This window comes from Bradyrhizobium sp. BRP19 (assembly GCF_020194195.1).
In the GTDB taxonomy this organism is placed as follows: domain Bacteria; phylum Pseudomonadota; class Alphaproteobacteria; order Rhizobiales; family Xanthobacteraceae; genus Bradyrhizobium; species Bradyrhizobium yuanmingense.
Genome location: NZ_JADYVZ010000001.1, coordinates 454,252 through 682,255, shown reverse-complemented (window position 1 = coordinate 682,255; position 228,004 = coordinate 454,252). Strand labels below are relative to the sequence as shown.

The 228,004-nt window shown below is 62.6% G+C and carries 207 protein-coding genes, 2 tRNA genes and 3 pseudogenes (2 of these 212 running past the window's edge); 124 read left to right on the top strand and 88 right to left on the bottom strand.

All coding sequences use genetic code 11. The features are described from left to right. Positions 1-357, top strand: partial view of an SRPBCC family protein gene (locus I6F36_RS03235; protein ID WP_036013486.1) — the 3' portion only. 135 nt of this gene lie to the left of the window's left edge; the window shows 357 of its 492 coding nt (coding positions 136-492); its start codon lies beyond the left edge, outside the window; the stop codon is at positions 355-357. A 107-nt stretch (positions 358-464) separates the two neighbouring features. On the opposite strand, the gene I6F36_RS03230 is transcribed toward I6F36_RS03235, so the two are convergent. The 3 genes from I6F36_RS03230 to I6F36_RS03220 all read right to left on the bottom strand — a co-directional run bounded on the left by I6F36_RS03230 (position 465) and on the right by I6F36_RS03220 (position 2,938). Beyond that, on the bottom strand, positions 465-1,352 hold the full coding sequence (locus I6F36_RS03230) for a manganese catalase family protein (RefSeq protein ID WP_225147647.1): 888 nt from the start codon (positions 1,350-1,352) through the stop codon (positions 465-467). A gap of 141 nt (positions 1,353-1,493) precedes the next feature. After that, positions 1,494-2,342: an MBL fold metallo-hydrolase gene (locus tag I6F36_RS03225; protein ID WP_225132788.1), complete on the bottom strand. Its 849-nt coding sequence runs from the start codon at positions 2,340-2,342 to the stop codon at positions 1,494-1,496. Between the two features lie 29 nt (positions 2,343-2,371). After that, the gene (locus tag I6F36_RS03220; protein ID WP_225124950.1) at positions 2,372-2,938 is read right to left on the bottom strand and encodes an NADH-quinone oxidoreductase subunit B family protein; all 567 of its coding nucleotides are present in this window, start codon (positions 2,936-2,938) and stop codon (positions 2,372-2,374) included. Between the two features lie 260 nt (positions 2,939-3,198). Here I6F36_RS03220 and I6F36_RS03215 point away from each other — a divergent pair, with 260 nt between their 5' ends. After that, on the top strand, positions 3,199-3,696 hold the full coding sequence (locus tag I6F36_RS03215) for a ferritin-like domain-containing protein (protein ID WP_225171020.1): 498 nt from the start codon (positions 3,199-3,201) through the stop codon (positions 3,694-3,696). A gap of 129 nt (positions 3,697-3,825) precedes the next feature. Then, complete coding sequence (locus tag I6F36_RS03210) at positions 3,826-4,092, top strand: hypothetical protein (protein ID WP_081493004.1); 267 nt, start codon at positions 3,826-3,828, stop codon at positions 4,090-4,092. A 17-nt stretch (positions 4,093-4,109) separates the two neighbouring features. On the opposite strand, the gene I6F36_RS03205 is transcribed toward I6F36_RS03210, so the two are convergent. Genes I6F36_RS03205 through I6F36_RS03190 form a run of 4 tightly spaced genes read right to left on the bottom strand, consistent with a single transcriptional unit; the run spans position 4,110 to position 8,470 of the window. Beyond that, positions 4,110-5,324, bottom strand: coding sequence for an ABC transporter substrate-binding protein (locus I6F36_RS03205; RefSeq protein ID WP_225132562.1), 1,215 nt, complete (start codon positions 5,322-5,324; stop codon positions 4,110-4,112). Between the two features lie 21 nt (positions 5,325-5,345). Next, positions 5,346-6,332, bottom strand: a complete 987-nt coding sequence (locus I6F36_RS03200) for a tripartite tricarboxylate transporter substrate binding protein (protein WP_036013495.1) — start codon at positions 6,330-6,332, stop codon at positions 5,346-5,348. A 52-nt stretch (positions 6,333-6,384) separates the two neighbouring features. Then, entirely contained in the window at positions 6,385-7,581 is a 1,197-nt protein-coding gene (locus I6F36_RS03195) for a CaiB/BaiF CoA-transferase family protein (RefSeq protein ID WP_225132561.1), read from the bottom strand. A 1-nt stretch (position 7,582) separates the two neighbouring features. After that, positions 7,583-8,470, bottom strand: coding sequence for an IclR family transcriptional regulator (locus I6F36_RS03190; RefSeq protein WP_057029685.1), 888 nt, complete (start codon positions 8,468-8,470; stop codon positions 7,583-7,585). 216 nt (positions 8,471-8,686) lie between these two features. On the opposite strand from I6F36_RS03190, the gene I6F36_RS03185 reads away from it, so the two are divergent. Next, a complete protein-coding gene (locus I6F36_RS03185; protein WP_036013504.1) occupies positions 8,687-9,529 on the top strand; it encodes a hypothetical protein in 843 nt (280 codons plus the stop codon). A gap of 64 nt (positions 9,530-9,593) precedes the next feature. Here the strand turns inward: I6F36_RS03185 and I6F36_RS03180 are convergent, their stop codons facing one another. The 4 genes from I6F36_RS03180 to I6F36_RS03165 all read right to left on the bottom strand — a co-directional run bounded on the left by I6F36_RS03180 (position 9,594) and on the right by I6F36_RS03165 (position 14,110). Next, positions 9,594-10,805 (bottom strand): ABC transporter substrate-binding protein, encoded by a 1,212-nt coding sequence (locus I6F36_RS03180; protein WP_225132560.1) that lies wholly within the window; start codon positions 10,803-10,805, stop codon positions 9,594-9,596. A gap of 42 nt (positions 10,806-10,847) precedes the next feature. Further along, entirely contained in the window at positions 10,848-11,699 is an 852-nt protein-coding gene (locus tag I6F36_RS03175) for a fumarylacetoacetate hydrolase family protein (protein WP_225132559.1), read from the bottom strand. A 23-nt stretch (positions 11,700-11,722) separates the two neighbouring features. Continuing rightward, positions 11,723-13,246 carry a bifunctional 3-(3-hydroxy-phenyl)propionate/3-hydroxycinnamic acid hydroxylase gene (locus tag I6F36_RS03170; RefSeq protein ID WP_225171019.1) on the bottom strand — a complete coding sequence of 508 codons (1,524 nt, stop codon included), beginning with the start codon at positions 13,244-13,246 and terminating at the stop codon, positions 11,723-11,725. Positions 13,247-13,318: 72 nt separating this feature from the next. Beyond that, entirely contained in the window at positions 13,319-14,110 is a 792-nt protein-coding gene (locus I6F36_RS03165; protein ID WP_225132557.1) for a DNA-binding transcriptional regulator, read from the bottom strand. A gap of 148 nt (positions 14,111-14,258) precedes the next feature. Between I6F36_RS03165 and I6F36_RS03160 the strand changes: the two genes are divergently transcribed. Next, positions 14,259-15,242, top strand: coding sequence for a VOC family protein (locus tag I6F36_RS03160; RefSeq protein WP_225132556.1), 984 nt, complete (start codon positions 14,259-14,261; stop codon positions 15,240-15,242). A gap of 15 nt (positions 15,243-15,257) precedes the next feature. Here the strand turns inward: I6F36_RS03160 and I6F36_RS03155 are convergent, their stop codons facing one another. Both I6F36_RS03155 and I6F36_RS03150 read right to left on the bottom strand, forming a co-directional pair. After that, positions 15,258-15,920, bottom strand: coding sequence for a response regulator transcription factor (locus tag I6F36_RS03155; protein ID WP_225171018.1), 663 nt, complete (start codon positions 15,918-15,920; stop codon positions 15,258-15,260). Beyond that, complete coding sequence (locus I6F36_RS03150) at positions 15,917-17,299, bottom strand: sensor histidine kinase (RefSeq protein ID WP_225132554.1); 1,383 nt, start codon at positions 17,297-17,299, stop codon at positions 15,917-15,919. Before I6F36_RS03150 ends, I6F36_RS03155 begins: the two co-directional genes overlap by 4 nt. Before the next feature lie 186 nt (positions 17,300-17,485). Between I6F36_RS03150 and I6F36_RS03145 the strand changes: the two genes are divergently transcribed. After that, a complete protein-coding gene (locus I6F36_RS03145; protein WP_225132553.1) occupies positions 17,486-18,370 on the top strand; it encodes a DUF3280 domain-containing protein in 885 nt (294 codons plus the stop codon). Here the strand turns inward: I6F36_RS03145 and I6F36_RS03140 are convergent. From I6F36_RS03140 to I6F36_RS03130, 3 genes are read right to left on the bottom strand one after another with little or no spacing between them, the layout of a single operon-like run. Beyond that, complete coding sequence (locus I6F36_RS03140) at positions 18,360-19,391, bottom strand: L-idonate 5-dehydrogenase (protein WP_036044783.1); 1,032 nt, start codon at positions 19,389-19,391, stop codon at positions 18,360-18,362. The genes I6F36_RS03145 and I6F36_RS03140 overlap by 11 nt on opposite strands. Positions 19,392-19,417: 26 nt before the next feature. Next, positions 19,418-20,185 carry a glucose 1-dehydrogenase gene (locus I6F36_RS03135; RefSeq protein ID WP_225132552.1) on the bottom strand — a complete coding sequence of 256 codons (768 nt, stop codon included), beginning with the start codon at positions 20,183-20,185 and terminating at the stop codon, positions 19,418-19,420. 12 nt (positions 20,186-20,197) lie between these two features. Then, positions 20,198-21,397 carry a mandelate racemase/muconate lactonizing enzyme family protein gene (locus I6F36_RS03130; protein ID WP_225132551.1) on the bottom strand — a complete coding sequence of 400 codons (1,200 nt, stop codon included), beginning with the start codon at positions 21,395-21,397 and terminating at the stop codon, positions 20,198-20,200. A 178-nt stretch (positions 21,398-21,575) separates the two neighbouring features. Here I6F36_RS03130 and I6F36_RS03125 point away from each other — a divergent pair, with 178 nt between their 5' ends. After that, the gene (locus I6F36_RS03125) at positions 21,576-22,340 is read left to right on the top strand and encodes a GntR family transcriptional regulator (protein WP_225171017.1); all 765 of its coding nucleotides are present in this window, start codon (positions 21,576-21,578) and stop codon (positions 22,338-22,340) included. 121 nt (positions 22,341-22,461) lie between these two features. Then, complete coding sequence (locus I6F36_RS03120; protein WP_225171016.1) at positions 22,462-23,826, top strand: MFS transporter; 1,365 nt, start codon at positions 22,462-22,464, stop codon at positions 23,824-23,826. Positions 23,827-23,835: 9 nt separating this feature from the next. On the opposite strand, the gene I6F36_RS03115 is transcribed toward I6F36_RS03120, so the two are convergent. Together I6F36_RS03115 and I6F36_RS03110 are read right to left on the bottom strand one after the other, a co-directional pair. Next, on the bottom strand, positions 23,836-25,086 hold the full coding sequence (locus tag I6F36_RS03115; protein ID WP_225132550.1) for an arsenic transporter: 1,251 nt from the start codon (positions 25,084-25,086) through the stop codon (positions 23,836-23,838). Positions 25,087-25,211: 125 nt separating this feature from the next. Continuing rightward, positions 25,212-27,689, bottom strand: coding sequence for a PAS domain S-box protein (locus I6F36_RS03110; RefSeq protein WP_225132549.1), 2,478 nt, complete (start codon positions 27,687-27,689; stop codon positions 25,212-25,214). A gap of 217 nt (positions 27,690-27,906) precedes the next feature. Between I6F36_RS03110 and I6F36_RS03105 the strand changes: the two genes are divergently transcribed. From I6F36_RS03105 to I6F36_RS03090, 4 genes are all read left to right on the top strand, one after another. After that, positions 27,907-28,977, top strand: coding sequence for a putative zinc-binding metallopeptidase (locus I6F36_RS03105; protein ID WP_225171015.1), 1,071 nt, complete (start codon positions 27,907-27,909; stop codon positions 28,975-28,977). 179 nt (positions 28,978-29,156) lie between these two features. Then, positions 29,157-31,172, top strand: coding sequence for an acetyl/propionyl/methylcrotonyl-CoA carboxylase subunit alpha (locus I6F36_RS03100; protein WP_225171014.1), 2,016 nt, complete (start codon positions 29,157-29,159; stop codon positions 31,170-31,172). A 163-nt stretch (positions 31,173-31,335) separates the two neighbouring features. Continuing rightward, a complete protein-coding gene (locus tag I6F36_RS03095) occupies positions 31,336-32,202 on the top strand; it encodes an oxaloacetate decarboxylase (RefSeq protein ID WP_225124987.1) in 867 nt (288 codons plus the stop codon). Beyond that, positions 32,199-32,498 (top strand): acylphosphatase, encoded by a 300-nt coding sequence (locus tag I6F36_RS03090; RefSeq protein ID WP_225124988.1) that lies wholly within the window; start codon positions 32,199-32,201, stop codon positions 32,496-32,498. Before I6F36_RS03095 ends, I6F36_RS03090 begins: the two co-directional genes overlap by 4 nt. Before the next feature lie 129 nt (positions 32,499-32,627). Here the strand turns inward: I6F36_RS03090 and I6F36_RS03085 are convergent, their stop codons facing one another. Further along, positions 32,628-34,145, bottom strand: a complete 1,518-nt coding sequence (locus I6F36_RS03085) for a PAS domain-containing sensor histidine kinase (protein WP_225171013.1) — start codon at positions 34,143-34,145, stop codon at positions 32,628-32,630. Positions 34,146-34,281: 136 nt separating this feature from the next. Here I6F36_RS03085 and I6F36_RS03080 point away from each other — a divergent pair, with 136 nt between their 5' ends. Genes I6F36_RS03080 through I6F36_RS03070 form a run of 3 tightly spaced genes read left to right on the top strand, consistent with a single transcriptional unit; the run spans position 34,282 to position 36,951 of the window. Beyond that, positions 34,282-34,839, top strand: a complete 558-nt coding sequence (locus I6F36_RS03080; RefSeq protein ID WP_157280451.1) for a GbsR/MarR family transcriptional regulator — start codon at positions 34,282-34,284, stop codon at positions 34,837-34,839. Positions 34,840-34,855: 16 nt separating this feature from the next. Continuing rightward, positions 34,856-35,518: a DUF4166 domain-containing protein gene (locus I6F36_RS03075; protein ID WP_225124991.1), complete on the top strand. Its 663-nt coding sequence runs from the start codon at positions 34,856-34,858 to the stop codon at positions 35,516-35,518. Continuing rightward, positions 35,515-36,951 carry a TIGR01777 family oxidoreductase gene (locus I6F36_RS03070; protein ID WP_225132545.1) on the top strand — a complete coding sequence of 479 codons (1,437 nt, stop codon included), beginning with the start codon at positions 35,515-35,517 and terminating at the stop codon, positions 36,949-36,951. Before I6F36_RS03075 ends, I6F36_RS03070 begins: the two co-directional genes overlap by 4 nt. A 4-nt stretch (positions 36,952-36,955) precedes the next feature. On the opposite strand, the gene I6F36_RS03065 is transcribed toward I6F36_RS03070, so the two are convergent. Beyond that, entirely contained in the window at positions 36,956-37,810 is an 855-nt protein-coding gene (locus I6F36_RS03065; protein ID WP_225132544.1) for a LysR substrate-binding domain-containing protein, read from the bottom strand. A gap of 111 nt (positions 37,811-37,921) precedes the next feature. On the opposite strand from I6F36_RS03065, the gene I6F36_RS03060 reads away from it, so the two are divergent. Beyond that, positions 37,922-38,344 carry a 4-oxalocrotonate tautomerase family protein gene (locus tag I6F36_RS03060; protein ID WP_036013556.1) on the top strand — a complete coding sequence of 141 codons (423 nt, stop codon included), beginning with the start codon at positions 37,922-37,924 and terminating at the stop codon, positions 38,342-38,344. 45 nt (positions 38,345-38,389) lie between these two features. Here the strand turns inward: I6F36_RS03060 and I6F36_RS03055 are convergent, their stop codons facing one another. Further along, positions 38,390-39,103 (bottom strand): DNA helicase, encoded by a 714-nt coding sequence (locus I6F36_RS03055; protein ID WP_225132543.1) that lies wholly within the window; start codon positions 39,101-39,103, stop codon positions 38,390-38,392. Positions 39,104-39,301: 198 nt separating this feature from the next. Next, on the bottom strand, positions 39,302-40,039 hold the full coding sequence (lipB, locus tag I6F36_RS03050; RefSeq protein WP_225171012.1) for a lipoyl(octanoyl) transferase LipB: 738 nt from the start codon (positions 40,037-40,039) through the stop codon (positions 39,302-39,304). A gap of 82 nt (positions 40,040-40,121) precedes the next feature. Between lipB and I6F36_RS03045 the strand changes: the two genes are divergently transcribed. Both I6F36_RS03045 and I6F36_RS03040 read left to right on the top strand, forming a co-directional pair. Then, positions 40,122-40,364 (top strand): FliM/FliN family flagellar motor switch protein, encoded by a 243-nt coding sequence (locus I6F36_RS03045; RefSeq protein WP_018647371.1) that lies wholly within the window; start codon positions 40,122-40,124, stop codon positions 40,362-40,364. A gap of 178 nt (positions 40,365-40,542) precedes the next feature. After that, positions 40,543-40,627, top strand: a tRNA-Leu gene (locus I6F36_RS03040). Positions 40,628-41,613: 986 nt separating this feature from the next. Here I6F36_RS03040 and I6F36_RS03035 read toward each other — a convergent pair. Continuing rightward, positions 41,614-41,829, bottom strand: a complete 216-nt coding sequence (locus I6F36_RS03035) for a hypothetical protein (protein WP_074448160.1) — start codon at positions 41,827-41,829, stop codon at positions 41,614-41,616. A gap of 696 nt (positions 41,830-42,525) precedes the next feature. On the opposite strand from I6F36_RS03035, the gene I6F36_RS03030 reads away from it, so the two are divergent. The 3 genes from I6F36_RS03030 to I6F36_RS03020 all read left to right on the top strand — a co-directional run bounded on the left by I6F36_RS03030 (position 42,526) and on the right by I6F36_RS03020 (position 45,161). Next, positions 42,526-42,771, top strand: a complete 246-nt coding sequence (locus tag I6F36_RS03030) for a hypothetical protein (protein ID WP_036013565.1) — start codon at positions 42,526-42,528, stop codon at positions 42,769-42,771. A gap of 283 nt (positions 42,772-43,054) precedes the next feature. Beyond that, positions 43,055-44,095 (top strand): PqqD family peptide modification chaperone, encoded by a 1,041-nt coding sequence (locus I6F36_RS03025; protein ID WP_225139921.1) that lies wholly within the window; start codon positions 43,055-43,057, stop codon positions 44,093-44,095. Between the two features lie 37 nt (positions 44,096-44,132). Further along, entirely contained in the window at positions 44,133-45,161 is a 1,029-nt protein-coding gene (locus I6F36_RS03020; protein ID WP_225132540.1) for a nucleotidyltransferase family protein, read from the top strand. A 146-nt stretch (positions 45,162-45,307) separates the two neighbouring features. On the opposite strand, the gene I6F36_RS03015 is transcribed toward I6F36_RS03020, so the two are convergent. Beyond that, positions 45,308-45,694, bottom strand: a complete 387-nt coding sequence (locus I6F36_RS03015) for an H-NS family nucleoid-associated regulatory protein (protein ID WP_081493007.1) — start codon at positions 45,692-45,694, stop codon at positions 45,308-45,310. Between the two features lie 716 nt (positions 45,695-46,410). On the opposite strand from I6F36_RS03015, the gene I6F36_RS03010 reads away from it, so the two are divergent. Beyond that, a complete protein-coding gene (locus I6F36_RS03010; protein ID WP_036013596.1) occupies positions 46,411-46,779 on the top strand; it encodes an H-NS family nucleoid-associated regulatory protein in 369 nt (122 codons plus the stop codon). 62 nt (positions 46,780-46,841) lie between these two features. On the opposite strand, the gene I6F36_RS03005 is transcribed toward I6F36_RS03010, so the two are convergent. The 3 genes from I6F36_RS03005 to I6F36_RS02995 form a co-directional block, all read right to left on the bottom strand. After that, positions 46,842-48,311 (bottom strand): exopolysaccharide biosynthesis polyprenyl glycosylphosphotransferase, encoded by a 1,470-nt coding sequence (locus tag I6F36_RS03005; RefSeq protein ID WP_036029161.1) that lies wholly within the window; start codon positions 48,309-48,311, stop codon positions 46,842-46,844. A gap of 148 nt (positions 48,312-48,459) precedes the next feature. Further along, positions 48,460-50,472, bottom strand: coding sequence for a hypothetical protein (locus I6F36_RS03000; protein ID WP_225132539.1), 2,013 nt, complete (start codon positions 50,470-50,472; stop codon positions 48,460-48,462). Positions 50,473-50,550: 78 nt separating this feature from the next. Further along, on the bottom strand, positions 50,551-52,887 hold the full coding sequence (locus I6F36_RS02995) for an AAA family ATPase (protein WP_225132787.1): 2,337 nt from the start codon (positions 52,885-52,887) through the stop codon (positions 50,551-50,553). 339 nt (positions 52,888-53,226) lie between these two features. Here I6F36_RS02995 and rfbC point away from each other — a divergent pair, with 339 nt between their 5' ends. The 19 genes and pseudogenes from rfbC to I6F36_RS02900 all read left to right on the top strand — a co-directional run bounded on the left by rfbC (position 53,227) and on the right by I6F36_RS02900 (position 76,153). After that, entirely contained in the window at positions 53,227-53,784 is a 558-nt protein-coding gene (gene rfbC / locus I6F36_RS02990) for a dTDP-4-dehydrorhamnose 3,5-epimerase (RefSeq protein WP_225132538.1), read from the top strand. Between the two features lie 14 nt (positions 53,785-53,798). Beyond that, the gene (gene rfbB / locus I6F36_RS02985; RefSeq protein WP_225132537.1) at positions 53,799-54,857 is read left to right on the top strand and encodes a dTDP-glucose 4,6-dehydratase; all 1,059 of its coding nucleotides are present in this window, start codon (positions 53,799-53,801) and stop codon (positions 54,855-54,857) included. Between the two features lie 7 nt (positions 54,858-54,864). Continuing rightward, a complete protein-coding gene (gene rfbD, locus I6F36_RS02980) occupies positions 54,865-55,854 on the top strand; it encodes a dTDP-4-dehydrorhamnose reductase (protein ID WP_225132536.1) in 990 nt (329 codons plus the stop codon). After that, entirely contained in the window at positions 55,763-56,650 is an 888-nt protein-coding gene (gene rfbA / locus I6F36_RS02975) for a glucose-1-phosphate thymidylyltransferase RfbA (RefSeq protein WP_225132535.1), read from the top strand. Before rfbD ends, rfbA begins: the two co-directional genes overlap by 92 nt. Positions 56,651-56,754: 104 nt before the next feature. Beyond that, positions 56,755-59,050 (top strand): annotated as a pseudogene (locus I6F36_RS39825) (DUF4082 domain-containing protein). 10 nt (positions 59,051-59,060) lie between these two features. After that, positions 59,061-59,381: a hypothetical protein gene (locus I6F36_RS02965; protein WP_225132534.1), complete on the top strand. Its 321-nt coding sequence runs from the start codon at positions 59,061-59,063 to the stop codon at positions 59,379-59,381. Beyond that, positions 59,359-61,578, top strand: a complete 2,220-nt coding sequence (locus I6F36_RS02960; RefSeq protein ID WP_225132533.1) for a peptidase domain-containing ABC transporter — start codon at positions 59,359-59,361, stop codon at positions 61,576-61,578. Before I6F36_RS02965 ends, I6F36_RS02960 begins: the two co-directional genes overlap by 23 nt. Beyond that, on the top strand, positions 61,575-63,002 hold the full coding sequence (locus I6F36_RS02955) for an HlyD family type I secretion periplasmic adaptor subunit (protein ID WP_225132532.1): 1,428 nt from the start codon (positions 61,575-61,577) through the stop codon (positions 63,000-63,002). The genes I6F36_RS02960 and I6F36_RS02955 overlap by 4 nt, the downstream gene beginning before the upstream one ends. Before the next feature lie 845 nt (positions 63,003-63,847). Then, the gene (locus tag I6F36_RS02950; RefSeq protein ID WP_225132531.1) at positions 63,848-64,360 is read left to right on the top strand and encodes a glycosyltransferase; all 513 of its coding nucleotides are present in this window, start codon (positions 63,848-63,850) and stop codon (positions 64,358-64,360) included. Between the two features lie 282 nt (positions 64,361-64,642). After that, positions 64,643-65,707 carry a Gfo/Idh/MocA family protein gene (locus I6F36_RS02945; protein ID WP_225171011.1) on the top strand — a complete coding sequence of 355 codons (1,065 nt, stop codon included), beginning with the start codon at positions 64,643-64,645 and terminating at the stop codon, positions 65,705-65,707. Between the two features lie 48 nt (positions 65,708-65,755). Beyond that, a complete protein-coding gene (locus tag I6F36_RS02940; protein ID WP_225132529.1) occupies positions 65,756-67,228 on the top strand; it encodes an oligosaccharide flippase family protein in 1,473 nt (490 codons plus the stop codon). 14 nt (positions 67,229-67,242) lie between these two features. Continuing rightward, the gene (locus tag I6F36_RS02935) at positions 67,243-67,770 is read left to right on the top strand and encodes an acyltransferase (protein ID WP_225144585.1); all 528 of its coding nucleotides are present in this window, start codon (positions 67,243-67,245) and stop codon (positions 67,768-67,770) included. A gap of 91 nt (positions 67,771-67,861) precedes the next feature. After that, complete coding sequence (locus tag I6F36_RS02930) at positions 67,862-69,037, top strand: DegT/DnrJ/EryC1/StrS aminotransferase family protein (RefSeq protein ID WP_225132527.1); 1,176 nt, start codon at positions 67,862-67,864, stop codon at positions 69,035-69,037. A 5-nt stretch (positions 69,038-69,042) separates the two neighbouring features. Next, positions 69,043-70,035, top strand: coding sequence for an NAD-dependent epimerase/dehydratase family protein (locus I6F36_RS02925; protein ID WP_225132786.1), 993 nt, complete (start codon positions 69,043-69,045; stop codon positions 70,033-70,035). 301 nt (positions 70,036-70,336) lie between these two features. Further along, positions 70,337-71,194 (top strand): glycosyltransferase, encoded by an 858-nt coding sequence (locus I6F36_RS02920; RefSeq protein ID WP_225132526.1) that lies wholly within the window; start codon positions 70,337-70,339, stop codon positions 71,192-71,194. A gap of 168 nt (positions 71,195-71,362) precedes the next feature. Next, positions 71,363-71,878 carry a UDP-N-acetylglucosamine--LPS N-acetylglucosamine transferase gene (locus tag I6F36_RS02915; RefSeq protein ID WP_225132525.1) on the top strand — a complete coding sequence of 172 codons (516 nt, stop codon included), beginning with the start codon at positions 71,363-71,365 and terminating at the stop codon, positions 71,876-71,878. 509 nt (positions 71,879-72,387) lie between these two features. After that, entirely contained in the window at positions 72,388-73,536 is a 1,149-nt protein-coding gene (locus I6F36_RS02910; protein ID WP_225132524.1) for a DegT/DnrJ/EryC1/StrS family aminotransferase, read from the top strand. A gap of 115 nt (positions 73,537-73,651) precedes the next feature. Next, complete coding sequence (locus I6F36_RS02905; protein ID WP_225132523.1) at positions 73,652-74,809, top strand: glycosyltransferase family A protein; 1,158 nt, start codon at positions 73,652-73,654, stop codon at positions 74,807-74,809. Next, complete coding sequence (locus I6F36_RS02900) at positions 74,810-76,153, top strand: glycosyltransferase (protein ID WP_225171010.1); 1,344 nt, start codon at positions 74,810-74,812, stop codon at positions 76,151-76,153. Positions 76,154-76,301: 148 nt separating this feature from the next. On the opposite strand, the gene I6F36_RS39645 is transcribed toward I6F36_RS02900, so the two are convergent. Further along, positions 76,302-77,156 carry a class I SAM-dependent methyltransferase gene (locus I6F36_RS39645; RefSeq protein ID WP_225144653.1) on the bottom strand — a complete coding sequence of 285 codons (855 nt, stop codon included), beginning with the start codon at positions 77,154-77,156 and terminating at the stop codon, positions 76,302-76,304. An 840-nt stretch (positions 77,157-77,996) separates the two neighbouring features. On the opposite strand from I6F36_RS39645, the gene I6F36_RS02890 reads away from it, so the two are divergent. The 5 genes from I6F36_RS02890 (at position 77,997) to I6F36_RS02870 (ending at position 83,481) form a co-directional block, all read left to right on the top strand. Beyond that, complete coding sequence (locus I6F36_RS02890; protein ID WP_225132521.1) at positions 77,997-79,010, top strand: glycosyltransferase family A protein; 1,014 nt, start codon at positions 77,997-77,999, stop codon at positions 79,008-79,010. A gap of 225 nt (positions 79,011-79,235) precedes the next feature. Further along, entirely contained in the window at positions 79,236-80,513 is a 1,278-nt protein-coding gene (locus tag I6F36_RS02885; protein ID WP_225132520.1) for an O-antigen ligase, read from the top strand. A 47-nt stretch (positions 80,514-80,560) separates the two neighbouring features. Further along, complete coding sequence (locus tag I6F36_RS02880; RefSeq protein ID WP_225132519.1) at positions 80,561-81,544, top strand: glycosyltransferase; 984 nt, start codon at positions 80,561-80,563, stop codon at positions 81,542-81,544. A 24-nt stretch (positions 81,545-81,568) separates the two neighbouring features. Continuing rightward, positions 81,569-82,759, top strand: coding sequence for a glycosyltransferase family 4 protein (locus I6F36_RS02875; RefSeq protein ID WP_338129059.1), 1,191 nt, complete (start codon positions 81,569-81,571; stop codon positions 82,757-82,759). Next, the gene (locus I6F36_RS02870; RefSeq protein ID WP_225132517.1) at positions 82,756-83,481 is read left to right on the top strand and encodes a polysaccharide deacetylase family protein; all 726 of its coding nucleotides are present in this window, start codon (positions 82,756-82,758) and stop codon (positions 83,479-83,481) included. Before I6F36_RS02875 ends, I6F36_RS02870 begins: the two co-directional genes overlap by 4 nt. 4 nt (positions 83,482-83,485) lie before the next feature. Here the strand turns inward: I6F36_RS02870 and I6F36_RS02865 are convergent, their stop codons facing one another. Next, complete coding sequence (locus I6F36_RS02865; protein ID WP_057029397.1) at positions 83,486-84,169, bottom strand: bifunctional 2-polyprenyl-6-hydroxyphenol methylase/3-demethylubiquinol 3-O-methyltransferase UbiG; 684 nt, start codon at positions 84,167-84,169, stop codon at positions 83,486-83,488. 757 nt (positions 84,170-84,926) lie between these two features. Between I6F36_RS02865 and I6F36_RS39980 the strand changes: the two genes are divergently transcribed. The 5 genes from I6F36_RS39980 (at position 84,927) to I6F36_RS02840 (ending at position 94,127) form a co-directional block, all read left to right on the top strand. Beyond that, on the top strand, positions 84,927-86,591 hold the full coding sequence (locus I6F36_RS39980; protein WP_225132516.1) for a GMC family oxidoreductase: 1,665 nt from the start codon (positions 84,927-84,929) through the stop codon (positions 86,589-86,591). Further along, entirely contained in the window at positions 86,588-87,604 is a 1,017-nt protein-coding gene (locus I6F36_RS02855; RefSeq protein WP_225171009.1) for an aldo/keto reductase, read from the top strand. Before I6F36_RS39980 ends, I6F36_RS02855 begins: the two co-directional genes overlap by 4 nt. 773 nt (positions 87,605-88,377) lie before the next feature. Then, positions 88,378-90,789, top strand: a complete 2,412-nt coding sequence (locus I6F36_RS02850; protein ID WP_225171008.1) for an Ig-like domain-containing protein — start codon at positions 88,378-88,380, stop codon at positions 90,787-90,789. Between the two features lie 93 nt (positions 90,790-90,882). Beyond that, the gene (locus tag I6F36_RS02845) at positions 90,883-92,817 is read left to right on the top strand and encodes a type I secretion system permease/ATPase (protein ID WP_225132513.1); all 1,935 of its coding nucleotides are present in this window, start codon (positions 90,883-90,885) and stop codon (positions 92,815-92,817) included. Next, positions 92,814-94,127 carry an HlyD family type I secretion periplasmic adaptor subunit gene (locus I6F36_RS02840; protein ID WP_225132512.1) on the top strand — a complete coding sequence of 438 codons (1,314 nt, stop codon included), beginning with the start codon at positions 92,814-92,816 and terminating at the stop codon, positions 94,125-94,127. Before I6F36_RS02845 ends, I6F36_RS02840 begins: the two co-directional genes overlap by 4 nt. Positions 94,128-94,439: 312 nt before the next feature. Here I6F36_RS02840 and I6F36_RS02835 read toward each other — a convergent pair whose 3' ends face one another. Continuing rightward, entirely contained in the window at positions 94,440-94,832 is a 393-nt protein-coding gene (locus I6F36_RS02835) for a hypothetical protein (RefSeq protein WP_225132511.1), read from the bottom strand. A 351-nt stretch (positions 94,833-95,183) separates the two neighbouring features. On the opposite strand from I6F36_RS02835, the gene I6F36_RS02830 reads away from it, so the two are divergent. The 5 genes from I6F36_RS02830 to I6F36_RS02810 all read left to right on the top strand — a co-directional run bounded on the left by I6F36_RS02830 (position 95,184) and on the right by I6F36_RS02810 (position 99,832). Further along, positions 95,184-95,786, top strand: coding sequence for a transglutaminase-like cysteine peptidase (locus tag I6F36_RS02830; RefSeq protein WP_225132510.1), 603 nt, complete (start codon positions 95,184-95,186; stop codon positions 95,784-95,786). 95 nt (positions 95,787-95,881) lie between these two features. After that, the gene (locus I6F36_RS02825) at positions 95,882-96,679 is read left to right on the top strand and encodes a hypothetical protein (protein ID WP_128265386.1); all 798 of its coding nucleotides are present in this window, start codon (positions 95,882-95,884) and stop codon (positions 96,677-96,679) included. Positions 96,680-97,016: 337 nt separating this feature from the next. After that, positions 97,017-98,090: a glycosyltransferase family 2 protein gene (locus tag I6F36_RS02820; RefSeq protein ID WP_225132509.1), complete on the top strand. Its 1,074-nt coding sequence runs from the start codon at positions 97,017-97,019 to the stop codon at positions 98,088-98,090. Positions 98,091-98,096: 6 nt separating this feature from the next. Further along, positions 98,097-99,011: a polysaccharide deacetylase family protein gene (locus I6F36_RS02815; protein WP_225132508.1), complete on the top strand. Its 915-nt coding sequence runs from the start codon at positions 98,097-98,099 to the stop codon at positions 99,009-99,011. 161 nt (positions 99,012-99,172) lie between these two features. After that, positions 99,173-99,832 carry a formyl transferase gene (locus tag I6F36_RS02810; protein WP_225171007.1) on the top strand — a complete coding sequence of 220 codons (660 nt, stop codon included), beginning with the start codon at positions 99,173-99,175 and terminating at the stop codon, positions 99,830-99,832. Between the two features lie 100 nt (positions 99,833-99,932). Here the strand turns inward: I6F36_RS02810 and I6F36_RS02805 are convergent, their stop codons facing one another. The 4 genes from I6F36_RS02805 to I6F36_RS02790 form a co-directional block, all read right to left on the bottom strand. Continuing rightward, positions 99,933-103,628 (bottom strand): DUF4082 domain-containing protein, encoded by a 3,696-nt coding sequence (locus I6F36_RS02805; RefSeq protein ID WP_225171006.1) that lies wholly within the window; start codon positions 103,626-103,628, stop codon positions 99,933-99,935. 280 nt (positions 103,629-103,908) lie between these two features. Then, entirely contained in the window at positions 103,909-104,151 is a 243-nt protein-coding gene (locus I6F36_RS02800; protein ID WP_036025692.1) for an acyl carrier protein, read from the bottom strand. Further along, positions 104,138-104,497, bottom strand: a complete 360-nt coding sequence (locus I6F36_RS02795) for a hypothetical protein (RefSeq protein WP_225132505.1) — start codon at positions 104,495-104,497, stop codon at positions 104,138-104,140. The genes I6F36_RS02800 and I6F36_RS02795 overlap by 14 nt, the downstream gene beginning before the upstream one ends. Positions 104,498-104,548: 51 nt before the next feature. Beyond that, a complete protein-coding gene (locus I6F36_RS02790) occupies positions 104,549-105,112 on the bottom strand; it encodes a DapH/DapD/GlmU-related protein (RefSeq protein ID WP_225132504.1) in 564 nt (187 codons plus the stop codon). Positions 105,113-105,534: 422 nt separating this feature from the next. Here I6F36_RS02790 and I6F36_RS02785 point away from each other — a divergent pair, with 422 nt between their 5' ends. Continuing rightward, positions 105,535-105,756, top strand: coding sequence for a hypothetical protein (locus I6F36_RS02785; protein ID WP_081493985.1), 222 nt, complete (start codon positions 105,535-105,537; stop codon positions 105,754-105,756). Between the two features lie 55 nt (positions 105,757-105,811). On the opposite strand, the gene I6F36_RS02780 is transcribed toward I6F36_RS02785, so the two are convergent. Further along, positions 105,812-106,153, bottom strand: coding sequence for an H-NS family nucleoid-associated regulatory protein (locus I6F36_RS02780; protein WP_036025684.1), 342 nt, complete (start codon positions 106,151-106,153; stop codon positions 105,812-105,814). Positions 106,154-107,070: 917 nt separating this feature from the next. Here I6F36_RS02780 and I6F36_RS02775 point away from each other — a divergent pair. The 3 genes and pseudogenes from I6F36_RS02775 (at position 107,071) to I6F36_RS02760 (ending at position 109,281) form a co-directional block, all read left to right on the top strand. Then, the gene (locus I6F36_RS02775) at positions 107,071-107,760 is read left to right on the top strand and encodes a response regulator transcription factor (RefSeq protein WP_051057152.1); all 690 of its coding nucleotides are present in this window, start codon (positions 107,071-107,073) and stop codon (positions 107,758-107,760) included. 492 nt (positions 107,761-108,252) lie between these two features. Next, positions 108,253-108,657: pseudogene (locus I6F36_RS02765) on the top strand (hypothetical protein); the annotation flags it as partial. 351 nt (positions 108,658-109,008) lie between these two features. After that, positions 109,009-109,281: a hypothetical protein gene (locus tag I6F36_RS02760; RefSeq protein WP_225171005.1), complete on the top strand. Its 273-nt coding sequence runs from the start codon at positions 109,009-109,011 to the stop codon at positions 109,279-109,281. A gap of 153 nt (positions 109,282-109,434) precedes the next feature. On the opposite strand, the gene I6F36_RS02755 is transcribed toward I6F36_RS02760, so the two are convergent. Next, positions 109,435-110,226: a Crp/Fnr family transcriptional regulator gene (locus I6F36_RS02755; RefSeq protein ID WP_036025682.1), complete on the bottom strand. Its 792-nt coding sequence runs from the start codon at positions 110,224-110,226 to the stop codon at positions 109,435-109,437. Positions 110,227-110,878: 652 nt separating this feature from the next. Here I6F36_RS02755 and I6F36_RS02750 point away from each other — a divergent pair. Continuing rightward, on the top strand, positions 110,879-114,955 hold the full coding sequence (locus I6F36_RS02750) for a response regulator transcription factor (protein WP_225171004.1): 4,077 nt from the start codon (positions 110,879-110,881) through the stop codon (positions 114,953-114,955). 236 nt (positions 114,956-115,191) lie between these two features. After that, entirely contained in the window at positions 115,192-115,800 is a 609-nt protein-coding gene (locus I6F36_RS02745) for a cysteine hydrolase family protein (protein ID WP_036013669.1), read from the top strand. 48 nt (positions 115,801-115,848) lie between these two features. On the opposite strand, the gene I6F36_RS02740 is transcribed toward I6F36_RS02745, so the two are convergent. From I6F36_RS02740 to I6F36_RS02715, 6 genes are all read right to left on the bottom strand, one after another. Further along, positions 115,849-116,631 (bottom strand): Crp/Fnr family transcriptional regulator, encoded by a 783-nt coding sequence (locus I6F36_RS02740; RefSeq protein WP_225135773.1) that lies wholly within the window; start codon positions 116,629-116,631, stop codon positions 115,849-115,851. 128 nt (positions 116,632-116,759) lie between these two features. Beyond that, positions 116,760-117,914, bottom strand: a complete 1,155-nt coding sequence (locus tag I6F36_RS02735) for a DUF305 domain-containing protein (RefSeq protein ID WP_225171003.1) — start codon at positions 117,912-117,914, stop codon at positions 116,760-116,762. Beyond that, a complete protein-coding gene (locus I6F36_RS02730; RefSeq protein WP_036045790.1) occupies positions 117,911-118,090 on the bottom strand; it encodes a hypothetical protein in 180 nt (59 codons plus the stop codon). Before I6F36_RS02730 ends, I6F36_RS02735 begins: the two co-directional genes overlap by 4 nt. Positions 118,091-118,252: 162 nt before the next feature. Beyond that, a complete protein-coding gene (locus I6F36_RS02725) occupies positions 118,253-119,857 on the bottom strand; it encodes an alpha-amylase family glycosyl hydrolase (protein ID WP_225171002.1) in 1,605 nt (534 codons plus the stop codon). After that, complete coding sequence (locus I6F36_RS02720) at positions 119,838-120,407, bottom strand: hypothetical protein (RefSeq protein ID WP_036013700.1); 570 nt, start codon at positions 120,405-120,407, stop codon at positions 119,838-119,840. Before I6F36_RS02720 ends, I6F36_RS02725 begins: the two co-directional genes overlap by 20 nt. An 11-nt stretch (positions 120,408-120,418) precedes the next feature. After that, positions 120,419-121,594, bottom strand: a complete 1,176-nt coding sequence (locus I6F36_RS02715) for a zinc-dependent alcohol dehydrogenase (protein WP_225125034.1) — start codon at positions 121,592-121,594, stop codon at positions 120,419-120,421. 166 nt (positions 121,595-121,760) lie between these two features. Between I6F36_RS02715 and I6F36_RS02710 the strand changes: the two genes are divergently transcribed. Both I6F36_RS02710 and I6F36_RS02705 read left to right on the top strand, forming a co-directional pair. Next, on the top strand, positions 121,761-122,543 hold the full coding sequence (locus tag I6F36_RS02710; RefSeq protein WP_225171001.1) for an SDR family oxidoreductase: 783 nt from the start codon (positions 121,761-121,763) through the stop codon (positions 122,541-122,543). Positions 122,544-122,560: 17 nt separating this feature from the next. Then, a complete protein-coding gene (locus I6F36_RS02705) occupies positions 122,561-122,779 on the top strand; it encodes a hypothetical protein (RefSeq protein WP_225171000.1) in 219 nt (72 codons plus the stop codon). 134 nt (positions 122,780-122,913) lie between these two features. Here I6F36_RS02705 and I6F36_RS02700 read toward each other — a convergent pair whose 3' ends face one another. Continuing rightward, complete coding sequence (locus I6F36_RS02700; protein WP_225170999.1) at positions 122,914-123,309, bottom strand: response regulator; 396 nt, start codon at positions 123,307-123,309, stop codon at positions 122,914-122,916. Between the two features lie 87 nt (positions 123,310-123,396). Between I6F36_RS02700 and I6F36_RS02695 the strand changes: the two genes are divergently transcribed. From I6F36_RS02695 to I6F36_RS02680, 4 genes are all read left to right on the top strand, one after another. Further along, on the top strand, positions 123,397-124,404 hold the full coding sequence (locus tag I6F36_RS02695) for a chemotaxis protein CheB (protein ID WP_225170998.1): 1,008 nt from the start codon (positions 123,397-123,399) through the stop codon (positions 124,402-124,404). Between the two features lie 10 nt (positions 124,405-124,414). Then, positions 124,415-124,681 carry a hypothetical protein gene (locus tag I6F36_RS02690; protein ID WP_225130082.1) on the top strand — a complete coding sequence of 89 codons (267 nt, stop codon included), beginning with the start codon at positions 124,415-124,417 and terminating at the stop codon, positions 124,679-124,681. A 351-nt stretch (positions 124,682-125,032) separates the two neighbouring features. After that, a complete protein-coding gene (locus tag I6F36_RS02685) occupies positions 125,033-128,203 on the top strand; it encodes a CheR family methyltransferase (protein ID WP_225170997.1) in 3,171 nt (1,056 codons plus the stop codon). Next, positions 128,203-128,961 (top strand): Crp/Fnr family transcriptional regulator, encoded by a 759-nt coding sequence (locus tag I6F36_RS02680; protein ID WP_225170996.1) that lies wholly within the window; start codon positions 128,203-128,205, stop codon positions 128,959-128,961. Before I6F36_RS02685 ends, I6F36_RS02680 begins: the two co-directional genes overlap by 1 nt. Positions 128,962-129,032: 71 nt before the next feature. Here the strand turns inward: I6F36_RS02680 and I6F36_RS02675 are convergent, their stop codons facing one another. After that, positions 129,033-129,227, bottom strand: a complete 195-nt coding sequence (locus I6F36_RS02675) for a hypothetical protein (protein WP_225170995.1) — start codon at positions 129,225-129,227, stop codon at positions 129,033-129,035. Positions 129,228-129,520: 293 nt separating this feature from the next. Between I6F36_RS02675 and I6F36_RS02670 the strand changes: the two genes are divergently transcribed. Both I6F36_RS02670 and I6F36_RS02665 read left to right on the top strand, forming a co-directional pair. Beyond that, positions 129,521-129,703 carry a hypothetical protein gene (locus I6F36_RS02670; RefSeq protein ID WP_225170994.1) on the top strand — a complete coding sequence of 61 codons (183 nt, stop codon included), beginning with the start codon at positions 129,521-129,523 and terminating at the stop codon, positions 129,701-129,703. 133 nt (positions 129,704-129,836) lie between these two features. Further along, positions 129,837-130,037 (top strand): hypothetical protein, encoded by a 201-nt coding sequence (locus I6F36_RS02665; RefSeq protein WP_036025636.1) that lies wholly within the window; start codon positions 129,837-129,839, stop codon positions 130,035-130,037. Positions 130,038-130,056: 19 nt separating this feature from the next. On the opposite strand, the gene I6F36_RS02660 is transcribed toward I6F36_RS02665, so the two are convergent. Next, positions 130,057-130,341: a hypothetical protein gene (locus I6F36_RS02660; protein WP_225130075.1), complete on the bottom strand. Its 285-nt coding sequence runs from the start codon at positions 130,339-130,341 to the stop codon at positions 130,057-130,059. 286 nt (positions 130,342-130,627) lie between these two features. On the opposite strand from I6F36_RS02660, the gene I6F36_RS02655 reads away from it, so the two are divergent. The 6 genes from I6F36_RS02655 (at position 130,628) to I6F36_RS02630 (ending at position 133,705) form a co-directional block, all read left to right on the top strand. Next, the gene (locus tag I6F36_RS02655; RefSeq protein ID WP_225144604.1) at positions 130,628-130,837 is read left to right on the top strand and encodes a hypothetical protein; all 210 of its coding nucleotides are present in this window, start codon (positions 130,628-130,630) and stop codon (positions 130,835-130,837) included. Beyond that, complete coding sequence (locus tag I6F36_RS02650) at positions 130,837-131,037, top strand: hypothetical protein (RefSeq protein WP_036013732.1); 201 nt, start codon at positions 130,837-130,839, stop codon at positions 131,035-131,037. Before I6F36_RS02655 ends, I6F36_RS02650 begins: the two co-directional genes overlap by 1 nt. Positions 131,038-131,102: 65 nt before the next feature. Next, positions 131,103-132,179: a flavodoxin family protein gene (locus tag I6F36_RS02645; protein ID WP_225170993.1), complete on the top strand. Its 1,077-nt coding sequence runs from the start codon at positions 131,103-131,105 to the stop codon at positions 132,177-132,179. Then, on the top strand, positions 132,176-133,078 hold the full coding sequence (locus I6F36_RS02640; protein WP_225170992.1) for an NAD(P)/FAD-dependent oxidoreductase: 903 nt from the start codon (positions 132,176-132,178) through the stop codon (positions 133,076-133,078). Before I6F36_RS02645 ends, I6F36_RS02640 begins: the two co-directional genes overlap by 4 nt. A gap of 98 nt (positions 133,079-133,176) precedes the next feature. Then, positions 133,177-133,506 carry a four-helix bundle copper-binding protein gene (locus tag I6F36_RS02635; RefSeq protein WP_036013740.1) on the top strand — a complete coding sequence of 110 codons (330 nt, stop codon included), beginning with the start codon at positions 133,177-133,179 and terminating at the stop codon, positions 133,504-133,506. A gap of 10 nt (positions 133,507-133,516) precedes the next feature. Then, positions 133,517-133,705, top strand: coding sequence for a hypothetical protein (locus tag I6F36_RS02630; protein ID WP_225170991.1), 189 nt, complete (start codon positions 133,517-133,519; stop codon positions 133,703-133,705). Between the two features lie 22 nt (positions 133,706-133,727). On the opposite strand, the gene I6F36_RS02625 is transcribed toward I6F36_RS02630, so the two are convergent. Continuing rightward, the gene (locus I6F36_RS02625) at positions 133,728-133,985 is read right to left on the bottom strand and encodes a hypothetical protein (RefSeq protein ID WP_036013744.1); all 258 of its coding nucleotides are present in this window, start codon (positions 133,983-133,985) and stop codon (positions 133,728-133,730) included. Positions 133,986-134,267: 282 nt separating this feature from the next. On the opposite strand from I6F36_RS02625, the gene I6F36_RS02620 reads away from it, so the two are divergent. Continuing rightward, complete coding sequence (locus I6F36_RS02620) at positions 134,268-134,642, top strand: hypothetical protein (RefSeq protein WP_036013747.1); 375 nt, start codon at positions 134,268-134,270, stop codon at positions 134,640-134,642. A 104-nt stretch (positions 134,643-134,746) separates the two neighbouring features. On the opposite strand, the gene I6F36_RS02615 is transcribed toward I6F36_RS02620, so the two are convergent. Both I6F36_RS02615 and I6F36_RS02610 read right to left on the bottom strand, forming a co-directional pair. Further along, positions 134,747-136,087, bottom strand: a complete 1,341-nt coding sequence (locus I6F36_RS02615) for a polysaccharide deacetylase family protein (protein WP_225170990.1) — start codon at positions 136,085-136,087, stop codon at positions 134,747-134,749. Positions 136,088-136,242: 155 nt separating this feature from the next. After that, positions 136,243-137,070 (bottom strand): polysaccharide deacetylase family protein, encoded by an 828-nt coding sequence (locus I6F36_RS02610; protein WP_225170989.1) that lies wholly within the window; start codon positions 137,068-137,070, stop codon positions 136,243-136,245. A gap of 83 nt (positions 137,071-137,153) precedes the next feature. Here I6F36_RS02610 and mgtE point away from each other — a divergent pair, with 83 nt between their 5' ends. From mgtE to I6F36_RS02590, 4 genes are all read left to right on the top strand, one after another. Next, positions 137,154-138,575, top strand: coding sequence for a magnesium transporter (gene mgtE / locus I6F36_RS02605; protein ID WP_036025625.1), 1,422 nt, complete (start codon positions 137,154-137,156; stop codon positions 138,573-138,575). Positions 138,576-138,751: 176 nt separating this feature from the next. After that, complete coding sequence (locus tag I6F36_RS02600; protein WP_225170988.1) at positions 138,752-139,069, top strand: DNA-binding transcriptional regulator; 318 nt, start codon at positions 138,752-138,754, stop codon at positions 139,067-139,069. A 161-nt stretch (positions 139,070-139,230) separates the two neighbouring features. Beyond that, positions 139,231-140,049: an aldo/keto reductase gene (locus I6F36_RS02595; RefSeq protein WP_225170987.1), complete on the top strand. Its 819-nt coding sequence runs from the start codon at positions 139,231-139,233 to the stop codon at positions 140,047-140,049. A gap of 49 nt (positions 140,050-140,098) precedes the next feature. Further along, a complete protein-coding gene (locus I6F36_RS02590) occupies positions 140,099-140,917 on the top strand; it encodes a hypothetical protein (RefSeq protein WP_225170986.1) in 819 nt (272 codons plus the stop codon). 944 nt (positions 140,918-141,861) lie between these two features. Here I6F36_RS02590 and I6F36_RS02585 read toward each other — a convergent pair. Further along, positions 141,862-142,255 (bottom strand): annotated as a pseudogene (locus tag I6F36_RS02585) (DUF599 domain-containing protein); the annotation flags it as partial. Positions 142,256-142,329: 74 nt separating this feature from the next. On the opposite strand from I6F36_RS02585, the gene I6F36_RS02580 reads away from it, so the two are divergent. The 4 genes from I6F36_RS02580 to I6F36_RS02565 all read left to right on the top strand — a co-directional run bounded on the left by I6F36_RS02580 (position 142,330) and on the right by I6F36_RS02565 (position 145,112). After that, positions 142,330-142,992: a glutathione S-transferase family protein gene (locus I6F36_RS02580; RefSeq protein WP_225170985.1), complete on the top strand. Its 663-nt coding sequence runs from the start codon at positions 142,330-142,332 to the stop codon at positions 142,990-142,992. Positions 142,993-143,267: 275 nt separating this feature from the next. Further along, positions 143,268-143,471, top strand: coding sequence for a hypothetical protein (locus I6F36_RS02575; RefSeq protein WP_085969273.1), 204 nt, complete (start codon positions 143,268-143,270; stop codon positions 143,469-143,471). A gap of 156 nt (positions 143,472-143,627) precedes the next feature. Beyond that, positions 143,628-144,629, top strand: a complete 1,002-nt coding sequence (locus I6F36_RS02570; protein ID WP_225170984.1) for a hypothetical protein — start codon at positions 143,628-143,630, stop codon at positions 144,627-144,629. A 42-nt stretch (positions 144,630-144,671) separates the two neighbouring features. Beyond that, a complete protein-coding gene (locus I6F36_RS02565) occupies positions 144,672-145,112 on the top strand; it encodes a DUF1489 family protein (RefSeq protein WP_036015220.1) in 441 nt (146 codons plus the stop codon). Here I6F36_RS02565 and panC read toward each other — a convergent pair. Further along, a complete protein-coding gene (gene panC, locus I6F36_RS02560; RefSeq protein WP_225113832.1) occupies positions 145,109-145,960 on the bottom strand; it encodes a pantoate--beta-alanine ligase in 852 nt (283 codons plus the stop codon). The two genes, I6F36_RS02565 and panC, sit on opposite strands and share 4 nt — an antisense overlap. A 282-nt stretch (positions 145,961-146,242) precedes the next feature. Between panC and I6F36_RS02555 the strand changes: the two genes are divergently transcribed. The 4 genes from I6F36_RS02555 (at position 146,243) to I6F36_RS02540 (ending at position 150,060) form a co-directional block, all read left to right on the top strand. After that, positions 146,243-147,166, top strand: coding sequence for a division plane positioning ATPase MipZ (locus I6F36_RS02555; RefSeq protein ID WP_036015216.1), 924 nt, complete (start codon positions 146,243-146,245; stop codon positions 147,164-147,166). Between the two features lie 343 nt (positions 147,167-147,509). Beyond that, entirely contained in the window at positions 147,510-148,370 is an 861-nt protein-coding gene (locus I6F36_RS02550) for an alpha/beta fold hydrolase (RefSeq protein WP_225170983.1), read from the top strand. A gap of 144 nt (positions 148,371-148,514) precedes the next feature. Continuing rightward, entirely contained in the window at positions 148,515-149,264 is a 750-nt protein-coding gene (locus I6F36_RS02545; protein WP_225170982.1) for a VWA domain-containing protein, read from the top strand. A 70-nt stretch (positions 149,265-149,334) separates the two neighbouring features. Continuing rightward, complete coding sequence (locus I6F36_RS02540) at positions 149,335-150,060, top strand: DnaJ domain-containing protein (protein WP_109143484.1); 726 nt, start codon at positions 149,335-149,337, stop codon at positions 150,058-150,060. A gap of 230 nt (positions 150,061-150,290) precedes the next feature. Here I6F36_RS02540 and I6F36_RS02535 read toward each other — a convergent pair whose 3' ends face one another. Then, positions 150,291-152,141 carry a D-alanyl-D-alanine carboxypeptidase gene (locus I6F36_RS02535; protein WP_225170981.1) on the bottom strand — a complete coding sequence of 617 codons (1,851 nt, stop codon included), beginning with the start codon at positions 152,139-152,141 and terminating at the stop codon, positions 150,291-150,293. Between the two features lie 387 nt (positions 152,142-152,528). Between I6F36_RS02535 and I6F36_RS02530 the strand changes: the two genes are divergently transcribed. After that, complete coding sequence (locus tag I6F36_RS02530) at positions 152,529-152,867, top strand: phasin family protein (protein ID WP_225170980.1); 339 nt, start codon at positions 152,529-152,531, stop codon at positions 152,865-152,867. Between the two features lie 74 nt (positions 152,868-152,941). Here the strand turns inward: I6F36_RS02530 and I6F36_RS02525 are convergent, their stop codons facing one another. Continuing rightward, a complete protein-coding gene (locus I6F36_RS02525; protein ID WP_109145770.1) occupies positions 152,942-154,597 on the bottom strand; it encodes a TadE/TadG family type IV pilus assembly protein in 1,656 nt (551 codons plus the stop codon). 478 nt (positions 154,598-155,075) lie between these two features. On the opposite strand from I6F36_RS02525, the gene clpS reads away from it, so the two are divergent. Together clpS and clpA are read left to right on the top strand one after the other, a co-directional pair. Further along, positions 155,076-155,408, top strand: coding sequence for an ATP-dependent Clp protease adapter ClpS (gene clpS / locus I6F36_RS02520; protein ID WP_036015195.1), 333 nt, complete (start codon positions 155,076-155,078; stop codon positions 155,406-155,408). A gap of 286 nt (positions 155,409-155,694) precedes the next feature. Next, entirely contained in the window at positions 155,695-158,103 is a 2,409-nt protein-coding gene (gene clpA, locus I6F36_RS02515; protein WP_036015184.1) for an ATP-dependent Clp protease ATP-binding subunit ClpA, read from the top strand. Positions 158,104-158,180: 77 nt separating this feature from the next. Here clpA and I6F36_RS02510 read toward each other — a convergent pair whose 3' ends face one another. The 4 genes from I6F36_RS02510 to I6F36_RS02495 all read right to left on the bottom strand — a co-directional run bounded on the left by I6F36_RS02510 (position 158,181) and on the right by I6F36_RS02495 (position 162,439). Further along, complete coding sequence (locus I6F36_RS02510) at positions 158,181-158,630, bottom strand: PEGA domain-containing protein (protein WP_036025610.1); 450 nt, start codon at positions 158,628-158,630, stop codon at positions 158,181-158,183. A 123-nt stretch (positions 158,631-158,753) separates the two neighbouring features. After that, entirely contained in the window at positions 158,754-160,175 is a 1,422-nt protein-coding gene (locus I6F36_RS02505; protein ID WP_051057186.1) for an MFS transporter, read from the bottom strand. A gap of 132 nt (positions 160,176-160,307) precedes the next feature. Further along, positions 160,308-161,333 (bottom strand): aldo/keto reductase, encoded by a 1,026-nt coding sequence (locus tag I6F36_RS02500; protein ID WP_036015181.1) that lies wholly within the window; start codon positions 161,331-161,333, stop codon positions 160,308-160,310. Positions 161,334-161,482: 149 nt separating this feature from the next. Next, positions 161,483-162,439, bottom strand: coding sequence for a helix-turn-helix domain-containing protein (locus I6F36_RS02495; RefSeq protein ID WP_036015180.1), 957 nt, complete (start codon positions 162,437-162,439; stop codon positions 161,483-161,485). Between the two features lie 194 nt (positions 162,440-162,633). Here I6F36_RS02495 and I6F36_RS02490 point away from each other — a divergent pair, with 194 nt between their 5' ends. Beyond that, entirely contained in the window at positions 162,634-163,650 is a 1,017-nt protein-coding gene (locus tag I6F36_RS02490; protein WP_036015191.1) for a carbon-nitrogen hydrolase family protein, read from the top strand. A 28-nt stretch (positions 163,651-163,678) separates the two neighbouring features. Further along, positions 163,679-164,719, top strand: coding sequence for a phenylacetaldoxime dehydratase family protein (locus tag I6F36_RS02485; protein ID WP_036015179.1), 1,041 nt, complete (start codon positions 163,679-163,681; stop codon positions 164,717-164,719). Here the strand turns inward: I6F36_RS02485 and I6F36_RS02480 are convergent. Beyond that, positions 164,716-165,354 carry an HAD family hydrolase gene (locus tag I6F36_RS02480; protein ID WP_036015178.1) on the bottom strand — a complete coding sequence of 213 codons (639 nt, stop codon included), beginning with the start codon at positions 165,352-165,354 and terminating at the stop codon, positions 164,716-164,718. The genes I6F36_RS02485 and I6F36_RS02480 overlap by 4 nt on opposite strands. An 88-nt stretch (positions 165,355-165,442) precedes the next feature. Between I6F36_RS02480 and I6F36_RS02475 the strand changes: the two genes are divergently transcribed. The 4 genes from I6F36_RS02475 to tsaA all read left to right on the top strand — a co-directional run bounded on the left by I6F36_RS02475 (position 165,443) and on the right by tsaA (position 168,165). Further along, entirely contained in the window at positions 165,443-166,396 is a 954-nt protein-coding gene (locus tag I6F36_RS02475) for a lytic transglycosylase domain-containing protein (RefSeq protein WP_225170979.1), read from the top strand. A gap of 157 nt (positions 166,397-166,553) precedes the next feature. Continuing rightward, a complete protein-coding gene (locus I6F36_RS02470) occupies positions 166,554-167,294 on the top strand; it encodes an AzlC family ABC transporter permease (protein WP_036039333.1) in 741 nt (246 codons plus the stop codon). Next, positions 167,291-167,641 (top strand): AzlD domain-containing protein, encoded by a 351-nt coding sequence (locus tag I6F36_RS02465; protein WP_036015173.1) that lies wholly within the window; start codon positions 167,291-167,293, stop codon positions 167,639-167,641. The genes I6F36_RS02470 and I6F36_RS02465 overlap by 4 nt, the downstream gene beginning before the upstream one ends. A gap of 32 nt (positions 167,642-167,673) precedes the next feature. After that, on the top strand, positions 167,674-168,165 hold the full coding sequence (gene tsaA, locus I6F36_RS02460; RefSeq protein ID WP_057029795.1) for a tRNA (N6-threonylcarbamoyladenosine(37)-N6)-methyltransferase TrmO: 492 nt from the start codon (positions 167,674-167,676) through the stop codon (positions 168,163-168,165). Between the two features lie 121 nt (positions 168,166-168,286). Here tsaA and I6F36_RS02455 read toward each other — a convergent pair whose 3' ends face one another. The 4 genes from I6F36_RS02455 to I6F36_RS02440 form a co-directional block, all read right to left on the bottom strand. Then, a complete protein-coding gene (locus I6F36_RS02455; RefSeq protein WP_225125068.1) occupies positions 168,287-168,712 on the bottom strand; it encodes an HIT family protein in 426 nt (141 codons plus the stop codon). Between the two features lie 53 nt (positions 168,713-168,765). After that, the gene (locus I6F36_RS02450) at positions 168,766-170,007 is read right to left on the bottom strand and encodes a GNAT family N-acetyltransferase (RefSeq protein ID WP_225125069.1); all 1,242 of its coding nucleotides are present in this window, start codon (positions 170,005-170,007) and stop codon (positions 168,766-168,768) included. Between the two features lie 198 nt (positions 170,008-170,205). Beyond that, complete coding sequence (locus I6F36_RS02445) at positions 170,206-170,952, bottom strand: glycerophosphodiester phosphodiesterase (protein ID WP_225125070.1); 747 nt, start codon at positions 170,950-170,952, stop codon at positions 170,206-170,208. A gap of 6 nt (positions 170,953-170,958) precedes the next feature. Next, positions 170,959-171,426, bottom strand: coding sequence for a RidA family protein (locus tag I6F36_RS02440; protein WP_036015166.1), 468 nt, complete (start codon positions 171,424-171,426; stop codon positions 170,959-170,961). A gap of 231 nt (positions 171,427-171,657) precedes the next feature. Between I6F36_RS02440 and I6F36_RS02435 the strand changes: the two genes are divergently transcribed. Continuing rightward, the gene (locus I6F36_RS02435; RefSeq protein ID WP_225125072.1) at positions 171,658-172,503 is read left to right on the top strand and encodes a cell envelope integrity EipB family protein; all 846 of its coding nucleotides are present in this window, start codon (positions 171,658-171,660) and stop codon (positions 172,501-172,503) included. A gap of 224 nt (positions 172,504-172,727) precedes the next feature. Further along, entirely contained in the window at positions 172,728-173,129 is a 402-nt protein-coding gene (locus tag I6F36_RS02430; RefSeq protein WP_018646938.1) for a RidA family protein, read from the top strand. A 101-nt stretch (positions 173,130-173,230) separates the two neighbouring features. Here the strand turns inward: I6F36_RS02430 and I6F36_RS02425 are convergent, their stop codons facing one another. The 3 genes from I6F36_RS02425 to I6F36_RS02415 are packed head-to-tail and all read right to left on the bottom strand — an operon-like array spanning position 173,231 to position 175,235. After that, positions 173,231-173,638, bottom strand: a complete 408-nt coding sequence (locus I6F36_RS02425; protein WP_036015159.1) for an ACT domain-containing protein — start codon at positions 173,636-173,638, stop codon at positions 173,231-173,233. Next, positions 173,638-174,927, bottom strand: a complete 1,290-nt coding sequence (locus I6F36_RS02420; RefSeq protein ID WP_225125073.1) for a DNA polymerase IV — start codon at positions 174,925-174,927, stop codon at positions 173,638-173,640. Before I6F36_RS02420 ends, I6F36_RS02425 begins: the two co-directional genes overlap by 1 nt. Beyond that, on the bottom strand, positions 174,924-175,235 hold the full coding sequence (locus I6F36_RS02415; protein ID WP_036015155.1) for a DUF3572 domain-containing protein: 312 nt from the start codon (positions 175,233-175,235) through the stop codon (positions 174,924-174,926). Before I6F36_RS02415 ends, I6F36_RS02420 begins: the two co-directional genes overlap by 4 nt. Positions 175,236-175,477: 242 nt before the next feature. Here I6F36_RS02415 and I6F36_RS02410 point away from each other — a divergent pair, with 242 nt between their 5' ends. Continuing rightward, a complete protein-coding gene (locus I6F36_RS02410; protein ID WP_008566616.1) occupies positions 175,478-175,843 on the top strand; it encodes a response regulator in 366 nt (121 codons plus the stop codon). A gap of 14 nt (positions 175,844-175,857) precedes the next feature. Beyond that, positions 175,858-177,231: a PleD family two-component system response regulator gene (locus I6F36_RS02405; RefSeq protein WP_036015153.1), complete on the top strand. Its 1,374-nt coding sequence runs from the start codon at positions 175,858-175,860 to the stop codon at positions 177,229-177,231. A 346-nt stretch (positions 177,232-177,577) separates the two neighbouring features. Here I6F36_RS02405 and I6F36_RS02400 read toward each other — a convergent pair whose 3' ends face one another. Beyond that, on the bottom strand, positions 177,578-178,186 hold the full coding sequence (locus I6F36_RS02400; protein WP_346656644.1) for a TetR/AcrR family transcriptional regulator: 609 nt from the start codon (positions 178,184-178,186) through the stop codon (positions 177,578-177,580). Positions 178,187-178,316: 130 nt separating this feature from the next. Between I6F36_RS02400 and I6F36_RS02395 the strand changes: the two genes are divergently transcribed. Further along, the gene (locus I6F36_RS02395; RefSeq protein ID WP_036025577.1) at positions 178,317-179,555 is read left to right on the top strand and encodes an MFS transporter; all 1,239 of its coding nucleotides are present in this window, start codon (positions 178,317-178,319) and stop codon (positions 179,553-179,555) included. Between the two features lie 435 nt (positions 179,556-179,990). After that, complete coding sequence (locus I6F36_RS02390) at positions 179,991-183,374, top strand: adenylate/guanylate cyclase domain-containing protein (RefSeq protein ID WP_225125075.1); 3,384 nt, start codon at positions 179,991-179,993, stop codon at positions 183,372-183,374. 245 nt (positions 183,375-183,619) lie between these two features. On the opposite strand, the gene I6F36_RS02385 is transcribed toward I6F36_RS02390, so the two are convergent. Beyond that, complete coding sequence (locus I6F36_RS02385; RefSeq protein ID WP_225125076.1) at positions 183,620-184,528, bottom strand: LysR substrate-binding domain-containing protein; 909 nt, start codon at positions 184,526-184,528, stop codon at positions 183,620-183,622. 107 nt (positions 184,529-184,635) lie between these two features. Between I6F36_RS02385 and I6F36_RS02380 the strand changes: the two genes are divergently transcribed. Both I6F36_RS02380 and I6F36_RS02375 read left to right on the top strand, forming a co-directional pair. Then, on the top strand, positions 184,636-186,009 hold the full coding sequence (locus I6F36_RS02380) for an FAD-binding oxidoreductase (protein WP_225125077.1): 1,374 nt from the start codon (positions 184,636-184,638) through the stop codon (positions 186,007-186,009). A gap of 105 nt (positions 186,010-186,114) precedes the next feature. After that, positions 186,115-187,014, top strand: a complete 900-nt coding sequence (locus tag I6F36_RS02375) for a GNAT family N-acetyltransferase (RefSeq protein WP_036015145.1) — start codon at positions 186,115-186,117, stop codon at positions 187,012-187,014. Positions 187,015-187,110: 96 nt separating this feature from the next. Here I6F36_RS02375 and I6F36_RS02370 read toward each other — a convergent pair whose 3' ends face one another. The 8 genes from I6F36_RS02370 to topA form a co-directional block, all read right to left on the bottom strand. Then, positions 187,111-187,365: a DUF3551 domain-containing protein gene (locus tag I6F36_RS02370; protein WP_225157015.1), complete on the bottom strand. Its 255-nt coding sequence runs from the start codon at positions 187,363-187,365 to the stop codon at positions 187,111-187,113. Positions 187,366-187,370: 5 nt separating this feature from the next. Next, positions 187,371-187,601, bottom strand: coding sequence for a DUF3551 domain-containing protein (locus I6F36_RS02365; protein WP_074448008.1), 231 nt, complete (start codon positions 187,599-187,601; stop codon positions 187,371-187,373). A 278-nt stretch (positions 187,602-187,879) separates the two neighbouring features. Next, complete coding sequence (rpmG, locus tag I6F36_RS02360; RefSeq protein WP_007603295.1) at positions 187,880-188,047, bottom strand: 50S ribosomal protein L33; 168 nt, start codon at positions 188,045-188,047, stop codon at positions 187,880-187,882. Between the two features lie 125 nt (positions 188,048-188,172). After that, entirely contained in the window at positions 188,173-189,498 is a 1,326-nt protein-coding gene (locus I6F36_RS02355; RefSeq protein ID WP_225125079.1) for an LLM class flavin-dependent oxidoreductase, read from the bottom strand. A gap of 247 nt (positions 189,499-189,745) precedes the next feature. Beyond that, positions 189,746-190,498: an NUDIX domain-containing protein gene (locus I6F36_RS02350; RefSeq protein WP_036015119.1), complete on the bottom strand. Its 753-nt coding sequence runs from the start codon at positions 190,496-190,498 to the stop codon at positions 189,746-189,748. Between the two features lie 29 nt (positions 190,499-190,527). After that, positions 190,528-190,968 (bottom strand): DUF983 domain-containing protein, encoded by a 441-nt coding sequence (locus I6F36_RS02345; protein ID WP_036015117.1) that lies wholly within the window; start codon positions 190,966-190,968, stop codon positions 190,528-190,530. After that, positions 190,962-193,310 carry a ribonuclease R gene (gene rnr, locus I6F36_RS02340; protein WP_225170977.1) on the bottom strand — a complete coding sequence of 783 codons (2,349 nt, stop codon included), beginning with the start codon at positions 193,308-193,310 and terminating at the stop codon, positions 190,962-190,964. The genes I6F36_RS02345 and rnr overlap by 7 nt, the downstream gene beginning before the upstream one ends. 20 nt (positions 193,311-193,330) lie before the next feature. Further along, a complete protein-coding gene (gene topA, locus I6F36_RS02335; protein WP_225125082.1) occupies positions 193,331-196,099 on the bottom strand; it encodes a type I DNA topoisomerase in 2,769 nt (922 codons plus the stop codon). Positions 196,100-196,327: 228 nt separating this feature from the next. Here topA and I6F36_RS02330 point away from each other — a divergent pair, with 228 nt between their 5' ends. Continuing rightward, positions 196,328-196,567: a hypothetical protein gene (locus I6F36_RS02330; RefSeq protein ID WP_225170976.1), complete on the top strand. Its 240-nt coding sequence runs from the start codon at positions 196,328-196,330 to the stop codon at positions 196,565-196,567. Positions 196,568-196,725: 158 nt separating this feature from the next. Here the strand turns inward: I6F36_RS02330 and I6F36_RS02325 are convergent, their stop codons facing one another. After that, a complete protein-coding gene (locus I6F36_RS02325; protein WP_225170975.1) occupies positions 196,726-197,193 on the bottom strand; it encodes a helix-turn-helix domain-containing protein in 468 nt (155 codons plus the stop codon). A 122-nt stretch (positions 197,194-197,315) separates the two neighbouring features. Between I6F36_RS02325 and I6F36_RS02320 the strand changes: the two genes are divergently transcribed. After that, the gene (locus I6F36_RS02320; RefSeq protein WP_192893186.1) at positions 197,316-198,089 is read left to right on the top strand and encodes an SDR family oxidoreductase; all 774 of its coding nucleotides are present in this window, start codon (positions 197,316-197,318) and stop codon (positions 198,087-198,089) included. A 61-nt stretch (positions 198,090-198,150) separates the two neighbouring features. Here I6F36_RS02320 and I6F36_RS02315 read toward each other — a convergent pair whose 3' ends face one another. Then, the gene (locus I6F36_RS02315; protein ID WP_225170974.1) at positions 198,151-198,759 is read right to left on the bottom strand and encodes an FMN-dependent NADH-azoreductase; all 609 of its coding nucleotides are present in this window, start codon (positions 198,757-198,759) and stop codon (positions 198,151-198,153) included. An 83-nt stretch (positions 198,760-198,842) separates the two neighbouring features. On the opposite strand from I6F36_RS02315, the gene I6F36_RS02310 reads away from it, so the two are divergent. Further along, positions 198,843-199,283: a helix-turn-helix domain-containing protein gene (locus tag I6F36_RS02310; protein ID WP_225170973.1), complete on the top strand. Its 441-nt coding sequence runs from the start codon at positions 198,843-198,845 to the stop codon at positions 199,281-199,283. A gap of 142 nt (positions 199,284-199,425) precedes the next feature. On the opposite strand, the gene dprA is transcribed toward I6F36_RS02310, so the two are convergent. Beyond that, the gene (dprA, locus tag I6F36_RS02305; protein WP_225170972.1) at positions 199,426-200,568 is read right to left on the bottom strand and encodes a DNA-processing protein DprA; all 1,143 of its coding nucleotides are present in this window, start codon (positions 200,566-200,568) and stop codon (positions 199,426-199,428) included. A gap of 91 nt (positions 200,569-200,659) precedes the next feature. Here dprA and I6F36_RS02300 point away from each other — a divergent pair, with 91 nt between their 5' ends. Then, positions 200,660-201,904 (top strand): amidase, encoded by a 1,245-nt coding sequence (locus I6F36_RS02300; protein ID WP_225170971.1) that lies wholly within the window; start codon positions 200,660-200,662, stop codon positions 201,902-201,904. Here I6F36_RS02300 and I6F36_RS02295 read toward each other — a convergent pair. The 4 genes from I6F36_RS02295 to I6F36_RS02280 all read right to left on the bottom strand — a co-directional run bounded on the left by I6F36_RS02295 (position 201,896) and on the right by I6F36_RS02280 (position 206,301). Beyond that, positions 201,896-203,092 carry a patatin-like phospholipase family protein gene (locus tag I6F36_RS02295; protein ID WP_225170970.1) on the bottom strand — a complete coding sequence of 399 codons (1,197 nt, stop codon included), beginning with the start codon at positions 203,090-203,092 and terminating at the stop codon, positions 201,896-201,898. The two genes, I6F36_RS02300 and I6F36_RS02295, sit on opposite strands and share 9 nt — an antisense overlap. A gap of 310 nt (positions 203,093-203,402) precedes the next feature. Next, positions 203,403-203,999, bottom strand: coding sequence for a glycerol-3-phosphate 1-O-acyltransferase PlsY (plsY, locus tag I6F36_RS02290; protein WP_036015094.1), 597 nt, complete (start codon positions 203,997-203,999; stop codon positions 203,403-203,405). A gap of 47 nt (positions 204,000-204,046) precedes the next feature. Continuing rightward, positions 204,047-205,348 (bottom strand): dihydroorotase, encoded by a 1,302-nt coding sequence (locus tag I6F36_RS02285; protein WP_036015131.1) that lies wholly within the window; start codon positions 205,346-205,348, stop codon positions 204,047-204,049. A gap of 5 nt (positions 205,349-205,353) precedes the next feature. Next, the gene (locus I6F36_RS02280; protein ID WP_036015092.1) at positions 205,354-206,301 is read right to left on the bottom strand and encodes an aspartate carbamoyltransferase catalytic subunit; all 948 of its coding nucleotides are present in this window, start codon (positions 206,299-206,301) and stop codon (positions 205,354-205,356) included. Positions 206,302-206,526: 225 nt separating this feature from the next. Here I6F36_RS02280 and I6F36_RS02275 point away from each other — a divergent pair, with 225 nt between their 5' ends. From I6F36_RS02275 to I6F36_RS02260, 4 genes are read left to right on the top strand one after another with little or no spacing between them, the layout of a single operon-like run. Continuing rightward, on the top strand, positions 206,527-207,873 hold the full coding sequence (locus tag I6F36_RS02275; RefSeq protein ID WP_225170969.1) for a caspase family protein: 1,347 nt from the start codon (positions 206,527-206,529) through the stop codon (positions 207,871-207,873). After that, positions 207,870-208,643 (top strand): M15 family metallopeptidase, encoded by a 774-nt coding sequence (locus tag I6F36_RS02270; protein ID WP_225170968.1) that lies wholly within the window; start codon positions 207,870-207,872, stop codon positions 208,641-208,643. Before I6F36_RS02275 ends, I6F36_RS02270 begins: the two co-directional genes overlap by 4 nt. A 20-nt stretch (positions 208,644-208,663) precedes the next feature. Then, a complete protein-coding gene (locus I6F36_RS02265) occupies positions 208,664-210,307 on the top strand; it encodes an acyl-CoA dehydrogenase family protein (RefSeq protein WP_225170967.1) in 1,644 nt (547 codons plus the stop codon). 23 nt (positions 210,308-210,330) lie between these two features. Further along, positions 210,331-211,095 carry a CPBP family intramembrane glutamic endopeptidase gene (locus tag I6F36_RS02260; protein ID WP_225171082.1) on the top strand — a complete coding sequence of 255 codons (765 nt, stop codon included), beginning with the start codon at positions 210,331-210,333 and terminating at the stop codon, positions 211,093-211,095. Here I6F36_RS02260 and I6F36_RS02255 read toward each other — a convergent pair. Then, positions 211,092-212,015: an AEC family transporter gene (locus I6F36_RS02255; RefSeq protein ID WP_225170966.1), complete on the bottom strand. Its 924-nt coding sequence runs from the start codon at positions 212,013-212,015 to the stop codon at positions 211,092-211,094. The genes I6F36_RS02260 and I6F36_RS02255 overlap by 4 nt on opposite strands. Before the next feature lie 3 nt (positions 212,016-212,018). After that, entirely contained in the window at positions 212,019-212,510 is a 492-nt protein-coding gene (gene ruvX / locus I6F36_RS02250) for a Holliday junction resolvase RuvX (RefSeq protein WP_036025537.1), read from the bottom strand. A gap of 47 nt (positions 212,511-212,557) precedes the next feature. Here ruvX and I6F36_RS02245 point away from each other — a divergent pair, with 47 nt between their 5' ends. After that, positions 212,558-212,773 carry a hypothetical protein gene (locus tag I6F36_RS02245; RefSeq protein ID WP_225113861.1) on the top strand — a complete coding sequence of 72 codons (216 nt, stop codon included), beginning with the start codon at positions 212,558-212,560 and terminating at the stop codon, positions 212,771-212,773. A gap of 58 nt (positions 212,774-212,831) precedes the next feature. On the opposite strand, the gene I6F36_RS02240 is transcribed toward I6F36_RS02245, so the two are convergent. Further along, positions 212,832-213,767 (bottom strand): cyclase family protein, encoded by a 936-nt coding sequence (locus I6F36_RS02240; protein ID WP_036025535.1) that lies wholly within the window; start codon positions 213,765-213,767, stop codon positions 212,832-212,834. A 200-nt stretch (positions 213,768-213,967) separates the two neighbouring features. Next, positions 213,968-214,858 (bottom strand): LysR family transcriptional regulator, encoded by an 891-nt coding sequence (locus I6F36_RS02235; RefSeq protein WP_225170965.1) that lies wholly within the window; start codon positions 214,856-214,858, stop codon positions 213,968-213,970. Between the two features lie 97 nt (positions 214,859-214,955). Between I6F36_RS02235 and I6F36_RS02230 the strand changes: the two genes are divergently transcribed. From I6F36_RS02230 to I6F36_RS02195, 8 genes are all read left to right on the top strand, one after another. Beyond that, the gene (locus I6F36_RS02230; RefSeq protein WP_225170964.1) at positions 214,956-215,975 is read left to right on the top strand and encodes a nitronate monooxygenase family protein; all 1,020 of its coding nucleotides are present in this window, start codon (positions 214,956-214,958) and stop codon (positions 215,973-215,975) included. 141 nt (positions 215,976-216,116) lie between these two features. After that, on the top strand, positions 216,117-217,193 hold the full coding sequence (locus tag I6F36_RS02225) for a nitronate monooxygenase family protein (protein ID WP_036015068.1): 1,077 nt from the start codon (positions 216,117-216,119) through the stop codon (positions 217,191-217,193). Between the two features lie 76 nt (positions 217,194-217,269). Next, positions 217,270-217,557: an Asp-tRNA(Asn)/Glu-tRNA(Gln) amidotransferase subunit GatC gene (gene gatC / locus I6F36_RS02220; RefSeq protein WP_225135680.1), complete on the top strand. Its 288-nt coding sequence runs from the start codon at positions 217,270-217,272 to the stop codon at positions 217,555-217,557. A gap of 14 nt (positions 217,558-217,571) precedes the next feature. Continuing rightward, positions 217,572-217,784, top strand: a complete 213-nt coding sequence (locus I6F36_RS02215) for a hypothetical protein (protein WP_225170963.1) — start codon at positions 217,572-217,574, stop codon at positions 217,782-217,784. Next, positions 217,781-219,256, top strand: a complete 1,476-nt coding sequence (gene gatA, locus I6F36_RS02210; RefSeq protein ID WP_225170962.1) for an Asp-tRNA(Asn)/Glu-tRNA(Gln) amidotransferase subunit GatA — start codon at positions 217,781-217,783, stop codon at positions 219,254-219,256. Before I6F36_RS02215 ends, gatA begins: the two co-directional genes overlap by 4 nt. Beyond that, positions 219,247-219,549, top strand: a complete 303-nt coding sequence (locus I6F36_RS02205) for a hypothetical protein (RefSeq protein WP_225156971.1) — start codon at positions 219,247-219,249, stop codon at positions 219,547-219,549. The genes gatA and I6F36_RS02205 overlap by 10 nt, the downstream gene beginning before the upstream one ends. Next, the gene (gene gatB / locus I6F36_RS02200) at positions 219,546-221,024 is read left to right on the top strand and encodes an Asp-tRNA(Asn)/Glu-tRNA(Gln) amidotransferase subunit GatB (protein WP_225170961.1); all 1,479 of its coding nucleotides are present in this window, start codon (positions 219,546-219,548) and stop codon (positions 221,022-221,024) included. Before I6F36_RS02205 ends, gatB begins: the two co-directional genes overlap by 4 nt. Before the next feature lie 1,571 nt (positions 221,025-222,595). Then, complete coding sequence (locus tag I6F36_RS02195; protein ID WP_036025525.1) at positions 222,596-222,862, top strand: hypothetical protein; 267 nt, start codon at positions 222,596-222,598, stop codon at positions 222,860-222,862. Positions 222,863-222,921: 59 nt separating this feature from the next. On the opposite strand, the gene I6F36_RS02190 is transcribed toward I6F36_RS02195, so the two are convergent. Further along, a complete protein-coding gene (locus tag I6F36_RS02190) occupies positions 222,922-224,943 on the bottom strand; it encodes a tetratricopeptide repeat protein (protein ID WP_225170960.1) in 2,022 nt (673 codons plus the stop codon). A 527-nt stretch (positions 224,944-225,470) separates the two neighbouring features. After that, positions 225,471-225,563, bottom strand: a tRNA-Ser gene (locus I6F36_RS02185). Positions 225,564-226,311: 748 nt separating this feature from the next. On the opposite strand from I6F36_RS02185, the gene I6F36_RS02180 reads away from it, so the two are divergent. Next, a complete protein-coding gene (locus I6F36_RS02180; RefSeq protein ID WP_225113869.1) occupies positions 226,312-227,841 on the top strand; it encodes a porin in 1,530 nt (509 codons plus the stop codon). Positions 227,842-227,970: 129 nt separating this feature from the next. Here the strand turns inward: I6F36_RS02180 and I6F36_RS02175 are convergent, their stop codons facing one another. Then, positions 227,971-228,004: the 3' portion of a DUF3551 domain-containing protein gene (locus I6F36_RS02175; protein WP_311735305.1), read on the bottom strand. It continues 71 nt past the right edge of the window; 34 of the gene's 105 nt are visible here — the last part of the coding sequence; its start codon lies beyond the right edge, outside the window; it ends in the stop codon at positions 227,971-227,973.

The following is a 228,004-nucleotide window of genomic DNA, read 5'->3' as shown; positions in this document are numbered from 1 at the left end:
GGCCCGAAGGGCTTCAAGGTCGAGACCTTCGAGATCGACGTGCGCGTCGGCGGCGTCTGGCGCTTCAACATGATCGGGCCCGACGGTACGGTCTATCCGAACCGGATGCGCTTCCGCCGCATCGAGCGGCCGTCGCTGATGGAGATGGATCACGGTACCGACCAGGATGACGATCCCCGCATGTTCCGCTTCACCGTCACCTTTGCCGAGCAGAGCAACGGCAAGACCGTGCTGATGATGCGGCAGCTGGCCTCGAGCACCGAGCAGCGCGATGGCATGATCGGCTTCGGCGCCGTCGAATACGGCTACCAGACGCTCGACAAGCTCGCGGCCTATGTGGCGGGCATGAAGCGGTGAAGGCAGCCCCGCCATTCCCGGGCCCTGAGATGGCGAGCCGGGAATGACGGCGTGCGCGAACGCATTCTGATCAAGCCGCCGTCGAATAACGGCTTGCCTCGTACAGGTCAGGTCAGCGCGTTGGTGACCGGCGGCTCCTGCATCTGCTCCACCTGCGCGGCGCTGTCGGGACGTGCGGGCCCGAGCACGGGCTCGTCGCCGAGCGGCTCGAAGGCGGGGCGGAAGCTGAATTCGCCGCGGCCGTCGAGCGACGGACCTTCGTTGTAGCGGCCCGGCTCGAGCGGCGCTCCGCTGCGCTCGGTGCCCATGAACATGTAGCTGAACTCGGTCGCTTCCTTGCTCCGGTCGAAGCTGTTCGGAATCGGCAGCGCGGCATCTCCGCCCAGCTCCTCGATCACGGCGAGCCATTGCTGTTGATGCATGGTGTCGCGCGCGATCAGGTAGCTGAGCATGTCCTGCATGCCCGGATCGCTCGTGGAGTTGAAGAGGCGCACCGCCAGCGTTCGGCCGGTGGCTTCGGCGGCCACGTTACAATACATATCGGCGGCGAGATTGCCGCTGGCGTAGATGTGCGAACAATCGAACGGGACGCCGTCGGCGTTGGCCGGGAAGGCCGCCATGCCGGTCGACAGGATGTGCCGATGCAGCATGCCCTCGATCACGTGTCGCGGCCGCTCGCCGCCGGACATCACCGCGCCGACGATCGGATTGCCCTGCATGCTGCTCTCCTGCATCGTCGCCGGTGCATTTTCCAGGTTCAGGGCGACCGCGGTCGAAAGCATCTCGATGTGGCTGATCTCCTCGGTTGCGGTGTTGAGCAACACGTCGCGATATTTGGCCGGACCGCGCGCGCCCCAGGCCTGGAAGAAATATTGCAGGCAGACGCGGATCTCGCCTTCCACGCCGCCGATCGCCTGCTGCAGTTGGCGGGCGAAGATCGGGTCGGGCTTTTCGACCCTGACCGGGTATTGCAGTCGCTTGTCGAAATAGTACATGCGCAACTCCTTTTTGTTCTGTCGCATTGGCGCAATGAAGGCCGTGGGGTTGCGTTCCTAATCATCTGCAATCGCGGTTCAGATCGCTTCGAAATTCGCGGACCGCAAAGCCGAAATTGACGCGGTCCCCCACCACCACTCCTATGCGCGTCGATGGGAAGGTACGGCGACCTCGTCGAACAACTCGGCCAGAGCATCGAGCGCAACGCGCATCGCCGGTCCTTGCATCGCCGCGCCATGGCCGGTCACGACGATCTCGGGAGCAAGCGCGGCAAGTTCGCGCACCGAGGTTTTTGCGCTGGCCCAATCCGGCGTGAAATACATCGGCGGCCCGTGCATCTCTGGCGTTTGCGTCATTGCCGCGTAAACTGACTCCTGCCGGGTGGTGATGAAGGCGTCGCCGGCGATCAGGACGCGGTCGCGCTCACGCCAGAGCGAGACATGACCGGGCGTGTGGCCGGGCGTCGGGATCCACCGCCAGTCTTGCATGAAGGGCACGCTGTGGTCCGAGGGCAGATCATAAAGGCGGGATGCGACGTTGACGGGTCTTGTCGGAAACAGCGGAGAGAGCAGGGCGAGCAAGCCGCCACCGACACTCGGATCGGCTGGCGGATAGGATTGCGTGCCGTCGAGATAGGGATGCTCGGCGTGATGCGCATAAACCGGGACGTCCCACTCGTTCGCCAGCGTCTCGAGCACACCGACGTGATCGAAATGAGCGTGTGTCATGATGATGCAGGCCGGGCGGCCGTGGCCGCCGAACCGAGCCTTGGCGGCGGAGCGAATCGCCGGTGCCGCTCCGGGGATGCCGGAGTCGACCAGTACCCAGTTGCCGTCGCCAGCACCTTCGCGGCCGACAAAGATCACGTTGACGATGGCAAGCTGCCGGTAGGCAACGTCGGCCACGATCTGTCGTGTGTTGTCGTTTCGCTCGAGGTCGAATTCGGGGTTTTCCGCCTCGGCCGCCGGGGAAAGAGGAATTTGCGTCATGCCGGTCCGTGTCGACCCAGTCTGATGTGTCATCGTTCTATCGTGCCCATCCGCCGGATTTTCTTCTGGAGCAGCATCACGCCGTAGAGCAGCGCTTCCGCGGTCGGCGGGCAGCCGGGGACGTAGATGTCGACCGGCACCACGCGGTCGCAGCCGCGCACGACGGAATAGGAGTAATGGTAATAGCCGCCGCCGTTGGCGCAGGATCCCATCGAGATCACGTAACGCGGCTCGGGCATCTGGTCGTAGACCTTGCGGAAGGCCGGGGCCATCTTGTTGGTCAAGGTGCCTGCCACGATGATCACGTCGGATTGACGCGGTGAGGCCCGCGGCGCAAAGCCGAACCGCTCGGCGTCATAGCGCGGCATCGACATCTGCATCATCTCGACGGCGCAGCAGGCGAGTCCAAACGTCATCCACATCAGCGATCCCGTCCGCGCCCAGGTGATCAAATCCTCGGCGGTGGCGGTGAAGAAGCCCTTGTCCGCGAGGTCATCGCGGATCTGCATGAAATAGGGATCTGAGGCGTTGTCCGGCTGCCCCTGGCCCGGACGCGGCACCGGGAAATTGCTGGCGGGTGAAGGACTGTCGGTCATTAGATCATCATTGTCGCTGGGGTGAGGGCGCAACGTCGCGCTGTGACCACGCGCTGCTGTGAACGGCGGGGCGCAGCCGGCGTTCCCGCGGTCGAAGACCACGTTTCCGTTTGGCTATCGCAGGTTAGCGCTGGGTCCTTCGGCCGGAACAGGCGACGAAGACATGGTCTCTCCTGCGGCAATCAGCGCGGCCGTGTTAGGAACAATCGCCCGTGCTTCCCGGTTGCGCGAACGATGCCAGTCAAATGGAGAACAGGAAAATGGCCAATGCAGCCCGCGATACGTTCGTGGTGGGACCACGCAATGCGCATGCGATGGAAGTGCAGGCGCGAGAGTTGATGGAGCGCCAGTCGGAGCGGCTGGACGAATATCCCGAGGTCAAGGCGAAGATCACGGCGCACCTTCAGGAGACCAATGAGCAGCTGCGTCGCCTCGAAAAGTGCCTGGAAGCCTGTGGCGAGAGCACGTCGAGCCTGAAGGATACGGCGCAGTCGGTGATGGCCAACGTGATGGCCATGGCGCATTCGGTTGCCGGCGACGAGATTCTGAAGAACACTTTCGCGAACAACGCCTTCGAGAATTTCGAGATCGCCGCCTACAAGTCGCTGCTCGCGCTGTGCGGCGCGGCCGGCATGCCGGAGGCGAAGGAGCCGCTCGAGACGTCATTGAAGGAGGAGCAGCGCATGGCGGCCTGGATCGATTCCAATGTCGAGATGGTCACCATGGAGTACCTCACGCATCAGCGGCAGGCCGCGTAGTTCTTCGCGTTCCTCGCTGACAGCGAACCACCGGCGCGCCCCGCGGCCGGTGGTTTTTTCGCGCCGCCGGGTTCCCTGCCATCTGCGCGTGAGCCTAGGAACGATCGCTGCGATCAGGCTTTGGCAGTGATGACGCACATCATCTTCAGCGATTACCGCAATCCCGCGGCGGAGCAGGCCTACGAGATCGCCTGGGACTTTCTTACGCGAACGGGCGCCATAAGCGACGAATTCGACGCCTGCGTGTTCCTGGCGCAGCGCATCACCGTGATGGTCGAGGAGGGACACACGAATCGGATCCGCATGGCCAACCGCGCGATCTCCGAATACCAGCGCCATGCCGCGGAACGCGACGATCTCATCCGTGGCGGCGGCCGTTACGCCGAAAGGCGTTGAGCGCCGGCGAAGCGGGTTCACTCCCTGGCTTCGTCCGTGACGATGTCGCCGAGCTTCTGCCAGCGCTGGCCGTCGAACTGCACCATCTGGAACTGCTTGTTGACGCGATAGTCCGTCGGCGTGGTCGTGACCGAGATCCCCGGGAGCGTCAGGTCGAGCTCGACGTTCTTGAGGTTGGCCGCCTGTCGCATCACGTTCTCGCGGGTCAGATCGTCGCCGCATTGCTTCAGCACTTGCACCAGGAGCTGCGCGGTGATGTAGCCGTAGACGTTCAGGTTCGAATCCTTGTCGCCCTCAGGATAGTACTTGGCCATGAAGGCGAGGTAGCGCTTCATGCCCGGGTCGTCCTTCCATTCGGGATCCGCGGCATCCTTGACGTATCCGACGCTGATGATGCCCTTGGAATTGTCGAGCCCGGCGGGCTTCAGCACGGCGCTGAGCGAGGAGGCGTTGATGTCGATGATGTGCAGCGCCTTCCAGCCGATCTCGGCGACCTTCTTGATGGCCTGCGCGGCCTGCTTCGGCGTGGTCGCGCTAAACAGCACGTCGGCGCCCGCATCCTTCAACCGCAGGATCTGCGAGTCGATCGTCGGCTCGTTGATCTCGTAGGAGGTCTCGGCGACGACCATGTTCGCCTTGTCGCCGAGGCCCGCCTTGAGGCCGGCGAGATAATCCTTGCCGAGATCGTCGTTCTGGTAGAGCACGCCGATTTTGGCGTTCGGATGGTTCTTCAGGAGGTATTGCGCATAGATCCGGCCCTCGACGAGGTAAGAGGGGTTGAAACCCATGGTCCAGGGGAAGTTCTTTGGATCGGTGAAGCGTGCGGCGCCGGTGGCGGCGAAGAGCTGCGGGATCTTCTTGGCGTTGAGATATTTCTGCACGGCGACGTTCGGGGCGGTGCCGATGATCTGGAAGGTCAAAAGCACTTCGTCGCTTTCGACGAGCTTGCGGACCTGCTCCACCGTCTTCGGCGGCGAATAGGCATCGTCATACTGGATCAGCTCGACCTTGCGGCCGTTCACGCCGCCCTGGTCGTTGATCATCCTCAGATAGGCGGCCTGGGTCTTGCCGATCACCGCGTAGGCCGAGGCCGGGCCGCTGAGCGGCACGGTCTGGCCCACCTTGATCGCGGTGTCGGACGCGCCGGGATCGTATTTCTTTTGTGCCTGCGCTGCCGCGACCGAGAGGAGAAGGGCGGAGGCTGCGATGAATTTGGTGACGACGTTTTTCATGTCGGTTTCCTCCAGCAATCCTCATTCGCCCTTGAGGCCGGCGTCGCGGATCAGCTTGGTCCATTTCTGCGTTTCGGCGTCGATGAACTTGCTGAACTCGGCGGCGGTGCCTGGGCGCACTTCGAGGCCCTGCGCGGTCAGCTTGTCCTTGATCGCAGGCTCGGCGAGCGCCCGCAGAACCTCGGCCTGGAATTTGTCCACGATGGCGCGCGGCGTCGTGGACGGCACCATGAAGCCGTACCAGCCGGCCGCAGCCACATTGGGAAAGCCCTGCTCGCGCAGCGTCGGTGCCTGCGGATACAGCGCGCTGCGCTCGGCCGAGGCGACGCCGAGCACGGTGAACTTGCCGCTCTGGATGTAGGGCAAGGCCGTCGGCAGCGCGGTCAGTGTGGCGTCGACGCGTCCGGCGAGCAGCTCGGTGTAGGAGGCCGCATCGCCCCGGAACGGGATGTTCAAACCCTTGACGCCGGCGTCGCGGAACAGGAGCTCTCCGGCAAGATGCGGCTGCGAGCCGGCGCCTGGGGAGGCGAAGGTGAGGCCGTCGGGCTTGGATTTGCCGTAGGCGATCAGGTCGGGAAGCGTCTTGAACGGCGCGTCGGCGCTGATGATGAGGAACAGCGGCGCGATCACCACCATCGCCACCGGCGCCAGATCCTTGCGCTCATAGGTCAGCTTGCCGAACAGCGCCTCGGCGGTGGCGTAGGGCGCCGCGACATAGAGGATGGTGTAGCCGTCGCCCGGCGCATGGGCGACCATGTCGTTGGCGATGCGCGTGCCGGCGCCCGGCTTGTTCTCGACAATAAACTGCTGACGCAGGCTGCGGCCGAACTCTTCGGCGAGCAGACGCAGCGAGATGTCGTTGGACCCGCCGGGCCCGTAAGGCGAGATCAGACGGACCATGCGCGAGGGCCAGGCGTCCTCGGCATGTGCCCTCATGCCTGAGCCGGCCGCGAGCCCGCCCGCGATCGTGCCCAGCAGAGCTCGCCGCGTCACCTTGAACGATGCCACTGTTGTCTTCCTCCCTGTATTTGTTTCTCTTTTATCTGCCGCTCTTACGACCTCAGATCACCTTTCGTTGGGTGAGCTGCTCGATCCTGGCGTCCGAGAGCCCGAGCCAATCCCGGTAGACCTCGTCATTGTCCTGGCCGACGTCGCCCGCGGCATGGCGCAGGCGCGCGGGATCGACGGTGAAACGCGGCACGACATTGGTCATGGCGACCGTGCCGAAATCCCGGTCGGCAACCCGCGTGATCACCTCGCGCGCCTTCACCTGCGGGTCGTCGGCGATCTGATCTATCGAATAGATCGGGGCGAGCGTTCCCTGCGCGGCGTTGAAGCTCGCGAGGACCTCGTCGAGGGGGTGCGCGGCGCACCAGGCCGCAAAGATGTCGTTGAGCTCGGCGGCGTGCTGGACGCGCTGCTCATTGCCGGCAAAGCGCGGATCCGCGATCAGATCGGGGCGGCCGATCGCCCGGCAGTTCGCTGCAAAGAGCGCGTTGGTCGAACCTGCGAGCGTGACCCAGTGACCGTCGCGGGTGCGAAACACCGCGGCCGGTGCTGAATAACCATTGGCGTTGCCGATGCGGCTGCGAACGGTGCCGAGCTGGTCGTGCTCGATGGCGAGGACGTCGAGCAGGCGGAAGGTGGCTTCGGTCAGCGCGAGATCGATCTCCTCGCCCGGCGCATCCGGGTCGCGCGCCCGCTTCCACAGCGCTGCCAGCACGCCGACGGCGCCGAACAGGCCGCCGATCGAATCCCCGATCGGGTATCCGGGATGGGTCGGTTCGCCGCCGCTCTCGCCGGTGATGTAAGTCAGTCCGCCCATGGCCTCGAAGATGCGGGCGAAGCCGGGGCGCTCGCGATAGGGGCCATCCTGCCCGAAGGCGGTGGCGCGCAGAATCACGAGACGCGGCTGGATCGACCACAGCACCTCCTTGGGAAGCCCCCAGCGATCCAGCGTTCCCGGACGAAAATTCTCGATCAGCACGTCGAAGCGTGGAAGCAGCTGCTTGAACAGCGCAAGCCCTTCCGGCGTGCGCAGATCGAGCGTGGCAAACTTCTTGTTGCGGTTGGCGGCCTTCCACCACAGCGGCTTGCCGTTCTTGAACGGCGGAAACGACCGCACGCCGTCGCCGTGCCCGGGCATCTCGATCTTGAGCACGTCCGCGCCGTAGTCGGCCAGCAGCGTGGCGGCGAACGGCGCGGCGATGATCGTCGCGATGTCGAGAACCTTCAATCCTTCGAGCGGTCCAGCCATATCATGTTCCGGCGCTTGTGATTTTCTTGGTTTTGCGCGGCGGCGGCTTGAGCTCGGCCTGCCCGACCATGGCCCGGATGCCATCGGCGAGCGCCGCGATGCGCGGACCGATTTCGCCCTCGAGCTGCCCAGGCTGGAGCCGGAAGGCGGGGATGCCGCAATTGATCGAGAATGATTGTTTCGCTTCGCCGATATGAAACAGCGGCGCGGCGACGGCATGGATCGAGGCCATGTACTCGCCCCAGCAGGTGCAGAAGCCGCGGCTTTTGCATTGCGCGATGCCGGCGCGGTATTTGTCGCGGAGCGCCGACCACAATCCGGCATCCTCGGCGGCGAGATTGCGTTCCAGCCGGTCTGCATCGGCCGGCGGCAAGGTCGCCGCCGCGGCGCGGCCCATGGCGGTCATCACGACGGGAATGGGCATGCCGATGTCGGGCACGTGCGGGCCGACATCGCCGGAGCGCGCGGTCTCGACATAGATCATCGACGTCGCATCGAGCAGGCCGATCGACACCGTGCCGCGGACGCTGTGCGCCAGCTCCTGCATCATGGGCCGCGCAACTTGGCGGAATTGCATTCCGGCGAGCAGGGGATGCGCCATCCGCAGCGCCCGTGCACCGACGCGGTACTTCGACCGCTCGGCGTCGTAGCGGAGATAGCCGAGCTCGGCCAAGGTATGGGTCAGCCTCGCCACCGTCGGGCGCGGGATGCCGGTCAGCGTCGACAGCTCCATGTTACCCAGCAGCGTGCTCCCGGCCTTGAACGCCTCGAGCACGACGAGCCCCTTGGCCAGAGTGGTGGCGAAAGCGGCGTCATCGGCGCTCTCGGCCAGCACGGCTGCGGCAGAGGAGAGCGGGCGCTGCGGCTTGGGTGAGTCAGTCGGAGCCATCCCGGAATATCAGACGGACGGATTTCGAATGTCCAATAGATTCGCCATCCATGAGAAAATTGTCCGATATGTGGACACTCGGCTCGCAGCGCTTCTTGCGCCTTCCGGGCACCGCTGGAACGACCGGGCACACAGATTTTTGTCGTGATTGCCTGTCGTTCTGTGACAGGATTATTACGACGACGTGTCGGATCGATAATTTTTGCGGAGCGGTTTATGTTGCAGTGGCAGGCGCGGTCAAATCCCCTGGCGTGGTGGTGGGGATCCCTCACGCTGGTGAGCAGCGCCAATATCCTCGTCTGGTTCATGCTCTATCGTGAGTTCTATCCGACGCCTTCGGCCAGCCTCGGTGGCGGCTCGGACATCGGGCTGATGTTCCTGCTGTGCGCCGGCTATGTGTTCGGCTGCGCCTTCCGTTCGGTGCTGCCGCGCGCCGACGTGCAGCGCATCTGCCTGTTCGACACCTGGCTCTCCAGCGTCGCCGTCGGCCGGACGGTGGCGACGGTGGCCGAGCTCTGCTTCGCCGCGCAATGGGCCATCATCCTGCATCAGCTCGGCAAGATGACGGGCGCGGAGACCGCGGTGAACATCGCGCTCGTGATCGTGCCGATCATCATCATCGCGGAATGCTTCTCCTGGTACGCGGTGGTGACGACCAACTTCCTCTACAACGCGATCGAGAATTCGCTGTGGGCTGTGACCTTCTTCCTGGCCGGCATCGCGCTGTGCCGCCTGATGCCGGAATTCCAGGGCGTGGTGCGCTGGGCGCTGATGTCAGGCATCGTCGGCATCGCCTGCTTCCTCGCCTTCCTCATCACCGTCGATGTGCCGATGTATCTCAGCCGCTGGCGGGCAGGGCATGAAGAGGGCAACACATTCCTCGGCTTCCTCGAAGGACTGCATGACGTCTCGACGCGCTGGGTGGTGACCCATGACATCGCGCACTGGAAGGGCGAGCTGACCTGGATGTTCCTGTATTTCAGCGCCGCGGTGTGGTCGAGCCTCGCGCTCTGCGCGCTCTACGCGATGGAAGGCTATCTGACGCGCTATCTCGCCTGACGGTCAGCTTCCAACTTGACGCGTTCTCTGAAGCGAAGCGGTATCCACTTCGCTTCAGAGGGCTTTATTTGCCGACCAGGCTGCATTTGCTGCGATCGAGCGGGCGGAAGGCCTGGTCGGGCGGGATCGTCGCGACCAGCTTGACGAAGTCCCACGGGCCCTTGGATTCCTCCGGTGTCTTGACCTGCACCAGATAGAGATCGTGCACCATGCGTTGGTCCTCGCGAATGCGGCCGTTGGGGGTGTAGGCGTCCGACACCGGCGTCGCCTTCATTTTGGCCATCACGACGGCGCCCTCATCGGAACCGGTGTCCTTCACGGCCTGCAGATAGTGGCGCACGGCGGAATAGACGCCGGCCTGAATCTGCGAGGGCATCGCCTTGCGGCGAGCATAGAAGGCATCGGAGAATTTCCGGGCTGCCGGCGAGACATCCTCGAAGAAGGAGGTGACGATGAGATCACCGCGCGTCGCTTTGAGCCCAACCGCCTCGATGTCGACGTTCTGGAACGACATCGGCACGATCTTCATGCCTTGGCTGGCGAGGCCGAACTCCTCGGCCTGCTTGATCGCGGTCGCGTTGTCGCCGGCAACGTTGATGGCCAGGATCTTGGCGCCCGACGACTGCGCCTGGAGCAGGAATGAGCTGTAATCGGGCGTGCCGAGCTGCGCCTTGACGCTGCCGGCGACCTTGCCGCCGAGTGCGGCGATGCGCTCGCGTGCGGTCACCTCGATCGAATGGCCGAAGGCGTAGTCGCCGGTGATGAAGAACCAGGGCTCCTTGCTGGTCTGCATGATGCCGGAGACCACGGCGGTCGCGGTGGAATAGGCGTCCTGGGTCCATTGCACGCTGGTTGGCGCGCACGCTTCATCGGTCAGCTGGTTCGCGCCGGCGCCGGAGATGAGGAATATCTTGCCGTTGCCGCGCACCAGCTCCTGCACCGCCAGCGCTGCGCCGGAGCTGCCGCCATCGGCGACGGCCTGGACGCCGTCGCTGAACCATTTTCGCGCCAGCGATGCGGCGAGATCCGGCTTGTTCTGGTGATCGGCCTGCAAGATCTCGATCGGCTTGCCGTTGATCTTGCCGCCGAACTCCTCGGCGGCCATTCGCGCCGCTTCGACCGAGCCCGGACCCATGGCGGTCGCGAACACGCCGTTCATGTCCGTGAGGACGCCGATGCGGATGGCCTCGCCCTTGATCTCGGCCCGCGCGGGGAGGGGCGCGAGCGCAAGTGCGATCAGGAGGGTGGCGGCGGAGGTGGTGCGGGTCGTGCCCATGGCGTTTCCTTGATGTTATCGTTGATTGATCGATGTTGACGGTCAGGCCGGTTCGGCGATCACCGTGTTGCGCAGGGTGCCGATGCCGGAGATCTCGACCTCGACGGTGTCGCCGGGGCGCATCCACAGCGGCGGCGTGCGCTTGGCGCCGACACCGCCCGGCGTGCCCGTGACGATGACGTCGCCGGGCAGCAGCGGACAGATGGTGGAGATGTAGGCGATCAGCTCGGGGATGGCTGTGATCAGGAGATCCGTCGTGGTGTTCTGCACGACGTTGCCGTTGAGCCTTGTCTGCAAGGTGAGTTTTGACGGATCCGGAATCTCGTCGGTCGTCACCAGCCACGGACCGAAACTGCCGCTCTCGGCAAAGGTCTTCCCCGCGAGGAATTGGCTGGTGTGGCGCTGCCAGTCGCGGATGCTGCCTTCGTTGTAGCAGGAATAGCCGGCGACGTGATCGAGCGCGCGGCCAGGGGGGATGTGACGGCCCGCCTTGCCGATGACGAGCGCGAGCTCGCCTTCGTAGTCGAAGTTGTCGCTCACCCCAGGTTTGACGATGGGCTGGAGATGGCCGACCTGGCTACAGGCGAAGCGCGCAAACAGCGCCGGCTTTTCGGTGACGGTGCGGCCGGTCTCGGCGACGTGATCGCGATAGTTGAGGCCGACGCAGATGATCTTGCCGGGATCGGGAATCACGGGCGCGAAGTTGATCTTGTCGAGCGGATGATCAGGGGCCGCGGAGGCGGCCAGCCTTGCCGCCTCGGCGAGCTGACCGGCTTCGAGCAGCTCCCGCAGCGTGGTGCACGCCGCCATCCGCGCGCCGAGATCGACGACGCCGTTGTCCTTGACGGCGCCGAAGGAGGGGCGTCCGTCCACACTGAATGAGAGCAGCTTCATGAAATGTCCTTGACAGGGTTCGGTCAGGCCGCGGAGGGCGCTTGGGCTGAAGGAATTCGGGTTGCAGGGGCGATGGCGGCGATGAGGCGGTCGAGCTCGGCCTCGTTGCGGGCGGAGCCGCGGATGTAACGGTCGGGACGAACCAGTGCGGCGATGATGCCGTGCTCGCGCAGCCAGGGCCCAAGATCGTTGGCATCGTCGCTGGTCAGGATCTTGATCCCTGCCTGCGAAAGCATGAGACGCGATGAGAGCGCCGCCGCTGTCTCGACGAGCAGCACGTGGTTGTAGCCGGTCCGGTCATCGCTGCGGCTGGCGTCAGTCAACGTGAACTGCGGCGCGAGATGTCCGGCGAGCGGCAGGTCGCCGAACTCTAGTCCGGGGCCGAGCAGGGGCTTCTTCACATCCAGTTTGACCGGCGCGTTCTCGCGCGCTTCGCCGGCGGCAAGGCCGGCCTCGATCGCCTTGGTGTTGATGACACCGCCGAGGCGAATGGCGAGCTCGATGAACGCGCGCACATGCGGCAGCCGTTCGCTCTGATAGGTGTCGAGCAGATCGGGCGCGGCGCCTTCGCGGATCACGCTCGCCAGCTTCCAGGCGAGGTTGGCGGCATCGCGAATGCCGGCGCACATGCCCTGGCCGAGGAACGGCGGGGTCTGGTGCGCAGAATCGCCCGCGAGCAGCAATCGCCCGTTCCGCCATTGCTGCGCGATGACCGAATGGAACGTGTAGACCGCGGCGCGCTCGATCTCGGCATCGGCGGGCGTGATCCAGCGCGACAGCAGCTCCCAGACCTTCGCGGGTTGCGCAACGTCCTGCGAATCCTCGTCGGGGAGGACCGTGATCTCCCAGCGCCGCCGCGTGCCGGTGCCGCGCACGTAGGTCGCCGGACGGCGCGGGTCGCAATGCTGAAGGCTGTAGTCGCCTAGGTCGTCGCGCTCGCGCTTGAGCAGGACATCGATCACCAGCCACCGCTCGTGGAAGCCGAGGTCGGCCATGCTAGAACCGATGAAGCGGCGCACCAGCGAGCGGGCGCCGTCGCAGCCGATCACATAGCTGCCGCGAACTTCCATGAGCTTCCCGCTGGAGAGGTCTTCGTAGCGCACGCGCACGCCATCCTCATCCTGATCGAGCGCGAACACATCGCAGCGGTTACGCAGGGTGACGTGTGGCCAGCGGGCGAGTCCGCCGATCAACGCGTCCTCCAGATCCGGCTGGTGGAAGCGGTAGCTGAGATGCCAGCCCATCGGCGTCAGCGTCCGTGGACGGGACCAGTCCAGCAGCATGCGACCGGCGGCATCGAGAAAGAGCATGCCGGGACTGAGGATGACATGCGGCAGGATCGTCTCGGCAAGTCCGATCGTCTGGAACACGCGCATGCATTCGTCGTCGAAATGCACTGCCCGCGGCAAATGATAGGTCCACGCCTCGCGCTCCAGCACCAACGTCCGCACGCCGCACAGTCCAAGCAGGTTGGCGAGCGTGGCGCCCACGGGCCCGCGGCCGACGATCACGACGTCAAACTCTTCAGGGGTGGATTTATCTTGCATGGGGTATCTCTTCCCCAAGCAGGGCTGGCGCTTCAACGCCGGCGTGCCAAGTGTCCGCCCAGCGGACGGCTTCTATTCCGCAACAGGAATGGCCGACGCCGTTTCCAGCAGCTGGCTCGCAAACTGCGCGACCGCTTCCTCGATCCCCAGCGCCGAGCGGATCCAGATGATCGAGATGCAGCCGAATACGGCCCCGTCCCGCACGATGGCAACGGCGATCGAAGCCGTCTTGGGATTGTATTCGCCCTCGCTGCGGATCGCGTAGCCTCGCGCGGCGGTCTCAGCGATCATGCGGTCGAGCCGGCCCTGGTCGAGGAAGGGGCGGTCGTCGGCCTCATCGATGCGGCGGAGATGATTGATGATGAGATCGCGTTCGCGCGCTGGGCAGGCGGCGAGATAGGCGCGGCCCGCAGACGTGCGCAGCATCGGCAGGCGCTTGCCGATCATGCCGCGATCGATCGAGAGCGGGCTGCGAGAGTGCGTGGTCTCCTGCACCACCATCGCCGCGTTCTCGTAAGTCGAGAGATCGACCGGCCAGACCAGCTTCTTGCTGAGATCGGCGAGAAAAGGCGCCGCCGCCTGGCAGATCACCACGCCGGGATCATAGCCGTCGCCGAGGCTTAGGGCACGCCGGGTGACCCGAAACCGGTCGTCGCTGGCGCTGCGGGCGATATAGCCGAGCTCCTCCAGGGTTTCGAGGAGGCGGTAGACGGTGGGTCGAGGCAGGTCGAGCGCGCGGGCAACGTCGCCGGCGCGGATGCCGCCGGAGCGGTTGACCTCCTGCAGCACGTCGAGTCCGCGCTTGAAGGCGCGGACGCCCTCAGACTGCCGGGGCTGGCCGTTCCGCGTCCGCTCCTTGGACACTTCCTATTTCCTCCCTTGTGGCACATCGCGGCGCGCTTATTGTCGCCTGCGAACGCGAGGCGATTGCGGAACGCCACCGTAGGATCGCGCGCGGCCGGTATCAAGCTCGCCGCAACACGGCGACCGCGATGCCTTCGGGAGGAGTTCGATGGAAATCGCAGCGCTCGGCTATATCGGAATCAGCTCATCACAGCTCGAGCAGTGGAGCCGGATGGCGACCGGGCTGCTCGGCATGCAGCAGGTCGATCGCGGCGGCAAGATTCGGGCCTTCCGCATGGACGACCGCAAGCAGCGGCTGATCGTCGATGGCGGCAGCGATGCCGGTCTTGCGGTGATGGGATGGGAAGTTCCTTCGACCGTCGAACTGGATAAGCTGGCAGGACGGCTCGAAAGCCATGGCATCAGGGTGGTCCGAGGTTCGCGCGCACTCGCTGACGAGCGGCATGTCGCCGAGCTGATCGCGTTCACTGACCCCGCCGGCAACCGGCTGGAGGCTTTTTGCAAGCCGGAGCTTGCGAGCGAGCCGTTCAGGCCGGGTCGCCCGATCTCGGGCTTCCGCACCGGCGCGCTCGGCATGGGGCATGTCGTGCTCAATGTGGAGGACGTGGAGCCGCTGTTGCCGTTCTATCGCGACGTGCTCGGCTTTCACGTCTCCGATTTCGGGCTGAAGCCTTACGGGCTTTATTTCTTCCACGTCAACGGCCGCCACCACTCCTTTGCGATGGTCGGCTCGGGGCGGAAGGCGATGCATCACTTCATGGTCGAGCTCGGCTGCCTCGATGATGTCGGGCAGGGCTACGATCTCGCACAAATGGACGAGGGACGCATTGCCTACACGCTGGGCCGGCACACCAATGACCACATGACCTCGTTCTACGTGAATACGCCGTCCGGCTTCTTCATCGAATATGGCTGGGGCGGCCGCGTCATCGATCCCGAGACCTGGCAGCCGCACGAGACCTTTGATGGGCCCTCGCTGTGGGGCCACGAGCGGCTGCATATGCCCGAAGAGCAGCGCACGCGATTGCGCGAGATGCGGCTGGATGCGGCTGCCCGCGGCGTGCGCGTCGCCGATCCGCGCGTGCCGCCACTCAACTGCGCGTGGCTGGACTCGGTGGTCGCACGTGAGTGATCCGCGACGCCGCGATCAGGCTTCGCCGAGATCAACCTCCGTCAAGATCCCCTGGCGCAGCGCCAGCCGGACCAGCTCGATGTCGGAGCCGACGCCGAGCTTGTCCTTGATCAGCGAGTGCAGGTTCGCCACCGTCTTCGGGCTGACATGCAGCGTCTCGGCGATCTCCTCCGTCGTGTTCTCGGCGAGCAGTAACCGCAGCACCTCGAACTCGCGTGGCGTCAGCACGTCGGCGGCGGAGCTCTCGCCGCTGATGCGGCTGAGCGCAAGCTCGTGGTCGATGTCGGGGCTGATGGCAATCTTGCCGGCGAGCACGTCCTTGACCGCGCGCACCAAGGTCTCGGGCGGGCTGGTCTTGGTGACGTAGCCCCGTGCACCGGCGCGGATCGCCTGCACGGCAAATCCGGCGTTCTCGTGCATGGTGAAAACGAGAATCCGTGCCGCCTTGTCCCACTGCCTGATCCGCCTGACGGCCTCGATGCCGCCTATGCCGGGCATGCTGAGGTCCATGATGACGAGGTCGGGCGTCTCGGATTTGTAGAGGCGATAGGCTTCCGCTCCGTCGGCCGCCTCGGCGACAACGCGCAGGCCCGGCTGCTTCTGCAGCACCGAGCGATAGCCCTCACGGACGACGGAATGGTCGTCGACCAGCAGGATGGTTGCATCCGCTGTGCTCATGCCGCATGCTCCAGGGCCTCAGACCCGGTAGCCGCGAGCGGAATGAAGACGCGTAGCGCCGAGCCGTGAGGGCCGGTCTCAAAGCTGAGCCGGCCGCGAAGCGCGGCGACGCGCTCGCGCATGCCTAGCAGGCCCATTCCGGACTTAGCGGCAGCTTCGTTCGGCCGGCCATCGTCCTCGATCGCGAGCGCGATCTCGCTGTCGGCCATGGTCAGATGCAGGCTAACCTTCGTTGCACCGGCATGCTTGGCCGCGTTGGTGAGTGCCTCCTGCACGATCCGATAGAGGTTGGCACTGACAGAGGCGGGCACGCTGTCGAAGGCGCCGTCGAACCGGATATCGAAGCGCGGCTGGCCGCGGCTGCGGCCGTTCCACCCCGAGACCAGGCCTTCAAGGCTGGCGACCAGGCCTAGCTCCTCGACATCGGGCGGCCGCAGCCGGAACAGGGCACCGCGCAGCGTCTCCATCATGCCGGTCGCGGTGCGGGCAATGCTGTCGCATTCGCCGAGCAGGTCGGGACAGTCCTGCGCCGCAGTCTGGCGGGCGGATGCGGCCAGCGCGCGGATCGCGGCGAGGGACTGGCCGAATTCGTCGTGCAGTTCGCGGGCGAGATGGCGGCGTTCCTCGTCCTGGAGCGCGATCAGCTTCCGCGTCAGCTCGTTGCGCTCGGCAAGCGCCGTGTCGAGGCTTTCCGCGAGATGGTTAAAGACGTCGCGGATGGCGGAGAGCTCGGCGAGGTCGAACGGCGGCAGCCGGGTGGAGAGGTCGCCGGCGGCGATGCGTTCGAGGCCGCTGCCGATCATGCGGGTGGGCCGCAGGGCGCGGGCCAGTGCGGCATAGACAAGGGCGCAGAGCAGCGGCAGCGCGATCGCAAGCGCGATCATCAGACGGCCGGCCTCGTGCCAGGCCTCCGCCGTCTGCACCGCCGGGTCGATCGAGACCACGGTCTCGCCGAGCTTGGTTCCGCGCACGATCACGGGCCGCGCCGCCTCGCGGCCGGGGTCGAACAGGCTGCGATAGAAGGCGGAGAAGGCTTGCGGCGGCGGGCTCGCCGGGGCAGGCGCGCCGCTACAAAAGCGCTGCAGCATGTCGCCGCTCGCGCTGCGGAAGCCGAGGCAGAGGCCGGGCGTCATCACATGGGCCGACACCGGGTCGAGGTCCGGAAAGTCCGAGCGGGGGCTCGCCCCCCATTGCACCTTGCCTTGCTGCAGCTCGAGCGTCTTGGCCACGATGGCGGCGATCCCGTCGATGCGCGCATGCGCGGCGTTATCGGCGGCGACGAGGAAATAGGTCGAGATCACGGCGAAGCAGGCAGCCGAGATCGCGGCCACGCGCAGCGTCAGACGGACCTTGAGATCGAATCTCGGGCGATTCCACATCGGCTTGCACCTGGCGCGAGCGGGCTTGTCGCGCCTCATTAAAGGGCAGAACGCCAGCGGCGGGAAGCGTTCCCGACTTGCCGCAGTGCAACGTCGTGAAATTTTCCCGGCGCTGCTCGGGACGGTGACGGGTGCGGGGCCTGAGGCGGCCCGTCCAGATTTTCGTCCCATCCACGAGGTTCGTTCATGCACCGCTGCCGCCTTGTTCTCTCCGCCTGTCTCCTCCTCGTCCTCTCTTGCTCGCCCCTCGCTGCGCAGGCCGCCATCGGCGTCGCCATGGACGATTTCAGCTACACCGACACTTCGGGCGAGCCGACCGACCAGACCGCGGCCCACGAGCGGCGGCTGGCGGCGTTCATGGCCGCGCTTCGAAGGGACATCGAGGCAGACCAGCGCTACCGCTTGGTGCGATCCGTCCAAGACGGAGCGGTGTTCAAGGTGGTCGGCGGCATTCAGAAGACGAGCACGCTGGTGCAATGGGCCAAGGTCGCCGTGATCGACGTCGGCGCCAAGACGCTTGTGCTGGACAAGCTCTACAGCTTCCGCGGCGACAATGACGAGGCATGGGATCGCGCCCAGATGTTCGTATCTCGCGAGGTCATGGCCGCGCTCGGCACGCCTGCGCCGGTCGCGCTTGCCGTGTTCGATTTCGAGCTCGAGGACATGACGGCCGCCTCAGCGGGGACGTCCGGTGCGTCGGATGCGTCATATCTCGCGGAGGTCACTGGCGGTGTGCGCGAGGCGCTCGGCCAATCCGGCCGCTATCGCATCGTCGAGGTCGGCGCAGAGGCGGGGAAGGCCGGCGCTTTGCGGGATTGCGGCGGCTGCGAGGTCTCCATTGCGCGCAAGCTCGGCGCGGACCAATCACTGATCGGCGTGGTGCGCCGCGTCAGCCGCACCGAATACACGCTCGGCTTCCAGGTGCGCGATGCCAGGACCGGCGCGGTGCTGGCGCGTGGCGACAGCGGACTACGCATGGGCGCCGACTATTCCTGGAAGCGCGGGGCCGTGCGGCTGGTCACCGACCGGCTGATCGAGGGGCAACAGGCCAACGACGCGCCTAGAAGGTAAGCTGGACCTTCATCGACTGCGCGCGGTCGCTGGCGAGCTCGAAGGCCGCGGCCGCATTCTCGAACGGCATGGTGGCCGTGATCAACGGCTTGACGTCGATCAGGCCGTCGCCCATCAGGCGCACCGCCAGCTCGAACTCGGGATCGAAGCGGAATGTGCCGCGCAGCTGCAATTCCTTGGCCACGATGGAATTGATCGGCAGCGTCATCTCGCCGCCCAGGCCGAGTTGCACCAGTGTCGCGCCGGGCCTCAGCACGTCGAGCGCGGTGCGGAGCGCGGCCTGGTTGCCGGAGGCCTCGAACAGCGTGTCGAACACGCCCTTGCCGGCGCGCCAGGGATCGAGCGCAGTGGCATTGGTCGCGACGTTGATGGCATGCGTGGCGCCGAGCTTTTTCGCGACCGCGAGCGGGGCGTCGGCCACATCGGTGACAACAATCTCCGACGCGCCGCCGAAGCGCGAGACCAAAATCATCAGCGCGCCGATCGGACCGCAGCCGGTGATCAGCACGCGCTTGCCGAGCAGGGGACCGGCCTGCTTGCCGGCATGCAGGCACACCGCAAGCGGCTCGGCGACAGCGGCTTCCGCCAGCGACAGCTTGTCTGAGATCGGCACGGCCTGCGTCGCGTCGACCGTGATGAACTCGCGAAAGCCGCCCTGCACATGGGGAAAGCGCATCGCGCTGCCGAGGAAGCGCATGTCGAGGCACTGGTTGCGCATGCCTTCCTGGCAATGCAGGCAAGCCCCGCACGGTTTGCTCGGGTTGACCGCGACGCGCGTGCCCGGCCTGACATTGGCGACGCCGTCACCGACGTCAGCGACGACGCCGGCGATCTCGTGACCCAGGGCCATCGGTTGCTGAATCCGCACGACACCGAAGCCGCCGTGATGATAGTAGTGCAGATCGGAGCCGCAGATTCCGCCATTGGCGATCTTGACGCGGACCTCGCCAGGGCCGGCGGCGGGATCGGCATAGTTGTCGATCCGCAGGTCCTTCGGGGCGTGGATGACGACGGCGCGCATGGCTTGCTCCTTCGTGGTCTTGGCGATCACATCGCGGCGATCATGCCGCCATCGACATAGATGATCTGGCCGTTGACGTAGGTCGACGCATCCGAGGCGAGGAAGATCGCGGCGCCCACCAGCTCATCCGGCTTGCCCCAGCGCTTGGAGGGAATGCGGCCCATCAGCCAATTGTTGAAATCGGCGTTGTTGACCAGTGCCTCGTTCATGTCGGTGAGCATGTAGCCGGGGCCGATCGCATTGGCCTGGATGCCGTGCTGGGCCCATTCCACCGCCATCGATCGGGTCAGGTTCTTAATGCCGCCCTTGGCCGCGGTGTAGGGCGCAATGGTGGGGCGGGCGAGCTCGCTGCCGAGCGAGCCGATATTGATGATCTTGCCGTGCTTGCGCGGGATCATGCGCTTGGCCGCCTCGCGGCCGATCACGAAGGCGCTGGTGAGGTTGGTCTCGATCACCTTGCGCCATTCGTCGGTGGTGAACTCGACCAGCGGCTTGCGGTGCTGGATGCCGGCATTGTTGACGAGGATGTCGACGGCGAGGCCTTGTCTGTCGAACTCGTTGAAGGCGGCGACGATTGCGGGCTCATCGGTGACGTTGAAGGCGGCGCCTTCGGCCTGATGGCCGGCGGCGCGAAACTCGGCGACGGCCTGCTCGACGCGCTTGGGATCGACGCCGTTGATGATGATCTTCGCGCCGGCCTTGGCCATGCCTTCGGCGATGGCACGGCCGAGACCGCGGGACGAGCCGGTCACGAGCGCGGTGCGGCCGGAGAGATCGAAAAGGGAAGTGCTCATCTCAAGAATTCCTCAGACGTTGGAGCGGCGCACGGTGAGATCGGTGCGCTCGAAGACGGCAGGCAAGAGGTCGGCGCCCAGGCCGGGGCCTTCCATCGGGAAGACATAGCCGTCCTTGATGGTGGGCATCGTGGTGACGAGCTCATTGTACCAGCCCTTGTAGAAGGCGCGCACGGATTCCTGGATCAGGGTGTTGGGCTGGCTGAAGGACATGTGGATAGCCGCGATGAAGCCGATCGGGCCAATACAGTCATGAGGAGCAAAAGGCCGGTGATAGGTCTCGGCCATTGCCGCGATCTTGCGGCCTTCGGTGAGACCGCCGGTCCAGCACAGATCGGCCATCACCACGTGCATGGCGTCGCGGTCGAGCATGTCCTTGTAGGGGAAGCGCGAGCCCAGCGTCTCGCTGGCGCAGACCCAGACGTCGGTCGAACGGGCATATTCGGCCAACGCCTGCGGCGAGTTCATCCGGATCGGGTCCTCGTACCAGGTCGGCTTGTAGGGCTCGAGCGCACGGGCGATCTGCTTGGCGGTCGGCAGATTCCAGAGCGAATGGAGCTCGACCATGATCTCCATCTTGTCGCCGACGGCTTTGCGGATCTTCTCGAACGGCTCAATCGCCTGCTTCATCTGTGCGGCGGTGATGTAGAGGCCCTTGTTCTCCTGCGCGGCGGGATCGAACGGCCAGATCTTCATCGCCGAGATGCCGCTTTCGAGCAGGCTTTCGGCGAGCGCATCGGCATGGTTCATGAAGCCGTCGAGATCTTCATAGGGCCCCTTGGAGGCGCCGAGATTCCAATTGGCCACCGGGCTGATATTGGTCGAGCGCACATATTGCGTGCCGGCGCAGGTGTTGTAGATGCGCTGCTTGTCGCGGCAGAGGCCCCCGAGCATCTGGTGCACCGGCTGACCGCAGACCTTGCCGAATAGATCCCACAGCGCGATGTCGATCGCTGATGCCGCGCGGTATTCGACGCCGGTCGAGGACTGCGCCATCGGCAGATTCAGCATGTCGCGATGGATCGCTTCGATGTGCAGGGGATTGCGGCCGAGCAGGCGGCCGGCAAAGGTGTCGTGGATCTGCGCTTCGACCGCGCCGGCGCCATAGAAGGTTTCGCCGAGACCGATCAGACCAGTGTCGGTGTGGATGCGGACCCAGATGACGTTGGAAAATTCCTCGGTGCGCAATGTCTCGATCGACGTGATCTTCACGGCAAGTATCCTCCCATCGAACGGCGCTTCGCACCTGACGTCTCACTTTGCGCTGCAGCATGCTGCAGGTCGTGCCGACGTCTTACGCTTGCTTGTAATATATCACAACATGTTTTAAGGGTGCCACAAACAAGGCGCCACCCAGCAACGAGAGCGCGGGCTGACGGGAGAGGACGGCATGGCACGGCGCAAGCGCGCACTCGCGGTGGTGAGACACGACGACGGGGAGGGCAGGCCCTCCCGGCGCAACCGTCTCAACTTCTTCGAGCTGGCTTATCAGAGGATCGAGGAGCTGCTCGTTCATTGCGAGCTCAAGCCCGGACAATTCATGACGATGCTGGAATTGCAGCAAATCACCGGTTTCGGCCGCACGCCGGTGCATCACGCCGTCAATTGTCTCTCCGCCGACACCCTCATCATCATCCGGCCGCGTCACGGCCTGCACATTGCGCCGATCGATCTGGCGCGCGAGCGCATGCTGCTGGCCTTACGCCGCGACATGGAGCGCTTCGTGATCCGCCTCGCGGCCGATCGTGCCAGCCTGTCGCATCGCAATCAGGCGCTGCACATCGAGCGCCTGCTGCGCGAGCGCCGCGCCAGCCTGACGCTCGACGAATTCAATCATATCGACCGCCGCATCGATGCGCTGGTGCTGGAGGCCGCCGGCGAACCTTTCCTGGTGCATACGCTGCGGCCGCTGCACACGCTGTATCGGCGCATCGGCTACATCCATCATCGCTTCATGCCGGGGCAGGCGGATCTGTCAGGCACGATCGATCATCATCTCGCCATTCTTGCAGCCGTTGCCAACCGGCGCGTCGAGGAGGCGGTGAAGGCGAGCGACGCGTTGATCGACTACATGGGCGAGATGTTTACGGGCATGGAGGCGGGGATCGATCCGCGCCTGCTCGATTGCAGCATCGAGCCGCTGCTCGGCGCGTAGGGCTTGATCCGGAAAAATGTGAGGCGGTTCTCCGAAGAGATCATGCGCAAGACAACAAGCTAAAGCGCGAGGAGATCCTGATCTCATCGCGCTTCAGAGAGTTGTGAAGAAAGGAAGAAGAATGTCAACGATGGCGATGCCACAGGCGACCGCGAGCGAAGCCGCGGTCCGCTACCTCATCACGAACTACAGTCCCAAAGGCAACAAGGTCGGTTGGCTGATGATGGCCTCGATCCTGGTCGAGGCCTGGGACCTCTATTCGATCGCCTTCGTGCTGATCTTCATCAAGGAGCAGTACAATCCCGATCCGCTGATGCTCGGCCTTGCCGCCGCGGGCACGCAGGGCGGTGCCCTGATCGGCGCGCTGCTCGGCGGTTGGCTGTCCGACAAGATCGGCCGCCGCGTGATGTTCCTGGTGACGATGGTGCTGTTCATCGTGCTGGCGCTGGCGCAGGCCTTCGTACCCAGCGTCGGCTGGCTCGTCGTGATCCGCTTCCTGCTCGGCATTCCACTCGGCTCCGACATCTCGACCGGCTACACCTACATCATGGAATCCATGGCCAAGGGCGAGCGCGAGGTCATGGGCAATCGCTGGCAGTTCATGTTCGCCGTCGGTGAAGTTCTCACCATCGGCGTCATCGTGATCTTCCTGCTGGTCGACATGAACCACGAGATGCTGTGGCGCGTGACGCTCGGTCTCGGTGCGGTGCCGGCACTGATCATCCTGATCATGCGTCACGACGTGCCGGAGACGGCGGTGTGGCTGGTGCAAAAGGGGCGCTACCGCGAGGCCAAGCAGGTCGCGCGCGAGATGTTCAACGACAATCTCGATATGCTGCCGGATCGGGACGTCGAGGTTCCCAAGACCAGCACGCGCGCATTCCTCGCTGACCTCAGGAAGGATCCGATTCGCTGGCGTGCCACCCTTTATGGCTGGATCGCCTGTTTCGCCCAGGCGAGCGAGTTCTCGACCTTCGCATTCTATCTGCCGGTGCTGTTTGTGATGGTCGGCGTATCGAGCGTGCTTGGCATCAATGTGGTGACGATGGCGCTGTTCTCTTTCGCCGCCCTGTCGGGCTGGGTCGGACCCTTGCTGACGCCGAAGATCGGCCATCGTGGCATCGCCATCGCCGGCTTCGGCATCGTGCTGGTTTCGCTGCTAGTCGCGGCCTTCGCGCTCTACACCGACAACAAGATCCTGCTGCCGTTCGCCGCCGCCGGCATGCTCTGGGGCCATTATTGGGATGCGTCGAACTGCATGACGATCCCGACGATGGTCGCCCGTCCGCGATATCGAGGCACCGCAAGCGGCTTCGCTTACATGTTCGTGAAGCTGCCGTCGTTCCTGGCGATCTTCCTGTTTCCGACGGTGTTCGCCGCGGTCGGGCAGGCGAACGCCACGCTGATGGTCGCGATCTTCCCGCTGGTAGGCCTGCTTGCCGCGATCTTCATCCTGCCGGAAGTCTACGGCTACGAGAACGACTGACGATGAGCGCTATCTGATCGCGGCGGCTAACGCCGCGATCAGGGCCGGCGGCGTCACCAGCAGGCCGAGCTTGAGGAACGGCCAGGCGCCGACCTCGATTTTCTCGCGGCGGAGCGCGACCAGCCAGAGGATGGTGGCGAGCGAGCCGGTGACCGACAGATTGGGGCCGAGATCGACGCCAATCAGGATCGCGCTGACGACGGGCACCGGCAGATGATCGCCGGCGGCAACCGAGCCGGCGACGAGGCCGACCGGAAGATTGTTGGCGATGTTGTCGGCGAGCGCGGTGGCAATGCCCACGCTCCAGGCCGCCTGCGGGACCGATTGAGCTACCGCCTGGTGCAGCAACGCGTTGAGCTGCGCGATCACGCCGGTCTTGATCAACGCCTCCACCATGACGAAGAGCCCGCCGACCAGCGGCAACACGCTCCAGGACACCCCGCGCAGCACGGGCAAGGGTGATTGCCGGCTGAGCAGCAGCACGATCGCGGCCGTCACGCCGCCGCAGATAAAGGTCGGCAGGCCGAGCTGCTTGTCGAGCGCTGACGCCGTGACCAGCACGATGCCGATCGCGACGATGCCTATTGCGGTGAGCTTGCCGCCGCGGCCGAGCTTGGGATGCGGCACGCTACGCGCGATCGTCTCTTCCTTCAGCGCGTGGTGCTGGGTCAGGCGCAGCACGATGTAGGTCAGCAGGATCGACGCCGCCGAGGGCAAGGCGAACAGGCGTAGCCATTCCGTCAGGTGCGGCATGCGCGCGCCGAACACGACGAGGTTGGCGGGGTTGGAGATCGGCAGGACGAAACTCGCGGCATTGGCGATGAAGGCGCAGACGAACAGATAAGGCAGCGGCTTCGCGCCGGCCGCGCGCGTCGCGGCATAGACGGCCGGCGTCAGCACGATCGCGGTAGCATCGTTGGAAAGCAGCACGGTCACGAGCGTGCCGACGAGATAGATCAGCAGGAACAGCCGCTGCGGCGAGCCGCGTGCGTATTCCACTGCGAGCGCGGCGAGATAATCGAACAGGCCTTCGAGCCGCGCCAGCTCGGCGATCAGCATCATTCCGATCAGGAAGAGATAGACGTCGAGGCCTTTCTCGATGCCGACAAGCGCGTCCTGCCAAGGCAGCAAGCCTGATAGCACCAGGGCGCTCGCGCCGATCGCGGCCCAGATCGCCTCGGGCAGGCGAAACGGCCGGATGATGACGCAGGCGGTCGCGACGAAGATGATGCTCCAGGCCCAGATGGCGTCAGACGGCACGTTCATTCCTTGAGGTTCGGTCAGTCATTCGGCATCGATAACCGATGCGGGAACGGCTGTCTTCCCCTAGAGTCTTGCCGCGGCAACGGACTGGAATTCGTGGCTGCTTCTCGCGAATGTGACACTCACCTTGCGACTGACAGCTTCTCCATGATCGCCTTGCGCAGGATGCGCGAGAGCGATTCCACCGAATACGGCTTCTGGATCAGCTCGAATCCGCGGTGGGCGTTCTCGGCCAGCACGTTGCTGTAGCCGGAAGTGAGCACCACGGGCAGGCCCGGATAGCGCTCGCGGATGATGCCGGCGAGCTCGACCCCGTTCATGCCGGGCATGATGACGTCGGAGAACACGAGGTCGACGGCAAATTCGTTCTCGCCCAGGATCGCCAGCGCCGCGTTGGCATTGGCGACGCGGCGCACGACATAGCCGAGATCCTCCAGGAGCTCGGTGGAGAAGCGGCCGACCTCGTCGTCGTCCTCGACCACGAGCACGCGATAACCACGCCCGGTCGTGGCCGCCTCGTGGCTCAGGGCCGCTGCTTCCTTCTCCGTGGTGGGGCTTTGCGCCTGCGGCAGGTAGATGGTGAAGGTGGCACCTTCACCTTGCGTGCTCGTCACCGCAATGTCGCCCTCGGACTGCTTTGCGAAGCCGAAGGCCTGGCTGAGCCCGAGGCCGGTGCCCTTGCCGACCTCCTTGGTGGTGAAGAACGGCTCGAAGATCTGTTCGAGATGTTCCGGCGCGATGCCGCTGCCGGTGTCGGTAACGGAGATCGCGACATAGTCGCCGCGGCGCGCCGATTGTGCGCGCAGGCTCGGTATTCCCGAGACCTTGCGCACGGCGATGGTGAGGCGGCCTTCGCCGTCCATGGCATCGCGGGCGTTGATGGCGAGATTGATCAGCGCGGTCTCGAACTGGGCGATGTCGGCCACCGTGAAGCAACCGGTGTCCCGAACCTCCACGGCGATCTCGATGCGGGCGCCGACCAGCGGCCGCACCAGCTGCGCCACGCCCTCGACCTGGCTGCCGACGTTGAAGATCTGCGGCTTCAGCGGTTGCCGGCGCGCGAAGGCCAGAAGCTGCGCGGTCAGCTTGGAGGCGCGCTCGACCGTGTCTGAGATGGCGTCGACGTAGCGTCGGCGGCGCTCCTCCGGCAGCTCGCGGCGGCGCAGGAAATCGGTCGCAGAGCGGATGATGGTGAGGAGATTGTTGAAGTCGTGCGCGACGCCACCGGTGAGCTGGCCGATCGCCTCCATCTTCTGCGATTGCCGCAGCGCTTCCTCGCCGCGGCGCCGCTCGGTGATGTCCACCGCCTCGGGCACGGCGCCGGTGATGTTGCCCTGGCGGTCGAGCACCGGACGCATGCCGAAGTCGAAATCGCGCTCGCCGATAGGAAGGCGAAGCCGCATCTCCAGCCGCACCGCTTCGCCCTTGAGCACGGTGTCGAAGGCCTCGCGCACCAGCGTGCCCATGCCTTCCGTCGCGCTGAACCAGGGAGTCTCCCACAACGGCCTGCCGATTACGTCGGACGAGCTCGCGTTGATGCCGGCGAGCGCGGTCTTGTTGGCGTAGACCAGCTGGCCCTCGAGATTGACCAGGCCCTGATACTGATTGCTCGTCTCCAGGATCGCGCGCAGCCGCGCCTCGTTGGCTTCGAGCTCGGCGGTGCGCTCGGCGATGCGCTCTTCCAGCGTCTCGTTCAGCCGCCGGAGCTCGATCTCGGCCTGCTTGGCGACGGTGACGTCGTGGGCGACGCCGATGAAGCCGATATGCTTGCCGGTCGCATCCCAGCGCGGCTGCGATTCCGAGCGGAGCCAGCGCCATTCGCCGCTGGCGTTCTTGTAGCGCGCTTCCAGCACGAAGGGTTTGAGGGACGCTTCACCCTGCACGGATTGCTGCAGCACGTGCGGCAGGTCGTCGGGATGCAGCACCTTGCGCCAGTCGAAGTCGATGGCCTGGTCGTAGGGCAGGCCGACGAAATCGACATAGGCCTGGTTGGCGAAGGACCGCTTGCGGTCGAGCTTGGTGACCCAGATCGGCACCGGCGCGCTGTCGGCGATCAGCCGGAAGCGCTCCTCGCTTTCGCGCAGCGTCTCGCGCGCCAGCGCCTGATCGGTCATGTCGATATGAGCGCCGACGAGCCGGATGGCGCGGCCGTCCTTGTCGCGCTCGATCTTTGCGACGACCCGGATCCAGCGGGTCTCGCTGTCGCTGGGGCGGATGATGCGGTATTCGGCGCTGTAGTCCTCGCTCGCTCCGGCGAGCGCTTCGAAGAAATGCTTGACAGTGGCGTCGCGGTCGTCGGGATGGATACGGTTGACCCAATCCTCGTGCGACTCCTCGGCGGCTTCCGGCGGAAGGCCGTGGATCATCAGATATTCGGGCGAACGCCGGTTCTTGAAGCCTTCGCGGAAATCGACCTCGACGCCGCCGACCTTGCCGATGCGCTGGATGCGCGCCAGCTCGGCCTCGCGCTCCTGCAGCGCGCGATAGGCATTGTCGCGCTCGCGCGCGACGTCTTCGAGGTGCTGGCGCAGCCTTTCGGCGGCGATGGTCTCGGGCAAGGGTTCGTTCAAGGCATCGGCCGTTGTCATGCAGGTGCGCACGTGCCGGACCGATATTCACACAGACGGAGCGTGATGGCCATTGTTTAGAGGGCAGGTGGTGCCGGGAAATGGGGGCGCGCGCCTGAACGCAGAGAAGTACGCGGTGGTAACGTCCAGTCTGGCAATTTGTTCCGAATACTGGAACGATCCGCGGATTGAGGCGTCGTCGCGAGGTGCCAGCACGCTCATAGGCTTTCCTTTCCCACGAGGCTAAATCTTGAAGCTCTTTATCTGCCAGGCCTGCGGCAACGTCCTCTATTTCGAGAACCGCGCCTGCGAACGCTGCGGCCATCGGATCGCCTTCCTGCCAGAGAAGGAGACGATGTCGGCGATCGAGGCCGACGGAGAGGCCTGGAGCATCCTCGCCGACAAGGGCGAGAGCCGGATGCTGTGCCGGAATGCGGAGTACGACGCCTGCAACTGGCTGACCGACGCTGGCGATAGCACCGGCTATTGCCGCGCCTGTCGCCACAACGGGACCGTGCCGAACCTCTCGGATCCGGCGCAGCTCGCCGGCTGGCGCGAGCTGGAGGTGGCCAAGCACCGGCTGTTCTATTCCCTGATCCGCTGGACGCTGCCGCTCCAGACCCGCCAGGACAATCCCGAGCATGGCCTGATCTTCAACTTCCTCGCCGACGATCCGCACAGCGGCGAGAAGGTCATGACCGGCCATGACAACGGCCTGATCACGATCGCGCTGACCGAGGCCGACGACATCGAGCGCGAGCGGCGCCGGCTCGAGATGGGCGAGCCGTACCGGACGCTGCTTGGGCACTTTCGCCACGAGGTCGGACATTACTTCTGGGATGTGCTGGTGCGCGATGGCGGCAAGCTCGACCAGTGCCGCGCCGTCTTCGGCGACGATAGCGCCGATTACGGCCAGGCCCTGCAGCGCCATTATGCCGAGGGCGCGCCGCCGGACTGGCAGCAGAACTACGTCTCGGCCTATGCCACGACCCACCCTTGGGAGGATTTCGCCGAAACCTGGGCGCACTACCTCCACATCGTCGATGCCCTCGAAATGGCCGCCGAGTTCGGCATGGAGGTGCGTCCCAAGGTCGACCGCGACGGGGAGCTGACGGCGCGCATCCGCTTCAACCCGTACGAGGCCAGGGATGTCGAGGCGCTGGTCAACGCATGGCTGCCCTTCACCTTCGCCATGAACAGCGTCAACCGCGCCATGGGCCTGCGCGACCTCTATCCCTTCATCCTGTCGCCCGCGGTGGTCGGCAAGTTGGGCTTCATTCATGACCTGGTCCGGGACGCGGCCAAGGCCGGAAAGTCCTAGGGATGCCGCACGGCAGGCGCGCCGGGCCCATTTCGGTCTTGCGCTGGTACGCCAAAGGCGGCCCGATTTAGACCGTTGCCTCCGGCCCATTTTGATGTACCACGGGAGCCACACGGCCCCTCCCAAAGGCCCCAACGGCCAGGGAAGGGTCCCGCCCAAGGTCGAGACTCAAGAAAAGCATGTTCAAACGCATTCTGATCGCCAATCGCGGCGAAATCGCCTGCCGGGTCATCAAGACTGCCCGCAAGATGGGAATTCAGACGGTCGCGGTCTATTCCGAGGCCGACCGCGATGCCCTCCACGTCGAGATGGCCGATGAGGCGGTGCTGATCGGCCCGCCGGCCGCGGCAGAGAGCTACCTGGTGATCGAGAAGATCGTGGAGGCCTGCCGGAAGACGGGTGCCGAGGCTGTGCATCCCGGCTACGGCTTCCTGTCCGAGCGCAAGGCGTTTCCGCGCGCGCTGGAAGCCGCAGGAATCGTTTTCATCGGCCCGAATCCCGGCGCGATCGCCGCAATGGGCGACAAGATCGAGTCCAAGAAGGCCGCCGCAAAAGCAAAAGTCTCGACCGTGCCGGGCTATCTCGGCGTCATCGAGGACGACAAGCACGCGGTGCGGATCGCCGACGAGATCGGCTACCCCGTCATGATCAAGGCCTCCGCCGGCGGCGGCGGCAAGGGCATGCGCATCGCCCATTCCAAAGCCGAGGTTGCCGAGGGCTTCAACCTCGCCAAGGCGGAGGCAAAGGCCTCGTTCGGCGACGACCGCGTCTTCGTCGAAAAGTTCATCGTCGATCCCCGCCACATCGAGATCCAGGTGCTGGGCGACAAGCACGGCAACGTGATCTATCTCGGCGAGCGCGAATGCTCGATCCAGCGCCGCAACCAGAAGGTCATCGAGGAAGCGCCGTCGCCGCTGCTGGACGAGGCGACCCGCCGCAAGATGGGCGAGCAGGCGGTCGCGCTGGCCAAGGCCGTGAACTACGATTCCGCCGGCACGGTCGAGTTCGTCGCAGGCCAGGACAAGAGCTTCTACTTCCTGGAGATGAATACGCGCCTCCAGGTCGAGCATCCCGTCACCGAGCTCGTCACCGGCATCGATCTCGTCGAGCAGATGATCCGCGTCGCGAGCGGCGAGAAGCTCGCCATCGCGCAGAAGGACGTCACGCTGACCGGCTGGGCGGTGGAATCGCGCCTCTACGCCGAAGATCCGTTCCGCAACTTCCTGCCCTCGATCGGGCGCCTGGTGAAATATCGTCCGCCGGCGGAAGCGAGCCACGACGGCATCACCATCCGCAACGATACCGGCGTGCAGGAGGGCGGCGAGATCTCGATCCATTACGATCCGATGATCGCCAAGCTCGTCACCCATGCGCCCTCGCGCGCGGCGGCGATCGAGGCGCAGGCGACTGCACTGGACTCGTTCTATGTCGATGGCATCCGCCACAACATCCCGTTCCTGTCGGCCTTGATGCATCATCCGCGTTGGCGCGAGGGACGGCTCTCGACCGGCTTCATCGCCGAGGAATTCCCCAAGGGTTTTGCGGTGCGCGTGCCCGAAGGCGAGGTCGCGCGTCGCATCGCCGCGGTCGGCGCCGCGATCGATCACGTGCTGGGGGCGCGCAAGCGGCAGATCTCCGGCCAGATGGGCGGCCGCGTCGTGCAGCGCGAGCGGCGTCGCGCGGTCTGGCTCGACCGCCAGGAGATCCTGCTCGAGGTCGCGCGCGAAGGCGAGGCGATCGCGATCCGCTTCATCGACGCCGACGGCAAGGCCGGCAACACGCATCTGTTGCAGTCGCCGTGGAAGCCGGGCGATCCGGTCTGGCAGGGCACAATCGACGGTCAGTTCGTGGCCGTGCAGGCGCGGCCGATTCCGAACGGCGTTCGTCTCGCGCATCAGGGCGTCGAGGTGCCAGTCTATGTCTGGACCGAGGCCGAGGCGGCCTCCGCGCGGCTGATGCCGGTGACCACGGCCTCCGACAGCGGCAAGAAGCTGCTCTGCCCGATGCCGGGCCTCGTCGTCTCGATCGCGGTCAGCGAGGGGCAGGAGGTCAAGGCCGGCGAGACCTTGGCGGTGGTCGAAGCCATGAAGATGCAGAACGTGCTGCGCGCCGAACAGGACGGAACCGTGAAGAAGATCCACGCCAGCGCCGGCGCGACACTCGCGGTCGACGCGCTGATCCTGGAGTTTGCGTAAGATAAAAGATGTGAGTGGGGGTCTTGCCGGGCCCCAAGCTCACCGTCATTGCGAGCGCAGCGAAGCAATCCAGACTGCCTCTGCGGAAAGACACTGGATTGCTTCGCTGCGCTCGCAATGACGGAGTACGTTGCGGCTGCGTCGCAATATTGGGAGGGCAACCATGGCCTTTCGTTCCCGCCGCGAGAAACTGCGATCGATCCTGTCGGGCGGGACGTGCGTCCATCCCGGCTCGGTCTATGACGCGATCTCAATCCGCATTGCCGAGGATCTCGGCTTTCCGCTTGGCATGTTCGGCGGATCGGTGGCTTCGCTCGCCGTGCTCGGCGATCCCGATGTCACGCTGATCACGCTCACCGAGCTTGCCGAGCAGATGCGGCGGATGTCGCGGGCCTCGGCGCTGCCGGTGCTCGTCGACGCAGATCACGGCTATGGCAATGCGCTGAACGTGCGCCGCACGGTGCAGGAGCTGGAGACGGCGGGCGCGGCCGGCCTCACCATCGAGGACACGCTGTTGCCCGCCGCATTCGGTGCGACGAAGGCGCAGCTGATCTCGCTGGAGGAAGGCGTCGGCAAGATGAAGGCGGCGCTTGGCGGTCGCGGCGATCCCTCGCTGGTCATCATGGGCCGCACCGGCGCAGCCGCGATCACCTCGATCGAGGATGCGGTGCGGCGCGCCCAGGCTTATGAGGCCGCGGGCGTCGATGCGCTGTTTTTCACCGGCATCAAGTCGCGCGCCGAGCTCGAGGCGATCGTCTCCGCCACGCGGCTGCCGATCGTGCTCGGCGGCGCGTCCGAGGAATTGAGTGGGCTCGATTATCTTGCCGGCCAGCGCGTGCGCATCGCGCTGCAGGGCCATGCGCCGATCGCCGCCGCGACGCAAGCCGTCTACGAGACACAGAAGGCGTTGCGCGAGGGCATGGCGCCAAAAAGCCTCAAGGGCCTGGCATCGTCGGAGCTGATGGCGCGCGTTACGCGCGAGGCCGCGGTCAAGGCGCGCAGCGCCGATTTCCTCGGATCGAAGACATGAGCCGGGCGATTCTCCAGGTCATGGTCCGCGGCCGCGTGCAGGGCGTCGGTTATCGAGCCTGGGTGGAGTCTCAGGCCATCGCGTATGGCCTCGAAGGCTGGGTCCGCAACCGCCGCGACGGCAGCGTGGAAGCGCTGTTCGCTGGCGCCCCGACGCACGTTGCCGACATGGTCGCGCTGTGCCGCCACGGCCCGCCGTCCTCGCGCGTCGACAGTGTCACCAGTGAGACGGCAAGCGTGGATGAGCTGAACTTGCGCAGGGCAGGGGAAGCGTTTTCGGTGCTGCCGACGGTGTGATAGTTCACAAGAGATCGTCATGCCCGGGCTTGTCCCGGGCATTCACGTTCTTGGTGCCCGTGTCCAGGCGTGGATGGCCGGGACAAGCCCGGCCATGACGGCGAGTTGGCGTTGGTAAGCGGTAAACATTCACCTCGGCAATTTCGCGATCGCCTCGCTCAGCTCGTGGATCTCGTAGGGCTTGCGCAGGATCGGGAAATCGCCGCGCACGCCGGCGGCGACCTCGCTGTAGCCGGTGGCGAGCAGGATCGGCAGGCCGGGACGGATCTGGCGGAGGCGATGGGCGAGGCTGAGCCCGTCCATCTTGCCGGGCATGACAATGTCCGAGAACACGAAGTCGACGCCGTCGCTCTCGACCTCGCGCAAGGCCGCTTCGGCATCGGCGACACGGCGCACCTGATAGCCGAGCTGCTCCAGAAGACCGATGCTGACCAGCGCGACATCGGGATTGTCCTCGACCAGCAGCACCGTGCCGCTGCCGCGGAACGCCGCTTCCGGTACCTCCCGCGACGGCATAGCGTTGCCGCGCGGCAGGACGATGGTGAATGTCGTGCCCTTGCCGAGCTCGCTCGCGACCTTCACCGTGCCACCGGCCTGGTGGGCGAAGCCGTGGACCTGCGAAAGGCCGAGGCCGGTGCCCTTTCCGATCGGCTTGGTCGTGAAGAACGGCTCGAAGATCTTGTCGAGAACGTCGGAAGGAATTCCGAGCCCGGTATCGCGGACGTCGATTGCGACGAAATCGCCGATGAGGGGGGCCTCGTTCAGCATGACGTTGCGCGCACCTATCGTCACCGTGCCGCCGTCCGGCATCGCGTCGCGCGCATTGATGACGAGGTTGAGCAGCGCGGTCTCGAGCTCGGAGACGTCGGCCCTGATCGGCCAGGTGCCGGAGTGGATGTCGAAAGCGAGACGCACGGAGCTGCCGACGCCCGCGTCGAGCACCTCGCGGATCGCCGCGACGCGTTCGGTAAAATCGATTGCCTGCGGATTGACGCTTTGCCGCCGCGCGAAGGTGAGAAGCTGGTTCGTCAGCGCTGCGCCGCGCTTGGTCGCGGTGTCGATCGCCGAGATGGCTCGCTCGAGCTTGGGGTCGTCGGCGGCGCCTTTCTTCAGGATGTGAAGGCTGCCGCTGATGATCATCAGAAGATTGTTGAAGTCGTGGGCGACCCCGCCGGTGAGCTGCCCGAGCGCATCGAATTTCTGCGACTCGGCCAACTGCTTCTGCATCGCCTCGAGCTTGAGCTGGGCATTGCGGCGCTCTGTGATGTCTCGTGTGATCTTGGCGAAGCCGATCAGCCTGCCGTCCTCGTAGATCGGGTCGATCACGACGCTCGCCCAGAAGAACGTGCCGTCCTTGCGGACGCGCCAGCCTTCCTCCTCGTACCGGCCCTTTTCGCGCGCGATTCCGAGCGCCCGCGCCGGCTTGCCGTTGGCGCGGTCGGTTTCGGTGTAGAAACGGGAAAAATGCTGGCCGAGGATCTCCTCGGGGGAATAACCCTTGATGCGTTCGCCGCCGATGTTCCAGCTCGTGATGATCCCGTTAGGGTCGAGCATGTACAAGGCGTAGTCGGCAACCCCCTCAACTAACAGCCGGAAACTGCGCTCGCTCTCGAACAGGTCTCTCTGTTGACTGAACTTTTCGGCCATTCCGGACCCCGCCTCGACGGGAACAAACGCAGCAATTGCGGGATGGTTCCCGCGCTGTGGGACATTTTTAGGCAGGACTGACGGGCCGCATGCAAGGCGTCTTGACAAGAAAGCGAGTTCGTCAGAGATTTCTGTTATGACAGAAATAACCGGAAAGAAGAAACTCCCTGCGGCCGTTGAGCGCTTCATCCTGCACTGGGGCGACATGGGGGACGAGTGGGGAGTGAACCGCTCGGTCAGCCAGATTCATGGGCTGCTTTATCTCGCCGAGGCGCCGATGACGGCCGAGGACATCGCCGAGACGCTCGGCTTGGCACGGTCCAACGTCTCCAACTCGCTGAAGGAGCTGCTCGCCTGGAACCTGATCCGGCGGGTGCCGATCCTGGGCGACCGCCGCGACCATTACGAGGCCGAGACCGACATCTGGGAGATCGCCGCGAGGATCGCGGCGCGGCGCAAGGAGCGGGAGATCGACCCGGCGATCGCTGCGCTTCGCGCCTGCGTGTCCGATGCCACGGACGATCCCGGCATCAGTCCCGTTGCAGCCAAGCGCCTGAAGGAGATGCTGGCGTTCACCGAGCTCGCCGACCACTGGTTCATGCAGATGCTGAAAGTGCCGCGGCCGCGGCTGGTCGCCTTGATGCGGCTTGGCGAGAAGATCGCCAACCTGCTGCCCATCGGCAAGGTCAAATAGCATCGAGGAGGTTGCGATGACGTCGGCAAGACTATCGGGCTCCAACGCATCGACCTCCGCTCACGTAAGACTGCTCGACGACCGGCGTTTCCGCACGCTGCTGTCGGACGAGGATTGGGGCCGCTTGCCGCTCGCCACCTGGCGGCGCTTCTCGAAACGCGTCGCCGACGGCGACAGTATCGTCTATGTCGGCGTGGTCGACGAGATCGCCTTCAGCGATTTCGGCTGGTGGTTTGCGCAGGCCGCACGCCTGATCGGCGGACCGTTGCCGACCGGCCGCGATATCGGTGTGCCCATGATCGTCACGGTCACCGAGGACGGCGCGACCGGCCAGACCTGGACGCGCATCTGCGCGCGCAAGCGCGGCTTTCCGCAGGTGATCCATTCCGCCAAGCGTTTCGCCGGTCCGACCGGGCTCGAGGAATATGTCGGCTTCGGCGTGTCGATGGCGCTGCGCATCGCGGTCGAGGATCAGGTACTGATCTTTCGCAGCGCCGGCTACGGCCTCCAGCTTGGACGGCTGTGGCTTCCGCTGCCGGGCTGGCTGACGCCGGGCGAGCTCATCGTGACACATCGAGATCTCGGCGAGGGCGCCTTCCGCTTCAGCTTGGATGTCACTCACCCGCGTCACGGTGCGCTGATCCATCAGTCCGTCCTGTTCAGGGAGGCCGTATCATGACGCCGCTGCTGTGGACACTCATCGCCATCCAGATCATGATGGGCGTGTTCGACACCTTCTATCACCACGAATTCACCGAGCGCCTGGCCTGGCGACCGTCGCAGCGCTTCGAGCTGAAGCTGCACGGCATCCGCAACATGCTCTATGCGCTGCTGTTCCTGGTGCTCGGCTGGCTCGAGGTTCACGGCGTGCTGGCGCTGTTGATCGTCGCGGTGCTGGTCGCCGAGATCGTCATCACCTTGATGGATTTCATCGAGGAGGACCTCAGCCGCAAGCTGCCGCCGAGCGAGCGCATCAATCACACGCTGCTTGTGATCAATTACGGCGCCATTCTGGTGCTGTTGATACCCGTGCTAATCGCCTGGGCGATGCAGCCCGTCAGCGTGATCGTCGTCTATCAGGGCCTGCTCAGCATCGCCGCGACCGCCTGCGCATTTGGCGCGGCACTGTGCGGCCTCAGGGATTTCGCGGCGGTGCGGCGGCTCGCCCGCATGCGAAGCGTGCCGGCGGCCGGACTTGTCGAACAGCTACCCGGCCGCAAGACCGTGCTGATCACAGGTGCCACCGGCTTTATCGGCAGCCGGCTTGCGGCAAGCCTCAGCGGGGCAGGACATCACGTCATTGCGCTGATCCGCAATCCCGCGAAAGCCGAGATGCTGCCGCCTCCCGTGACGCTGATCACCAGCCTCGACCAGCTCGCCGCGGACACGCCAATCGACGCCGTCGTCAATCTCGCGGGTGAGCCGATCGGCAACGGCCTGTGGACCGAAGCGAAGCGTGCGAAGATCATCGGCTCGCGCATCGACACGACCGGCGAGATCGTCAAGCTGATCGCGCGGCTCGCGCGCAAGCCCGAGGTGCTGATCAGCGGCTCGGCGATCGGCTGGTACGGCCTTTGGGCCGACCAGGTGCTGACGGAATCGGCAAAGTCGCATGCCTGCTTCAGCCACGAGCTGTGCGCGGCCTGGGAGACAACGGCGCGGCCGGCGGAGGAGCTCGGCGTGCGCGTGGTGTATTTGCGCATCGGCCTCGTGCTCGGCACGGAAGGCGGCTTCGTCACGCGCATGTTGACGCCATTCGAGTTCGGCCTCGGCGGCCCGCTCGGCACCGGGCGGCAGTGGATGTCCTGGATCGAGCGCGACGATCTGATCCGGCTGATCGCCTATCTGATCGCGACGCCGGATCTGTCGGGTCCCGTCAACGCCACGGCGCCGATCCCCGTCACCAACGCGAAATTCACCGAAGAGCTCGGCCGCCGCCTGCACCGGCCCGTCGTGTTCCGCATTCCCGGCGGCCTGCTGCGCCGGATCGGCGGCGGCTTTGCCGACGAGCTTCTGCTCGGCGGCCAGCGCGTGCTGCCGAACAAGGCGCTGAGCCGCGGCTTCGTGTTCCGCCACGAGACGTTGCGCAGTGCGTTCGAGGCGATCTTGTGAGCGTTCAGGTCGGCGCCACACTCCGAAATGTCGCCGCCACCGCACGCAGCGCCGCGAGTTTCGCAGGATCGCTGACCTTCGAATGCAGCATCACCTTCGAGCTGCCGAGCTTCGGCAGCTTGTGCGCAGGACCGATGTCCATCAGCCCGGGCGGCGCGATACGCCGCGCCAGCGGCGCGATCGCAAGCCCCGCTAGCGCGGCCGCGACCACCGCGGTGACGCCGCCGCCGACGAAGCGCTCGCGCCAGGAGATGCCGGCCTTGTCGAGCGCGCGCACGGCGACGGCGCGGACGCCACAGGGCGGGGCGAGCGTTGCGAGCGGCAACGGCTCCCCTTTCGGCAGCGTGAAGCGGCGTGCGGCGAACCAGCCGAACTCGTCCTCGGCCAATTTTTCGCCGCCGCGGCGGCTGCCTTCCTGGCGCACGATCACCGCATCGAGCTCGCCCGCATCGTAGGCATCCTGCATCTCGCGCGAGAAGCCGATGGTGACGGCGAGGGTGAGGTTGGACGACATGGCGTGCAGGCGCTCAAGTAGCGGCACCAATTCGGGGCCAGCGGCGTGATCGGAGATGCCGAGCGAGAGCGACTGCGCGGCCGGCGCGTCGCCCGACAGCGCGAGATCGTGTGCCGTCATCAACGCGCGGGCGCGATCGAGGAACGCGGCGCCATCGGCGGTAAGGCGGACTGCGCGCGGCGAGCGCTCGACGAGGCGCTTGTCCAGCAATGTCTCCAGCCGCTGCAGCTTGAGACTGACGGCGGCCTGCGTCGTGCCGAGCGCTTCGGCGGCGCGGGTGAAGCTCTGAAGGTCGGCGACCAGAAGGAAGGCCTGGACGGTGGCGATGTCGAGTGTGGCTGTCATTACAAATCGTTATCATTGGTATCAGTCGTGATAAGATACCAAAATGATGGCGGCAGGTCTAGTTTCTTACCGACGCCGCACGCATTGCGCGGCATATCGAGGAGAACGACGATGCCCCTGATCACCGTGTCCTACACCACGTCTCGCCAGTCCCCCTCGCTGAAGGCCGATATCGCGAGCGCGGTGTCCGAGCTGACCGCAAGTATCCTGCACAAGGACCCCAAGGTCACCGCCATCATCGTGAAGTCCGTGGATGCGGGCGACTGGTTCGCCGGCGGCGAGTCGCTCGCCGAGCAGAAGCTCGCCAGCTACTGGATCGACATCCACGTCACCGAGGGCACGAACACCAAGGACGAGAAGGCGGCCTATCTCGCCGCCATGTTCAAGCGCATGGCCGAGATCCTGGGGCCGCTGCATCCCGAGACCTACCTGCATGTCGACGAGGTCAAGGGCGATGCCTACGGCTTTGGCGGCCTGTCTCAGGAGCGGCGCTACATCGCCGGCAAGCTCGAGGTCTCGCTGCAGGCGGCGTGATGCGAGAGGCCGCGGGTGAGCCATCTCACCCGCGGCCCGAAGCCATCAGCTCGCTGCGCGGAACTGCACTTCGGCGTTGTTGATGAAGCATGTCTTGTCGAACAGCTTCAGGTCCAGCGGGTTCGGCAAGCGGACATCGCTGAGATCGGGGCAGGGCTTGGCTGCGGGATCATAGGATCGATCGATCTGCGAGATGAAGACGACGATCAGCCCCGTGTCGCGCGCGAACGACTTCAGCGCGCGCACCTGCACCGTCAGGTCGGGGTTTTCCCGCCTCTGATCGAGCAACTGCAGGTAGTCGATCACGACGAAGGTGCCGCGCGGCGCCGCTGCCATCTGCTTGACGACGTAATCGGCGCTGATCCCGTCGGAGCAATCCACCTCGAACAGCTTGTCGAACTGTGCCGGCTCCACGCCGATGACCCGCAGACGCTCCAGCACATCCTTCTCGGTATATTCGAGCGAGAAGAATGCGGCGCGATGGCCGGACTTCATGGCTTCGACGGCAAGTCCGAGGCTCATCAACGTCTTGCCCTGGCCGGGACGCGCCCCGACCAGCACCAAATCGCCCGGACGGAATTGCGCGAACAGTTTGCCCGCGGGACTCAGTGCGGCTGCTTTGGCCGCAAGCATGCTCCAGGCGGAAAACCCTTCGCTCGCAGCGACGCGGTCAAGCGCGTCGTGGAGCGGAAGGCCGGCCTCGCGAGACAGGCGCCTGGCCTTGCGCTTCAGATGGTAGATGGGCGCAGACAGTTTCATCGTCAAAACCTCCCATTGCGAGCATGGATCGCAACCCCTCCTTATGCCTGGCGCTCGAACAGTCGGCCGATGATCAACTCGCCCGGCATGAAGTCTGCTTTCCCGGCGGAGGGGGGAGGCGTGGGCGGCACCGAAATGAAGCGTAGCTGATTCCGCGACGGGCGGAGAGCGGCGCGGTCGGCTCAAACAGAAAAAGTATTAGACTGCCGCTTCCGGCAGCAGTGCGCGGGTCGGCCCGAACAGCTCCTCGAACGCCTGCCGGAGCGCAATATCGACATCGGCCATGGTCACGAGCTGGCCGAGATCGACCAGCGAGGTGACGCCGTAGCGGGGATCGACGACACCGCAGGGCACGATGCCGGCGAAATGCGACAGCTCCGGCTCGACATTGATGGCGATGCCGTGAAACGAGACCCAGCGCTTCAGCCGGACGCCGATCGCCGCGATCTTGTCTTCGTGCTCGGGTCCCTTGTCGGGCCGCCTGACCCAGACGCCGACCCGGTCCTCGCGCCGCTCGCCGCGGACGTTGAAGGCGGCGAGCGTCTTCAGGATCAGCTCTTCCAGGCTCGCGACATAGGCCCGCACGTCCGGCCGGCGGCGCTTGAGGTCGAGCATGACGTAGGCCACGCGCTGGCCGGGTCCGTGATAGGTGAGCTGCCCGCCGCGCCCTGTCGCGAAGGTCGGGAATCGGGAATCGAGCAGGTCCGATTCCTTGCCCGAGGTGCCGGAGGTGTAGAGCGGGGGATGTTCCAGCAGCCAGACCAGTTCAGGGGCCTCGCCCGCGGCGATCGCCGCGACACGCGCCTCCATGGCGGCCACGGCCTCCGGATAGGGTACCGGGGCGTCCGAAATCCGCCATTCGACGACTTCGCCGCCTGCGGCGGAAAACGACGTCAAATCGAGGTCTTGGCGGTGGCTTTCAGGGGAATTAACCATTGGCTAACCATATCGTGGTGATCATCACGGGAGCAAATGCCAAGTCCTTGGCCTAAGTCCCTTAGTTGCGGCGGTCCTGACAGTGCCCACTCTCGATAAAGTCACCGTGGATCTCATGGTCGTCCTCGGGACGACCACCATGCCGATCCATCAGGTATTACGTCTTTCCCGCGGCGCCATCATCGAGCTCGACGCAACCGAAGCCGACGAGGTCAAGGTGCTCGCCAATAATCTGCCGGTCGCCTCGGGGGTCGTGCTGGTCGACCGCAACCGAATCGCGGTCGAGGTCAAGCAGATGCTGCCGCGCTCGCCGGGGACGCGGTAACGGCCTGCGCCGGCAGTGGCGGCCAGGGGTACCCGATAGGGCCGATCCGGGCGGGTGAGAATTTCCTGCCAAGCATGTGGAATTGAGGGTCTTTGCAGGCTTGTATCCCCCTGATGGATTTGTTAGATCGGCGGCCGCTGATCCGGCCACCCGAACGACCTCAGGCCGGCATCTCCTAGCGCTCGTGGCGGAACTGGTAGACGCGCTGCCTTGAGGTGGCAGTGGGTAACACCGTGGGGGTTCGAGTCCCTCCGAGCGCACCACAATTTGCAAATCGCTGGCGGGTTGCCCACCGTGGCGGTGAATACGAGTGTGCAAGAGCCGTCGAAAGTGAACGCAAGCTCACTGTGTGGCTTGCTCGTTGCCTTCAAGATTTCACCCCCATCCTAAGTAATGATGAGTTTCAGCGGAGAGCTGGCCGCAATGACCTCACGCCTGTCGGGCACGTTGCGGACGATTGGGGGCGGGGTAATCCGGGAAAATGCCTGGCATGCTCAGTTGCCGACGCTGCTGTTGAGCTCGCCAAACAAAGCGGCGGATCGCGTCCACGTTCTTCGTCATCGAGTAGAGGTTGCACACGTTCAGGTCTCGGGAGGTGCCTGGCGAGGACGGTTGTCAGTTGCGGGTTTGGCATGCGCCAGCTCGCGGGTCGGTCAGACATACCCAGCTAGAACATAATGGGAACGAAAGAGGCGATACGGTCGCTCGTTATCGTTCTCCTCGCCCGTTGGGCATCGATGAAGCGGTCCTACACTAACGGGGATCCAGAAGAGCGCTTGCAATTCCATGCTGGCCTTCAACTCCAGGGAGCATAGTCGTCACAATTGCCCCTGAACTGCGGATGCCTTGCGTGCGATGTCTCATGCTCGGCGGCCTCGGGCGCGCGATGCCGACGATGATCGTCGTCTTTGTCCCGAGCGCCGTGCTTCCGCCCTTCTTACTCTCTCGCGGAGCCGCCTCAATTGGGCCAGCAGGCTGACGAGCTCGATTCTTGTGTCACGCAGAACAGCCAGGCTGGAAATCCCACTACTCACTACAACACCCCCAAACAGGCCTTTGCCGAATTCGTGACGGAAGCTCGGATTTGTGGCGACGTGCCAACAACGTCTAAGCGATGGCCACCGGGGGCGTCGGTTCGTTTTACGACAATGCGCGAAAATATTCTAAATGGTTGCAATGCATTGCAACAGCAACGCGCTATCGGAAGGGGAATATCAACACACTCTCCGAAGCGCGCGCGTCATTTGCATCAGCACGTTGGCGCTGTACGAGCTACCTCTACTGTTCTGACGATCGGCTCCTCGACCCAGGCCTCGCGGGCAAACCAGTTGTGATTGGCCCGACAGTCCGGACAAAGAGTATTGCCGAAAAACACGATGCTTCGCAGGAAAGTCTCACGATCGGATTTGATGCCGGTCGGAATCGCGCGGCCGGATTGCGGACACTTGACCATGATCATGCCCATACGAGCCTCCCTGAAACACGTATTTGTCGAGAAAAAGGGCCGGCCGGCTGGAGTGCGCTCTCGTCGGTGCGGGTGACTTGGGGGGCATCGCACCTGGGGTCGTTGTTCGAGCAAAAGGGCAGCTTGCTCGTGACGACGCTTCTCCAACCGACCGGATTCCTGCTTGGCGAATTCTTGGGATAGCTGCGGGCTTTCGCCGCAACTCTGAATAATGTCCGACCTCAACCGAACGCTTCTGGGAGGCGCCTAATAACCGTCATGTCGAAATACCCGCGACTTCGTGTCGAACGTTCCCCCTGCGACAAAACCATCAATTTCCTCTCGACGGACAGATCAGCCAACCGCATCACTGGTGTCACTCCCCTCGGTGCAGTCAATTAACTATTCTCTTTTTTATTATTTGTGCAAATTAAAACTCGCCTTGTCGGTCTGATTTACGACTCTCGGCTGATTTATTTTTTTCGCGGCGCGATGCATTACCGAAAAACGTCAGTCCCTTTTCTCGTAGGCTTCTGCAGGCCACCATTCTCAAGTCGGTTCGGCACGTGGTTGCGCTTTGTCACGGTATTGAATGCTCGCCCGAGGTTCAAATATGAAACAAATTTTGATTATAAGCAAAATCTGCAAATCTCGTTGGTTAATTGCTGCCGATCACGTAAGGTACACTCGTCCAGGTTTCTTCGGCTGGAGGAGACAATGTGGGAATTAATTCTTAACGAGTACAACCTCACCTCGGAGACGCTGCAGCTGGCTCAGATGCGCGCAGAATTGGTCAGCATTGGCGAGAAGGAACGCATTCTAAGAGAACGGAGTGCCGATCGCGAAGCTTATCGGTACCTATTGGATGCTCATCGGTCGATCGCCAGGCCGAGCCTCATGGGAGAGCAGGGGTTGAACATTTCTCCTCAAGACGGGGGCAAGGACGGTCAGCTCGCGGCATGACCAGCCGGATTGACATGTCCAAACGAGCCGGACCGGTGGCGTGTGTTCGGGTGAACGAAATCGCAGGCGCCGCAGACCGGGCTAGATTGAGTCTCGCAGGTGGCGGCAGGTCCGCTTGTCCGGTGCCGCGACAACATCGCATCCCGGAGGCTGTCGCCGCCTCGCCGGTACAGGCGAGGCAGAATGGTTCACATTGGTGGAAGCCGTGCTGGAAAGATCGTCGGCGGAGATAGTATTGAGACCGGCTCCAGATGCAGTATTCGCGCTGTTGGATGGTCGACCAATGATCTTCAGCGAAGCGGGGCAGAAGATTTTTGAACTCGACCGAGTAGGGGCATTCATCTGGTGCAAGTTAGGGGAAGGCTCCTCGCTTGGAGACATTTATCGGGGGCTTGCGGCGCAAGGCATTGACGAGCACACGGCACGCCAGTTCACGCGACAGGTCGTAGATGTCTGGGTCGATCGAGCGTTGCTCGAAGTCGATTGGCGAATGCCGACCGATTGCGCCTTCTCAGCTCATCTGGGTCGCCACAGAATAGACATCCGGGCTGCAAATCCGGACCTCTTGAGGCGGCTGCTGTCGCCATTCAGTGTGTCGGACCAGAGTGCCGGCGGCGACGGCGACATCGCGATCGAGGCAATGATGCTGGATGAACAAGTGTTCTTGCGCGCAGAAGATTCCAGCATTTCCAGATGCGAAGTCGATGCACTAGCCCCTACGATCAAAGCTCACGTCACCGAGCGGCTTATTCGAAACATTCGCTGGGTGTTCTCCCTTCATGCCGCTTCTCTCGTGAACGACGGCATGGGCCTGTTGTTATGCGGCCATCCGGGAGCAGGAAAGTCTACCCTCACATTGCAGCTGGTGGACGCCGGATTTCGGTACGCTGGCGATGACGTCGCGCTGGTTGGCGGTGACGGAACGATCTGCGGAGTACCGTTTGCGCTCACCCTCAAGGAAGGATCGTGGGACTTGCTCTCGCGACTACATGGCGACCGCTACGATGCGACGCATTGCCGCTCCGACGGCGTTCGGGTGCGGTACGTACCCATTCCTGATGCGCAGAACGAAAGCTTCTCCGCAGGCTGGATCATCTTCTTGAACCGGGTCGCGAGCGGTCCGACCGAACTAACCGAAATAGATCGTTTGGATTCGATGAGGCGGCTCATCGAGCACGCATTCGCCAGCGATGGTAGACTGTCGCAGACTGGCTTTCTTGCTTTAAGACGGATTGTCGCGGGTGCGCAATCGCTTCAACTCACCTACTGCGAGGCCGGAGAGGCTCGGCGCCTGCTTGTGGATCTGTGCAATGGCAAGGCATAGCAGCGCGGTCAGGAGCCTCTGCAATTGCTTGCGAGGCATGCCGCCTGTCGACATAGAGTGGACCTCAGTCATCGGGCTCGCAAATCAGACCCTGACGACGCCGGCGCTCATCGACTTTGTCGACAAATTCGCGTCGGTGCTGCCGGAGGACGTCTGCGCCTATATTCGCCATATCCACCGCCGAAACGGGCTGCGCAATAACCGCCTCGTCGCTCAACTCGAAGAGGCCGTCGTTGCGCTGAACGGTCATGGCATTACGCCGGTCCTACTCAAGGGGGCTTCGACACTGGCGACCGCGCCCGAGGCGCGAAGAGGTGTTCGGATAATGTCCGATCTGGATATCATGGTCATGCCGGACGAGGCCAGAACGGCAGTCGCCGCGCTATCTGGAATTGGTTACGATATCCATAACCAAACCCCTCCCGAAAGCCATAGATGGTATGCCGATCTGAATCGCCCCCAGGATGTCGGGTCGATCGACCTGCAGCAGGCAGCTCCAGGTCCTGCGTACCTCTACCAGAACTTCGGGCATGCGCTGAACCATTGTATTCCTGCGCCGCTCGGACGGGCGCGCGTATATATCCCCACGCCAACCTTCCAAGCGCTGATGTTGATCATCCATGATCAGTTTCAAGACTATGGTTATTGGCTCGGCGACCTCGACCTGCGGCACCTTGTTGAATTGCGCGACCTAAGCCATTCAGCCGAGCCTGTCGATTGGGAGAAGCTTACCTCTCGTGTCTCGGGCGACTTGATGAAGAACGCGGTTGAAACCCAGCTGATCGCCGTTGCCGAGCTGCTTGGCGTCGATATTCCACAGGCGTTGCGCTCCCGACTGATTCCTCGCCTGCAGTTCATGCGTCAGTTGATGCAAGCACGCTTTCCGGCTACGCGCGTGCCTCTCCTGGCGATGAGCCTTCTGGACTTCAGAAACTACCGCAGAGAGGCAACTATCGTCTCGACAAAAACAGGGGCGAACCGACGGGGATTGTGGACTGTGCCAAGAGCTAGCACCTTACGACTTCTTTTGAACGCGACGACCGCAGCTCGTGCGGGCAAGGTCTAAGGCCAGCGAACGTCATCGCTTTCGCGATTGAGGCGTCGGTTGGCCAAGCGGGTTTTCGATCCGCCGCCTGTTCGAGGTGGAATTCGCCGCTCGGGACGCACGGTGGAAATTCCCAGCTCAATGCGGTGTGTCCGACTTTCGCGCATCTAGGAATGCTCTCGACCACCAGCATTCCGTTCGGACGATTCACCGTTCTCGGGGATCTTGAACTCCTCGAGCGTGTGGCCCGATTGCAGGGCGGCAACGAGCCAGCGGGGCTGCTTACCACGTCCGGACCAAGTCTCTGTTGGCTGAAGCGGATTGAAGTATTTCGGCACGACCTTCGGGTATTTGCGACGAGGCGGCTGGCCTGTTCCCGCCTCAGTCGCCCCGCTTTCAGCTCCGCCGAGTTGATCCGGCTGGTTGAGCTGCGCAAGACGCTTTTCTAGCTCTCGCTTTTCGGCGGTGATCTTTTCGGCGAGAATCTTTGTCAGCTCCTCGTGAAGGAGCCAAAGTTCCTCAAAATCCATGGCTTCGAGATCTTGCCTTCGCATTAGCATTTCTCGACACCGTTCGACTGACCCGTCGTCATCCAGCCATTCTTCGTCCGAGTGACAAATGAATGTTTGACCAAATCAGTGCTCAAATTGACCATGCAATAAATCTATTATATATTATTTAATAATTAATGCGACGATTATTTTATTAATTGATCTTGGTGACAAAGAATCTTGCGAAGATGCGTAGAGGAGGCATGGTTTGATCGAGTATCCTCTTGAACGTCTTCAGGATTCAGTCGGCCGGTTTGCGGCTCCGTCGACCGTGTTGTCCGATATCCGGGCCCTGAGCTTCCAAATCGAGCTCAGACGGCGCGCGCTGAAGGATATTGGGATTATTAGCTGCCGTTTGCGTCTCTGGGGAGGCCGCAAGGCGGTAGGCCAACCGAGGCTTAACAAAAGCAGTCCGGCGCGTCAGCATCTAATGCTGCGTCGTGGCAGGTCCCTGACGGGATCGGCTCATATGCCATCTCTGATGGGGCTTGAGCAGTTCCCGCGCGGTGATTAAGCAAATAGATGTGCGCATCTCCTGTACGCGGTTAAATTGTGCGGATCGCTCATTTTCCCGGCTTGATTATTAACGTGGACCCAGTTATCTGGAGCGCCAGTTCCAGTTCGGTTCCAAACATTCTTCTGGGATAATCGGGCTCTCTGTCTTGATTAATATATCGACAGAGGCAATATTGGGTTGGGCGCAACTACACGGTGAGATCATGGCGGCTAAGAAACTTGAGTTAGAAGCGATGTCCCTTGACGATCTCTGGTCGCTTCATGAGGAAATCAGCGGGATCCTGTCTGACCGGATCAAGGCGGAAAAGAACGAGCTGGAAAAGCGCTTAGCGGCACTTGGGGGCGGGATGGCTGTTTTGGCGGATTCGAGCCCGGCAGGCGCGTCTTCGACCGGCAAGCCGAGACGCAAATATCCTCGGGTGCTGCCGAAATATCGGAATCCGCAGACGGCCGAGACCTGGTCGGGACGTGGTAAGCGGCCGCGCTGGTTGGTTGCCGCAATGAAGTCTGGCCGGAGAATTGAAGAGTTTCGCATTGGCGAAGCAAGTCCGAAGCTTCGCCAGCGCGCGTGACTAATCGGTAATTGGCAGGAGTGTAAGGGCCAATAAGAGGCGCTACTCGCATGATCTGTGCTCTAGTAGGCATTGCGCCCTCGCAAGACCTCTACCGGAGTTCGCAGGAGGATTGCGAGATCCAACCCAAGACTCCAGTTGTCGATGTACCAGAGATCATATTGGACACGTGTTTCGACCATGACTGCTGTGGGAGTGGCGCCCCGGCAGCCATGGACTTGAGCCCAGCCAGTCAATCCCGGCCTGACCCGGTGCCGAAGCGCGTAGTTTCGCACAAGCTTGTCAAATTCACTGTCGTGAGCCACGGCGTGAGGACGCGGGCCCACGAGCGACATGCTGCCATCGAGAACGTTTAGCAGTTGCGGCAATTCATCGAAGCTCATTCGGCGCAGCCATTTGCCGACGCGGGTAACGCGTCGATCGGCGCGGTTGGCCTGAAGGATTACGGGCCCGTCCTCGAGCACACGCATGGTCCGGAATTTACGGATCAAGAAGATTCGGCCGTTAAAGCCACAGCGTTGCTGCCGAAAGAATACAGGACCCGGGGAATCTAACTTGATCGCCACCGCGGTGAGCGCAAGCAGCGGGGCGAGCATCACCAATGCGAGGCCCGCACCGATAACGTCAATCGTCCGCTTGATCGCGCACTCCAGCGGTGTGAGGGGGCCACGCTGGAGCTCTACACAAACGGCGCTTCCAAGACTCCGCTTGGGGTGTCGAAGCAATTCGGATGTCGTGCCAACGGGCACGAATATAATCGGGAAGGGCAAAACGCGCAGATCGGCAACAAAGGCTCGCAGTTCGGGCCATCGCTCCGGTTCAGCTTCCACCACCACCTGATCAAGATGGCAAGTGCGGATGTAGTCGATGACGCGCGTCGTGAGCCGCCTTCGGCAGGCAGGACCGAAGCCTAACGGAGGCAAGCTGAACCGTTTCTTGACGAGATACCCGTGCATCGACAAGGTCTCGGACAATCCCACGTTCTTCGCCAATGGTTGATCGCTGATCAGAACAATGTTTGTAGTGGCGAACCTCCTGCCGCTCAGGGCCCTTCCGAGAAGCACCTTGACTCCCCACCGTTCGCCCAAAAGTAAGCTCAGGCTCAAGACCGCGAAGAGCAGGCCTGGGTGCTGAGAGGTCTCCGGGCGAATTGCGAAGCCGTACACCGCCAAGATGAAAAGTACTGAAGACATCCAAGCTAAACAGACCGCGCGCATCTGGTTTCGGAGGACGAGGAGCTCAACCGGCTGATAAAGGCCGTAGGTCTTCAGCAGGCAAACGAGACAAGCTGCGCTAACCAGCGCCAAGCCAAGGGCGTTGGCCAAGTTGGCCGCGGCTTGCCCATACTGAGCTTGGTAAAGCAATGTAGAGACGAGACTGGCGAACAGAATAGTCGCAACATCAGCACCGAGCACCACGTGCTCGATCGCGTCATAACGGAGGGGCCATTTGGGCTCGCGGAATACCGTCGGTTCGGGACTGAGGCGATCCGTAACCTCCCGATCGGGGAAATGTCGGTTCACGAAATTCATGTGCCGGGGGCTCTGCGATTTAATATTTAATTATTTATTAATTAATCGCGCTTATCAAGCAAAAACCCGGGTTCCGCAAATTTAATGGCGTGCGCCCCTTTGTCGCCGATCTGCGATCGTGGCGTGGGCTGAGGCGCGGCTCTTGAGGTTATCGAGAACCCCTTTGCGAACTCTGCGCGTGCACCTGGTCGAGGAACGTCGGATCGAGTTCCGAAATCAGGCCTTCGAAATAGATCTTACCATCAGCCGAGGCTGACCGGTACGCGGTCACAAGGGCTGGCTTGAGGGCAGGGCGATGCCTAACGACGAGGCTGACGTCCCGTTTGATCAATTCCCGCAGGTCGGGCTCCCGCACCATGACATCTGCGGCGAGTGCGACCGATACGCGCAACGGAAGCAGGTCCAAATCATTCGGCGCAGTATAGTATGACATTCTGAGCATCGCTGCCGTGTTGGGCTGGGGCGAACTGTGCTTCGACGTCGCCGCGAGCAAGAGCCAAATGTCGCCGCGGAGTGGCGAAGAGCGCAATGCACGGGCAAACTCGTCCGAAGTCATGGGAGGAGCTGTCCTTTGTTCGTCGGCAGCCAGAGCTGAATCCCGGTTGAATGTTGATTCCCCTCGGATCAACAAATCTTTGCGCGTTGCCGCAAGGGAAATCGTCTTCGACATCGCGCTCGGCCCTGCTGCTGCAGTCGACAGAACTGCCGGCAAAGACGATCTTGCACCGAGATACCGCTCAGGAAGGGCCATCCACGCTGCCTCCACGATCAGCACAATACCAAGTACCATCAGGCTAACGCGGGGCCAAATGGCGACTACCGTTGGGGTCAACGTTCGGCGAGGCGCAGGTGCTTGAACTGCAATCTGGTCAGACGTCGCTTTCGGCTCAGAAGATATGGCGTCACGTCCTGCGTCGGAGAGGCTTTGACCGAACGCCAGCCCAAAAAGCGCAGCGACCAGAAGCGATGCTCCTAAACCCAGAATACCATGATCGGAAAACGCGAGTATCGTCACTGCAATCAATGCACCGGCGCCCAGCGCTGGGAAGACGTAATCGTAAGCACGCGACAGAGCACGTCTGATCAGCACAGAAGCGCAGAGCAAGGCAGCAACCACGACCGCGCAGAGAAAAGCCCACCCCATGTCTATAACGATCGTGGCGGCGGCGGTTGGTCTTTCCGGCGAGTCGCCAACTCCGGCGTCCTGATAAATCGGCAAAAGTACCGTCGAAGCACCCGCACCGGATCCTGCCGGCGCGACGTCCTGCAGCATCCGTTCTGTCGCGGCCTGACTTCTCATTGACAAGACGATCGTCAGATCGGTGTTCGTTCTGAAGGGAATGACCGTAGCCGTGGCAATGAAGACAATCGTGGCAGTCGCAAGGACGCCAGCGGTACCCCACAATCCCGGGAACCACCTGCGAACCGCGAACACCGAGAGCAAGATTTCTGAGCCGAGGAGGGCCGAGACGAGTGCAGTTGAGTTGCCCCGAATGAGCAGCGCCGCCATACAGACAATCAATGCGATGGTCGCGACGGACAACGCAGGGAGAGGGCCTAGCGCAATTGTTCCTGGCCGACTGCGTCGGAGTATTTGATCGACCGCACGAATTGCCGTTGCGCAGGAGAGCAACACACCGAGCACCGCGACGGTTGAGCCATCGGGCCCAGCCACACCGGTTATTTCCCTCCCGAACCACAAGGCGGTAACGATTGTGGCTATCGACAGCAGAATATGTAGCAGTCGCGCTGCGCGATGTCGGTCAAGCGCGATGACTGCTGCAGTGAGACCTGCAGCAAGCACGGCGCAATACTGCACGAGCGAGAACATGGTCGCCGTGGTGTCGACTGTGATTTTTTCGGCGAGGGGCTCGTTTAAGGTCGCCGATGCAGTAGCCCAAATGGGATTGCCGAGTTTGCCAATCGGCATCGGCACCGCCTGCAAAGCCATCCAGAGCGCCGGAGCCGCGAGTACAACGACGAGACTAGGACGGAGCAGTTTAGCAAGCCCGAGGGAGGAGGGAGGTAGAAAGATCGCGACCGTTAGCGCCGCTGTTGCGAGTACGACCGATATCAATACCCAGGCCTGCAGGCTTTCTGGCATTGCAAACGCCGCGGCAATCGCCACCAACTCGGCCAATATGACAAGCCGGACCATCATGTGAACACCCGTGGTATTGTGCGGTCACTCCGCTGGTCCCTCAGGCCAGCTAAAGGGGCAGGCCGCTATGAGCGAGCCTCAAGAGCCAGAAAGACCATAACGGATGTAATGGCTATCATGGTAATAGTAGCTCCGATGACCGTCATATCGAGCCATCGCCTTGGTATCGGTCTTGCTGAGAACTGCCCCAATCAGAGATTCGTGAACGTTTGGTGCCGTGTGCAGTGCGTGTTGCACGACATCAATCTTGGTCCGGCCCCATTCAACAACGAGAATGTAGCAGTCAATCAGGGATGAAGTGGCTCGAACATCCACCAACGGCGTCAAGGGCGGAAGGTCGACGATGATGTAGTCATACTCGGCTCGTAAACGGTCGAAGAGTTTGCTTATCGAGTCCGCGCAAAGAATTTCGCTGGTGTGGAGCAAAGGTCCGCGACGCACGGCGGGCAGAAATGCAAGATTGGTCGTCGGGTCCCTCCAGACAGCTTCGGCGAGCGACCGGCTACCGTTTGCTACTTCGATGATCCCGCAGGCCGCCTTGGGCGCGAAGATGCCGGTTAGTGACGGATTCCTGAGGTCGCAATCGACGATGATAGCTCTTTTGCCGGTGTGCCCGATCAACTGTGCGAGCGAGGCTGCAATCGTGGTCTTCCCCTCATTCGGTAACGCAGAGGTAATGCCGACGACCTGGGAAGAGATTTTCGCCGGGTTGTGGTCGATCGCTAGCTTGATGGAACGAATGGCCTCCGTATATCGAGATAGTGGCATCCCGACCACGGTCTGATGAATTGCGGTTGGAGACGAGGCTATCCGTCGCTGAACATCATCATCGGTCTTCTGAAGGCGGATTGGTGGTTTGGGAGATTTGCGGGCCGGCAACAACGGGACCAAAGATAGACAAGGCAACTCCAGTACGGTTTCCACCTGTGAAGAGGTCCGAAAGACGCGGTCCATGAGGTCTCTGAGGAGCGCCAAGCCGATGCCCAGCGCGAGACCGCCGAGAATGCCAAACGCCAGGATCAACCTTGCTTTCGGCTTGCTCTTGCTCGCCGGCGGCGAAGCCGGAAAAAGTACCCGCGTATCCGAGGTGGGAAACGTCTCCTGCTGTGTAGAGCCCATGTAGCGCTGAAGGAAGGTCTCGTACAAGCTATGCAGGCCCTTTGCCTTGCTTTCCAAGTCCTTGATGGTCAGCTCAGCAGAATTGACCGAACGGGATTGCGAAACGGCTTTGGATAATTGCTTTTCGATCTCTTCCTGGCGCTGTTTGGCCAGTTCGAATTCGCTTCGGCTGACCTCGGCAAGTCTCTTGACCTCGTCAAAAATGGAGACGCGGAACTCTCGCGCGCGGTTCCGGATATTGACGACTGCCAAGTGGTCACGACCGACCCTCGCGGCCAACTCGGCCTCCCGTCTGGTGAGCTCCAGATATTGCTGGCGTAGCCCGGTAATAATCTGGCTGTTAAGCGCATCCGTTCCAATAGCATCCAGATTGTCTATCGAGGACGGCTTTTTCGGGTCGACGGCAAGGAGAGTTTCATAACGAGCCAACTTGGCGGTGGCTTCAGATGTCTGAGCACGTGCGGCGGCCAATCGATTGTTGATCTCCGTGATCTGCTGCTCGTCGATGGGCTTTCCACCCAGAGAAACAATGTTGTTCTGAGCCTTGTAGACGTCGACGGCACGTTGCGCGGCGAGGGCTTGGTCCCCCAGATCACGTAGCCTCTCCTGCAGCCAACTGGTTGCCTTGCGATTGGCGTCGAATTTTGCATTGAGCTGGTCTGCAACATAAGTGTCGGCTATCGCATTCACGATCTCCGCGGCCCGAGCTGCGTTGCTCGAGCTGTAGCTGATCTCAATGACCCGGCTGTACCCGACACGTCCAGCGGAAAGCCGACTGAGAAATGCGTCTACGAGAGTGTCCGATGGTTCGCCATTCGTCTCGGGTGGCGCATCCTTCTTCGATCTAGTCGAGGGCCATGGCCAAATTCGTTGCCAGAGCGCCTGCAAAGAGAGGCCGGATGCACTAAAGTCCGGATCCTCGGCCAGTTTCAACTTGTCAATTACTGCAACCGCATTGGCCTTTGATCTCAGGAGCTGAAGCTGTGTCTCGATTTGACTGAGATCGAAGGCCGGCTCGGCGAGGAGTGATTGCTGCTGGACAAATTGAGGCCTGGGATTGGCCAAAAGGATCTGAACCTGCGCCGTATAGGTTGGGGAAGCCACACGGAGATAGAGCAAGCTGGCCGCAGTGGCGAGTACGGCGGTAACAAGGATTACGAGATACTGACGCCGTAGAAGCCCGATGCCGAAATTGATGACGTCGGTGATCCCTCCACCGTCCGCCTGGGCGGGTTGAGCCGGTCCGTTCACCGGCAGCCGCATTCTATCCGCATGTTGAAGATTGTTCTGAAGCATCACGTACCTGTCCGACGATTGGTCACATTGCGCCCGCCCGCCCGCAGGCGGCATTTAAAGCGATCTGCGAGATGGTATGAAATTATATACCTTATAAAAACCTGCTTGCCAAATTAAATAGACAATATATTAATCGAAGCGGAGATGAAAAATGCAGGTGTGGCGGTTTTGCTCAAAGGGCGTTTGCTAATGCCCTGCGATTTCCGTGACTTGCAGGCTGATCTAACGGCTTTCGCCGAAATCGTGGGACCGTTTCGTGGTTTTGTGAGCGTGAAAGATTAATCTCGACGGAGATTATGGTCCGCCTCATCGAATTGAGAGCGGACAGAAGGGTACCCAATGTTGGAGCTGCGGTCCTTGGCGATCCCTGATGTCAAAATCATTCGCACAGATCGGTTTTCCGACGCCCGCGGTTACTTCTCTGAGACCTTCCAGCGATCAGCGTTTGCAGAGAAGGGAATTCTCCATGACTTTGTTCAAGACAATCAGTCCAGCTCGGATCGGATCGGCACGGTGCGCGGCCTGCACTTCCAGCGGCCGCCCTTCGCCCAGGCGAAGTTGATACGGGTGTTGAGCGGGGCGATTCTTGATATTGCAGTTGACCTCCGGCGTTCATCGCCCAGCTTCGGCAAGCACATCGCGATACAGCTGGATAGTGAAACCGGCGAGCAGGTGTTCATCCCGAAGGGGTTCGCGCACGGCTTCTGTACGCTGCAGCCCAAAACCGTCGTCTTATACAAAGTCGACCAGGTCTATGCCCCAAGTCATGACGGCGGCGTTTACTGGGCTGATTCAACATTAGCAATCGAGTGGCCCGTGACGCCCTCAGAAGCCCACGTGTCGCCAAAGGATCAGACTCTTCCTACGCTCAGCCAGCTCGGTTGCGTTTTCGACTAGTGGAGACGAGTAGAATGCGTATCTTGGTGACCGGCGGAGCGGGCTTTATCGGTTCTGCGGTCTGTCGCCGTTTGGTGCTACAGACTGGTGCCGCAGTGATCAACATAGACAAGTTGACGTATGCAGCCAATCTGGCTTCGCTCGCGAGCATCGAGAGGCTGGAGACTTATGCGTTCCTGCAATCCGACATCTGCCATCGCGCGGCCATGGATCTTGCGTTCGCCGACTATGAGCCTGACGCGATCATACATCTGGCCGCCGAAAGCCACGTCGACCGCTCCATCAACGGACCTGACGCCTTCGTCAATACCAATGTGGTTGGCACCTACACGCTCTTGGAGACGGCCCGAGCCTACTACGAACGTCTACCGGCTTCGAGGCGGAAGCACTTCCGATTCATCCATGTGTCGACAGACGAAGTCTACGGCTCGTTGGGACCAGATGATCTATTTCGCGAGGATGCGCCCTACAGGCCGAGCTCGCCCTATTCGGCGAGCAAGGCCGCCGCGGACCACCTCGCACTCGCGTGGTTTCGGACCTACGGCCTGCCGGTGATCGTGTCGAACTGCTCGAACAATTACGGGCCCTATCAGTTTCCGGAAAAGCTCATCCCGCTGACGATTCTCAATGCGATCGACCGGAAGCCTCTGCCGGTCTATGGCGACGGAAGGAATATCCGCGACTGGCTTCACGTCGATGATCATGCTGCGGGCTTGATACGACTTTTGCACGAAGGAAGGCCCGGCGAGAAGTACAATTTCGGCGGAGATGCCCAGCGATCCAACCTGGAGGTCGTCACCCGGATCTGCGACGTTGTGGATCGCTTATCTCCGGGCGCGGGGTGCAGACGTTCTCTCATTACGTTCGTGCCGGATCGTCCCGGGCATGATGCCCGCTATGCAATAGACGCATCGAAAGCACATCGCGAGCTCGGCTGGAAACCGATCAGAACCTTCGAACACGGCCTGTTCGAAACCGTCGGATGGTATCTCAAGAACCGCGCCTGGTGGGAGCGTGCTCGCAGCGGCGTTTATGACGGCTCGCGTCTGGGTCTCCTGGCCGCCCAAAACTGAGGTGGAGATGACAGATCGACCAATCCTCTTTGCCGGACGGAATGGTCAGCTGGCAATGTGCCTTCGTGATCTTGCCACAACGCGCGGTTTGCCTGCGGTAGCTCTCGGGCGCCCAGAACTCGATTTAGAGAATCGGGAAGGTATCGACAAGCTCATTGCGTCGATCGGGCCGTCTGCGATCATCAACACGGCCGCCTATACGGCGGTAGATCAGGCCGAATCTGAAGCGGCGAGGGCCTTCAGCATCAATCGCGATGGCGCGGCCGCGCTGGCGGATGTCGCGTGGCAAATGAACATTCCGCTCATCCATATCTCGACCGACTATGTATTCGACGGTGCTAAACCCGATGCGTACGATGAAAGCGACATTCCAGCGCCGTTGAACGTCTACGGCGCATCCAAGCTTGCCGGGGAGGCTGCTGTATTGGCAGCGCACCCGCTCGCGACCGTGATCAGATGCTCCTGGCTGTACAGTCCCTATGGCAGCAACTTCGTCCGAACGATGCTGCGGCTATGCGAGACGCAGCAGGTCGTGAGGGTTGTCAGCGACCAACATGGTAACCCGACTTACGCGTTCGACCTCGCGGAAGCCGTCCTCCGGATCGCACAACAGTCAGCAACGGAAGACCGCAGGGCCACGGCCGGGATCTTTCATCTCGGCGGCCAAGGCGAGGCAAGCTGGCACGATTTTGCGCAGGCAATCTTCCACGAGTGTTCCCGTCGTGGAGCGCGGATTCGGGCGCTCGAGGCGATCACGACTGAGGAGTTTCCGACCGCTGCGCGTCGGCCTCGGAACTCGCGCCTGGACTCATCCAAGGCCGAACGCGTGTTCGGGATTCGCCTGGCGCCTTGGCGCCATTCACTCCAAGCTTGTCTGGACCAGCTGGTCGGAGAAGGAGAAACCGATGCTGAAGGGAATCGTGCTGGCTGGCGGCAGCGGAACGCGCCTCTATCCGATCACACGAGTGGTCAGCAAGCAGTTGCTTCCGATCTATGACAAGCCCATGATCTACTATCCCCTGTCGACGCTGATGCTGGCAGGGATCCGCGAAATTCTGATCATCACCACGCCTTCGGATCGGTGTCAGTTCGAGGGATTGCTAGGCGACGGCAGTCAATGGGGGATCAAGCTTAGCTATGCTGAACAAACCCGCCCCGCTGGTCTGGCAGACGCGTTCATTGTCGGGGCCGATTTCATCGGAAGCGATCGCGTAGCGATGGTGCTTGGGGATAATATTTTCTTCGGCGATGGCCTGAGCGAGTTGCTTGCCAGGGCGGCAGGTCGCTCGGAAGGCGCAACCGTCTTTGCCTATCACGTGCGAGACCCAGAACGATACGGCGTGGTCGCGTTTGATGAAGCGGACCGCCCCGTATCGATCGAAGAGAAACCCAAACGGCCGGCTTCGAACTGGGCAATCACGGGGCTGTATTTTTTCGACAACCGCGTCGTCCGCTACGCTCGCCGTGTCGAGCCATCGGCGCGCGGCGAGCTCGAGATTACCGATCTTCAGATGCGTTACCTTTCGGCCAATGCGCTCCACGTTGAACGCATGGGGCGGGGATTTGCGTGGTTGGATACCGGCACGGTCGAATCTCTCATCGACGCGGGGACGTTCGTCCAGACCCTGGAGAAGCGCCAGGGAATGAAGATTGCGTGCCTCGAGGAGATCGCGTTCAGACTTGGCTTCATTGATCGCGATCAACTCCTAGCGTTGGCTCAACCATTGGAGAAGAGCGGCTACGGCAAATATCTGAGCGAAATCACGCGACTGCCGCAGTTTGCCTCGCGTTAGCACCACTCGGCCGATATCGAGGCCGGCTTAAATTATATGCATTGAATTGACCGTGGTTTAAAATGCGATTAAAATATTAAGAGGCGATTATTCATTTAATCGGTATGCTCATGCTGATTCAAAAGGCGACCGCCTTCGGCCGGGGAACTCGGCACGTTTTTTGGGAGCAGGATATTCCAGCCCTTTGGCAGGAATCGGCGTTCGCGAGCGCTTTCGCGGGTTTCGACGCACTTGGCCTCTGGGCTCCGCGGGTTGTTGATCGATCAGTAAGCGGATCATTCGCTCCAGGGAGTGACGCCGCGTTCCTCAAACAGGCGCATCGGACCGACTCGGCGAGCTTGCGCGGCGTTATGCCCGCTCTCTTCGCTGCACCTTCCAGGTCGCGATTGCCTGCGCTGCTATCTTCGACGTCTTTGACGAGCGGTCATAATGGCCTGGCGCCAACGTTCTCATCTGTGGCGGGCGAAGCAGCGCAGAAATCACAATCGGCTTCCACTCCCGGCGCCACTCACTGGGTCCATCCGACTGACGGCGCCTGGAATGTCGCAGCGAACTGGAGCGCCGGGCTCCCAGGCGCCATCGACGCTGCCTTCCTCGATGCGGCAGGAACGTATGTCGTCACGAGCTCGGCCGGTGTTGATATTGGGAGTCTGATCCTCGATGCAGGTGCGACGCTTTCGTTGAATGCCGGCTCGCCGTTTATCGTCGAAGGCGATGTGCTGAACAATGGGACAGTCGAGGTTGGAGCGTTCCTCGGCAATCGCATTCCGACCGGGGAGTTCAGGGGTGACGTCAGCGGCACTGGATCTTTCGAGATTGCAGACAAGGCGATCCTGGAGATCGGAGGTTCGGTTTCCGGCCAGTTCTTGAATGGATCGTTCTCCGGCATAACGGTGTCGTTCGAAACGGAAACTGGCACGCTTGTCCTCGATCAGTCGGCCAACTTCCACGGCTTGATCGCCGGTTCGTCGCCGGGAGCGCCGCTTGCGCCAGGCAACCTCATCGACTTGAAGGATCTCCCGTTTACATCGTCGATGTCGGCGACCGTCCACTACGACAATAGCTCGAATATCAGCACGGTCGATTTCAGCAACGGTGCGGCCAATGTCTCCTTGCTGTTCTCGGGGATGGACTTGAATTGGAAGTTTGAAAGCGATGGGCAGGGAGGCACCATTGTTTCCGATCCGCCCACGAATCCCATTGTACTGGAAAACCAGAAGCCAGGTACGCCGAAGAGTGTCTGGCAGATTCAGCCGGGTGAGAATTCAACTCTGACCGAAGGGTTTGCGACAGCAATCAGCACTAATGTCGGGGGAACGAGCAGTACCGGCACGCTGCTGGCGAGCGCGACGTTCACCAACGAGGGCAGCAGTGGCTGGCAGACCGTCACATTCAACAATCCCGTGTCCATCTCGGCTGGCACGACCTACGTGGCGAGCTTTCACAGCAATGGCCATTATGCGTCCACCACCAACTACTTTACCACCGCGCGCACCAGCGGTCCGCTCACGGCTCCTGCGAGCATCAACGGCGTCTACACCTACGGCACCGGCAATCTGTTCCCGACCAGCACGTACAACGCCAGCAATTACTGGGTCGACGTCGTCTCCAACGGAACCAGCGGCAGCAACCAGCAACCGGTGGCTACGGCTGACAACGGCTTCCACGCCACTCAAGGCGTCCCTTTTACTATCGACGGGGCGGCGCTGCTTGCCAACGATACCGATCCGAACGGAGACGCTCTGACGATCACTGGCGTGAGCGGTGCCGCCAATGGGACCGCCAGCTTCAACGCCCAGAACAATTCGGTAACGTTTACGTCAGCGAGCGGCTTTACCGGGCCGACTTCTTTCGACTACTCCATCTCAGACGGCCGGGGCGGCACTGCAAGCGCCTCCGTCAACGTGACGGTGCATGCCCCATCGTCCAACGTCGTTAGCCTGTTCAGCTCCAATCCCACGCCGAGTGTTGTATCGGCCAACGATGGCCAGGCGATCGAGGTTGGAATGAAATTCCAGGCCTCCGCCCCAGGTGATATCATCGGGCTACGTTTCTACAAGGGACCGTCCAACACGGGTACGCACGTTGCCGCTTCTGGCGACGGCCACGTTCACCAACGAAACGGCGAGTGGTTGGCAGCAGGTCAACTTCAGCACTCCGGTGACGATCGCGGCGGGGACCACGTATATTGCGTCTTACCACAGTGCGGGAGGCTATTCTGCGGATCCAAACCTCTTCGCCAGCTCCCTCACGAATGGACCGCTAACGGCTCCGTCGTCGTCGTCGAGCGGCGGCAACGGCGTTTACGCGTACGGGACCGACAGTTTGTTCCCCACGAGCAGTTTCAACGCGACGAGTTACGCCGTGGACGTTCTATTCAGACCTCAGCTAGCAGCATAGGAGACGTAAGATGCACGCCGAACTTTATACCGATGGTATCGAAGAAATTACCGTCAGCGGAACCATCGTCCGCGTCGATCTGGTCAGTCTTTCACCGACAGAGCGTGACGCCAACAACGCCCCGAAGCGGGTATTTTCTCAGCGTCTGATCTTTTCGGTCGAATCTTTCGCCAACTCGGTCGACGTGATGCAGAAGGCGCTTCAGGGCCTGGTTGATGCGGGCGTGGTCCGGCGGAACCAGCCGGCTCAATCGCACAACGGTGCGTCGGGAGTACGTGATGCGCTGCCGCCCAACACACGGTCTCTGAATGTCTCCTCGAATTTCCGCTGACGTCGATGCCGCTGGCGGCGCGAACGACCGGGTTGCGGACGCGCCCGCGCCCGGATTGTCGACCCAGACGGCATTGGAATGCCTGTCCAAGGTTTCCAGTCACCATGGCATAGATCTGCCGGTCGAACGCTTGAAGCATGCGTATGCGGTAGCCGACCCGCTCTCGTTGAATCTCCTGCTGCGCATGGCGAAGGATGCAGGCCTGCGCGCGAAGAGCACGAAGCTGGATTGGGGCGCGTTGATTCGTCTTGGAGAGGCCTATCCGGCGCTGGCGAGGCTCGCCAATGGCAACTGGATCGCTGTCCTTGGCGCGGGACGGCGAACTGATGGCACCGAGGTCGTCAGCATCTTCGACCCGCTCGCCGATCGCAAGCACGAGGTCTTGGTTGTCGAGCGCGATCGATTCTGTGCGCAGTGGCCCGGTGACACGATCCTGATCAAGCGCGAGCAGTTGACACAGGATGGTCGAGGGAGTTTCGGCCTCCGGTGGTTTGTGCCGGAACTGCTTCTTCAATGGCGGCTGTTCAGGGATGTCGCCATTGCCGCCATCCTGCTCTATGCGTTGGGCCTCGTCATCCCGATATTTTTCCAGCTCGTCATCGACAAGGTTTTGGTTCACGAAAGCTTCACCACTCTGTACGTACTCGCGACAGGAGCGGCCGTAGCGCTTGTCTTTGACGCGATATTCGGCTTTCTGCGGCGCTACTTGTTGCTATATGCGACCAATAGGGTCGACATTCGCGTCGCTACGAAGACGTTCGGTCATCTCCTCGGGCTACCGGTCACGTTTTTCGAACACATGGCCGCCGGGGTCCTGGTCAGGCACATGCAGCAGGCGGCGAGGATCCGTGAGTTTCTGACCGGGCGCTTGTTTCTGACGACCCTCGATGCGCTTTCGCTATTCGTCTTCCTGCCGGTCCTTGCGCTTTATAGCGTCAAATTGACTTTGATGGTCCTGGCCTTCACCGCCGCGAGCGGCGCCGTCGTCGGCCTGCTCATGGGTCCATTTCGACGACGACTGTATGATCTATATCAAGCAGAAGGTGCGCGGCAGGCTCTCCTCGTCGAAACAGTTCACGGCATGCGCACCGTGAAATCGCTGGGGATGGAGCCAGCGCAGAGCAGGGTTTGGGATAGCCGCTGCGCGCAGTCCGTGACCATGCGATTCGGTGTCGAGAAGATCTCCGCAGGCGCCCAGGCGCTTACCGGATTTCTCGAGAAGATCATGACGCTCGGAATCATCTCCGTCGGGGCACTCGATGTCTTCGCCGGCGAAATGACAATCGGCGCGTTGGTCGCCTTCAATATGCTGGCCGGCAGGGTCTCCGGACCGCTGGTCCAGCTCGTGACCATGGTGCACGAATACCAGGAGGTGGCTCTTGCCGTGAAAATGCTCGGCGAGGTGATGAATCAGAGGCCTGAGCGCGACGGTCGGAAAGATGGGCTGCGGCCCGACCTTGCCGGCAAAATCGAGTTCGAAAGTGTCTCTTTTCGCTACGGATCCGAGGGATCGCCGGCGCTTGATGATGTCTCCTTCACCGTCGAGCCAGGATCGATCTTCGGAATCGTGGGACGGAGCGGCTCAGGCAAGACGACTCTCACCAGGCTGATTTCGGGCATGTATCCGGTGCAGCAGGGGCTGCTGCGCATCGACGGATATGACTCCAGGGAGCTCGACCTCGCGCATCTGCGCCGAAACCTTGGGATCGTCCTGCAAGACAATTTCCTGTTTCGCGGGACGATTCGCGACAATATCGCCTGCGTGAAGCGTGATGCCACCTTTGCCGAGGTTGTCGCTGCAGCGCAGCTCGCAGGCGCCGACGAGTTCATCGAACGGTTGCCGCGTGGCTTCGACACCATGCTTGAGGAGGATGCCTCGAACCTGTCCGGCGGGCAGAAGCAGCGGCTCGCGATTGCGAGAGCTCTGATCGTCAATCCAAGGATCTTGATTTTCGATGAAGCGACGAGTGCCCTCGATGCCGAAAGCGAAATGATCATCAGGCGCAATCTCCGCCGTCTGGCGGCAGGACGTACCGTTATCGTCGTCTCGCATCGGTTGTCTATGCTGACCGAAGCAAGCCAGATCCTGGTGATGGACCGCGGCCGGATCGTCGATATGGATCGCCACGATCACCTCCTATCGAAATGCACTATCTACAGGCATTTGTGGAATCAACAGATGAAGCAGATTGCATGAGGGAGACAGGTCCATCACGCGCGGATGTGAAGCCGAACGGTCTCGTTCCGGCCAGATCTGTCGAGCGCCGCCGCAGGCTATTCAGGCAAGGGCCGAGGCGAGCGCCGATCATCGCCGAATTCCAGTCCGATGCGACCGAACTCGAGCAGCAAGCGCCACCGCGGCTCGCGCGCTTCACCCTTTACGGCGTACTTGCACTAATTGCTTTCGTGGTCATCTGGGCTTCCGTTTCGCAGGTGGAGATGATCGTCACGGCGCAGGGAAAACTTACCACGACGCGTCCCAACCTGGTCGTGCAGCCGTTGGAAACGTCGGTCATACGCGAGATCCACGTCAAGGCCGGTGATCGCGTCAACCGCGGCGACGTTCTGGCGACGCTCGATCCGACGTTTTCGCAGGCGGATTTCGACCAACTGCGCGGCAGAGTGGCTGGATTCGATGCGTCGATCGATCGTCTGAGCGCTGAATTGAACGGAATCGAGTATGCCATCAAAGAGCTGACGAACGCGGATCAGATCCTGCAAGGCAAGTTGTTCTTGCAGAAGAGAGCCGCCTACGAGGCGCAGATCCAGAACTACGACGCACAGATCGCTTCCGCGCAAGCCAATCTCAAGACAGCACAGAATGAAGAGGCGGTTCTCCTTCAGCGGCTCGACACAATGCGTTCGATTGAGGCGATGCGAACCACGCTGATGGATAAAGAGGTCGGCTCGAGGCTGAACTTCCTACTGTCTCGCGATGCTCGGCTCGAGGTCGAAAGCAATCTGGCGCGTGTCCGCGGCAGTATCGCCGATAGTACCCATCGGCTGGAGAAGGCCCGCGCCGACCGAAAAGTATTCGCCGAGGAGTTGCGTCGCACCACTTATCAGGAACTGGTGGAGACGCTGCCGAAGCGCAATAGCGCAGCAGAGGAATTGAAGAAGGCCGAGCTTCGTCGACAGTTGATCATCCTGCAGGCGCCGGCAGATGCCGTAGTGCTGGATATCGCGAACCGGACAGTCGGCTCGGTGGTTCGCGAGGCCGAAACGTTGTTTGTTCTGGTTCCGCGCGACGTGCCGCTTCAGGCGGAGGTCAACGTCGAGGGGCGGGATATCGGTCAGGTGGCGCTCGGACAGTCGGTTCGGATCAAGTTCGAAGCGTTTCCCTTCCAGAAGTATGGAACTGCAACGGGAGAAGTCCGCGTCATCAGTCAGGATACGTTCTCCCCGGATACGAAGGCCGAAGGTGCGCGCCGCGCGCCAGCTCCTTATTACCGCGTACTGGTCGACTTGTCGGACACGCACCTTCGGCTGCCGGCTGAACGCATTCAACTGATTCCGGGTATGGCGGTGACGGCCGAACTGAAAGTCGGCAAGCGCACCGTGATCTCCTACTTCCTCTATCCATTGCTACGCGGACTGGATGAAAGCATCCGGGAGTACTAGGTAATTCAGCGTAGATGCCGGTTCAGGTAGATCAGTCCTCATCCGGAGAGGGCGCGCGCTCGCGAGAGTCGAGCTACGCCCTTTGAGGCTTGGTGCTGCAGCCCGAACATGGCCGCCGGGCGCACACCCATCGTCTGGATGGATGTTTCCCGACCAATAAAATCCCTCGCAGGATGCGTGATCTCCGAACGCTCAATGTGTTGCTTGTCTGTCCACCTGCCGCCTGAGAGCACTAGGCCTTAGCAGATACTTCGTCCAACATCCCTCAGCTGACTGCACTTCAGGGCCGAAGTATGCCTTCGGGGTGGTATTACAGGCGATTGTCGAAGAGTACTGCGCGCGCTGTCGGGTGCGCGTGTCGGAACTTGCATCGAACTGACGGAGCGCGTCGCGGTGGTTGAGGGCAAGCGCCGCACGCTGTTTCATTCCATATCGTCAACCGCGGGGCCGAAAGCTTCAAAGTCGCGAACAAAAATCGCGAGAAAACAGGGATGGATCTAAAAGTTTAATTTAATTATCTCCTTGAAAATAACCGCTCGGGCGGTATTATAGAATAATAATTAAACGCCGTTTAATTGAATAATACATTTCTCTCCAAGGGGCTGCGGTGCGTGCGTGGATGTTGCGATGGTCCTTCGATACTCAAGGTATGGCCGACACGGTCGATCTCGCGAGCGCGGTTGTGGGCTGGCCGGCGTTCGACATCTTCGCATGCGCAGTGGACGTCGCCTCGTATGTAGTTCCACCACGAATGGCCGGACCGCATTTGTCAGGAGCCAAGTCGCGTGTGGTGGCGGTGCGTCACCTTGCTCGCATGTCAAACGTATCTATGAAGGACTCGCGTTATGATTTTCGTAACAGTCGGAACGCAAGTGCAATTCGACCGTCTGATCCGAACGGTCGACGAATGGGCCGGTGCACGCGCAAGGAGCGATGTTTTCGCTCAGATCGGGCCATCAAACTGTCCATTCAAGCACATCCGTACCGAGCGATTCATTGACCCAAGTCGATTCAAAAGTTGCGTCGAGGCGGCAAGCGTGGTGATCGCTCATGCAGGCATGGGCTCCATTATCACCGCCCTTGAGCTCGGAAAACGAATTATTGTCATGCCACGTCGTGCGAGCCTGGGTGAACACCGAAACGATCATCAGATAGCAACGGCAAAACAGTTCGCGGCGCAAGGCCGTATTGAGGTCGCTTTCGAAGAACGGGAATTAACGGACAAATTGGATCAGTTGGACATCGTCAATCGATGCGAACGCCTCGGTGGTGAAGCATCGCCGCAGCTGATCATGGCAATTCGGAGTTTCATCGAAACGGGACATGTTCGTTCCGGACCTAACAGCGCTTCAGCTTAGGCGGTGGATATGAAAATGCGATACGGCCGAGCCTTTTCTCCTGTCCAGTCGTGCCGTAACGATGACGGAGACCTCCGCCTAAGCCAGCGACGAAGATTGCCAAAAGCGCACAGCCCTGCTCGACGTCGCCATGGCAACCGTGAGCTGGAATGTCGTAGACACACTGCGCGTGTGTCCGTGTTCATTTGGCCGCGAGGTCAGCGGTGTGGCCATCGCCAGGGCTGCCGAACTAACCTAGCAAGTTGAAAAAACCTCACGCGAGTTTTTGATCACGGTGCAGTTATGTCGAACGATACAGTTGGCATTGGGGTTGTCGGATACGGCTATTGGGGACCGAACCTGGTCCGCAATTTCGCTGCTCATCCTTCGGTACGTCTAGTTGGTATAAGCGACCTTGATCCGGAGAAGCGCGCGACCAGCAAGCGTCTATATCCGGGAGCGATAACGACGTCCTGTTACGATGAACTGTTCAAGAACCCGGCCATCGATGCCGTGGCCATCGCTACGCCGGTTCATACACATTATGAATTGGCGCTATCCGCGCTCAAGGCGGGAAAGCACGTTCTGGTTGAAAAGCCGCTGGCACAAAGTTCAGATCTGGCCCGACGCCTGATCGATGAGGCAGCTCGGCGCGGTCTGATACTGAGCGTGGATCATACTTTCGTCTATACGCCGGCCGTACGGAAAATCCGCGAGCTCTTGCTTAAGAAGGAGCTCGGTGAAGTCTATTACTACGACAGCACGCGGGCCAGCCTTGGCCTGTTCCAGAGCGACGTCAACGTGATCTGGGACTTAGCGGTGCACGACATTTCGATTATCCACCATATCTTGGATGAGAGGCCTGTTGCAGTTTCGGCGACGGGATCGTGCCATGTGGCCGGCTCGCCGGAAAGCATGGCCCATATCACATTGTTCTTCGATAGCGCATGCGTTGCCCATATCAGCGTCAACTGGCTCTCGCCAATCAAGGTCCGCCAGACGTTCATTGGAGGCAGCAAGAAGATGATCGTCTATGACGATCTTGAACCGACGGAAAAGATCAAGGTGTATGACAAGGGTATCACCGTGGACGGCCCCTCCGATCACGCCCATCATTTCCGGATCGGCTATCGGGCTGGAGATATGTGGGCGCCCCACGTCGCCCCTAAGGAAGCGCTGCAGGTCGAGGTCGAGCATTTCATCGCTTGTGTGCGCAATGGGACGCCACCGATCTCGAGTGGCATGTCCGGACTGCGGGTGATCGAGGTCCTGGAGGCTGCATCTCGGTCGATCGCCGAACACGGCAAGCCGGTCCTACTGAAACGGCAGGAGTACAGGAGTCCGGAACGTGCGACGGCGACGGTTTGAAGCATTGGCGGGCGACACGCTGTCCGCGAACAGCGCGACGGTCTCGCGATGAATTCGGTAGAACGTTCCATCCTGTTTTCAGCGGCCGACCGCTATGGCAGCCTTATCCTGGTCTTCGTTGCCACCGCTATCCTCGCTCGTCTGCTTTCGCCGGCAGAATTCGGGGTCTATGCAGTCGTCACTGCCATCACGACGGTGATTGGCGCATCCTTTTTTGAGTTCGGGGGCGGAAACTATCTGATTCAGAAGCGTGAATTATCCACGGCGGACGTTCGCTCCGCGTTCACCATCACGCTCGGAATATCGGTATCAATTGCGCTTCTGCTGTTCGTGCTTGCGGGCCCGCTCTCGGAGCTCTTTGCCCAGGACAGTCTCAGAAAGGGCATCCAGGTGTCGGCGCTGAATTTTGTTCTAGTCCCGTTTCACGGGACAACATCCGCTCTGCTCCGCCGCGACATGAAATTCGGCACGCTGGCCGTGTGCAACCTGGCAACCGGAGCGGCGACGGCCCTCGCATCGATCGTGCTTGCGATGGCGGGATTCAGCTACATGGCGCCAATCTGGGGCGGATTGGCGGGGAGCATTGTATTCACCGTGATGCTGCTTGCCAATCATCGGGACTGGGGCGCCTTGCGTCCATCGCTGCTTGGGCATCGCGAGGTAGTCAACTTCGGTCTTTACTCCAGCGCGGTCAGCGTCATCAATCTCGTCTACAATCTGGCGCCGCAGCTGCTGCTCGCCAAGATCCTGGATTTTGGATCTGTCGGTCTGTACACCCGGGCCACCAATCTGACACAAATGTTCGACCGGCTCGTCGCGCAGGCTCTAAATCCTGTCATTATGCCGGCGATTGTCGCACAACGCAGGGCAGGGGCGGATCTGAAGGCCGTCTATCTCGAGGCCGTTGAACTACTTTCGGCTGTGCAGTGGCCGTTCTTGATTTTTGTCGCGCTCATGGCTCAGCCGATCGTTCTGATTTGGCTCGGGCAGACGTGGCTGGAGATAGTTCCCTTGGTCCGCATTCTCTGCATTGCAAATCTTGCGCTATTCGCCGCTTGCCTTACCTATCCCGTGTTCCTCGCGGTTGGAAGCGTGCGCGACGCCTTGGTGTCTTCGCTCATCTCGCTACCACCTTCGCTTCTGGTCGTTCTGTGCGCATCCTTTTTCGGCGTAGAGGCTGTCGCAAGCGCGGCCCTCGCAACACTGCCGTTCCAGACAGCCGTGGTGATATATTTCCTCAAACGTCATCTGGCCTTCAGTTCAGGGGAGTTTTTCCGCGCCTCTCTGAAGAGCGGCCTGGTGACGTTCGCTATGGCCCCCGGTGTACTGGCTTGCGCCGCATTGATCGAAGCGGGCATGCTTACTTCCCTGACCGGCCTGATACTGTCGTTCCCCATTGCCGGCCTCGGCTGGTGGTGCGGATTGATAATGACCGGCCATCCGCTGCTGCATCAGCTTCGCCACGTTGTAGACGGGCTCTTCCGGAGTGCGCCGAGGCTGCGTCGATCACGTCCGGCATAATCTGGAGGACAACCGTGCCTATAACGAAGGATGTGAAGCTAGGCCGCGACGTCAGGATATTTCATCCCGAGCTGGTCAACCTGTATGGTTGCGCCGTTGGCGATGAGAGCAAGATTGGAGCCTTCGTCGAGATTCAGACGGGGGCAAAGATAGGTGCGCGTTGTAAGATTTCGTCGCATACCTTCGTCTGCGAGGGCGTCACGATCGAAGACGAAGTTTTCATCGGCCACGGTGTGATGTTCACGAACGACAAATATCCGAAGGCGACAACCGCAGATGGTCGTCCTCAGCTGGCTTCGGACTGGACACTTCAGCGCACTCACGTTGGTAGGAGAGCTTCCATCGGCTCGAATGCGACCATTCTATGCGGCGTGACGATCGGAGAGGGGGCCTCCGTAGGTGCGGGAGCAGTGGTGACAAAGGACATTCCCCCCGGCGCCGTCGTGGCCGGCGTGCCTGCTCGGATTCTGTCCGCCGCTGACGACGGGGTGCCAAGCGGTCGTAGCTCAGCAGAGCCGCTTCAGAAAGACTACCACCGGTAATATATATTCTGCTTGAATTTAACGCTTGATTAAATTTAATAGTCGGATTTAAATAGCCGATATAATGTCGATCAAATCAAGGCTTTGAATCTTGATACCCTTCCTGGACCTGAAAGCGCAATACAGCCAGATCAAGCCGGAAATCGACGCCGCGGTGGCGAGGGTCGTCAGTAGCGGGCACTTTGTGCTCGGACCCGAGGTCACAGCCTTCGAGGAACGCTTTGCAAACTATTGCAGGACCACCGCTTGTCGCGCGGTGAACAGTGGCACCTCGGCGCTTCACCTTGCCTTGCTGGCGGCCGGCGTCGGATCCGGTGACGAAGTCATCACGGTTTCCATGACGTTCGTCGCAACAACCGCAGCTATTCTCTACAGCGGCGCCAGGCCGGTATTTGTCGACGTTGACCCGGTAACATGGACGATGGATCCCAGCTTGATCGAAGCTGCGATCACACCGCGAACCAAGGCGATTCTGCCAGTTCACCTCCACGGGCTGATGGCCGACATGGATCCGATAATGGCCATAGCGCGTCGTCACGGGCTGGTCGTCATTGAGGACGCCGCGCAGGCGCACGGCGCGGAATATCGCGGACGTCGCGCAGGCTCGATCGGCGATCTGGGATGTTTCAGCTTTTATCCGGGCAAGAACCTCGGGGCGTTTGGCGAGGGTGGGGCGGTCGTCACCGACCGGCCTGAATTCGCACGCCGTGTGTCCCTGTTGCGGGATTGGGGGCAGGAGGCGAAGTACGACCACGTCATTGCCGGATACAACTATCGCATGGACGAAATCCAGAGCGCGGTACTGAATGTCAAGCTGGACTTTATTGAGCATTGGACGGATGCACGTCGGTCGCTGGCTGAGCGATACAATGCGCTGCTTTCTGGTCTTCCATTCGCGCGTCCCCAGCCGCCCCAGTACGCCCGCCACGTGTATCACGTCTATGCGGTCAGATCGGAGCGCCGCGACGACGCGCTGAACCGATTGCGTGATGCCGGGATTGGCGCCGGAATTCACTATCCCGTCCCAGTGCATCTGCAGAGGGCATATGCAGAACTCGGCTATCGGGTCGGTGATTTCCCCGTCACTGAGATGCTCGCGAACGACTTCCTCTCTCTTCCCATCTATCCCGAGTTGCCGCCGGAACGGACGGCCGAGGTTGTCGGAATATTGAGGAGTGCGGCGCTGCAGCCTAGCGCAGACATCAGCACCCGGTCGGAGCATCCACAAAGCTTCATGACATGGTCCCACAACAGGAGAGCGTCTTGATCGATATCAAGGGTAAACGCGTTCTGGTCACCGGCGGGGCGGGATTTATCGGCTCCCACATCGTTGATCTGCTCTGCAACGAGGGCTGCATCGAGATTGTTGCCCTCGACAACATGATCAGAGGCCGGCCGGAAAATCTCCGGCGGGCGCTCGGGCGTGGACCCGTAAGGCTGGTTCACGGCGACATTCGCGATCGCAAGCTGATGGAAGCGTTGGTCAAGGCTGCCGACATCGTCTTTCACCAGGCCGCGCTCCGCATTACTCATTGTGCGGCCGAACCGCGCCTGGCCAAGGAGGTCATGGTGGATGCCACCTACGACCTGCTGGAGCTGTGCATCAAGCACGATATTGAGAAGGTCATCGCGGCCTCTTCGGCATCGGTATATGGCATGGCTGAGGAGTTTCCGACGACAGAGCGGCAGAATGCCTACAATAACCGAACCCTCTATGGGGCCGCCAAGGCGTTTAACGAAGGGCTACTGCGGGCTTTCAACGATGCATGCGGCCTCGACTATGTGGCATTCCGGTATTTCAACGTCTATGGCAGCCGGATGGACATCCACGGACGGTACACCGAGGTCTTGATCCGCTGGATGGAGCGGCTGGAAGCCGGATTGCCTCCCGTTATCTTTGGCGACGGCCGTCAGACCATGGATTTCGTCCACGTCCGCGACGTCGCGCGTGCCAACATCCTTGCCGCCAGGGCAAAGATTACCGATGAGGTCTTTAACGTCGGGAGCGGCACTGAAACAAGCCTGACCGAGCTGGCTACGGTACTTGCGTCGGTGATGGGACACCGCGGCCTCACGCCCGAATTCGCGCCGGAGCGCTCGGTCAACCCAGTACCGCGACGGCTGGCCTCGACGGGTAAGGCAGAGCGTTTGCTGGGCTTCCGCACCACGGTTTCGCTGGAGCAAGGGCTCGCAGATCTCGTGAAATGGTGGCGATCCGAGCGCGAGCTCGCTTCGGAACATCAGCGGCAGGCGGCGGCGTCGTGATTCCGATCGCAATGTCGCTACTTGCAGATCAAGAGACCGAAGCGACGCGCCCGGCCGCTCTCTCTGCTTGGGCGTCGGAGCGTTCGACGCCGAGGCGGAACGCGCGGCCCTGCCATCCGGCTAGGTTCGGTAGAGTCCGCAGACGGGGGTAAGCACGGGTTCGCCCCTGTAGTCGGCTCGGTCGATGCCTGTGGGCGCCCGCGCAAAGCCATCGCCTGCGAGGCTGAACCACCCCATGAGGCTGATCGAACCTGTGGCAGCCTCAGATACGCAAATTTGATCGATCTCGACCGGACCATTCATGATTTCGATCGTCGTCCCAGCCCACAATGAGAGTTCTGTGATCGCACGGACGTTGAGGCAATGGGTTGGCAACTCAGCTTCGGACCAGATCCGTGTGATCGTCGTCTGCAACGGGTGCTCAGACGACACTGCGAACGTCGCCCGGCGTTTCGGCCCAGCCGTCAATGTTTTGGAATCGAACATCGCAAGGAAAACCCACGCTCTGAACCTTGGCGATCAAATCGCGGACGTTTTTCCGCGGATTTATGTTGATGCCGATATTCTGATTACCGTTGATGCCATTCTGGCTTTGGCAAGACGCCTCGATGAAGGTGGCGTTTTGGCGGTCGCGCCTACAGCCGACATCAATCTGGCAGGCTGTTCCTGGCTCGTCCGTAAATACTTCGGAATCCGGTCACGGCTGCCATCTTCGCGGGAGGGTATCGGCGGTTCTGGCGTCTATGCCTTATCTGAGGCGGGACGCAAGCGGTTCGGCCAATTTCCAGACATCACCGCTGATGACACCTTTGTTCGACTTCAGTTCAGACCAGAAGAGCGGGAGACACTGCCCCGCGTTAGGTCCACGGTATTCGCCCCACGCACTCTGCTGCAGCTTCTCGCCGTCAGAACTCGTGCCTACAGGGGAACATTCGAGCTCGCCCGGCGCTTTCCTGAACTGCGCGTCAACAAAGGACCGGCGAATGGCCGGGCGCTCATTGCGCTGTTCAAGGAACCTCGCTTATGGGCCGGACTATTGATTTATTGTGGGGTCAACATTGCCGCTCGCTGTAAGGCTACCCTGGGTTCCCGACTTGGAGCTCATCGTTGGCAACGCGACGACACTTCCCGTGCGGTACTATCAGATTCAATCAAGTAAGATTCCAATGCGGCTGGCATGACAGGAAATCGGACGTGCTCCGCATATAAATCGCTTGATTTTAAATGGCGGCCTGTTAATTTAAATTAAAACATTAAATGCAGGCACCGAGGACCCGATCCGTTGATGGGAGCTTGCGAGCTTGCAGCGTTCTAGGGAGGCCAGCCCATGCTTCTCAGCCCGGTTTTTCACCGCAAGACGTTGCTCAAGAATAACACGCCGCGGTCACCCGGCACTCGGCCGAAACTGCTGGCGGTCTCTTCGGGTGGGGGCCATTGGGTGCAGCTGTTGCGGATCAAACCCGCCTTCGAGCATTGCGAAGTCACGTTCGTCACCGTCCACGACTCCTATCAAGCGCAGGTGCCCGACCACAAATTCTACCTTGTCAATGATGCTAACCGGTTGACCAAACTCGCGCTGTTGAAGGCGGCGCGCAGAATGGCCTGGATCGTTTGGAATGAAAGGCCGGACATCGTCGTTTCGACGGGTGCCGCTCCGGGATATTTGGCATTACGGTTTGGACAAATGATGGGTGCGCGCACTATCTGGCTCGACAGCATCGCCAACATCGAGCAGCTTTCGATGTCGGGCGACCGTATTGGTCATTGCGCCGACCTCTGGCTGACGCAGTGGCCCCATCTGGCGCGACCTGAGGGACCTCATTACACAGGCGCGGTGCTATGAGTATCCTGGCGGTCGGAATGCCGTCACAGCTGGACCAGCAGCTCCATGTCTTCGCGCATCGTGATTTCTCGTGACGGCATTGCTTGCAAGATTACCTCGAGCTTGAAAGTGGATGATAGTCATGCCTCCTCGAGGGGGACTCGATCGCGGTTTCCCCCGGGCGACCATCTGCGCTGACGCGGTTGTGTCGCGTGAGGTTCGGCTACGCGACCGTAGTGTCGTGCGCATCGGCTGCAAGGAAGCCAGGTTGGCGCCTGAAGCTGTCCCCGACAGTGTCGGAGATCCACATTAGATTTAATTATTATCGTTTGGTTAATTGACTTAATTATAATAATCTATGACAAATAAATCGCCACACCGCATCGCGCTCCAGGATAGGAATAGTCCTTGATGCCCTTGTCAGGTTTGAAAGCTCAAGATCATCGGGCCAGTTCTGAGATCGATGTAGCGCCAGGTCCGGGGGCGGGGGGTTGGTGTGGGCGGCTCGCCAGCAGGAGGGCGATAATCCCGTGATTCCGATCGCATTACCGTTGCTTGCTGAGGAGGAGGCCGACGCAGCTCGCGCAGCTGTACTCTCCGGCTGGGTCTCGCAGGGCCCACAGGTGGCAGCCTTCGAGCGCGATTTTGCGGCCCTGGTCGGTGCGCCTTATGCCTGCGCCGTTTCCAACTGCACAACCGCCCTGCATTTGGCGCTCGTCGCCCTGGAGATTGGGCCTGGCGACGAGGTCATCACGGCCAGCCACTCGTTTATCGCCACGGCCAATTGCATCCGGTATTGCGGCGCGACTCCGGTCTTTGTCGACATCGATCCCGGTACATACAATATCGACCCTAACCGGGTTGCCGAAGCGATCACTCGGCGCACACGCGCGGTGATCGCCGTCCACCAGATGGGTATGCCCTGCGATCTGACAGCCCTCGCCACGCTGGCCGATCGCCAGGGCATCATCTTGATCGAGGATGCGGCCTGCGCAGCCGGCAGCCAGATCCGAGTGGATGGCAGCTGGGAGCGCGTCGGCAAGCCGCATGGGCGGATCGCCTGCTTCTCCTTTCACCCCCGCAAGGTCATCACGACCGGCGAGGGTGGGATGCTCACCACCTCCGATGCGAAGCTCGACCATAAGTTCAGGCTGTTGCGCCAGCATGGCATGAGCGTTCCGGACATCGTGCGGCACGGCTCACAGCAGGTGATCTTCGAGGACTATCTGGTAGTCGGCTACAACTACCGCATGACCGATATACAGGCCGCGGTCGGACGCGAGCAGCTCGAGCGGCTGCCTGCACTGGTGTCTCGACGCCGCGCGATCGCGGCCCGCTATCGAGAAATGCTCGGCAATTTCGCAGGCCTGAGACTGCCGATCGAGCCCGATTGGGCGCGGTCCAATTGGCAGAGCTATTGCGTTGGGCTGCCGGACCGCGTCGACCAGCTCAAGATCATGCAAAGCCTGCTCGATCAGGGCATCGCGACTCGACGCGGCATTATGTGCTCGCACCGGGAAGCGCCCTACGCCAAGGACAAGCACCGCCACGATCTGCGGCACTCCGAGTTCGCGCAGGACAATTCGATTTTGTTGCCAATTTACGCGCAGATGAACGAGGAAGATCAGGAGCGGGTCGCCTGCGCGTTGCGAAGGGAGCTCCAAGCCTCTGCATTGTAATAGGCCGCGTTCCTCAAGGCCCAAGACGCCCTGTGCGCTCTTCATGGCGCGTCATCGGGCGAGTTACGGCTTAGGCTCTTCAAAGTGCGGATCCACAATAGGCGAGTTATTCCAAATGCAAAAGCCGCTTGTTAGCTTTGTCGTCCCTTGCTACCGACTGGCTGCTTTCTTGCCAGAATGTGTCGACAGCATCCTCTCGCAGACCTTTGAGGATTTCGAAATCCTCATCATGGATGATTGCTCTCCGGACAACACGGAAGAAGTTGCCAGAACATTCACAGATAGCCGAGTTACCTATGTCAGGAACGAGCAGAATCTGGGAGCGCTCCGGAATTACAACAAGGGAATACTTTTAAGTCGAGGGAAGTACGTTTGGCTTATATCGGCCGATGATCGCTTGCGCCGACCGTACATACTGCAAAGATACGTCGAAACCCTGGAAAATCATCCGGAGGTCGGTCTTGCCTTCTGCCCCGGGGTTAGCCTGAGACGTGGAAAAGAAGGTGCAGTGATAGATTACTCGACCTATGGAGACGTCGATACGATCGTCAGGGGAGAGGAGATCATCAAGCACTCATTGAAAGTAAAAGGAAATGCGATTCTGGCTGCGTCGGTGCTTGTTCGACGTGACTGTTACGAGAAACTGAGCCTCTATCCGGTCGACGTGGTATGGGCCGGAATTCCGGTCGATTTCATTTGGGGCGGCGATTGGTACATGTGGTTATTGTTCTCCTTGAACTATCACGTCGCATACTTTGCAGAGCCGATGGTGTGTTACCGTGAACATGAACTCAGTATGACAAACGCCATCACTCAAGAGAAGATCGATATCTGCTGGCACTCCGAGTTGGCCGTCATCACGATGATATCGCAGGCTGCCAAGGAGAAAGGCGCCCTGACAGTATACAAGGCTTGCTTGGGTGCGCTCGCCAACTTCTATGCCAAACATTGTGCCTCAAAACCCTATTCGTGGATGGGGCAGACATCCTGGTCCACTATAGATCTTCAGCAGGTGGAAGCGACACTCGATCGCAGCCCTTATACTGAGCAGGAGAAGACGTGGATCCGTTCACGCATCATGGTGGCGCTGGCTGAGATCTATTATTCAGAGGGCGATTCTATATCAGCGAGATCATATTATTTGAAGGGATTGAAGCTGAAGCCTTTCATGCTGCCGGTGTTCTTGAAATTGATTGTTCTTTCATTCGGCGGTCCAGGCCGGCAGGTTCGCGAGTTGCTGCGAACCGCTCGAGAGCATTTGGTGCGAGGCTGATTGAAGGATCAGATTCCGAGTTTAACCGACTCTTTTGCTGTAAGTTCGATGAAGAAGACCCTAGTGATCAGCGACAGGTATCCTCTGCCTGAGAAGTTTGGCGCTGACATCAGAACCATGAATCTCGCACGGTACTTTGCCGGCCTTGGGCCCGTCGATATTGCGTATCTCTCGGATTTGCCCTCCGGTCTGCGACAGATGGCAGGAGCGGGGGGGCATCTCGAAAAGGATGACGTATTCTTTGGGAAATATTGTTTACAGAAGCTGGAGTACCCTAGAACCTTGCGGGGACGGTTCGGAATGTCGGTTCGTGGCTTTCCGTATCCCGTTAGAGAGTATAGCAAAGCCTCGATGGAGAAGTTGGTCGCGCTAATAGAGTTTGGCGGCTACGATTTTGTGCTGGTGCGATACCTCAGGAATACCGCCGGGTTTTTTGGATTGTCACAGACGGCGAAAATGAAGGTCATCGTTGATATTGATGACGTCCTGACTCTTTCGCTCTATGATACGCTGTTTACCCCGACGAATAATGCCTTGAGGAAACTGTTCCGTGCCATCAACAAGGTGCTCCTGACTTACTATCAAACTCGTTGTGTGACCGCCTTTGGCGCCTGCTTGGTATGTTCCGAGAAGGATAAATTGGATCTGTGGGGTGAAATGGCCTCTGAAAGTATCTTCGTTGTGCCAAACACGTTGGGGATGAGAGGTCCAGGAGAACTCCCCATGGGGAGCGGGTTCGCCGGCCGACACATTTTGCTGTTTATTGGTGCGCTTCACTATCAGCCTAATGTCAGCGGCTTGCTCTGGTTTTTGGAAAACGTGTATCCGCTCTACAGGAATGTGTACCCCGATGCCGTTCTTTTGGTTGTTGGACGTGACCCATTGCCAGAGGTGATCGAAGCTTGCGCTCGCTCAAAGGGAGTCGAGTTGCATCCCGATGTCCCTGATGTCGTCGAGTACTACAAGGACTGTAGAGCGGTTGTTGTGCCATTGCTCGAGGGTAGCGGGACGCGGTTAAAGGTTTTGGAGGCGGCACTCTTGGAGAGGCCCATTATCTCTACAAGGAAAGGTGTAGAAGGGCTGGATGTCGTCTCTGGCGTTCATTTTTTGGAGTTCGATGATGATCGTAGCTTTTGCGAGGCGTATAGGGCCTTAAGCAACGAAACGGTCTATGACGCGCTTGTGGCAAGCGCTGAAAGCATGGTTCTAGAAAGATATTCAAACAGCGCTCTTTCTGCTTCAATGAGCAAGGTGGTTGCACATATCGATTCAAGGAAGGCAAAAATGTCCTCGCCGAGGTCTCACACCCCCGCAGGGCAACCTTCCGGTGAAGCTTTCAATTAGCTACGAATTCTCATCCGTCCAGAGCGGGGCCGGGAGGACCCTGCAGTCCGCGCCGCATGTCGCAGGCTTGGCCGATCTCTTAGTCAATCGCTCTCATGCCCTTGCACTTCAAGCGTGAGCCTCGGCTTGGACTTACGGTGATTCAGCCCTAGGCAGCGTTCAGCAGGAAAGCTACCTGATCGCCTTGCTGTTCAGTATTCAGCTTTGCCGCCCTCTTGGCAAACCCTCTCATTTCCCGCCGGCTGAACACATCATCTGGTCTGGATGATGCTAGCGGCTTGGAGCTCTTGTACATTTCGCTTCCCCAGAACTGAAATGCAGTCGAATCGTCGATTGATTGCCTAACACGCAAACCGCAGCGCTCCGCCAATGCATTCATTCCCTTGCGAGAGGGTATCACAACGTGGCGCGGCGCATCCAGTTGCACCCAATTCGGGCCGTACTCTCTCCACGCATGCGAGGATGAGGTTGGGATGCGAACCAGAATGCGGCCGCCGGGCGCAAGCAACCTTCTTGCATTGCTAAGACTTTGGTCCGGCTCGGGCACGTGTTCTAACGAATGATTGAACATGATGAAGTCAAACTCGCCGGACATACTCTGAAGGTCCGATTTTTGAATCGTCACGGCACCTGCTGCTGGCTCGACAATGTAGGGATCGACTCCTGTAAGATTCTTGAACCCTGCCGCAGACATTCTGTAAAGAAGTTTCCCGGACCCGCAGCCTACGTCCAGCACTCGAGAACTGGGATCAATTCCAAAGCATCCGATGACCGCTACGATCGGATCGTACCTCACAAAGGACGCCACGGCTCCCAATATGCTCTTAGTGCCGAGTGCGTGCGCGTCCCTGACGGCAGTAACACGCGAATTTCGCGACGGTCTGGAGAATGAGTAATACCCATCGGGGTAAAGGCGACTCTCATCGGCTACGTCCGATAAGCGCTGGATCGTCCCACAATCACTACATTCCTGATACTCAAACCGCTCTTTTGTGCCAAACATCATCTCAATAAAGACGTGGTGGCGATGTTCGCTGTCTGACAAGCAAGTTTTACAAATCATATCGAGTACCTAGCCACAACGGCGGATCGACTGCCGGCTAAGCGATCGGTGAGGCCGTAGAGGTGCAGTGTCCTCACTATGACGCGAAACTGACGAGCTTGCCGATGCCTTCGGCTGATCGCTCTGTCCAACCTTCTTGATCGGGCTGTCACTTTGCATGCGCCGCCTTTCGTTCTCGCCGGGTCGCGGCCCGCGGGCAATCAAGCGGAACTCGGTTGGCGAAGCTTCGTGTATCTACAATGAATATAATAAATAAACTGAAGGCTGTCCAAATTAAATAGGCAAAGATCGCATGTTTTAATTCCGAGGGCTTCCTCTAAAGTTCAACCGAAGCCCGCGTCGCCGGGATTAGGCTGCGCCGGCGTGGGCTTTGCCGGCCGCACCAGTAAACGTGGAGCTTGGTCAGGGCGCGAGGCCGGTATTTCAGTCGAGGCTCGATGTTATAACATAACCAAAGCGCGTCTCTAATATTTAAATGGATGGCGATTGAAATTTAAAAGCGATTTAATTATGTTTGGATACGGAGGGCCTTCCGAGGGGCTCCGGGGCTGACAGGCGTATGCCATGCCTCCTGAGACGACGCGGAGTTTTATTCTTGAGTGCAGACAAAGCGGTGAGTAGGCGGAATTTCATGTGCTTACGGACTGGGCCTCCGGCGGAACCCGAGAAAGGCCATTCTTGGTCTGCGCGCTGAAGAATTGCAAAAGTCTGGCCAGCGAACCGGGAGGTCGTGCAGATGGCGCCGGCGTGTCAGGCCCGACTGACTAGGAGCGTTTCGTGATGTCCGAGGCACATCCGCCCAAGGCTGGAGGAATGGCTGAAGAACCCTTGGTCACGGTCGTGATGTGCGTGTACAACGCTGGTAAATATTTTCGACCGTCGCTGTTGAGCATAATTAATCAGACATACAGGAATCTGGATATTCTCATTGTCGACGATGGTAGTTCGGACGGCTGCTTCAGCTCAGTTCAGGATTTGCTGGTAGATGAGCGTGTTCGCGTGATCCATCAAGCGAACTCAGGCAAGCCTGTTGCTATCAATCGAGCGCTCGATCGGATCCGCGGCGAGTTTTACGCAATTCAAGACGCGGATGACATCAGCTATCCAACTAGAATCGAAAAGCAGGTTCGTGCGCTGCTCAACAGTCCGCATTTGGCTGCCGTGTTCTGCGGCAACGAGCTCATCATCAACGAGAGATTCATGGCACCCGTGTTTTCGCCGAAAAGCGAGAGCGACTGCCAGTCCGAGATCAGGGCCTTTCAAATGCCGGCTCTCGATCCCACGGGAATGTTTCGAATGTCATTGGTTGGCGATATCCGGTTCGAGCCGTCGTTAATGGTTGCCGAGACCTGCGATTACATATGGAGAGTCGGGGAGGTGCATCCGATGATCGTATTGGGGGAGTGCCTTTATGCCTACCGCATTCTTCCCAATTCCCTCAGCCGACGGGCGCCAACCTGGCGGAAGCAGTTTGAGGTCGATGTCTTCAGGCGAGCATGCGAGCGGCGCGGTTTGCGGTTTGAGCAGGGTTGCGCGGATGCGATGTGCGGCTACAGAGGATCTAACAACAGTTTATTGGACAACAACATCGCCGCCCATTTCATCAAGAGCGTGCTGGATTGGCGTAGGTCGAACCGTCGGTTGTCGGCATTAAAGACGGGTTGGCAATGTGCGTGTTTGCACCCAGCGGATCCGCACTACTACAAAGCGCTGGTTTACGCCTTGATTTCACCCAGCGTAGCGAGCCGCCTGCGTCGTGACTTCCTGGCGACTCCCCTGGAGACCACGAAATGAAGCGCCTCGTAGGGAGGAATTGTCGCTTTGTGCGGCGCCTCGGCTTCGAGCGCGCTACTTGTTTGCAGAACGTCTCAGATATTTGAGGTACTCGCGTTGACCCGCAAAAGCTTAGAATTGGAATCGGGTTCTCAGCTTACGTATCTGTATGGTCGGCAGTGGAGTCCAGTTGGTCGCGCCGCGGGGGCGCCGCGTTGGGGGACGGAACTGTATCTGAAGCTATTGTTGGTCGCGATTGTCTTGCCCGAAGGATTGTCTTTCTTCGTCGGCGATTTTCGCCTCTCGGTTGCTCGAGTTCTAATTTTCTGTTCCTTCATCGCCGCGCTACAGCAGCTTGGACAGCGTCTAGGCGCGCGAACCGTCGTCTGCGTCCCATCGGATATCTTGGCCCCGCTCACGGGCGTTTGGATGATGTTGGCTGCCACAGTCACTGATGGTCCTGCGGGTTTTAAAGGGGCTGGAATCGAAGCGCTCGAGTTTGTGGGCGCATACCTGACGTTCCGGTTTCTTCTTGGGCCGGTCGATAGTTCCGTTCGAATAGCACGGTTCTCCTGCAAGCTGATGATCTTGATCGTCGGCATAGCGCTTCTTGACCCGCTGAGTGATAAACTGTTCACCTATGAGTTCATCAAAGGTATTACCGGCTATGCGAAGCTTAGTTACGATGGACCATTAGCAATCAGGGCTGACACGTTCTATCGGGACGGTGTCGTTCGCGCCATGGGGCCGCTCGAGCATTCGATATTGTTCGGTGCTGTTTGCGTTTGGTTTGGGGTCGTGGCCTTCACTACGTTCAGGCACCAGGTACTCGGCTGGGGTGTGGCGGGCATCGCCCTCATCGGTGTGTGGTTTTCGCAGGCGCGCAGTCCATTGTTGGCCTATCTGATCGGATTTGCGCTGGCGAGTTTCTATGCCGCAAGCCCTCGCTTCGCTGCCCGATGGAAGTTGGTCGGGTTGTGTGTGACCGCTCTACTCCTTGTTGTTTTCACTTTCTCTGGCAGCCCGGTCGCAACCCTTGTGCGACTTAGCGGAGTAAGCCCAGAGGCGGCCTGGGCCCGTCAAGCGATTTGGGACACGGGAGGACCTGTGGTCCTCGGTTCGCCGATCTTCGGAATTGGTTTGAATGGCGACTGGAATTGGCAGTCGCATGGCGCGCTCGTGAGTTCGAGCGTGGATGCCTTTTGGCTTGCCACCGCAATGTCGTATGGAATTCCGGGAAGCGCGTTGATCCTTTTGACAATTGCCAGCGCATGCTGGCTTGGCTCGATCGACAAATCGCCTCACCTTACTCCCGAAGAGAGACGGCTGTCAGTGGCGCTCGGAATTGTAATAGCGACGATCGCGTTTCTAGGGTTCATTGTGCACTTTTGGGGCATTTGTTGGATCCTCATCGCTGTGTTTACCGGGATGCGAGCGAACCTCGCGGAGACCGCCATATTGCGCGAAAGAGGTGCGACCCGATTACCGGAGACATTTGAAGACGGGGGACCGCGAGGTCATTAGGCTGGCAGGGATGCCGATCAGGATTTCTCGCTGCGCAGGACTAAAGCATGAAGGTTTCCATTATCATACGAACTTACAATCGTGCGTACATCATCGGGGAAGCGATCGAGAGTGCCTTGAATCAGACGTATGCGAATTTCGAGATAATCGTCGTTGATGATGGATCCACAGACGGCACGGCCGCAACGGTGAAAAAGTTTCGAAGCGACAAAGTGCGTTACATTAGGCATGATCGCAATCGCGGGGTGAGTGCGGCAGGCAACACGGGTATAAAGGCCGCCAACGGCGATATCGTTGCTCATCTGGATTCGGATGACCTGTGGAAGCCGGAGATGCTCAGCAGTCTCGTCGATGTTTTGCGGCGTCATCGTCAGATTGGCGCGGTGTTCTGTGACGTTGAGGTCGACCGTGGCAGATCCATCTCGTCAATTGTCTCAAGCATGCGTGCATTTCCGAAACTGCTCGCATCGCGCGCGCGTTCTGATTTCGATGTCTTTCTCTTCAGCAGCCGTGAGATGTATCTGTGTTTGCTGGAAGAAGTGCCTATCAAGCCGACTGCGGTATTGATCCGGCGCACTGTTCTGGATGAGTTTAGAGGTTATAATGAATCATGGTGTTCGGGCGAGGACTGGGAACTGTACCTGAGAATCTCGAAGCATCATGGATTTGGATACGTCGATCGCAAGCTCGCAGTTATGCGGGTGCTCGAGGATTCAACCCTATCGAAACTCCAGGAGGAGGATAAATCGTCCTTGCTGCAGCTGGCAGTGAGCGAGAAGAAGGGGCTTCGGCGAGATCGCGAAGCGCTCGAAGCGGCAAATCGTGCAATCGCTCGGCATTGCAAGGATTTGGGATGGATCTATCTGCACTCGGGAAGACGAATGAAATCGATCTCAACCTACGCTCGCGGATTTGCCGAAACGGGACACGTACCTCTCGTTATGAGAGCCGGCGTGGCTCTTATGCCTCTGTCGCTTACTGCGGGTTTGAAAAAGCTACTTCTATCCAGCGATCGCTCGCTCGCTCCATGAGAGATCTTTCCGGCGAAGTGGTCGATGGTCCGTGTGTGCGGGAATAGAATGACTCAGAACCACATCTCCGACAGGCCGGCGGCACGGCGGATTGCATTCGCCACGATCGGGGATGGGCGCCTGGTCAGGTTCTGGTCCGGTACCCCGTTTCACATGTCGAGATCGCTCGCAGGTGAAGGTCACGAGGTGGTCCATATCGGTCCGTTGAGCGCACCGATATTGCCCCTATACAAGACGTATTCCAGGCTTTGCCGTGCCTTTCGCAGACGCGGCCGTTCCCCGTTGCATGCGGGGGCGGTCGTTGCACAATATGCAGCGGACTCTGCGCGTAAAATCCGAGCGGTGTCGCCCGATATCGTCTTCGCGCCGGCCGGCTCTACCTTTGCATGGAGTGTGCCTAACGGCGTTCCGCTCGTCTATGCGTCCGACGCGACCTTTCGGCTCATTGAGAACTACCATCCTAACTATCGAAACTTGTCGCGAGGTGCTCGGGACATCGCTGAACGCGTGGAGCGGGACACGATCGCGCGCGCGGATCTGATCCTCTACCCGTCGGAATGGGCAGCCGAATCTGCCATCAGGGACTACGGTGCCGACCGTAGCCGGGTGCATGTCATTCCTTGGGGCGCCAACCTCGAAGAAGCGCCGGATCGTGCCTCCGTGCTAGGGTGCCGCAAGCCGGGTCCCTGCCGTCTCCTCTTCATCGGCGCCAACTGGGAGGAGAAGGGCGCTGACATCGCGGTCGGCGTCCTCGCTGAACTGAGGAAGAGGGGCATGGAGGCGGAGCTCGTGATCTGCGGATGTACTCCGCCGAAGTCAGTTGCTCAGGATGGCCTGACGATCATCCCTTATCTCGACAAGTGTGATCGCGAACAGCGCAACCGATTGGATCAACTCTATCGGGACGCGGATCTATTTCTGCTGCCGACCCGGGCGGATTGCTATGGAATCGTGTTCTGTGAAGCCGCGGCCCATGGAGTACCGAGCATTGCGCCGGCCACTGGCGGCGTCCCCTGCGCTGTCCGCAACGGGGAGACGGGCTTGTTGTTGCCACCGGAAGCGACGAAGGCGGACTATGCGGCGGTCATCTTCGAGACCTTTGCTAACCAGGATCGGCTGGCACGCCTGAGACAATCGAGCCGCGACGCCTTCGAGGCCCGATTGAACTGGCAGGCTTGGGCCCGGCGGGTTTCAGATCTGATAGAAACTCTATGATCGTCTTGAATTATCATGAGCTGGTGGAAGCCTCGCCTTCGAACGCGTGGTGCCTGACTCATGAAACGTTCGAAGTGCATCTCGCACTTTGCGGGGAGGCACTGGTCTCGCCCCAGAAGTTTCTGGAGCATTGCTCCGATCCGACATCCCACGGCACCGGCGCGGTCCTGTTGACTTTCGACGATGGATTTATTTCGGACTATACGCATGTCTACGCCCGTTACATGACGACCGGTCGTATCCCGGGTTTCATGTCCTTTATCCCGGTAGACTTTGTAGGCTCGCCGGGACGTATGAGTTGGGACATGATCGAGGAGCTTGCCAAGGGGGGTGTTGCGATCGGCTCACATGGCATGGCCCACGTCGATTTGACGACTGTCTCGGACGCAGAACTCGAGCGCGAGCTCGGTGTGTCCAAGTCGATGCTTGAGGATCGCCTCGGTCGACAGGTAGCTCTCTTCGCTTTCCCATATGGACGGTTTTCCCGACGGGTCTGGGAGGCGGCGCTGAGGGCTGGCTACACACACCTCTTTACAATCCAGCTTGGATATCATCGCGGCTTCGAATCGTTTTTGTACTCCCGCCTTTGTATGACGAACAACATGGATGCTGAGTACATGCGCCGCCACTTGCGCGATCCGGATGCGATGCGCGGCGTTTCCTGGAAAATCAGCACAAAGCTCGGGCTCTATCGCCAACTCATGCGCTTGCGGTATCACTAGCGCTTTAGTATTTGGGCGGTTTCAGTGCTGTGCAAAGCCAGGACATCGCCCGTTGAGTCGTCTTGGCCTCGTCGATCACCTCGAATGCTCGTTTTGCCTCCCGCAACACTGCCAATGATCGCCGCGATGCGGTGTAGTTCGAGACGATGATGCAGCCTCCCGGTTTGAGTGATTGCGCGTAACGCTCGAGCGACCGAACGGGGTCGCGCAAATAGAAAAGAGACTCGTTAAAGACGATGACATCGAAACGGCCGTCGGGCTCGTACACGTCGCCGTCAGCCTGAGAAAAGTCAGTGCGATCATCGTTGTACAGACGGAGCTTCTCGATTGCCACGTCAGAGATGTCCACTCCGACATAGCGTTCATATCCAAGCTGCTTGAAGCGCTCGAATAGCATTCCGTCTCCGCAGCCGATCTCCAGGTACTCGCCGCCACGTCTAAAAGCGTCCATGAAACCGATGAGTGTCCAGTAGCGAGCTACTTCGCGCTGCATGTAGGTCCAGAGGCCATCGCTGTACTCGGCGTCCCAAGTGGATTTCGCTTTTGGGCTGTCACCGAACCCCTGCGCAGTCTCCCACTCGCTAACGGCACGCCCCAGCGCGTCGCCAAAAGGCAGCCGGGCCAATCCGAAGGCATAGTACGCGGCGCGCACCCGGCGCCATGCGTGGTAGTGAAGTGCTGCAAGCATTCCCAACCTGCCAACGCGTATTCGACGTCAGATAGTTTAATACAGGTGAAGTTATCGACAGATCAAGTGTGTACGGCGGGCGAGAACTGCAGATTTCATAGTACCTGTGAGGTGAGCTTTCGCCCGGCCAATTCGCCTGCGCATCTCGGACCCTTGTCCGTGAGCCGCCAGGGAACGATTACCGCAAACGTCTTGCGCTCCTATCGTTCCGTGATCGGATCGAGAGTACCACGCCCCGCAGAATCACAGCACGTCCCCAATGACTCACCCCCGCTCCCAACGCGCGGGCATCATCAGGTCGTGGCTGGACGCTGCCACATCGGGTCTTCCGGTGCCGCGGATCCGGTCTAAAGCGTTGTTTCTACCTGAAAGCCGGCCGGGAGTATTGTCCGCGAGAAGGTAGTGCTTTTGGCAGGAGCTACACACCCCGAATATTCGGAGAAATGGGTTGGCTTGTGCAATGCAGAAATTAAATGCCTATTAACAGTTGACGGATGTATTTAAGTGCGCCTATCATTATTTGTTTTTGCAATTTGTCACAGAAAATCAAAGCCATGGATAGTGGTTTTGCGGAAGCGATAATTTCCCTTTCATTGCATGCATTGCCGGGGCGGTTGCGCCTAAGCATTAAACCCGGAGCGCTCGGTTACCGGGTTCGCCGACGGATTTGTCTTAAGTCGCTGTTCACAGCTGGTGGCCCATCGCTGTCCGCTTGGCATGCTAGCCCCCGACCAATTTTCGCTTGAAGAGAGTTGTCATGCAGATCGGGCCGGCGCTTTCAGGTGTATTAGGTACCACGACGATTGAGGAGTTGCGGCGCCCGGGAGCGCAGGATGCGATCGTGATCGGCGGGGGAGCCGCCGGGGGATTGGCGGCGCTCTTACTCGCCGAGGCTGGCCTGCGCGTGCTTGTGCTTGAGGCCGGGTGGCAGAATTCGCCGCGAAAGACTGGGATACGCCGAGCTATAGCCAGCATGACCCGTAGGCTCGCGGACCCTGCGACACTTCGCTTGCTCCCTCCTGCGGTTGTTCCCTTTGGCAAGATGGCCTTGAGAGGCCTCGGCATGTTGCGCCAGCCCATCCAATCTCGCTGCAGCATCTGGGGCCGAGCGCCGGACTCGTTTGTTGACGATCATGACCTGCCTTACGTGACGCCACGGAGCCAACCTTTTGTCTGGATACGAGCGCGAACGCTCGGCGGACGCGTGGGCCTTCCAGGGCACGGCCGGCAATACTATCGGCTGAACTCCTCCGACCTTGCGCCGTGCGATGGATTGAGCGCGCCTTGGCCGCTAGAGCCGGGTGAGTTGGACCCCTGGTATTCGATGATCGAGCGACGGCTAGCGCTTGCCGGTGCCATGGATAGCGTACCATGGCAGCCTGACAGTCAGCTCTCGCGAGAACTTGAACCTTCACTGAATCAGTTCGCGCTGATGGCAGCTATCCGCGCACGGTGGCCTCACTCGCGGCCGATGCTCACGCGCTTTGCCGCACCGCTGGATGCCTTGGAAACTGCTGCTCTTACAGGGCGCCTTCGATGCCGTGAGGGCGCAGTCGTACGGCAAATCGATGTTGATCGATCAGGTCGCGTACGCGGCGTAGTCTGGTTCGATCAACAAAGTGGAACCGACGTACGCGCTTGCGCTCCGTTGGTCTTTCTGTGCGCGTCCTCGTTAGAGTCGACACGAATACTCTTGCTTTCGCGTTCATTCAAAGGGGGCCAAGGGCTCGGTGCAGGATCTGACGCGCTGGGGCGCTACTTGATGGACCATATTGTCGTAACTGGGTGGGGTGGAGGTGCGCCGCTGAAGCCCAGCCCAGTGCTCGAAGATGGGTGCGCGATTTACCTTCCACGCTTCGATGCGCGCGACAGGCCCGCGCCCCTCGGCGGGCGAGGTTTTGGCGTGCAGTTGTATCAATTTCCAGGAGGGCACGGGCGTTCCCATTTTACTGCGGTTAGCTTCGGTGAAATGCTTCCTCGTGCCGAAAACCGAGTAGCGCTACATCCTACACGACGGGATGTATGGGGAATCCCCGTATTGCATATCGACTGCCGCTATAGCGAAGCGGATTTGGCGCGTGCCCGCGATCAGGCAGCTGCCATACGCGAGATCGCCGCAACAGCTGGCGTGACGTTGAGCCGGGTTAATGAACGGCCGGCCCCGCCTGGCTCCGCGATTCATGAGTGCGGGACCGCCCGGATGGGTATCGACCCCGCGACCTCCGTGCTCGATCCAAATAACCAGTGCTGGGACGCACAGGGATTGTACGTTACGGATGGTGCCTGTTTCCCGTCCCAGGGCACGCAAAATCCCACGTTGACCATTCTCGCTCTGACCGCGCGCGCATGCCATCACGCGGTGAGCACCGTCGCCCAAACAAGGCGAGAAGCTGCATTCGGACTAGCCGGAGGCGCGTCATGACGGTGGCTGCTGCCGCGCCGTTTCGAGAAATCCTTCCGCGAAACATGCTCCCCCTAGGTTTTGGATCCGGCGCACTGTTGAGCAAGCGACGAACCCGCCGTGAGGCTCTTAAGTTGCTCGAAGCAGCTATGGATTGTGGGGTCACATATTTTGATACTGCGCGAATGTATGGTGCCGGTCGCGCAGAGGGCATTCTGGGAGAGTTGGCGGCGCGAAAGCGGGAGCGCCTGGTTCTGGCAAGCAAGGCGGGCATTGTCCCACAAAGTCGCGCATTTCATGTCCGCGCAATGGGTCGTAGCATTCGTCTTCTGCACAATGTCGCGCCAAGTTCAAAGAATTACCTGCCTGTGCCGTCCAACTATCTGCCGCGTTTCGGAGCCTTTGGTCTCGTGGAATTCCGAGAAAGTGTCGAGACTAGTCTCAAGGAATTGCGTACAGATTATCTCGATGTTCTACTCCTGCACGAGTGCAGCGCTGCCGACGTAGAGGAAACGGACCTGATCCGTCTTCTCGATGATCTCAAGCGTGAAGGGAAGGTCCGCGCCGTTGGCATAGCGACAGGCATAGAGGAGACGGTGTCCATCCTCCAAAGATATGCAGCGCTGTTCGACGTTGTGCAGATTCCAAATGCCATCTGGAATATGAACGTCAGGAAAGTTCCGGCAACTAACCGCCTCGTGATTACGCATTCGTCTCTTACCAGCCGATTTAAAATACTGCTCGATAGATTGTTGTCCGATGAGCGGATGGCGGCTGAATGGCGTTCGCTGACGCAGGTAGATCCACGCGATTCGACAGAGCTGGCTCATCTACTGCTGGCTCATGCGCTGAATGCAAATCCAAACGGGATCGTCATCTTTTTCTCGTCCAATCCGTCGAATGTTGTGGCAAACGTGAGATCTGTCAGCAGTCGAGCTATCGACGAGAAGCAGATCGCGGGTTTGAACGCATTATTGGCGAGAAAGCATGTTGCCGAGTTTCTTGACGCGAGCTTCCGAGATCTGAGTTTCTGATCGGTGCAGACCGACGACGGTGGCTTGACTTTGCATCAGTCAGACGCGGCGGAGTATGGTTAGGTCGTCGGCAGGACCTGATCGAACATCTTGTTGCGACCCTGCCGGGGGAGCGGGTGACTGTGTGCTGGGTTCGGGGGACATCAACGATCAGGATGATCGGTGCGCGCTCGTAACTCTCGATCTGAATGGTGTGTCCGGAACGGCATTTGCTTTGCTTGGCGCTTTGCGGATGGCGCTGGATTGGCCATTACCTGAATCGGGCAATACGGGTTCGGATTGTTCGCAGCGCGATGTGTGCTCAAATGCTCTTGCTGGACGCTCGCGCTGTTGATTGTCTGGACAAAAAATTATGTCGTGTTTGGCGGCAGATAATCTTGTGGATCGAAATATTTAATTTGTTTTCTGCTGTGGCGCCGTCGACGACACTTGGTAAGCTGTTGTCTAGTGGCGAAGGCGTAACATCGATTCCGGCATACTTTTGTATATCTTCGACCGCTCCGTGTGGCCCTCGTTCAATGCGGTGCACGAGTGGTTGATCGGACTGAAGAAATTTCCGGCATTTAATTCGCGCGATGCGAATGTGTCTAGGGTAGCTCAGGAAATTACCTTGGGTGAGCCGTCGTGTCGTCGCAAAAAAGCCTCCACCCGCCGGGAAGACGCACCCCAACGGCGCTGCGCCAGCAGAGTCGCACTTGGGGTCGCGTCGCTTGGGGAAACAATTGGGCGCGTGCCAGGGGCAAACCAGATTGAAATTAACAGGAGAAAACTAGATGGCATCCATTCCTCTGACATGGAATGATCCGATGTTTAGCGACCAGACCAATTCGGGGACGGTCTGGCTTGGAAATGGAGAGACGATTTCGGGTGTGAGCATTTCCGACCAGAGCGACACTGTCGCCGTCGGAGGGAGCGGCTCGTTCACCATCGACGACGTCCGTATTTCTTCAAGGGAAGGCGTGCGCATTGGGGGCAGCGGTGATGTCACCATCAACAATACGTACATCGAGACAACGGGACTGTCGGGCGATCACGCCGACGGAATTCAGGCCTATGCTCCCGGCGCCACCGGGAATCTGACCATTACAAACTCGACCATTGTATCGCACGACCAGAATGCCACTGCTGGGCTGTTCATCGCAGATGGTTATAGCGGAACGTTCACTTTCAATAACGTGGTGTTCGACGGTGGCCCATTTGGTCTGCGCATTGCCGCGGACGCAGGAGCCGGTCACGATGACTACCTCGCCCTCAAGGACGTGTATTTTGTGGGGCCATTTGCGTATGGCGCGCTTTGGTTGGAGGAGGTCAATGCGAACATACACATCACGCAATGGGAGAATGTTCGCTACGCCACGATCGTGGACGGTCAACTCATCCCCGGCGATCTTATCCCGCCTCCCCTTCCGGTTGAAGGACCGACCGCACCCAGCACGCCGACCGCGCCGGATGCTCCGACTATCGCGTCGTTCTCGACCGACAGCGGCACCGCTGGCGACAAGATTACCAACGACAATACCATCGAGCTCAAGGGCACCGCGGCTGCCGGCAGCACGGTCAAGATCTACGACGGTACGACCCAAATTGGTTCGACGACTACGGACTCGAGCGGCAGTTGGGACTACATCACCAAGATCCTGACCGACGCCAAACATACGCTGACCGCAACGGCGACCAGCTCGTCGGGTCAGACCAGCGCGGCGTCGTCTGCGTTGGCAATCACTATCGATACCAAGGCTCCGACTGCGCCGACCATTGCCAGCCATACCGTGAACACCGCCAATCAGGTGGTGATGTCGGGCAGTGCCGAAGCGAGCAGCGTCGTGAAGGTGTTCGACGGCACGACCCAGATCGGGACCGCGACTGCCAACAGCACCGGCGGGTGGAGCTATACAACCAGCGCCCTTGCGGCCGGCTCGCACAGCCTTACCGCGAAGGCAACGGATGCAGCAGGCAATACCGGCCCGGCGTCCACTGCGTTCACCGCCAGCATCACCGGCACCTCGGCGCCAGCCACACCGACCTCGCCGACTGCCGGCACGGTGGTCGAGTCAGCTGGCGCGACAACTCTCGTTGAGAGCGGCGGCAAATATTACCTCAATGGCAGCACCGGATCGGGCCCCACGCTGAAGGACAACGGTGTGCAGTTTGTGAAAGGGTCGGATGGCACCTGGACTCCCATCGGTGCGGAGAAGACGGCGACGGGCTATGTGGTTGCGTGGAAGGAGACGAGCACGGGTCAGTACACGGCGTGGAACACCGACAATAACGGCAACTACGTGTCCCATGTCAGCTCCCTGACCGGCTCCACAGACGGTGGCTCGGTGTCGGGTACTGACTCTGGCCTTAAGTCGCTCGAGACGAGCTTCCATCAGGATCTGAACGGTGACGGGCAGGTAGGTACTTCCACTGCGACCATCCCGACGTCGCCAACCCCGACGACTGGCAAGGTCGTCGAATCGGCTGGTGTGACAAGTCTCGTTGAGAGTGGCGGCAAATACTACCTCAACGGCAGCACCGGCACTGGCCCGACGCTAAAGGATAACGGCGTGGATTTCGTGGGCGGGTCCGATGGCACCTGGACTCCCATTGGCGCGGAGAAGACGGCGACGGGCTATCAAGTTGCCTGGAAGGAGACGAGCACCGGTCAGTACACGGCGTGGAATACCGACAATAACGGCAACTACGTGTCTCATGTCAGCTCCCTGACCGGCTCCACGGACGGTGGCTCGGTGTCGGGTACGGACTCTGGCCTCAAGACGCTGGAGACCAGCTTCCATCAGGACCTGAACAGTGACGGGCAGATCGGTACGTCCAGCGTAGCTACGTCATCCACTGCAACCGGTAGCAACGCGGCTATTGCGGGCAGTACGTTCATCGCTTCGCCGGGCAACACGACCCTGACCAGCACTTCCGGCGATGACACCTTCGTTGGCAGCAGCCAGGCCGATACTTTCGTGTTTGGCGCGAACTTCGGCAACGACGTCATCAAGGGCTTCGTTGCCCGCGGACCTGCTCACGACACGATCGAGTTCAGCAAGAGTGTGTTCGACAGTTTTGCCAGCGTTCTTTCCCACGCGACGCAGTCAGGCACCGATGTCGTGATCGCGACGGGGAGCGATACGCTCACGCTGAAGAACGCCAAGCTCGGCTCGTTGACCAGCAACGACTTCCACTTCGCGTAGGGGACGGCATCCACAGAGAGCAATCTTCAACAACTGCCTTGGGGGATCTCTTGAGGGATCTTCCAACAAAGGCGCGTTTCAGGGGCAGAAGCCATGATTGACTTTGGACGGCGGGGGGTATTCCCCCCGCCCGCAAATCTCTATCGAATTCCAGTTCTTTACATATCAGGACTCTGGTCAGCCGGACGGCAGTGGGCGGAAAACGCTCAACTGCAGACGCCGCAACTGATCGGCTGGGCAAAGGGCCTGATCGAAGTGCTGCGGTCACGGATATTCGCTGGTCGACCCCGGCCAGTGGATCACTATGACGAGTCGCAGTCAGAGTTGTCGGCGTTCCTGCGGTCTTGCCGCCGGATTTTCTGGGCGCTAGCGGCATTCAGCGGCATGAGCAACCTTCTGATGCTCACCGGCTCGTTCTTCATGCTGCAAGTCTATGATCGGGTGCTGCCCGGACGCAGCATACCGACTCTTGTCGCTCTGTTGGCTCTGGCAACGGTGCTCTACCTGTTTCAGGGCGGGCTCGACTTCGTCAGGAGCAGGATCAGCGCCCGGGTGGGCCGGTATTTCGATGAAAGTCTCGGGATTCGCATCTTCGACGCTCTTGTTCGCCTGCCTTTGAAGACCAGAGCGGATGGCGACGGCCTGCAGCCGGTGCGGGACCTCGATCAGGTCCGCAGCTTCCTGTCGAGCGGAGGGCCGACGGCGCTCTTCGATCTGCCCTGGATGCCGATCTATCTCGGCGTCTGCTTCCTCTTTCACTTCTGGATTGGCATCACTGCGCTGGCTGGTGCGTTGGTGCTGGTCGGCATTACGATGCTCACGGAAACGCGTACCCGAGGTCCGGCAAAGGCGAGCTCGCGTCTTGCCATTTCGCGAACTGCCCTCGCGCTCGAGGGACGGCGCAACGCCGAAGTTCTGCAGGCCATGGGTATGCGGCAACAAGCGGCTTTGCGTTGGCAGGATGCCAACGCAAAGTACCTCGCAGCCCATGAACGGGCCAGCGATGTCGCAAACGGACTCGGTGGTGCCTCGAAGATTTTCCGCGCGATCTTGCAATCGCTGGTTCTTGCCGTTGGCGCCGTCCTCGTCATCAACCAGGAATCGACGGCCGGCATCATCATTGCCGGATCGATCCTCACCGCGAGGGCCCTTGCGCCTGTCGAAATGGCAATTGCGAACTGGAAGGGGTTCGTCGCGGCGCGCCAATCGGGACAACGGCTCGATTATTTGCTGAAGCTTCTTCCTCAGGAGGAGGAGCGGTTGGCATTGCCTGCGCCTGTGGAAACCCTTAGCGCCGAGAACCTCTATCTCAGTGCTCCGAACTCCGAGAGACCCACTCTCAGCGAAGTGTCATTCCAGCTGCGGAGTGGGCAGGCGGTCGGAATCATCGGTCCGAGCGGATCCGGCAAGTCGACGCTGGCGCGTGCGCTGGTTGGCGTGTGGCCGTGCATTCGAGGCAGGATCCGGCTCGACAACGCCGCCCTCGATCACTGGTCTTCTGACGACCTCGGCAAGCACATCGGTTATCTGCCCCAAGACGTAGAATTGTTCGACGGCAGCATTGCGATGAACATTGCACGCTTCGACCCGAACGCAACCGCCGCCGCTGTTCTGGAAGCCGCCCGCGCCGCGGGCGCGCATGACCTCGTCCTCTCACTGCCGGACGGGTACAGCACGAAGATCGGCGAGGGAGGGCTGGCGCTGTCGGCGGGGCAGCGGCAGCGTATCGCGCTTGCGCGCGCTTTTTACGGCAAACCCTTCCTGGTCGTGCTTGACGAACCCTCTTCCAATCTAGATGCGGAGGGCGAGGAGGCTCTGACAGAGGCGATCCTGAACGTGCGACGCCGCGGAGGGATTGTGGCCGTTGTCGCTCATCGGCCGAAGGCGCTGGAAGGTGTGGACCATGTATTGTGCCTCGGCGAAGGCAGAGTTCAGTCCTTCGGCAAGCGAGAGGAGGTACTCAAGAGAGTGCTGCGGACTCCGGTGCCGCTGAAGGTCGTCGCAGAAGCTCAAGGAGGCGGCCGATGAACGATCAGATTGCGCCGGCGTTGCAGTCCATCCAACGTTACATGATCGTCGGAATGATCATGTTCGCTTTGGTGACTTTTGGGGTCGGCGGCTGGGCGACGACTTCCCAGTTGTCGGGCGCGGTGATCGCGCAGGGCGTGGTCGTGGTGGATTCGAGCGTCAAGAAGGTCCAGCACGCCACGGGTGGAATCGTCGGAGAGTTGCGCGTGCGCCAGGGCGATCGGGTCAATGCAGGCGACATTCTGATCCGCCTCGACGAGACGCAGACGCTCGCGAATGCGACGATCGTCACGAATAGCATCGACGAATTGCTGGCACGGCAGGCCCGTCTCGAGGCCGAGCGCGATAGTGCCGAACAGGTCGTGTTTCCAAAGGTACTGCTCGACCGGGCCAAAGAGAGCAACTCCGAGGCAAGCCGTGCAATCGCCGCGGAGCGGAAGCTGTTCGACCTGCGTCGTCAGGCGAGGAGCGGCCAAAAAGCGCAGTTGCAGGAGAAGAGCGCGCAGTTGGAGAACGAAATCAAGGGCTATATGGGGCAGACGGAGGCCAAGCAGAAGGAAGTGGAGTTCATCCGACAGGAGCTGGAGGGCGTGCGCAGCCTCTGGCAGAAGAACCTGGTGCCGATCACCCGGCTCAATTCCCTCGAGCGCGACTCCGCCCGCATCGAGGGCGAGCGCAGCCAGCTCGCAGGAATGATCGCTCAGTCGAAGGGCAAGATCTCCGAAATCGGACTCCAAATCATTCAGATCGACCAGGACCTCCGTACCGAGGTCGGCAAGGACCTGATCGAAACCCGCTCGAAACTCTCCGAGCTGGGCGAGCGCAAGACTGCGGCGGTGGATCAGTTGAATCGGGTCGATATCCGGGCGCCACAATCCGGTCGCGTCCACGAGCTCAGCGTCCACACGGTCGGGGGGGTGATCTCTCCGGGCGAGCAAATCATGCTGATCGTTCCTGACGCGGACTCGCTCGCGGTCGAAGTCAAGATCGTACCGAAGGATATCGATCAGGTCTACGTGGGGCAGACCGCGACAATGCGCTTCGCAGCATTCAACCAGAAGACCACGCCCGAAATCGACGGCGAGGTCAGCATGGTCTCGGCAGACATCACGCAGGATCAGCGTGCTGGCACGAGTTACTACACAGGCCGCGTCTTGCTGAAGACGGAAGAGCTGGCGAAGCTCGGCTCGGCCAAGTTGCTGCCCGGCATGCCTGTCGAGGCCTTTATCAAGACGGCGGGGCGGACCGCGTTGTCCTATCTGCTCAAGCCGCTACACGATCAGGCGCAGCGCGCATTCAAAGAGCGCTGAGCCCTTTGGATTTGAAACGACACAGCCCCGAGCGCACCCGCACTCGGGGCTGAGAGGAATCTCAAGAGTTTGTCCATTGCTGCGAATAACATTGATGTTCAAGACGAAAAAGAAGCCCAAATGAAAAGATAACGACGGGCTTGCAGGCGTGCCGTGAGCTGGGTGAACACCGAGGAGAGCTGCTCGCTGCGGATGGCTCGCCGCTCGTCGCATTGCATCCGAAGCCTATCGTTGGCTTCGACCGCCCGGAGCTCAAGATTGCGCCGCGAGATCGATCGAGTCGATGCGGGGCAGGCCGCAACGTTGGCCGCATCAACGAGCACCGAGCTGACGACGAGCCCCTGCAATGCGGCTGGAGACGGACGGCGTGGCTTGAGGGGGCTCTGGCCGCCAGGAACGAGCCACAAGGGTGGACAGCTTTCGCCCCTTCGTCAGGCCTGATTGGGCGTGTCTGAGCAGCCGCCAGAGATTGGCTGGGGTGAGCCTGGCAGTACCGATCCACGTCGGCAGTGCCGACAGCAAAGCTCCGGCGCGCGCACGGACCGAGTATGGCGCGGGCTCGCTGTGTTGGCAGGCGGACCAGCTAACCGCCCGGCGGTGCAGCCCGCTCAGCACATCCATTCGCTTGCTGCGCAGAGTCATCGCTGTGACGAAGACAAGCAGGATGGCTTCAGCCCCCAAAATGACGAGCAGTTCTTCCGGCATGTGCAATCTCGATTGTGAGGCGGAGAGGTCGTTCGGAATACGATCTGCCGGAGGGCGCATTGAATCAACGATTAATTCGTGGGAATCGTTAAATTGGCGGCTTATTTCTGAACGCTGCGGAGCAGCTCATAGCGGCCGGCGATGCGGCCGGGCCGGGACGCGTCTGCGGGGGCGATCTGCTTGTTGGCTGTACTGAATAATGCGCAAACGCATTATTTCTTCCCGCCGCTTATATTTAATTGACAATTAAATTAAATAAATTAAAGATGAAATATGGTTGCCGCGGGACTGTCGGTGTCAGCCTGCCAGCGGATCCGAGCCTCAGTTTTGCGTTTGCGAGGGGATCGGCAGATGTATCGAACCTTCGGCTCCGTCGTGGCGGTCGCTATCATGCTCGGAGGAGTTCAATGGGCCGGGGCGGGGCGCATGTCCTTGCCGGCTACGCCGCGGTCAGGGCAGCACATCGAACTGGGAAACCCGACGCTGCCGCCCCTTGCGTACACGGTGTTCTGCCTGCGCTACGAGGCGGAATGTCTTCCGCCGCGCTCGTTTCGCGGTGGGCCGATCCGGCTGACCGAGGACCGCTGGGCGGCTCTGCAGGAGGTCAATCGCGCGGTCAATTTCGCCATCGTGCCGACGCGCAACGAGCTCGGCCTTGCCGGCGAGGAATGGGTCATCAACCCGAAGCACGGCGATTGCAATGACTACGCCGTGAGCAAGCGCCACGAATTGCTTCGACGCGGCTGGCCTGCGCGAGTCCTGCTACTGAGCGAAGTCGTCGTCAGTTCCGGAGAGCACCACCTCGTGCTTCTCGTGCGCACGCGAAATGGCGATCTCGTCCTCGACAATCTATCACCCGAAATCAAACCATGGTCGCGCGTTCACTATCGCTGGGTTCGGGTGCAAATGCCACGCCACATTCTGTGGGCGAGAATCGAAGGGAAGGGAGCATGAACCCGACAACCATTCAGTGAAATATCTCTGGTTAAGATCGCCTGCGGTCTGAACGCGCAATTCCGCATGGTCGCAATCATTTGAAGGGGAAATCTGTGAAGAAATTATCGCGTTGGCGAGGCTTTAGCTGGGCGCAAATAGCCGCCGGCTTGTGTTACGCCGGTTCCGCACTGGCGGATCAAACACTTTCCTCCAGCCAAGCGGCAGGTCCTGCCTCCTCGCGGCTGCCTTCTCCTGCGTCGGCTCCTCCACTCTCATTTGATGACCCCCGCTTTGCTGGAAATACCTCCGAGCCATACACCCGTTACGGGAAGTTCTTCAGCAACGGTGAAGTCGTCGAGCATCGGTCCTGGGATCACAACAACGATGGAAGCTCCGTCGTTTGCGGGGATTGCACTCTGAAAAACTCCCGCATTCGATCCAACGAGGGATTCCGGTGTATTGGCTCCGACGGTATTGGCGGCATCAACATGGACGGCGTCTACATCGAAACCAAGGGTTTGCCGGGCGATCACGCAGACGGGCTTCAGTGTTATGATCCTGGCAAAACCAACGCCATCACGGTTCGCAATACAACATTCAAGACCTACAACAACACGAATGCAACGGCCGGTTTCTTCTACGCTGATGGATTGGGGGGCTCAGTTAGCTTTGAGAACGTCTTGTTCTGGGGCGGACCTTACGGGTTGCGAATGCATCCCGATGGCATGAACGTCACTGTTTCCCTTAAGGATGTGTATTTCGTTGGTCCGTTCCTGTACGGCGCATTTCTGATTAACAATGCGGGCGGCGGAACAATGACGATCACCAAATGGGAAAACGTCAGGAGTGCAACCATCGTCAATGGCCAGCTCGTCCCGGGGAGCTTGCTTCCTCAGCCTCGGATCCGCTGATCCATTTTCCTGCCCCAGTCCCGCGCGGCTTGCATTCTCGGATTAAGGTCGCTCGTCCGGAAATAACAACTTGCAAATTAAACCAATTTAACAATATAAATATTTAATCGTGGGTTCCAGTCGGTTATGCCATACAGAAGACGAGGAAGGCTGCGCGCACTTAGCATGGCCGAGCCGGGTCGCCAGGCACTCACCACATTGATGAGCCAATTCCGGATGGTTTGCCGACCATCAGGAAGGACGGGCCTGACAAATCGCGTTCGAGCAAGATGGTTGTCGAAGATGGGTTCGGTCGAACATTGAAGGGGGCCTGACGTATCGCATGAGGCTGAATCCCATGTCGGATGCAATTTATCGGGCCGCTGAGCCCGACATTTCGATCATCATCGTGAGCTACAACACGCGCACCATGACGCTCGAATGTATTCGATCTGTCTTGGCACAAACAACGACAGTACTCTACGAAGTCATCGTTTTCGATAACGCTTCAACAGACGGATCTCCGGAAGCCATTCGCGCAAACTTCCCTCAACTCGAGCTCATCGCGTCGCAAGAAAATCTTGGGTTTGCCGGCGCCAACAACATCGCCGCGATGCGGGCGCGGGGACGCCGGTTTTTGCTGCTCAACCCGGACACCCTGATCGTGAATCGCGCAATCGATCATCTGCACGAGTTCGCCGATGCGAATCCGCGCTTTGGGATCTGGGGCGGGCGCACCGTGCTGTCTGACGGCCGCTTGAATCCTGGCTCCTGTTGGGGAGATGCCACCTTATGGAGCATCTTCTGTTTTGCTACTGGTCTGACCAGCTTGAAGCGCAGCAGCTCGGTTTTCAATCCCGAAGGATACGGTGGTTGGAAGCGTGACAGCATTCGTCCAGTCGACATTGTCACGGGCTGCTTTCTTCTCATAGACCGCGAACTTTGGAAGCAACTTGACGGCTTTGATCCCGAGTTTTTCATGTACGGTGAAGAAGCGGACTTGTGCCGCCGGGCGCGCAAGCTTGGTGCATCCCCAACCATCACGCCTGCAGCTACCATCATTCATTACGGCCAGTCTTCCGAGCCCGATCAAGCAGAGCAACGCATCAAGGTCCTTGCCGGCCGGATCACGCTGCTGCGGCGTCACAATTCTGCTGCGACGATTCTCGCAGGCAAGACACTGTACATGCTTCTCCCCCTCCTGCGCTTGCTTGCGTACGGAACGGCCGGCCTGGTCTCCGGCAGAAGTGATCTGCGTGAAAAGGCGCGAAACTGGCGCTATGTCTGGCAGCATCGTCAACGCTGGGTGAATGGCTGGAGCAATGTCGGCGTGAGGAGCGCGCGCGGCAATCCGCGCAACAAGCTGCCAGAGGAGGTAGCGGCTGTGGAACGTCCGTTAGGGGACGCGTTATCCCGCTCGCGCCAGGGATAGCCACTGATGCGGCGCGACGTTACCATTGTGGTCTATCATCATATCGCGGACCGTGAAGACCCGTTAACCAGCAAGCTTGGAGTTGTTACAAGGCCAGAGGTTTTTGAGAAGCACGTCAAGTATTTCGCGCGTCATTTTGACGTGGTGAGCGGATCGGACCTTGTAAATGGCACTCTGCCGCGTAAACCTTTGCTGATCACCTTCGATGACGCATATCGCTCAGTTCTCGATACCGCAAGTACTGTCCTTAAAACGGCAAATGCACCTTCGCTGTTCTTCGTCAATCCGACAACGCTGCTGGGAAGCAGATTGCCAGTGGATAATATCTTATCGTTGGCAGCGGTGGTGCTCGGTAAACAGCAACTGATAGCTCTCCTGAACATCAACGAAACCGGACCAACATCAGTCCCTAGGCTCATCGCTAACGTGATTTCAAAATGGACTCAGGCGCAAATTGCCGAGGCGAAGCAGCAGCTGTGTACCGCAATGGGCACCAATGAATTGGAACTCCGGCGTACATCGAAGCTTTTTCTTAATATCACCGATATCAAGCGGTTTGCGAGCTTAGGGATAGAAGTAGGAAACCACTCGATGAGCCACACGTTCTTTCGTTCGCTTTCATCGAGCGAGTTGGAGACCGAGATCGTGCAAAGCCGAGAGCTTCTGGAGAAGTTATCGGGACAAACGGTTCAATGCCTGAGTATTCCCTATGGGAATGCATTGGACGCGACCGAAGGTGCGCTGCGCGCCGCACGGCGTAATCACAAGGCGATCTTTTTAGTGCATGCGAAAAGCAACCGCTTTAAACCGGCGGCTGACATTTTCTATCGGATTAGCCTGGGGAACGCCGCGCCAGAAGAGATTCCGTTCAAGCTCCGGATTATGCCTGTACTACGGTGTGCGAGAGATTGGCTATGGTAGCTGGGCAGCCCGAACAAAAGAGAATAGTGATTCTGACGCGGGATGGCCCAGAACATCGCTATGTCGCAAACATGCTTTGCGCTGGACTCGCCATTGACCGCATCATTGTGGACCGGTCAGCACGGAGAACAAGACTGCGGCGCGCCGTACGGAAGGGGTTGGTGCATTTCTTAGGAAAGGCAACCCGTGCTGTCTTTCTCAAGATGATTCGAGACGATGAGGCCCGGACCCGGTCACTTGAAAGTCTGTTGGGGCAAAAGGCTCAAACATTCTATGCATCTGATCGAATCGTCTATGTCGAGGGCATAAACGGCACCGCAAGCTTGGAAGTCCTGCGGCAGAGACGCCCCGATGCGATTCTTAGTTACGGCACGTCGGTCGTGAAGAATGCGGTCCTCGACTCTGCAACCGATATCTGCATCAATCTGCATACAGGTATTAGCCCCCAGTATCGCGGAACCGCGTGCAGCTTTTGGCCTGTAGTCAACGACGAGTTGGACATGCTCGGTGCGACCATTCACGAATGCACGTCCGGCGTCGACAGCGGGCCGATCTTTGAGACAGTGCATTCGAGATACGAACCAGGGGACGATTTGCATAGGATTTTTGGCCGAGCCGTGATGGTCGGTGCCGAAGCGTATGTACGAGTGGTTCAACGCTATGTGGCGGGCACCTTGAGCGGAGTTTCGCAAGATCTCAGTCTTGGGCGCGAGTACCGTGGAGCCGATTTGACCATTGGTCCGGAATTGGTGGCGCGACGCCGGCTCGCCCGTCTGAGGTCCATCGCCGAAATCTCGATCATTGGTCAAAACGACAGGTAGTTCGCTGACGGGCAATCGTGCAAAAGCTCGCCTTATCGACCGAAGTCGTAAGCCGCCCCAGCAGATCGTCATCGATGGGGAAAGCAGTGACCGGCGCCTGCTAGGACGACGCTGCGAGCCCCAGCGCCGTACCCGCTGAGGGGTCGACCCAACGTCGGATAGTGCCGTCAATCAAATTGGCCCCGTACATCCAGCCGTCGGGCCCCTTCTGCATGTCGACGATGCCTTGTACGTTGTCCACCAATTGGACGCTGGTGACCTGCCGGCTTGCGTTCAAGGTCGCAGCGAAGATCGTTCCGTTCTGGACATCGTCGAAAAAAATCGTGTTCTGATTATAGAAATCTCCCGCGGTAATCACGTGGGCATTGTCGGGGGCCCCATGGCTTAGAGACAGGATCGGAAATACCGCGGGCGGGTCTGACGTATTGTTCCGATTGCCATTGTTATAGAAGGTGATCGCCTGCGCGAGATTTTGGTAGCTGCCGGTCCTGTCGGGGCCTTCGAGATAGGGCCATCCAAAGTTCGAGCCGGCTGGCCCCGTATTCAGCTCTTCCCAGCTGTTCCAGCCCACATCTCCGAGCACAGGAAGATTGGTAACTGGATCGAAGCTGAAGCGGTACGCGTTGCGAACACCGTAGTAGAACACCTTCGACGCATTACTGTTTGGATCGCTTGCCTGATAGAACGGATTGCCGGGCACTCCCTCACCTGTAACGGGATCGATCCGCAACAACTTGCCCGATAGATTGTGGATGTCTTGGACGCGCACTCCCCGGGGGTCGACGAAGTTGTACGACACGCCATCGCCGACGGTGAGGTAGAGATAACCGTCCGGGCCGAAATGAACAGCGCCTACGCCGTGCGAATCGCTATCAGTCGCCAGATAGTCACGAATGTTTTGGTTCTGGATGCCGGTCCGGTCCGGATCGTTGTCCTGCGATCCACTCTCGATCTGGCTCGCCGGAGCTGTGATCGTGGTGCCGTTGACGATGCCGGAAGGAGCGATGCTCGGATCGCCTGTGCTGTTTACGTCGGGACGGCTCGTATAGGCCCAGATGCTGTTCTTTCCGACCAGCACTACCTCGCTCGCCGGATCGGCAATCATTGTGGTTGGGTCAACGGTGACCCTCACCAGGCGAGCCGGTCGGTTGCCGGCCTGATCGGGGCCGGCAAGGCCAGGCTGGCCCGCCGTTTCGGGTGGATCGTAGGTATAGAGCAGGTAGACATAGGGGTTCGTTGCGAAATTCGGGTTCACCGCGATACCCAGCAGTCCGCGATCATTGACGTCATTTACCTCGCTCGAAATGTCGATCAGCGGAGTTGATCGAAGTTCTCCGTTGTCCACCACACGCACCACACCGTCCTTTTGGGCAATCAGCATGTAGCGGCCGTCTGGAGTCCAATCGATCGCCGTTGGCCCGCCGGCATACCCCTGGCCCAGTCCCGTCACGTACGTCTCGCCCGCCAGATTGCCGAGATTGGGGTTGTCATTATCCAGGATTTTCACAGTCGTCGTTGTCTCGGCGCCGAGAGTGGCACCGGTTGGGTTGCTCAACGTGACCGTGAAGGTCTCATCATTCTCCGGTGTCGCATCATTGAGGATCGGTACCGTGATCGTCTGGGTCACCTGGCCAGCAGCGAAAGTCACCGTGCCTGACGAGGCGGTGTAGTCGGAACCCGCGAGGGCGCTGCCGTTGCTTGTCGTGAAGCCGACAGTAGCTGTTTGGCTGGTGCTGCCGCTGCGCAGCAGCGTAATCGTTGCCGTCTGTGTATTCTCGGTAACGCTTATCGCCGCGTCCGCCATTGAGATCGCGACGGGCGAGTCGTTGTCGATGATGGTCACGAGCACTGTGCGCGGGGTCCCGAGGGAACCGGAACCGGGATTCTGAAGCCCGACCGCGAACGTCTCGTTACCCTCGGTGAGCTGATCTTTCACAATTGAGATGGTGAAGCTCTTGGTGCTCTCTCCGGGGTTGAAGACGACCTGACCAGTGTTCGACCGGCCATTAAACGTGGGCTGGATGAAGTCCTCGCCCGCGGTAGCTGTGCCGCCGGTGCCGATTTCGTTCGTCGTGTACTCCACGGTTGCTTGAGATTGGAGGTCGCCGGAGCGTACGACGGTGATGGTAGCCATCCCTCCCGTCTCACTGACATAGACTGTGGAACTGCTAAGTAGTGAGATGACGTTGCCCGCAGCGAACACGACGTCGCGGAAATAGTTTGCATTCTGATAGACATTGGTGGGGAAGGCGCCCTTGGACAGGTCGAAGAGGCCGGCACCCACCGGGGCGTTCAGGCCACCATTGCTGATGGCTGAGGCGAAGCCCTGCGTGGTGGAGACGTAGTTGCTGTTGATGTTGACGGAGACGATGTAGGTCGTGCCGGCCTGGATGGTCAGGGGCGTGGCGAGCGCCTGCTGCTGCCAGCCCGATGCGCCTTCGTTGGTGAACGTGACCGTCGCCAGCTCCTGGCCGGTAGCCGACCAGATGTGGCCGATATGCGTGCCCGTCTCGCTCGGAGCCTTGTAGTACCGGATTGCCTGGATCGAGCCGGAGGTGTCGCTGGTGAAGCGCATCCCCAACTCATAACCTACTCCGTCGCTGGCATTGGTGATGACAGGCGTCTGGGTGGTGAACAGCGTAGTGGTGGCACTCGCAGCGGCAACCGTCGCCGTGGCCGCGCTGGTCACGTTCTCGCTGGCGCCGAACAGGTCGGTGTAGGTGGCATTCACGCGGATCCGCTTGCCGACCAGGCTGCTATCGAGGGTGAGGCTCGAGGTCGTGGCGGCCAGGTTCGTCCAAGTGGTGCCGTCGGGGCTGCTCTGCCAGTGATAGGTGATGCTGGCGGGCGCGCCGTCGGGGTCCGTGACGCTGGCCGTCAGGATCTGGTTCTGGGTCGCGGTGCCGTTGATCGTGACAGCGCCGGGGTCGTTGACGTTGGCCACTGTCGTGGCGGTCGCGGTGCTCACCGGGGCCTCGGTGCTGCCCGAGAGGTCCGTGTAGCTGGCGGTGACCCGTATGAAGCTGCCGACCTGAGCCTGCCCGAGGACCAGCGTGCTCGCGGTCGCGCCACTGATGTTGCTCCACGAGTTGCCGTTCGCACTCTGCTGCCACTGATAGGAGACGGTGCCCGGCACTCCGTCCGCATCGCTCACGGTCGCGGTCAAGGTCTGGTTCTGCGTCGGCGTCCCGCTGACGCTTACCACACCGGGGCGGTTATTGGGCCGTGACGAGCCCGCAGCGAACACGACGTCGCGGAAATAGTTTGCATTCTGATAGACATTGGTGGGGAAGGCGCCCTTGGACAGGTCGAAGACGCCGGCACCCACCGGGGCGTTCAGGCCACCATTGCTGATGGCTGAGGCGAAGCCCTGCGTGGTGGAGACGTAGTTGCTGTTGATGTTGACGGAGACGATGTAGGTTGTGCCGGCCTGGATGGTCAGGGGCGTGGCGAGCGCCTGCTGCTGCCAGCCCGATTCGCCTTCGTTGGTGAACGTGACCGTCGCCAGCTCCTGGCCGGTGGCCGACCAGATGTGGCCGATATGCGGGCCCGTCTCGCCCGGGGCCTTGTAGTACCGGATTGCCTGGATCGAGCCGGAGGTGTCGCTGGTGAAGCGCATCCCCAACTCATAACCTACTCCGTCGTTGGCATTGGTGATGACAGGCGTCTGGGTGGTGAACAGCGTAGTGGTGGCACTCGCAGCGGCAACCGTCGCCGTGGCCGCGCTGGTCACGTTCTCGCTGGCGCCGAACAGGTCGGTGTAGGTGGCATTCACGCGGATCCGCTTGCCGACCACGTCAGTTGTACTCCCCCAGCTAGCCAGCGTGATCAAACGCTATCTAAAGTAGCAACACCAACTGTGCGGGTTGTAGTTTTGATCGCGGCAGTCATGTTGGTTCATATTAACAATATTTAAATAACATTAAAAATATTAAATCGGAAGCGATTTATGCCTTTGGAGTAGCGCCGTTCGTCAACTTCTCTTGAGCTTGAAGGCAGGCGCGCGTCACGGATCTCGTGCACTCAGCGGGATGTGCCGTTTGCCCAGCTTCGAACGCACTCGCGATGTCCAACTCTTATGGTTCCATCCGCTTCGCGATTAGGTCGGCGAACTCACCCAGATTCCGCGCCGCCTCGACCTCGCCAACGCGAAATCGAACGCGAAACTTCTGCTCGACGGCGATCACGAGCGAGATCTGCATGAGCGAGTCCCACTCATCGACGTCCGCCGCCGAGAGCTCGGGGGTGGCCGCGATCTTCTCGAGGAAGATTCCGTCGAATACTTCCTGCAACTTCGCTAATACTTCAGCCTGCTTCATAGGCTCTCCGGGCAACATCTATCTTTGTCGAACGCACCTGATACTTCCTCACCTCCAGCTCGAACTCTTTTCGGGTTGCGGAGTCTTCCGTACGCGCGAAACCAAACTCCTCGTAGAATTCGGCGACGATACGGTTCTTGGTCGTCGGAAGATAAATGACGCGCACTGTCATGCAACCGGCCACCTCTGCGAGTCGAAAAATCTCATACATGATCTTGTCCTCGACCTGGCGCTTCAGCACGCGGCAACTCATGAGCCAGATATCGAGAACGAAGACGCCGCCATCGATCTTTGCAATGACTACGGAGATGAGCCCGGAATCACCGAATAGATCCTCCACCCGCATCGTGAAGCACCGGTAGTCCGGCCTTCCCAGGAGCGCCTAATGCGGCTTGCATTATGTGGCTTTAGACGCAAGCTGAACTCGCGCTGGACAGCCGAACGCCTTTGCACCCGCGGGAATGTCTCTATCGACGAACGAGTTCGCGCCTACAATGGCGCGGTCGCCGATGGTTGTACCCATCTGAATCACCGAATTCGGCCCGATGTAGACTCCATTGCCGATCGAGGTGGGCGCGCAATCGATGGGATCCCGGCCGAGCGAAATTGAGCGGTTTACCGTGTGATGCGTGTAGATTTGAACGCCAGCAGAGATGGAGCACCAATCGCCGATCTGCAAATCTCCACCTGAACCATCCAGAATACATCCCGGTCCAATCCAGGTATTCCGTCCGACCTTGACGCGCCCAAGAACGAGCACGTTGTCGTACATCGTGCTGCCCTCTCCAAAGCCATATGCTGCGGCGTTATCCTCGCGCTCGGTGAGAAGGTCTCCGATCGACACCCTCCGATCGAACTGCTTCCTCTTGCGAGCTGCCAGAGCCTGCAAGAACTCGCGCGCGATGGCGAGCCACTGGTCCAAATTGTGATCAGACATGCTGGGATCGAGCTTTGAATGCATCAGAAAAGCCCATTTGCGTCGTCGTCAATTGACTCGTACCGACGGCGTCCATCTAAAATCGACGGCCTTCGCGGAGTGGACATGAGGTACCTGCCCGGGCGAACCGCCGATTCAAAAATTAGAGTTATATTTTTGGGATTTCAATTATTTTTAGTATCGCGTTGTTTTGGTCCCGGACCGCCGTCAATCAACCGCCTCGAATCAAAGAACGCTTGGCCGCTCGCCGGCATCGGTTTCCCCTGTTCAGCGTGTGTCCACGCTGCGTTTTAGTGCATTCCTTTCGAAGGAATAGCTCCCGGGACATGGCACGCTAGTGGCGTGGACTTGCGGAAGGTGGCAATTAAATTGGTTGAATTAACACATTTAACTTGCGATGCATCCAAATCCGCTTATTTTCTATGACCATCGCAGGGAGAGCGCCGATGAACCCGACTGACTCCAATAGTGAAGACCGCCGTGAGTTCTTGAGAAGCTGTGGAAAATTTGCCGCCGTCACTCCTCCCGTGATGACACTGCTGCTTTCGACCTCTCTGACCTCATCCGCCATCGCTAGTTCTGGCGGAAACGTTGTGCAGGGCAATAATGGCAAGGGCAACGGTGGTGGGGACGGCAGTCCTAACGGGAAAGAAGATAGCACTCGCTAAAGTGGCGCCTGGCGGCCCAGCCCTGACACCACCGTCCCGGGGACCGGTCGGAGGTTCAGCCGGCCCGGCGGCGCCGTTGTGCGGACGGGCGGTCAATCAGGAGATCGTTTAGCTTCTTGCCGGCGCGAAGCTGCGCCTTCAGCCATCGAGGCTGCTTACCACGGCCGGACCAGGTTTCGGACGGGTTCTTAGGGTTCTGATACTTCGGCAGCACGGGAGGGTAGGGGCGGCGTGCACGTCCCTCGGTCTGCCCCCCGGTCTTACCTTCGATCTTGCGAAGCCGCTCTTCGAGCTTGGCTTTTTCCGCGGTCATCCTGCGACTAAGAACAGCAGTGACCTCATCGTAGAGTCGCCACAGCTCAGCTGTGGTCATAGATGCCCAGTCATCGTTCTCCATGGAAGCCGTCCCCACTACCTCCGAACCGAAACAGGAGGGGGGCTTATCAGGTCAAACCGGGGTCCGGCAAGCACGATCACCCGTGCCGCTGCGCCAGTGTGCGTGGTGGTCGGAGTTACCGGCTGGGCCCGTGCCTCCGAACCAGCGGTCGCTTCGCCCTCCGCCCCCGGGCTCGTCGCCTCGGCGCAAGCAATCGCTGCTCGGCCTTCGACACGCGGCTACGCAAGTTCTGCAATTCAGTGAATTGAATGATGAGAGCCTGATGAGTTTGACGCAAAACTGCTGAAGAATACATGTGACCACCTACTCATTGCCAACGATGCCCTCCATGACCGCTCATTGAAGTTGCTGAATTGACGAATATGCAGCTCCAATATGGGTGACCGGATTTCGTCGTTGCTACACTGGCTGCGCGACGCAGCCGTTTTCGTGCTTTACTAACCAGCTTCGCCTTGATGAATAGTATTACTTTTCCTCCCTTCAATAACGTGGCTTTTTGAACGATCTCGTGTTCGTCGAAACTTCGTCGAATGTTAGATTTGAATCGTGAATGACCCAATATATCGTTGGTAATAACGGTGCCAACGAAGTTAATTGGATGTTGACCATCATGACACAGCAGCCGATCCGTGCGCCTAGACATTCTATGGGAGAATTTTCTGATCGAATCTATCATGCGTTGTCGAAATTTGGCTTTCGTCTACAGGCTTGCGGCCACGAATGTTGAGCACCGCATTCTTACGGTGCTGCGCATACTTGCCGGTCAAGTTACCGTGGCGCAGTCGTCGAACGTTCGGCTGTCTAGGATTTGAGACTGTGTGACATTGTCGCCGAGCGGACCCGTCATCCTCGCGTTTCGAAGAAATTGTTGGATTAAACGGCTGCACGGGGGGTTGTTAGCGATAGGCAGGGGAAGCATGCACCGCACCAGAATTGTCATCGCGGATCGACATCCGATCGTTTTGCAAGGGATCAGGAGCGTTCTTGCAGCGCAGCGTGATTTTACGATCGTTGCGTCCTGCAGCGATGGCGCAAGCTGCAATGAGGCAATCCGATTTCTTGTGCCGGACGTCGCGCTCGTCGATGCTGCACTGCCTGATGTCAGCCGGCAGCAGATCCTCGCTCCCGCAAACGCTTCGGGCCCAAGTCCCGCGGTAGTCTTTTTCGCCGGTGTCGCGGCGGATCGTGAGTTGCAAAGGCTGGCCTTGGAGGGCGCCTGCATCGTCCTCTCGAAGGATTCGGATGCCGAGATGCTGGTCTCAACCCTGCGGAAAGCCGCCCAGGGCCAAGCAGCGGCCTCGCCGAGCGCATGGCTAGCCAATGATGAGGCCCGCCCCGATGAGAAGCCCCTGGCACAACTGACGGACCGGGAGCGGCAAATCATGCGGCTTGTGTCGGAGGGTCTATCGAACAAGGAGATTGGACGTCGGTTGAACCTTGCCGACGGTACGATCAAGGTCCACCTTCATCATATCTTCCAAAAGCTGGACATCAGCAATCGCACGATTCTCGCGGCATTGGCGATTTCGCGAAACGAGCTGCATGCCGCGTCACGTAAGATGGATCCTCCTGATCTGTTGCATCAGGATCCGGCGAGCGTGAAATAATGGGAGTGTCTGGCTCTTCCGAACGTGCGCGGGGGTTATCGTGGCGCCAGAAGCCCAGCCATGGCGCTGCAGGCCCCTTCGGCCTCGGCTAACGTTCGAAAGGGCGAACCGCCAATCTTGATTGCGGCCTGGTTTTTGTGGAGCGGACGCCAACTCGCCAAATAGCCGGCGCGGCCATGAAAGCCGGGGCCTCTCGGGCTTCCGAAGCTGATCACGAACGAGAAGCCCTCGCTGGTTGCGCTCCAGATCTCCATGTCGCGGACAGACCGGTGGAATTGCAGTGGCATCGTCATCATCCGTTGCAATCGAGCCCTGCGCTCGACGTCCGTTAAAACGCAAATTAATCGTATTAAATGGCGAGCGCAACTCCGAAGCTGCGCCCGAAGGCCAGGAAGTACAGGAACGAGTACGGAAATTGCCCACGATCAATTGACGGCGCACGTCAAGAAACACCACTCACATAAAGAAAATTATCGGTTGAAAATACATTTAATGTATAATACCGTAATTAATATTTTAAACCGAGGAGAGCGTGTTGTGACCCGGGACGGCAACGAAGATGACGACCGGCGGGCGTTCTTGAAAACCTGCGGAAGATTTGCGGCCGTCACACCCCCAGTGATGACTCTGCTTCTATCCACTTCCCTGACCTCAGGAGCCATTGCAAGCTCGGGGGGCCTGCGTGGAGTGACGCAGAAGGATGGGAGGCAATCGTCGTTCTTCGATAACGACCGGTCGTCCGTATCGGGACCGGGGAGCTCCAGCGGCGGGTCAACAGGGGGCGGGGGAGCCCCTGGCGGGGGCTCTGCTAAATCATCTCGCGCCGGAGGAGGGGCAGCCGGTGGCGGATCCGGCGGTAGCGGCGGGTCTGGCGGTGGCGGAGGCAGTGCGAAAGGGCCTTTCGCAACCGGCGGCAGCTCTGGAATTCCAAACGCAAGTGGTGGGCTCGATTGCGCAGAAGAAGACGAGGAAAAGCGCAAGGCCGAGTGTCCGGGAGCTAACACCAGGATTTCGAGTGCAGCCGAATCCAGCCGATAGCAGTCTTCTCAGCCCATGCGTGAGCCTGCGGCGCCGTACGGTTTGGCAGGGCTGGACCTTTCTTAAACTCCGGCCGAGTCGTCCCTTGTTGCACCGCCGCAGCGCGATTTGCGGTGTAAACACTGCCAAATGTTCATGCGATTGTGGTGAATTACATACTTTTCCTGACCTTATGCGACTTCTTCTCAAGACCTCGATCAGGAGCGTGTCATGAATATCCGCGTTCGAGCGGAGAGTCCTGCGGCGCTGCTTCGAGAACGTCTCGAGGCGCTGGTGGCAGAGCTTGCGGAACTTGAAAAGCTCAGAGAGCGGGTAGGTCGAGAGGAGAATCTTCAGCGCAAGCTGCGCAAGGCGGGCAGCGCCAACAACCCGGCTCGGACCCCGAGTGGGCCTTCCGGCTTCGCACAGGCAAAGCTCATGGCCATACCGCTCATTCGCAAGAAGTCGGGCTGTTGTGACGAGCGTCCCAAGGCGAGTGGATGACAGGAGTTTTCGTCCATTGTTCGCTTCGGCCGGGAGCCGGCCGCAAAGTCGAAAAAATGCCGCGCAGGATCGGACGTTTGCAGCGACCGAGCCTCGCGCGGTTTGCCGAATGGCGCGGGCACATGCGGGGTGGTTCGCGAAAACGAACTGGTTCTAAGAGCCTGTCCCGGCTATTCGGCCGCCAGGCGAGCGGGAGGCGCTCCGCGCTGGAGGCCTATGAACGAGCCCGACCGTGCTCTGCGAGACGATCCGATCGATTCTGCGGCTCATGACCTTGTAGCATTCGCATGCCATGGCTTCGAGCCGCGGCCGATCGATTTCAAGCTGGCCACGTCGATTGGATCTTAGTGCTCTTGATGTCCGCATTGTGCTCACGACATGTGTGACGGTGGTGCGGCGGACGCCCAGCAATTCCGACAACGTTTCTTGGGTCAGCGGGAGGAGATCGCTGCCATTTGCCCGATCGTGAATGTGAAGCAGCCAGCGCGCCAAGCGGGCTTCGACGGAATGTAATGCGTTGCAGGCAGCCACGTGCTGGAGTTGCGTCAGCAACGATCTCGTGAACACTTGCACCATCGCTGCGACGGCGGGGCTGCAATGTTGCGCTGTCAGGAATTGCGCAGGCGAGATCTGCAGCGCGGTCCCGGCGATGCGAGCAACGGCCGTCACGGGCGAGTGGGATGCGCCAAGCGCTGACGTCAGACCCACAGCCCCTTCATGCCCCACTATCGTCGTGGCGACCGTCTGCCCGTTCGGCAACTCCATGATAGTGGCTATCGCGCCGCTCAGGGGGAAGAGAAGATGTTCGATCCGATCGCCTGATCGGACGAGCACCGTATCGCGCTCGATCCCGATCTTCCGTAGATGAGGTGCAAGCAAAGCAAAATCCGCCGGCGGCAACGCTGCTAACAACCGATTACCAACCCTGGTCGCGTGGTCCATCATGGGATCAACCCCCCGACGGATGTTCGGCGCGAGAACTCATGCCGGCTCGTCAAGCTGCTGTCCGGCGTGCAGCTCAACAGCAGTCAACTGGCAACCACAGATATGGTTCCTGCGATGAAGGCCAGCACGCGCTGGTCCGCCATTCAAGGGACGGCCTGCGCCCGCGACTCCAGCTTGCGCTTATACGGACCTGTCGCGGACCTGCAATTGATGTCGTCGACTCGCCGACGGCAGCCTGCGCTGCGGCTGAACAGCATCCCAGCCAACGATCATTCTCCGAACAGCTGATCGGCCTTGAGTTGTGAAGCGCGCAGGCGCGCATCGCGAGCGCGCTCTGAAAGTCTCGTCTCAGGGAGGGCCAATTTCCAAGATGGTGTTCTGGCCGCCGGGGGACCAAAAGCGTTGGAATGACGGCCGTGAGCCGTTCGTGTGCCCCACTCGAAGCCCACCCAACGGCCTGGCGTCGCCGTACTGTTCGGCAAAAGGATAGGACTTACGGCAAATGGGCACATTTGCACGTCAAATTCGCGATTTTAGATATGGTTAAACCGGATTAAATCTCTTTCTTTATTCTATTCGTTGTATTTTAATGACTTCACTCGGTCTCGGCTATATGCCGAAGGACATAGACGGCCGGGTCGAGGCAGGGTCCATGTTAGACACGTCTGCGAAAGAGCGGATATTCAAGCCCATCCGGCTTGTGATCGTCGATCGACAGCCGATGGTTCTACGGGGGCTTGAGTCGGTACTCGGGGCACAGCCGGACTTCGACGTCATCGCGTCGTGCAGCGACGGGACAAGCTGCATCCAAGCGATGCGGAATTTGACACCCGACGTTGCACTTCTTGCTGACACCCTGCCAGATCTAACGGCATCCGAGATCCTCGTCATTGCGAAAGCTGATCGGCTGCCCACGCGCCTGGTGTTCTTTACAGATTCCGACACGGACCACGATCTAACCTTGGCCATCGCTGCTGGCGCGTGTGATGCAATCGCGAAGCATGTTGCACCGGACGCTGTGCTGCGATCGCTGCGACTGATGACGAAGCGTAGCTTTTTGGAGCAGTCCGATCTCTCGCCAACCGTCGAGAAAACCGACAGCAGCAAAATCGACAACCTACTGGAGCTATTGACGCCGCGCGAACGTCAAATTGTACGACTGGTGTCAGAAGGAATGTCGAACAAGGAGATCGCGCACCAGCTAAACGTTTCAGATGGAACCGTTAAAGTACACCTGCACAACATATTTCAGAAGCTTGAAATAACCAACAGGACGGTGCTCGCCACCCTCGCATTGCTACAACGCCCGTCCGGGTTCGGAATGCTCTCGCTGGCTCTCCTGGCGGTCGCCATTGCGGACGAACTCAAGGCGTCGGAGGCAAACGACATTCTTCCGCATGACGACAGCACCGGCCCCGCGGTGGAGTATGCCGAATATGAGCTCTGGAAGCGAGCTATCCTCCGTCACGCCATCGTCGCGGATTCCGACGAAAAGCCGTCGCTCACTCAGAGAGGCGTTTTTGTCGGGGCGAGCCAAATCTCGACCGCGGCTTCGGCAATGGAAGCGCCCGGCACCGCTGAGCAATCCGCAGGCTCGAAATCGTGGAAGGAGTACAGTTCTGTTGGTTCAAGCACGCCCGGTTTGGCCACACCTTTCCTGCGAGGAATGAACGACGCGAAGATTGGAGGTGACTCCACCGCGGAACATCTATTCTCGCGGCTGACATCCAATCCGACGTTGATTCACGGAGGGTATGGTACTTTCGCCACCCTCACCGGTGCGTTGATCTACACACTCAGCGATCCCCATTTGGCACTGATGTCGCATGACCCGGCCAAAGCGCCGCTCGACAGCTTCGTGGACGTTACCGGATACAATGCTGCCACCAAACTTGCTGCGAGCACCAATGCCGACGATCATCATGTAGATGATTCAGTCCCGGGTTTCCTTGCGCAGGCTTCTCGCCTGCCTTCCGCGTTTGTGGCCGCTGAAAATGAAAGCGCCGCCGGAGAAGGCACTCGGGGCCACTCGAGTGATGGTACCGTAGGGGAGACTCTCCAAAAACTTGCCGGCCTCCTGCACTTCAGTCACGATGCCGGTAGTAGCGGATATAGCCACGATCAGCTGATGGGCGGCAACGTCGCTGAAAACGTTGTTCATCGCGACCCGACCGATTCCAGTTCTACCTCTTCCGACTCTGTCTTCAACTTCGCGTCTGGGCCGAGCAGGATCAATCTTGCGGCTTTCGGAGCCCTTGCCAGGCTTCATATGACAGCAGCAAGCAAGTCCATACCGCCACACACCGTCGCTTGGATCTTCAACTCCACAACCAATGAAACGATCGTCTATGTGAATGCGACCGATCATGTTCTGGAGATCGGAGACCGCGACCTGTTGGAAATCCATCTGCCGGGAATTGTATCCATCGCAGAATCGGACTTTGTCGGCCAGCCGACAGCCGCGGCGGCCGCTCTCACGTTGGAGCAGCTCGAAGAAGCGCTGACATCCGTGATTGCAATCGAAGCTATTCTGAGTACCGACAGTGCCCATGCAAGTATCGGGACGAGAGAGAGCACATTCGGGACCGCTGGAGTTTGGGACAGTCTGGCTGATGCCGGCTTGAGGACTGAATTCGCGCCGGCCCGCACAACGGAAGAGAGCGTCGATGGGACCGAGGGGTTGGCTCGCATATCACCGATCGTGCTTGCTCATGCTGCAGCGGTAACGGAAGTTGAAAGTCTTACATTGAAGAGTCAGCGGAACGATGCAGGCACCGGCCCCAGCATCGCAGCGGCCGGTAGCGCGGGCGGCAGTAACTCACAGCATGTTCTGGAGCCATGGCCTGCAAAGGAACCAGGTGCGGAGCAGACGGACGGTGGCTTCATACCTGGGAGTGATGTCGGTGATGAGAACGAGCATCAATCCCCGGCTTCGGATCCTTCGGGAAGGTCAGGGAAGACGGCAGAAACAGGCAGCGCGGAACATGGCAAGCCGGTGCATTCAACCTCTAAAAACGCATCGGAAGCAGCCGATTTTGGTGAATCGAGCCTCGCGACAGCGCACAGGGACGACCGCGAAGGGCCGCAGCACGCTCCCGAGCAAATGTCTGCAATGGCCGGCGCCAGAGATACGGCCGACGTGAAGTCCATACCGGGCAATCGCGCTGGCAAGGACAACGCGCATGATTCATTGGCTTCGGACGATTGGTCAGGGCCAGCAAAAGCGGCCGAACCAGGCGGCCGGGACCACAGCAACTCGCACGCGTCGGAGCGAGGGTCGGCAAAGGCAGCCACGGAGACGGCCGAAGCGAAGTCCATGCCGGACAATCGCGCCGGGAAGGACAACGCGCATGATCCACCGGCTTCGGACCGTTCGTCAGGGTCAGCGAAAACGGTCGAACCAGGCGGCCTAGACCACAGCAACTCGCACGCGTCGGAGCGAGGGTCGGCAAAGGCAGCCACGGAGACGGCCGAAGCGAAGTCCATGCCGGACAATCGCGCCGGGAAGGACAACGCGCATGATCCACCGGCTTCGGACCGTTCGTCAGGGTCAGCGAGAACGGCCGAACCAGGCGGCCTGGACCACAGCAACTCGCACGCGTCGGAGCAAGGGTCGGCAAAGGCACCCACGGAGACGGCCGAAGCGAAGTCCATGCCGGACAATCGCGCCGGCAAGGACAACGCGCATGATTCACTCGCTTCGGACGATTCGTCCGGGCCAGCGAAAACGGTCGAACCAGGCGGCCTGGGCGCCAGCAACTCGCACGCGTCGGAGCGAGGGTCGGCAAAGGCGGCCACGGAGACGTCCGACGCGAAGTCCGTATCGGGCAATAGCGCCGGCAAGGACAACGCTCATGATTCACTGGCATCGGACGATTGGTCAGGGCCAGCAGCAGCGGCCGAACCAGGCGGTCTGGACGACAGCAACTCGCACGCGTCGGAGCGAGGGTCGGCAAAGGCGGCCACCGAGACGGCCGAAGCAAAGGCGACACCGGGCAATGGCCTCGGCAATGACAACGAGCATCATTCCTGGACTCCAGCCTATACGCGCGAGTCAGCGAAGATGGCAGAGCCCAGCGGCGTGGAGCAGAGTAACAAATGGGAGCATTCGACCTCTGCTCACGGCCCGAAGGCTGACGAAAGTGTTGCAACGGCGGAGCCGGAGCCTGTAAAGGCGACAACCACCGAGTTGGCTGAAACTGTCTTCATGTCCGAGAAGAGTGTCGGTGAGGGCGACAATCATCGTGCATCGGACGCAAGCGCGTCGGCAGCAGTGGCCACGGCAAAACTGGCTGACCTGCAGCATAGCAACTCAGGATACAATTCACACTCGGCCTCCGCAAAGGCATCAGCAGCAGCCGAGATCGCCGAATCGAGCGCCACAAAAGGCGATAGTGCAGGGAACGGAAACTCGCAGCACGCTACGCAACCTGCTGCAATCGCATCGGTGGCCGCACAGCCGGCTAAAGCTGCGTTCGAGACCGGCGGCGCCGATCAAGATCGGGTGTTCCGCTTCGACAGCGACGCAACTCCTTTCACTCCCATCGTCAGGATTGAACCTAGAGAGGTCCACATTCCGGTCGATCCACGCGCCAAGCCCGATCAGGCGGCCACCCTCGATATCCTCGTCAAAATCCTACCCAACGCACTGGACGATCCCGCGGCCAACCATGGCAATAACGGACCCCATCACGCCCCTGTAGCTGCGCATCATGACCTGCTGATTTGAAATGTTGCATTGTCTCGCGAGCAGGACGCAGGGCCGATGTTGAACAGCCTGCTCCGTATACTGGTCGGTTGATATGCGCCCCTTATGCATTGATAGTCCTCGATAACTCATTGAAATCGCAGTAAATGCGACCGCCCTCCGAGCGCACCACCTCGCGCTGCACGCCGCGGTTCGGAACCAAAGCCCTCGCCTCGCATTCGCAACTGGTCGCCGAATGCGCTTGAAGGTGGAGGACGATGAGGGACGCTATGTCCGATGTTGCCGAGATCCGCGGCGCCGTTCACCTATGCATCGACATGCAGAACATTTTCGCTCCCGACGGCCTTTGGGCGACGCCCTGGATGGAGCGGGTGCTGCCGACGGTCGTCTCGGTCGTTGCGCGCCACGCGGAGAGAACGATCTTCACACGCTTCATCACCCCGCAGGATCCGGAGGATCGCCCGGGGCAGTGGCAGAGTTATTTCCGCCGCTGGCGCCAGGCCACGCGCAGGCATCTGCCGTCATCGGCTCTGGAGCTCGTGCCGGCCTTGGCACGTTTCGTTCCGCCGGCGGCGATGATCGACAAGCCGGCCTATTCCGCGTTCAGCAATCCCGGTCTTGCGAGCCTGCTGGTCGAGAAGAACGTCGGCACCGTCGTGATATCGGGCGCGGAGACGGACGTCTGCGTGCTCTCGACGGTCCTGAGCGCCGTCGATCTCGGCTTCAGGATCGTCCTTGTCGAGGACGCGCTGTGCAGCTCGTCCGACGTCGGCCACGACGCGCTCATGACGATGTACCGCACCCGCTTCCACGGCCAGGTCGACCTGGTGACAGCGGAAGAGCTGGCCGAGGTCTGGCGGGAGTAGGGTCCGACGTCATTGAGCCGCGCAAGGTCCTCGCGCCCACGAGGCGGATCAAGCGACCGCGACGTCGGCCGCCACCGGTCTCGCATGCGGCGGCCGAGCATCGTCCGCGCCGGACCGCATGCTCAGGTAGGTTGGGTCGAAGCCGGCGAGCCGGACCAGGCCCGGCCAGTCCGTGATGGTCAAGGTCTTGCCCTGCCATTGCAGCAAATGGCAGCGGCGCAGCTCCTGGATGGTGCGGTTGGCATGGACCGGGGAGATGCTGCAGGCTGCGGCGAGGTCGGACTGGGTGAAGGGCGAGGACAACCTGAAATCCCGGGCGAGCCCGACGGTTTGCAGCCGCACTGTGATCTCGCAGAGCAGGTGCGCCACACGTGTCAACGCGTCCCGGCTGCCGAGGTTCACCGTCCAGTTGCGCTGGATGGCGTGATCGGCAAGCAGCATCAACAGCAAGGCGTGCGACATTGCCGGAGATCGCACCGCGAGCTCGCGAAAGAAGCGGTGCGGCACGAGCGCGACGATTGCGGAACCGAGCGCGGTCAGGTTGCCCTCGATGCGCGGGCGATACAGGCTTTGCAGGTTGGCGATGTCGCCGGGCACGCAGATCGCGGTGATCTGGCCATCTGCGGTTTCGTCATTCTGCCAGGACAGATATCCCTGGAGCACCAGGCAGCATTGCGTTGCCTCATCACCGTGCCGCAGGATGGTCTGATGCGCGCCGAAATGCGCGATGCTGCTCGGCATGTCCGCAAGCAGATCGAGATGTTCCGGGGTCAGTTCGACGAGGCTCGTCAGGCGGTCGGCCAGCCTCGAGAAAGCAAATCCTGCCTGCATTTGATCTCCGACGGCCCCCGTCGGCCCAAGTGTGGCCGATAATGACGGCGGAAAGCATTAACGTTTGATAGGTTCGTCTGGAGTATCGGCGAGGCAGCAGGCCGCTTGCCGATACAAGATCCTCACGTTCAATTGACGTTGTCGCCGAGCATGTTGCGGACGCCTGTGGTCACGGCGGCGAGGCCGCGCGTGCCGTGCATCAGCGCGATCTCGCCCTGCTGCTCGTGGCGGATGGCATGCGCCATGATGCGCAGACGAGGGTCGCCGCGGCTGTGCCACGTCTGGTCGGCCATCCTGACCGCACCGCGGTGATGCCGGCTCATCGCTTCGACGAACAGCATGTCGAACTGGTCCGGCGGCGCGGTCTTGACCTGGCGCATCTCGGCCGGCGTCAGGAAGCCCGGCATCGCCGCCCACTCCTCGGTGCTGCAATCGGGCATCTCCGTGTCGAACCAGCTCAGCCACCAATTCTCGAATAGGCGGTTCTCTCCGGTCTGGCTCGCGACCATCAGCATCGCGAGCTTGCGCAGATGCGGATCCTGCGCGCGCTCGGCAGCCGTCCGCGCCAGCTCGATGCCCTGGGCATGATGCGTTGTCATGTGACGGATGTAGGCCTGGTCTTGATCCCTGTCGCGGCCCATCCACGGCAGCTCGTAGCCATGACCGCCGAACAATGCGACCGCCCCGAGCACCGCAATCAAGGCCAGCGCGCCCGTCATCCACATGTTGGTGAACCGCACGTCGCTGTCAGGCGCAGTCCCGCGCTTCCAGCGCAGGCGCGCGAACAGGGGATACATCACGGCGGAGGAGCCATGCACCAGCAGCCCGATCCAGTAGGGTTGTTGCAGCGTGAACAGCGGCTGCCAGAATGGAAACAGCGGCACCAGCACGAACCATTCCATGCCTGAAGAGAACGCGGCCCAGGGCAGCGCCAGCAGCAGGATCGTCATCGGCCGCAAGTCGGCCGTCCAGCGTCCGAGCACGCCGAAGAAAACCAATGCCCAGGAAAAATCGGCCCATTGGTGAAAGGCGATCCCGGCCAGGATCGCGCTCCAGGATGGTTCGGAGCTGATCGCCCAGTCGCGCGCAGGAATCGCGGCAACCGTCATCCAATCGACCGCCGCATCGCGGCCGATTCGGGCAGCAAAGAGCTGGCTGACGATGGTCGAAAACGTGCTGCTGATCAGGCCGAGTGCGGCCGCGGCAATCCAGCGCGAACGCCGCCGCTCGCCGGTGGTGCGCCGCGCCCCACTCGTGAGTGCTGGTCGCGGCTCCGCGTTCACGTCAGCTGCTTGAGCTTTTTCAGCGGATTGAGTTCGCTCGGCTTGTCCTGTTCGTCGCGCCCGCGCTCGGCTTGCGCCTTGCCGTCATCGTGCAGATCCTGGTCGCCGATGATCTCGCCGACGGCCTGCTTGGTCTTGCCGGCGATCCGCTGCTGCAGACCTTTGGACTTGCCCATGAGCTGCCTCCGATATGTCCTGCCGTGGCTCACGCCGCTACCCCGGCGCCTGAAGGGGGCGTGGGCGCCGGGGCTGCGGTCTTGCAAATTGCCTCCGGCGGCGGGGGGAGACGCCGGAAGCCTTGATCAGACTCTTCGCGACGCGGATGGTTCCTCCTGATATCACCGAGGCTCGAGTGCGATGATCACGCCTTCGTTGCCCCGGAGCAGGATGGACGCATCCGGCACCGGCTCGGGCGGCCGATCCAGATGCGTCGACATCAAGAGACGGCCGCGACCTTGCCAATGGAATTTCCGCGGTTCGGCCGCGAGATTGAGCGCGACCAGAATTTCGTTACGGCCTTCCGTCCGTTTGAAGGCCAGGACATCGTTCTGCGAGCGCAGCGGCTCGTAGGCGCCCCGTTGCAGGCCGGCATGCTCGCGCCGCAGCGCCATCAGCGCGCGAAACAGAGCGAGGATCGAGCGCTCGTCGCGCTGCTGTGCGGCGACATTGGCTGCACCATCGGGCGGCTCGAGCGGTAGCCATGGGCGGCCCGTCGTGAAGCCGCCATCGGGGCTGTCATCCCACCGCATCGGTGCGCGTTCGGGATCGCGGCACAGGCCGTAGCCGGGCACGAGCTTCTCGAAGGGATCGCGGACGCGGCCCTGCGGAATCGGCACGCGCTTGCGGCCGATCTCGTCGCCCATGAAGAAGAACGGCGTTCCCCGCAGCGTCATCAGCAGCATCGCAAGCACGCGCATCTGCGCCTCGCCGATCTTGCTCGCGATCCGCTGCTTGTCGTGGCCGCCGATGACCCAGACCGGCCAGGCACCGTCAGGGATGGCGTTGAGATAGGCGTCGACCGTGGCCTGCAGCGAGAGGGCGTCCCATTTGGAATCGAGCAGGGCGAAATTGAGCGGCAGATGCAGGCGCGGCCGGTCGTTGCCGTAGAAGTGGCCGATGCGGTCGGTCTTGCCCTGGACCTCGCCGCACAACATCCGTCCGGGATAGGCGTCGATCACCTCGCGGATGAACTCGATGCAATCCATCGTCTCGGGGCGATCGTCGGTGAACACCGTCGTGTGCCGCTGGGGCGGCGGCTTGCCCTCGGCTTGCGGATTCGCCGGATTGTCGCGCAACAGCCGGTCCTTGATCAGGACCGCACTGGCGTCGACGCGAAAGCCGTCGACGCCGCGGTCGAGCCAGAACCGCATGGAATCGGCGATCGCGGCGCGCACTTGCGGGTTGCGCCAGTTCAGGTCGGGCTGCTCCACCAGGAAGGAATGATAGTAATATTGTCGGCGCGCCTCGCACCATTCCCAGCCGCTGCCGCCGAACCGGCTCAGCCAGTTGTTGGGCGGCCCGCCGTTCTCGGCCGGATCGGCCCAGATGTACCAGTCGGCTTTCGCGCTGTTGCGCGAGCTTGCGCTCTCGACGAACCAAGCGTGATCGTTCGCGGTGTGATTGGGAACGAGGTCGAGGACGAGCCGGATGCCCGCACCGTGCAGCGCCTCGAGCAGGCGATCGAATTCCTCGAGGCTGCCGAAGGCGGGATCGATCGAACAATAGTCGGAGATGTCGTAGCCGAGGTCGCGGAAGGGGCTTTTGTAGATCGGCGTCAGCCACACCGCATCGACGCCGAGCCATTTCAAATAGTCGATGCGCGACATCAATCCGGCAAGGTCGCCCTTGCCGTCGCCGTTCGAGTCCTGAAAGGAGATCAGCGCGATCTCGTAGACGACGGCGGATTCCCACCACGCAGCTTCGTCACGGGACTCGTCGCTCATCACCTTGCTTCACCTCGTTTTGCCCAGCGTGCGCTGCGATCTGTCTCGCCGCAGTGCGGACGCTCTCGATGCCCTTGGGAAATCCGCTGCGGTTCGGATAGAGCTTGCGCCGTGCATCGCGCGGCGGGCGGCGTGGCCTGGTGTCCTGCGCGGCGCGGTAGTCGAGCACGGCGATGCCGCCGACCATCAGCAATGCGAGCGCGACATTGCCCTTCTTGGGATTGTCCGCCGTCAGCCCGGACAGCAGCGCGGCGGCATCGAGGCCGTCGCCGCCGACGCGAGCCCACAGGCCGGCGTTTTTCTCGACCGACAGCGTCATGATCCCGGCCATGATTTCGCGCACGCCGAAGGCGCGGACGAGGGTCTCATGGCCTTCCATGCCCAGCGTGTGTGTGACGCGCCGCGGCGCGAACAACTCGACGACGCCGAGACCGATGCTGAACCAGCCGAGCGCGCGCGCGAGCTGGTCCGCCGGCTGCTTCAGGCTCGGTCCGCCCTCGAGGATCTTGGGGTCGCCCTTGGTGCGAACGATGTTGGAGAAGTGAAACATGGCTGGTTCCTTCAGGGCTTCAGCACGACCTTGACGCAGGAATCGCGCTTGTCGCGAAACACCTGGTACATCTCCGGTCCCTGGGCGAGCGGGACGGTGTGGGTGATGACGAAGGACGGGTCGATCTCGCCTTCTTCGATGCGGCGGAGCAGGTCATCGGTCCAGCGGTTGACGTGGGTCTGGCCGGTCCGCATCGTCAGGCCCTTGTTCATGAAGGCGCCCATCGGGAGCATGTCGGACAGGCCGCTGTACACGCCCGGCACCGAGATGATGCCGCCGGGACGGCAGACATAGATCATCTCGCGTAGCACGTGGGGCCGGTCGCTCTCGGCCATCACCATCTGCTTGGCGCGGTCGAGCAGAGTGTCGGGCAGCGATGGCATCACATGAGATTCCATGCCGACGCAATCGATGCATTTTTCCGGGCCCTTGCCGTCGGTCAGCTCCTGGAGCCGCTCCACCACGCTCTCGGTCTCGAAGTTGATCGTGGTGGCGCCGCCGGCCTCGGCCATGCTGAGCCGCTCGGGCAGGCAGTCGATCGCGATCACCTGGTTGGCGCCGAGCAGGATGGCGCTGCGGATCGCCATCTGCCCGACCGGGCCACAGCCCCAGATCGCGACCGTATCGGTCGGCTCGATGTCGCATTGCGCGGCGGCCTGCCAGCCGGTCGGGAAGATGTCGCTGAGGAACAGCAATTGCTCATCCGGGATGCCGGCCGGAACCTTGATGTGGGTGGCGTCGGCAAAGGGCACGCGGAGATATTCGGCCTGGCCGCCGGGATAGCCGCCGGTCAGATGCGTGTAGCCGAACAGGCCCGCCGTCGTGTGTCCGAACACCTTGTCGGCCAGATGACGCTTGCGGTTCGTGGTCTCGCACACCGAGAAATTGCCGCGCTTGCACTGGTCGCATTCGCCGCAAATGATCGTGAACGGCACGACGATGCGGTCGCCCTTCTTCAGCTTGCCGTCGACGCCCGAGCCGACCTCGACCACTTCGCCCATGGTCTCGTGGCCCATGATGTCGCCGGGCAGCATGCCCGGGATGAAATTGTGAAAGAGGTGCAGGTCGGAGCCGCAGATGGCGCAGCTCGTCACCTTGATGATGGCATCGCGCGGATCCTGGATCTCCGGGTCGGTGACGGTGTCGCACCGGATGTCCTCCTTGCCGTGCCAGACCAGCGCCTTCATCGTCCGTCCTCCCGGTTGAGCCACGTGCCATCTAAGTCCAGGCACGAACGATGGTTGCTATCGCCGCGCGCAAATTCTTCGCACTGCGCAAATAGGAACGAGAGAGCAGGGCAGCGATTGAGCGTGATCACCTCATTCCAAAGGCTCAACCACAAGGATTTGCCGCATGTCCGCCAATCAGCTCGCCGTCGTCACAGGAGCCTCCACCGGTATCGGCCTGGAACTCGCTAGGTGCTGTGCGCAGGCAGGCTTCGACCTCGTAATCGCGGCCGACGAGTCCCAGATCGAGCAGGTGGCCGTCGATCTCCGGCGGCTCGGCGGCAGCGTCGAGCCGGTCGAGACTGATCTTGCGACCACCGAGGGCGTCGACAAGCTGTGCGCTGCGGTCGGCGACCGGCCGATCGATGCGCTGCTGGCCAATGCCGGAATCGGCCTCGGCAAGGCGTTCCTGGATCAGGACTTTGCCAGGGTGAAACACCTCATCGACACCAACATCACCGGCACGCTGTATCTGATCCACCGCGTCGGCAATGAGATGCTTCGCCGCAATGCCGGCCGCATCCTCATCACCGGCTCGATCGCCGGCTTCATGCCGGGCAGTTTCCAGGCCGCCTACAACGCCAGCAAGGCGTTCCTCGATTCATTCTCATTTGCGCTGCGCGAGGAGCTGCGCGACAGCGGCGTCACCGTGACCTGCCTGATGCCGGGGGCGACCGAGACCGAGTTCTTCCGCCGCGCCGACATGATGGACACCAAGGTCGGCACCGACAAGAAGGACGGCGCCTACGATGTTGCCAAGGCCGGCTTCGATGCGATGCTGCGCGGTGAGGCCGATATCGTCACCGGGCTGAAGAACAAGATCCAGACCACGGTCGCGAACGTCACGCCGAACGAGATGCTGGCCAAGCAGCACCGCAAGATGGCGGAGCCCGGTACTGCAAGGTCTTAGAGCGACGCGCGTGCAATGTGGCGGCGCGCACGAACCGTTTTGCGAAGAGAAAAGAGAAAGAAGACCCCGATTCACATAGCCTAATGCGCCGCGGCCCTCAAACCGTCAAATTGTACGGGCTGAACCAAGAGGGGGCTGCTCTGGCGATGGATCGCATCGAACAGGCCTTTATCGCGACTGCCGTTACGGGTTTTCTCGTGATGATGGTTGCGATCGTCTGGATGATGATGAGCTGAAGGTGGGGAGCTTGCCGTCTTGCGCATCGCGCTACCTTACGCCGCAGTTATCCTGTGCCTGGCGGTGACCGCGTGGCTTGCTTTCGCGCATCTATTTTGATCGTCGCCCGGCTGCGAGCTTTCAACCGCTTTTGCTAGACCGGCTGTTCGGCGATGAGTCCGGTGAGCTTCCGTGCCATCGCCGCAAGATCGATCGGCTTTTCCAGGAGCGGCACGTCCTGAAATTCCGGACTGAGCGTGATCTTGTCGTATCCGGTGGTGAAAAGGAAGGGCACGTTACGCGCTCTCAGCTCGCGGGCGATCGGAAAGATCATCTCGCTGCGGATGTTCACGTCGAGCACGGCGGCGTCCAGGACGCTGCCGTCGTGCAGGATCTTGAGCGCGTCTTCGAGATCGCCGACAGGACCGGCGATCTCGGCGCCCAGCGCGCGGAATGTCTCGCCGATGTCATCGGCGAGAAAATACTCGTCCTCGACCACGAAGATGCGGCGCCCCTTGAGCTCTGCGCGCTGATGCGACGATGTCGCCATGCTGTCTCGGCCTCCCAACGCATAGGAACATAAGCCGGCGATCCGCCTTGGTGCAAACTGCAAACGATGCAATTGGAGGCGGGTTCCATGGGCAACCGCGACATCATTGTCATCGGGGGCTCGGCCGGGGCAACCGCTCCATTGAAGCAGATCCTGAGCCGTCTGCCGGCGGATCTGCCGGCCGCCGTCTTCATCGTGCTGCACATCCCGGCCCAGGGCATCGGCATCCTTTCCACGGTCGCCAGCAGTGCCGGCCCGCTCCCCGTCCGGCAGGCCGAAGACGGTATGAAGATCGAGCCCGGTCAGATCTACCTGGGTGCTCCGGACCATCATCTTCTCGTCACGGAGGACCGCATCTTCCTCGGCCGCGGCCCGCGGGAGAACATGGTGCGGCCGGCGATCGATGCGTTGTTCCGCTCGGCCGCGCTCTATCACGGGCCGCGCGTCATCGGCGTGCTCCTGAGCGGCCTGTTGTCGGACGGCGCGGCCGGCCTCAACGCCATCAAACGCTGCGGCGGGATGGCCGTGGTGCAAGACCCCGCGGACGCGATCTCGGACGAGATGCCGCAGCGCGCCATGGAGGCGACCACGGTCGATCTCTGCGTTCCCGGCGCCACCATGGGCGACGTGCTCTCCGAGCTCGTCAGGGAGCAGGCCGGCGCCGCGCTGCCGATTCCGCCCGAGATCAGGCTCGAGGTCGAGATCGCGGCTGGTGAGCGGATCGGAAGCGACAATCTCGCCTCTATGGCTGACCCTGTCGCCCTGACCTGTCCAACCTGCGGCGGGGTGCTCTCGGAGGTCAAGAGCGCCCGCCCGATGCGCTTCCGCTGCCAGGTCGGCCACGGCTTCACCGCCGATGCGCTCGCCAAGGAGCAGGAGGGGCGCGTCGACGAAGCCTTGCGCGTGGCATTGCGGATTATCGAGGAGCGGGCGGAGCTGGTGCATCGCATGGCCGCCGACGGCCGCCGCACCGGCCGGGCTGCCGTTGCCGAGATGTACGAGGCCAGGGCGCTCGAATACCGCGAATATGCCGACATGATCCGGCGCGTCGTGCTAAAGTCGCTCGATCCTTCCGTAGGCAAACGGGAGGCGTGAAGGCGTCGCCATGGCCATCTCCCTTGCCGAACGCACCGCACAGCTCGATGCCGAGCAACGCCTGCTGGTGAAGGCGGAACAGGACATCGAGGAGGGCTGGAAGCGCATCCGCAATCAAGAAGATTGCGTGCGTGAACTCATGGCGAGCGGACACGACACGCGTCAGGCGGAGCGGCTGGTCAGCCTGCTCAAGCAGACCCTGGTCGAATGGGAGCGCCACCGCGTCCTGATCGAGCAGCGGGTCGAGTATCTCCGGCAGGAGGTCGCGGCTGGGTAGTTGGCGGGGGGGGGGGCCGCACGGCAGCTCTCCTGAACTCCGCGCTGAGCTCAAATATGGCATCGAGCTGCCGCTCCGCGTACCGGCGCCAACGCTCGTTCTCGGCCAGCAGGCGGTGAGCGTCCGCCGTTGCGCGCTCGGCGCGCCTGATCAGAACGGCGAGTTCCTCGGAGATCGGCATCGCTGGTTCCTCCGCCGCCGGCCAAGTATGGACCTGGTGGCCGAGGCTGACAACGCTGAAGGCCTCGGGGACATTTTTGCGTTTGATCTGTTGGGATAATATTGATTTCTGCTATTTGCAGGAGCCGGGCGCCTGTTGGTCCCGGCGAGCAAACGAGAGCCACCAGAGCCATGCACGACGTCGGCGACCAGCCGGTCCAAGGAGAGCGCCAGATCAAAACTCCGCTGGTCATAGGGGTGGGCGCCTCGCCTGGTGCACTGGACAGCATCGAGCGCTTCTTTGCCAAGCTGACCGTAGGCGCCGATCAGGCCATCGTGCTGGCGCTTCAGCATCATGAGACTTACGACGAGCAGCGGCTGCGCGGAATCGTGCAGGCGTCCAATGGCGGAAAGGTCGCCGATATCGGTGATGACCACGCGATCGAGGGCGGCATGATCTATCTGTGCCCGCCGGCGATGATCACCACGATCCAGAACAATCGGTTCGCGATCCGCAAGGCCGAGCAGGCGCCCGGCGAGCGCGCCACGATCGACAGCTTCCTGGTCTCGCTGGCGGAGGAGCGCGCCGAGCAATCCATCGGCGTCATTCTTGCCGGCACCGGCGGTGACGGCACGCTCGGCACGGCGACACTGAAGGATCACGGCGGCCTCGCCATTGCCGAAAAGCTAGCGAGCGAGGATGAGGCCGAGCAACTGCGCAACGGCAACACGCCCGCCGCCATCGCCGACTATGTGCTGCCGCCCGAGGACATCCCCGAGCACATCCAAGTCTATGCCCGTCATCTCAGGCGTCTGGAGGAGAAGCAGGGCTTCGACGAGGTCCTCGCCGCGGCCGCCAGTTCGCTGTCGCGCATCGCCGACATCCTGCGAAACAAGACCGGCAACGATTTCCACGGCTACAAGCAGAACACGTTCCTGCGCCGTGTGCAGCGGCGCATGCAGGTGGTCCGGATCGACGACATTGCCGCCTATGTGGATTTCCTTCGCAACGACAAGGACGAGGCCCAGTATCTCTTCAACGACCTCCTGATCGGCGTCACCGAATTCTTCCGCGACAAGCGCGAGTTCGAGGTGCTGGAGATGCAGATCATCCCGAAGATTTTCGAGGGCAAGGGCGCAGGCCAGCAGATCCGCGTCTGGGTGCTCGGCTGCGCCACCGGCGAGGAGGCCTACTCGATCGGCATTCTCCTGCGCGAGCACATGGCGCGGATGGATTCCGTGCCGCAGGTCCAGATCTTCGCCACCGACATCGATGGACGGGCGCTCACGACCGCCCGCGTCGGCCGCTATCGCACCAATATCGAGGCGGATATGACCAGCGAGCGGCTGGCGCGCTGGTTCGTGCGCGAGGGCGATACCTATTGCGTGGTGAAGGAGCTGCGCGAGATGTGCATCTTCTCGCAGCACAACGTCATCAAGGATGCGCCGTTCTCCAAGCTCGATCTCGTCTCCTGCCGCAATCTGCTGATCTATCTCAACGCCGAGCTGCAGAACCGGGTGATTCCGCTGTTTCATTTCGCGCTGTTGCCGGAGCGCTATTTGTTCCTCGGCAATTCCGAGAACGTGACCCGGCATCCGAAGCTGTTCGCGCCGGTCGACCGCCGCGCCCGGATCTTCAAGAAGCTCGAGACGGGAACGCGGCTGCCGCCGGAATTTCCGATCACGACCGCGGCCGGCAGGGTGCCGGTCGAGGTGCCGGCGATGCGCTCGTTCGGGCCCGACGTCGGCCTCGAGCGACGCGCGCAGCGCATCGCGGAGCGCTATGCGCCGGCCTATGTCATCACCGACGAGAATTTTCAGGTCCTGCATTTCTCCGGGCGCACCGGCCGCTACATCGAGCCGACGGCGGGCGCCGCCACGCTCGACCTGCTGCAGCTCGCGCACCGCGATCTCCGGCTGGAATTGCGCACAACCCTCAGCCGCGCCGCCGACATCAACGAGCCGGTTCATGCAGAGCAGGTGCAGCTAGGCGTGAACGGTCACCGCGTCCTCGTCGACATCACCGTCGAGCCGATCCATGACGGCATCGGCGGCCACCGCAATTTCGTCGTTCTGTTCAAGGACGGCCCGCTGCGAACCATCGAATCCGACCAGAGCAATCCCAACGCGCTGGTGCGCACCGAGCACGTCGAGCGCCTCGAAAACGATCTGCGGGCCACGCGCGAGCGCCTCCAGGCGACCATCGAGGAGCTCGAAAGCACCAACGAGGAGCTGAAATCCTCAAACGAGGAATATCAATCGCTGAACGAGGAGTTGCAGTCCGCCAACGAGGAGCTCGAGACCTCGCGCGAGGAATTGCAGTCGGTCAACGAGGAGCTGACCACCGTGAACGGCGAGCTGGCACACCGCGTCCAGGAGCTGACGCGCGCCACCAGCGACCTCAAGAACTTCCTCGAGAGCACGCAGATCGCTACGGTCTTCCTCGACAACGATCTGCGCGTGATGAACTTCACGCCCGCGATCACCCAGCTCCTGCATCTGGTCGAGACCGACACCGGCCGGCCGATCAGCCATATCAAGGCCCGCATCCCGATCGAGGAGCTTTACGACGACATTCGCCGGGTGCTGCGCACGCTCGCCAGCATCGAGCGCGAGCTGAGCGCGCCGGATAGCGGCACGCGCTACATCGTGCGCATCCTGCCATATCGCAGCGTCGACAATTTCATCGCCGGTGTCGTCATCACCTTCATCGACGTGACCGCCATCACCCGTGCCGAGGAGCGGCAGCGCCTGCTGCTCGCCGAGCTCCAGCACCGGGTTCGCAACACCCTCGGCGTGGTGCGCTCGATTGCCCGCCGCTCGGCGGAAACGAGCTCAACCGTGGAGGAATACGCCTCCCATCTCGACGGCCGTTTGAATGCCTTCGCCCGCACCCAGGCGCTGGTGACGCGCGATCCCGAGGGCGGCGTCGATCTCGAATATCTCGTGGTCGAGGAACTGCTCGCCTATAATGCCAGGGAAGGCGAGCAGATGCGGGTCTCGGGCCCCAACATCCGCTTCCAGCCCAAGGCTGCCGAAACCTTCGCACTCGCCATTCACGAGCTCGCGACCAATGCGCTCAAATACGGCGCCTTGAGTCAGCCGAGCGGGCGCATCGAGGTGACCTGGCGCGTCGATGAGAGCACCGATCCGGCGGAGCTGGTGTTCGAGTGGCGCGAGCGCGGCGGGCCGCGCGTGACGGCAAGGCCGCGAAAGGGATTCGGAACCGAGCTTCTGGAGCGCACGCTGGCGTTCGAGCTGAAGGGGCAGACCACGATGACATTCAACCCGGCCGGGTTGCAATGCACCATCACCATCCCCCTGACCAAGCGTGCCTTCCACACACCGGTGGTGGCCGCCTGATGCCGTTGTCGACAGCCGATCGCAGCGTCCTGGAGCCGGTCGTTCGCCGGCTGAATGCGTTGCGGCGGTTGTCGAACGAGGCTCGCGCGTCGCTGGAATACGCCATGCTCGAGGGTCTTCAACGTGCCGGATCCGGCGAGGATCTGATCACCGAGGGTGATCGCGTCGATGGTGTCCGCGTCCTGTTGTCGGGCTGGCTCGGCCGCTACAAGACGCTGGAGGACGGCAGGCGCCAGATCGTCAATTTCATCTTCCCGGGCGAAAGCTGCGATGCGCACGCTTACCTGCTTTCGGAGATGGACCATTCGATCGTGGCGCTGACGCCCGTGGTCTATGCCGAGATCAAGCGCGCGCGATTCGAAGGTCTCCTCGCCAACAACCCCACGCTGTCGGAAGCCTTCTGGTGCGAGACGTTGCTCAACAGCGCGATCCAGCGAGAATGGGCGATCAATCTCGGCCGCCGGGTCGCGCTGGAGCGCGTGGCGCATCTGTTCTGCGAAATCGTCGAGCGGCTGCGCCCGGTGGGAATGGTCGACGGCAATTCCTGCCTCATGCCCGTGACGCAAACGGATCTCGCCGATGCCACCGGACTTTCCGTCGTTCACCTCAATCGGACGCTCCAGGAGCTGCGCGCGGCGGGGCTGATCGTGCTGCGCGAGCGGACGCTGACCATCCCTGACCTCGATGCGCTCAAGAACGCGGCGCTGTATTCGCCTAGCTATCTCGGGATCTACCGGGCGACTGAAGCGGTCCGTTGACGCCGTTCCGTTCCGGCCAGACGAGTCGTTTCGCTGAGATGGGCCGGAACAGGATGTCGTCCTGCTCGCAATCACGCCTGTTTGGGGCGCTGTCCGTCCTGGACATCATCATCGTCTTCACTTGGAAAGGGCTCGTGAGTTTTCCGGCCCAGAAACGTATCCGGTCGAGGAAGCGTCAATACCTCCAGCGATTCACGGATCGCCTTGCGAACCTGCTCCACGTGTTTCTCATCGGACTGCAACGGATAATAAGGCTGTTTCGCCATCAGGCGCTCCCCGGGTCATGCAGGCGGGAGCACCATCGGTCTCTCAGCCACCGGCGCCTACGGGCAGAGCCACAGCCAGTGATGAGATCACCGTACACCCGTTGTGGCGTTTCAGCTAAGGAAATCGGGGATCTGCCGGTCCCTGTTTCGGGCTACCGGTGCGTGGTTGAGGGCAGTCCGGCGGGGTTGTGATGGCTTGATCCAGGTTAATCGGCGGCGCTTTTTGAGCGGTTGGCGCCATTTGAGTAACCTATGCAAGTGCGCGCTCGCGACTCTCCGTCGCATGATGCGTGATGCCAGAGACCCTGTTTGCCCGCGCCAACCGCGCTATCGAAGAGAGCCGCGCCCTCCGGGAGCAGCACAGAGAAGTCGCGGGCCGCTACGGCGACGCGGTGAATGATTTGCGCCTCGCCATCATGGACAGCGCCATGCTCCGCTCCGAGATCAGGGCGCGCCGCGACAACGAGGAATCGTAACTGCGGCCTTTTCGCCGAAACAGGCAACCGTTCCCTTTCTGGAACGTTAGATCGTTGGCCAGCTGTGCAGCCGGCCTCAATACCCGTCGGAACGCAACGGCGCGCTCGACCTCATGCACCAGGAGGACGCCTGATGAGGACGCGACATCGATTCAAGCAAGTCGACACTCTGGAAGCGCGGCTCGCCGCCGAGGCGGAGCGGCTACGCGAACAGGCCAGCTTGCTTCCGCCCGGCGCGGCGCGCGACGAAGTCCTGCGCAAGGCGCGTCAGGCGGAAACTGGGTCTCAGATGAGCGAGTGGCTGCGGTCGCCGGGCCTGCAGCCGCCAAGCTAGCCCGGCGCGATGCGCGTCGTCAGCGCCGCTTCGCGGCCTTGCTTCGCCGATTGTACGGGGAGCGGTTGACCGGCCGCAGCGAAATTCCTTCGCGTTGCGCCTTGCTGCGAATGGCCGTGACGGGGCGCTGCAGCTTGATGCTCATCACGCCGGTCGGCGTGTTGCCTTTCGCAAGCTGCTTCAGCTTGTTCACATCCGCCGCTGTCCACGGCTCGCGCGCGCGGCGCTTGTAGGCGGGATTTGCCTTGCGCGGTCCTTTGCGGCCGATCGGCGACCCCGGGCGTTTCAATGCTGCTTTTGCCATGATGATCCTCCTTCAGGTCGTCCTTGAACATACGAATCAGCATTTCGGTTCCGGCGCAGTCCGGATCGATCGGTCCTGCGGTTGTGATTTGCGCAAAATCGCGCAGCGTTAACTTATTGAAATGCCGGAACCGGCTGTTGCGACGGAAGCTACAATCGTTGCCGGGCCGAGCCGCCTCGACCGGCAAGCGACTTGAGTGACAAGAGAGCCTGGGCCCCGGCGCCCGATCCCCCGCCGGGGCCGATTTCCTTTCAACCGAATTGTCCACGAAAGTTCAAAAGTACAAATGACCGCCAAACGTAACCGCAGGAAACAGACCCAAACGCTTCAGGAGCGACTGGCCGCTTTTGCCGAAAGCGCGCGCGAGCGCGCCCGCGACCTGCCGCCCGGCAGGGAACGCGAGATGCTGCTGCGTCGCGCCAAGCAGAACGAAGTGACCTCGAACCTCACGGATTGGCTCAGCGCACCCGTCGCTCCAAGGCGAGGACACCTATAGTGGCAAGTATCAAGCACTACCGCGCGTTCCAGATCGATCCGGACGGGCACGTGTTCGGGTGCATCAACCTCGTCTGCGACGACGACGAGCAGGCCAAGCGCGAAGCCGCCTCGCTCGTCCTGGTGCATCGCATCGAGCTGTGGCGGCTCGATCAACGGATCGCCAAATTCGATGCGCCGCAGGAGCTTGTTCGCCAGTAAGGCTTGGGAACTGCGCGCTGGGCGCCGGGTTGGGTCGGAGGGATTCGACTTCGCCAGGAGCGAGCATGACGGACGCCGACATTCGCAAGGGGATGCCGCCCGTCAAGCTGTCGCGTGAGGAGTTCGAGCGGCGCTACAAGCGTCAGTTCGTCGATCCCGCCTTTGCTCCGCTTGGGCGCGAGCTCGATGCCATCATCGCTGCGGCCTGGGACGCCTACAGCCATTCGCGCAAGGCACCGTTGACGCGGAAGGCCGGCGCAGGCTTTTCCGACCCGAACTACGATCTTGCCGTCGACTGGCTCGATGCACGCTCAAAAATCCTGGAGGCGCAGCGTCGCCACGACGATGCCGACGAGACGCCGCGCATCCTGATCATCAACGGCTCGGCCCGCAGCGAGCACACCTGTCCCGGCGAGATGTCCAAGACCTGGCGGCTGGTCAAGGTGGCCGAGCCCGTCTTCATCGAGATGGGATTTGCCGTCGACATCCTCGATCTGTCGCGCCTCGCTTCGGAATTCGGCAAGACCATTCATCCCTGCAAGTCCTGCGTCGGCACCGCCATGCCGCTGTGCCACTGGCCGTGCAGCTGCTATCCGAACTACTCGCTGGGCCAGACCCACGACTGGATGAACGAGATCTATCCGCTCTGGGTTGCCGCCCACGGCATTCTGATCGTGGCGCCCGTGAACTGGTATCACGTGCCCGCCGGTCTGAAGGCGATGATGGACCGCATGGTCTGCGCCGACGGCGGCAATCCCGATCCGACCTCGACCCACGGCAAGAACGCCGCGGAAGCCAAGGCGATCGAGCTGAAGGGCTGGCCCTATCCGCGCCATCTCGCCGGCCGCCATTTCGGCCTCGTCGTTCACGGCGATGCTGTCGGCGCCGAGGGCGTGCGCCGGGCCTTGTCCGACTGGTTGACCGACATGCAGCTGATCTCGGCAGGGCGCTACGCCGAGCTCGACGGTTATGTCGGCTACGACGAGCCATACGCCACATCCCATCGCGAGCTCGACGAAGACCGCGAATTCCAGCAGGAAGTGCAGAATGCGGCGCGCGCGCTCGGCAACGCCGTCCGGCTCGCGCGAAGCGGGCGCCTCGATGAGCCCGGCGCCGGTCTTGCGGACCCGAACCCCAAATGACCGGCGCGCCACCCCTTGAATGCCTGATCGTCGGAGGCGGGCCGGCGGGACTGATGGCCGCGATCTATCTGGCGCGCTTCCGCCGCCGCGTCTGCGTCGTGGACGCCGGCGCGAGCCGGGCGGCTCTGATCCCGCGCAGCCACAATGTCCCCGGCTTCGTCCACGGCCTGTCCGGCGCGGAACTGATCGAGCGGATGTCGGCCCAGCTGAACGAGCTCGCCGTCACACGCGTGGAGGCCGAGGTCACGGCGTTGCAGCGTCACGAACACGGTTTTGAAGCGAGCTGGAATGGCCGCGGGCATTCGGCCGCCACAGTCATTCTCGCCTGCGGGATCGTCGATACCCATCCGCCGTTCGCGGAGTGGCGCGCGGCGGTCGCGGACGGACTCTTGCGCTATTGCCCGATCTGCGACGCCTTCGAGGCCACCGGCCGCCGCATTGGCGTCGTCGGGCCGCTGGATCGTGCCGCCGCAAAGGCGCTCTTCCTGCGTGGCTATGCGCGCGACGTGACGCTGCTTGCGACCGGCGCGGACGACGCGAAGGCCGCAACGTCGGAGCTGTCCGAGGCGGGCGTCGGAATCGTGTTCGCGCCCGAGCTGCGCCTGGCGCGGCGAGGCGGCGGCGTTGAAGCGGATTTCGCCGACGGACGTACCGCGCAATTCGACATCGTCTATCCTGCGATGGGCGCGGAGGTCCGCTCCCAGCTCGCGATGGCGCTGGGCGCCGACCACACTGCGGACGGTCATTTGAAGGTCGACGATCACCAGCGCACGTCGATCGCCGGGCTCTACGGAATCGGCGACGTCGTCACCGACCTGCACCAGATCTCGGTCGCGTTCGGCCACGCGGCCATCGCGGCCTGCACGATCCACAACAGCCTGCCGCCGCGATTTGCGTGATGGGACGGCGGTGAGCCTCACAATCGACTGGAACCGGGAACGAAGCGCGTTGCCCCGCTTTGGTCGAGCGGAGCGGGGCGCGCAACTGGAGACAACCGATGGCTCAATCCGAAGACATGACCCGCTGCATCGCGCTTTGCATGAGCTGCTACCAGACATGTCTCGGCACGGCGATGAACCATTGCCTCGAGACCGGCGGCAAGCATGTTGAGCCGAAACATTTCCGCCTGATGATGGCCTGCGCCGAGATCTGCCGGACCGCCGCGCACTTCATGCTGATCAACACGCCGCATCATAAGCACACCTGCGGTGAGTGCGCCGAAATCTGCACCGAATGTGCCGAGGATTGCGCCCGGATCGGCGGCATGGACGAATGCGTCGCGACGTGCCGCTCCTGCGCCCAATCCTGCCGCGCGATGGCGGCTTGAGGAGGTGCCTATGCTGGAAGAGAAACTCAAGGAAGCGATCGTCGGCGAATTGCAGCGTCAGGCCGCCGACCGGCCGCACTCGCTGAAGGTGCAGGGCGCGGGAGACGCAGCGGCCTCGGAGGAGCTGACGGTCAACGGCAAGATCGACCTCGGCGCGCTTGTCATGGTGATCGCAGGATCGGTCGCCGGCGGGCCTTGAGCTCGATCGTCGACCGGCCGCCTCAGCCATACTCCTCGCCGATGCCGTATTCCCGGTAGATCTGCAGCGGGTCGAGCTCGGGAAACAGACGGCATTTGGCCTGCGCAAGATGCAGGCTCACCGCTGCCGGCTCCTTGCCGTTCGCGAGCAGCTTGCGGATGTCCTCCATATGCGCGTTCGGCTGGTGCTTCGGTTCGAGCTGCTCCAGCGCGACCAGGGCGGTCGCGAGTGCCTCGGTCAGAACCCAGTCGTCGTGGCCCGTGATTCCCTTCTTCGACATCGGAAGAACCCCACATCTGGTGGCGGTCACAGTTTACCGCGCCTTCGGCCAAATCGCCATTGAGCCGTTGCGGGCCCCTCGCGCGCGAGGCCATGGGCCATGCTCCAGCTTGCCTTATGGCCGCGTCAGGCTAAAAGGCGGCTAGTTGCGGGGGCGGCAGTATCCTTGTTGAAACAAACTTGGCGTAGACGGGCCGTATCCAGGCTCGCCGTTCCGGTCTGGGTCCCGATCCCGCACGTCGCAACACCATGGGGTTGCGACCCCCTCAAGGTTCGAGCCAGCATGGTTTTTCTCAGTTTCGTCTACCGCTTCCTCACCAATTTCGCCTTCATGGCGGTGGTCTATTTCAGCTTGAACTTCATGGAAAAGTATCCGAACCGGGCGATCCTGGCGATCCTGGTGCTGGTCTATGCCGCCATGCGCGCGGCCTCGACGCTGCGGGCGTTCTACTTCTTCCAGAAGATCGAGAAGCTGGAGGCCGAGACCAAGCGCCTTCAGGCTCCGATCAACGACGGTTCGGGCAGCACCACCGCGCGCAAGCAGGTGATCACCGACGTCGCGCGGCTGCGGCGGGACGGCGAGCTCAAGTCCTACATGGACCTGTTCTTCCTGGCGCTGATCGTGCTGCTCTGCGTCGCCGCCATCATGCGGCAATAGCAGCTAAAGCATGATCCGGAAAAGTGCGAAGCGGTTTTCCGAAAAGATCATGCATAAACAACAACCTAAAGCGCGATGATGATTCATCCTAATCTCATCGCGCTTTAGGCGCGCTTTTTCAGGCTGGCGACGCGAGTCGGACGGGGCGGCACGCCCTTGGAGGCCGCGCCATTGGCCGCGGCGCTCTTCGCTGCGTTACTCTTGGGTACGATGTCGACGGGCTGCGCGGCATGATCCGCTGCAGCCGGCGCCGCCTGTGCGGTACGCCGCCCATGCAGCTTGGCCGTCTTGCCCTTCGCGCCTCTGCCCTGTGCTGCCTTGTCCTTGGCCGGATGCGGCCTCTCGGCCGCCATGGCGAGCCGGGTCGCGGCGCGCCGCGATAAGGTCGTCGACATCAGCACCTCGACCGAGCCTTCCGGAATCGCGAACAGATCGCGACCCGGGACGGGCAGGGTGGATGCGAGGTCGATCTGGCCCTTGCTCCGGCGCGGCAGCAGCGACGGATGCTCGGCCTGCACATTGAGGCCCGCGAGCGCAGGCGCCGGCAGCGTCCTGGTCTGCGTGAACACGAAATGCGGCACACGTGGCCAGCGCGCGATCGGCGTCGTCTCGGTTGGCGGATGCAGCAGCCATTCGACCTGCGTGGTCGGCGTCGCCGGCCGCTCGGGACTGGCGGGCACCACATGCACGATGCGATAGCCGCGCGCCTTGAGGTCGCGGATGATCTTGGGCAGTGCCGCCACCGTGCGGGCCTGAATGTCGTGCAGCAGCAGGATGCCCTTGCCCTTGGCCTCCAGCCGCTGGATCGCAAGCTGGTAGACGCGGTCGGACGAGACGTGCCGCCAATCGTCGGCCGGGAAGTCGGCGCTCCAGACCTGGAGGCCGCGCGAGATCAGATGGTTCTCGATGCCCTCGGCGCGCATCAGCCCGGGAATGCGGAAGAACGGGGCGAGCTGCGACGGATCGATCATCGCGGCTGCGGTCCATTCGATGCCGCCATTGATCTCCGCCTCGGCCTTCTCGATCGGCATCCGGTCGAAGGTCAGCGGATGGTCCATGCTGTGCGTGCCGACGGTATGGCCCGCCGCGACCAGCTTGCGCACGCCTTCCGGATTGGCCTTGGCCTGGTTGCCGACGATGAAGAAGGTCGCCTTGATGCATTCGTCGGCGAGGATCTTGAGCACCTGGTTCGAATATTTCGGGATCGGACCATCGTCGAAGGTCAGGACGACCTCATGGTCCTTCAGCGGCAGCGTCTCGCGGTACTGCATGGTGCCGATCAGCGGATGTTCGCGCGGATCGACAACGAGGGTGCGGGAGGTGCCGAGGGCGTCGGGGTGGCCGGGACACTCGGCTGCGAGCGCGGCCGGCGAACCGGCGGTGAGCATTCCCAGACAGAGGACGATCCACGATCGCGTCCGCAAAACAACGCTACTTCCGATCATGAACCTCGTCTGCCCCCATGCAATTGGCGCTTAGATAGGTCGGAGACGGCTCAAAACGGTTCAGCCGCAGCCGCCCTCATCTTCACGGGGTAGCATGAACAGAGTGTTAATTGGTCCCAAATCACCCCATTTTGCCCGGGCGTGACATTCCGGCATCAGCGCGTATCGGCGCTCTTCTGTGATGTGCCCGCCGGGACGATGTGGACCACCCGATAGTCGTTCTCCCTCAGATACCGTAGAAACGCCGGCATCATTGCGGCCGTGCGCGCCTTGTTGTCGTGGAAGAGGATGATGCCCTTGCCGCTCGCGGCGAGGCGCTCGGTGACGAGCTTCAATTGCTGCTCCGGCGTCATCTCCTCCCAATCGCTGGCCCATAAATCGGCCCCGAACACAATGATGCCGCGCGACTGGAGCAGGTCGAGCTGTGCTTGGGTCGACTCGAAATAGGGGAAGCGGAAGAACGGCGTCGACGGTGTCGTCGTCGAGGCCCCGTGCAGCGCCGTCTCGTCTGCGGCAATGCCCCGGTCGATGTCGGCCATGGCCTTCTCGAACGGAATACGCCCCATGAACGGATGCGAGTAGGAGTGATGCCCGACGGTGTGGCCCTCGCGGGCGATGCGCTTGACCCAGTCGGGATGCTCGGAGGCGTGCTGGCCGATCAGGAAAAAGGTTGCGCGCACGCACTCCTTTGCCAGCGCCGCCAGGACCTTCGACGTCGTAGGCGGGTTCGGCCCGTCGTCGAAGGTCAGCACGACCTCGCGATCGGCCAGCGGCAGTGTCTGCGGAAAGCTCTTCAGGCCCACGCGCGGATAGGTCTTGGGATCGACGCTGAGGACGCGCGAGGTGCCGAGCGCGTCCTTGCGCGGGCACTCGGCGGCCCCCGTCTCGGCGGCGCCGATGACGGTCGCGGCAGTGCCGCTGATGGTCGCCACGAGCGCGCCCGCCATGGTCGAGGTCCACCTCAGTCGCAGCATCTTTGTCATTGCGCTCGGCTTTGCCTTGTGGGTATTGCCTGAACCCTCAGCTCATACCACCCGTTCCAACCTGTCAAACGGCGAGGCGCGCCATGGATGAACATCTGGACGTTGCCCCATCGGCTGCGGATTCGGTACTCGACCACGTGCCGATGCGCAATGAAGACGGCGATATCAGGCACGAATTCGTCGAGGAGGTCGCCCGTGCGATCGAGGCCGGGGACAGCGCGGCGCTGCGTGCCTGCGTCGCGGAGCTGCACGAGGCCGATCTCGGCGATCTGATCGGCGCCCTCGAGCCCGACGACCGCGTCCGCCTGGTCGAGCTCACCGGCCGCGATTTCGATTTCTCGGCGCTGAACGAGGTCGATGAGACCGTCCGCGAGGAGATCCTCGAGGAGCTGCCGCCGGAGACGGTCGCCGAGGGCGTCCGCGAGCTCGAATCCGACGATGCGGTCGAGCTCTTGGAAACCCTCGGTGCCGAGGAGCAGGAAGAGATTCTGGAGAAGCTGCCGCTCAAGGAGCGCGTCGCGCTCGAGCGCAGCCTGCTGTACCCGGAGAACTCCGCCGGCCGCCGCATGCAGACCGAGTTCATCGCCGTGCCCCAGGATTTCACGGTCGGCCAGGCGATCGACTACATGCGCGAGACGCCGGATTTGCCCGACCGCTTCTACGAGATCTACGTCGTCGACAAGGAGCAGCACTGGCAGGGTGCGGTGCCGCTCGACGTGCTCCTGCGCACGCGCCGGCCGGTGGCGCTGACCGAGCTCACCGACGAGGACCGCCGCCGCGTCTCCGTCCTGGAGGACCAGGAAGAGGTGGCGCGCATGTTCGGCAAATACAATCTCGTCGCCGCGCCCGTGCTCGACACCCAGGATCGCCTCGTCGGCGTCATCACCGTCGACGACGTCGTCGACGTCATCGAGGAGGAGGCGGACGAGGACCTCAAGGCGCTCGGCGGTGTCACCAGCGACGAAGAGCTGTCGGACACGTTCCTCACCATCGCCCGCGGCCGCTTCAACTGGCTGCTGGTGAACCTCGCCACCGCGTTCCTGGCGTCCTCCGTGCTCGGCCTGTTCGAGGGCCAGCTGGAGAAGATGGTCGCGCTCGCGGTGCTGGCGCCGATCGTGGCGAGCCAGGGCGGCAATGCCGCGACCCAGACCATGACGGTGGCGGTGCGGGCGCTGGCGACGCGCGAGCTCGGTTCCTCCAACGCCTGGCGCGTGGTGATGCGCGAGGCCCTGGTGGGCCTCGTCAACGGCCTCGCCTTCGCCGTGATCACCGGCATCGCCGCGGTGGCCTGGTTCAAGATCCCGGGCCTCGGCATCGTCATCGGGCTCGCCATCGTCTGCAACCTCGTGGCCGGCGCGCTCGGCGGCATCCTGATCCCGATGGCGCTGGATCGCGTGCGGGCCGACCCGGCGGTGGCGTCGGGCACGTTCGTGACCACCGTGACCGACGTCGTCGGCTTCTTCTCCTTCCTCGGGATTGCGACGCTCTGGTTCGGGTTGAAGTAGGTCTCACCCCATCGTCATTCCGGGGCGCGCCACTTGGCGCGAACCCGGAATCCATTTGTCCGCGTCGACGCTGCACAATGGATTCCGGGCTCGCGCTTCGCGCGCCCCGGAATGACGACAACCGTCTTTAATCCGACTTTAAGCGACCTGCCGCATCATCGCCTTTGCTTGGGGGAATGGGCATGCGGTTGCGGCTGAAGGCGGACGGACGGATCGTCGAATTGCGGAATGGGCAGGAATTTCCGGTCCAGCCGCTTTCGGTTCAGCCGACGGCCAATGCGGCGCCGTCTGACACCGGCCCGCTCGCGGTGCGCGATCTGCGCCGGCGCGCCTGCCTGACCCAGATGGAGTTCGCCGCCAGGCTCGGCGTACCCGTCGAGACCATCCGCAACTGGGAGCAGGGCAAACGCGCCCCGCGCGGCCCGGCCCGCGCACTGCTCACGGTGATCGCGCATGCCCCCGACGCGGTGTTCCAGGCGCTCGCCAAGACCTGACGCCAAGGCCTGACGCCAAGGCCTGACGCCGAGACCTGACGCACAACCTCCCGTTAGGCCTGCATCGAATAGCCCGCCTGGCTGCCGCGGCTTCCGTTGGCAGTATCATCGACCGGGTCCATAATGACGTCTGGGGCTGTCGCAACGGAAGAGGATTCCTCATGCTGTTCGTCGAGGCCAATGGCGCAAGGATTCCGGCGATCGGTCTCGGGACCTGGGAGCTGAGCGGAAGGCCGGCCGCGCGCGTGGTCGAGCAGGCGCTACGGTTCGGCTATCGCCATATCGACACCGCGCAGGTCTACGACAATGAGCGCGAGGTCGGCGACGGCTTGCGCGCCTCCGGCGTGCGCCGCGACGACGTATTCCTCACCACCAAGGTCTGGACCAACCATTTCGCACCCCATGATCTCGAACGCTCGGTGAAGGAGAGCCTCGCTCGTCTGCGGCTTCCCTCGGTCGATCTGTTGTTGCTGCACTGGCCCAATCCTCATGTGCCGCTCGCGGAGACGCTGGGCGCGCTGTCGCATGCGAAGACGATGGGCCTGACCCGCCACATCGGCGTCTCCAATTTCACCGTGGCACTGATCGAGCAGGCGGTCGCGCTGTCGGCGGAGCCGCTGGTCTGCAACCAGGTCGAGTATCACCCCTATCTCGATCAGGCGAAGGTGAGGGCAGCCTGCGACCAGCATGGCCTTGCCCTCGTCGCCTACAGCCCGATCGCCAAGGGCCGCATCAAGTCCGACCAGACGCTGGCCGAGATCGGTCGCGTCCACCGCAAGGCGGCGGCGCAGGTCTGCCTGCGCTGGCTGGTGCAGCAGAATGTCGCTGCGATCCCGCGCACCTCGCGCATCGAGCGCCTGTCGGAGAACATCGAGATCTTCGATTTCGAGCTGTCGGAAGACGAGATGGACCGGATCGCCGCGCTCGCCAATCCGAAGGGACGCCTGACCGACTTTGGCTTCGCCCCGAAATGGGATTAAGAGGGACCCGGGGTATGCTAGGACCGCGGCGGCAACCCAAGATCGGTCGATGGAACTGGGGAAGATCATACGGACGGACATTGCCGCCTCGGCAATCGCCCATCTGACGCTGGTGGCGCTGATCATCGTGATCAGCGAGGTCCGTCCGTTTCATAGCCAGCCGCCCGAAACCGTCGCGGTCGACATCGTCACGCCGGAGCAGGTGAAGCAGGAGGAAACCAAGGCGAAGCCGCCAGAGCCGCTCCCCGATCTGAAGCTGCCGAAGCCGGATATCACGGACAAGGCGGAGGCATCGAAGCCTGCGGCCAGGCCGCAGGCGGCAGCACCATCGCCATCACAGCAGGCCTCGCCTGAGCAGCAGCAGAAGCAGCCGCAGGCCTCGAAGCAGCGTGAGGCCAACGCGCAGCCGCCGCCGCAGGCCGCGCCGCCGCCGGCCTATCAGACGCCGCAACCGGACGTCACCATCAAGTACGGGGTCATGCTGGGCTTGCCGCCCGAATTGCCGGTCGAGCCGAAAGGCGCCAAGGACGACGGCGGGGATGCCAACGATTCAATCGCTGCGAAGCTTCCGCCCGAGGTCATCGCGGAGCTTCGCCGTCACTTGCGCGGCTGCGCCAAGCTGCCGCCCGGCGTCGCACCGACCGACAACGTTCATGTCAAGCTGCGCACCGTGTTCGCCACCGACGGCACGCTGGCGCGCGAGCCCATCCTGATCGAGGCGCCGCCGTCCGCCAAGGGCGTGGCCATCGTCAAGTCCGCAACGAGCGCGCTGCAGAACTGCCAACCCTACAAGATGTTGCCGGCCAATCTGTACGGGGAATGGAAGGTGCTGGATCTGCCGTTCAGCCCGAAGGATTTCGGCGGATAGCGCGTCGTGGTGTAGTCGTGTAGCCCGGATGAGCAAAGCGTAATCCGGGGCTGCTCGCCCGGCAGCTCGAATTGTCCCGGATTACGCCGCGCTCCATCCGGGCTACGAGAGCAGGGTGTTTCGCTTCTCTGTCAACCTGCCCGCTCTAAAATATTCCACTTTACCGAAATTCGGAAATGGCGTATGTATCGCCCATCCCGGCTCAATCTCGAGGGGCGATCATGAGGTCGTCATTGTCGCGAGCCGGGCTTGCGGTGGACGCGGCAGCGTCGTGTACGAGAGCTGAGGGCAGGGCGGATTGCTCTCCGTGAGCCCGAGGCTTCGTACGGACGAGCGGCGCCGTCAGGTTCGTCGCGCCGGCATTTCGATGGCAACGTGCACAACGCCGTCGAACCCTGCGGCGCCAACGAACCGCGCGTACGGCAAAACCGTGTGGTCCTGGCCGTCGTTGCTACGGCCAAGCTCTGGCGAATGCGGCCCTCGCGTCAACCGGCGCGGTGCCGGCGACTTTCGCGGGAGTGAGGGAGGCCAGAGGGAACTCGGCTCCCGGGAGAGCGCGGCATAAGCCGTCCGACCATCGCGCAGGGAAGGCCGTGTGTTGGGCTTCACCTGTATGCTGCTGTGCGGTTCTTCCTGCGTGTGCTCTAGCGCAGCGGACCGCGGGTGCCGCCGGCACCCGGCCTTCCCTGCGCCCTCTTGGCTAAGAGGGCGGCGAGACGAAGCAAAGCTCGGGCGAAGCAGCCGCGAGATCGCGAAGGCATGTCTGTGATCCGATCTCGTGCCCCGGACGCAGCGCAGCGTCCCCCCCGGCGATGCGAAGCATCGTCCGGTTCGACGATGCGCTGCAGAGCAGGGGCCCATGCCTCCGAGCAATCCGTGTGGCGCTGGGTCCCGGCTCTGCGCCGCAACGCTTCACGCGTTGCAGCTTGTCCGGGACACGTGGCTCAATGCCCTCGCTTCATCCCCTCACCACCATCCACCGCCCCGGTGCCATCGCGGCCCAGGCGCTGGACGCGAACTGCCGCCGCCAGGTCACGACCACGACCGCTGCCGTGGTCACGAACAGCACCCAGGGGCTGACGAACCAGCCGAGATAGCCGAGCGCGAAGAAGAAGGCACGCTGGCCGCGGTTGAAGTGGCGGCCGGCGGATTCGAACAGGCGCGAGGTGCGGATGACGTGGGCTTCGGCCTCGGGGGTGTCGCGCTGTGAGGCCGGCGGCATACCGCCGAACAGGATTGCGACATAGTTGAACAGGCGATAGGCCCAGGCGAATTGAAGAAGGCGTAGACGCAAATTAGCACGAGGCCGACGCATTTCAGCTCCCACAAAGCGGGCGAGCAACGATTGATTGGCGGCAGGCGATGGCGCTAAAAGCGGCTGCAACTGCAGGACTCAACGAAGGACCAGTGACATGGCTGCGCTGAAACTCGCGATCGGCAACAAGAACTACTCGTCATGGTCGATGCGGCCCTGGCTCGCGCTCCGCGCCAACGACATCCCGTTCGTGGAGACGCTGATCCCGCTCTACACCGACGATCCCGCCGACAAGGCGCAGATCCTGTCCTTCAGCCGCGCCGGCAAGGTGCCCGTGCTGGTCGACGGCGACGTCACCGTGTGGGATTCGCTTGCCATCATCGAGTACGTCGCCGAGCGCTATCCGGAAGCGAAGCTCTGGCCTGACGACGTCGCCGCGCGCGCGCATGCCAGGTCGGTATGCGCCGAAATGCATTCCGGCTTTGTGGCGCTGCGCAACGAATGCGGCATGAACCTGCATCGGCCGATCCGCGCCGTGGCGCTGTCGGCGGATGCCAAGGCGAACATCGCGCGCATCGAGGAGATCTGGCGCGAGTGCCGCACCCGCTATGGCGCACAGGGACCGTTCCTGTTCGGCCGCTTCGGTGCGGCGGACGCCATGTATGCCCCCGTCGTGCACCGCTTCCGCACCTATGCGATCGAGGTGGCGCCGGACACCAGGGCCTACATGGAGAGCATGATGGCGCTGCCGGCGTTCCAGGAATGGACCCGGGATGGACTGGCCGAAACGCTCGTCATCGCCAAGTTCGAGGACGCCTGAGCGGCAGTCCGACCGGCGCCGGCCGGAGGCGGGGGCGCCAGCCGATCGGGAGGAGGGTGCGACAGGCCTGCGACAGGTCGGCGGAATAAGCAGCTCCGCCGGCATCATCGCCCCACCGGCTGTCCCGTTATCATCCTGAAATAACTGCAAAAATTGTGCGCGGGCCATGCCGGCATGGCGCTGGCCAAAAGCATCGGACGCGTGCTATACAGCCGCCCGGGTTTCCGGCCGGCCCTCGCAGTGGGACACTGGGCGAGGCGGGCGCTGTTTGAGTAATGGAGAGGGTGTTGAAGCACAAATTCCCCGTGGGAACGCGCGTCCTATTCACGGCCAGCAATGTCGCGCGTCCGGCTGCGAGCGGCGCGTATGAGGTCATCCGTCTGCTCCCGACCGAAGGCGACGACTGCCAGTATCGGATCAAAAGCTCGACCGAAGCCTTCGAGCGCGTCGCCAAGGAAAGCCAGCTCGCGCTCTCCTGAAGGCCGACGCCGTCAGTGCATAGGCGCCTCCCGGGAATTGTACTCTGCCGCCGTCAAAAGGCCCGCTTCACCTTCACAAGGGTGGGCGGGGGCAGTTGCCGACTCGCGGTGCTCGCTTGACCATCCGCTCTTTGCTCGCGTGAGGGGACGTCGCGCATGAACTGGGCATGGGCCACTTCGCTCGACCAAATCTGGCTCTCGCCGGCCTTCCCGATTTGGATGACGCTGGCGGCTGCCGGATTCTTCGGATTGATTCTGCTGATCACGCTGTTGCGCGCCGACAGATCGGTCGCGAACGGCGCGCTGACCGTCATTACCCTGCTATCCATCGCGATCGCCGGCGCAGCCACGGTGCGTCTCTATGGACCGGACGCGCCGTCCGCTCCGGCCGAGGCGCGCGCGCAGGCTGTGGTGAGCGCGAGTCTGCCTGCGCTGTCCTGTCTCGACGATATCGCCGGCGATGCCGTTGGCGCCGGCTGCGAGAAGGCCCTGTTCGGCGCGCCTGACGCTGCGGCCGCGGCGGTCTCCTACACCGCCGCCAGGATCGACCGCCTGACCGCGCTCGGCGATGTCGCCACGGCGGAGAAGAGCCTGACCCTCGACATGAAGGTGCTGCGCAAGTCGCTCGAGCGAGATCGTTACGGTCTCGTTGCACATGTGCTGGTGGCGCGTGACGGCTGCACGCAGTTCGATTGCGCCGCGTTCCGCTCGCTGACCGACCAGCAGCAGGTTGCCGCCAACATGGACTCCCATCTCTACGAGACCCTGGTCGCGCGCTATGCGCCGACCTGGAACGCGCCCGCAGCAGCCGCAGCGGCGATGCCCGCCAACGCCGCGCTCGCCGGGCTGCCGCCGTCAATGCCGACGGGCAGGCCGACCAATGCCGAGTTCCCGAGCGCGTCCTCGACGCCGCCGGTGAGCATCATGAATCCGGAGCCCACGGCGGCGACGCGCCAGGCCGCGCCGGCCGCAAATGCGGCGGCAGCACCGCGTGCGCCGGCCGCGGCCTCCGCACAGGCCGCAGCGCCTCCGGCATCGAGCCCGCCGGCTGCGAAGAAGCCGCCGCCCCAAAAGGCTGCGCGTGCGCCTGCGGCGCCGGTTCCGCTCGCGCCGCCGCCGGCCTCGACCGCCGCTCCCGCGCCTGCGGATAACGAGTAGATCGGCATTCCAAATGCTGGGTTGCCCGGCTAATGCTTGGGCATGCCACTCCATCTGATCAAGCTCGCCGTCGGCTGCGACTCCGTCAAGGAATTGAAGGAGTGGGTGGCCGAACGGATGCAGACCGCCAAGAAGAAGGGTCTGCCGCAACATCACATCCACATCACGCGCATGGTGCCCAAGCGCGACGCCGAGATCCTCGCCGGCGGCTCGCTCTACTGGGTGATCAAGGGCGAGATCGCCGCGCGCGAAAAGATCATCGGCATCGAGCCGTTCCGCGACAAGGACGGCATCGGGCGCTGCCGGATCGTGATGCAGCCGAAAGTGATCTCGGTCTCGCCGCGGCCGATGCGCCCGTTCCAGGGCTGGCGCTATCTGACCGACGATTCCGTGCCGGCCGATCTCGGCAAGTCAGCGGCCGGCTCGATTGCAGCGATGCCGGAGCCGATGCGGCGAGAGCTGCGTGACCTCGGACTGCTCTAAACAGCCATATTGTCGATCAGCCGGGTGGTGCCGAGCTTGGCCGCGACCAGGATCCGCAAGGGGCCGTCCTTGCGCGAGGTGACCGGTGCCAGCGTCTCGGCATGGCGGACCTCGTAATAGTCGAGCACCAAGCCGGCCGCCTTGACCATGTCCGCACCGCCGGCCATCGCCGGCGCGATCGAATCGCCGGCACGGATGCGCCCGGCGCTCTCTCTCATGGCGCGATAGAGGACAATGGCGGTCTGGCGCTCCTCGGGCGAGAGGTAGACGTTGCGCGAGGACATCGCGAGTCCGTCGCGCTCGCGCACGGTGCGGGAGCCGATCACCTTGACACCGAGGTCGAGGTCGCGCGCCATCTGCGTCACCACGCGCAATTGCTGGAAATCCTTTTCGCCGAAGATCGCGACATCCGGCCGGACTTGCGTGAACAGCTTGCCGACGACCGTGGCGACACCGCCGAAGAAGTGCGGGCGGAAGCGGTCCTCGAGGCCGGCGAGCGCCGGCCCCTCCGGCGCGATGCGGGTGGCAAACCCCTCCGGATACATGGCCGCGACGCCCGGGTGCCAGACGATATCGACGTCCTCGGCCGCGAGCTTGGCGATGTCGGCCTTCCAGGTGCGCGGATAGGCGCCGAAATCTTCGGTCGGAGCGAACTGGGTCGGGTTGACGAAGATCGACACCACGACGCGGCTGGCGCGCCGCTTGGCGAGGCGAACCAGCGACACATGCCCGTCATGGAGGGCCCCCATGGTCGGGACCAGTGCGATCGTGGCCTTTCGCTTGCGGAGATTGTCGACGGCGCGTCGCAGGGCGGGGACCGTGCGGGCGATCAATGGGCTTGCTGACATCGGGACTCGACGATTGGGAAGCGGCGCAGGTGCGGGCGTCGCGCCCGGCGGCTAACCTTAACAAGCGGAGATCGTGGACGCCATGCATCCGGATGCGGCACAGCATCCCGCGCAAGCCGGCGTCGAACGTCGCGACATTGTGGGCTGGATCACAGACGAAAGACGGCGCCGCGATACATCGTGAGAACGGCGCGTTGCAATTTGCATTTCCTGTCACGCATTTCACTTGACCGCTGACGCGGTCAACTCGAAGATATTCGCAAGGGGTGTTTGAGGATCGCCATGCTTGTGCAGGCTAGCCAAGGCCAATCCGGCTCGGCGCACGTGGTCGTGCTCGGCAACGAGAAGGGCGGCTCCGGCAAATCGACCACGGCCTTGCACATCGCCGTTGCGCTTCTGAAGGCCGGCCAGCGCGTTGCCACCATCGACCTCGACTGCCGCCAGCAGAGCTTCACGCGCTACATCGGCAACCGGTCCGCCTGGGCGCAACGTACCAAGCTCGACCTCGAGCTTCCGGTGCATCGCTGCATCAAGCTCGGCGAGACCATGCAGATTGCCGAGAACGAGAATTCCGAGTTCCAGCAGTTCATGGAAGCCGTCTCCGCGGTCGAGAGCAGCTTCGACTTCATCGTCATCGATACGCCCGGCACCGACAGCTATCTGATGCGGCTCGCGCATTCGATGGCCGACACCCTGGTCACGCCGATCAACGACAGCTTCCTCGATTTCGACGTGCTCGGCACCGTCGATCCCGCGACTTACGCAGTGACGGGCGAGAGCCACTACGCCGAGATGGTGCGTGACGTCAGGCGCAAGCGACGCCAGCTCGACGGCGCGACCACCGACTGGATCGTCGTGCGCAACCGCCTTTCCATGCTCGGCTCGCGCAACAAGCAGCTCGTGGCCGAGGGCCTGAAGGATCTGTCGCTGCGGCTCGGCTTCCGCTACGTCGACGGCTTCGCCGAGCGCGTCGTGTACCGCGAATTCTTCCCACGCGGCCTGACCGCCCTGGACGATATCGACGAGGCCACGCTCGGCATGCGGCCCAATCTCGGCCATCTCACTGCGCGGGAGGAGGTGACGAGCCTGCTCCGCCAGCTCAAGCTCCCGCTCGACGAGCGCGGCCGCCGCCGCGCGGCCAACCGGGCCGAGTGGTTCAGCCAGGTCGACAAGCCGCTCGAGGTCCACGATATCCTCGGCGCCTGACCCCGCGGTATAACGCTACTCCCGGCCGATCCGGGCCTTCGGCTGGCGCGGGAACCGGGACTGCGCCGCGCGCGTTTTCACCCTGCGTTTACCGCGAGTCGAACCCGATCAAGACCGGTTGCGTCGAATAGGGACCTGCACCCCCACGTAGCGGTATGAGAATGGGGTGCTCACCGAACGAGTGCAACGCACAATGAAAGGGCTGCCGATTCACAACATTTAGCCTTCCTGTCACGCTGCTGTGACATATATTAGGGAATAGGCGACAAGGGGACGAAGAGCCCCGGAGAACACGATTTTCAACAGGGATTCAGGCCGCTTAGGCCTGAGGCTGAGGACGAAAATGAAGCGTGGAATTGCCGTTCTGGTTTCGGTCAGTGCCCTCTGCGGCATCGCCTATTTCACGGCGAGCAAGTGGGCGATCAAGCACGAGACCATCACATTCTACGATGCCTCGCGCGATAACCGTCCGGTGCCTGTTTCCATCGCGGTGCGCCGCGACAAGGAAATGCAGGCCAATGCCGGCATGATCAAGCTGCCCGTCGCGGTGATCAATCACGGCAACACCGTCAAGAACACCGAATACGGCTTCCTCGCCAACATCTTCGCTGCGCGCGGCTACATGGTCATGAGCCCGCAGCACGATCTGCCGACTGATCCTCCGATGGTCACCAAGCCCGGCGAGCTCTATGTCGGCCGGCTGCCGCAGATCCTGCGCGGCGTCGCCAACATCCATCTCGCCGTGCACGAGATGAAGAAGGTTCAGCCCAACGCCGATTACGACAAGGTTACGATGGTCGGCCATTCCATGGGCGGCGACATCACCATGTACTTCGCCAAGCAGTATCCGGATGAGGTCAAGAAGGTCGTCACCCTCGACAATCTGCGCGTGCCCTTCGTTACCGCGGGCAAGTTCAAGATCCTGTCGTTCCGCTCCCAGGATCCGCAGTTCAAGGCCGACGCCGGCGTGATTCCAACCGACGAGGAATGCGAGCAGGCAGGCATTCAGGTCGTGAAGACCGAGTTCCAGCACAACGACATGCGCGATACCGGTCCGGATGTGGCGAAAAGCTCGATCCAGAGCATGCTCGACAAGTTCCTGAGCGCGACCGACAGCGAGATCGCACCGGTCGACACGCAGTCCGCCCCGCCCAGGATCCTGGAGCCGGGCCCGGTCGCCCTGATGGCTCCTGCCAAGAGCTGACGTCCAAGAGCTTACCGAGCTGACGTCGTCGCAAGGCTGCACCAATCGTCGAAGCCTCCGCCGGCGCCCGCCCGCGGAGGCTTTGCGCATTGACCGGGCCGCATGCGCTGACCACATTAGCTGCTGACGCAAGGTGTAGCTGCGATGTCGGGTGAACCCATCAAACCGCGCGGCCGCGATGCCGTCTCGGCGCGAGCAGACGGCGTGCTGCCGCAAGCGCAAACCTCGACCTCGGAAGACATCGCCGCGTTCGTTGCCAAGGCGCGGACCCTCTCGCCGCATGCCCCGGGCGCAAGGGGGCGGCTGATCTTCGCGCTGGATGCGACCATGAGCCGGCAGCCGACCTGGGACATGGCCTGCGCGCTCCAGGCCGACATGTTTCGCGAGACCGCAGCGCTCGGCAGTCTCGACATCCGGCTGGTCTACTATCGCGGCCTCAACGAGTGCCGCGCCACGGCTTGGATTTCCGACAGCGCCAGGCTGGCGACGCTGATGAGCAAGATCGATTGCCGCGGCGGCGATACCCAGATCGGCAAGGTCCTGAGCGAGGCCAGGCGCGAGGCAGTCGCATCCGGCGTGCGGGCCATGGTCTTCGTCGGCGATGCCATGGAGGAAGACATCGACGAGCTCTGCGCCAAGGCCGGCGAGCTCGGCATGCTCAAGGTGCCCGTATTCGTCTTTCAGGAGGGCCATGACGCGGTCGCCGAACAGGCCTTCCGCGAGATGGCGCGGCTGACTGGCGGTGCCTGGTGCCGGTTCGATCCCGGTGCGGCAGCGCAGCTGCGCGAGCTGTTGCGGGCAGCTGCGGCCTATGCCGCGGGTGGACGTGAGGCGCTGTTGAAGCTGGCTGGAAGCGTGAGTGGCGCGGCGAAGCTGATCAGCCAGATGAAATAGCGGCCCGGCCGGCGCGGCTTGCGGCGCTGGGCGCCATGCTTTTTGACAACAGCACGACTATATTCCGGCCATGACCCTGATCGCCGGCGCTGTCGCCGTTATCACGCTGTACCTGCTGCTCCAGATGTTCCGCTCCGCCAATCCAGCGGTGCTGGCGCGCACCCTCAAGTTCGGCGGCGGCGTGCTGGCGCTGGTCGTCGCGGCCTTCACCGGCTTGCGCGGCGAGCTGGCGGTTGCGATCCCGCTCGGAATTTTCGGCGCGGGCCTGCTCGGCTGGACACCACTCGCGAATGCCGGCTTCGGCAATGTCGGCGGGCTGTTCGGCGGCGGTGCGACGCGCCCGTCCGGGCAGGCCTCGCGGGTGCGCTCGCAATTCCTGGACATGCGGCTCGACCACGATTCCGGCCAGCTTTCTGGCCAGATCGTTGCGGGGCCTCATGCCGGGCGCAATCTCGACGAATTCGATCTCGCCGGCTTGCTCGCGATGGTCCCGACGTTCGACGCCGAGAGCGTGGCCCTACTTGAAAGCTATCTGGACCGCCGGTTTCCCGCTTGGCGTCAGAACGCGCAGGGCGATACGGCAGGGCGGCAGCGCCGCACGGCGGCGAGCAGCAAAATGACGGCGGAGGAAGCCTATCAGATCCTTGGCTTGCAGCCGGGAGCGGGGCGCGACGACATCAGCCGGGCCCACAAATCCCTGATGAAGAAACTCCATCCCGACCAGGGGGGCTCGACGTATCTCGCTGCCCGGGTAAACGAGGCCAAGGATACTCTGCTTCGCACGCATAACGGCTAACTCCGGCACCAACGCTACAAACGCCCGTACCGCGTGAGCTCCGTTTGCTCTGTCTGCCGTCGCCCGCCCTTGTCGGCGTGGTCGATCCCCTTGAGCAAAGTTTTAACCGTAAATCCTTGACGAGAGGTTGTCGTGGAACAGCCTTGTCCGGAGCCTGCGGCATCACCGCCTCACCAAAACGAAAATGCCCGCGCAAGGCGCGGGCATTTGGTCTGGAGCGGAGAAGGAAATCAGTTGCGAACGGTGATGCAGGAGATCTCGGCACGCTTCAAGGTGCGGCAGACGGCTTCGGCCTGATCGCGCTCGAGCCCGGCGAAGCGGGCGCGGTAAAGCTTGCGATTGTCCTTGGCGACGACCGGCTCGGTGAACGGGTCCGCCTTGCTGAGCAGGCCGCGGGCCGAGTTGCGGGCCGCGTCGATGCGCTGCTGAGCTTCGTTCTCGCTCTCGAGCGCACCGACCTGGACGATCCAGCCGCTGTGGATGACGGCGGGCTTGGTGGTGGCGCTCATCTGGATCGGCTGCGGCGCCGGGTCGGCCGAGGCGAGCTTGGGTGCGGCGGGAGCCGGTGCGGCGGCGGTTGCGGCCGGCAGCACGCCTAGGATGCCGTTGCCGGTACCGAAGCCCGCCGGCTGCCGCGGCAGTTCGGTGCGGGCCATCTCGGCCTTCGGCGCTTCGGGCTGGCTCACCGCCTCCGGCTTGTTGATGAGATCTGCCCTGGCGACGACGGCACCGGAGGTTTCCGCGATGTCGGAGCGGTGCGGGACGGTGCTGGTGACCGGTGGCGCAACGACCTGGACACCACCCTGGGCGGGAGCCGCGGAGGCGACCTTCACGGCGCCGGCCTTGACCTGAACGGTCTTGACCCGAACCGGCTTCATCGGCTCGGACGAGCCGGGGATGATGGAGAGCGGCTGGCTCGAGATCACGCCATTGGTGAGCGGCGCCAGCTCCACCTTGGACTCCGTCGGCCGAGCTTCGGGTTTGGAGTGAGCGGGCGGCATCGCCGCAGTCGCTGCGGCCAGCGTCGACAGACGCGCGGCGAGGCGCGAAGGGGCGGCTTCGGGAGCAGGGGCCGCCGCGGCCTGGACCGGCAGGGCGGGCCGTGCCGGCATATCCGAGGCATCGGCGACATCGGTGTTGGCTTCAGTGCCGTTGCGCTCCGTGACCGCAGCGACAGTGCGGACGGTCGCACCCTTGTCGAGGTTCTCCGCGAGCAGGTTGCGCATGATGGCGTCGCGCGAGCCACCGCTGCGGCCGCCGAGCACCACGCCGATCAGGTGGCGGTTGCCGCGGCGGATCGAGCTGACGAGGTTGAAGCCGGAGGCGCGGGTGTAGCCCGTCTTGATGCCGTCCACGCCTTCGACACTGCCGAGCAGGCGATTGTGGTTGCGGATCGACTGTCCGCGCCAATTGAACGTCGAGGTCGCGAAATATCGATAGTAGCGGGGGAAGCGCTCCTGAATGGCGCGACCCAGCGTGGCCTGGTCGCGCGCGGTCGTGACCTGCTCGTCGTTGGGCAGGCCGTTGGCATTGCGGTAAACCGTCCTGGACATGCCGAGCGAGCGCGCCTTGCGCGTCATCATCCGGGCGAAGTCGTCCTCGTCACCGGCGATCGCTTCCGCGATCACCACGGCTGCGTCGTTGGCCGAACGGGTGACGAGGCCCTTGATCGCGTCCTCGACGCGAATGGTCTGGCCGGCACGCAGATTCAGCTTGGTCGGATCCTGGTCGGCGGCGTGCTTGGACACCGGCATCTCGGTGTCGAGCTTCATCTTGCCGGATTCGAGGCGTTCGAACAGCAGATAGAGCGTCATGATCTTGGTCAGCGAGGCCGGGTGGCGGATCGCGTCAGGGCTCGTCGCCTGGAGCACTGCGCCGGAATTGCCGTCGATGATGATGGACGCGAATTTCGAGCTGGAGCTCTCGGACACGTCGTGCTGCACCCGGTGGTGCGCATAATGTCGACGATGGCGCCGCGCCTCGGCCGCGTCGACGGTGAAGATGACTGCGGTGGTGACCGTAAGAAGCCCGAAAACGCCAACCCGCGCCCAGCGCGAGGCAGACAAGTTTTTACGAAGCATGGAACCCCGTCCCCGTTTCTGACTTGATCACCGGCTCGTGAGGCGAAATTGTGCCCGACGGACCCGGGATCATTACCTGCTCAGGCTGTCCCTCCGCTGGTTGTTGGCCGCGGGGGACGTTGGACCCGAGCCGCTGTTCTGGCTAAGGTGATGTTCTCAAACGGCTTTTGGCCGCTCGCGGAAGTGACCACGTCCAGGGAATCAAAGTAGGGTGGCCCGGTTTCCAAAAGCTTAAGGAACCCTTGCGGGAAACCCCGGGAATCTCTGCGATTTGCGCCGGATTTGTGCGTCGCACAAGATTCTTGACTTTGTTGTGCGTTGCACTAATTTTGGGCGGAGTCAGGGAGCCGGGGCTTCCCGACGCGAGCCAGGGAAAAGGATTCCGAAATGTTCAAGGTTGAAGACTTCCAGAGCTACGGGAAAGAGCAGTTCGAGCAGTGCGTTGCCTCCGCGACCTCGGTGCAGCACGGCCTCCAGGCGATCGCCAGCGCCTATGGCGACTACACGAAGAAGTCGTTCGAAGACACCAAGTCCTTCGTCGAGAAGCTTTCCGGCGTGAAGTCGCTGGACAAGGCGATGGAAGCGCAGACCGATTTTGCCCGTTCCGCCTACGAAACCTTCGTCGCGGAATCGCAGAAGATTGCCGGCCTCTACAGCGACCTCGCCAAGGAGGCGTTCAAGCCGGTCGAGACCATCGTGTCGAAGTTCACCCCGGCCGCGAACTGACGCACTGGTACGAGCCTGAAAGCAAAAGCCCGGCCGAGTTGGCCGGGCTTTTCATTTGCGGATGTTTGATCGGACTACTTCGCGACGCGCAGCTTGGAAATCTGCGTCAGGATGTTCTTGAACGCGTCCGAAGTTTGAGAGGAACTCGTGATCATTTGGAAGTTCCCGTCGGTTGCGCATTTCTCCAGTACCTGAGATTTCGCGTCGGCATTGTTGATGTTGACCTGAATTGTAAAGATCGTGATCGGGTTTGCCTTGTCCGCCTTGATATTGTCGCAGAGGATCGCCTGGCGGGCGTCGATCGCGGACTGCGAGGTGCTCCAGCGGTTCTGGGTATTCAAGCCGTCAGACAGCAGCACGATATAATCCTTGTAAACGTAATTGCTGGCCTTGGCCGGTGCCGCAATCGGCGGGTTGGTCGTGCTGAGGGATTGCCAACCCCAGGCAAGACCAATGGCCTGGTTGGTGTTGCCGCTCGGCGACATCGACGTGATCTGATCCTTGAGCGTCTGCCACTGATTGCTCATCGGGAACACGGTGGCCGGAAGGCAACCCGACCACTGCTCGGCATAGAACTGCGAGGAGGGGCTCCCGCTGCCCGAACCGGGTGCGGAGTTCTTCGTGTCGTAATCCTGATCGCGGTCGTTCACGCAGCCGGTCCAGGTGTTGTGACCCGGTGCTGCCGCAGCCGTTGCTGTGGTACCGTCGCCGCGCCAGAGATGGCAGATCTTGCCCGAGCCGCTCCCTGTGCAGGTGCAACTCGTGCTCGATCCGCAGCTTGCGCTCGCCCCTGTGGCAGTAGTGTAGCAGCCGTTGTAGTAGATGCCGGACTTGCCTGAGATCTTGCTGCCATTGTCTCTGCTCGGGCAGATGTAACCGGCATAGGTGCCGGTCGACGGTATCTTGCTGGTGGTGTTGGCGCCGCTCAACGTGGCCGGCCGGTCCATACAGACAAAGCCGTGGGTAGAGTACGAAAAGGGGCAGTTCGATCCGCCGATGGCCGAATTGAAGGCGCTGGACTTGTTGTTGACGAGGATCGGAGGCTCGGCCTCCCATTCAGTCCAGTTGATCCATGAGGCATTGACATTGGTCGTGCCGACGTTGACGTCTTTCGAGAATGGAATGATCGAGATGTAAACGTCGCCCGTCTGCTTGTTGTAGTTGGACAAGGTGGTGATCATGTCCTTGGCCGCGGCTTGCATGGCCGTCATTTTGCCGTTCTGGGCCATCGATCCCGTGTTATCCAGGACCATTGCCACCCGCATGCGCGTATTTCCCCACGCCGCAGTCGAACTGCCATTGTATCCAAGCGTCGGAAAGCCCGCGATCTTCATGAAATCGGTCGGCATGGCGCCCGATCCGGTGACCACGACGTTCGAAATTCCATTGGAATCCTTCGGGGTGTAGGTGGCATGGATGTCTGCGGTCGAGACCAAACCGGGGCGACCCGTATAGAGACCGCTAAAATAGGATTTTGCCTTGGCCTCAACTTCGGACTCCGAGATGATGCCGTTGGTGAGGTCTTTGGAGACCATCAATGCTGCGGAATCGAGCGCAGACTGCAGCGAGGTGCGTGCGTGGACGGCCCGGCTGTAGTCCAGCGCGGCGCCGACAAAACCCAGCACTGGAACGAGCGCAATGGCGAAGATCACTGCGATATTGCCTTGCTTGGCCGCTGCGAAACGGGCGAGTTGTCGACCAAGGCGGCTGACGAGGGGCAGACCAGACATGACGATCCCGAAATCTGTGTTTTGCCCGATTTCGCCCCATGCCATTGAATGGCAGGTAAATTGGACCGTAGAAAAACGGAGCGTTTTGCGGAAAACCGTCGCGGCCGGGTTAACGGCCGGGTTCCTGGTCAACACGTTCTAAACGTGCCGAGCGGAAATTTTTGTCAAATCGCTCCGGATTGATTAACCTGATCAGGATCGCCCCGACCGGGAATCGGGACTGCTGCGACCGCATGGGCTGAACCCCGGCGTGCTTGCGGCGGGCCGGGGGCAGGGCCATATTGCTGGCGAGCGATCCGGCCTCGACCGCATTTGCCGGGAGCGGCGATCCAAGGCGGTGCGCCTGCGCCAGGCTCCGAAGGGCGGGGTCGCGCGGTGACCGCCATTCGCTTCCGTGGGGAATTTGAACGCCTGTGCCATGCTGCAATTGACTTCCAGCCTCGATCTGTCCGCGCCAGCCGCTGCCGACGCGCCTCGCATGAGCAATGACGACAACCGTTCGGGTACTCCCTCGGGTCCGAGCACGTCGGTCATCACCAAGGTCAAGCCCAAGACCAAGCGGCCCAACCTGTATCGCGTGCTGATCCTCAACGACGACTACACGCCGATGGAGTTCGTCGTTCACGTGCTGGAGAAGTTCTTCAACAAGGACATCGAAGCCGCGACCAAGATCATGCTGCACGTCCATCATCACGGGATCGGCGAGTGCGGCGTGTTCACCTATGAGATCGCCGAGACCAAGGTGACGCAGGTGATGGATTTCGCCCGCAAGCACCAGCACCCGCTGCAATGCGTGATGGAAAAGAAGTAAGACGGCTTGCGGCGCATTTGAGGCCGGCTCTTGTACAAGCCGCAGTGTGATTGTCGCGTAGCGGCTGCGCGCGGTGGGCTGCAGCCGGCAGAACTACGGAATTCTGCGCCGGCGCCGATCCCGCCCAAATCGGAACGGGTTTTGCATCGAAAATGCCGCAAGTGTGTCGCCGCCGAGTCGCGGAACCGGTCTTTCGCCGCGGTCTTGTATAACTATATGTGACAAAGGTTGTTGTTGCCTGACCGGGCGATGACGATCATGATGGTGGGGGCCATAGAGGACGCGAATGCCGACTTTTTCCCAAAGCCTTGAACAATCCCTGCATCGTGCGCTGGCGATCGCAAATGAGCGTCATCACCAATACGCGACGCTTGAGCATCTCTTGCTCTCCTTGATCGACGACTCCGATGCAGCCGCCGTCATGCGCGCCTGTAGCGTCGATCTCGACAAGCTCCGTACGAGCCTCGTCAACTACCTTGAGACCGAATTCGAGAACCTGGTGACGGATGGCGCCGACGACGCCAAGCCGACCGCCGGTTTCCAGCGCGTGATCCAGCGCGCGGTGATCCATGTGCAGTCGTCCGGTCGCGAAGAGGTGACCGGCGCCAACGTGTTGATCGCGATCTTCGCCGAACGCGAGAGCCATGCCGCGTATTTCCTGCAGGAGCAGGACATGACGCGTTACGACGCCGTCAACTACATCAGCCACGGCATTGCCAAGCGGCCGGGCGTCTCCGAGGCGCGGCCGGTGCGCGGCGTCGACGAGGAGACCGAGACCAAGGGTAACGAGGACGCCAAGAAGAAGGGCGAGGCGCTCGAGACCTATTGCGTCAACCTCAACAAGAAGGCGCGCGACGGCAAGATCGATCCGGTGATTGGACGCAATTCCGAAATCAATCGCGCGATCCAGGTGCTGTGCCGCCGGCAGAAGAACAACCCGCTGTTCGTCGGTGAAGCCGGCGTCGGCAAGACCGCGATCGCAGAAGGGCTCGCCAAGCGCATCGTCGACAGCGAAGTGCCGGAGGTGCTGGCGGCGGCCACCGTGTTCTCGCTGGACATGGGCACGCTGCTTGCCGGCACGCGCTATCGGGGCGACTTCGAGGAGCGCCTGAAGCAGGTGCTCAAGGAGCTCGAGGCGCATCCCAACGCCATCCTGTTCATCGACGAGATCCACACCGTGATCGGTGCGGGCGCGACGTCGGGCGGGGCGATGGATGCCTCGAACCTGCTCAAGCCCGCGCTGGCCTCGGGCACGATCCGTTGCATGGGCTCGACCACCTACAAGGAATATCGCCAGCACTTCGAGAAGGACCGCGCGCTGGTGCGGCGCTTCCAGAAGATCGACATCAACGAGCCGACGGTCGAGGATGCCATCGCGATCCTCAAGGGCCTCAAGCCGTACTTCGAGGACTATCACCGGCTGAAGTACACCAATGAGGCGATCGAGGCGGCGGTGCAGCTCTCATCGCGCTACATCCACGACCGCAAGCTGCCCGACAAGGCGATCGACGTGATCGACGAGTCCGGCGCGGCGCAGATGCTGGTCGCCGAGAACAAGCGCAAGAAGACCATCGGCATCAAGGAGATCGAGACCACGATCGCCTCGATGGCTCGGATCCCGCCGAAGAGCGTGTCGAAGGACGACGCCGAGGTGCTCAAGCATCTCGAGCAGACCTTGAAGCGCACCGTGTTCGGGCAGGACAAGGCGATCGAATCGCTCGCCGCCTCGATCAAGCTGGCGCGTGCCGGCCTGCGCGAGCCGGAGAAGCCGATCGGCTGTTATCTGTTCTCTGGCCCCACCGGCGTCGGCAAGACCGAGGTCGCCAAGCAACTCGCGGCGACGCTCGGCGTCGAGCTGCTGCGGTTCGACATGTCCGAGTACATGGAGCGGCACACCGTGTCGCGCCTGATCGGCGCGCCTCCCGGCTATGTCGGCTTCGACCAGGGCGGCCTGCTCACCGACGGCGTCGACCAGCATCCGCATTGCGTGGTGCTGCTCGACGAAATCGAGAAGGCGCATCCCGACCTCTACAACGTGCTCCTCCAGATCATGGACCACGGCCGGCTCACCGACCACAACGGCAAGCAGGTCAACTTCCGCAACGTGATCCTGATCATGACCACGAATGCCGGCGCGGCGGATCTCGCCAAGCAGGCGTTCGGCTTCACCCGGTCGAAGCGGGAAGGCGACGATCACGAGGCGATCAACCGGCAGTTCGCGCCGGAATTCCGCAACCGTCTCGATGCCATCGTCTCGTTCGGCCATCTCAGCGTCGAGGTGATCGGCACCGTGGTCGAGAAGTTCGTGCTTCAGCTCGAGGCGCAGCTCGGCGACCGCGATGTGACCATCGAGCTGTCCGAGCCGGCGAAGGCCTGGCTGGTCCAGCACGGCTACGACGAGCAGATGGGCGCACGTCCCATGGCGCGCGTGATCCAGGAGCACATCAAGAAGCCGCTGGCCGACGAGGTGCTGTTCGGCAAGCTCAAGGGTGGCGGCCACGTTCGCGTCGTCCTTGTCAAGGACGAGGCCGACGAGACCAAGGAGAAGATCGGCTTCGAATTCGTCGAGGGCCCGGTCACGCCGAAGCAGGAGAAGCTGCCCGGCACCCGCAAGCGCCCGCCGGGCAAATCCAAGCCGGGTGGCCCCGGCGGCTCAAAGGGGCCGACCTCCAAGGGGCCGCTGGTCAAGGTTTGATCGGCACGTGATGAAATCGAAAAGGCCGGCTGCAAAGCCGGCCTTTTTGTTTGCACCGATGTCTGCGCGAGGAGGCCTTACGTTCCGGCCTGCGGTTCGCGCGGTGGCCGCGGCTTTCTCGGTGCGCGCGGTGCTGCGTGCGGGACCGACGGCTGCATCGTCACGATGACCGGATTCGGCTTGTGATCGGTCGCGGCTCCGGTCGCTGCGTCGACGCCCATGCCGACGATACCGCCCAACAGGAGATTGCCCGCAAAACCCGCGGCTCCGCCCGTCTGGACGTCCCGGCTGAGCGGAACGATTTGCGGCTGATAGCCTTCCTTCTGGAAGGTGATCGAGATGTCGGCGTTCCGCTTGACGACCACGGAGCAAGGGGTCGTGCAGGTGGTCGGAACGTCCATTCCGCTGACGACGGCTTCCACGCCTGATGGTGTCGATGAAATGCTGATATTCTCCGTCGTACCGCGCGTGACCGACGCGCAGCCGCCCAGCATGACGCTGAGCGCCACAATTCCAAATGAACGCATGAAATGCCCCTTGTCCCACCGCCACTATGCGCAACCGGGGCGGGAGGGCAATAGGCCATTGCTCCGAATAGTTAAGCCACGCGGAGGTTGTGCACGACTACGCGCGAACCGGGTCGGGTCCGGCTATTCACCCCGCAGGCGCTGATCGTCCTGCACGCGGACGTGCTCGGCACCGCGCGCGCCGGCTGTGGAGAGCCGCAGCATGCTCAGCATCGCGCCGCACAGCGCAAATCCAACGCCGACAAGGAGCGCCAGCCTGGTCCCCTCAAGCGGATACCGTCCGAGCAACAGCGCCACCAGCGCCGCTCCGGTGGTCTGGCCGAGCAGGCGCGCCGTCCCCAGCATGCCGCTGGCGCCGCCGGCGCGCTCGCGCGGGGCGGCTGCGATCATGGTGCGGTTATTGGGGGTCTGGAACAGACCGAAGCCGGCGCCGGCGAGCGCCATCCGCCAGATCACGTCGAGCGGCGTTGGCGTCGCCGGCAGGAAGGCGAGCGCGCCAAGGCCGCAGGCGAATAGCGTGAGCCCAATACCGCCGAGCAGGCCGGCCGGATAATGCTCGACCAGGCGGCCGGCGAGAGGGGCCGCAAACGCCAATGCGATCGGCCATGGCGTGATCAACAGGCCCATATGCACGGCCGAATAGCCGAAGCGGCTCTGGAGATAGAAGGGGATCGCGACGAAGGCCAGCATCTGCCCGCAGAACGATGCGATCGAGGTCGCAATCGACAGCGCGAACACGGGGATGCGCAGCAGGTCGATTGGCAAGAGTGGCGAGGTCATGTGAGTCTCGCGATAGATCAGCAGCGCACCCGCGGCGATCGCGATGGCAAACTGCACGAGACAGGTGATCGCGGCCTCGCCATGACCGACGTTGTCGACCGCCGCGATGCCGACGCCGAACGTGATCGCCGACAGCCCCGCACTCTGCCAGTCGAACGAGCGGCTCGCGGGCTTGGTGTGCGGCAGGCTGCGCAGGCCCAGCACCAGTGTCACCACGCCGAGCGGCACGTTGATCGCGAACAACCAGGGCCAGCTTCCGACCGCGAGGATGCCGGCGGCGAGCGTCGGGCCGATCGCAGCCGAGAAGGCGACGACGAGCGCGTTGAGCCCGATGCCGCGGCCGAGCAGGCTGCGCGGATAGGTGAAGCGCACCAGCGCGGCGTTGACGCTCATGATGCCGGCCGCGCCAAAGCCCTGGAGGATGCGCGCGATCGTCAGCAGCGGCAGCGTGTGGGCCAGCGCACAGAAGGCCGAGGCCAGCGTGAACAGCGCCAACCCGACCAGATAGACGCGGCGATAGCCGACGATCTCGCCGAGCGAAGCCAGCGGCAGCAGCGAGATCGTGATCGCGAGCTGGTAGCCGCTGACGATCCAGATCGACAAGGCCGGGGTCGCATCGAGATCGGCCGCGATCGTCGGCAGCGCCACATTGACGATGGTGCTGTCGACCACCGCCATGACGATGCCGAGCGCAATGGTCAGCACCGCCTGATTGCGTTGCGGCTGCGGCAGGCCGTCGGCATGCTCAATGGTGACTGTCGACATCGTGAGCGGCGTATCGTTGGCGAATCGGACTCGGCCACATGCCGAGTATTGCGCCAACAGGGCAGGGCCGCGATAGTTCCGGAACCGGCCGCCAGCGCGCCGGCTTACCCAAGCGCGCTTGATGCAGCTGTCCTACACCGCCGGTGGATTGCGGTCGCTGAAGGTCACGCGCTGGTGCCAGTAGGGATAGGGCAGCGTCACCGTGCTCGCGGCATCGAGCTTTGCGACCTGGTCCTTGGTCAAGGACCAGCCAACCGCGCCGAGATTTTCGCGCAGCTGGGTCTCGTTGCGTGCGCCGATGATCAGCGTCGAGACCGTCGGACGCTGCAGCAGCCAGTTCAGCGCGATCTGCGAGACGCTCTTGCCGGTCTCCTTCGCGATCTCGTCGATCGCATCGACGACACGGTAGACGTGCTCGTCCGAGACGGGCGGTCCGAATTCGGCCGTCTTGGGCAGGCGGCTGACTTCCGGTTTCGGCTGACCGCGGCGGATCTTTCCGGTGAGGCGCCCCCAGCCGAGCGGCGACCAGACCACGGCGCCCAACCCCTGGTCGAGGCCGAGCGGCATCAACTCCCATTCGTAGTCGCGCCCGATCAGGGAATAGTAGGTCTGGTTGGCGACGTAACGCGGAAAACCGTGCTTGTCGGCGACGCCGAGCGACTTCATCAGGTGCCAGCCCGAGAAATTCGAGACGCCGACATAGCGGATCTTGCCGGCGCGCACGAGCACGTCGAGAGTCGAGAGCACCTCTTCGGACGGCGTGAAGGCGTCGAAGCCGTGGAGCTGGAAAAGATCGATATAATCGGTGCCGAGCCGGCTCAACGAACCGTCGATGGCTTTGAGCAGGTGCTCACGCGACGAGCCGATATCGTTGGGACCGTCGCCAAAGCGGAAGGTCGCCTTGGTCGAGATCAGGACCTTGTCCCGGCGACCCTTGATGGCCTCACCGAGCACCCGCTCGGACTCGCCGAGCGAATAGACATTCGCGGTGTCGAACATCGACACGCCGGCCTCGAGGCAGATGTCCAGAAGACGCCGCGCCTCGGTCGCGTCCGTCGTGCCCCATGCCGCAAGGCGGCCGACGCCGCCGAACGTGCCCGTTCCCAGGCTCAAGGCAGGCACCATAAGGCCGGACCGGCCCAAGCGTCGGTATTCCATCGATCTGCTCCTTGGCTGGCCGCTGATGATCGTGGCGGCCTTGGCGGCGGAAGATACTGCAAGCAGGCGCCGTGTCCTATCACCTGCTCACATACCGGCCCTGCTCGGCATGACCTGATCGTGCAGATGACAGCCGACTGGAATGCACCTCAATGCCGCAACTGGCTCTGCCGGAAGTCGCGCGGCGACATCCCGAAATGCTCGCGGAAGACGCGGCCGAAATGCGAGAGGTCGTTGAAGCCCCAGGCGAAGGCGATCTCGCTGATGTGGCGATGGGCGAGCAGAGGCGAGGCGAGATCCCTCCGACATCGGGCGAGGCGTTCGGCAAGGACATGACGCTGGAAGGAGGTGTCCTCGTCTGCGAGAAGATCGTTGACATAGCGCGGCGAGATGCCGAGCGCGGCTGCGGTTTCAGCGACCGAGAGATCGGGATCGGCGAGGTGCGCGCGGATGTGCGCCTTCACTCGGTAGAGCAGGGCCGAGCGGTGGGTCGAGGACGGCAGCGATGACTTGCCGAGCCGCTCGCTCAATGCCATCGCAAGCAGATCAACTGCCTGCTCCGACAGCGCCGTAGCCGTATCCAGAGCCAAGCTATCCGCATTTTGGCAGAGCCGGACAATGAAATCATAGGCGAGCCGCTCGAGCGGTGCGTCGGCGCCAAATGACATTGCTGTCAGCGTCTCGGTGCCGCCGAGCCGCCGCTGCAGCATCTCGCGTGGGACCTTGAAGATGGTCTGCGTAAATCTGTCGTTGAACTTCAGCTCGTACGGGCGCGTCGTGTCGTAGAGCGCGAACTCGCCGGGGTGGATCACGGTCTCGCGGCCGTCCTGTACAACGCCACCGTTGCCGCGATTGCCGAGTGCGACTAGGACGAAACCCTGATCCGAGCGCGCGATGCGCGACGGTGTGCGGAAGACGTGCTGGCGGTCCGAGCAGACCTCGGAGCACACGGCCTTGCCGAGCGAGGCCTGCGTGACCGAGCCATGAAAGGCGCTGCCGAGGTCGGACTTGCAGTCGAGCCCGACGAAGACGTCGCAGACGATGTCCTGCCAGAGCGCGAGCCGCCGGTAGCCGGGACTGCCGTCTGTCGTGAACTGGATTGGCATCAGGACAGCCTCCCTTTCACATCCTGCAAAACCGCATGTTGGCGCAGATCGAGCCTGACCGGAGGCAAATTCCGTACCGGGCGATCCCTTCCAGTCGAGTTTTTGTTCCGCCGTGGTCGAGCGCCTGGCCGCCCAGCTTGGCCAAATAGACTGCATCGGACGTGGCTTGCGATCAACCGGCAATGGAGGCGGCAATGGGCATCGAACATCCGAAATACAAGGTTGCGGTGGTGCAGGCGGCACCGGCCTGGCTCGATCTCGACGCCTCGATCGACAAGTCGATCGCGCTGATCGGGGAGGCCGCGGAAAAGGGCGCCAAGCTGATCGCCTTTCCTGAAGCTTTCATCCCCGGCTACCCCTGGCACATCTGGCTGGACTCCCCGGCCTGGGCGATCGGGCGGGGCTTCGTGCAGCGCTATTTCGACAATTCGCTGTCCTATGACAGCTCGCAGGCCGAACGCCTGCGCGAGGCCGTGCGCAAGGCAAGGCTCACCGCCGTGGTCGGCCTGTCCGAGCGCGACGGCGGCAGCCTCTACCTCGCGCAATGGCTGATCGGCCCTGATGGCGAGACCATTGCAAAGCGCCGCAAGCTGCGGCCGACCCATGCCGAGCGCACGGTCTATGGCGAAGGCGACGGCAGCGACCTCGCCGTGCATGCGCGGCCCGACATCGGCCGGCTCGGCGCATTGTGCTGCTGGGAGCATCTGCAGCCGCTGTCGAAATACGCGATGTACGCTCAGAACGAGCAGGTCCATGTCGCGGCCTGGCCGAGCTTCTCGCTCTACGATCCCTTCGCGCCGGCATTAGGGGCCGAGGTCAACAACGCGGCTTCGCGCGTCTATGCGGTGGAAGGCTCCTGCTTCGTGCTCGCGCCTTGCGCCACCGTCTCGCAGGCCATGATCGACGAGCTCTGCGACCGGCCGGACAAGAATGCGCTGTTGCATGCGGGCGGCGGCTTTGCGGCCATCTACGGCCCCGACGGCAGTCAGATCGGGGAGAAGCTGGCGCCCGATCAGGAGGGCCTGCTGATCGCCGAGATCGATCTCGGCGCCATTGGCGTTGCCAAGAATGCTGCCGATCCCGCCGGACATTATTCGCGGCCCGACGTCACACGGCTGCTGCTCAACAAGAAGCGGTACCAGCGGGTCGAGCAGTTCGCGCTGCCGGTCGACACTGTCGAGCCTATGGACATTGCGGCGGCGGCAAGCTGAACGCGGCGATCACGGGGAGGGCATCGCTATGGAATCCGCAATTCCTGCGCATCTCGAAACGCCACGCACGCGCCACAAGCGCGTGCCGGACGATTACCAGCCGCCATATCCGTCCTTCGTGGCGCGCTACAAGCCTTCGGTCAGCCGGGTCGTGATGGCCTATTTCGGTGTTCAGTATGGCGGTGCGGCACCGGCGGCAGCAATTGACGCGTTGAAAGAACTCGCAGGACTGTTCGCAATGGATGGCGGTCCGTCACATTGGGACCGGGCAAGCTATAGAGATCAGTCCGGCAGCGAGAATGTTGTCACGGTCGCTTATTGGGACGATCTCGCACGCTTTGATGCCTGGTTCGCGCAGGCTCGCGAGATGTGGACGGGGCGGCAACGCGAAGGCATCGGTACCTTCGTCGAGGTGCTGCGTCCTATTGTGGCCCGTCACGAGACGCTGTTCTCCTCGCCCGATCGGCCGGAAGGTGTCGCCGTCGTTGCGGAGGGCATGAGCGGCGAGGTGCAGGAGCACGCCTATTGGGGCGGGATGCGCGACCGTATCCCGCTGTCGCAGACTGATGCGATGGCGCCTGGTGGCGCGCCTGAGCTGATTTGCGACGGCCCGCGGCTGAGAGTCGTGGCGCACGATAATCTCTGCCTGATCCGGTCCGGGCAGGACTGGAGCGATACGGAAGCATCCGAGCGAAAGCTCTATCTCGACGACGTCGAACCGGTGCTACGCGAAGGCATGGACTTTCTGCGCGATGATGGCCTCGCGATTGGCTGCTATGCCAACCGCTACATGCAGGTGCTGGCGGCCGACGGAAGCGCGAGCGAAAAATCCTACGGGCAGAGCTGGTGGAAGAGCCTCGCCGCGCTCGAACGCTGGGCGGAGTCGCATCCGACCCATGTCAGGATCTTCGGCGCGGCCATGAAATATCTGTCGACGCTCGGGCCGTCAGCCAAGCTGCGGCTCTATCACGAAGTGACGGTGGCGGCCGCCGACGAACAGTTCTTCGAATATCTGAACTGTCACCCGAAGACAGGCATGCTAGCGGCGGTCGAAACTGTCAGCACCTAAGCGACACAATGGCCGAGCAGCTCGGGATGTGCCGCGCAGATGTGATGCGCGCCGGCCTCCCGCAGCTCGGCCTCGCTGCCGTAGCCGTAGAGCACGCCGATGGCGGTCATCCCGTTGGTCCTGGCGCCGACCACGTCGTGGCTGCGGTCGCCGATCATGATCGCGCTGTTCGCATCGACGCTGGTCTCGTCGAGCGCGTAGCGAAGCAAGTCGCGCTTGTCGACACGCGTGCCGTCGAGCTCGGAGCCGAACACGCGTTCGAAATACGGCTTCAAGCCGAAATGATCGACGATGCGGCTGGCGTAGACGGCGGGCTTGCTGGTCGCCACGAACATGCGCTGACGTGTCGCTGCGAGCGAAGATAACGTGTCCGTAATTCCGCTGTAAGCCTCGTTCTCGAACAGGCCGATATCGCTAAAGCGCTCGCGATAGAGCAGCAGTGCTCGGTCGGCGAGCTCATCGGCTCCGGTGAGCTTGCGAAGGCTGGCAAGCAGCGGAGGGCCGATGCACCAGGTCAGTTCGTCCTCGCTCGGCACGGGAACGCCGAGCCGTTCCAGCGCATATTGGATCGAGCGGGTGATCCCGGGCTTCGGGTTCGTCAGCGTGCCGTCGAGATCAAAAAAGATTGTCACCATCGGGCATGACCGGTGTTGATACTGCCGTCTGTTGCTAGTTGGCTCTGGTTCCAAGTCAAGGTCCGATTTGTCCGATAGCGTCAATGCCATGCGAATAGCTCGGGTCATTACTGTGTTGTGCCAGGCTTTGCTGCTGGCACCGGCGCTCGCGGAGGAGGCACCCTCCACCGATGCGCCTCCGAAGGCCGAGGAACCCGAGAAGCCAGCGGAGAAACCGAAAGATGCCCGCGAGAGCGACACGCGGGAGTCGATCTGCCTGATCGTGGAGGCGGCCGCGCGCGACAATAACCTGCCGCTGGAATTCTTCGCGCGCGTGATCTGGCAGGAAAGCCGCTTCCAGGCCGATGCGGTCGGGCCCATGACGCGCAGCGGCCAGCATGCGCAGGGGATCGCGCAGTTCATGCCGGGCACTGCCAGCGAGCGCGGTCTGCTCGATCCGTTCAATCCGGTGCAGGCTTTGCCGAAGTCGGCCGAATTCCTGAATGAGCTGCGCAACCAGTTCGGCAATCTCGGCCTTGCCGCGGCCGCCTACAATGCCGGCCCCCGGCGCGTGCAGGAATGGCTCGCCGGCACCGGGCCGATGCCGGAGCAGACCCGCAATTACGTGTATGCCATCACCGGCACCAGCGTCGATGCCTGGGCCAAGGCGGGGAGCACCGGCAAGGGACCACCGAGCTCGCCGACGACGAGCTGCCGTGATCTGATGGCGCTGCTCAAGCGTGCTCCCAATCCATTCGTCGCCGAGCTCGAGCAGCATGTCGAGCTTGCAGCCGCAAAGATCTGGGGCGTGCAGCTCGCGGCCGGCTTCGACCGCAACAGGGCGCTCGCGATGTATTCCCGGGCCGTGACGAAACTGAGCACCGTGATCGGCGAGCGTGATCCGAGCCTGCTCTCCTCGGTGATGCGCAGCCGTGGCACGCGCGCGTTCTATCAGGTCCGCATCGGCGCGGATACGCGCGCCGAGGCTGATGATCTGTGCAACCGCATCCGCAAGGCGGGCGGGGCGTGTTTCGTGCTGAGGAACAGGGGTGTGGCGGGGTAGGATGAGTCGTCATTCCGGGTTCGCGCCAAGTGCAGCGCCCCGGAATGACGGCGGTGAGCCTGGCTGTCATGCATGCCAGCCCCGCCGCGCCTTTCCTTGACGCGCGCACCCGTCTCGCCCGTTATGCGGGCACGATTCCTTACCGGCCAAAGCTCCCGTGGCGCTTCCTCCGCTCGATTCACCGCAATGGAATAGTCCCTGGCGCGCCTTCGCGTGGGGACTGCGCTCGATCACGCAGACGATCCTCACCATCGTGCTGTTCGTGACCTATCTCGGCATCGGTGCGCTCGCTCACGACACCCATTTCAGCCTGCTCTGGGCATTGTGCTCGACGCTGTTCGTCTGGGCAGGTCCGGCGCAGATCATCCTGATCACCACGCTCGGCTCGGGCGCCACCATCATCCAGTCGGCGATCGCGGTGACCGTCAGCGCCATCCGCCTGTTTCCAATGGTGGTCTCGGTGCTGCCGCTGATGCGCACACCCACGACCAAGCGGCGCGAGCTGATTTTCGCCGCGCATCTCACCGCAGTGACGCTGTGGGTCGAATGCCACCGCTTCCTGCCGCAGGTGCCGCGCGAACGGCGGATCGCCTTCGTCCACGGGCTCGGCTGCGGGCTCGTCTCCGTGTGCCTTGTCGCCAATATCGTCGGCTATTTCCTCGCCGCCAACCTGACGCAGACGCTTGGTGCGGCGATCCTGTTGCTGACGCCGCTTTCGTTCCTGTTCTCGACGGCGCGCAACAGCCGCGAGGTCGCCGACGTCGTCGCGCTCGTGCTGGGCATCGTGCTCTATCCGCTGGCGGCGAAGATGAACTCCGGCCTCGATATCCTCGTCAGCGGCGTGGTCGCCGGGACGATCGCTTATGGCGTGCACTGGTGGCGGGAGGTACGCGCATGAGCTTTGCGCAAGCGATCGGCGACTGGCACGCCCTGGCCGTCCTGTTCGTCGCCGGCGTCGTTCCCAACCAGATCTGGCGCATGCTGGGCCTGTGGTTCGGCGGCGGCATCGACGAGGGCTCGGAGCTGCTGGTCTGGGTCAGGGCGGTCGCCACCGCGATCCTGGCCGGCGTCATCGCCCAGATCGTGGTCCAGCCGCCGGGGGCGCTGGCCAGCGTGCCTGATGTCCTGCGTTATGGTGCGGTCGGTGCCGGTCTCGTCGTTTTCCTGCTGACCCGCCGTTCGATCTTCGCAGGCGTGGTCACGGGCGAAGTCTTCATGCTGGCCGGCAAGTGGTGGTTGGGCTAAAACCGCCAGCGAACAGCCAGGGAACAGGACATATGGTTCGCGAACAGGAGCTCCGCGAGGGCGAGGTCGCCATCGAGCTGCCGCCGACGCAAGATGCCGGCCTCGTCTTCATCGGCCGGATCCGCACGCCCTGGTCGTCGCGGCTGGAGACGCCGCGGCAGGGACGTCAGGACGGTCCGATCTGCCGCCTCGAGATCTTCGAGCCGTTCGTGCCGGCCATCAAGGGCGTCGACTTCTACAGCAACCTCGAAGTGCTCTATTGGCTCGACCGCTCGCGCCGCGACATCGTCCTGCAGAGCCCGAAGAACAACGAGAAGACCCGCGGCACCTTTTCGCTGCGCTCGCCGGTGCGGCCCAATCCGATCGGCACCTCGATCGTCAAGCTGGTCGGCATCGAAGGCAATGCCATCCTGGTGCGCGGCCTCGATTGCATCGACAACACGCCGCTGATCGACATCAAGCCCGACCGCTGCGAGTTCACGCCGCTGGCCGCGCCGCAGACGGGCGATTTCGAGACGGAGTGAGGGGCCTCCGCTCCAACCTCGTCATTGCGAGCGCAGCGAAGCAATCCAGGATCCCTCCACCGAGGCAGTCTGGATTGCTTCGTCGCAAGAGCTCCTCGCAATGACGAGGATGCAGCGCCGGCTACCCCTTCAACGCCGCCATCAGCTTCGCCGCGTGCTCTTGCAGCACCTTGTCGTCTTCCTTGCGGCTCGCAGGCGGCAGCATGGCGACGGCGTCGTGGCGCGGCATCACGTGCATGTGCAGGTGAAACACCACCTGTCCGCCGGCAGGCTCGTTGAACTGCTGCACTGTGATGCCGTCGGCATTGAACGCCTTCATTGCGGCGGCCGCGATCTTGTGCGCGCCTCGGGCGACATGGGCGTAATCGTCGGGCTTGATGTCGAGGATGTTGCGGGCAGGAGCCTTCGGGATCACCAGCGTGTGACCGGGCACGCGCGGCATGATGTCGAGGAAGGCGAAGACGTGCTCATCCTCGTAGACCTTGTAGCAGGGCAGCTCGCCGCGCAGGATTTTCGCGAAGATGTTGTTAGTGTCGTAGGCGGTCATGGCGGCGGCTCCTCGAACGATTTGCGCTTACTGTCACCAGCCGTGGCGAGGCGTCAAGGCGCCTCGTCGGCCGCTTTGCGGAACGGGCCGAGCTCGGCGAGCTCTCGTCCGGCTTCCGCGACATAGGCGCGCTCGCGCTTGAGGTAATCGTCGATGGCGCGGCGCAGGCCGGGATCGGCGATGAAGTGGGCGGAATGCGTGGTCCGGGGTAGGTAGCCGCGCGCGATCTTGTGCTCGCCCTGCGCGCCGGCCTCGACGTGTTTGAGGCCGCGCTTGATCGCGAAATCGATCGCCTGGTAGTAGCAGACCTCGAAATGCAGGAACGGGTGATGCTCGACCGCGCCCCAGTTGCGGCCGAACAGCGTGTCCGAGCCGATGAAGTTGATCGCGCCCGCAATCCAGCGATTGTTACGGCGGGCCATCACCAGCAGCACGTCCTCGCTCATGGACTCGCCGATCAGCGAGAAGAACTCGCGCGTTAGGTACGGCCGGCCCCATTTGCGCGAGCCGGTCTCCATGTAGAATGCGAAGAAGGCATCCCAGGCATCCTCGGTGATGTCCTTGCCGGTGAGCCAGTGGATCGTGATGCCGGCCGCGAGCGCATCGCGCCGCTCGCGCTTGATCGATTTGCGATGGCGCGAGTTCAGCGTCGCCAGGAAGTCGTCGAAGCTCGCAAAGCCCTCATTGTGCCAGTGGAACTGCTGGTCGGTGCGCTGGAGGAAGCCGTGCTCGGCGAGCAGCTTCCATTCTGACTCCCGCGCGAAGGTGACGTGGACGGAGGAGGCCTTGCTGACGCCGCACAGCGCTATGAGTCCACTCGCCAGCGCCTCGGTGATACGCTCGCGATCGACGCCATCACGCACCAGCAGCCGCGGCCCCGTGGCCGGCGTGAAGGGAACCGAGACCTGGAGCTTCGGGTAGTAGCGCCCGCCGGTGCGCTCATAGGCATCCGCCCAGCCGCGATCGAAGACGTACTCGCCCTGGCTGTGCGATTTCAGATAGCAGGGCACGACGCCAGCCACGCGGCCGCCGAGCCGGGCGACCAGATGCCGGGGTCCCCAGCCAGTCCGGATCGTGGCCGAACCCGATTTCTCGGCCGCAGAGAGAAAGGCGTGGGAGACGAACGGGTTATAGGCGGGTTTTAAGATGCTGGCGGAATCGCCTGGAAGAGCGGATGAGGTTCCCGCGCCATGGCCATTACAAGCTTTGCCCGGATTCGCGCAGGCGTCCCAATTCTCGGGCGAGACTTCGCCGATGGACGGGACGGCCTCGAGCGTGATTTCGGATGATGGCATCGTGCCCAAGATCGTGCATTGCAGCAGCGACTTCAAGGGGTGGAGAAAGCTCGCTCTCGTGCCCCGGACGCAGCGCAGCGCTCCTTCAGCGGGCGCTGCAGAGCCGGGGCCCATGTGGCAGCGCGGTCGTGGAGAGATGGGTCCCGGCTCTGCGCCGCAACGCTGAAGCGTTGCAGCTTGTCCGGGACACGCGAGGTGCTACGGCACGAATCCCTCGAAGATCATCTGGTCCGCATACCGCCCGACCCGGCTCCGCTGCTCCGGGGTGCGGACGGTCCAGCCGAGCAGGGCGCAGCCGAACAGGTTGCGGGCAATCCAGGGGGCGGGGGCCGGGAGGTGGTCGACCTTGAAGGCGACGAAATGCGGCCGGGTTTGCAAGCCGTGGCGCAAGTACAGCATGCTGTCACGCTGCTCTTGGGTGAGGTTGGCCCAGTACTCGTCCTCATAGCTCCGCTGCGCGACGATGCCGCGCGGACGATTGGGCAACAGGTCACGTAGCGCCAGCACCTGGTCGGGATCGAAGGACATGCCGACGGCGGGGCCGTCATACGAGGCCAACACCTCGGCCATCCGCTTCACCAGCTTGCGATCGCCGCCGAAATGGCTCTTCACCTCGATTACCAGGGGCACACGTCCGGCGACCATGGCGCAGAGGTCGGCGAGCGACATCATCCGCTCGTCGGTGTCCTTGAACCTGACGGCCTTCAGCTCGGTCGCGGTCTTTGCGATCACCTCGCCGGTGGCCTCGGTGAGTCGGCCCAGGGCATGGTCGTGATGGACCATGGCCTCGCCGTCGGCCGAGAGCTGGATATCGACCTCGATCGCAAAATTACTAGCAATCGCAGCCTGCACCGCGCCCGGCATGTTCTCGACGATGCCGCGCGAAATGTCATGCAGGCCGCGATGGGCGACCGGCCGCGCTGTCAGCCAATCCGGAGCGCGCATTTGGCGTCAGGCGACCTCGAACACGCCTTCGACCTCGACCGCCGCATCCGCGGGCAGCGAGGCGACGCCGACGGTGGTGCGGGCGTGGCGGCCCTTGTCCCCGAAGGCGGCAACCATCAGGTCGGAGGCGCCGTTGAGCACCTTCGGCCCATCCAGGAAATCCGGGGCCGAGTTGATGAAGCCGCCGAGGCGCACGACGCGTACGACCTTGTCGAGATCGCCGAGCGCCGCCTTGACCTGGGCCAACAGGTTGACGGCGCAGCCGCGCGCGGCTGCGGCGCCGTCCTCGATCGAGACGCCGGCGCCCAGCTTGCCCTTGGCGATCAGCTTGCCGGCGGGGTCGAAGCAGACCTGGCCGGAGACGAAAAGGAGGTTGCCCGTGCGCACAAAGGGCACGTAGTTGGCGACGGGGGAGGGGGCCTCGTGCAGCTTGATGCCTTGCTCCGCCAGTTTCTGCTCGACCGTGCCCGCCATGTCCGACCTCGTTGTCCAAAAATCCTTCGCTCCGGCGCGTCCCCTGGATGGCCGGGCGCGCCCTGTTTCGCCCATCGTGCCGCCACATGCAAGCAACCGGAGGGGCCGCATTTTGTTGAGGCTGGCCGGCAGGTTCAACGTGGAGGGGCAATTTTACGTGGACGGCCTCAGTTGCGGCGCAATGGAACGGTCATTAAAATGTCGAATCTGCGCTTTCCTCAGGGAACAGACATGGTGCATCTTTTCCGGACTTCGCTCGGTGTGATGGCGCTTGCCGCGGCCAGTGTCGGCCTTGGCGGCGTAGCCGAGGCCGCCAACGGTCCGTTTCTCGCGCACCAGGCGCTGTATGATCTCCGCCTCGTCAAATCGCGCACCAATTCGGTCAATAGCGCCCGCGGCCGGATCCTCTACAATTTCACGGGGAACGCCTGCGAGGGCTATACCTCGGAATTCCGCCAGGTCTCCGAGCTCGACAGCGGCGAGGGCAAGGTCACGCTCAGCGACCTCCGCTCCAACTCCTGGGAGGACGCCGCCGGCAAGAGCTACCGTTTCAAGATCGAGACGCGCATGAACGAGACGGATGCCGGCCGCGTCGACGGCTCGGCCGAGCGCGAGGGCGACCACATCAACGTCAAGCTGAAGCTTCCGGCGCCGAAGACGTTCACGCTCGACGGCAAGATCGTGTTCCCGACCGAGCAGATCCAGCGCATCATCGCCGCCGCGAAGGAAGGCAAATCGCTGCTGGAGCTCTCCGTCTATGACGGCTCCGATGACGGCCAGAAGGTCTACAACACGCTGACCGTGATCGGTCAGCCGATCCCCGCCGACCGCGCCACCTCGTCCGATCCGTCGACTGCGGACGAGCACATGAAGTCGCTCAAGCGCTGGCCAGTCACCGTCAGCTATTTCGACCGCGACGCCCAGCAGAAGGAGGGCGAGCAGACGCCGGTCTATGCGATGGCGTTCGAGCTCTACGAGAACGGCGTCTCGCGCCAGCTCGTGCTCGACTACAACGATTTCGTCATCTCCGGCGCCATGGGCAAGTTCGACGTGAAGGACAGCAAGCCCTGTAATTGAGGGCTAGGTCTCTCGTCGCGAGCAGCGTCGTAGGGTGGGCAAAGCGGATCGTGCCCACGCTTTCTCTCGATAATCGTTGATAGATGGTGGGCACGGCGCAAGTGCGCCTTTGCCCACCTTACGAGATCTCTCATGGTCGCTTCGCTCCTCGCAATGACGGGGCTAGCTCTCGTCACACTCTCCCGCTACGCTCCCTCCCAACCACAAATTCGGGGAGCCAGCCCATGCCGAAGCTCGACCATCTCCGCCCCAGCGGCCTGCATCACAATCCAGCCTATTCCCACGTCGTCACCGCGACGGGTGCGCGCACGATCTACATTTCCGGCCAGGTCTCGACCGACGAGGAGGGGCGGATTGTCGGCGAGGGCGATATCGCCGCGCAGACGACGCAGGTGATGCAGAATCTCGGCCTCGCGCTGAAGGCCGCGGGGGCGAGCTATTCCAACATCGTCAAGATCACGACCTTCGTGGTGAACTACAAGCCGGAGCTGCGGCCCATCATCGGCAAGGCCCGCTCGGCCTTCTTCGAAGGCATGGAGCCGCCGGCCTCGACGCTCGTCGGCGTTTCCGCGCTCGCTGCGCCGGAATGGCTGATCGAGATCGAGGCGGTCGCGGTTGCGGATTGAGGTTTTCCTGTAGCCCGGATGAAGCGCAAGCGTAATCCGGGAAGCCTGTCGCCACGGAGCACTGTCCCGGATTGCGCTCCGCTCCATCCGGGCTACAGCTGCTATGAGTGCTTCGCCTCTGACAGCTCTTGTAGAGCCGCCATCGCTTCGTCGGCTCTGTCGGACGGTACGAAGAGATGGTCGTGGTGGAACGCCGACACGGCATTCACGCTGATGCCGGCGTCGGCGAGGCGCGCCGTGATTGCCGCCAGGAAGCCGACCGCATCGAGCGCGGAGTGAACAGTGAGCGTGATCAGGCGTGAGGCGAATTCGTAGCGCAGTCCTGCGCGTTCGGCATCCTCCAGCGGTGCTACGACCGTTGTGCCCTCCGGCTCGCGGAAGATCAGGAGCGGATCGACTGCTGCGGGAATAGTCTCGTCTGCCGCGATCGTGCAAAATACGAAGGTGCCCGGTCGCAGCTCCGGCTTCATCAGTCTCAGCAGCGCATTGAGATCGCGTTCACCCGTCATCACTCCTGCGCCTTCTCCGGGCCCTCATAGGCAATGCCGCGGATCACCGCGGCGCTGCCGAACTTCTTGCGCAGGCTGTCGACCGCGCGTTCGGCGTGGGCGGCGCGGCGGTCGAGCATGTCGGTGTCATCGACCGCCGAGCCCTCGCGCAGCGCGCTGACGCCGGCGCCCATCAGGCGGAAGGCGGTGCCGTCGATTTCCTTGGCCAGCATCTCGCGGCAGATCGAGAAGATCTTCGCGGCCAGCTGCGTCGGGGCGGCGATCGATTGCGAGCGCGTGCGCTGGCGGAAATCGGCGGTCTTCAACTTCAGCGTCACGGTGGAGCCGGCGAGCTCGCTGCTCTTCAGGCGCGACGACGTCTTCTCGCAGAGTCGCCACAGGATCTTCTCCAGCGTCGCGAAATCGCGGATGTCGGTCTCGAACGTCGTCTCGCTTGAAATGGTCTTGGCGCCGCGGTCAGGCTCGACGCGGCGGTCGTCGATGCCGCGTGCGAGCCGCCACAGCCTGCGGCCCTCGCTCGGAAACTGCCGCATCATCTCGATCTCGTCGGCCTTCTGCAGATCGGCGATGATGCGGAAGCCGCGCTGCACCAGGCGTTCCTGCGTCGCGGGACCGACGCCGAAGATGAAGCCGACCGGCTTTTCCGCCAGCATCAACCGCGCTTCCTCCTGGTCGAGCGCGGCAAAGCCTCTGGGCTTGTCGAGGTCGGAGGCGATCTTGGCCAGGAACTTGTTGCAGGACAGGCCGACCGAGACGGTGATGTTGATGTCGCGCTCGACGTCGCGGGCAAAGCGCGCCAGCACCTTGGCGGGGATCATGCCGTGCACCCGCTCGGTGCCGGAGAGATCGAGGAAGGCCTCGTCGATCGAGAGCGGCTCGACCAGCGGCGTCAGCGCCTGCATGGCCTGGCGGACCTCGCGGCCGACCCGGACGTACTTTGCCATGTCCGGGCGGATCACGGTCGCATGCGGGCAGGCTTCCAGTGCCTTGAACATCGGCATCGCCGAGCGAACGCCATAGGTGCGCGCGATGTAGCAGGCCGCCGACACCACGCCGCGCTTGCCCCCGCCGATGATGACGGGCTTGTCGGCGATGTCAGGGTTGTCGCGCTTCTCGACCGTCGCATAGAAGGCGTCGCAGTCGATATGGGCGATGGTCAGGCCGGCGAGCGAGCGGTGGCGGACGAGGCGGGGGGAACCGCAGGCCGAGCAGCGCCGCAGGCCCATATCCAGATCGGCCAGACAATCCCGGCAGAAGCAGCGGGGCCCGGCCGGCTCTGGGACGCTCACGGCACGTCGCGCTCCCAGGAGGGGTCACCGAGCGCATCGCCGAGGACCTGCCGCGCCGCGGCAACGTTGGTCGGGTGCAGTTCCGCCACCTTGGCAAAGGCCTTCACCGTGGCATCGTCCCGCATCACGAAATCGAGCACGCTGAGGAGGAAATTCGGGTCCGCGGCGGCGTTGCGCAGGGTCTCCGGACCGACCCCCGTCTCGGCCAGGAACAGGCCCAGCCGCTCAGGCTCGCCCGCGACGAAGGACAGGGCCTGAATCGCAACGATTTCAGCGACTTCGCGGGGGTTGTGAACAGGCTTTTTCACGGGGACGGTTTGCCTTTCCGTTAACTTTCGGTCTCTAATTTGGAATCATCATGCCCGAGTCTCGTGCTCAAGTCTTCCGGCCCCGGACAAGCAACTGGAAACCACATCGCAGAAAGTGGACCCTCGGGTTTAACGAAACTCAAGCGAATCTGAGGCTAGTTTGAATCCAGTTTTCGAAACGCCGGGAAGCGGCGTCTGAGGCGTCACATGTACCGGTCCTTCGGACCAATCAGGAGGGCGGGATGGCTAAGACCGTCCTGATCGTGGAAGACAACGAGCTCAACATGAAGCTCTTCCGCGACCTGTTGGAGGCGCACGGGTACCAGACCTCCGGCACCAGCAACGGCTACGAGGCGCTCGACCTCGTGCGCAAGATGCGGCCCGACCTCGTGCTGATGGACATCCAGCTGCCGCAGGTCTCCGGCCTCGAGGTGACGCGCTGGATCAAGGACGATCCGGAGCTGCGCGCCATTCCAGTCGTCGCGGTCACGGCGTTCGCGATGAAGGGCGACGAAGAGCGCATCCGCGAGGGCGGCTGCGAAGCCTATTTGTCCAAGCCGATCTCGGTCGGCAAATTCATTGAGACGGTCCGGCGTTTTATCGGATAGGAAGTGAGTTCACAGTGTCCGCGCGTATCCTGGTCGTCGACGACGTCCCCGCCAACGTCAAGCTGTTAGAGGCCCGCCTTTCCGCCGAATATTTCGACGTGATGACCGCCGCGAACGGCACCGAGGCGCTCGCGATCTCAAGGCGTGCCGAATGCGACATCATCCTGCTCGACGTGATGATGCCCGACATGGACGGCTTCGAGGTCTGCCGCCGCCTCAAGACTGATCCGGCGACGCACCACATTCCCGTCGTGATGGTCACCGCGCTCGACAGCCCCGCCGACCGCAACCGCGGGCTCGAGGCCGGTGCCGACGACTTCCTGACCAAACCCGTCTCCGACGTCGTGCTGATCGCGCGGGTGCGCTCGCTGACGCGGCTGAAGATGATGACGGATGAGCTGCGCATGCGCGCCATCACCTCGCTCGAGATCGGCATGCAGGCGCCCGAGCGCAGTGCGATCGCCGACACCGGCAAGGGCGGCCGCATCCTCCTGGTCGACGACCGCCAGTCCTCCTACGAGCGGCTGGCGACGATCCTTGCTGCCGAGCACACCATCGACGTCGAGCCGAACCCGACGGAGGCGCTGTTCCACGCCGCCGAGGGCAATTACGACCTCCTGATCGTCTCGCTCGACCTCAACAATTTCGACGGCCTGCGCCTGTGCAGCCAGGCGCGCTCGTTGGAGCGCACGCGCCATGTGCCGATCCTGGCGATCGCCGACCCCGAGAACTCGACACGGCTGCTGCGCGGCCTCGAGATCGGCGTCAACGACTACCTGCTGCGCCCGATCGACAAGACCGAGCTCTTGGCGCGCGCCCGCACCCAGATCCGCCGCCGCCGCTACACCGATCACTTGCGCGACAACGTGCAGAACTCGATCGAGATGGCGATCACCGACGCGCTGACCGGCCTGCACAATCGCCGCTACATGGAGAGCCATCTGGCGACGCTCGCCGAGCAGGCCGCGACCCGCGGCAAGCCGCTGGCGCTGATGATCCTGGACATCGACTATTTCAAGTCGATCAACGACAATTACGGCCACGATGCCGGCGACGACGTGCTGCGCGAGTTCGCGGTGCGCGTGCGCAAATCGATCCGCGGCATTGATCTCGCCTGCCGTTACGGCGGCGAGGAATTCGTCATCGTGATGCCGGAGACCGATCTCCACGTCGCCGGCATGGTCGCCGAGCGCCTGCGCCGTTCGATAGCGGGTGAGCCCTTCGCGATCCACAAGGGTTCGAAGCGCATCGAGGTCACGATCTCGATCGGGCTGACCACGCTGGAGCGAAAGGGCGAGGCGGTGGCCGACGTCCTCAAGCGCGCCGACACCGCGCTCTACCGCGCCAAGCACGACGGCCGCAATCGCGTGGTGTCGCAGGCGGCGTGAGGGCCGTCCGCGCAAAGTTGCGAAAACAACCCCATGCACAGTAGCCGGCGCGAGCGGGATCAATGGGTTACGCGGGTGACGAGATAATTTGCGCCGGCAGCGGCGTCGTTTGACCCGTCGGGCAAAACAGGAGCATATTGGTAGGGTCGCGAAATGGTCCTGACGGGTAGTCAGGCGCCCGCGCTTTCTCCACAAATCCCGGTGTCATTCCCCGCCTTGTGCGCAGTCGCGCACTGGAGCGGGGAATCCAGTACGCCGCAGCGTCTCGGGTCTAGCTTCACTGTCTCTTGAATACTGGATCACCCGCTTTCGCGGGTGATGACAGCGAGCGATCAGGCGACAGCGGTTAGTCTGGAGCGCGCTTGCTCCGTTTCTCCGCCGGGTTCGCATCCTCGCCCACATCCACCCCCGCATTCCGCAACAACACCTTCGCCGCTTCCTTCGCGGCTCTGGCCATCGCCGGATCATCGCGCACGAGATCCTGCGCGATGGAGCCGTCGACCAGCAGCACCAGCTGCGTCGCGAGCGCGTCCGCTTCGGCAACGCCGAGCTCGGTCAGGCGGTCGCGAAACCAGAGGCGGCGGCTTTCCTTGAAGGCGATCGCGATCTTCTTCACGGCGCGGTCGGTGGGGCCGAGCTCGGCGACCGCATTGACGAATGGGCAGCCGCGAAAGTCTTTCGCCGCGAAGCGCCGCTCCAGCGAATCGAACGTCGCGAGGATCTGCTCGGCGGGCGGCTTGTCGGAGGAGCGTGCGCTGACGAAGCGGCGCTCGAGATAGGCCGCGATCAGCGCGTCCTTGGACGGGAAGTGATTGTAGAGCGTGCGCTTACTGATGCCGACCTCGGCCGCGATGGTATCGACGCCGATGGCGCGAATGCCTTGCAGATAGAACAGCTTGTCGGCGGTCTGAAGGATCCGCTCTTTCATCGTCTGTGGGGCAGGCGGGGGAGCCATGCGGAGCTAAGCGTCCTGTTCGCTTGACAGCCGCTTCCATCTATAGCCTAAGTGCACAGGTCTGTGTACCCAAAAACATCGGCAAAAGCAGACGACGGCACGCGTGCCGCGCCCAAAAGGGAGAAGAAAAATGCCCCTGCTGCAGGTTCTGCGTCCCACCTTGCCGATCCTGATCGGCGCCTCGATCATGCTGACCTTGAGCATGGGGCTGCGGCAGTCGCTCGGTATCTTCATGCAGCCGCTGACGCGCGACATCCACATTTCGATCTCGGATTTCACGCTTGCACTGGCCGTGCAAAACCTCGCCTGGGGCTTCCTGCAGCCGCCCGCCGGTGCACTCACCGTGCGCTACGGCTTCCGCCCGATCATGATCGCCGGCGCGCTGATGTACATCGCGGGCCTCGCGCTGATGGCAACGGCGAATGGGCTTCTCAGCATCATGATCGGCGCCGGCGTGCTGATCGGGACCTCGCTCGCCTGCACCGCGGCGGCGATCGCGATGTCGGTGGCGGCACGTGCGGTGCCGGAGACGGTGCGCTCGACCGTGCTCGGCATCGTCTCCGGCGCGGGCTCGCTCGGCGCGCTACTTTCGGCGCCGATCGGACAGATGCTCAACGAGGGCTTTGGCTGGCGCGTCGGGCTCGCGGGCTTCGTCATCATGTCGGTGCTGATGATCCCTGCGGCCTGGTATGCCGGGCGCGTCGACAAGATTCCGTTGCCGAAGCCGGCGGCCGACGAGATCGATGATGCCACGGCTGCAGCCGCGGCGAGGACCGCGTTCGGCAATGCCTCCTTCGTGGTGATGACCTGCGCCTATCTCGTCTGCGGCATGCAGCTCGTGTTCCTCACCACGCACCTGCCGTCATATCTCGCGATCTGCGGCCTCGATCCGATGCTGAGCGCGCAGACGCTCGGCATGATCGGCGGCTTCAACGTGCTGGGCTCGCTGTTCTTCGGCTGGGCCGGCCAGCGCTGGAACAAGCTGGCGCTCTTGGGCGGGATCTACATCCTGCGCTCGCTCGCGCTCGCCTGGTACTTCATGCTGCCGGCAAGCCCGTTCTCGACGCTGCTGTTCGGCGCGATCATGGGCTTTCTGTGGATGGGCGTCGGCCCGCTGGTCGCGGGCGCGGTCGCCGAGATGTTCGGCCTGCGCTGGCAGGCGATGATCCAGGGCCTCGCCTTCATGAGCCACCAGATCGGCAGCTTCCTCGGCGCTTACGGAGGCGGGCTGCTCTATGACGCGCTCGGCTCCTACACCATGGCCTGGCGCATCGGTGTCGCGCTCGGCCTTGCCGGCGGCATCGTGCAGGTCGCGTTCGCGCTTGTCAGGCCGTCGCAGCCGCCCACGCCAGTGCTGCGGACAGCGTAGGGCGGGGCGGGTGGTCGTTTTCCTTGGCCTTGCACCGCTGCCGTTCTCACAAATTTGCATTTGCCTCAAAGCGCTCGGTTGCTGACGTGCGAGAGAACCTTTCGTCGACTCGGCAGGCGGTCGTTCATGGGCTTGCCAATTTCGCGTTTGGGTCGTGTCAGGCTGTGGTCAGCCTTCTCAGATTGAAAATGGGCTTGAGTTGCAGAGTGTTAGCCAGTTCATAATCCTAATCGCGCCGGCCAGCTTAAGCTTTCGAGACAACCGCTCGGGAGGCAACGATGACGCCCGGCTGGCTCATTTTCCCTGCGACTATCGCCTGTGTCTACTTCCTGGTCATTGTGAGTTTGATCATGCTTGGCGCTTGGTAGGCGGCTGAGGGAAGAGAATCTTGAAAGAGCGCGCTCTCAAGATTCGCCCATAGACCGACGCGAACTCATGTCGGTCGGAATTCGATCGGGTGCGGCCATGGATTGCGCGAATTGCGGCAGAGTCAACCCGGAGGGAACGAAGGTCTGCGGCGATTGCGGCGCGCCGCTGTTCTTTCGCTGCCCTGCGTGCGGGGGCGACAATCCGACAGGCAAGAACTTCTGTGGCGACTGCGGTGCCGCGCTCACGCCGACCGTACCGCCGCAAATGACGAGAGGGGCCGGCGCAGCGACGTCCATCGTGCCACCGGTCACGGAGCGCGCAGGCTTGTTGGCCGCACCAAGTTCTTCCGCCGAGCGTCGTCAGCTCACAGTGATGTTCTGCGATCTCGTCGGCTCGACGGCACTTGCGACAAAGCTCGATCCGGAAGATCTACGGGACATAATTGCTGAGTACCGCGATAGCGTAGCGGCGGTCGTCCGCAAATACGGTGGCACCGTCAGCCGTTACATCGGCGATGGCATGCTCATACTATTCGGTCATCCTTCAGCGCATGAGGACGATGCCGAACGCGCAGTGCGCGCTGCGCTTGAGATCGCCGCGACCAGGCACGCGCCGGGAGCCCCAGCCGAGTTCGAGCTGCGGGTTCGTCTTGGGCTCGCGACTGGCCTCGTCGTCGTAGGTGACCTTATCGGCAGCGAAGCGGCGGAGGCGCAGGCCGTGCTTGGCGAGACGCCGAACCTTGCCGCTCGACTGCAAGCGCTCGCCGAACCGGATGGGGTAGTCATCCCTGAGGACACGCGGCGGCTCATCGGCGGGCTCTTTGACTACGAGAATCTCGGCGCCGTGACGCTGAAGGGCTTCGCCGCACCGGTGCAAGCCTGGCGGGTGCTTCGTGAGGGAACAGCGGAGAGCCGGTTCGAGGCGTTGCACCCTTCGGTCCTCGCCCCGCTGGTTGGGCGTGAGGAAGACCTCGCGCGGTTGGAGCGGAGCTGGCGCCATGCGCGGGCGGGTACCGGTCAAGTCATGCTGCTTGTCGGCGAGGCGGGGATCGGCAAGTCGCGCCTCGTTGCGGCTCTTCAGGAGCGTATCGAGCGAGAGCCGCACACCTGCTTGCGCTACTTCTGCTCGCCTCATCATCAGGAAAGCGCGCTTTACCCCTTCATCGCACAACTCCAGCGAGCGGCTGGCTTCGATCGTGAGGACACACCGACGACCAAGCTCGACAAACTTCGAGCGCTCCTGTCGCCTGCATTGTCGCCCAACGAGGACGCGGCGATCCTGGCGGAGTTTTTGTCGATCCCCAACGATAATCTATACTTACCGGTTACGAGTACGCCGCAACAAAAGAAGGAGAGAAGCTTCGCCGCCCTGGTTCGCCAGCTTGAAGCTCTCGCGCAAAGACGTCCAATCATGATCGTGTTCGAGGACATGCAATGGATCGATCCAAGCTCGCGCGAGCTGCTGGACCGAACCGTCGATCGCGTAGCAAGCCTGCCGGTTTTGGTCTTGATCACCTACCGCCCCGAGTTCCAGTTAGTATGGACCGGAAAGCCGCATGTCAGCTTGCTCGTGCTGAACCGGCTCGACCAGAATGCGGGCGCTGCGCTGATCCGGAGCGTGGCAGGTGGCCAGACGCTGCCGACCGAAATCGTCAATGAAATTGCTGAACGTACGGATGGTGTGCCGCTGTTCGTTGAGGAGTTGACCAAAGCGGTGCTCGAAACAAGCCCCCAGAGTATCGCGCGAGCGATCTCCTTCGCGCCGCTGCCCGGACTTGCCGTACCGGCCACGCTACATGCTTCGTTGATGGCGCGGCTCGACCGGATTGGGCCGATCGCCAAGGAGGTGGCACAAATCGGCGCAGCTATTGGCCGAGAGTTCTCCTATGATCTGCTGGCCTCGGTCGCACAGCGGTGCGACAACGAGTTGCGGGCGGCGCTTGACCGGCTGATCAACACCGGACTCGTGTTTGGGAGTGTCGAGCCGCATTTCTTGTTCAAACATGCACTGGTCCAGGATGCGGCATACGGCACAATGTTGCGCGGTCAACGACGCGAGCTGCACGCTCGGATCGCTGGCGCACTCGAGGAGAGGCTCGCTAGAGGCATCCAAGAGCAGCCGGAAATCCTCGCCCACCACTGCGGACATGCGGGCTTGGCCGAAAAGGCGGTTTCCTATTGGCAGGAGGCTGGTGAGCGTTCAAAGGCTCGATCGGCAATGACAGAAGCAATCGCGCAGATGCGAAAGGCGCTTGATTTGCTATCTCAACTGCCGGATGCTCCCGGGCGCCAGCGCACCGAAACTGAACTTCAACTCGCGCTCGGCGGTGCACTGATCGCCGCGAAGGGCCACGCGGCCGAAGAGACCGGCAGGGCCTACGCCCGGGCGCGTTGCCTCTGCGAGGCACTCAACGACACGCCGAATCTGCTCAAGGCACTCTGGGGCGAGTTCGTGCATTATCACGTCCGTGGTGAAACGGACCGATCGCATCGCATCGCCGAGAATCTGCTCGATTTGGCCGGGCGACAGAACGATGCGGCCATTCTTGTCGCCGGTCATAGGGCAGTCGGCGATAGCTGGCTTCATCGCGGACAATTGGCCTTGGCGCGCACCCATCTCGAGCGGGGGCTCGCCCTTTACGATCCGGCGCAGCAGCGCTCTCTGACAGCCCTGTTCGCAGAAAACGCCCGCGTGGCGATGCTTTCGTTCCTTTCGCTTACGTGTGGCCTTCTTGGCTTCGCCGATCAGGCGCGCGTGCAGAGCAGTGACGCCCTGGCAGAGGCCCGCGATTCGTCGCACCCGATCAGCCTCGCATTCGCGCTGAGCGTTGCCTGCCGGTTGCATTTCGTGCTCGAAGACGCGGGCATGGTTGGGCAACGGGCGGACGAGCTCGTTGCGCTCACCACCGAGCAGCGCTTTGCCTTCTTTCTCGCGATGGGGACGGCATATCGCGGCTGGACGCTGGCCGAAGCCGGCGACCCCGAGGCCGGGGTGGACTTACTGCGGCGCGGCATCGAGGGATTCCAGGCGTCCGGCGCAGCATGGACTCTTCCGTTCTACCTTGCGCAGCTCGCAGCAGCCGAGGCAAAGAGAGCACGATATGAAACGGGGCTCGGCCAACTCTCCGACGCCTTGGCACTAACCCAGAAATCGGGGGTGCGGTGGTTCGAGGCCGAGCTGCATCGGCGCCGAGGCGAGTTGATGCTAAGGGCTCGGCCAGGCGCGGAGGCCGATGCGGAGACCGAGTTTCGCCACGCCATTGCGATTGCTCATCAGCAGGAGGCGAAACTCTGGGAACTTCGCTCCGCCGTCAGTCTCGCCCGGCTCTGGCGTGATCAGGACAGGGGTGATGAAGCACGCGGTCTTCTCGCGCCGGTCTACGGTTGGTTCAACGAGGGCTTCGACGTTCGCGACTTGAAGGAAAGCAAGGCGCTGCTGGAAGAACTCTGAGTGTAACGTGGAGCTTGTCGTAAGCGCGCTCCATTGGAGCTCCGTAACGTTCTCGGGTTTCGCGACTCCGCTGCACCCTAAAGACACGTAAGGGCAACGGTGACCTGCTCGGCGCCGTCAATTCTCGGGTCGGCCCCGTCGCTCCGGTTCGCAGCTGGAGTTGGTCCGCGCTGCTGGTCGCGCTTCGGGTTATTCGCATGACCTCTCCCGGCTTCGCACTTTGTCCTGACCCTTTCCGGTCCGGATCAGGTACTCGACCGCAACCACTGCGAAAAGACCCGAATGGTCCGCGCGCGCGGGTGGCTTGGCCTGCTGACCACATAAAAGCTGTAGCCGGGTAGCTTCAACGAGAATGCCTTCACGAGCGTGCCGGCGGCGAGGTCGTGTGCCACGAGCACATCACTGAAGATCCCGACGCCCTGCCCACTGATCACCGCCTCGATGGCGTGCAGTTCTTCCCGGAAACTCAAGTGCTGCAGGTCCTTGTATTGGGGCACCTCGCGCCACCGGCGCTGGGCCAAACCGAGCCATCTCTGCCACGTCGGTGGCTCACGATCGGCCGGCGACCAATAGGAGTGGATCAGAACGTGCTTTGCGAGGTCGACTGGTCTCTTCAGCCGTCCGGTTGAAAGCAAATCCGGATTGCAGATCGGCCAGAACGTATCGCTGAAGAGTTCATCGACGATTCCGTCTGTCGGCGGTACGCGGCTGGTCGCATAACGGATGGCAACGTCACTGTCTCCGGCCTGCAGATCGAGCACCGTGTCAGTGCCGATCACTTCCAATGGCACGTCAGGATGCAACTTCCGCCACAGGGGCAGGCGGGGCACGAGCCAGCGGCTAGCGAAGGCGTTGGTCGTCGTAACCCGGAGCGGCTGCTCGTCACCTTCCTGCTTGAGGGACGCAATGGCAGCGGCAAACGCCTCGAGTCCGCCGCGAATGGCGGGAAACAGCCGCGCGCCGGCATCGGTCAACGAAAGAGGGCGTGGTCTGCGCCGGAATAGGGCGCGGCCGCAATACTGCTCGAGCAATCCGATCTGGTGGCTGATCGCGGTCGGCGTGACGCCGAGTTCTGCCGCGGCTTTCTTGAAGCTCAGATGACGCGCGGCAGCCTCAAAAGCGCGGAGCTCGATCAGGGGCGGCAGCTTGTGCATGCGGCGAGTGTAGGTGAAATCAGTTCATCGTCACCTGAATTCTTCGGATTTGCTCTGAGACAGCCCGCGATCGAGGATGTGGCGGGCCAAGCTAGGGAGCTCGTGTCATGTCCATCGCATCTGTTGCCAGCGCTGCCGCCGAACTTAGCGCCTCCTTCGGAGGAGAACTGCTCAAGCCAGCGGACGAGGGCTACGACGAGGCGCGCAAGGTTCACAATGGGCTGGTCGACAAACGGCCAGCATTGATTGCCAGATGTCGCAGTGCGGCTGATGTCGTGGATGCCGTGGCACTTGCGACCAAGCTCGGCCTCGAGGTCGCGGTTCGCGGCGGCGGCCACAATGTGGCCGGGCGCGCAACCATCGACGGCGGGATCATGATCGACCTCTCACCCATGAAGGGGGTCCGGGTCGACGCGATCGGCAAGACCGTATGGGCGCAGGGCGGGGTCACCTGGGGCGAGCTCAATCGAGAAACGCAGCTTCACGGACTTGCGGTGACCGGCGGCGTGGTCTCGACCACCGGCATCGCGGGCCTGACGCTCGGCGGAGGACTGGGCTGGCTGATGGGCAAGTACGGCCTCGCGTTGGATAATCTGCGGGCTGTCGAACTCGTCACCGCCGATGGCAAGGTTGTGCGGGCCAGCAAGCAAGAGCAGCCGGATCTATTTTGGGCCGTGCGCGGCGGCGGCGGAAACTTCGGGATTGCCACCAGTCTTGAATACGACCTCCATACGGTAGGGCCGATCATCACCGGCGGCCCGATCGTTCACCCTATCGAGCGTTCCCGCGACGTGCTGGAATTTTTCCGGACCAGCACGCGATCGCTCACGGACGAGCACATGCTGTTCGCATCCCTGACCCATGCGCCCGACGGGTCCGGCAGGGAGGTCGCGGCCCTGGTTACCAGCCACTGCGGTCCAGTCGCCGAGGCCGAACGAGCGATGCAGCCGCTGAAACAGTTCGGGCCTCCCATTCTGGATGCGGTCGGACCGATGACCTATTGCGAGCTCAACCGCATGCTCGACGCCAACTATCCGAAAGGCGCGTTCAACTATTGGAAGTCGAACTTCCTCACGGAGCTGAGCGATGGTGCGATCGCGACGATGATCGAATGCTTCGCCCGCTGCCCGACTCCGATGGGGCAGCTGCTGCTCGAGCACATCCACGGTGCCGCGGCCCGCGTGGGTGCCGGGGATACGGCATTTGTGCATCGGCAGGAGGGCTACAATTTCCTGATCCTCGCGCAATGGACGCAGACCAGCGATACCAGCCGCAGCATCTCGTGGGCACGCGCAACCTATGAAAGGATGCGGCCCTTCTTTGCCTCAGGACGCTATGTCAATTATCTCGACGACGATGAGACAGGCGATCCGGTTGCCGCTGCTTATGGGCGGAACTACAGGCGCCTGCAGCAGATCAAAGCGAAATACGACCCTACGAACTTCTTCCGGATGAACCAGAACATCCGGCCGCTCGCCTGATTGCCGGCTGACGATTTCTCGCTCTCATCAAGATGTGAGTAGAAACTAAGCCGCGACCCGATGCATCGTGGGCGGGGCGAGCTGACGCCCGGGAGGGACTAGAGAATGGCGGTCGTGTGCAGGCCCGCTCGCATCGACGACTTGAAGCAGGCCGATGACATCGTGGTCGCCAGCATCAATGAGCTAACCGAACGGCGGGGGTTCGGGAAGATGGCATCCTCTCGTCCGCCGAATTTTCAGGCCTTCTCGCTCGCGGATGATCCCGAGGGCTTATGGGTGGCCGATGACGACGGAGAAATAGTCGGCTTCGCGTGGAGTTGGGTCTGTGGCGAGCTTTGGTTCCTGGCCCAATTGTTCGTCGCGCCTGATCGTCAGAGCGACGGCATCGGCAATCAACTCATCAACAAGGCATTCGCGCATGCAGAAATGCGCGGAGCACCCATCAAGGCACTGATCACCTTCACGTTCAACAACGTATCTCAAGGCCTCTACATCCGCCACGGACTGTTCCCGCGCTTTCCGATCTACATGGTCAGCGTCCCTCGTGACCGCCTGGCGCCACGGTTGGCTGCGCCGCGGCTCCGTCTTGAATCTCTCACGGCCGACGCGATCCCATACGACAGGCTGGCGCAGATCGATGTCAGCGCAGTCGGCGTTTCCAGGGAGAAGCATCATCGATTTCTCCTTGGCGACAGCACGACGCGCGGATTCACCATCCACGCCGGCAATGAGTGCGTCGGGTACGTCTACATTTCGGGTGGACACATTGGTCCGCTTGCAGTCCACAGGCCAGATCTGGTTGAGTCCGCTTTCGCCGCTGCGTTGTCGTTCGCGGCACAGAGCGATTGTCCGGCCATTTCGGCTTTTGTGCCGGGCGCGAGCGAGCCGGCGCTCAAGGCGGCAATCGACCACGGGATGCGGCTGACGTTCCCGATGCTGCTGATGTCAAATCGACCATTCGGAGATTGGGGTAGCTATTTCCCGCGCAATCCGGGTTTCATGTAGGGGATTCAACCGAGAAGGTCGACGTTGCGGGGCAGGCCGGACGGCACGGAATGATGGCTGGATCGGCGCTCGTCACGGGCCGATCATGCTCTAGCCCTACCGGGGACGCGCGCTGCGGCCTGGAGGGGACGCCCGCTGCACATATGGGTTTTCCAGGCACATCGCCGAACGGCCCGCCGCGCTGGCTCTGCATTCGTCAAATGAACGATACTGGCAAGAGATGTAGGTGCCGCCGCCCCATTCCCACTCCTGCAGACATACCGGAAAATTGCCGCCGAACCGCTGCGCTGCCGCTGGACCGGGCGCGGACATGGTGATCAGGACGAAGAGCAGACAGGCAAGCGCGCGCATCATGATCAGCGCGGCCGCTGCGGAGCGTGCTGCTTGAACCTCACGCGCGGGTTCACATCGCAATAGGTGTTCGATCGCCCGGATGCCGAGGCCAGGCACTGTTCCCGCGTCGAATACATGCAGTCTCCGGAAGCGCCGAGCCCTCCGCCAAATACGCACCAGGGATAGTCATACTGAGCGTTTGCTGCGGAAGAAAATCCGATGACCATAACGACAATGAGCAGAGCGATGCGCATGCGATTCTCCCATCAAGTCAGTTGAGCGGCAACGCAAGAGGTTCGCTCCGAAAGATAGCCGCTTGACGATGCTGGCTCAACAACCACGACTCAAGCGAGTTCCTCTCGTCACGCCGGAGTGTCCCAGTGTGATCTCGCAGAGCCGGTCCGGATTTGCTTCGCTGCGCTAAGCAGCGCAGCGCTGGGTAGCAGGGTACATGAGCAGGGACACGCGAGCCGAAACGACAACGGGGCCCGCAAGGGCCCCGCAAAAATCCTTAGCGCGCTACGCCGCGATCTTACTTGATCTTGGCTTCGCGGAATTCGACGTGCTTGCGCGCGACCGGGTCGTACTTCTTCTTGACCAGCTTGTCGGTCATGGTGCGCGAATTCTTCTTGGCAACGTAGTAGAAGCCGGTGTCGGCGGAGGACACGAGCTTGACCTTGATGGTGACCGCTTTGGCCATGTTCTGAACCTCAGAATATCAGGGGAATCTGGAGCCGGCCAAACGGCCCGCGTTGGCCGGCAACCTAGTCAGAAACGGCGGGAAGTCAAGGTTTCAGGCGGCGGAAACCGCTCAAATCGGGCCCATTAGGCCTCAAAGAACCGGTTTTTCGGCCGCGGCAGGCCCAGATTCTCCCTCAAAGTGGGCCCTTCGTACTCTTTGCGGAAAATCCCGCGCTTCTGCAGCTCCGGGACCACCTTGTCGACGAAATCGTCGAGGCCGGCAGGCAGGAACGGGAACATGATGTTGAAGCCGTCGGAGCCGCGACCGACCAGCCATTCCTCCATCTGGTCGGCGATGGTCTTGGCGGTGCCGACGAAGGACAGGCCGCCATAGCCGCCGACGCGCTGGGCGAGCTGGCGCACGGTGAGCTTCTCGCGGGCGGCGAGATCGACCAGGCGCTGCCGGCCGCTCTTGCTGGCATTGGTCTCGGGAATCTCGGGAAGCGGCCCATCGGGATCGAAGCCGGAGGCATCGGTGCCCAGGATGACGGAGAGCGAGGCAATGGCGCTGTCGTAGTGCACGCGGCTGTCGAGCAAAGCGCGCTTCTCCTTGGCCTCATCGACACTGTCGCCCACAACGACGAAGGCACCGGGGAGGATCTTCAGGTGCTCGGGGTCACGGCCGATCTTCTCCATGCGGCCTTTGATGTCGGCATAGAGTTTCTGGCCGTCGGCGAGGCTGCCGCCGCCGGTGAACACCGCTTCCGCGGTCTCGGCGGCGAGCTGCTTGCCGTCGTCGGAGGCGCCGGCCTGCACGATCAGGGGCCAGCCTTGCACGGGGCGGGCGATATTGAGGGGGCCGCGCACTTTGAAGTATTTGCCCTTGTGGTCGAGGGTGTGCATCCTGGCGGGATCGAAGAACAGCCCGCTCTCGACGTCGCGTACGAAGGCATCGTCGGCGAAGGAGTCCCACAGGCCGGTAACGACGTCGTAGAACTCGCGAGCGCGCTTGTAGCGCTCGGCGTGCTCCATGTGATCGTCGAGGCCGAAATTCAGCGCCGCGTCCGGGTTCGAGGTGGTGACGATGTTCCAGCCGGCGCGGCCGCCGCTGAGATGGTCGAGCGAGGCGAAGCGGCGCGCGACGTGATAGGGCTCGTCGAACGTGGTCGAGCCGGTCGCGATCAGGCCGATGCGCTCGGTCACGGCTGACAAAGCCGACAGCAGGGTGAACGGCTCGAACGAGGTCACGGTGTGGCTGCGCTTGAGCGCGTTGATCGGCATGTTCAGGACGGCGAGGTGATCGGCCATGAAGAAGGCGTCAAACTTGCCGGCCTCGAGCTTTCGGATCAGCGTCTTGATATGGCCGAAATTGAAATTCGCGTGGGGCCAAGCCCCGGGATAGCGCCAGGCGCCGGTGTGGATGCTGATCGGGCGCATGAACGCGCCAAGCTTGAGTTGCCTTTGTGCCATCGCCCGGTGTCCTTCTTGGTGACGCTGGGGAATGACATAGGCATGAAGGGGAACTCCGCCATCGGGGGCGGCGGGAAGAATTTTTTGTTTTTCGTAGCTCTCTCAGCACGTCATTCCGGGGCGACGCGGAGCGGCGAGCCCGGAATCCATAACCACCATCCGGAGTATGGATTCCGGGCTCGCGCCAAGAGGCGCACCCCGGAATGACGGAGGATAGACTTGATCGAACTACGCCCCAGCGCGCCAACTAGCTCAAGACGTCTTTCTGCATCTTGCCGGCGTAGAAGTGGAAGAACGGCACCGGCGCGTCGTGGCGGAGCGGACCGGTGGCAAGGCGGGTGTCGAGCTCGTTGAGCACGTTGCGCGTCATCGGATGCAGATCGGCGAGCGGTTTTGAGCCGAGCTCGACCCAGACCAATTCGACCAGCTCCGCATCGGCATGGATCACGCCTTCGACGCGGTGGGTGATCGCGGAGGCATCGGCGGTGAAGAAACGCGTGTCGAAGCGCTTGACGCGGCCGGGCGGGGTGATCGCGCGCGCGATCAGGAACAGGCTGGAGGGATCAGGCAGCAGGCCCGCATCCGCGAACGGCTGCCAGGGACCTTCGAGCTTCGGCACTTTGCCTTCGGCCTTGCGGCCGAGGCAGAGGCCGGTCTCCTCGCAGGCTTCGCGGATGGCGGCAATGGCGAGCGATTTCGCGCGCGAGGCCGGCGTCTTCGGGCTGCCCTTGGCGAGATTGGCTTCCAGTTCGGCGGTGATGGGCGCAGCGCAGGGCACGCGATAATCGGCCTTGTCGACGCGCCCACCCGGGAAGACGAATTTTCCCGGCATGAACACCACCTTGTCGTGGCGCTTGCCGACCAGCACTTTCGGAATGGCGCCGCTGCGGTCGACCAGGATCAGCGTCGCCGCATCCTTCGGGCGGAAGTAAGGATGATGATCGGCTTCCTTCTCCTCGTGAACCCTGGTCTTCTCCTCGGCCTGCGAAATATCGGTCATGTCCTCACCCGAACTGTTCTTTTACGTGTTTACACAGGCGGAATACCATCGGGAGGGTTGTCGTCAAACCCGTGCATGCGCAGAGCCCATTGCAAGCCGACCACAGCTCCCTTCACGGGCTGCAGCAGCGCGAGCGAGGCGACGAAGGTGAAGGGCAGATAGGCTGCGAAGCTGAGCCAGACCGGCGTCGAATAATTGGTCTCGATCCAGAGGATGGCCGGCACCACGATGTGGCCGACGATGACGATGACGAGATAGGCAGGCAGATCGTCGGCGCGATGCGGGGTGAAGTCGAGGCCGCATTTGGCGCAATGGTCGGCGGTCTTCAGGAAGGCGCGGAACAGCTTGCCTTCGCCGCAGCGCGGGCAGCGGCCGCGGAAGCCGCGCTTCATTGCTGACCAGACGTCGCGCTTCTCGACGAGACCGTTCTCGCGCGTCCAGATCTTTGGTGCCGTGCTCATCGTCACCATGCCTTGCCCTTCTTGCCCTTACCCTTGTTCTTTCCTTTGGCCTTCCTTCCCTTGCCGGACTTTTTCTTCTCCGGCTTGCGTTTTCGCTCCGGGCTGCGTCCGGGCTGCGGCTTGGACGATTTGCGCTGCGGACGGAGCGGCCTGCGCTGGCGCGGGCCGCTGTCGGTCTCGGACGACAGCAGCTCGAAACGCAGCGCGCCCGCGATGGGAGCGGCCTCGATCAGGCGGACGTCGACGACGTCGCCGAGCTGGTACATGGTGCCGCTGCGCGTGCCGACGAGGGCATGGCGGCTTTCGTCATAGTTGAAATATTCCGTGCCGAGGGATCGGATCGGGATCAGCCCGTCAGCGCCGGTCTCGCTGAGCTTCACGAACAGGCCGGCGCGGGTGACGCCGGAGACGCGGCCCTGGAAGCTGGCGCCGATGCGGTCGGCGAGGTGATGGGCGATCAGGCGGTCGACGGTCTCGCGCTCCGCCTTCATGGCGCGCCGCTCGGTCAGCGAGATATGCGCGGCGACTTCGCTCAAGCTTTCCGGCGTCTCGCTGTCGGGCAGGGCGCCTTCGCCAAGGCCAAGCGCACGTACCAGCGCGCGGTGCACGACGAGGTCGGCATAGCGGCGGATCGGCGAGGTGAAATGCGCATAGCGGCGCAGGTTCAGGCCGAAGTGACCGTAATTCTCCGAGGAATATTCGGCCTGCGCCTGCGCGCGCAGCACCACCTCGCTCACCAGCGGGTAATAGTCGTGGCCTTCAAGCTGGGCCAGCACACGGTTGAACGTGGTCGGGCGGAGCGCGCCGGACTTGGCGAAGGGAACGTCCAGCGTCTCCAGGAATTCCGCGAGCGCGTGAACCTTCTCCAAGGTCGGCTCGTCGTGCACGCGGTAGATCAGCGGCAGAGATTTCTTCTCCAATGTCTCCGCTGCGGCGACGTTGGCGAGGATCATGAACTCCTCGATCAGCTTGTGCGCATCGAGACGCTCGGGGACCACGACGCGATCCACGGTGCCGTCGCTCTTCAGGAGGATCTTGCGCTCGGGCAGATCGAGATTGAGCGGATCACGCTCGTCACGCGCGCGCTTGGCGCAGGCATAGGCGGCATAGAGCGGCCTCAGGATCGGATCGAGCAGGGGGCCGGTGGTGTCATCAGGCCGGCCGTCGATCGCGGCCTGCGCTTGCGCGTAAGCGAGCTTGGCGGCCGACCGCATCAGGATGCGATGAAAACTGTGCGAGCGCTTGCGGCCGTCGGGGCCGAGCACCATGCGCACCGCCAGCGCGCCGCGCGGCTCGCCGGGCACCAGCGAGCAGAGATTGTTGGAGATGCGCTCGGGCAGCATCGGCACGACGCGGTCCGGGAAATAGACCGAGTTGCCGCGGTCGAGCGCGTCGCGGTCGAGCGCCGTGCCCGGCCGCACGTAGAAGCTGACATCGGCGATGGCGACGTTGACGATGAAGCCGCCCTTGTTGTTGGGATCCGGATCGGGCTCGGCATGCACCGCGTCGTCGTGATCCTTGGCGTCGGGCGGATCGATGGTGACGAGCGGGACGTCGCGCCAATCCTCGCGGCCTTTCAGATTGGCGGGCTCTGCCGCTTCCGCCTCGCGCTCGGCGGCGGAGGAGAATTGCAAGGGGATGTCGTGGGCGTAGATCGCGATCAGGCTGATCGCCTTTTCCGACTTGACCGAGCCGAGCTTCTCTTTCACCCGGCCGGAGGCGAGGCCAAAGCCGCGGGTGCGGACGATGTCGACGCTGACGAGGTCGCCATCCTCAGCGCCGCCCGTATCGGTCCTCGCGATGTTCAGCTCGCGGTCGGCGAACTTCTTGTCGACGGGGACGAGCCGTCCGCCGCCCTCGGGCAGGCTGCGGAAGACGCCGAGGATGCGGCTCTTGGCCTTGTCGATGACCTTGACGATGCGGCCGCGATAGGCGGGACCTTCATCGTCATCGCTGCGTTCGACGCGCAGCAGCGCGCGGTCGCCGACGCCGGCGGCGGTGCCGGGCCTCGGCCGGCGCGGCATCTCGATGAGGATCTTTGGCGGCTCGCCGTTCTCGACCTCGTCCCATTCGGCGGGGGAGGCGATCAATTCGCCATCGGAGTCGCGGCCGGTGATGTCGGCGAGCAGCGTCGGCGGCAGCGCGTCCGGCTCGGAGACCTTGTGGCGCTTCTTCTTGATGATGCCGTCGTCGGCAAGCTCGCGCAGCATGCGCCTGAGCTCGGCGCGATCGGCGTTCTTCAGGCCGAACTCGCGCGCGATGTCGCGAGTCCCGACCTTTCCTGGATTTGCCTTGATGAAGGCGACGATGGCTTGCCTGTCGGGAAAGCCACGGTCTTTCTTTGGTTTCACTTAACCTCTAATTCTTGATCTCAGGTCTTGCCGGCACTCTTCTTGGCCGGAGTATTTGCCGGATTCTTGGTGGCGGCTGCCTTGGTCGGCGACGTCTTTGCGGTCGACGGCACGGCGGCGCGCGCCTTGCTGGTGGATTCGGATTTGGATTTGGCCGCGGCTTTCTTCGCAGCCGGCTTCTTCGGCTTCGGTGCGGCGTCCTCGCCGTCCGCAGCCTTCTCTGACGCTTTCTTGGCCTTGGCCGGCTTCGCCGCCTTCTTGGCCTTGCCGCCGCCCTTGCCGCCACCCTTGGCGGCGCGCTCGTCGATCAGCGCGATCGCCTGCGGCAGCGTGATGGTGTCCTTCTCGAACTCGGCCGGGATCGTCGCGTTGACGCCGCCCGCGGTGACATAGGCGCCGTAACGGCCGCTCTTCACGGTGACGGTGCCAAGCGTCGGATGATCGCCGAGCGCCTTGCCGGGATCGGCGCCGAAGCGGCGGCTCGGACCCTTGGCAACCTTCTCCGCGATCAGCGTCACCGCACGATTGAGGCCGATGTCGAACACCTCGTCGCCGGCCTCTAAGCTCGCATAGGTCTTCTCGTGCTTCACGAACGGTCCGAAGCGGCCGAGGCCCGCGGTGATCGGCTGGCCGGTCTCCGGATGCTTGCCGATCTCGCGCGGCAGCGACAGCAGCTTCAGCGCAAGCTCGAGATCGACGTCGCTGGGCGAGGTGCCCTTCGGAATGCCGGCGCGCTTGGGCTTCTCGCCTTCCTCATAATCCTTCTGCTCGCCGAGCTGGATATAGGGGCCGAAGCGGCCGGCCTTGACCCAGACATCGCGACCCGTGTCGGGATCCTGGCCGAGCGAACGGTCAGCAGTCGCCTCGCCATCGGCGGCGAGCTGACGGGTGTAGCGGCATTCCGGATAGTTCGAGCAGCCGACGAAGGCGCCGAACTTGCCGGCCTTGAGGTTCAGCCGGCCGGTGCCGCAATTCGGGCACTGCCTGATATCGCCGCCATCGGCGCGGGGCGGATAGATGTGCTGGCCCAGCATGTCGTCGAGCACGTCGAGCACCTGGGCGACGCGCAGCTCCTTGATGTCGTCGACGGCGCCGATGAAGCCGGTCCAAAAGTCCTTCAGAACCTGCTGCCAGGAGATCTCGTTGTTGGAGATACGGTCGAGCTGCTCTTCGAGGCTCGCCGTAAAGTCGTACTCGACATAGCGGGCAAAGAAGCTTTCGAGGAAGGCGACCACGACGCGGCCCTTGTCCTCGCCGTGCAGACGCTTCTTCTCCAGCTTGACGTAGCCGCGGTCCTTCAGGACCTGGAGGATCGAGGCATAGGTCGAGGGCCGGCCGATGCCGAGCTCCTCCATGCGCTTGACGAGCGATGCTTCCGAGAATCGCGGCGGCGGCTCGGTGAAATGCTGGGTGACGGACAGGCTCTGCCGTTTCACGGCCTCGCCCTGGCTCATCGCGGGCAGGCGGCGGGAATCCTCGTCCTCCTCGTCGTCGCGGCCTTCCTGGTAGAGCGCGAGGAAGCCGTCGAACTTGACGACCTGGCCGGTGGCGCGCAGCTCCAGCGTACGAGAGCCCGCCTTCGCCGTGATGTCGACGGTGGTCCGCTCGAGCTCGGCGGATTCCATCTGGCTCGCGATGGTGCGCTTCCAGATCAGCTCATACAGCTTGGCCTGATCGGCATCGAGCTTGCGGCTCATGCTGTCGGGGCGGCGGGAGAGGTCGGTCGGGCGGATCGCTTCGTGCGCTTCCTGGGCGTTCTTGGCCTTGGCCTGGTACTGGCGCGGGCTATCCGGCACGTAGGCGTTGCCGTAATCCTCGCCGATCACCTTGCGCGCCTGGGTGATCGCCTCGGGGGCGATCTGCACGCCGTCGGTACGCATATAAGTAATGAGTCCGGTGGTCTCGCCACCGATGTCGATGCCCTCATAAAGACGCTGGGCGATGCGCATCGTATGCGCCGGCGCAAAGCCGTATTTGCGGCTGGCTTCCTGCTGCAGCGTCGAGGTGGTGAAGGGCGCCTGCGGATTGCGACGGGCCGGCTTGGCATCGACCGCGGTGACGGCGTAAGTCGCCAGTTCCAGCGCCTTCTTGAAGTCTTCGGCTTCCGCGCCGGTGCCGATGTCGAGGCGCTGGATCTTCTTGCCGTCGGCGCCGACGAGGCGCGCCTCGAAGGCGTCGCCCCGCGGGGTGAGCAGGGTCGCGATCAGCGACCAATATTCGCGGGCTACGAACTTCTCGATCTCGAGCTCGCGGTCGCAGACGAGGCGCAGCGCCACCGACTGCACGCGGCCGGCCGAGCGGGCGCCCGGCAGCTTGCGCCACAGCACGGGGGAGAGGGTGAAGCCGACCAGATAGTCGAGTGCACGGCGCGCCATGTAGGCGTCGACCAGAGCGCCGTCGATCTCGCGCGGATGCTTCATCGCCTCCGAGACGGCCTGCTTGGTGATGGCGTTGAACACCACGCGCTCGATCTTCTGATCCTTCAGCGCGCGCTTCTCCTTCATTACCTCGAGCACGTGCCAGGAGATGGCTTCGCCCTCGCGATCGGGGTCGGTGGCGAGAATCAGGCGGTCGGCGCCCTTCAGCGACTTCGCGATATCGTTGAGCCGGCCGGCCGCCTTGGGGTCGACCTCCCAGATCATCTTGAAATTGGCGTCGGGATCGACGGAACCATTCTTCGCCGGGAGATCGCGGACATGGCCGAACGAGGCCAGAACCTCATAGGACGAGCCCAGATATTTGTTGATCGTCTTGGCTTTCGCCGGCGACTCCACAATGACGATATTCATTTAGTTCCAGTGGCTTACGGGAAAATCTTGGGCCGAAAACGAAAGGACTCGGGTCGGCCGTTTCGACCCGAACATGGGTGGTGAGCGGCCCCCTGTCAAATCGTGGGGTGTTGAAAGGCGCCGCAATGGGAAAAGTTTCATATCGAAAAAGTTGCAGAATACCACCTTGGAGTTGCGGTTGATGTGGGCGTAATGTCCTGTCGCGGCATGGATTCGGGTGGGGTACTGGTGACCAAGCCAGGAAAAAAACGGGCGCGCGCCGGATCCGGCGCGCCGGGGGGCACGCGTCACGAGGAACCGGGGGAGGGCGGTGCCGACGAGGCCGTGGCCTTCATCGCCGAGCAGACCGGGGCCTTACGCAAGCTGGCCGAGCGCCACAAGCTGGACGTGCTGCATTATCTCTTAGGCATGACCAAGCTCGAGGCCGACGAGCACCTGCGGCTACGGAGCAAGCGCAAGCTGTCGTGAGAGTGGGCTCCCCGGTGATCGTGAGAGACTTGAGCGCCGCTCTCTCCCCCGTCATTGCGAGCGAAGCGAAGCAATCCAGAGTCTTGCCGCGGTGGGATTCTGGATTGCTTCGTCGCAAGGGCTCCTCGCAATGACGTCGTGGGGGCGGTGCGCCACAATCACGCCGACCGACGTCGCGACGACGGTCGTGGCTTCAGCGTGGTCTCCGCCGGCGTGAGCAGGCGGCCATCCTCGGCGCGCATTTCCAGCTTCTTCACCGGACGGCCCTTCTCGCGATCGACCAGCATCGTCGCAATCTCCTCGGGACGGTCGTCGAACTCCTCGCTCCACTGCCGCAGCGCGACCAGGATCGGGAAAGTGCCGCGGCCCTTCGGCGTCAGCACATATTCCTGATAGGCACTGCCGTCGGAGGCGGGGGCGGTTTCCAAAATGCCATGGTCGACCAGCGATCGTAGCCGCGCCGCCAGGATGTTCTTGGCCATGCCGAGCTTGTTCTGAAACTCGCCGAAGCGGCGGACGCCGAACAGCGCCTCGCGGATGATGAGGAGCGACCACCAGTCGCCGAGCGCCTCCAGCGACCGTGCGATCGGGCAGGCATCGCCCTCGAAGCTCGTCCGTTTCACCATCCTCGTCCATCCTGTCGCATTCGCACGGCCCGGGCGCCGATCACGCGCTTGTGTGGTTGCATCATAAAACCAAACGGCCTAGATGGCAATCTAGTTTCATAATGCAACTACTGGAGGCGAGCGTGAGACTGAAGGACAAGACGGCGCTGATCACCGGCGGCAATAGCGGCATCGGGCTGGCGACGGCAAAACTGTTCGTGGCCGAGGGCGCCAAGGTGGTGATCACCGGGCGCAACAAGGAGACGCTGGCGGCGGCCGCGAAGGAGCTCGGGCCGAACGCGCTCGCGCTGCCAGCCGACGCGACGGACATCGCGGCGACGGAAGCGGCGATCAAGCAGGGCGCCGAGAAGTTCGGCAAGTTCGACATCGTGTTCGCCAATGCCGGCATCGCCGGCGGCACGCCGCTGGGATCGGCGACACCAGAGGTGTTCGAGAAGGTGATCAGCACGAACCTCACCGGCGTGTTCTTCACCGTTCAATCCGCGCTGCCCCATCTCAACGACAACGCCTCGATCATCCTCAACGGCTCGGTGATCTCGGTGCTCGGCATTCCCGGCTACTCGGCCTATGGCGCGGCGAAGGCCGGCGTGCGGGCGATGGCGCGGATCATGGCTTCAGAACTGTCGCCGCGCGGCATCCGCGTCAACGTGGTCGCGCCGGGTGCGATCCGCACCCCGATCTGGGGGCCTGCGACCGCGACACCGGAAGCCGAGAAGGCGTTCGAGAAGCGGATCGCGCTGTCGACGCCGCTCGGCCGCCTCGGTGAAACCGATCACGTGGCGAAGACGGTGCTGTTCCTCGCCTCCGACGATTCCGCGCATGTGCAGGGCCAGGAAATCTTCGTCGACGGCGGCGCGGTGGCCTCGCCGAGCGGCGCGCCGATCTATCGCGGCTGATCAAATCAAGCGAACCTGCTCGGGCGCAACATTCGCGTTGCGCCCGAAGTGTTAGCTGCGGCTAGGCCGCGCTCAGGCTTGTTGCCGATTGGAGCGCACCAGCGATCGCCTTCTCGCGGTGCTCCGGCCCGAGTTGGATGCCGTCGGCCGGGATGAATTCGACGCTGGTGATACCCATGAAGCCGAACACCCAGCGCAGGTAGGTTTCGAGATGCTCGCCGGCTGCGTAAGGCGTCTCTGCTCCGTAGTGGCCGCCGCGCGAGATGGCCACGATCACCCGCTTGCCGCCGGCGAGCCCCTCCGGCCCGGCCGCGCCGTACTTGAAAGTCTTCCCCGCCACCAGGATGCGGTCGATCCAGGCCTTGAGCTGGCTCGGAATGGTGAAATTGTACATGGGCGCGCCGATCACGACGATGTCGGCGGCCAGGAACTCCTCGAGTGCCGCGGCGCTTGCGGCAAGGTCTGGCCCGAGTTCCGCCGGCGCGGGGGCGCCTTGCGCGGCCGCCAGATGCGAGCCGGAGAGATGGGCTAGCGGCCTCTCGGTCAGGTCGCGGTAGACGACTTGAAGCGAGGGCGTCGCCTGCCGGAGCCGGTCGACGATGGCGCCGGAAACCTGCCGGCTGACGGAGTGGGGGCCGAGCACGCTGGAGTCGATATGGAGGAGTTTCATGTGGGGTCACCCTGGTATAAGTTTGTAACCAGAGCTACATGTGTGACTATCGAAATCCCCGCAAGAACGCACTTTTTTGAGCCATGGGCACATCATTGAAACCTGCGCACACCGAATTGCCCGCACCGCCGCGGCCAAATCCGAGACTGGATACCAGGCCCATGCCGGATCCCAACCATGCGGACTGCCGTGGGGTCGCCTCCGTGCTGTCCCGCGTCGGCGACAAATGGAGCGTGTTCGTCATCATGATGCTGAGCGACGGGCCAAAGCGCTTCAACGAGCTCAAGCGCATGATCAACGGCATCTCGCAGCGGATGTTGACCCTGACGCTACGCGGCCTCGAGCGCGACGGCCTCGTTACGCGCACGATCTTTCCGACCATCCCGCCGCGGGTGGACTATGAGCTGACCGATCTCGGCCACGGCCTGTCGCGCCCCGTCGAGGCGCTCGGCACATGGGCGAAGGACCATCTGGATCAGATCGAGGCCGCGCGCACGAAGTTCGACCAGCGTAACGACGGCTAGCGTTGCGCCTCGATAGTTCATCCCGTCATTCCGGGGCCTGAGCGAAGCGAGGGAGCCCGGAATCCATTTGGCCACAGATCAAGTGGATGAATGGATTCCGGGCTCGCGACTTCGTCGCGCCCCGGAATGACACCTGGGGAGGCTAAACCAGCGACACCAATCCGCCGCCGTGACGTTCGAGCTTGCCGGCGAGCTCGAGCTCCAGCAGCACGGTGCGCACGATCGCGGGCGAAGCGCCGGACATCCGGACGAGGTCGTCGATTGTAACAGGGGCCGGGCCGAGCAGGGCGGTGATCTGGTCGCGATCATGGCTTTGCGGATCGCTCTCGAACGGCTCGCTGTCGGGCTCGCCCGCGGGATGCATCAGCGGCCGCTCCATGATCGGCTGAACCGCGTTGATGATGTCGGCAGCTTCGGTGACGAGCGTTGCGCCCTGCTTGATCAGGTCGTTGGTGCCGGCGGCGCGCGGATCGAGCGGCGAGCCCGGGACGGCGAACACTTCGCGGCCCTGTTCGGCCGCCATGCGTGCCGTGATCAGCGAGCCCGAGCGGTGCGCCGCCTCGACCACGACGACGCCGAGCGAAGCGCCCGAGATCAATCGGTTGCGCCGGGGAAAGTCGCGGGCGCGCGGCTCATGTCCGAGCGGCATTTCGGAGATCGCAGCGCCGGCGTGGTCGAGGATCGCGGCGAGCAGGTCGCCATGCTCGGGCGGATAGATGCAGTCGTGGCCGCCGGCGAGCACCGCGATCGTGCCGCTCTCGACGCTGGTGCGATGCGCGGCCTGGTCGACGCCGCGGGCGAGCCCGGAGATGACCACGAAGCCGGCTTCGCCGAGCTCGCGCGCGAGCTGGCCGGCAAATTTGAGGCCGGCGCCGGAGGCGTTGCGTGAGCCGACGATCGCGATCATCGGCCGCATCAGGGTCTTGGTGTCGCCGCGCACCGCGAGCAGCGGCGGCGCATCGTCGATCATCGCCAGCCGCTCCGGATAGCCGTCCTCGCCGGGCGCGCGCCAGGCCATGCCGAACTTGCGGCTCGCGGCGAGCTCGGCCTTTGCTTCATCCGCGCTGCAGATGCGCGCCGATCGCGCCGCGCCGCCGCGGCGGGCGAGATCGGGCAGCCGCTCCAGCGCGGCGCGCGGGCTGCCGAAATGATCGACCAGCGAGCGGAAGGTGCGCGGCCCGACATTGTCGGAACGGATCAGCCGCAGCCGGTCGATCCGCTCAGCCTCGGTCAGCTCCACGCTTGAATTGATGGCGTCCACGGCATCTCCTTGCAGGGACAGCATGGAACAACCAGAGGGCGTTGCGCAACAGGGACGTGCGCTTGCACGACCTCGCTGCGATGCTAAAAGCGATGCCAATAAGAAGGATGTTGTCATGATCTCACTCGCCGACCTCCAGCGCCGCATTGAAGCGGGGGAGCTTTCGCCCGACGCCGCCATCGCTCAGTCGCATGCGGCGATCGAAGCCAAGGAGAAGGACGTTCAGGCTTTCGTCCGGCACGACAAATCCGCGAGAGCGCAAGCCTCGGGCCCGCTGCGCGGGATTGCCGTCGGCATCAAGGACATCATCGACACCGCTGACATGCCGACCGAGATGGGCTCGGAGATCTATCGCGGCTGGCAGCCGCGCGCCGATGCGCCGGTCGTGATGATGCTGAAGCGAGCCGGGGCCACCATCATCGGCAAGACCACCACGACCGCGTTCGCCTCGAGCGATCCGACGCCGACGCTCAATCCGCACAATACGGCGCATTCGCCCGGCGGCTCGTCCGCGGGTTCGGCGGCGGCCGTCGGCGCCGGCATGATCCCGCTGGCGCTGGGCACCCAGACCGGAGGCTCGGTGATCCGGCCGGCGGCCTATTGCGGCGCTGCCGCGATAAAACCATCGTTCCGGATGCTGCCGACCATCGGCGTGAAGTGCTATTCGTGGGCCCTCGACACGGTCGGCCTGTTCGGTAACCGCGCGGAAGATCTCGCGCGCGGATTGCTGGCGATTACCGGCCGCACTGAATTCGACGGCATCGGTCCAGCCAAGGCGCCGCGCATCGGCGTGGTCAGGCAGGAATTTGCCGAAGCCGTGGAGCCGGCGGCAGAGGAGGGTTTGCTGGCTGCGATCAAGGCGGCCGAGAAGGCCGGCGCCCGCGTGCAGATCATCGATCTGCCCGAGGCGGTCAAGGAAGCCTGGCGCATCCATCCCATCATCCAGAACTTCGAGGCGCATCGCGCGCTGGCCTGGGAGTTTTCCGAGCGTCACGACGAGATCGCGCCGCTGCTGCGCGCCAGCCTCGATGAGACGGTCGGACTGACATCGAAGGAATACGACGATGCGCGCCGCATCGCCCGCCGCGGCCGCCGCGAGCTCGGCGAGCTGTTCGAAGGGTTCGACGTGTTGCTGACCTATTCGGCGCCGGGCATAGCGCCAGCCAAGGAGCTCGCCTCGACCGGCTCGCCCCGTTACAACCGGCTGTGGACGCTGATGGGCAATCCTTGCGTCAATGTGCCGGTGCTGAAGGTTGGCGGCCTGCCTGTTGGCGTGCAGGTGATCGCGCGCTTCGGCAATGATCCTGTCGCGCTGACCTCTGCCTGGTTCCTGGAGGACGCGCTGGCGAAATCACGCTAGCGCAGGTTCGGAGGGAGCACGGGCCTGAGCGGGCGCTGAGCCGGCTCTTGCACGTTGTCCAAGCCAACGTTCCGCGGCCTCGCGACCGCTCCGGTGCAGCAGGCGAATGAAGCCGCGGCCGAGATCGGTGGATGAGCGCTGCGCCAGGCCGTCAACGGAGTCTTCCGCCGCGATCCTGGTGAGCCGCAGCGGAGAGGCCATGTGCGACTGCGCCCATTCGATCGCGGAGATCTCGGCATTGAGCGCGGCGTTCGCCGCGATCTGGTCGAGCCGGCGGTCGATCGCGGCGAGCGTGATCGGCACATAGCTGTCGCGCGTCGGCGTGACCTGGACCAGCAGCAGATCCGTTGCCGCGGTGTCCTGCACCAGGCGCAGCAGCGGCGGATTGCCGCCGAAGCCGCCGTCCCAATAGGCCTCGCCATCGATCTCGACCGCACAATGGACCAGCGGAGGGCAGGTCGAGGCCAGCGCGACGTCGGCGGTGATGGCCTCGTTGCCGAAAATCTGCTGCTGTCCGTCGCGGATCCGCGTCGCCGCGATCAGCAGTTTTGGGCACCGCGCATGGCGCAGGACGGAAAAATTGATGTCGCGGGAGACCGCCTGCCGCAGCGGATCGAGATCGAACGGATCGAACTGCCCGGAGCGCAGGGTCGGGCCGAACGCGACCGAGCTTCCCGCCGGCGAAAAGCCGCCGATCAGCATCAGTGAGCGGAACGAGGCCTCGTGCATCAGCCGGACCCAGAACCGGTTCAGCCGGGAGCGTGCGCCTTCACGGCCGCCTTCGGCCAGGCCGCAAGCGAGGAGCAGCGCATTGATGGCGCCGGCGCTGGCGCCGCTGACGGTGTCGATCTCGATGGAGGTCTCTTCGAGCAGGCGCTCCAGCACGCCCCAGGTGAAGGCGGCAAAGGTGCCGCCGCCCTGCAGCGCCAGCGAAAGCTTTCGCGGCGGCCATTGCTCGGAACGCGCCCGCGCGGGCGCGGCCGGTGCAGCCTTGGTGACGACGACATCGAGCGGAGCGTCAGGCTTGACTGCGGGCTCCGGTTGCGGCGCTGGCCGTGGAGCAGGGGCAGGCGGGGGCAGCGGCGCGTCGGACCAGATATTGGTAGCCGAGAGCAGCCGGCTTGCTGCAGTGCCGGAAGCACCGAGCGAGCCGATCCCGTCATTCACGCCGACAATCTTCTCGCTCATTCTGAGCAACCGCCTAACGCCGTTTCCCGTATCAGGATGACAGGCATGGAACCAGTTCGCTACAGCCTGCCGTGACTCGCAGGAGAATTGCGAACAGGATTTGGCATATAATGCGGAAGGGGTGCGGCGGTATCCGTACTTTTTCCGACCTCAAATTCTTGTTTGAGGCGTTGTCGCGACGCGAACCGGAATCCAATTCGCTCGAAAACGCTCTAAAGCGGGATGCGATTAGGAATCGTCATCACGCTTTAGGTTATTGTTTGAGCATCATCTTTTCGGAAAACCGCTACGCACTTTTCCGGATCATGCTCTAGGCCTTCTCGCCGATCCGGCTTTCCTTGCCCGCTTGCAGGCGCTTGATGTTCTCGCGATGCGCGTAGAACAACAGCAGGGTCAGCACGGCGGCGAGCGCCGACAATGCGAGATGACCGAACCACCAGAGGAACATCGGTGTGATGAACGCCGCCACCAGCGCCGAGAGCGAGGAATAGCGGGTGGTGAAGGCGGTCGCCAGCCAGAGCAGGCAGAACACGACGGCGCCCGGCCAGAACAGCCCCAGCAGGATGCCGATATACACCGCGACGCCCTTGCCGCCTTTGAACTTCAGCCAGACCGGGAAGAGGTGGCCGAGGAAAGCGCCGAGCCCGGCTACCATTGCGGCGTAGGGGCCTGCGATGTAGCCGGCGATCACCACCGCCACGGTGCCCTTGAGCGCGTCGAACAGCAGGGTTCCCGCGGCGAGGCTCTTGCGTCCGGTGCGCAGCACGTTGGTGGCGCCGATGCTGCCGGAGCCGATCGAGCGGATATCCTGGGTGCCCGCGAGCCTGGTCAGGATCAGCCCGAACGGAATCGAGCCGAGGAGATAGCCGATGACGAAAGCCACCGGCAGAAACGGTTCAAGCGCCATGGCGGCATCTCCAAAGGCCCATTCTCCACGTGGAACGAAGCCGCACGTCAGACATGCTCATATACCGTTCGTCCGCCGACAATGGTGCGCACCACCCGGCCTGTAAAGCGGGCCTCGTCGAACGGGGTGTTCTTGCAGGGCGACTTGAGGTCGGCGGGATCGACCACCCAGGGCACGTCGGGGTCGATCACGATGACATCCGCGGGGCTGCCGGCGCGAAGGGTTCCGCCCGACAGGCCGAGTAGCTCGGCCGGGCGGGTCGACATGGCGCGGATCAGCGTCTTCAGCTCGATCTCGCCATTGTGCACCAGCCGCAGGCCCGCCGGCAGCATGGTCTCGAGCCCGACGGCGCCGGGCGCGGCTTCCGCGAACGGCAGGCGCTTGCCCTCGACGTCCTGCGGATTGTGGTCGGACATGATGACATCGAGCAGACCGGAGCCGATCGCCGCCACCAGGGCGCGGCGGTCGTCCTCGGTGCGCAGCGGCGGCGACAGCTTCAGGAACGAACGGTAAGGACCGATGTCGTTCTCGTTCAGCGCCAGATGATTGATCGAGACCGAGGCGCTGACGGCGAGCCCGGCATCGCGCGCGCGCTGAAGGATGTCGAGGGAATCGATGCAGGTCAGCGACGCCGCGTGGTAGCGGCCGCCGGTGAGGGCGACGAGGCGCAGATCGCGCTCCAGCATCACGGCTTCGGCGGCATTCGGGATGCCCATCAGGCCGAGCCGCGAGGCAAACTCGCCCTCATTCATCACGCCTTCGCCGACAAGATCGGGGTCCTCGGTGTAATGCACGATCAGCGCGTCGAAATCGCGCGCATAGGTCAGCGCGCGGCGCATCACCTGCGCATTGGTCACGCTTCTGGCGCCATCGCTGAAGGCGACGGCGCCAGCGGCTTTGAGCAGGCCGAACTCGGTCATCTCCTGGCCGTGCATGCCCTTGGTGAGGGCGGCCATCGGCTGGATGTTGACGATCGCGGTGTCGCGGGCGCGGCGCATCACAAAGTCGACCGTTGCCGAATTATCGATCACCGGCGAGGTGTCGGGCTGGCAGATGATGGTGGTGATGCCGCCGGTCGCGGCCGCCTGGCTCGCGGTGGCAAAGGTCTCGCGGTGGCTGAAGCCGGGTTCGCCGACGAAGGCGCGCATGTCGATCAGGCCGGGTGCGACGATCTTGCCGGAGCAATTGACGATGTCGGTGCCCTCGGGGACGCCGGCCGCGCCAATGCCGCGGCGGGTCTCGCGGATGCTGCCGTCCGCGATCAGGACGTCGCCGACGCCGTCGAAATCCCTGGAGGGATCGACGACGCGGGCATTGGCCAGCAGGATGGGGCGGCGATCGGTCAACATCGGCATCACGCGTTCGGCAGGTTACGGGCGAGCGCTTCCAGCACCGCCATGCGCACGGCGACGCCCATCTCCACCTGCTCGCGGATCAGGGATTGCGCACCGTCGGCGACCGCCGTGTCGATTTCGACGCCGCGGTTCATGGGGCCGGGATGCATCACGAGCGCGTCCGGCTTGGCGTAAGCGAGCTTCTTCTGGTCGAGCCCGAAATAGTGGAAGTATTCGCTCGACGAGGGCACGAAGGAGCCGTTCATGCGCTCGCGCTGCAGCCGCAGCATCATGACGATGTCGGCGCCGTTGAGACCCTCGCGCATGTCGCGAGCGACCTCGACGCCCATCCGCTCGATGCCCGGCGGCAGCAGCGTGGAGGGCCCGACGACGCGGACGCGGGCGCCCATGGTGTTGAGCAGGATGATGTTGGAGCGGGCGACGCGCGAATGCATCACGTCGCCGCAGATCGCGACCACGAGCCCCTCGATCCGACCCTTGTTGCGGCGGATGGTGAGCGCGTCGAGCAGCGCCTGGGTCGGATGCTCGTGCGCGCCGTCGCCGGCATTGATCACGGAACCGTCGACCTTGCGGGCCAGCAGTTCCACCGCGCCGGAGGCGTGATGGCGCATCACCAGGATGTCCGGGTGCATCGCATTGAGCGTCATCGCGGTGTCGATCAGTGTCTCGCCCTTCTTGATGGACGAGGAGGCGACCGACATGTTCATGACGTCGGCGCCCAGCCGTTTTCCCGCAAGCTCGAACGAGGATTGGGTCCGGGTGGAGGCCTCGAAGAACAGGTTCACCTGCGTCCGTCCGCGCAGGACGGTGCGCTTTTTGTCAACCTGGCGGTTGAGCTCGACATATTCTTCGGACAGGTCGAGGAGGCCGCTGATGTCGGCCGCGGAAAGGCCCTCGATGCCCAGCAAATGCCGGTGGCCGAGGACGAAGGTCGATTTCGATGTCATTAAAAGCAGAGCTATAGGGGCGGACGGCGGGGGGAGCAAGCTTCAAATCCCGCCGCCGGACTTATCCACGGCGCTTTGCGGCGGAGGCGGCGCCGCCAGCCGGTGTTCGGGGCAGCCGCTTTGCGCTAGACTCGCAACATTGGTTGCGTCACGGGCTGGATCATGACGGGCACGCGGTATTTTAATCGACTGGCGCGCAATGTTGCTGCGCTCGCGACCGCGTGCATGGCTGGCCTTGCGACACCGGCTTGGGCCGAAAAACGCGTCGCACTCGTGATTGGCAACGATCTCTATCCGAACCTGCCGGCCGACCGGCAATTGAGGAAGGCCGCCAATGACGCAACGACCGTGGCCGACGCGCTGAGGTCGCTCGGGTTCGACATCGTGCTCGGGACCAATCTTGGCCGGCAGGGCATGATCGACCGGCTTGCGGATTTCACGTCGCGGCTCGTGCCGGGCGATACCGCCGCCGTGTTCTATGCCGGACACGGCGTTGCGATCGCAGGCGTGAACTACCTCGTGCCGAGCGACGTTCCCACTGTGAACGAGGGCGCCGAGGCGCGGGTGCGCGGGGCCTCGATCGCCGAGCCCGACGTGATCGCGGAGCTTCAGGCCAAGGCAGTGCGGGTCGCCTTCGTCGTCATCGATGCCTGCCGTGACAATCCGTTTCCTCGCGCCGCGGGACGTTCGATCGGGAACACGCGGGGGCTTGCTGACGCCCGGCCCGCGCGCGGGATCTTCACGCTCTATTCCGCAGGCATCGGCCAGACCGCGCTCGACCAGCTTGGCAGCAACGATACGGCGCACAATTCGGTGTTCACGCGGATATTTGTCGAGCAGCTCAAGCGGCCCGAGCTGCATCTCGGCGACCTCGCGGTCGAGGTGCGCGAGCGCGTGGCGGCGCTGGCGCTGACGGCGACGGATGCCGGAGGACAAGCAGCACCGCACGAGCAGACGCCCGCCTATTACGACCAGACGCTCGGCGGGCGCATCTTTCTCTGGAATGCGGAATCGTCGAACGGGGCGCCGAAAGTGGCGGGCATGCTGGTGAAGCCGCCGGCAAGGCCTGCGGTCGCGGAGCGCGCCACCATGCGTCCGCCGCGTCCTTCCGCGGCAGGCGAAAGCTGCGCCCGCAGCGGCTTCGAGACCTATTGCGTCAGCTCGATGCTGAAGCCGCAATTCGGCAATTCGTACGGCGCAGCGAATTTGTTCGACGCCTCGACGGGGACGGCCTGGGTGGAGGGCGCATCCGGCAACGGCATCGGCGAATGGATCACCATCGAGTTCGAAACCGTGCGGCGGGTCAAGTCGATCCACGTGCACAACGGCTATCAGAAAAGCCCCGACATCTTCGCCAAGAACAACAGGGTTCGCCAGATCCGCGTGCTGTTCTCGGGCGGCGAGTCGCAGACCTTCATTCTCGACGACAAGCTGTCGGCGCAATTGCTGACATTGCGGCCGCCGGTGTCGGCCCATTGGATGCAGTTCATCATCGACGATGTCTGGGCCGGCAACAAATATACGGACACGGCGATCACGAAGCTTCTGGTCAACTCGGATCCGATGCAATGACCGCAAGGACCGGAACCGCGGCGCGCGTCGCGCTTGTCGTGCTGCTCGCACTATCGTTTCTCGTTCCCGTGCGGGCGCAGAGCTTGCCCGGTGACTTCGTCTATCTGCGCGATATCGATCCCAGCATCATCCAGGATGTCCGTTACGCCACGTCGAACAATTTCGTCGGCCGTCCGCTCGCCGGCTACCAAGCAGGCGAATGCGTGGTGAAGCGCGAGGTGGGGCTGCGGCTGAAAGCGGTGCAGCAGGAGCTGGCGGCGCAAAATCTCTCGCTCAAGATGTTCGACTGCTACCGGCCGGCGCGGGCCTCGCTCGACATGGTCAAGTGGTCGCAGAACGGCCGCGAGACCGCGTCGGAGCGGCGCTACAATCCGAAGATCCCGAAGACCGAGCTGTTCCGCCTCGGCTACATTGCGAGCCGCTCTCAGCATTCGACCGGTGCGGCGCTCGATCTCACGCTGGTCGATCTCAGGGCGGACAATTCTGCCAAATATGATCCAGCCAAGACCTACGCGGATTGCACGGCGCCGGTCGAGGCGCGGGCGCCCGAGGGCAGCGTCGACATGGGCACAGGCTACGACTGTACCGACCCGAAGGGGCACACTGCGGCACCATCGATCACTCCGGAGCAGCGCGCCTGGCGCAAGCGGCTGGTGGCTGCGATGGCCAGGCAAGGCTTTGTGAACTATTCGAAGGAGTGGTGGCATTTTTCGCTGCCGGGGGCAGGCGGGGCGGCCTATGATTTCCCGATCCAGCCGCGACGGAACTGATTCCGCGCCGAGGACGCAAAATGACCCAGCCCACATTTGCGACCCACGAGGTCTTCAACCAGTCGCCGCCGTTCGAGGACGTCGATCTTTTCGCCGTGGACCGGCCGCTGGTCGAGGCGGTCAGGTCCAATGGCGGCGCAGCGGCGGAGCGGGAACTGTCGGAGTTCGGCCGGCATTGGGGCTCGGCAGCAATGGCCGATCGCGGGCGCCTTGCGAACGAGAACACGCCGAAGCTGCGCAGCTTCGATGCCAAAGGCAATCGCCGCGACCAGGTCGAGTTTCATCCCGCCTATCACGAGCTGATGGCGCACAGTGCGCATGCCGGCGTGCACAATTCGACGTGGATGGCGGACGGAAAACCTGCGGGCGATGCCACTGAGGTCATTCGTGCCGCAAAGTTCTACATGGCTGCGCAAGTCGAGACCGGCCACCTTTGCCCGATCACGATGACGCGCGCCTCCGTCGGTGCGCTGGCGATGCAGCCTGACTTGCTCGCGCGCGTGATGCCGGTGTTGTCGACCAAGAGCTACGATCCGAGCTTTGCGCCGTGGTGGCAGAAACGCGGCATGACGCTCGGCATGGGCATGACCGAGAAGCAGGGCGGCACCGACGTGCGCGCCAACATGACGCGTGCGGTGCGCGACGGGGACGGCTATCGCATCACCGGCCACAAATGGTTCATGTCGGCGCCGATGTGCGATGCGTTCCTGGTGCTGGCGCAGGCCGAAGGCGGGCTGACCTGCTTCTTCATGCCGCGCTTCGCGCCGGACGGATCGGTCAACGCCATTCAGTTCCAGCGGCTGAAGGACAAGCTCGGCAACCGCTCCAATGCCTCATCCGAGGTCGAATTCACGGGCGCCTATGCCGAAAGGGTCGGCGAGGAGGGCAAGGGCATCCGCACCATCATCCAGATGGTGCAGCTGACGCGGCAGGATTGCGCGATCGCCTCCGTCGGCCTGATGCGCTCGGGGCTTGCGCATGCGCTGCACCATGCCCGGCATCGCAGCGTGTTCCAGAAGCATCTGGCCGATCAGCCCCTGATGCAGGCCGTGCTGTCGGACATGGCCCTGCATGTGGAGGCGAGCACGGCGCTGGTGATGCGGCTCTGCCGCGCCTTCGACCGCACGCCGCACGATGCGGCGGAGGCGGCCTATATGCGGCTGCTCACGCCCGCGATCAAATACTGGACCTGCAAGAGCGCGCCGCCGTTCCTGTTTGAGGCGATGGAGTGCCTGGGCGGCAACGGTTATGTCGAGGACGGCATTCTGGCGCGCCATTATCGGGAGTCGCCGGTCAACGCGATCTGGGAGGGCTCGGGCAACGTGATGTGCCTCGACGTGCTCCGCGCGCTCTCGCGCGAGGGCGAGGCGGCGACGGCGGTGCTGCAAGCGCTGGCGGCCGAGACCAAGGGGCTGCCGGGGGCGGGCGAGGCGGCCAGCTTCATCGGCAAGACGTTTCGGCGCGCCGACGGCGAGCGCGTCGCGCGGCTTGCGGTTGAGAAGCTGGCATTGCTGGCCGCGACCGCCGCGCTCAATGGCGTGTCGCCGCGCCAGGCCGAATTGTTTGCCGCGACCCGCCTCGCGACGAACCATGCCGGTATGTACGGCGCGGTCGAGCTCGACAGCGCCGCCGTGCGCGCGCTGCTGGAGCGGGCGCTGCCGTGAATCTCCAAAACGAAAGCCAGCTGATGGACTCCCTCAATCCCGATCATCCGACGCTGACCGCGACGCCGGCGGCGCCGCGTGTCTGGAAGTTCTGGGGCACGGCGGTGTGGGGCCTCTTCATCTTCGTTGCGATGTTCGTCGGGCAGATCGGCGCCGTCCTTCTGCTGGCGGCGCAGCGTGGTCTACCCATGGACCTCGCTTCGCTGCAGGTCGTCGGCCGCGAGCCCCAGACGCTTGCGCTCTCGGTCATCATGGGCTTGCCGACGACACTGGCCGCGGTCTGGCTCGCCATTCGCATCAAGAAAGCTTCGTTCATCGATTATCTCGCGCTGCATTGGCCGTCCTGGAAGCAGCTGCTGTTCGGCGCCGTCGGCCTCATCCTGATCGTGCTGCTCTGGGAGACGATGTCGCGCGCCCTCGGCCGCGAGGCGACGCCGGGCTTCATGACCGATCTGTTGAAAACGGGCCGTGACAAGGGCGCCGCGCTGCTGCTGCTCGCCGCGTTCGCTGTGGCGGCGCCGATGTCGGAAGAGGTACTGGCGCGAGGCTTCCTCTATCGTGGCTGGTCGGCGAGCTTCCTGCGCGCACCCGGCGCGATCCTGCTGTCGTCGCTCGTGTGGACAATCGTCCATCTGCAGTACGACATGTACTTCCTCGCCGAAGTCTTTGCCATCGGCCTGTGGTTCGGCTACATGCGCTACCGCTCCGGCTCGCTGTGGCTCACCATCGTGCTGCACGCGCTGAATAATCTCACCGCGGTGGTGCTGACGATGTGGCTGGGGAGCTAGGCCGCCAGCGCGATCGCGATCGGCATCGTGATCGCGGCCAGGATGGTCTGTAACGTGATGATCTGCGCGAGCAGCGGCGCATCGCCGCCCATCTGGCGGGCGAGGACATAGGCGCTGGACGAGGTCGGCACCGCCGAGCAGATCGCCACGATCGCCAGGCTGTTGCCGGAAAGCCCGAACCAGAGACCGAGACCCATCGCGAGCGCGGGCATCAGCAAGAGCTTGAAAACAACACCGACGGCTGCGCCGAGGCTTGGACGGAAGAGCCCTTCGAGATGCAGTCCCGCGCCTGTGACGAGCAGGCCGATGGCGAGGGAGGAACTGCCGAGCGCGTCTGCAACCTCGTGCCAGAGCCTTGGCAGCGGCAGATGGGTGACATTGACAGTAAGGCCGATGACGCAGGCCCAGATCAAGGGATTGCGCACCAATGTCATGAAGATGGCGCGGCCGGATTGCTTTTCCGGCGATGCGTAACGAGCGAGCACCGACACGCTGAACACGTTGACGAGCGGGATGATCGCCACCATCGCAACGGAGGCGAGCGCCAGCCCGACATCGCCAAACAGATTGGCGGCGATCGACAGCGCAACGAAGGTCTGCCAGCGCGTCGCCCCCTGGAAGATCGAGGTGAAGGCGGGGCCGTCGATGCCGAGCCGCGACAGGGCGGGGCGCAGCGCGAGGCACAACAGCGACATCGCCAGTGCCGACAGCAGCAGCGCGCCGCCGACGCCGGCGACCGGCACCTTGGAGAGGTCGGCTTTTACCAGGGTCTGGATCAGCAGCATCGGAAACAACACGAAATAGGTCAGCTGCTCCAACCCGTGCCATTGCGTGTCGAGCCGCATCAGGCTGCGCTTCAGCACGATGCCGAGCACGATCAGGATGAAGACCGGCAGTAGCGCCGCGATGACGACGGCCATGGATCAGTCCGGTCCCGGGCTCGTGCGTAGATTGGCAAGGCGATCGAGTGCGCCTTGCAGGATGAAGATCGCGGCGTGCTCGTCGATCACCTCGGCCCGCTTGGCGCGGCTGACGTCCATGCCGATCAGCTCGCGCTCGACCGCCGCGGTCGAAAGACGTTCGTCCCAGAGACCGATGGGCAGCGCGGTCAATCCGGCCAGATTGCGCGCGAAGGCGCGGGTCGATTGCGCGCGCGGCCCTTCGCTGCCGTCCATGTTGATGGGCAGGCCCAGCACGAAGCCGACCACCTTGCGCTCGGTGGCGATGGCCAGCAGCCTGGCGGCATCCTGCTTGAACTGCTTGCGCTGGATCGTCTCGACTCCGGTCGCCAGCCGCCGGTCCGGGTCGGACACCGCAACGCCGATGGTCTTCGTGCCCAAATCGAGGCCGACCAGCGCGCCGCGCGCGGGCCAGTGGGTTGCAGCATCGATGAGAGGCAGGATAGGAGCCGGCATGGCTTTAGCGCATATCATGCGTCGCGTTGCGGGGTGAACTGATAACCATGGATGCACTGACACTATTCGGCCTGTTTGCCGTGACGGCGATGCTGGTCTGCTATGCCCTGGAGGATCGCAGCCACTGGTTCGTGCTGCTGTTCGCGGCGTCCTGCGCGCTGGGGTCGGCCTATGGCTTCCTGCAAGGCGCCTGGCCGTTCGGCCTGGTCGAGGCGATCTGGGCCGTCGTGGCATTGCGGCGGTGGCATCTGAGGCCGCGGTGACGAAGGGGTGGGCGAGGGGCCTGCCGCGCGGCAAGCGGCTCCTCGCCCGATTTTCAGCTCAGCGGATCGCGATCGGGTTAATCATGGCCTGCACGGCGCCGGTCCAGCGCGGCTGGCCCAGCACGAACAGGAATTCGTAGCCCTTGTCGCGCGCGAGCGCCGCCGTGTCCATGTTCTCGAGGATATAGGTCCCGTTCATCGCGAGCAGAATCTGGTGTACCTCGAACACGGTCTTGCCTTCGAACGGCAACACCTCGAGCCCCCAGGTGTCGGCGCCGACCGCGACGACGCCCTTGCCGGCGAGGTACTTCGCGCCCTCGACGCCGAGGCCGGGCTCGCCGGCCGAGTAGCGCTTGTCGTCCTTGCCGATCAGGCTGAGCCAGCCGGTGTGGAAGATGACGACATCGCCCTGGCGGATCTCGACGTTCTGCTGCTTGGCGGCTTCCTCGATCTCCTTGACGTTGAAGGCGGTGCCTTCCTTCACCACGTCGGTCTTGAAATAGGCGGCCATGTCGAGCAGCACGCCGCGGGCGACCATCGGCGGCACCTTCTCGATGCCGAGCTTCTTCAAGCCATTGGGATCGGCGAAATCGGCCAGCTTGTTGCCGTTGTAGTAGACGTGCTCGACGCCGAGATGGCCGAGCCCGTCGAGCTGACTGCCGATGCCGACCCAGCTGTCGAGGATGTCATCGTTGTAAGTGGCCTTGTTGGGACCGAGACCCGGGGTGCCGGCCTGTCCGGGCTGCACGATGGTGAGCTTGAAGGTACGCGGCGGGTAAGCGGGCGTCTGCGGCGTGACGGGGATGCCGAGGGCGTAGGTCTTGCCGGTCTTCACCAGCGATGCCGCCTTCACAACGAGCTCGGGCGTCATGTAGTTGGCGGCGCCGATCTCGTCGTTCGGCCCCCATTTCGACTTGGTCCAGTCCTGTGCGCTTGCAGTTCCTGAAATCGCCGACAACGCAGCGACGCAGCACAACACGAGCGTATTGCGCATCAATAGTCCTCCCGATGTTTTCTGCCGGTGTTTGGCTTCGTTTATGGTTTCGCGCTGGCCAGTCACTCATCCTAACGTAGAAGAAGCGCGGGCTTCAAAGCTTTTCGAAGTGCTGCGCTGCGATGGCAGCACGCAGCGCGGATCGATTCAAACGCGATGGATTTGTGACGAATTTCGTGGCGCGGAACGTTGGCGCTCCGTCATGCCGCGATGACGTCCTCGTCCTTCTTCAGGCAATCGGCAAAACCGCTCAGCGCGCTGTATTGATGTCCGGCGCGGCGCTGGATGAAGAGTGTTTCGACACGTGCATGTGACGGGCTCAGCGTGTGGACGGCGACGGCGCCGTTCATCGCGCTGCGTTCCACGACGGCGCGCGGCAGCAGGGTCACGCCCATGTCGGCGGCGACGCAGCCGATCATGCCGTCGAGCGTGCCGAGCTCGAAGCGCGCCGCCGATGGCCAGCCGAATTCGACGAAGATCTGTTCGAGCCGCTGGCGATAGGTGCAGCCGGTGCGGAACACCAGCGCGGTCGGACCCGACTCCGGCGTGCCGGCGCGCAGCTCGGCGAGCGAGGCCCAGCGGCGCGCGCTGACCAGCACCAGCTCTTCGCGGAACGCGCTCGTCGCGGTGAGGTCGTCATGCGTGATGGGTCCAGCGACGAAGGCGCCGTCAAGCGTGCCGTCGAGCACGAGGGCGACGAGGTCGGCGGTCGGCGCGGTGCGCAACGAAAGGCGCACGGCCGGGAAGCGGCGGTGGAAATCGGCGAGCAGTGGCGGCAATCGCACGGCTGCCGTGGTCTCCATCGAGCCGATCGCGAGCGGTCCTTTCGGCTCGCCATCATCGCGCGCGGCGAGCACGGCTTCGCGCGACAGCGCCGCCATCTTTTGCGCATAGGGGAGGAGGCGCTTGCCGGCACCGGTCAGCGTCATGCCGCGCGAGTGCCGCTCGAACAGCGGTGTGCCGATCTCCGCCTCCAGCGCCTTCACGCGCTGGGTGACGTTCGACTGCACGGTGTTGAGCTCTTCGGCGGCGCGGGTGATGCCGCCGGTGCGGGCGACGGCGGCGAAGGTCTTGATATCGCTGAGTTCCATGGTGTCGTTTCGCTTTTGAGATGGCAGCGTTCGCAACAATTCAATTTTCGAGAATGCTAGTCGCGCCTAGTCTCGCTGTCCAGATCGGGGAGGAGCCATGCCGATGACGACGTCGCTGACCACGCTGCTGGGGATCGAGCATCCGATCCTGCTGGCGCCGATGGATGTCATTGCCGGCAGCCGCCTGGTCGCGGCGGTGAGCCGCGCCGGCGGGTTCGGCATTCTTGGCGGCGGCTATGGCGAACGGGTCTGGCTGGAGCAGGAGAGGGCGAAGCTCGCCGACCTCAGTGCACCGTTCGGGATCGGCTTCATCACCTGGAGCCTCGCCAAGCGGCCCGAGCTTCTCGATGTCGCGCTCGCTGCAAAACCAGTTGCGATCATGTTGTCGTTCGGCGATCCCGCGCCGTTCGCGCCCAAGATCAAATCCGCCGGCGCGCGCCTGATTTGCCAGGTGCAGGACGAAGCGATGGCGCGGCAGGCGCTCGATGCCGGTGCTGACATCCTGATTGCGCAAGGCACGGAGGCGGGCGGTCATGGCGCTTCGCGCACCACTGTCGATCTCGTGCCCGCCATCGTCGATCTCGTCGCGGGGCGCGTTCCAGTGGTAGCGGCTGGCGGCATCGCGGATGGGCGCGGCCTCGCGGCCATGATGATGCTGGGCGCGAGCGGCGTGCTGCTCGGCACGCGCTTCTATGCCAGCCAGGAGGCCGACGGTGCGGAGGAGGCCAAGCGCCGCATCTGCGCGGCGAACTCCGGTTCGACCGTGCGCGGCATCCTCTTCGATCTCTCCCGCAACAATGTCTGGCCGGCGCCGTTTACCGGGCGGTGCCTGGTCAACGATCATGCCAAGCGCTGGATCGGCCGCGAGGTCGAGCTGATGCAGAATGTTGCCGCAGTCGCTTCCGAGTATGCGGCAGCAAGGGCGGCGGGCAATTTCGATGTCGCGGCCGTGATCGCCGGCGAGGCGGTTGGGTTGATTCATGATATCCCACCGGCGGCGGAGATCGTCGAGCGGATTGCGGCGGAGGCGGAGCAGTTGCTGGCAGGACGCCGGAATTCAGCGAGAGGTGTTCTTCCTTCTCCCCTTTGGGAGAAGGTGGCGCGCAGCGCCGGATGAGGGGTTCTTTCCGCGGAGAGTGAAGTCAAATCTGAGAGGTCTGCTTCCGCGGATGCAAACCCCTCACCCGTCTCGCCGCTATCGCGGCGATCCACCCTCTCCCACAAGGGGAGAGGGAAGAGCGAATGCGAGGCAAGCATCATGTGGCCTGACCGTCGACTGATCGATCTTTTCAAGACCGAATTTCCGATCGTGCTGGCGCCGATGGCTGGCGTGATGGATGCGGAGCTGGTGATTGCGGCTGCGCAGGGCGGGGCGCTGGGGTCGCTGCCGTGTGCGATGATCTCGCCGGAGAAGGCGCGCGAGCAGGTTGGTCTCATCCGCCAGCGCGTCAAGGCGCCGGTCAACATGAACTTCTTCTGCCACACGCCGGTCGAGTTGACGCGCGAAGCCGAGGCGCGGTGGAAGCAGCGGCTCGCGGGGTACTATTCCGAGCACAGTCTCGATCCCTCCGCGCCGATCGCGGCTGCGAACCGCGCGCCGTTCGATGCAGCGTTCTGCGAAGTGGTCGAGGAGCTGAAGCCGGAGGTCGTCAGCTTCCATTTCGGCCTGCCGGAGCAAGCGCTGCTGCGGCGCGTCAAGGCGGCGGGTTGCCTCGTCATCTCGTCCGCGACGACGGTGAAGGAGGCGGTCTGGCTGGAAGAACACGGCGTCGATGCCGTGATTGCGCAAGGTGCCGAGGCGGGCGGCCATCGCGGCATGTTCCTGACCGACAAGATCGCCGAGCAGCCCGGCACCTTCGCGCTGGTGCCGCAGGTCGTCGATGCCGTGAAGGTGCCGGTGATCGCGGCGGGCGGCATCGCCGACGGACGCGGCATTGCCGCGGCCTTCGCGCTCGGTGCCGCCGGCGTGCAGATCGGCAGCGCCTATCTGCGCTGCCCGGAATCCAAGCTCAGCGCGGGCGGCCGCAAGGCGCTGGCCGAGGCGCGGGACGATTCCACCGTCATCACCAATGTCATGACCGGCCGGCCTGCGCGCGGGGTGCAGAACCGGCTGATGCGCGAGGCCGGTCCGATCTCGCCGGATGCGCCGCCGTTTCCCCACGCCGCGACGGCGCTGGGGCCGCTGAAAGCGGCTGCCGAAAAGCAGGGCAGGGTGGATTTCACCAATCTCTGGGCAGGGCAGGCCGTTGCGCTGGGCCGCGAGCTTCCCGCCGCCGAATTGACCCGGGATCTCGCCAAATCGGCGCTGGGGCGCATGAAGGCCCTCGCCGGATAGGGGGAAGCGCCGGTTGCGGCGCAAAAGCTGCCTCTGCTATACGGCACATGGGATTTGCCGTAAGAGGCCTTATATAATGTCCGTCGACGCCGCTACCGTCCGCCGCATCGCGCATCTGGCGCGCATTGCGGTTTCCGAGGGCGAGGTTCCGCATCTGCAGGGCGAGCTCAACGCCATGCTCGCTTTCGTCGAGCAGCTCTCGGAGGTCAATGTCGAGGGCGTGGATCCCATGACCTCGGTCACCCCGATGCAGATGAAGAAGCGGCAGGACGTGGTCGACGACGGCGGGATCGCCGACGATATCGTTGCCAACGCGCCCGCGACCGAAGGTCACTTCTTCCTGGTGCCGAAGGTCGTTGAATAAACAGGTTAGATCCGATGTGCCTGCTTTGCGACGATGAGAAGGCCTATCAGGCCTACATGAATTATCTCGACAAGATGGAACGGCAGGGCAAGGCTGCCGATCCCAACATCGCCGTCAATGCCGTGCTCGACGAGATCGAGGCGGCCGCGAAAGCCGCCGCCAAAAAGGACGACCCGGCCGACGACAAGACCCTGTCTCCGTTCTTCTGCAGCCCGATCAATAAATGACCGATTTGACATCGCTGACGCTCGCCGAGGCCCGCAAGGGCCTCGCGGCAAAAAATTTCACGTCGCTCGAGCTGACCGACGCGCATCTTTCCGCGATCGAGAAAGCGCGCGTGCTCAACGCCTTCGTGATAGAGACGCCGGACCAGGCGCGCGCCATGGCGCGCGAGGCGGACAGCAAGATCGCCAAGGGCAATGCGGGCCCGCTCGCCGGCATCCCGCTCGGCATCAAGGACCTGTTCGCGACCAGGGGCGTGCGCACCACGGCGTGCTCGAAGATCCTCGGCAATTTCGTGCCGACCTACGAGTCCACCGTCACCTCGCAGCTCTGGCGCGACGGCGCGGTGATGCTCGGCAAGCTCAACAATGACGAGTTCGCGATGGGCTCGGCGAACGAGACCTCGTGCTTCGGCCCCGTCGGCAATCCCTGGCGGCGCGAGGGCAGCAACACCACGCTGGTGCCGGGCGGCTCGTCCGGCGGCTCGGCCTCGGCCGTGGCGGCGCTGCTCTGCATGGGCGCGACCGCGACTGATACCGGCGGCTCGATCCGCCAGCCGGCCGCGTTCACCGCGACCGTCGGCATCAAGCCGACCTATGGCCGCTGCTCGCGTTGGGGCATCGTCGCCTTTGCCTCCTCGCTCGACCAGGCGGGCCCTATCGCGCGCAGCGTACGCGATGCCGCGATGCTGCTGCGCTCGATGGCCGGCCACGATCCCAAGGACACGACGTCGGTCGATATCCCCGTGCCGGACTACGAGGCGGCGATCGGCAAGTCCGTGAAGGGCATGAAGATCGGCATCCCCCGGGAGTATCGCCTCGACGGCATGCCGGCCGAGATCGAGAAACTGTGGAGTGAGGGCGCGGCGTGGCTGAAGGCGGCCGGTGCCGAGCTGGTCGAGGTGTCGCTGCCGCACACCAAATACGCGCTGCCGGCCTATTACATCGTGGCGCCGGCAGAGGCCTCGTCCAACCTGGCGCGCTATGACGGCGTGCGCTACGGCCTGCGCGAGCAGGGTAAGAACATCATCGAGCTCTACGAGAACACCCGTGCGGAGGGATTTGGCGCCGAGGTGCGCCGCCGCGTCATGATCGGCACTTACGTGCTCTCGGCCGGCTATTACGATGCCTATTACCTGCGCGCGCAGAAGGTGCGCACGCTGATCAAGAAGGATTTTGAGGACTGCTTCGCCAAAGGCGTCGACGCCATCCTCACCCCGGCGACGCCGTCGGCGGCCTTCGGCATCGGCGAGAAGGGCGGCGCCGACCCGGTCGAGATGTATCTCAACGACATCTTCACGGTGACCGTGAACATGGCGGGCCTGCCCGGCATCGCGGTGCCCGCCGGCAAGGACGTGCAGGGCCTGCCGCTCGGGCTGCAACTGATCGGCCGTCCGTTTGACGAGGAGACGCTGTTCTCGCTCGGCGAGGTGATCGAGCAGGCCGCCGGCCGCTTCACGCCCGCGAGGTGGTGGTGAATGTCGCCGATTTCATCGCGAGCATCGGTGGCGCGGCGCCCGCGCCGGACCTGAACGCGCCGCTCGCCGGCCTGTGGTGGGCGGCGAAGGGCGACTGGGACCGCGCGCACAAGATCGTCCAGGACGAGAGCAGCCGCGAGGCCGCCTGGGTGCATGCCTATTTGCACCGCGTCGAAGGCGATCTCGGCAATGCCGGCTATTGGTACCGCCAGGCCGGCCAGCCGGCGGCAAAGGATTCATTGGAAGCGGAGTGGGAGCGGATCGCTGCCACGCTGCTCGGGAGCAGGACATGAGCACGGCCACGCACAAGCTTCTCAAGGGCTCAACTGGTGACTGGGAGATGGTCATCGGCATGGAGATCCATGCCCAGGTGACCTCGAACGCCAAACTGTTCTCGGGCGCATCTACCGCTTTCGGCGGCGAGCCGAACAGCCACGTCTCGCTGGTCGACGTCGCGATGCCGGGCATGCTGCCGGTCATCAACGAGGAATGCGTCAGGCAGGCTGTCCGGACCGGGCTCGGCCTCAACGCGCAGATCAACCTGCGCTCGGTGTTCGACCGCAAGAACTATTTCTATCCGGACCTGCCGCAGGGCTACCAGATCAGCCAATACAAATCGCCCATCGTGGGCGAGGGTGAGGTAATCATCGATCTCGACGGCGGCAAGACGGCCACCATCGGTATCGAGCGGCTGCATCTGGAGCAGGATCCCGGCAAAATGCTGCACGACCGGTCGCCGTCGCTGTCCTACATCGATTTCAACCGATCTGGCGTGGCGCTGATGGAGATCGTCTCGAAGCCTGATATCCGCGATGCCGAGCAGGCCAAGGCCTATGTGACCAAGTTGCGCTCGATCATGCGCTACCTCGGCACCTGCGACGGTGACATGGAGAAGGGATCCTTGCGCGCCGACGTCAACGTCTCCGTGCGCAAGCCCGGCGCGCCGCTCGGCACCCGCTGCGAGATCAAGAACATGAACTCGATCGCCTTCATCGGCCAGGCGATCGAGTATGAAGCGCGGCGCCAGATTGAGATCCTGGAGGACGGGGGCGAGATCGAGCAGGAGACGCGCCGGTTCGATCCCAACAAGGGTGAGACGCGCTCGATGCGGTCGAAGGAGGAGGCGCACGACTATCGCTATTTCCCCGACCCCGACCTGTTGCCGCTGGAGTTCAGCCAGGACTTCATCGACGCGCTGAAGGCGAAGCTGCCGGAGCTGCCGGACCAGAAGAAGGCGCGCTTCGTCGCCGATTTCGGCCTCTCGGCCTATGATGCGAGCGTGCTGGTCGCCGAGCGCGAGAGCGCGCTGTTCTACGAGACGGTGCTCGACAAGCTCGCCAACCGCGCCCGCGACGGCAAGATGGCGGCGAACTGGGTGATCAACGAGCTGTTCGGCCGTCTCAACAAAGAAGGCCGGGATATTACGGCCTCGCCCGTCAATGCCGGGCAACTGGCTGCGATCATCGACCTGATCGGCGAGGGTACGATCTCGGGCAAGATCGCCAAGGATCTGTTCGAAATCGTCTGGCAGGAGGGTGGCGATCCCCGCGCGCTGGTCGAAAGCCGCGGCATGAAGCAGGTCACGGATCTCTCTGCGATCGAAAAGGTGGTCGACGACATCATCGCGGCCAATCCCGACAAGGCGGCGCAGGTGAAGGACAAGCCGCAATCGCTCGGCTGGTTCGTCGGCCAGGTCATGAAGGCATCCGGCGGCAAGGCCAACCCGCAGAGCGTCAACGACCTGCTCAAGTCCAAGCTCGGCGTCTAAGCCTGACCCATTCGAACGAGGTGACGGACGCGTTTCGTCACCTCGCTTTTGGTTCTCGCTGCGACGCTCGCGCGCATCCTCGACGGCAAACTTCATCCTGATCGACGGCGATGCGGCGGCCGAATCGCCGCCGCGCGATTCGCCCGAAACGGCGGCTTGAACGCGCTCCGGCGAGCGCCCGCGCCGTTAAGCATGAAAATATTTTCGTTGCCAAAAATCGCGACTCAGAGTCCGCGAAACGCCTTTGCGAGGCGACCGCACGATTGTCGATGCGCATCGCTGCGTTGGTCGCGCGCGATACGCGCGTGCGAAAAAATACTTGCTGCATAGTGTTTTCGTGCAATCGCATCGTTCGCGAACGTCGGCGATGCGAGCGCTCTGCATGATCGCAAGTGCACGTCGTACGAAGCGCCTGCGTCGCGCCCGCCAAGCGCAGGCGCCTTGCTGCGTCAACACTTCTTTAAGCGAGAAGCTGTTTTTTTCTTCGTGTTGGTGTATTCGGGATGAGTGCATTCGATCCCCGAGTGCACGCAGCGATTAAAGCCATCTCACACATCGGAGGGCAACATGGCCAAGAAAGCGAAGAAGGCGAAGAAGGCGAAGAGCGCAGTGAAGAAGACTGCGAAGAAGACCCGCAAGGTCGCGAAGAAGAAGAAGTAACTTCGCTTCTGAAGTTGCCGGCTCCAGATAGCCGGCACGTCATCAGCGCCTCCTAGAGGTTCTGGTCGACGATAGAGGGTGTCGGCGAGACATCAGGTCAACGGTCGGACCGTTCTCTTTCGCGGTCCGGCAGAAGAAACGAGTTTTCTTCGTTCGGTGCGGTTCTCCTCAAACGGGCTCCGCAATTTCACGACAGGCCTTCGGGCCAAAGTGGAATCTGGTCCTGACGTGTTCGCCGACGCCCTCGTTCCCTTGAAGCCGGGGCATTGCCGGCATTCCTCTCCCTCACATCGTTGATTTGACCGCGTCGCGTCCGAGCGCGCTTCTCGTCATGCCGGCTTGATCGCTTGGCTTGGAGAGGCAAGGCGTCCTGTGGCGTGATCGCGCACCGTTTCGCCCAGCGGTGTCGCCGCCCGGCTCCGACGGGCCGATCCAGCACGCGCGGCTTGTCGTGGAACGATTGCGGCCGCTGGAATACTCGGTCACCCGCCTGCCACCTTCGCCGCTTCGGCGGCCCGAGACCGCATACCGTGGAAGCCTTGGCGTAGCGAGGGCGCGGGTGACGCCAGTTGAAGAAAAGCAACCACATGACCTGCGCCACCGCGCGCGATGGTTATCGATGTCCTGAAATCCCAAGGTAAACCGAATCTGACGAATGACAGAAGTCCCTGCGAATCATGGACTTCTTGAATTCTCGGCGCAGGAGGCGCGCGCCCGCGTTTACGTCTGCTTCATCGCGATGCTTAAACTGCCATTCAAATTTGCCCGCCATCATCGCCTCCAACAAGCCGGCAAACGGCGATGGGGAAGAGTTGAACAGTGCACCGTCCCGGGACGGGTCATGCACATCAGAGGTTGGACGGGAGCCGCGCTCGGGGGACGAGGCGGCATAAGAACAAAGGGGATGCGTGATGTTTCAGGGTACTTTCGATCTGGAGACGGCGACGCCGGTGGATGCGAGCGCGCTGTCGGACGTGCTGTTCGAGCGCGGGATCTATTGGGCGAGCGGCCGCTCCGGCATCGTCGATCTCGTCGCCGCGCACAAATGGTTCAATCTCGCCGCGCTGAAGGGCCGCAAGGACGCCGTGGCGCTGCGCCAGGAAATCGCCGGGCAGATGTCGGAGGCCGAGATCTCCGTCGCGCAGCGTGAGGCGAGAGCCTGGGTCTGCGCGCACTGAGCGTCACTTCGCTTGGGAACCGGACCTTGACCGGGCGGCGCCACCGCGCCGAGGCGGCTTCAGGTCGAGGTTTGCACGGCAAACGAGGCCGGCGCTTCGCCCGCGCAATGCCTGCGCCAGATTTCGTCGAATGCCTTTTCGATATCCCGCGTCATGCGGACGGTATCGAAAAGCGGCCAAGTGGTCCGGCGCGCCGCCAGCTTGCTCCTGAGCGCGACGCGAAGTTCGGAATCGTGCGCGATTCGAAGTGCCAAAGCCTCATATTCCTCCAGCGATCGCGTCACCAGCTCGGGAAGGCCTACGGCGTTCAGGAGACTGGCTGCAACGCGTCCGGCAAAAGTGGTCCCAAGGCACGTCAGGACCGGCAAGCCAGCCCAGAGGGCGTCGCTGGCCCCGGTGTGGGCGTTGTAGGGCAATGTGTCCAGGAACAGATCGGCGACCTGGTGGCGCGCCAAATGCTCCTCAGCAGGGACGCGCGGAGCGAACACGATTCTCTCGGCGACAATCCCCCGCGCAACGGCTTCGCGCTTCAGATTCTCCGTGGCGACCGGGTCACCATCTAGCAGCCAAAGGACGCTTCCGGGGGTCTTGTCGAGCAGCCGCATCCAGACGCCGAACAACGGGGGCGTGATCTTGGGGCTTCTGTTGAACGCGCAGTAGACGAACGCATCGTCCGCCAGTCCGAGCTGGCTCCGGCTCGGTGGATTTGACGGGAGCGGTCGCTTCGCGTCGGTCGCCTGGTAGCTATTGGGAAGATAGATCACCTTCTCGGCGTAATAAGTCTGCTCTGCTTCGGGGATGACGATCCGGTCGGCCATGAGATAGTCGACATAGGGGGCGCCCATCGTGCCGGGAAAGCCGAGATAGCTGACCTGGATAGGAGCCGGCCGGCGCGCAATGATTTTCGGCCGCGCACCGGCGGTGAAGCCGCCGAGATCGACGAGAACCTCGATCCCGAGCTGGCCGATCAGCTTGACGACGTCCTCGTCGGCGAGATCGCTGACATCTTCAAAACGTTCGAATGCGGCCCTCAGGCGGTTGCGCATCTGGCTGTCGTCGTCGGGCCCGTGGGAGATAGCGGTGACGTCGAAGCGCTCGCGGTCGTGCGCCTCGAAGATTCCGGCCATCAAATACGCGGTGGCATGACTGCGAAAATCGGCCGACATGTACGCGACCCGGAGCCGGGACGCCGGTCTCGGCGTTCCGGGCCTGGCGGCACCCCCGTCGGGGGTCACCTTGGCGACATAGGCCTTCGCGCAGGTCAATTGGCGTGCAGGCGATGAGGAGACATGAAAGAAGGTGAAGGGGTCGACCGGCACGCCTGCCTCGGCAGCGTCTTCCATGGTGGCCTGTTCACGTTCGAAGCTGCTCCAGTCGGCGCGCTTCCGCTTGCAAGCAACGAGGTTGCTCAGCGCAAACGGGAACGTCTTATCAAGTGCGACCGTTCGTTCCAGAGCCACGATCGCTTCGTCGTCTCGCCCCAGCTGGCCAAGAACCTCAGACAACGCGAAATGGTTCTGTGGGTCGGCCGGTGCAAGCTCGATGGCGCGGGCGTAGCTGTCACGCGCTTCCTCGAGTCGACCAAGCTGCTGCAACGCGCTGCCTCGGTTGGCGAACGCGGCGCTCGACGGTGCGATCGCAATGGCGCGATCAAACTCGGCTATGGCGTCGCGAAGCTGCTGCCGTGCAATGAGGATCGCTCCGCGATTGAGATGCGCGTCCGCGAAGTTCGGAGCCAGGGCGATTACTTTCGCAAGCCAGACGAGCGCATCGTCCGGCTTGTCCAGCGCGCGCAGCACGTTGGCATAGTTGAAAAGAACGTCGGGATTGCCGGGGTCGACGCGTGCAGCCTTCTTCAGCAAAGGCTCGGCATCCGCAAAATGGCCGCGCTGGGCGTGCAACAGCCCCAGCATATGGAGCGCGACGGCATGCGTTCTGCTTCCCTTCAGAATCGTCGTGTAGGCCCGTTCCGCTTCCGACAGATTGCCCGAACGGTGCGCCGCAATTGCCTGGTCCAGAATAGCTGACGGATGGAGTGAGGAGGGGGCCGAGGCTCCCTTGTTGCGGCCTTGTTGCGACATGCAATGGGTTCTCGACCCGACGTAGGGGGTCTGTGCTCGGGCGAAATGGTGCAAAAACTCTAGTCACCTTTGCCGGCGAGAACAACGGCCGCGCCGCCTGCGCTCATTCGCACGGTCGGACGCGCTTGCGCTGGAGCAAGTTTCTTCTTCATGGCGTCGCCTAGAATCCGACGGCATGAGCAACCAGGCTACGAATGGACGATGGCTGCCGATTCAGATCGCTCCCGACGAGTGCGACCTGGAACTCGGGCGTCTGCACAAAACAGGTATTGTGCCATGGTCCTTTCCATGCCGGCGTAAGGGCGGCATCTGGTTCAATGTTTGGCGGATGAGGCCGTGCTGATAGCGCCCTCGCATTGGCGGGTCTGGCGATCCGGCATTTAGGTGGGGGCTCACATATATAAGGAGTGCGCGAATCGCGCGGGCTCGCCGCCCTCATCCTTGTGCGGAACTTTCGTACCGGCGTCGCCCATCGCCTTCCGCTGGACGCGCGCAGCGACCTTGATTCTGCTTCCGGGATTCTGGGGTGGCGGAGAGGGAGGGATTCGAACCCTCGATACAGCTTGAGACCGTATGACGCTTTAGCAAAGCGTTGCCTTCAGCCACTCGGCCACCTCTCCGGTGCGAGCCTTATGCATCTATTTGCTCTGGCTGGTCAATTTGGAAGCGCGTGTTTTCGCTCGAATATTCCCAGTGATTTGCGAAACGAGACGGGTTTGCGCTCGGATCAGGGCGTGGCGCTGAATTTTCGAGGAAATTCAAAGGTGCAAAGAAGGACTAGCACCTCTGCGTCCTCGCTCGCCGAGCTGTCCGGCCCGATTATCCCGCCTGCGTGACTTCCATATAGAGAGTGACGGCGAGCCCCGGCCGGCGGAGGTATTTGCAGGCTGCCTGGGTCAGTTTGCGCGGCGGGGAGGCGGGTCGATGCCTGCCAATTGAGTCTCCTTCTGATTCCACGATTCGAGCGCCTCAAAGCTGGCTCAAGCCGAGCTTTCGCGCGCGGCGCCTCATGTGCGGAACTTTCATGGCATTTGGAACCGCTCCGAAAACGTCAATGTAAACAATGCGTTACGAGAGCGGTTTGATCACATCTGCGTGTTATTTGTGCAACACCCGTTGGAAAACACGCTGCACCGGCCCGTTTCGGAGCGTTCTCTTGTTGTGTGTGCAAGGACGTTCGGTAATTGTGACTGAGCGACGGAGGGGGGCATCCCGAGGTCGTCCCGTTTAGGTCATTCGCTTAAGTCCCTCGCGTTCATGCGGGTGTGTCCGAAGACGCGAAGGGGCCGAAAGCGGTGATTTAGAGGGGGTTGGGGAATTGGCCGTCCGGTCAGTGACCTTCCCTGAAGAGCAACTTGGAGGTTTAACATGAAGTTGGTTAAGAGCCTTTTGCTCGGCTCAGCGGCGGGTCTGATCGCCGTGGGCGGAGCTCAGGCAGCCGATCTCCCCGTGAAGGCCAAGGCGGTCGAGTACGTGAAGATCTGCTCCCTGTACGGTGCTGGATTCTACTACATCCCGGGCACCGACACCTGCATCAAGTTCGGCGGCTATCTGCGTGCCGACATGCTGTTTAACACGAACAGCGACTACGGCATTGGCCAGGGTGCTCCCGGCGGCGCCAACAACCGTCTGGACAACTACTACCAGACCCGCGCTCGTTTGGACTTCACCATCGATACCCGTACGGCAACCGAGTATGGCGTGGTTCGCACCTACGCCGATACGGTTTTCAGCTGGGATGCCACCTCGGTGACCGGCAGCGCCCCGTCTGCCTTCTCGGTCGGTTCGGCTTCGCTCGGCCTCTACCATGCGTTCATCCAGTTCGCTGGTTTCACCTTCGGCCGCACGGTTTCGATCTTCGACGCACCGTGGCAGAGCTATCCGGCTGGCGGTCCCGACTTCCTTCCGGGCGGCAGCAACAACGTCACCGGTGTGAACCAGGTCGCCTACACGGCTGATTTCGGCCAGGGCATCACGGGTTCGGTCGCGTTGCAGGATATGACGACCGCTGCTGGCGGCCAGTCGAACCTTTGGAACGCGAGCGTGACCGGCGTTGCGGGTGCAGTGGGTGGCTTCGCCACGACTGCAGCTGCGGGCGCTGCCTTCATCCAGGGCATCTACGGTGTCAACGATTGGGGTGGCACGCGCATGCCCGACATCGTCGGTCAGGTCCGTGTCGATCAGGCTTGGGGTCTGTTCCAGATCTCGGCGGCGGCGCACGAACTCCACTCAGCTTATTACGGTACGACGGAGCTCACGGGCCATCCGTCGGACAAGTGGGGCTGGGCGGTGCAAGGTGCCTTGTCGATCAAGAACATCCCGACTGGTGCGGGTGACTCGATCAACTTGCAGGCGGTCTACACCGACGGTGCTTCGCGGTACAACTTCCAGAGCCTGTTCCCGCAGACCATCTTCATCTACGGCGGCAGCGGCATCGCTTATCAGAGCATCGGCTTCGCCGGTATCGCTGATGGCGTGTTCGGTTCCGGTCTCGGTATCGAGACCGTCAAGACCTGGGGCTTCCGCGGTGGTTATACCCACAACTGGTCCCCGAACTGGGCGTCGGGCATCTACGGTGCTTATGCTTCGCTCCGCTACGGCGATCAAAGCAAGGCTCTGATCTGCGCCAACTTCGCTGCTGCTCTGGCCCCCGCCGCTGGCTCGACCTGTAACCCCGACTTCAACCTTGCGGTTATCGGCGGCAACTTGGTCTGGACTCCGGTCAAGGGTCTCGCCTTCACGGCTGACGTGAGCTACGTCTGGCTCGACCAGAAGCACTCTGGCGTTGTCACGGGCGCCAACACGGCCAACCTGGCTGTTGCCAAGCCCGCAGCCACCTACGAGCTGAAGGATCAGGGCAACCTGCAGATGCTCCTGCGCGCTCAGCGCAACTTCTAAGATCGACCCTAGGTTGATCCATGAACCCCGGCAGGAAACTGCCGGGGTTTTTCTTTGGAGCGTAGCGCTTCGCTTAACGTGCGGACCTTGTTGGCTCGCAAGCTGGAATGTCGGCAAAGTGCTATCAAACTACCATCTCAGGCCCTTCCACTCCTTGAAGGCA

Bases quoted from the DNA above. Each gene is read 5' to 3' on its own strand.
- I6F36_RS02500 (WP_036015181.1), bottom strand. From the start codon at position 161,333: ATGGAATACCGACGCTTGGGCCGGTCCGGCCTTATGGTGCCTGCCTTG.
- I6F36_RS02545 (WP_225170982.1), top strand. From the start codon at position 148,515: ATGTCGGGTGAACCCATCAAACCGCGCGGCCGCGATGCCGTCTCGGCG.
- I6F36_RS02465 (WP_036015173.1), top strand. From the start codon at position 167,291: ATGAGCTTTGCGCAAGCGATCGGCGACTGGCACGCCCTGGCCGTCCTG.
- I6F36_RS02620 (WP_036013747.1), top strand. From the start codon at position 134,268: ATGGTTTTTCTCAGTTTCGTCTACCGCTTCCTCACCAATTTCGCCTTC.
- I6F36_RS02270 (WP_225170968.1), top strand. From the start codon at position 207,870: ATGACCGCAAGGACCGGAACCGCGGCGCGCGTCGCGCTTGTCGTGCTG.
- I6F36_RS02870 (WP_225132517.1), top strand. From the start codon at position 82,756: ATGATCGTCTTGAATTATCATGAGCTGGTGGAAGCCTCGCCTTCGAAC.
- I6F36_RS02660 (WP_225130075.1), bottom strand. From the start codon at position 130,341: ATGGCAAAAGCAGCATTGAAACGCCCGGGGTCGCCGATCGGCCGCAAA.
- I6F36_RS03180 (WP_225132560.1), bottom strand. From the start codon at position 10,805: ATGGGCACGACCCGCACCACCTCCGCCGCCACCCTCCTGATCGCACTT.
- I6F36_RS02670 (WP_225170994.1), top strand. From the start codon at position 129,521: ATGCCAGAGACCCTGTTTGCCCGCGCCAACCGCGCTATCGAAGAGAGC.
- I6F36_RS02845 (WP_225132513.1), top strand. From the start codon at position 90,883: ATGATTGACTTTGGACGGCGGGGGGTATTCCCCCCGCCCGCAAATCTC.
- I6F36_RS02480 (WP_036015178.1), bottom strand. From the start codon at position 165,354: ATGGTGACAATCTTTTTTGATCTCGACGGCACGCTGACGAACCCGAAG.
- I6F36_RS39645 (WP_225144653.1), bottom strand. From the start codon at position 77,156: ATGTTTGGCACAAAAGAGCGGTTTGAGTATCAGGAATGTAGTGATTGT.
- I6F36_RS03060 (WP_036013556.1), top strand. From the start codon at position 37,922: ATGCCCCTGATCACCGTGTCCTACACCACGTCTCGCCAGTCCCCCTCG.
- I6F36_RS03010 (WP_036013596.1), top strand. From the start codon at position 46,411: ATGGCGGCTAAGAAACTTGAGTTAGAAGCGATGTCCCTTGACGATCTC.
- gatA (WP_225170962.1), top strand. From the start codon at position 217,781: ATGACCGATTTGACATCGCTGACGCTCGCCGAGGCCCGCAAGGGCCTC.
- I6F36_RS02440 (WP_036015166.1), bottom strand. From the start codon at position 171,426: ATGGCGGGCACGGTCGAGCAGAAACTGGCGGAGCAAGGCATCAAGCTG.
- I6F36_RS02760 (WP_225171005.1), top strand. From the start codon at position 109,009: ATGAATATCCGCGTTCGAGCGGAGAGTCCTGCGGCGCTGCTTCGAGAA.
- I6F36_RS03035 (WP_074448160.1), bottom strand. From the start codon at position 41,829: ATGGGCATGATCATGGTCAAGTGTCCGCAATCCGGCCGCGCGATTCCG.
- I6F36_RS02365 (WP_074448008.1), bottom strand. From the start codon at position 187,601: ATGCGCATCGCTCTGCTCATTGTCGTTATGGTCATCGGATTTTCTTCC.
- I6F36_RS02690 (WP_225130082.1), top strand. From the start codon at position 124,415: ATGGCCATCTCCCTTGCCGAACGCACCGCACAGCTCGATGCCGAGCAA.
- I6F36_RS03185 (WP_036013504.1), top strand. From the start codon at position 8,687: ATGTTGCAGTGGCAGGCGCGGTCAAATCCCCTGGCGTGGTGGTGGGGA.
- gatB (WP_225170961.1), top strand. From the start codon at position 219,546: ATGAGCACGGCCACGCACAAGCTTCTCAAGGGCTCAACTGGTGACTGG.
- I6F36_RS02595 (WP_225170987.1), top strand. From the start codon at position 139,231: ATGCTGTTCGTCGAGGCCAATGGCGCAAGGATTCCGGCGATCGGTCTC.
- I6F36_RS02995 (WP_225132787.1), bottom strand. From the start codon at position 52,887: ATGCTTCAGAACAATCTTCAACATGCGGATAGAATGCGGCTGCCGGTG.
- I6F36_RS02275 (WP_225170969.1), top strand. From the start codon at position 206,527: ATGGCTGGCCTTGCGACACCGGCTTGGGCCGAAAAACGCGTCGCACTC.
- I6F36_RS02265 (WP_225170967.1), top strand. From the start codon at position 208,664: ATGACCCAGCCCACATTTGCGACCCACGAGGTCTTCAACCAGTCGCCG.
- I6F36_RS02615 (WP_225170990.1), bottom strand. From the start codon at position 136,087: ATGATCGGAAGTAGCGTTGTTTTGCGGACGCGATCGTGGATCGTCCTC.
- I6F36_RS03055 (WP_225132543.1), bottom strand. From the start codon at position 39,103: ATGAAACTGTCTGCGCCCATCTACCATCTGAAGCGCAAGGCCAGGCGC.
- I6F36_RS02630 (WP_225170991.1), top strand. From the start codon at position 133,517: ATGCTGGAAGAGAAACTCAAGGAAGCGATCGTCGGCGAATTGCAGCGT.
- I6F36_RS02610 (WP_225170989.1), bottom strand. From the start codon at position 137,070: ATGACAAAGATGCTGCGACTGAGGTGGACCTCGACCATGGCGGGCGCG.
- I6F36_RS02235 (WP_225170965.1), bottom strand. From the start codon at position 214,858: ATGGAACTCAGCGATATCAAGACCTTCGCCGCCGTCGCCCGCACCGGC.
- I6F36_RS03150 (WP_225132554.1), bottom strand. From the start codon at position 17,299: ATGTGGAATCGCCCGAGATTCGATCTCAAGGTCCGTCTGACGCTGCGC.
- I6F36_RS02505 (WP_051057186.1), bottom strand. From the start codon at position 160,175: ATGTCGACAGTCACCATTGAGCATGCCGACGGCCTGCCGCAGCCGCAA.
- I6F36_RS02255 (WP_225170966.1), bottom strand. From the start codon at position 212,015: ATGGCCGTCGTCATCGCGGCGCTACTGCCGGTCTTCATCCTGATCGTG.
- I6F36_RS02955 (WP_225132532.1), top strand. From the start codon at position 61,575: ATGAGGGAGACAGGTCCATCACGCGCGGATGTGAAGCCGAACGGTCTC.
- I6F36_RS02300 (WP_225170971.1), top strand. From the start codon at position 200,660: ATGATCTCACTCGCCGACCTCCAGCGCCGCATTGAAGCGGGGGAGCTT.
- I6F36_RS02920 (WP_225132526.1), top strand. From the start codon at position 70,337: ATGATTTCGATCGTCGTCCCAGCCCACAATGAGAGTTCTGTGATCGCA.
- I6F36_RS03000 (WP_225132539.1), bottom strand. From the start codon at position 50,472: ATGATGGTCCGGCTTGTCATATTGGCCGAGTTGGTGGCGATTGCCGCG.
- I6F36_RS02800 (WP_036025692.1), bottom strand. From the start codon at position 104,151: ATGAAGCAGGCTGAAGTATTAGCGAAGTTGCAGGAAGTATTCGACGGA.
- I6F36_RS02495 (WP_036015180.1), bottom strand. From the start codon at position 162,439: ATGCCAATCCAGTTCACGACAGACGGCAGTCCCGGCTACCGGCGGCTC.
- I6F36_RS02380 (WP_225125077.1), top strand. From the start codon at position 184,636: ATGTCCATCGCATCTGTTGCCAGCGCTGCCGCCGAACTTAGCGCCTCC.
- I6F36_RS03080 (WP_157280451.1), top strand. From the start codon at position 34,282: ATGACAGAAATAACCGGAAAGAAGAAACTCCCTGCGGCCGTTGAGCGC.
- I6F36_RS02685 (WP_225170997.1), top strand. From the start codon at position 125,033: ATGCACGACGTCGGCGACCAGCCGGTCCAAGGAGAGCGCCAGATCAAA.
- I6F36_RS02940 (WP_225132529.1), top strand. From the start codon at position 65,756: ATGAATTCGGTAGAACGTTCCATCCTGTTTTCAGCGGCCGACCGCTAT.
- I6F36_RS03190 (WP_057029685.1), bottom strand. From the start codon at position 8,470: ATGGCTCCGACTGACTCACCCAAGCCGCAGCGCCCGCTCTCCTCTGCC.
- topA (WP_225125082.1), bottom strand. From the start codon at position 196,099: ATGAATATCGTCATTGTGGAGTCGCCGGCGAAAGCCAAGACGATCAAC.
- I6F36_RS03075 (WP_225124991.1), top strand. From the start codon at position 34,856: ATGACGTCGGCAAGACTATCGGGCTCCAACGCATCGACCTCCGCTCAC.
- I6F36_RS02625 (WP_036013744.1), bottom strand. From the start codon at position 133,985: ATGTCGAAGAAGGGAATCACGGGCCACGACGACTGGGTTCTGACCGAG.
- I6F36_RS03205 (WP_225132562.1), bottom strand. From the start codon at position 5,324: ATGAAAAACGTCGTCACCAAATTCATCGCAGCCTCCGCCCTTCTCCTC.
- I6F36_RS02225 (WP_036015068.1), top strand. From the start codon at position 216,117: ATGTGGCCTGACCGTCGACTGATCGATCTTTTCAAGACCGAATTTCCG.
- I6F36_RS03030 (WP_036013565.1), top strand. From the start codon at position 42,526: ATGTGGGAATTAATTCTTAACGAGTACAACCTCACCTCGGAGACGCTG.
- I6F36_RS02445 (WP_225125070.1), bottom strand. From the start codon at position 170,952: ATGCGCGCTCCGGATTGGCTGACAGCGCGGCCGGTCGCCCATCGCGGC.
- I6F36_RS02700 (WP_225170999.1), bottom strand. From the start codon at position 123,309: ATGGCGACATCGTCGCATCAGCGCGCAGAGCTCAAGGGGCGCCGCATC.
- I6F36_RS02525 (WP_109145770.1), bottom strand. From the start codon at position 154,597: ATGTCTGGTCTGCCCCTCGTCAGCCGCCTTGGTCGACAACTCGCCCGT.
- I6F36_RS02815 (WP_225132508.1), top strand. From the start codon at position 98,097: ATGCGGCGCGACGTTACCATTGTGGTCTATCATCATATCGCGGACCGT.
- I6F36_RS02180 (WP_225113869.1), top strand. From the start codon at position 226,312: ATGAAGTTGGTTAAGAGCCTTTTGCTCGGCTCAGCGGCGGGTCTGATC.
- panC (WP_225113832.1), bottom strand. From the start codon at position 145,960: ATGTCAGCAAGCCCATTGATCGCCCGCACGGTCCCCGCCCTGCGACGC.
- I6F36_RS02385 (WP_225125076.1), bottom strand. From the start codon at position 184,528: ATGCACAAGCTGCCGCCCCTGATCGAGCTCCGCGCTTTTGAGGCTGCC.
- I6F36_RS03090 (WP_225124988.1), top strand. From the start codon at position 32,199: ATGAGCCGGGCGATTCTCCAGGTCATGGTCCGCGGCCGCGTGCAGGGC.
- I6F36_RS03145 (WP_225132553.1), top strand. From the start codon at position 17,486: ATGCACCGCTGCCGCCTTGTTCTCTCCGCCTGTCTCCTCCTCGTCCTC.
- I6F36_RS02395 (WP_036025577.1), top strand. From the start codon at position 178,317: ATGCCCCTGCTGCAGGTTCTGCGTCCCACCTTGCCGATCCTGATCGGC.
- I6F36_RS02575 (WP_085969273.1), top strand. From the start codon at position 143,268: ATGGAGAGGGTGTTGAAGCACAAATTCCCCGTGGGAACGCGCGTCCTA.
- I6F36_RS02215 (WP_225170963.1), top strand. From the start codon at position 217,572: ATGTGCCTGCTTTGCGACGATGAGAAGGCCTATCAGGCCTACATGAAT.
- I6F36_RS02635 (WP_036013740.1), top strand. From the start codon at position 133,177: ATGGCTCAATCCGAAGACATGACCCGCTGCATCGCGCTTTGCATGAGC.
- I6F36_RS02745 (WP_036013669.1), top strand. From the start codon at position 115,192: ATGAGGGACGCTATGTCCGATGTTGCCGAGATCCGCGGCGCCGTTCAC.
- I6F36_RS02780 (WP_036025684.1), bottom strand. From the start codon at position 106,153: ATGGAGAACGATGACTGGGCATCTATGACCACAGCTGAGCTGTGGCGA.
- I6F36_RS02345 (WP_036015117.1), bottom strand. From the start codon at position 190,968: ATGGTGACGATGAGCACGGCACCAAAGATCTGGACGCGCGAGAACGGT.
- I6F36_RS02490 (WP_036015191.1), top strand. From the start codon at position 162,634: ATGGGCATCGAACATCCGAAATACAAGGTTGCGGTGGTGCAGGCGGCA.
- I6F36_RS02655 (WP_225144604.1), top strand. From the start codon at position 130,628: ATGACCGCCAAACGTAACCGCAGGAAACAGACCCAAACGCTTCAGGAG.
- I6F36_RS02230 (WP_225170964.1), top strand. From the start codon at position 214,956: ATGCCGATGACGACGTCGCTGACCACGCTGCTGGGGATCGAGCATCCG.
- I6F36_RS02875 (WP_338129059.1), top strand. From the start codon at position 81,569: ATGGTCCGTGTGTGCGGGAATAGAATGACTCAGAACCACATCTCCGAC.
- I6F36_RS02580 (WP_225170985.1), top strand. From the start codon at position 142,330: ATGGCTGCGCTGAAACTCGCGATCGGCAACAAGAACTACTCGTCATGG.
- I6F36_RS02530 (WP_225170980.1), top strand. From the start codon at position 152,529: ATGTTCAAGGTTGAAGACTTCCAGAGCTACGGGAAAGAGCAGTTCGAG.
- I6F36_RS02540 (WP_109143484.1), top strand. From the start codon at position 149,335: ATGACCCTGATCGCCGGCGCTGTCGCCGTTATCACGCTGTACCTGCTG.
- rfbB (WP_225132537.1), top strand. From the start codon at position 53,799: ATGCGTATCTTGGTGACCGGCGGAGCGGGCTTTATCGGTTCTGCGGTC.
- I6F36_RS02695 (WP_225170998.1), top strand. From the start codon at position 123,397: ATGGGCAACCGCGACATCATTGTCATCGGGGGCTCGGCCGGGGCAACC.
- I6F36_RS02960 (WP_225132533.1), top strand. From the start codon at position 59,359: ATGTCTCCTCGAATTTCCGCTGACGTCGATGCCGCTGGCGGCGCGAAC.
- I6F36_RS02835 (WP_225132511.1), bottom strand. From the start codon at position 94,832: ATGCCGGAAGAACTGCTCGTCATTTTGGGGGCTGAAGCCATCCTGCTT.
- gatC (WP_225135680.1), top strand. From the start codon at position 217,270: ATGTCCGTCGACGCCGCTACCGTCCGCCGCATCGCGCATCTGGCGCGC.
- I6F36_RS02240 (WP_036025535.1), bottom strand. From the start codon at position 213,767: ATGCGCAATACGCTCGTGTTGTGCTGCGTCGCTGCGTTGTCGGCGATT.
- I6F36_RS03025 (WP_225139921.1), top strand. From the start codon at position 43,055: ATGATCTTCAGCGAAGCGGGGCAGAAGATTTTTGAACTCGACCGAGTA.
- I6F36_RS02880 (WP_225132519.1), top strand. From the start codon at position 80,561: ATGAAGGTTTCCATTATCATACGAACTTACAATCGTGCGTACATCATC.
- I6F36_RS02410 (WP_008566616.1), top strand. From the start codon at position 175,478: ATGGCTAAGACCGTCCTGATCGTGGAAGACAACGAGCTCAACATGAAG.
- I6F36_RS03215 (WP_225171020.1), top strand. From the start codon at position 3,199: ATGGCCAATGCAGCCCGCGATACGTTCGTGGTGGGACCACGCAATGCG.
- I6F36_RS02680 (WP_225170996.1), top strand. From the start codon at position 128,203: ATGCCGTTGTCGACAGCCGATCGCAGCGTCCTGGAGCCGGTCGTTCGC.
- I6F36_RS03155 (WP_225171018.1), bottom strand. From the start codon at position 15,920: ATGAGCACAGCGGATGCAACCATCCTGCTGGTCGACGACCATTCCGTC.
- I6F36_RS02590 (WP_225170986.1), top strand. From the start codon at position 140,099: ATGGAACTGGGGAAGATCATACGGACGGACATTGCCGCCTCGGCAATC.
- I6F36_RS02280 (WP_036015092.1), bottom strand. From the start codon at position 206,301: ATGACATCGAAATCGACCTTCGTCCTCGGCCACCGGCATTTGCTGGGC.
- I6F36_RS02850 (WP_225171008.1), top strand. From the start codon at position 88,378: ATGGCATCCATTCCTCTGACATGGAATGATCCGATGTTTAGCGACCAG.
- I6F36_RS02755 (WP_036025682.1), bottom strand. From the start codon at position 110,226: ATGATGGACCACGCGACCAGGGTTGGTAATCGGTTGTTAGCAGCGTTG.
- I6F36_RS03230 (WP_225147647.1), bottom strand. From the start codon at position 1,352: ATGTACTATTTCGACAAGCGACTGCAATACCCGGTCAGGGTCGAAAAG.
- I6F36_RS02430 (WP_018646938.1), top strand. From the start codon at position 172,728: ATGCCGAAGCTCGACCATCTCCGCCCCAGCGGCCTGCATCACAATCCA.
- I6F36_RS02675 (WP_225170995.1), bottom strand. From the start codon at position 129,227: ATGGCGAAACAGCCTTATTATCCGTTGCAGTCCGATGAGAAACACGTG.
- I6F36_RS02435 (WP_225125072.1), top strand. From the start codon at position 171,658: ATGGTGCATCTTTTCCGGACTTCGCTCGGTGTGATGGCGCTTGCCGCG.
- I6F36_RS02245 (WP_225113861.1), top strand. From the start codon at position 212,558: ATGGATGCACTGACACTATTCGGCCTGTTTGCCGTGACGGCGATGCTG.
- I6F36_RS02950 (WP_225132531.1), top strand. From the start codon at position 63,848: ATGATTTTCGTAACAGTCGGAACGCAAGTGCAATTCGACCGTCTGATC.
- I6F36_RS03175 (WP_225132559.1), bottom strand. From the start codon at position 11,699: ATGAAGCTGCTCTCATTCAGTGTGGACGGACGCCCCTCCTTCGGCGCC.
- I6F36_RS02190 (WP_225170960.1), bottom strand. From the start codon at position 224,943: ATGTCGCAACAAGGCCGCAACAAGGGAGCCTCGGCCCCCTCCTCACTC.
- I6F36_RS03220 (WP_225124950.1), bottom strand. From the start codon at position 2,938: ATGACCGACAGTCCTTCACCCGCCAGCAATTTCCCGGTGCCGCGTCCG.
- I6F36_RS02375 (WP_036015145.1), top strand. From the start codon at position 186,115: ATGGCGGTCGTGTGCAGGCCCGCTCGCATCGACGACTTGAAGCAGGCC.
- I6F36_RS02795 (WP_225132505.1), bottom strand. From the start codon at position 104,497: ATGCGGGTGGAGGATCTATTCGGTGATTCCGGGCTCATCTCCGTAGTC.
- I6F36_RS02775 (WP_051057152.1), top strand. From the start codon at position 107,071: ATGCACCGCACCAGAATTGTCATCGCGGATCGACATCCGATCGTTTTG.
- ruvX (WP_036025537.1), bottom strand. From the start codon at position 212,510: ATGCCGGCTCCTATCCTGCCTCTCATCGATGCTGCAACCCACTGGCCC.
- I6F36_RS02600 (WP_225170988.1), top strand. From the start codon at position 138,752: ATGGGCATGCGGTTGCGGCTGAAGGCGGACGGACGGATCGTCGAATTG.
- I6F36_RS02475 (WP_225170979.1), top strand. From the start codon at position 165,443: ATGCGAATAGCTCGGGTCATTACTGTGTTGTGCCAGGCTTTGCTGCTG.
- I6F36_RS02830 (WP_225132510.1), top strand. From the start codon at position 95,184: ATGTATCGAACCTTCGGCTCCGTCGTGGCGGTCGCTATCATGCTCGGA.
- I6F36_RS02425 (WP_036015159.1), bottom strand. From the start codon at position 173,638: ATGACGGGTGAACGCGATCTCAATGCGCTGCTGAGACTGATGAAGCCG.
- I6F36_RS03005 (WP_036029161.1), bottom strand. From the start codon at position 48,311: ATGAATTTCGTGAACCGACATTTCCCCGATCGGGAGGTTACGGATCGC.
- I6F36_RS03140 (WP_036044783.1), bottom strand. From the start codon at position 19,391: ATGCGCGCCGTCGTCATCCACGCCCCGAAGGACCTGCGGATCGACAAC.
- I6F36_RS03125 (WP_225171017.1), top strand. From the start codon at position 21,576: ATGGCACGGCGCAAGCGCGCACTCGCGGTGGTGAGACACGACGACGGG.
- I6F36_RS02890 (WP_225132521.1), top strand. From the start codon at position 77,997: ATGTCCGAGGCACATCCGCCCAAGGCTGGAGGAATGGCTGAAGAACCC.
- I6F36_RS02855 (WP_225171009.1), top strand. From the start codon at position 86,588: ATGACGGTGGCTGCTGCCGCGCCGTTTCGAGAAATCCTTCCGCGAAAC.
- I6F36_RS02390 (WP_225125075.1), top strand. From the start codon at position 179,991: ATGTCGGTCGGAATTCGATCGGGTGCGGCCATGGATTGCGCGAATTGC.
- I6F36_RS02260 (WP_225171082.1), top strand. From the start codon at position 210,331: ATGGACTCCCTCAATCCCGATCATCCGACGCTGACCGCGACGCCGGCG.
- I6F36_RS03100 (WP_225171014.1), top strand. From the start codon at position 29,157: ATGTTCAAACGCATTCTGATCGCCAATCGCGGCGAAATCGCCTGCCGG.
- lipB (WP_225171012.1), bottom strand. From the start codon at position 40,039: ATGGTTAATTCCCCTGAAAGCCACCGCCAAGACCTCGATTTGACGTCG.
- I6F36_RS02195 (WP_036025525.1), top strand. From the start codon at position 222,596: ATGTTTCAGGGTACTTTCGATCTGGAGACGGCGACGCCGGTGGATGCG.
- rfbD (WP_225132536.1), top strand. From the start codon at position 54,865: ATGACAGATCGACCAATCCTCTTTGCCGGACGGAATGGTCAGCTGGCA.
- I6F36_RS02785 (WP_081493985.1), top strand. From the start codon at position 105,535: ATGAACCCGACTGACTCCAATAGTGAAGACCGCCGTGAGTTCTTGAGA.
- I6F36_RS02485 (WP_036015179.1), top strand. From the start codon at position 163,679: ATGGAATCCGCAATTCCTGCGCATCTCGAAACGCCACGCACGCGCCAC.
- rpmG (WP_007603295.1), bottom strand. From the start codon at position 188,047: ATGGCCAAAGCGGTCACCATCAAGGTCAAGCTCGTGTCCTCCGCCGAC.
- I6F36_RS02750 (WP_225171004.1), top strand. From the start codon at position 110,879: ATGTTAGACACGTCTGCGAAAGAGCGGATATTCAAGCCCATCCGGCTT.
- clpA (WP_036015184.1), top strand. From the start codon at position 155,695: ATGCCGACTTTTTCCCAAAGCCTTGAACAATCCCTGCATCGTGCGCTG.
- I6F36_RS03210 (WP_081493004.1), top strand. From the start codon at position 3,826: ATGACGCACATCATCTTCAGCGATTACCGCAATCCCGCGGCGGAGCAG.
- clpS (WP_036015195.1), top strand. From the start codon at position 155,076: ATGAGCAATGACGACAACCGTTCGGGTACTCCCTCGGGTCCGAGCACG.
- rfbC (WP_225132538.1), top strand. From the start codon at position 53,227: ATGTTGGAGCTGCGGTCCTTGGCGATCCCTGATGTCAAAATCATTCGC.
- I6F36_RS03160 (WP_225132556.1), top strand. From the start codon at position 14,259: ATGGAAATCGCAGCGCTCGGCTATATCGGAATCAGCTCATCACAGCTC.
- I6F36_RS02295 (WP_225170970.1), bottom strand. From the start codon at position 203,092: ATGAGCGAGAAGATTGTCGGCGTGAATGACGGGATCGGCTCGCTCGGT.
- rfbA (WP_225132535.1), top strand. From the start codon at position 55,763: ATGCTGAAGGGAATCGTGCTGGCTGGCGGCAGCGGAACGCGCCTCTAT.
- I6F36_RS03095 (WP_225124987.1), top strand. From the start codon at position 31,336: ATGGCCTTTCGTTCCCGCCGCGAGAAACTGCGATCGATCCTGTCGGGC.
- I6F36_RS02510 (WP_036025610.1), bottom strand. From the start codon at position 158,630: ATGCGTTCATTTGGAATTGTGGCGCTCAGCGTCATGCTGGGCGGCTGC.
- I6F36_RS02905 (WP_225132523.1), top strand. From the start codon at position 73,652: ATGCAAAAGCCGCTTGTTAGCTTTGTCGTCCCTTGCTACCGACTGGCT.
- I6F36_RS02455 (WP_225125068.1), bottom strand. From the start codon at position 168,712: ATGACCGCCTACGACACTAACAACATCTTCGCGAAAATCCTGCGCGGC.
- I6F36_RS02730 (WP_036045790.1), bottom strand. From the start codon at position 118,090: ATGGGCAAGTCCAAAGGTCTGCAGCAGCGGATCGCCGGCAAGACCAAG.
- I6F36_RS03135 (WP_225132552.1), bottom strand. From the start codon at position 20,185: ATGAGCACTTCCCTTTTCGATCTCTCCGGCCGCACCGCGCTCGTGACC.
- I6F36_RS02310 (WP_225170973.1), top strand. From the start codon at position 198,843: ATGGGCACATCATTGAAACCTGCGCACACCGAATTGCCCGCACCGCCG.
- I6F36_RS02725 (WP_225171002.1), bottom strand. From the start codon at position 119,857: ATGAGCGACGAGTCCCGTGACGAAGCTGCGTGGTGGGAATCCGCCGTC.
- I6F36_RS03120 (WP_225171016.1), top strand. From the start codon at position 22,462: ATGTCAACGATGGCGATGCCACAGGCGACCGCGAGCGAAGCCGCGGTC.
- I6F36_RS02915 (WP_225132525.1), top strand. From the start codon at position 71,363: ATGCTTCTCAGCCCGGTTTTTCACCGCAAGACGTTGCTCAAGAATAAC.
- I6F36_RS02865 (WP_057029397.1), bottom strand. From the start codon at position 84,169: ATGCTTGCAGCACTTCACTACCACGCATGGCGCCGGGTGCGCGCCGCG.
- I6F36_RS02550 (WP_225170983.1), top strand. From the start codon at position 147,510: ATGAAGCGTGGAATTGCCGTTCTGGTTTCGGTCAGTGCCCTCTGCGGC.
- I6F36_RS02535 (WP_225170981.1), bottom strand. From the start codon at position 152,141: ATGCTTCGTAAAAACTTGTCTGCCTCGCGCTGGGCGCGGGTTGGCGTT.
- I6F36_RS02965 (WP_225132534.1), top strand. From the start codon at position 59,061: ATGCACGCCGAACTTTATACCGATGGTATCGAAGAAATTACCGTCAGC.
- mgtE (WP_036025625.1), top strand. From the start codon at position 137,154: ATGGATGAACATCTGGACGTTGCCCCATCGGCTGCGGATTCGGTACTC.
- I6F36_RS02350 (WP_036015119.1), bottom strand. From the start codon at position 190,498: ATGACCGATATTTCGCAGGCCGAGGAGAAGACCAGGGTTCACGAGGAG.
- I6F36_RS02710 (WP_225171001.1), top strand. From the start codon at position 121,761: ATGTCCGCCAATCAGCTCGCCGTCGTCACAGGAGCCTCCACCGGTATC.
- I6F36_RS03170 (WP_225171019.1), bottom strand. From the start codon at position 13,246: ATGCAAGATAAATCCACCCCTGAAGAGTTTGACGTCGTGATCGTCGGC.
- I6F36_RS02820 (WP_225132509.1), top strand. From the start codon at position 97,017: ATGTCGGATGCAATTTATCGGGCCGCTGAGCCCGACATTTCGATCATC.
- I6F36_RS03225 (WP_225132788.1), bottom strand. From the start codon at position 2,342: ATGACGCAAATTCCTCTTTCCCCGGCGGCCGAGGCGGAAAACCCCGAA.
- I6F36_RS02945 (WP_225171011.1), top strand. From the start codon at position 64,643: ATGTCGAACGATACAGTTGGCATTGGGGTTGTCGGATACGGCTATTGG.
- I6F36_RS02645 (WP_225170993.1), top strand. From the start codon at position 131,103: ATGACGGACGCCGACATTCGCAAGGGGATGCCGCCCGTCAAGCTGTCG.
- I6F36_RS03085 (WP_225171013.1), bottom strand. From the start codon at position 34,145: ATGGCCGAAAAGTTCAGTCAACAGAGAGACCTGTTCGAGAGCGAGCGC.
- I6F36_RS02715 (WP_225125034.1), bottom strand. From the start codon at position 121,594: ATGAAGGCGCTGGTCTGGCACGGCAAGGAGGACATCCGGTGCGACACC.
- I6F36_RS02400 (WP_346656644.1), bottom strand. From the start codon at position 178,186: ATGGCTCCCCCGCCTGCCCCACAGACGATGAAAGAGCGGATCCTTCAG.
- I6F36_RS02325 (WP_225170975.1), bottom strand. From the start codon at position 197,193: ATGGTGAAACGGACGAGCTTCGAGGGCGATGCCTGCCCGATCGCACGG.
- I6F36_RS02555 (WP_036015216.1), top strand. From the start codon at position 146,243: ATGCTTGTGCAGGCTAGCCAAGGCCAATCCGGCTCGGCGCACGTGGTC.
- I6F36_RS02640 (WP_225170992.1), top strand. From the start codon at position 132,176: ATGACCGGCGCGCCACCCCTTGAATGCCTGATCGTCGGAGGCGGGCCG.
- I6F36_RS02840 (WP_225132512.1), top strand. From the start codon at position 92,814: ATGAACGATCAGATTGCGCCGGCGTTGCAGTCCATCCAACGTTACATG.
- I6F36_RS02370 (WP_225157015.1), bottom strand. From the start codon at position 187,365: ATGCGCGCGCTTGCCTGTCTGCTCTTCGTCCTGATCACCATGTCCGCG.
- I6F36_RS02720 (WP_036013700.1), bottom strand. From the start codon at position 120,407: ATGTTTCACTTCTCCAACATCGTTCGCACCAAGGGCGACCCCAAGATC.
- I6F36_RS02665 (WP_036025636.1), top strand. From the start codon at position 129,837: ATGAGGACGCGACATCGATTCAAGCAAGTCGACACTCTGGAAGCGCGG.
- tsaA (WP_057029795.1), top strand. From the start codon at position 167,674: ATGGTTCGCGAACAGGAGCTCCGCGAGGGCGAGGTCGCCATCGAGCTG.
- I6F36_RS02570 (WP_225170984.1), top strand. From the start codon at position 143,628: ATGAACTGGGCATGGGCCACTTCGCTCGACCAAATCTGGCTCTCGCCG.
- I6F36_RS03015 (WP_081493007.1), bottom strand. From the start codon at position 45,694: ATGCGAAGGCAAGATCTCGAAGCCATGGATTTTGAGGAACTTTGGCTC.
- I6F36_RS39980 (WP_225132516.1), top strand. From the start codon at position 84,927: ATGCAGATCGGGCCGGCGCTTTCAGGTGTATTAGGTACCACGACGATT.
- plsY (WP_036015094.1), bottom strand. From the start codon at position 203,999: ATGGCGCTTGAACCGTTTCTGCCGGTGGCTTTCGTCATCGGCTATCTC.
- I6F36_RS02790 (WP_225132504.1), bottom strand. From the start codon at position 105,112: ATGCATTCAAAGCTCGATCCCAGCATGTCTGATCACAATTTGGACCAG.
- I6F36_RS02565 (WP_036015220.1), top strand. From the start codon at position 144,672: ATGCCACTCCATCTGATCAAGCTCGCCGTCGGCTGCGACTCCGTCAAG.
- I6F36_RS02740 (WP_225135773.1), bottom strand. From the start codon at position 116,631: ATGCAGGCAGGATTTGCTTTCTCGAGGCTGGCCGACCGCCTGACGAGC.
- I6F36_RS03195 (WP_225132561.1), bottom strand. From the start codon at position 7,581: ATGGCTGGACCGCTCGAAGGATTGAAGGTTCTCGACATCGCGACGATC.
- I6F36_RS02285 (WP_036015131.1), bottom strand. From the start codon at position 205,348: ATGTTGACCGATCGCCGCCCCATCCTGCTGGCCAATGCCCGCGTCGTC.
- I6F36_RS03065 (WP_225132544.1), bottom strand. From the start codon at position 37,810: ATGACAGCCACACTCGACATCGCCACCGTCCAGGCCTTCCTTCTGGTC.
- I6F36_RS03020 (WP_225132540.1), top strand. From the start codon at position 44,133: ATGCCGCCTGTCGACATAGAGTGGACCTCAGTCATCGGGCTCGCAAAT.
- dprA (WP_225170972.1), bottom strand. From the start codon at position 200,568: ATGCTGTCCCTGCAAGGAGATGCCGTGGACGCCATCAATTCAAGCGTG.
- I6F36_RS02355 (WP_225125079.1), bottom strand. From the start codon at position 189,498: ATGGCACAAAGGCAACTCAAGCTTGGCGCGTTCATGCGCCCGATCAGC.
- I6F36_RS02450 (WP_225125069.1), bottom strand. From the start codon at position 170,007: ATGCCATCATCCGAAATCACGCTCGAGGCCGTCCCGTCCATCGGCGAA.
- I6F36_RS02315 (WP_225170974.1), bottom strand. From the start codon at position 198,759: ATGAAACTCCTCCATATCGACTCCAGCGTGCTCGGCCCCCACTCCGTC.
- I6F36_RS03070 (WP_225132545.1), top strand. From the start codon at position 35,515: ATGACGCCGCTGCTGTGGACACTCATCGCCATCCAGATCATGATGGGC.